This is a genomic window from Robertmurraya massiliosenegalensis JC6 (assembly GCF_000311725.1).
Lineage (GTDB): Bacteria > Bacillota > Bacilli > Bacillales > Cytobacillaceae > Robertmurraya > Robertmurraya massiliosenegalensis.
In genome coordinates this window covers 222,252-423,580 of the sequence record NZ_HE978513.1, presented here as the reverse complement: position 1 = coordinate 423,580, position 201,329 = coordinate 222,252, and the positions used below count along the sequence as shown (strand labels likewise).

The window sequence follows — 201,329 nt, the reverse complement described above, 5'->3', positions numbered from 1 at the left end:
GCGTTTTTCTATTCTTTTTTCATTAAATCGGTTACGACTTCTAATCGATCCATTTTTGGAAGACCTTGTGATTGATTCAAAAACAGCTTTTTATTGTTCTCAATAATGAGTCTCGATTCCGTTGGATCACTTTCCGGCGTAAACTCGATCGTAGAATTATTTTCATCTGCTTTTCCTCGATATGCATTAATTTCCAAGTCGCCTTTTGCAAATATACCACCTTCAATATGAAGAATGGAACCTACAGCATATACTTCTGCTTCTTCAGCTTCGTAATTCGTATAAAGATAAGCTTTAATCGAACTTACCTCTTCTTTAGGTAAGAATTTATTAACCCTGGCGATCTCCAAATGTCCTTCTGTCATTAATATGAGTTCACCATCACCATAGCCTGAAATATTGACATTGTTGATCGTCGTATCGCCTAGGACATATATAGTCGAGTCAAATGCGATATCGCCTCTAATCGTTAAATTCCCAGTAATGAGAATATTGGCTGAAACATTCATTAATTGTGTACCAGTATTTTCGATCACAACATTTCCATCAATGACAATCCATTGAGATTTTTCGTTGACAATTAAATCGTTTGTATCAATATAGACATCTTGTTCGCCTTTACCAGGATGTAAATATCCTGTTTTATTAGGCAGAGAAAAATCTATATTGTCAAAAGAAGAGATCAATTGTACGTTGGGAGAGCTTAATCCATTGAAAATAATCTCGTCTATCCCCAATTCATATGGATCAACATGTTCACTAAGAAATCCAGCAGCCTTTAACTTTTCTTTAAACGTTTTGTTAATATCAACATCAACATATTCACTTTCCTCTTTCATATAGGTTGGAGAAATAGGTTGAAAAGCTTTCTCGAGTTCATCAATGGAGAGAGGAACAAAGTTGCCAATTTTTTCGCCCTCTTTATAGCAATTATTGCTACAGTACTCGATCTCTTCGTTTTCTAAAAATAGTAGATTTTCAGATTTGCTGCGAACAGAAGGAAAAGTAGTATCTTCTTCCAGTTTGTCATCTTGATAAATATATTTTGCCTGGTTGGTAAGGACAAGCTTATCATTGGCGTAAATGTTTCCCTTATCAACATAGGTAGATCCATTTAATGTTAGTGTTCCTCTAGAACCAACTGCATAGTTTAGGAAGCTAGGAATTCCTGTAATATATACAATTTGTGAAAATGGTTCGTTTGAAACTCGAAAAATACGGGTGAAATCTTCAGCTTCTTTGATCGTTTCGTTTTCGCGTGTGATGTTTTCGATTTGATAGCCGTATTTATTATTTATAATCGAATCTTCGATCATTTCATTGTAGGCATGTATAGACATATCGGGATTTTCTTGATTGTATTTTGAATCAATGACTTCTTTTATATAGGCAACTGCCTCAGTTAAAGCGCGAATTTTATCCAAATCGCCTGTAACCTGTTCTTCTCTAATTTCAGTTCTTTTTGCCCCTCCAATACTTGTAGAAAGGATCGATAGACCAAGGACTGTAAAAACTAATATCATGACCATAACGACTAATAATGTCGAGCCTCTTTCGTTTTTTAACATCTTATCACCATCCTTAAAATCCGAAGGAACTATTTAAAACGAGGGGATCTGTTTTTAGAAAACTAGACCGCCTTTCATTTCCATCAGCGATTACAATTTTCAAAAAAATTCTCCCATTTTCGCATCCACCACCTATTCTCTCTTTCGTACAGGAATAAGAAAGAGAAGAACTTTCTGGCTGGCCATTGATTTCAACTGTTGTAAGTGAAGAACGCTCAGAAGAGATTCGCTGTTTCTCCAATGAAATTACGGTATCTTCTTCTCGTTTAATTTTTTCAATGTAAAAATGCCCTTCCTCGAAATAGATCAATAAATCCTGTTCAATCTCTGTCGAGTCTTCGACCAAATACCCATCAACATTTTTCGGTCGAAATCTGACCATTTCGATTCCAGTGGCTTCAGTTGTTTCATAGCTGGTAATATAATTGGGAGGATTCTCATACATTTCATTTAAAATCATCGTCGCTACGTAATCAGCGTCATCCCGCAATTGAGATTCAATCCCAATCTTCTGATACAACTTTAGACCTGTCGTAAACACACTATAAATGACTCCGGATACAATCGACATAATCACCAAAGTGACTAACACTTCGACAAGTGTTAGTCCTTTTTCCGAATTTATTAGCTTCCTCATTTTTTTATCAAGCCCCTAACGTCGGCACTATGATTACCCCACTGTACGGTAATTTCTACACCGATAAGCTGATCCTGTAAATGGGGTTTATCTTGATCTGGATTTTCACTGTCTAGAATATCCCTCGTAAATGTCACATTTGATGTATAATCGACTTCATTCACTTTTGTATCAAAAAAGCTCTCACAAACAGCTGGGTCATCAAAAACAGTCTCCCCATTAATGCTAGTATCATGGCAATTATCAATGTTCATTTCTTTCTCCATGATCGTTTCATGAGAAAAATAGTTCTCCTTTATTTTCTTAAAATCTTGTTGTTCAAAGTAATAGAGAACGTTTCGCGCAACATTTATTCCAACTGTCTTATCTTCATTTGTTTTTGTGTACGAATAGGCTTGATTAAAGAAGGATAAAAATGAAGTCATTATAATACCTAATATGGTGATCGAAATGAGGACCTCGATTAAAGTGAGTCCTTTTTCACATCTCATGTCTCTCAATCATTTTCACCTTCACTTTCATATGTGATAGATATGGAATAGGATGAATGTAGTATATCGAATGGAGAGTAGTAATTTTTGTATCATATTTACTACTTCTTTCAAATTAGCTAACTTTATTATACAATATTTAAGAGTCTATAAATGTAGAACTTGTACGAAATATGCTGTTGAATTTAGTCAATTTTTCACAGTACTAAAATATAGGCACTTTTTTGATATATTTTGGAAACACATATGAATTGGAGTTATAACTTTTATACTAAAAGGGGTGAACAAATGGGAGAGCTGGTGGTCTCTATCATATCCTTGATTATTCTAATCCCAATTATCTATTTCCTTCCGCTAGGATTAACGAATAGAGGGAAAGGATTGCTTATCATCATTGCGTTTGTATTTGCAAATGTGGGAATTTTGGCCAAAAGTAATTTCCACATTTGGCAAACTGCACTTATTATTTTACTATTAACGGCACTTACAGTTTATATTTTGGATAGGCGATTTCATCATCTATTGTTTTCAAAGTCAGTTGATGAAAAACAATCAGATCCCCTTATACAAGAAGTGGAGCTTCCTTCTGAGACTAAACAACTAAATGACGTTCAAATGGAACAAGAGAATAACCTCTCTTTAATAAAAGACGATGAGCTAGAAGTTAGGGAGATGATACATGCGGACAGGGAAGTAGAAATAAGCGAACTATCCGATCCTGAACCAGAAGTACGAGATGATGGTTTAGATATGGAAACGGCTTTTCTTAATGAAAGAAACGAAACGATCGTTGAGGAGGATATCCCGGTCGAAGAACCTATGGAAAAGGGGTATATGGCGGATATCGAGTCGTTGCTTGAAGATGACGAATTAGAAGAAGCAACAACGGCTCAAAGATCGAATGAAATCGGCGAACCAGAAGAGTCACATACTTCAGTGGAACTTGAGCTGCTAAATTTCGAAGACAAGCTAGAAGATTCAGCTAAGGAAGAAGAAGTTGCCTTCAATTCAGAAATGGATGAAATTGAGACAGAAACGGCTGAATTAGAAACAGTAAATCCAGAAGAAATCCTAGAATCAGAACTTCTTGAGGACGGAGTTTTAAATGAATTAGAGCTAGCTCAACGGGAAGTGGCAGCATCGATCGTTGAGGAAGAGGACGAACTCCTTGAAAATGAAGAAACTTCCGCTCCTGAGGAATTTCCTATCCTTAAAGAGGAAGAACGCAATCATGCTCTAATTGAAATGAATGATGAAGAGAGTGATAACCTTCAAACGGAAGAACCGCTCATTTCTGATGAGTTGGCTCATTTTGATGAAGAATCACCATATGAAATAGAAGCTGAAGATACGACTTTGGAAGAAATCGTAGAAACGGCTGAATTTGACACAGATAGAGAAGTAGGTGATCTAGTAGACGTAGTAGAAACTGACTTCATATCTGCTATCTCTGATGAAGACAAAACTGAGAGGGAAGAGCAAACATCGACTTTTCAGCAGCAAATGTTCCATACGATGGTGTCGCAAATTAATCTTGCAAAAAAGCAAATGTCGCCTCAAAGTTATGAGCAGTATGTAAAAGAATACTTACATCCAGAGATGCCCATTCAGGAATATTATACTTTTGCCAGTTTGTTGATTGAACATTATATTAGGCTGAAAGAATTAGGAAAATTAGAGGGGATTTTGACCGATTTAAGCGGGAAATTCACAAATTATCCAGTTTTGGATATGGAAATTCAATATTTGTTAAAACAATATTGCGAAAAAACACGATGATTTTCCTAATAACATGTTAAAATAGTGTATTATATGGATGAATTTTACCTATATATGTCGAAAAGACCTATATAGAGGATTTATTCGCAATTATAGTTTCGTGAACTTATAGATTAGGTGTGGTGAAAATTTAATGAAAAAAAGTACTCAAATCAGCGGTTTACCAATTATTAGCATCTTAGATGGCAATCAAGTAGGAAAAGTAAAATCTTTAGTAATCAATCCGGACAAAGGTTCAGTTGACTTTTTAACAATTGAGCATGAGGATTTCCAAGTAAGTGTCAAAGCGATTCCCTTTAAAAAAGTTGTTGGGATAGGGGAATATGCCGTCACAGTTGGCAGTGAAAGTGCAGTTATTGATTTAAATGAAATTCCGATTGCCAATCAGTTAGTAAATAAGAAAATCAAAATTACTGGTACGAAGGTCATGACGAGAAAAGGTGAACTAATCGGAGAAGTTGTTGAATACTTTGTCGATCAGGAATCAGGGAATATTCTTGGCATGCAGCTAAAGCTTGCCGATAAAGAAGTGGCACTGTCTTCAGAGTCTGTTGTAACATTCGGGAAGGACATCATTATCGTGAAGGAAGATGCAACTTCATACTTTCTCAATTCTGTTGAGGAATTAGAAGGAAAGTCAGACTCAGCCGAACTTGCGGAAGAGCTTGTTGCAACGGAAACTGCCACTTTAGAGGAAGATGAAGAAGTAAAATCGCTTAAAGAAAAGCAAATTGAACTTTTAGCTGGAAAAAAGCTATCAAAAGATATTTATGATAAAGATGGGAATCTTCTCTTTGGCGAAGGGACCTATTTAACAGCAGAGCAAATTCAAAAGGCACAAGATGAAGGACCAAGTATTGTTGTTGAGTTATCCATGAATGTGGAAGCTTAATGGGGGAGGCCGATTCATGTGAGGAACCAGCATGGGATAAAGCTGTTTCTTGTATTAATGATATCTACTGCCTATATTTTTAGTTTCTCACATTTCGGTACATTAGCTTACGGAGCCATTATCAAAAACCCCAACCTTTTTGCGGAAGGGACGAAGATAGGCTCCCTATCTGTAGCTGGGAAAACAGGAAGTGAGGCACTACAACTAACCGATGAACAGTTAACAAAGTGGCTGAATGAAACGACGATCACCTTGAAATTCAAGGAAAAAAGTGAATCGCTTGATCTAAGCTATTTGACTTTTGATCTAGAAGGGACAGTCCAGCAAGCAAAGCAAGGACAAAGTAATCCTGTCTCTGTTAAGCTTAGCTCGTTAAGTGATGTTCTATCAACTTTGTCCTCATCTTTAAGTGTCGATCACCTTCTTATTGATGAATTAGAAGCGAATATTCTTCAAGGGGCAATAATGCTGGAGGCAGGTCAATATCAAATCCGGATTGAAGATTACTTGTTAGATAGAGAGCTGGAAGAATTACAGGTGATTTCTGAATTTCCACTTGATTCGTCATTTGTGGAAGATGAACTAGCTGGATTTGTAGGTAAGACGATAGAAATAGAGGCAACATCGCAATTTTCGTTGCTTGACTATGTGAAAGAAGAAGTTGGACATATGTCTGTTTCAACGCTAAGTAAACTAGCAACGAGCATTTACGCAGTCATTCTACCAACCAATTTTTCTATCATAGAAAGACATATTAGTGCGGAACTTCCTGAATATGCGACGCTTGGGTTTGAAGCAAAGGTTGATCCAGAGCTGAACTATGATCTCGTTTTCTCAAATTCTAATGAATGGAATTATTTCATAGAGTTTGAGAAGGTCAATGATCAGGTTGTAACGTATTTAAAAGGTCCTGCTCTTCTAAATCGATATTTGATTTTACAAGAGGGGAAGGAAAGCTTTAAATTTAAAACCATTCTTCAGTTTGGCCTTGAATCGAAAGTGAAGGTTGAAGGAAAAGATGGACAATTAATCAAAATCTATCGGGAGCATCGTGATGAAAAAGGGGCATTTCTCAAAAAGGAATTGATTTCTGAAGATTTCTATCCCCCCATCCATCAAATAAAGGTAACTGAATATATTGAATCTAGTGGAGATGCAACCGTAACAACTCCTGGGATGGAAACGGACGAGACAGAACTGGACGAAAATAGGGAATCAGCAAATACTGATTCTTCTGATGACGCGAATGATAACAATGGGTCTGAAGAATCGGATGAATTGATTACGGATGCAATTGAAGAGGATCCCCTTTGGGGAAAAGAAAATGAAATACCAAAATAATCACCAAAAAGCGGGGAATTGAACATGAAACAGCAAACCCGGAAACGACTTGGAGATTTACTTGTTGAAGCTGGTCTTATTTCTGAGGATCAGCTTCAATCTACATTAAAGGAAAAAAGTCCTGGTCAAAAGCTTGGAGATGCTCTTCTCCAAAGAGGTTATATTACAGAGCAGCAACTGATCGAAGTGCTCGAATTTCAGCTTGGTATTCCGCATATTAGCTTATATCGCTATCCTTTTGATACAAAGCTTTTTAGTTTGATCTCAAAAGAAACGGCGAAAAGAAATCGTCTTATTCCGCTGAAGAAAGATGGAGACAAGCTTTTTGTTGCCATGGCGGATCCAATGGACTATTTTGCGATTGATGATTTGCGTCTTTCTACAGGATTTCAAATTGAGACAGCGATTGCTACGAAGGATGACATTTTACGAGCCATCAATAAATACTATGACATTGATGACGGCTTTGAAGAATTAATCGGTGACCTCCCTAGTAATGAGGCAGTTCAAGAGGAGAAGATTAATGCCGAAGATTCTCCTGTCGTACGACTCGTTAATCAGCTTCTCTCCAATGCTGTTGCTATGAAGGCAAGTGATATCCATATTGATCCACAAGAGACGAAGGTGGTCATCAGATATCGAATTGATGGCATTTTAAGAACGGAAAGAGTGTTGCCGAAGCATATGCAAAGCTTGTTAACGGCGAGAATCAAGATTATGGCCAATTTGGATATTACCGAACATCGTGTGCCACAAGACGGAAGAATTAAAGTGAATTTAGATTTTCATCCGATCGACTTGCGTGTGTCAACACTTCCAACTGTCTATGGGGAAAAAATTGTTTTAAGGATTCTAGACTTAGGTAGCTCTTTAAATGACGTCAATAAATTAGGCTTTAATAAGCTAAATTTAAAACGCTTTACAAATATGATTGAGAAACCGACAGGAATTGTCCTAATTACAGGACCAACTGGTTCAGGGAAATCTTCTACATTATATGCGGCTTTAAATCAGCTCAATAGTGAAGAAGTAAATATCATTACGGTTGAGGACCCGGTCGAATACCAGTTAGAAGGGGTCAACCAGATCCAAGTCAATACGAATGTAGGGATGACCTTTGCTAAAGGGCTGCGTTCCATTCTCCGGCAAGATCCGAATATCATTATGGTTGGAGAAATTCGCGATAAAGAAACGGTAGAGGTAGCGATTCGGGCATCGTTAACTGGACACTTAGTATTGAGTACAATCCATACAAATGATTCCCTTGGTACAGTCACACGTCTTCTTGATATGGGGGTGGAACCGTTTTTAGTCGCTTCTTCCTTAAGTGGAATTGTTGCTCAGCGTTTAGTTCGAAAGGTATGTCGTGATTGTGCTGAAGAACAAGCACCTTCAAAAAGGGAGATTGAGATTTTTGCTAAGCGTGGCATGAAAATTGAGCGGATTATCCGTGGTAGAGGCTGTTCATCTTGCAATATGACCGGCTACAAAGGACGTTTAGCGATTCATGAAGTTCTTGTTATGAATGACGATATGCGCAGAGTGATTATGAACGGAGAATCTTTTACAAGATTAAGAGAATTAGCGATTAAAAGTAAGACAATTTTTCTTATTGATGATGGCTTACTGAAGGTAAAACAAGGATTGACAACGACGGAAGAAATCTTACGAGTAGCCATTCCTGAATAGGGGGACAGAATGTGAAAGAGATGATTGAACATTTTTTGCGTGCTGGATTTGAATTAAAAGCATCAGATATTCATTTAACAGTCGGTGTCCCTCCGATTATGAGGCTCAACGGGGAATTAAAACGATACGGAAAAGATGCACTTAAACCGTTTGATACAGAAGGAATGGCAAAGGCGATTATTCCTGAACATATGTGGGAGCAGTTTAAGGAAAAGGGAGAGCTTGACTTTTCCTACGGAATTCCAGGTGTATCCCGCTTTCGTGTCAATACGTATTTCCAGCGCTCTTGTGTGGCGATGGCAATTCGAATCGTTCCGACGAAGATTCCGACGATTGAAGAACTGGAATTACCGCCTATATTGAAGAAGATTGCCGATAAACCACAAGGACTTGTACTTGTCACTGGCCCTACTGGAAGTGGAAAATCAACGACATTAGCGGCAATTATTCAATATATGAATCAGCATATGCGTAAACACATTATTACATTAGAAGATCCAATTGAGTATTTGCATAAGCATGGTAACTCGATTATTGATCAACGTGAGGTTGGCTTTGATACGAATAATTTTGCCAATGGCTTACGTGCTGCCTTGAGACAGGATCCAGATGTCATTCTTGTGGGGGAAATGCGTGACTTAGAAACGATTCAAACAGCGATTACGGCTGCAGAGACAGGGCATCTAGTACTTGGTACGCTCCATACATCCAGCGCACCTGCGACGATTAACCGAATTATTGATGTGTTTCCGCCAACGCAGCAACCACAGGTAAGAATTCAGTTGGCATCTGTTCTTGTATCTGTTATTTCACAGCGCCTTTTTAAAACAGCAGATCAGAAAAGAAGAAGAGCAGCAACGGAAATCCTGATTAATAATGCTGCTGTCGCAAACTTGATTCGCAATGAAAAGATTTATCAAATCGTCAATGTGATGCAAACCTCTCGTGCGTACGGGATGCATACGCTTGAAGCAAGCATTAAAGAGCTTGTACATTCAGGAATTGTCACAAAAGATGCTGCTGAACCATTTTTACAGGAGAAACTAAACTAAAATGGCTAGATTTAAGTATACAGGTAGAGATCGTAAAGGGAAGAAGCAAGGCGTGATTAATGCAGCTTCAAGACGAGAAGCGATGCAGAAGCTTAAAGTAGATGGAATAAGAGTGTTAGAAATGACGGAAGTAGCAGAGTCGTTTATGACGAAGGATATCTCGATTGGTTCCCCTGTTAAGCTCGAGCATTTGGTTATTTATTTACGCCAGTTTTCAACACTTCTAAAAGCAGGTGTATCAGTCGTTGAATCAACGAATATATTGGCTGAGCAAACAGAAAGCAAAGCCTTAAAAAAAGCGCTAACGGATATTGAACAGGAGCTACGTGAAGGAAAGCCGCTTTCAGAAGCTGCTACCAAGCATCAAAAGATTTTTACACCGATGTTCATTAATATGATTCATGCTGGTGAAGCAAGTGGGAATATGGATGAAACATTAGAACGACTAGCTGTCCATTTTGAAAAACAGCATAATACGAGAGCGAAGATTAAATCAGCACTCGCCTATCCGATCGTTGTCGGAATTCTAGCCATTGCCGTAGTCATTTTCCTCCTCGTTTCCGTTGTCCCTACTTTTGTCGACATGTTTGCTGACTTTGGTGGTGAGCTTCCAGCCATTACTCAATTTGTCTTGAATGCAAGTGATTTTATGCAGAAGTTTTGGTGGTTGATCGTTCTACTTATAATGCTATTTATCGGATTTATTGTATTTATAAAGCAGAATAAGAACACGAAGTATTATCTCGATTACTTTATTTTACGTATACCGATTTTCGGAAAAATGTTGCAAAAAGCCGTATTAGCGAGAATGACGCGAACATTAAGCTCTCTATTTACAAGTTCTGTGCCGATTTTACAAGCGATGTCGATTGTGGAAAATGTTGTCGAAAATGAAGTCATAGCGAAGGTCATTCGACAATCACGTGATTCCCTTGAAAGAGGACAATCGATTACAGTACCGATGAAAAAGCATTGGGCCTTTCCACCTCTTATTACGCAAATGATCGCAATTGGAGAAGAGACGGGTTCATTAGATGCTATGCTAGGAAAAGTAGCCGATTTCTATGAAAAGGAAGTAGAAAACAGTACGGACCGGATCAAGGCGTTGATAGAGCCCATTATGATCGTTGTTTTGGCAGGATTAGTAGGAACGATTGTAACATCGATCATGGTGCCGATGTTTGAAATTTTCAACCAGGTCGGTTAATAGACATGGAAAAAAATATTTGTAAAATAATTACACAAATAACATTTACAAGATTACTAGAATAAAACTATAATAATAATTAGTACTTTTATACTAGAAAAAAGGAGAGATTTACATGATGAAAAATGTAAAAAAACGTCTGAAAAACGAGCGCGGATTGACGTTGATTGAGTTACTTGCAGTTATTGTAATTTTGGGGATAATTGCGGCGATCGCGATACCTAGTGTTAATGGAATTATCAATAAGTCAAAAGAGGACGCTATAAAAACTGAAGCAAAGGCTATAGTAAATGCTGCAAAATTATATGTAGTTGATAATGACCTGGCATCAACTAGTTCAGTGACATTAACCGAAGATGCAAGTGGGCCTAATTTAATTGAGTATTTGGATACAAATGCTGAATACTCCATTACTATTACAAATACAAGTGGGACATTTAGTTATACTGATATTTCTGTTACGAAAGATGGTATTTCGCGGGATTATGAGAATGAAAGTGCTATAAATAATTAAAATTATTATGTTCTATTCAATAGTAATATTCTACGGTCTCATCCTAGGCTCCTTCTACAACGTAGTCGGACTCAGAGTCCCGGTTAAAAAGTCAATTGTGGCGCCACGCTCAGCTTGCCCGAACTGCCATCATCAGTTGCGGGCGTTTGAGTTGATTCCGGTGCTGTCTTATGTCATGCAAGGTGGGAAATGTCGTCGGTGTAAGACGAAGATTTCCCCTCTCTATCCATTTGTGGAACTTATGACAGGTTTGTTATTTGTCTCAGCTCCCCTTGTTTTAGGGTGGACGATAGAGCTTGTTGTTGCTTGGACGTTAATTTCGTTATTGATGATTATTTTTGTTTCGGATATTTCGTATATGTTAATCCCTGATAAGATTTTACTCGTGTTTGCGGGAATTTTTTTATTAGAGAGGATCTTTATTCCTTTGACTCCGTGGTGGGATTCCCTCCTCGGTGGAGCAATCGCCTTTATCCTTTTACTACTGATTGCCGTTATGAGTAAAGGTGGCATGGGTGGTGGGGATATCAAACTGTTTGCTTTAATCGGATTTGTCGTAGGAACGAAAGTCTTTTTTCTCTCTTTCTTTTTAGCAACGTTATTAGGTGCGGTAATTGGTGGGTTCGGTCTTTTATTCAAATTAATCGAACGGAAAAAGCCGATTCCATTCGGACCATTTATTGCTGTTGGAACGCTCGTTGCATATTATTTTTATGATCAAATTCTCGACTATTATTTTTCATTTTTAGTAGGTGTTTAAGGGGTCGTCTCATATGGAATTTACTTTATTTTCAAGAAAAAAACGTGTTGTCAATATGGTCATTACCGATCATTCTATCCGTTATTTAGAGCTTAAGCAGACGAATCCCTTAATACCACTTCGTTGGGGAGAACGTTTGCTGCCGACAGGAATTATGACGAACGGAAAAATTAATGACTATGAAACACTCATCAATATAATGGAAGAGTGTGTAACAGACTGGAAGTTAAAAAATCGCCAAGTTCGCTTTCTTGTTCCGGAATCCTTTGTCATTATCCGCAAAGTTTCGATTCCAGCTGAAATCAATGATGATGAAATAAAGGGTTATCTTTATTTAGAATTAGGTTCAAGTATACATCTTCCATTTGATGAACCTGTATTTGATGCTGTTGTTTTATCAAAAGGGGAGGATAAACAGGAAATATTAATCTTTGCTGCCCAAGAAGAGAATGTACAAGAGTACAGCGCTCTATTCACAGAAGTAAAGCTTGAGCCAGTAGCAGCAGAGGTTTCTCCACTAGCTATCTATCGCCTCTACCACCATCTTCAAAAAGAACACAAAAATGAGGATTTGCTCGTTGTTCAATTTGGTTTAAATGATGTCAATATTTGTATTTTTGAAAAAACAGTTCCGTTTTTTATGCACCATCTCCCAATTGAATTTAATGGGGAGCAATGGGATAAGAAACTCAATCGTAATGGCGAATATGAATTAGTTTTTACAGGCGAGATCTCACAATTGTCTTTCCAACTCGATGATGCTTATAAAGAGATTAATCGTTTGATGGATTTTTATCGCTATTCCTTGCATCAAGGAAAAAAGCAAGTGTCGAAAATTTTACTTAGCGGGGATCATCCACTGCTCGCTCAAATTAAAGGAGAGCTTGAAAGGCGCCTAGATGCCCCGTTAGAAACGATTGAACTTGAGAAATCAGAGGACGAACTACCTCATACATTTTATTTAGCATTAGGGCTTGCCTTAAAAGGGGTGTAAACAATGCTTGTCGATATTAATCTATTACCTCAAAAAGAAGCGAAGAATAAATCCCTTTTAACGCTTGCAATTGTTTTTAGTTCGATTCTTCTTATAGGCATAGTGATCACAGTGGTTCTTAACAATAGCTATAACAGCAAGTTAGCTGAACTTGAAAATCAAATAACTTTAACTGAACAACTTGTCGAAATAGAGCAACAAAAAATCGTTGCATATCAATCTTCAAACTCCATATCTGATTTGGAAAACACCGTAAAATGGGCTCAGAGTTATCCATTAAAAACGGTCCCTATACTGAAAAACTTGACAACTATTCTTCCAGAGAGGGGATTTATTCAATCTTTTACTTATGAAGAATCAGGTTCTGTCAGATTAACGGTGCAATTTGAAATGAGTAGGGAAGCTGCCTACTTTTTAAATTCTTTATTAGAATCAAATTGGGTCACAAATGCGAAGCTTAATAGCTTAGACACTGTCACTAATGATACATTCTCAGAGACAGGAGATAATGAGGATGAACTTACAGGCAACTACATCCCTCGTTATTTAGGTCAATATGAGATTGAACTGAATCAAGAAGTATTAAAGGAAAATGGGGATCCCTCCCTTGAAGAAGGGAGAGATGACGAGTGAGTATCCTTCGAAATGAAAAATTCATGATCATTATCACAAGTATCATTCTCTTACTTCTTTTTGCTGGTATTTACTTATTTGTTCTATTTCCTAAAATGGAGAAAATTCCGCAAAAGGAATCGGAGCTCTCAACACAAGAACAGTTATTGTCTGTTTTACAAAGCAAAATTACAGGGACAAACTCGAATACTTTTGAAAATACGGTGGCATTACAAAAAATGGTTCCAGTAAAAGAACTGTCTCAACAATTGCTACTTGAAATTGAGAAAGCAGAAGTGGTTTCTAGAAGCTTTGTCGTCAATATGAATTTCGACGATGGTGATGTTTCATTTGAACATGAGCCAGTAGAAGAGAGTGAAACAGCAGAAGAAAATGAGACAGTAGAAAATGAAGAAGAACAATCTCGTGAAGAAGAAACGAACACGATTACGCTTCCGAATGGGCTAAAGAAAACCGTTGTAACGTTAAATGTAGAATCTCCAGGTTATTTTGAATTTGAAAAGTTTATTAGTACCCTTGAGAATTCAGAAAGAATTACTGTCGTGGAAGCACTTGATTTTACAGCTGGGGAAGAAATTATCGAACTTGAACAGTCTGAGCAACCAATTAGATATCAAGTCAAAATCGCTGCTTTTTATATGCCAAGCTTAGTCGATTTGATTGATCAGTTGCCAAAGATGGAAACTCCTGAACCAGCCAATAAGAAAACCCCTTTGGTGAAAAGTGGAGATTTGTAAGTTCTAAAAGTCGATACGAAAGAAAGCTTCTAAGAAATTTGACGAAAATCTCTCTAACAAGACGACAAAAGTCTTGTTATTTTTTTTTGCCTTTATGATATGTTTGAAGCAAACCTGCATTCGACATGGAAGGAGGGCAATCATTGGACAAGTCAGGAAATCCAAAAACGATTACGATTAAAATTAATGGAAAAGACCGCACGATACAGAAGAAGAAGCAAGTTGAACTTTCAGAAGATAGAAATGAAAGAGAGAATAGCACTACCTCTACATATCAAGAACTAGAGAAGATTACTTCAGAAGAATTGTCTGCCGCAGAACAGGCAAAAGAAGAAGCGGAGTTTGATTGGATCCTCCCTGAGATGGAAGGAGAGGAAGAACTACAAGAATACAAAATTGTAAGCAAAGCAAAAGGAAAAAAGGGTTAAAAAAACCAAAACCACAAAAGAACTTTATGAATAGAAGAATGTTTCCCTCTGTTCTATTAATCATCTTTCTTGCTGTTGTTTCTGGTACAACCCTTGGCATATTGATGCTGAAGATGGTCATTTCTGATTCGGCGATTGAAGCTGTCGGAGGACCGTTGCAGGAAGCCCCATCTGAGGAAGGAGCAGCCACTCCTGGCACTGCTTCCATTGAGCTTCCGGCTATTACGGGCTATATGGTTCAAGGTGGTGTTTTTACAACGGAAGAAGCGGCCAATGTGGAGGCTACGGCACTGGCAAGTAAAGGAGTCCCGGCGGAAATGATTGGCATGGATGATAAGTTTTTCATCTTTGTTGGCGTTGCCGACAGCATAGAAAATGCGAAGTCACTAGGTACTGAACTTCAAGGCAATGGAGTTGAGACATTTTCTAAGGAAGTGGCGATCGGTGGTACTTCTCTATCAGCACTCCAAGACTCAGAGCAGAAATTGTTAGAAGCTGCGCCTGCGTTATATCAATTACTTTCAGAAATGAGTACAACCGCACATCTCAGCAATGCGGTATCAGCGGAACAAAAGACAGCACTAGCTTCTCAATTAGAAGCTTGGCAGGCTATAAAAAATATTGAAAATGAGCAGTTGCAACAGCTTAAAAGTGAATTGGATGGAGCTGTGGCGATCTTAAATAGTGATGGACCATCTGTTGTTGAAGCACAACAACATCTTCTCAAATTTCTTTCCATTTACCACTCTCTATAAAATTATTTCCCGCAAAAGAGTCTATTCGTAGGCTCTTTTTTTTGAAAATAAATATGCCGTTTTCAGGCGTAATTTGGTACGATGAACATAGGAATAAAGCACGAGGGAAACTATAGTAAAGGAGTCTAGTAAATGAGGGGAATAGCTAGACAAAATGAGAGAGGGATGACGTTAATAGAGTTACTTGCCGTTATCGTAATCTTAGGAATTATTGCGGCGATAGGTGTGATTGCAATCTCAGGAGTGATCCAAAAACAAAAGGATCAAGCATTTGTCGGAAATGCTCTAGCCTTAAAAGAAGGGGCTTCAATATACATACAACAGCAATTAGCACAAGGTGATGAGCTTCCAGAGATCGTCACATACGAAAATTTAAGTGAAGAGCGTATTATTGATAGAATCAAGGATCCGGATACAGGCCATTATTTAGAACCAACTGAAAATAGCTATGTACAATTAACGGGAAATGCCCCATCAGCTGTTTGTTTAATTGGTGATAGAAGAAATCTTTGTTCGAAGGATGGGGTAGAAGGACCTATTCTGTTCAGTGAACTATCTAGGGAGCTACTTGCGGAAAATTAATTTTCCGGGAAATAGTAATACAGAGTCAGCAACTGTCAAATAATAGTGGAGTCTATGCGGATTGGAGGTGTAGACTCCTTTTTGTAGAAAAATATTTTAAAAACTGAAACTTAGTTTACAGACAAAACGTCTTAATAAGAGTAAATAAGTTGAAGTTTTTTTTAATTGGAAATTGTTTCTAAGGGGATAATTTGGTACGATAAACTTGTATCATCCTTTTCTGAACGATCATAAGGTTAGGTGATTTTATGCAGACCCTCATTTTAGCCTCTTCTTCTCCACGGCGAAAAGAACTTCTAGAAAATCTACAATTAACATTTGAAGTCTCCAGCAGTGATGTGGATGAGTCCTACAATCCAGAAAATACCCCAGAAGAAATTGTCATGGAATTGGCGCAACGAAAAGCACAATTTGTCGCTGAAAAGCATCCCGCAGCATTTGTAATCGGAAGTGACACGGTTGTTGTAGCCAATAACCAAGTGTTAGGTAAACCGAATCACGAGCAAGAAGCAATGGAGATGTTGAAGCAACTGTCGGGGAAAACGCATGCTGTCTATACAGGTGTGTCGATTTTTAGTCCAAAAAAGACCATTGAATTTTTCGAAAAAACCGAGGTGGACTTTTGGGAGTTAACAGACGAGGAAATCAGAAGCTATGTTAACACCGGAGAACCGATGGATAAGGCAGGTGCATATGGAATACAAGGCTTTGGAAGACTTCTCGTAAAAAAAATCAATGGAGATTATTTCTCAGTAGTTGGCCTGCCCTTATCTAGAACGATCAGAGAATTACAAAAGCTCGGATATGATTTACCCTTTTAACTTCCTTTAGCCCTCAGGTGAAAAGGAGGAAGCAAATTGCAAGGTGAAACATTAATGATCCGAGATTTTCCAGAAGACGAGAGACCAAGGGAAAGATTTGAACAAAGTGGTCCTGCAAGTCTTTCAAATCATGAATTGATTGCAATTTTACTGCGCACAGGAACAAAAGAAGAATCTGTTCTCCAACTAGCCAATCGCTTATTAACGAACTTTGAAGGATTACGACTTTTAAAAGATGCCAGTTTAGATGAAATAACAGCTATAAAAGGCATCGGAAAAGCAAAAGCTATACAAGTACTTGCTGCAGTGGAAATTGGAAGGCGAATTTCCAATTTAGCGTATGATGATCGCTACGTCATTCGCTCCCCAGAAGATGGTGCGAACTATGTTATGAACGAGATGCGGTTTCTATCACAGGAGCATTTCGTATGCTTGTACCTGAATACAAAGAATCAAGTTCTCCATAAGAAAACGATCTTCATTGGGAGTTTGAATGCTTCGATTGTTCATCCTAGAGAGGTCGTGCGCCCATAAGGGCATTTAGAAAATCTGCTACTAGCAAAGCAGTAGGGATATATCACAATCTTGACCCTATCATCAGCCAACTTATCCGTAAGGGAAACCAAGCGGGGAGTGTAGCATGTTGGAAAAGCCATAAGTTGTCTAGTTACCAAGGCACGACTGAATGGCGAGATGAAAACTCATAGACAAGGATGAAAGCTGGATTGCTTGAATGATAGCTCAAGGAGGACTACGGGGACCTTCAGCGGGAGGTAACGATGTACGCTGTGTGAAGTATGCATATTTCTTAAAAACCTCAAGAAATATGAAGTGATACTACTTCGTCCAACTTCTATATGGAAGAAACGAGCGAAAGTCACATCCGAAACTATGAAATGCTATATTTCTAAATGTCTAAATGGGGATTGCCTAAGTCAGAATGCTGTAAATGTAGCTATGCATAATGCCTAATAAGGTGATAAATTTCAAGCTGAAAAGCAAGAAAGATGATGCTGAATATCTGATAAGGCAACGGAGCTCTCGTAGTAGTCCGAGATAGGGAAAGCCTATTACATGGCGAAGGAGAGCAGTTTATCTAGTTTAATACCAAATTGGGAAGGAGCGAGAGGCTCTATGAGAAATCCAAAAGTAGTATTAAGCAGTCTAACTTCCAAAGCACAAGATGAATCATATGTATTTGAACGATTATATCGGAATTTGTATAATACCGAGTTCTATTTAGAAGCCTATGCCAAACTCTACCCGAATAAAGGTAGTAATACAAAGGGTATTGATAACGACACAATTGATGGAATGAGTTTAGATAGAATCGAACGTTTAATCGAAAAGCTAAAAGAGCAGACGTATCAGCCTAAACCAGCAAGAAGAATTTACATCCCAAAGAAAAATGGTAAAACACGACCTTTGGGTATTCCAACTTTTGAGGATAAGTTAGTGCAAGAAGTTGTTCGGCAAATCTTAGAGAGTATCTTCGAACCGCAATTTTCAAATCATTCACATGGTTTTCGACCAAATCGTAGTTGTCATACAGCTTTAAAAGAAATACGTAACACATTTACAGGTACGAGATGGTTTATTGAAGGTGATATAAAAGGCTTCTTTGACAATATCGACCATCATGTATTAGTTGGACTTTTACGAAAACGGATAAAGGATGAGAAATTAATTAATATAATTTGGAAATTCCTTAGAGCAGGCTATGTAGAAGAGTGGGCTTTTCATAAAACCTATAGTGGAACTCCTCAAGGTGGCATAATTAGTCCATTACTATCAAATATTTATCTGCACGAATTAGATAAATATGTAGAGCGATTTGCCGAATTCTTTAATAAAGGCGAAAAACGTAGACATAATCTCGTTTATCATAACCTAGCATCAAGAATTAATTATTGTAAAAGTAAAAACAAACGTGATTGGGAACGACTGACCAAAGAAGAAAAAGCTGTAAAGCTTAGCGAATTAAAGGCTTTATATAAGGAATTACAAAGTCATGACAGCAAAGACCTTTTTGACCCAAACTATCGTCGAATGAAATATGTAAGATATGCAGATGATTTTATTATCGGTGTGATTGGTAGTAAAAAAGAAGCCGAACAAGTCAAGAAAGATTTAACAGACTACCTTGCAGATAAACTCAAACTAGAATTGAGTGCTGAAAAGACGTTAATCACTCATAGTGAGAAAAACGCTAGATTCCTAGGATATGATATACGGGTAGCAAGGGATTGGCATAGAATGAAGATGCCAAATGGTACAAAAAAAAGAAAGTTTAACTACCAAACAAAGCTATTCGTACCACATGAGAAATATATCAAAAAACTCATCGAATTAGGTGCCTTAAAAATTGGCAATAATAATGGGTGGAAACCTGTTCATCGTCCGTACTTGGTACATCTGGATGATTTAGAAATCCTTCGAACATATAATGCGGAAATTGAAGGATTATATAACTATTATCGACTGGCAAGTAATGCACATGTTCTTCAATCATTTCGACAAACAATGAAATACAGCATGATTAAAACGTATGCCAGTAAATATAAAAGTACCGTTAGTAAAATCATTACAAAATTTTCGATAAACGGGAAATTCGGTATACGTTATAAAACGAAGAATGGTCCCAAAATTGCCTATTTTACGGAACAACGAATGGAAAAAAACTCGGAAATTAAAAAACAGTCTGTAGATATAATTGAAAATACAATCATTTATGGTGGCAGAACAAGTCTTATCGAACGTCTTTTAGCGAATAAGTGTGAGTGGTGTGGTGCAGAGAATGTTCCGTTAGAAATGCATCATGTCAATAAGCTTAAGAACTTAAAAGGCAAAAAACGATGGGAACAAAAAATGATTGCGAGAAATCGTAAGACTATTGCCATGTGTGTGAAGTGTCACCATGACCTACACAATGGGAAGTTTGATTGATAAATGGAAAGCCGTATACTCTGAGAGGAGTACGTACGGTTTGGAGGGGGGATTTGTGAAACCTGCTTTGGGAACAAAGTAAGGCGTATGGTTCCTACCCTACTTTAAGGAAGCTCTCCGACGCTCGGCTGCTTCTGTCATTTGCCTTCATAATCATCCTAGTGGCGTGCGCCTGCAAGGTGCGTAATTTTAGTGATTTCTAAGGAAATCTAGAACTCCTTACAACGTTCTATGGTCAGCGTCTTACCTTGAGAGGAAACTCCTAGAGGGAACAGAGCATGATGTGAAAAGGAGAAAAGACGACAAAGCTATCTAATGTCGAGTCAGTTCTTCAGACCAAGTGATGTACGGTAAAAGCTATACTGCTTGAATCCTAGACGAATGAGCGATGGGTGCGCCATTGTCTACGATAGCTAACAGGCAATGAGGACAAAATGGGAGACACATCGCCGCTGTATCTGTATGGTATCTCCAGAGCCAAGCCCATAGTAAGGTTTGTCCTTCAATCCTCAACTAGAGGAAACCGTCGAAAGGGATACCTAACCATCACATATCTAAAATTATGTCATAATGCAGGGATTACCTAAGTGCAAGTGCCAAATGGCTATTAGACATAGGTCTATGAAAATTGCATATGGTAACGGAGTCTCCATAGTACCCAACGTTTGCTTGTAATGAGTTTAGCAGGGGGAAGGGAGACAGGTTGATGTTAACGTCAATGAGAAAGGAGTCATGAATATGGCAACAAATCCATTTCATCAGTTAGACGTTATAAGGAAAGCTTCTCAAAATGGTAAAACAATAACGGATTGTTACCGTCTCATGTATAAAAGGGAATTATGGATTAAGGCATATGCAAAGTTATATCCGAATGCTGGGAATCTAACAAAAGGAACGTCTGAAGAAACAATTGACCGTTTTAGTTTACAAAAGATTGATGAAATCATTGAACAACTTAAAAACGGGACGTTTCGTTTTGTACCTGTAAGAAGAGTTTACATTCCAAAAGCAAATGGTAATAAGAGACCTCTAGGGGTTCCTAACTTTAAAGATAAGTTGGTACAGGAAGTAATGAGAATGATTTTGGAAAACGTCTATGAACCAACCTTCTCAGATAATTCACACGGATTCAGAGAGGGAAGAAGCTGTCATACAGCATTATCCCAAATTAAGAACACGTGGAAAGGGTTAACATGGTGTATAGAAGGAGATATAAAAGGCTTTTTTGACCACATTGACCATTCTGTTCTATTAAATCTTATCTCAAAAAGAGTAAATGACCATCGTTTTCTTCTACTTATTCACAATGCACTTACAAGTGGTGTCATGGAGAATTGGACTTATCATAAAACTTTCAGCGGTACACCACAGGGCGGTATTATCTCACCATTACTAGCTAATATCTACCTTCATGAGTTTGACCTATTCATGGAAAAGCAAATGGAGAATTTTGATATGGGTAAGATAAGGGATAGGAACAAGGAGTATATGCGTATACGCTCAGAAATCAGCGCTCTCTCTCGAAAGGTTAAAAGACTTGATGAGAGAAATGGACATCAATTATGGGAAAACAGAGAGGTATTGATACAAAGTATCGAAGAATTTAAGCGCAAACAAGTGCTAATACCTTCGGTAGACCCTATGGATAAAAACTATCAAAGAATGAAATATGTCCGTTATGCAGATGATTTTGTAATTGGTATAGCTGGTTCCAAAGATAGTACGATGAATGTAAAAGAAAAGATAAAGGACTTCCTTAAACGAGAACTACACCTTGAATTAAGTGAAGAAAAAACTCTTATAACCCATTTGGAAAATCCAATTCTCTTTCTTGGATATGAATTTCGAAAGTGGGATGAAATCAAAGTTACCAGGGTTTCATATAAAAACCATAAATATCCCATGAAAAAGAGAACTCTATCGGGTGCGATAAAGTTAGAAATACCAGAGAAGATGATTAGAAATTTTGCTATAGCAAACGGATATGGTAATCTGCATAATTTCAAAATTATACATCGAGCAAATCTTATAAACAATTCGGAATTAGAAATTCTGCATACTTATAACGCTGAACTTAGAAGAATTGCGAACTACTACAAGTTGGCTAATAATTATCATCATATTGATAAATTATTCTATCTAGCTGAGAGTAGTTTTATAAAAACTATCGCTAATAAACGGAGAAGTACCTCTATGAAGGTAGCCTCAAGTATGAGGACTCATAAACAAGGAGTGTTATGTCTTGTAAGGAAAGACAAGCAGGGCAATGAAAAACTTCATCAATTTGTGAAGCTAAAAGACCTACCTAAACCTAAGGGTGCTATCAAAGTGGATTCTCCTGAAATAGATACGTATGTAAATACGATGAAATACTCAGGAAGAACAAAATTCGAAAAACGATTATTAGCTAATAAATGTGAAGCGTGTGGTACAACAGAAGGTCGGATGGAAGTCCATCACATTAGAAAGTTGAAGGACTTGAAAAAGAAATCAAACTTAAAATACTTGGACAAAATTATGATTGAACGCAACAGAAAAACAATTGTCCTGTGTTTTAAATGCCATCATGACCACCACGAGAAGCAAATCCCGATTAGTCAACTGGCGAGCCGTATACGCTGAAAGGTGTACGTGCGGTTCTGAGGGGGGGATTGTGAAACCTGCTTGGGAGACCAAATAAGGCGCATGTTCCCTACCCTACGACCCGACTCCAAGCCGTGAAGATATTGAAGTGACGAAGCGGTTAGTGGAGTCAGGGAAAATCATTGGCATCGAAATATTAGATCATTTAATTATAGGGGAGAATAAATTTGTCAGCTTAAAGGAAAAAGGCTACTTATAAAGTTTTGGATTTCCTTTTGCTATGAAATTGGCCCCTGTTTCATTTATAATGAAATATGCCCTTATGGCACTATGATTTTAATGATGGTTGAGCTATAATAATGCTTGTGACTTTTTGCACGGTGTGGCACAAATTAGTTAATATGAGCCATTTGGAAAGAGTTGGATGAACACTTAATCAGAGCACATATACTCATGTGCTAAACGATTGTTTCAGAAAGGGAGATACAAAGATGTTTGGAATTGGAACTAAAGACCTTGGGATAGATTTGGGTACAGCAAATACCCTTGTATATGTAAAAGGAAAAGGCGTTGTCGTACGCGAGCCTTCTGTTGTGGCACTACAAACGGATACGAAGCAAATTGTCGCAGTCGGAAATGATGCGAAAAATATGATCGGACGTACTCCAGGAAATGTAGTGGCGCTAAGACCGATGAAGGATGGCGTCATTGCTGATTATGAAACAACTGCGACAATGATGAAATATTATATTAGACAGGCTACGAAAGCAAAAGGCGTGTTTGCAGGGAAACCGTACATCATGGTTTGTGTCCCATCAGGGATTACAGCAGTTGAGGAACGCGCTGTTATCGATGCTACAAGACAAGCAGGAGCAAAAGACGCATATACGATTGAAGAACCTTTTGCGGCAGCTATTGGAGCGAACTTACCTGTTTGGGAGCCTACAGGAAGTATGGTCGTCGATATTGGCGGCGGAACGACAGAAGTGGCGATCATTTCCCTTGGTGGAATTGTGACGAGTCAGTCTGTTCGTGTTGCTGGTGATGAAATGGATGAAGCGATCGTAAGCTACATAAGAAAAACATATAATTTGATGATCGGGGATCGGACATCTGAAACAATTAAAGTAGAAATAGGAAGTGCTGGAGATCCAGAAGGTATAGATAACATGGAAATCCGTGGCCGAGATTTATTAACGGGTCTGCCTAAAACAATTGAGATTACAGCATTGGAAATTTCCCGTGCCCTACGTGATACAGTCGATGCGATTGTTGATGCAGTGAAAGTGACGCTTGAGAAGACTCCACCAGAACTTGCAGCAGACATTATGGACCGCGGGATCGTCTTAACAGGCGGTGGTGCTCTACTTCGCAACCTCGATAAGGTGATTAGTGAAGAAACCAATATGCCGGTCTTAATTGCTGAAAATCCTCTTGATTGTGTTGCAATTGGAACAGGTAAAGCATTGGATAACATCAATTTATTTAAAAATCGAGCGAAGGAATCACGGTAGTCTATTCCTAAATGAATACGAGATCAATCGCAAGTGAAGTCATTTGCGGTTGATCATCATTTACATGAATCGATTTCACAATGCATGAAGGTGAATTAAAAACGAACTTTATCGTGAGTTTATACGGGGATTTTAAGCAAATAACGGACTTTAAACATATCATTGTTCGTTTTTTACCTTGAGGTGCGGCATTCTGAAATTGATTTACCTATTAATATTGTAAAAAATGAGGTGTAGCAAATGCCGCAATTCTTTTTGAATAAACGCCTGATTTTTTTGCTTGTCAGTATTATTATTCTCGTGGCATTAATTGGATTTTCCTTAAGAGAACGAGAAGAATTAACCTTGCCAGAGCAATTTTTGAAGGATACAACCGGATGGATACAAAATGTTTTTTCCAAGCCTCAAGGCTATGTGACAGAATTCTTTGAAGATATGAGAGATCTGCAAAATACATATTCGGAAAATAAAGAATTGAAATCTCGATTGGACGAACTTGCGAAGCTTGAGGCCGATGTGCAACAGCTTACTAAAGAAAATGATGAGCTTCGAGAAATCTTAGATAAAAAAGAAAGTTTACGTGCCTATGAGCCGACACAAGCGACCGTTATTGGGAGAAATCCTGATCGGTGGCATGAAATTTTGATTATTAATAAAGGGAAATCCAATGGACTTGAACCCAATATGGCTGTAGTTTCAGCAAATGGATATTTAATTGGAAAAGTGAAAAGTACACAGCAATTTACTTCAACGATCCAATTATTAAGTGCCATGGATCCGACAAATCGAATTTCCGCTGAAATTCAAGGCGAAGATGAATATTTTGGCACGATTGAGGGGTATGACGTCGACCGGGAATTATTAAAGCTTAAGCGAATCCCGTATGATGCCAAAATAGAAAAGGATCAAAATGTAGTCACATCAGGACTTGGAGGAATTTTTCCTGAAGGACTTCCAATTGGGAAAGTTGTAGACATTGAACCAGATGAATTTGGTCTTAATCAAACTGCATTTGTGAAACCAGGAGCAAACTTCTATAATATTCGCAATGTAATGGTTGTGAAAAGAGAAATGGATAAGCCAGATTTAAGTGAAATGATTGATGATGAGGAGGAGGAGCTGTGAGAAAATTTCTTCTTCCTCTTTTATTCATTCTTTTCTTTATTTTGGAGAGTGCTTTTGTCCAGTCTATCCCGGCTGAGATGTTTAATGGTGAACGAATTTTAGTTCCCCGGTTTTTGATGATCGCCATTATTTTTTTAACGCTATATGGAAACCGCAATCATGGTTTGGTTTATGGCTTTGCCTTTGGATTATTATTTGATGTAGTCTACACAGAAATCATTGGCATTTACTTATTTTTGTTCCCTTTAATCGCTTACTTGGCTTCAAAGGTGATGCGATTGCTACAAGCAAATATTGTTGTGATTTCAATCGTTTCTTTATTAGGTGTAGCATTACTAGAACTCAGTGTCTATGAGTTGATCTTTTTAATAAACAAAACGGATATGTCATTTTCAATGTTTGTAGAGCTACGATGGTTACCGACACTTATCTTGAATCTAGCTTTTACGATTATTTTTGCTTATCCACTTAAGCGCCATTTTGAAAAATATGCCCATTCTTTAAAAGAGGAATAAAGGATTATTCACTCTATTTGTCGAATACCTGTTACAGGCTCTTCATTCTTTGAAGGTCTTTTATGGCATGCGATAAAAAGGCTCTTTTCTCATGTACCCAACAGAGAAAAGAATGGACATACTTTTGTCCGTGGTACTATACTTTCGGGTAAATCGGAATGGTGTCGGTATTAGGACCATTCCAAAAATCATATCTGTACGAAAACAGCAAATAAAAAAGTATGTGATTAAAAAAGTTTAAATGGTATGCTTGATATATGCCAAGCTTCAGCACCCGATATTTTGCTAAATAGGCTATAGGGCGCTTTACGCTTTTCTTTTGAGGTGAACATCTTGATATGAAGAAGACACAGAATGTCCTAATAAAAGGAACGAAAGATGGATTAACGTTACATTTAGACGATCAATGCTCCTATGAGGAATTAAAAAGGGAGTTGAATGAAAAGCTTACAGAGAATCAAAGGGCAAATAAGGATCAACCCCTTATTTCCGTGAGAGTAAAAGTTGGAAATCGCTATTTAAGTGAAGAACAGCAAGAAGAAATCAAGACTTTAATTCGGCAAAAAAAGAATCTTGTCGTCGAATCGATTGAGTCCAATGTCATATCAAAGCTTGAAGCACAGCAAATGATTGAAGAACATGAAATCATTTCGGTTGCAAGAATGGTCCGTTCTGGTCAAGTTCTTGAAGTGCCAGGTGATTTACTATTAATTGGTGATGTAAACCCTGGTGGGAAAGTCGTCGCTGGTGGTAATGTTTTTGTCATGGGCGCATTAAAAGGAATTGCTCATGCAGGAGCGAACGGGAATTCAGAAGCCGTTATTTCTGCCTCGATTATGATGCCGACCCAGTTAAGAATCAGCGATGCGATCAGCCGTTCTCCCGATGTCAATGGAGAGGACGACCGACGTGAAATGGAATGTGCCTATATTGATCAAAATGACCAAATTATTATTGATAGATTACAAGTTTTGATGCGTCTTAGACCAAATTTAACAAGATTGGAAGGAGGACTCTAAAGTGGGGGAAGCAATCGTTATAACATCTGGAAAAGGTGGGGTTGGGAAGACGACCACATCTGCAAATATTGGTACAGCTTTAGCCCTTCAAGGAAAAAGAGTTTGCTTGGTTGACACAGATATTGGTTTAAGAAACTTGGATGTTGTTATGGGTCTTGAAAACCGCATTATCTATGATTTAGTCGATGTCATACAAGGTCGATGCAAAATTCACCAAGCTCTTGTGAAGGACAAGCGTTTTGATGATCTACTTTATTTACTCCCTGCTGCACAAACCAGCGATAAAACAGCTGTTTTACCAGAACAAATGAAGGTCCTAGTAGATTCTCTAAAATCAGACTATGACTATATTATCATTGATTGTCCAGCTGGGATTGAGCAAGGGTACAAAAATGCCGTGGCGGGAGCAGATCGAGCGATTGTCGTCACGACTCCTGAAGTCTCAGCGGTCCGTGATGCGGATCGGATTATCGGTCTTCTTGAAAAGGAAGAAGGTGTTGAGTCGCCTAAACTTGTGATCAATCGGATTCGTAACCATTTAATGAAAAATGGGGATATGCTTGATGTCGATGAAATCACAACGCATTTATCGATTGAATTAATTGGGATTGTCGCAGATGATGACGAAGTGATTAAGGCCTCGAATCATGGTGAACCGATTGCCTTGAATCCGAATAGTAAAGCTTCGATCGCTTATCGCAATATTGCCCGTCGTATTTTAGGAGAATCCGTTCCCCTTCAGCCACTTGGTGATGAGGATAAAGGTGTCTTTACCAAGCTGAAAAAGTTTTTTGGAGTTAAATAAAGAAGAGTGTTTGAGAACCGGAGAAAGCTTCGGTTCTTTTTCTTTGTCAGGAATTTATAAATTCCCTCGACTTGTGGATAACGTGTTCGTATAAACAGTTGGCGTATCGGCATGAAAACATAACAGGAAAAATTCCGCTTAATGAGCAAGCAGCATGAAAAAGAGCCAACATAACAGGAAAATTTCCTGCTATTCCCTCAAAAAATACCAAAATAAACGATTTTGCTCTCTATAAGCGGAAAATCTTCCGTTATTTCTCCTAAATGGAACTCCATCGAGGAGATAACAGGAAAAATTCCGCTTAAGGGTGAGAGATGGTTGGATCGAATGAGACAAACCGGGAGCTTCCTACATTTTGTAGGAGCTTTGTTCTTTTTACAGATTTAGCTGATTCTTTCTTGTCATATATGAGGTGGACAACTCATAGACTTGTACAAACTAGATAAAGGGATTGGTGGGTCATGTCTAGAGCGGATGATATTAGAAAAAGGATGGCAAAACGGAAACGAGAAAGGGAGCGAATGACGAAAAATGTAAATGATCGTTTTCTCGTTGTAGAAGAGGAAGAAAAGTATGGTTTTGAAAAGTTCCCCTCCTATGAAACGGATCCAGGAGAAGGTGGTCATCCCCTTTTTAATAAAGAGTTTTTTCTCTTTAAAATATTGGCTTCTGCATGCCTTGTGCTCATTGTGGCCATTATTTTCCGAAATGGGGGAGAATCCTTACAGCCAGTAAAAAACTTTGTTACGAAATCGATGGAACATGACTTTCAATTTGCGGCAGTGGCCGATTGGTATGAGAATAAATTTGGCAAGCCGTTAGCCCTTTTACCATTTAATCAAAACGAGGATGAACAAGAAACAGAGGATAGCCAAGAATATGCCCTTCCAGCTGCTGCACGGATATTAGAGGAATTTGCAGAGGATGGACAGAAGGTCTCCATTGAAACGGAAAAAGGGGCAGCGGTAACAGCGATGAGCGAAGGAAGAGTCAGTTATGTTGGCGATGAGGAGGGCTTCGGCAAGACTGTCATCATTCAACATGCAGATAAGAGTGAAACTTGGTACGGAAATCTAGAATCCGTTGATGTCACGTTATATGAATTTGTTCAAAAAGGAAACAGTGTTGGTACAGCAGCCAATGCTGGTGATGGAACGAAAGGAATGTTTTACTTTGCTATTAAAAAAGGGGATGACTTTATTGACCCCATACAGGTGATCCAATTTGACTAACTTTCTTTCCCTTTTTCAAAAAATATATATTCACCCATTGTTATGGGTTGTTGTAGCAATAGCGGTTGTAACGGCGCATTTTATTGAATTATCTCTCTTACTCTTGATTATTTTTATCCATGAGTTAGGACATGCGGCTGCCGCTTCTTTTTTTTCGTGGAGAGTGAAGAAAATTTCCATTCTACCGTTTGGAGGAGTAGCGGAGATGGACGAACATGGCAATCGTCCATTAAAAGAAGAGGCGATCGTGACCTTGGCTGGTCCGGTTCAGCATCTTTGGTTAATGGCTGCGGCTTTTGTCTTACATGAATTCGGGCTGATCCAAGAGTTTATTTTTACGAATTTCATCCAATTTAATCTCATGATTTTACTTTTCAATTTACTCCCTATTTGGCCATTGGATGGGGGGAAATTTATTTTTTTATGGCTATCTTTAAAAGATTCCTTCCCAAAGGCATTTAAACAAACATTGATTATTTCGATATTAGTGGTGGCCCTGTTTTCCATTTTGATGTTAATGATTGAACCGATTAATTTAAATGTGTGGATTGTCATTTCCTTTATTCTTTTCACTTTACGTTATGAGTGGAAGCAAAGTCGTTACGTCTTTATTCGATTTTTAATGGAAAGGTATTATGGAAAGAAAAATGAATTTCGTAAGCTAAAACCGATTGTGGTGGAGCCCGACGAACTCGTGATTCATGTGCTAGAACGATTTCAACGAGGCTATAAACATCCGATCATTATTGAGAAAAATGGTAAGGAAACGGGTTCCTTGGATGAAAATGAACTTTTGCATGCTTATTTTGCTGAAAAACAAATTACCGCTAAGATAGGGGACTTGCTGTATCCGTATTAAATTTGAGAAAATAGAAGAACTATGAAGTAGGTAAGGAGTTTTATTGGTGAATGTGCTTGTTGTAAATGGAATTGGAAAAGAAAAAAGGTATGCATTAATTAAAAAGCAAAAGGTTGAAAAGCTTGTTATTGAACAGCCTCAGCAACAGTCGATCGTCGGCTCGATTTATTTAGGAATAGTGGAAAAAGTTTTGCCGGGGATGAATGCTGCTTTTATCAATATCGGTCTTGAAAAAAATGGATTTTTACACCGGGATAAGCTCCCGGCTTTTTTCGTGTCGCAAGAAGATAAAGGGATTTCCAGCTATCTTCATCAAGGAGAAAAAATCCTTGTTCAAGTGGAAAAAGATGCAACCGGTGATAAGGGGCCGAGAGTAACAGGAATGATTGAACTTGGTGGAGATATGACGGTCTATACTCCACAAGGGGAATTTGTGGCTGTATCGAAGAAAATCGATGAAACAGTTAGAGAAGAATGGCGCCAACTTGGGAATGAATTCAAACGGAGAGATGAAGGAATCTTATTTCGAACTGTATGTGTTGAACGCACAAAGGAAGAGGTCTTGGCTGAACTCGAGCAATTAAGAGTGAAGTATGCAACGATGATTCAAACAGTTAAATCGATGAAAAAACCGGGCTTGGTCATCTCACGCAATTTCTTTTTAGAAGAAGTAAAGGGGGTCATTTCAAAGCTAGATTCAGGGCGAGTTGTCGTTGATACTCTAGAGATGAAAAAGGAACTGGAGGCTGTTTGTCACCATGTTGAATTAGTATATCAGCAGGAAAAAGAAGATGTTTTTTCGCTCTATCGTTTAGAGTATGAGATAGAGAATGCCTTGAAAAAAGTAGTTTGGTTAGAGAACGGTGCTTATTTGGTCTTTGATGAGACGGAAGCATTAACGGTGATCGATGTGAACACAGGGCAGTTTTCGGGAAAGCATCATCTTCAAGATACGGTAATGAAGACGAATCTGTTAGCAGCAACGGAGATTGCTCGGCAAATTCGTCTCCGTGGCCTAGCAGGGATGATACTCGTTGACTTTATCGATATGAAAGAACAAAAGATTCGTGAGCAAGTGAGAAGGAAATTAGAAGTGGCTTTGCAAGAGGATGAGCGAAGAACGAGGGTCGTCGGTTTTACCCCTCTCGGTATTCTGCAAATGACAAGAATGAAAACACGAGTTTCCCTCAGTGAGACATTAATGAGCACTTGCCAAGTGTGCGCGGGGTATGGAAAGGTCTTAAGTGCAGAAACGCTCTCCTTTCGTTTAGAACGTGAGCTATTGGCGTTAAGAGGCAAGGATTTTGAAGCGGTATTAATAGAAGCCACAGCGGATGTTAAGGACATTTTTACTGGAGAAAACGGGAGTCAGCAAAAGCTTATAGAAGAAATATGTGGGATGGAGCTTTATTTTTCTATTGAAGAAGGAGCGAAGCCGTCTTATCGAATTAAGCAGATGGGAACGAAAGCGGATATTGGAAGAGGAAATTCATATTGACACTACTAGTCGGACTGTGATAATATTTTCATGTTATGTTTGTAGCGCACCCGTGCTACAACCGCACAGATCAGGTCTTGAAATTTTCCTAGGAAAATACCTGTGATGGCGAGTCTGAGTCTAAGAGGAGGTGCAGTTCATGTACGCAATTATCGAAACTGGTGGTAAGCAAATCAAAGTAGAAGAAGGTCAAGCAATCTACATTGAAAAGTTAAACGCTGAAGCAGGCGAAACAGTTACATTTGATAAGGTTTTATTCGTTGGTGGCGAAAACGTTAAAGTTGGTAGCCCAGTAGTTGAAGGTGCTTCTGTTACAGCTAAAGTTGAAAAACAAGGCCGTGCGAAGAAGATTATCGTTTTCAAATACAAAGCGAAGAAAAACTATCACAAAAAGCAAGGTCATCGTCAGCCATACACTAAAGTTGTAATTGAAAAAATCAACGCGTAAGGCGGTTTATGATGATTCAAACAACGATTTATCGTACTGAATCTGGACGAGTACAATCGTTTACTATTAGTGGTCATGCCCTCTTTGCAAACAAAGGTAATGATATTGTTTGTGCAGGAGCTTCTGCAATAACCTTCGGTGCGGTTAATTCCATTATCGCATTAACCGGAGTAGAACCAGAAATCGAGCAAGGAGCAGACGGCTTTCTCCGCTGCGTCATTCCGGATAATCTCCCAGAAGACGTACAAGAGAAAATTCAGCTATTGCTTGAAGGTATGATCGTGAGCTTACAGACGATTGAAAGAGATTATGGAAAATATATAAAAATAACCTTCAAAAAGTAGGAGGTGGAACAAAATGTTAAGATTAGATCTTCAGTTTTTCGCTTCTAAAAAGGGAGTAGGTTCTACAAAGAACGGTCGTGACTCAATCTCAAAGCGCCTTGGTGCTAAGCGTGCAGATGGTCAGTTCGTAACTGGTGGTTCAATCCTTTATCGTCAACGTGGAACAAAGATTTATCCAGGTGTAAACGTTGGTAAAGGTGGAGACGACACTCTATTCGCAAAAGTGGATGGCGTTGTTAAGTTCGAACGCGTAGGACGTGACCGCAAGCAAGTGAGCGTGTACCCAGTAGCTCAAGAAGCTTAATTCTTTTAAAAAAACTCTAACCGTTTTAGGTTAGAGTTTTTTTGAGTTTTAAGGATTTGGGGTTGGAGAAGTGAGATTTCGCTTTGACTGATATAATGGCGATTTAGACCGATAAATCTGATTTTAGACCGATAAATTTCGATTTAGACCGATAAAATCGAAATTAGACTGATATATTTGAAATTAGACTGATAAATCTAATTTTCACTTAGAATTTTAACCCCTAAACTGGTTATTTTGATATACTAGCAAGAAGAAGGTTTCAGTTCGTTCATTTAGGAGTGCTTATATGAAAAAAGAATGGGATACGATTGAGCTTTTAAGCCATGCAAGGCATGATTGGCTGAATAAGATTCAATTAATTAAAGGAAATCTGTCTTTAAACAAAATAGAGCGTGTCAAAGAAATTATTGATGAAATTGTTGTGGAAACAAGACAAGAATCAATTCTATCCAACCTGAACATTCCTCAATTTGCAGCATTGCTTCTAACCTATAATTGGGAAAGTCATTCCATTCACCTTGAATATGAGATTATCAACGAAATAAATCTATCAACACGTCATTTCGTGAAGGATGACGAACTAACAAATTGGACAAACACATTTTTAGAAGAATTAAATAAAGCCATTAAAGCTTTTCATGAAAATCATTTATCGATAACGATTCAAAGGCAAGAATATGGGATCGGTTTCTTTTTTGATTTTCGAGGAATAATAACAGATATTGAGCATATCAGGCGCTTTCTTCAAGAACCATCCAAATTTTTTAAAAAAGTGCATGAGCTTTCAGAACAAGAATTATCCATTGAAGTATTTATGCCTTATCAATGAGATATCAATGATGCGTTAGGATGCAGGAAGAGCATGAACTAAAATGCTTTTAGAAATGACATTACATAATGACACATCTACTGCTGACAGGAGGACAAAAATGTTTGTAGATCAAGTTAAGATATATGTAAAAGGTGGAGACGGTGGTAATGGAATGGTTGCCTTTCGCCGTGAGAAATACGTTCCAAAGGGCGGTCCAGCTGGTGGAGACGGCGGCAGAGGTGCTGACGTTATTTTTGAGGTCGAAGAAGGTCTTAGAACACTGATGGACTTCCGCTATAAGCGCCATTTTAAGGCACCTCGTGGTGAACATGGGATGTCCAAAAATCAACATGGTCGCAATGCGAAAGATATGATTGTCAAAGTCCCACCAGGTACAGTGGTTACAGATGCTGAAAACAAGGAAGTAATCGCTGATTTAACGGAACATGGCCAAAGGGCAGTCATTGCTCGCGGTGGCCGAGGCGGACGAGGAAATACAAGATTTGCTACGCCGGCTAACCCAGCACCAGAGCTTTCTGAGCATGGGGAGCCAGGAGTGGAAAAAGAAGTAGTCCTTGAATTAAAGCTTCTAGCTGATGTTGGCCTAGTAGGTTTTCCAAGTGTAGGAAAATCGACGTTACTATCGGTCGTTTCAGCAGCAAAGCCGAAAATTGCTGATTATCATTTTACAACGATTGCGCCAAACCTCGGCATGGTGGAAACGGAAGATAATAGAAGTTTCGTCATGGCGGATCTCCCAGGTTTAATTGAAGGAGCTCATTCTGGAGTTGGGCTAGGACATCAATTTCTACGTCATATTGAAAGAACAAGAGTCATTGTTCATGTTATTGATATGGCATCAACAGAAGGAAGAGACCCATACGAAGACTACAAAACCATTAATAATGAGTTAAAAGAGTATAATTTAAGGTTAACCGAGAGACCACAAATTATTGTGGCGAATAAAATGGATATGCCAGAAGCGGAAGAAAATCTTCAAAAGTTTAAGAGTCAACTGCAAGAAGATTATCCTATTTTCCCAATCTCAGCTGTGACTCGACAAGGTTTAAGAGATCTTTTATTTGCCATCGCTGATAAAGTGGAAGAAACACCAGAATTTCCACTCGTACATGAGGAAGAAACAGCGGACGTTAACCGCGTTCTTTATAAACATGAAGCAGATCAGAAAGAATTTGTTATTACGAGAGATCCAGACGGCAGCTTTGTTGTTTCCGGTGATGCGGTTGAGAAATTGTTTAAGATGACAAACTTTGCTCACGATGAATCGGTACGTCGCTTTGCGAGACAGTTAAGAGGTATGGGTGTTGATGATGCATTAAGAGAAAGAGGAATTCAAAGCGGCGATACGGTTAAGCTGATGGATTATGAATTTGAATTTCTTGATTAATTTTCTCGAGAAGGAGACGTCAAAAAGAACTTTTTTGGCGTTTACCCTTTTCTAATGGGGTGGGGGAAATGAGTAAGGATAAATTTGATAGAAAATTTTTTTTAGTACGTGAAGATGTTTTGCCTGAGGCCATGAGAAAAACATTAGAGGCTAAAGAAATGATTGAGCGAAAAAAAGTGGAGTCCGTGTGGGATGCTGTTCAGCAAGTTGATTTGAGTCGAAGTGCTTTTTATAAATATAGAGACACCGTGTTTCCCTTTCATACGGTTGTGAAGGAAAAATTAATTACCTTATTTTTTCATTTAGAGGACCGTTCTGGTACACTATCTCAGCTATTGGGAGTGGTTGCATCCTCTGGCTGTAACGTGCTAACGATTCATCAAACGATCCCGCTTCAAGGAAGAGCCCAAGTAACCCTTTCGCTCAATATTACGGGAATGGGCATCGAAATTCATGAATTATTGACTAACTTAAAAAAGCTTGAATTTGTCGAAAATGTTGAAGTACTAGGGTCTGGGGCATAGCATTTGTCCCAAGATTCTGCTATTAATTATTTGAAATTTTAAAATAGTTTTTGCGCAGAAAATACATAGAGGAATGACTTCAGGGGAGGAATATCATAATGAAAATTGCATTTTTAGGACCGAAAGCCACCTTTACAGACATCGCCGTACGTGAAATGTTTCCTACTAAAGAGGGAATCCCGTATATGACTATTCCTGATTGCTTGGATGCTGTCATAAAAAATGAAGTGGATGCATGTGTCGTTCCGTTAGAAAACGCGCTAGAGGGGTCAGTTAATATCACGCTTGATTATTTAATCCATGAAATGCCACTACCAATTTTAGCGGAAGTAACAGCTCCGATTCGTCAGCATTTAATGGTTCATCCACAAAATAAAGAAGAGTGGAAAAATATAGATGTTATCTACAGTCATTCCCATGCGATTGCCCAGTGCCATAAATTTCTTCATCAACATTGCAATGGGGTAAAAAGAGTGAGCGTGACCTCGACGGCAGCGGCAGCCAAACATATTCTTGAGCATCCTACAGAGCAAGCTGCAGCTATTGCTAATGAATTAGCGGCAGCAGAATATGGGTTAGAAGTGGTTGCACCTGATATTCATGACTTTGATTTCAACCATACTCGTTTCATCGTATTGGCGAAAGAAATGATTGAATTATCAACGAGTCCTTTAAAAATGGTCGGAGATAAGACATCTCTAATGATCACATTGCCAGCAGATGACCGTTCCGGGGCTCTCCACCAAGTGTTGTCTGCCTTTGCATGGAGAAAGCTTAATCTTTCCAAAATCGAGTCACGCCCAACGAAAACAGGGCTTGGCAATTATTTTTTCTTAATCGATATTGAAATGAAAATGGATGATGTATTAATTCCCGGTGCTATTGCAGAACTTGAAGCACTAGGGTGTTCTGTAAATATTTTAGGGAGTTATCCGTATTTTCAAGTGCAAAAAAGGAGCCGTTAAAGCTCCTTTTTTTAGTTATGCTCTTTTCGCAAATACTGTTTAGTTACTATCAATTAAAAATCCATTTTCTCGGAGTGCTTTTTCAGCTTGGTTTAAAGCTTCTTCAGTTGAAGCCGCAATTGTATGTAAATGAATGCCATCTGTTAGTTCGGATAAATAAGAAGCCTTTGTCGTATTGATTTTTTCGATAAATTGTTCGACTTCTTTTACTGTTGAGACAATGATAGAGGCTGTTAAATCCCCGTATACAGAGTGTTCGATTTTAACATCTAGAACACTTACCCCGTGATTGACGAGAAGTAAAAGTTCCTCCTCCGTCCTCTCAGGGTGATGTACACAAGCGATCGTTCTTTCCACTCTATTGGTCATCTCCGGTCTTTTCATAAACAAATAACCTTGGCTTGTGGCGATAATGGGCTCTCCTTTTGCTTTAAGCAATGTGATATCTCCGACAATCACTTGTCTGCTGACATTTGTTTTCATCGCTAACTCACTTCCGGTTATCGGTTCATGGCTTGATTGGAGCCATGATAATATTAATTCCCGTCTTTCATTTCCAAGAACTTTCTGTCCTTTCATCATTTTCCACCTTTTTCTATATAAAAGTATAAGTTCTTCTGAAAATAAGTTTATCGTAGTTTATCCGATCAGTCGACGTTCAAACGTTTTAGTGGCCATAACGTTCGTCTTTTTGACAAATTTCAAGCTTGTACGAGAATCTTTTCAACATAATTTATTTCGATGACGCATAAGTTTTTTTGAAGATTATTAGCAAATTACCTACACAATCATACAATATATGGACATTTGCATAGGAGGGAGAAGTCACAGTGAAGATCCATATCGTACAGAAAGGGGATACTCTTTGGAAAATCGCCAAAAAGTACGGCGTGAATTTTGAAGAGCTGAAGCAACTCAATTCACAGCTCAGCAATCCTGATATGATCATGCCCGGAATGAAAATAAAAGTCCCAACTGCTGGAGGAAGCGTAAAAAAAGAAGCTCCTATTAGTGGTCAAAAAGAAGCAAAGCTTAATTTGGGTGTTAAAAAAGAGAAGCAGATACAAGATCACCCTTTTGTAAAGGAAAAGAAAAAAGAAGCACCGATTGAAAAGGTAGAAGAAGCTCCGATTAAGGAAAAACCAAAACCTGAAATGCCAAAAGTGGAAACGCCAAAAAAACCATTTGTACCGAAAATGCCTAAGCCTGTTATTCCAGAAATTGATATTAACAATTACTATATGATGAATATGGCGAACGTGAATGTGGAACAAAAACCACATCAAGCGCCACAATTACCACCGAAACCAACCAATATACTACCAGAGGCGGAACCTGCAAAACCTTTTAAACCAGTAGAAACGGCTTCTACGGAGGAATCATCATCAATGGAAATGCCGATAAAAGGAGGATTTCAGCAACCAATGAACCCGTTCAAACCTTATCCTGCCCCAGGAATGACAGCACCAGGAGGATATCCATATCCGCAGGCACCAGCGATGCAGCAACCACCTTACTACGGAGGAATGCCTGGTGTAGAAAGTGATTTTGATGAAGAATCATCAGCATTTATGCCGAATCAGCCTGCAGGAGTAATGGGTGCATATGCCCCTGCTCAAATGCCGCAAATGCCAAACATGCCGAATATGCCGCAAATGGCACCGGGAATGGGCAATATGCCAAACATGCCGAATATGCCGCAGATGGCACCGGAAATGGGCAATATGCCGAACATGCCAAATATGCCGCAGATGGCACCGGAGATGAGCAATATGCCACCAATGCCAATGCCGCAAGTGTCACCAGAGATGGCGAATATGCCACCGATGCCAAACATGCCACAAATGGCACCAATGATGCAGGCACCATATCCTTGTCCTCCATTTCAGGCGCCGTACCCAATGCCATATGGACCAGGACCAGGATTTCCACAGCCAATGCCTGCATATCCACCAGCATTTGGTCCAGGACCACAAGTTGCTGGAGCTTATGATATGATGCCATATGGACCAAATCAACCAATGCCAGCGGTACAAGGAGCCATGGAGGAGAAAGACTGTGGATGTGGTGGACCTCAATTAGTTGGAAGCTATGGACCTCCTCACCAACAGGCACCAGTAGGTTATGGAATGCCTGGAGGATTTGCTCCGAATTACCCTGGAATGGCACCTGCTGGGTATGAAGGCGAATACCCAACAGGCTATGAAGCTGAAGGGGAGTATCCAGATGCAGGAAGCTTTGGAGCGGGTGGACCAGCACCTGGAGCAATGGCACCGGGAATGCCTGGAGCTTATGGACCAGGGGTAGCAGCAGTCTATTCACCACCATATGGTCAGCCTTTCGCAAGCCCACCGTTTATGAATCCTTATGGACCAATGGGGGCCGGGTATGGAATGCCTAGACCAACAAATGAAAGTGATGAAAGTGACGATTAACGCTCAAGGAGGAGACGGTTTATATACGGATCGTCTCCTTTTTTATTTGAAGAGCCAGCTACCTCTACAAGTGAATTTCATTAAACCGATCCGCAATCATGTGTTTTTGCTTGAAACAGACTCCTCAAAATATGTTGTGAAAAGGTATTCATCCTATCGTCGTCTTAAAACGCAGATGAACATAACAGCCGATTTAAAGAAAAATGGGTTTACCTATACTTATGATTTTCTAGATTTTACAAAAGGTTCTCCATTATTTTTCGAGCAAAACTTTTATGGGATCATTGAATATCTCTCACCTTCTGAGCATGCTTTTACCTTCTCCTTGCCCGAAAATAGAGTTGAGGGTTTAGAGCTTTTGCATGAATTTCATGAACTCAGCAAGATGCTTGTTCCAAAATATGAGAATAAATTAAGAAAACAAGATCTATTGCATAAATGGAGAGGGAGAACAGCTACTTTCTTAAATAATATTTCCTTTATTAAATTTTTTGTACAAAAAGAAATTATCGAATACATCTTAAAATGGACCGATTGGTCTCTAAATGGCTTAGAGCAAGAATATTCAATAAAGGAACCAAACGGTATCCTACATGGAGATTTAGCACACCATAATTTTTTACGCACGAAAGGAGAAGAATTATACCTTATCGATTTTGATTTAATAACCATTGGCGATACAAGTTTAGATTATCTGCAATATGCGAATCGAATTCTCCCGCATATCCATTGGTCACTTGACGACTTAGCAGACTATGAAAGATTAAAGCCTTTTTTAGACTCAAAATTTTTTTTGTATGGATTAGCTTTCCCAACCGATATTTTTAGGGAATGGAATCGAGTCATTAGAGAAAAACAGTATAATAGCCCTGTCATGATGCGCCAACTTCTTGATTTAACGGCTGGACAGTTTTATGAAAGACAACAGTTTGTGAAGGGATTGCAAGAAGCGGTGGATAGACTTGCAAAAAAATAAATTCGATTGGTCGTAACTGACAGGATGAAAATTGAATTCCCCTCACACTCTAATAGTGAGCAAGTATATTGCTCTTATTCAAGAGTGAAGGGGGCGTTCATCATTGAAATATAAATATTTTACATGGCCAGCCATTGTAGGTATCGCACTAGGGCTCGGTGCTTGTGGCAATAATGATGAGGCAGTGGACGGGCAAGACCGTCAGCCACTTGCGGTCGGCTATCATTCCAATGAACATCATGAAGAAGACGGGGGAAATGCCAACTTAGTGAATGAGGATAATGATGGTCCCGTTACAGAAATATTAGACCATACGATTGCTGGTGAAGGAGGCAATAATGGGCTCCGTCGTATTAATAATGAAGCAGCTCCAGATGGGGAATATGATACGACCTTATTTAGCCGCAGTGACCAAAATTATCATGCCCATTTGAATACGAATAATAGTGGTGCGAGAAGTCCGTATTACACAGCGTATAACGGAAGGACTGCACAAAGGGTAGCGAAATTAGCGACAACTGTTGTCAATGTCGCAGATGCAAGAGCGGTCGTTCAAGACGATCAGATTATCGTGGGTGCTGTTTTAGAGGACCCGCAAAGAGGAGATGAAACAAAAGCGGCGATTCGTGAAGCTGTAGCACCCCATGCGGATGGTAAAAAAGTTACTGTCACGACAAATGACAGTATGTATAGTCGGATCCGAACCATCGATAACGAACTTCGAGATGGAGGACCGCGTGATGTCATTAATGATGATATTGACCATATTTTTAGAACGATTAGCAATGAAAGAAATAAAGCTGTCGAGAATAATCAATAACAAAAAGGAGCAAACTGAAATAGTTTGCTCCTTTAAGTATGGAAAAAATTCAATAAAAAAGGTTAATATTTCTTTAAATGGTCAAAATAATAGTGGAGTTAAAAAACCTTACATTTACTTATGTCTTTTAAAAGAGGTGACCGTTGTGAAAATCATAAGGTCTATGATATGTCTATTGATGGCAATTTTCCTTATCGGATCCATTGGCTTTAATAATGTTAAAGCAAAAAATGAAGAAACGAAAGAAACATTACAGTTCGAGCCGCTCGAAGTTCAGGTAATACTCGAACGTATGTATCTGGACGGGGAATTCAGTCAAGAAACGGTCAAGGAAACGATTTGGTCGATGGAGGATTTCTGGGCAAAATATGATAGCTGGCAGCTTATTGATATGACGGAGGATAAGGTGGTATTTAGAGAAGTTGTTGATGACATTTCACCACTCCTTAAGTCCAATGGCTATTTTGGGATAAATCATGATGGTGCGTTGACTATTTTTAATGGACGACCACAAACATCAAAAATCATTCATACTTTTTTTCAATTGGACATTGGGAAACTTGAAAGTAAGAAACACGAACAATTAAAAAAGGGAATTCCGATAAAAAATAAAGAACAGTATGTAGAAGTGTTAGAGACTTTCAAAAATTTTACCCTTGAAGAAAAGATAGCAAATTAATCTGTTAGTTGGGAACCGGATAAAATCGGTTCCTTTTCTTTTCCTATTTTGAGGAATGGTTGTCACCTGCAACTGTAAAATAAGCGGGAATTTTCCTGCAATACATGAAAATGGAGCTTAGACGTATGCTAATTCCTCTTCCCTTTTAAACTACAGCTTTTCTTTATGCATAGCGGATTGTATGATACAATGGGGTACAGCAAAAAAGAGGGGCGAATGCAGTTGTTTGAGTTTATTCAAGGAAAGGTCGATTTTGTCGGCCCTGAATATATTGTGTTGGAAACGAGCGGAGTGGGCTTTCAGATAACAACGCCTAATCCGTTTGTTTATGCTAAAGACCAAGGGAAAGAGATCAAGGTCTATACATATCATTATGTCCGTGAAGATTTGATGGCTTTATATGGTTTTCAATCAAGAGAAGAGAAGACTCTTTTCACAAAGCTTTTAAATGTGTCAGGGATCGGTCCTAAAGGTGCACTAGCTATCTTAGCAGCTGGAGAGCCAGAGCAGGTCGTTGATGCGATTGAAAATGAAGATGAAGCCTTTTTAGTAAAATTTCCAGGGGTAGGAAAGAAAACGGCAAGACAAATGATTCTCGACTTAAAAGGGAAGCTACAAAATGTCGTACCAGACTTTTTTCCAGATCTGTTCGCTCCTGAAAAAGGGACTCGTTCTGAGCGCTTAAATCAAGACCTCGAGGAAGCTATCCTTGCTCTGAAAGCATTAGGCTATTCGGAGAAAGAAATTAAGAAGATCACACCAGAATTACAGAAAGAAATGTTAACGACAGACCAATATATTAAAAAAGGTCTGCAAAAATTATTAAAATAAGTAAGGGGTGAAAATCGTGGAGGAACGAATCGTGTCTGGAGAGGCCGATATTCAAGAGCTTTCAATTGAACAAAGCTTGCGACCACAAACCCTTAAGCAATATATTGGCCAGGATAAGGTGAAAGAGAATTTAGAAGTCTTTATTGAAGCGGCAAAGCTGCGAAAGGAAACATTGGATCATGTTCTCCTTTACGGTCCTCCCGGTCTTGGGAAGACGACGTTAGCAACGATTATCGCAAATGAAATGGGTGTAAATATACGGACAACCGCAGGTCCAGCGATTGAGAGACCAGGGGATTTAGCCGCTATTTTAACTGCTCTTGAGCCTGGAGATGTCTTGTTTATTGATGAAATCCATCGTCTTCCAAGGTCGATTGAAGAAGTTCTTTACCCTGCAATGGAGGATTTTTGCTTAGATATTGTCATTGGGACAGGGCCAAGTGCTCGCTCTGTTCGTCTTGAGCTCCCACCATTTACACTGGTAGGAGCGACGACAAGGGCAGGTTCTCTCTCAGCACCTTTGCGTGATCGCTTTGGGGTGTTAAGCAGGCTTGAGTATTACCGAGAAGAACAACTAAAGGAAATCGTCATTCGAACGGCTGAAGTGTTTGAGGTTGAGATTGATTCTCTTGCGGCCACAGAGATTGCCAGAAGATCGAGGGGAACGCCGCGAATTGCCAACCGATTGTTAAGAAGAGTGCGTGACTTTGCCCAAGTTCGTGGAAATGGGGATATTGACCATTCATTAGCGCAAAAGGCATTAGAGCTATTACAAGTGGATCGATTAGGGTTAGACCATATTGACCACAAGCTACTAAAAGGGATTATTGAAAAATTCCGCGGTGGACCAGTGGGATTAGAGACCATTGCCGCAACGATTGGAGAAGAGTCAATGACGATTGAAGATGTGTATGAGCCATATTTATTACAAATTGGCTTCTTGCAAAGAACGCCTCGTGGTCGCATTGTCACAGACCTAGTTTATCACCATTTCGGCATGGAGGTGCCTTCTGTTGAGCGGAATTCCTAAGTTTCTGATGATTGTTGGAGTAATCATTTTTGTCGTCGGATTTCTCATGCAATTTATTCAAATTGGAAAACTTCCAGGAGATATCGTTATCAAGAAAGGCAACACGACCTTTTACTTTCCCATTGTTACATCCATTATTTTGAGTGTTGTTCTTTCCCTTATATTTTATTTCATAGGGAAATTTCGTTAATTAGAGTAGTAGATTTTAGGCTGGTTTCGCAAACTAGAAACATGCGAGCTATGAATAAGAAACAGGGTGACATTATTGAAGGTAGATTTATTTGATTTTCATTTGCCTGAAGAACTGATTGCACAAACGCCTCTAGAGGAACGGGCAAGCAGCAGGCTGATGGTTTTAAACAAAGAAAACGGTCAGATTGAACATGATATTTTTAAAAATATCAAGAAGTATGTGAAAGCTGGCGATTGTCTCGTTTTAAATGATACGAGAGTTTTACCTGCTCGACTTTTTGGAGAAAAAGAAGATACAGGAGCAAAAATCGAGGTGCTTCTTTTGAAACAGATCGAAGGGGACACTTGGGAAACTCTTGTGAAACCGGCGAAACGAATAAAGGAAGGCTCTGTCATTACTTTTGGAAATGGCTTGCTTTCTGCTGTTTGTGTTGGTGAAAAAGACCACGGTGGTCGCCTTCTCCAATTTCGCTACGAAGGAATTTTTTATGAGGTATTAGAGGCTCTTGGTGAGATGCCTCTTCCGCCATACATAAAAGAACAGCTCGATGACAAAGAGCGATATCAAACGGTTTATGCTCGAGAACGTGGTTCAGCAGCAGCTCCGACAGCAGGTCTTCATTTTACAGAAGAGCTTCTTGAAGAATTAAAGGAGATGGGCGTCCATATCACCTTTATTACATTACATGTTGGTCTTGGCACCTTCCGTCCTGTCAGTGTTGATGATATTTTGGAGCATGAAATGCATGCTGAATTTTTCCAAGTAACAGAGGAAACAGCTCAGCTTTTAAATGAAGCACGTAACGCTGGGGGAAGAATCATCTCTGTCGGAACTACTTCGACGAGAACATTAGAAACGATCGCATCGAAACATAATGGGAAGTTTGTTGCGGACAGTGGCTGGACAGATATTTTTATTTACCCAGGCTACGAATTTAAGGCAATTGATGGTATGATCACGAATTTTCATTTGCCGAAATCTACACTCATCATGCTGGTAAGTGCATTGGCGGGTAGAGAACATGTTTTACATGCGTACAATACTGCTGTAGAAGAAAAATACCGTTTCTTTAGCTTTGGAGACGCAATGTTGATATTATAGTTGTCTCTTGCAACCTTTGCATAGGGGACATCAGGAGGTACATGAAGTTGACTGCAATACGATATGAATTAATTAAAACATGTAAACAAACAGGAGCAAGACTTGGCAGAGTCCATACTCCCCATGGCTCATTTGAAACACCTGTATTTATGCCGGTTGGAACGTTGGCGACGGTGAAAACGATGTCACCAGAAGAGCTCGTGCAAATGGGTGCTGGTATTATTTTGAGCAATACGTATCATCTATGGCTCCGCCCAGGACATGAAATTGTTAAAGAGGCTGGTGGCCTTCATAAATTTATGAATTGGGATCGAGCGATTTTAACAGACTCAGGTGGTTTCCAAGTCTTTAGCTTAAGTGAGTTCCGCAAGATTGAAGAGGAAGGTGTTCATTTCCGCAATCATTTGAACGGGGACAAGCTCTTCTTATCTCCCGAAAAAGCGATGGAAATTCAAAATGCATTAGGCTCAGATATTATGATGGCATTTGATGAATGTCCACCTTTCCCTGCGACATATGAATATATGCAAAAATCCGTTGAACGTACGTCAAGATGGGCGGAACGATGTTTGAATGCTCATCAGCGCCCTAAGGATCAAGGTCTCTTTGGAATTGTTCAAGGTGGAGAATACGAGGAACTTCGCAAGCAAAGTGCGAAAGATCTCGTGTCATTAGATTTTCCTGGCTATGCAGTCGGCGGATTATCTGTCGGTGAGCCGAAGGATATTATGAACCGTGTCTTAGAATTTACGACACCATTACTTCCTTCCAATAAGCCGAGATATTTAATGGGGGTAGGCTCTCCAGATTCATTAATTGATGGAGCGATTCGTGGCATTGATATGTTTGATTGTGTGCTCCCATCAAGAATTGCTCGTAATGGTACATTAATGACAAGTGAAGGACGATTGGTCGTAAAAAATGCGAAATTTGCTAGAGACTTTGGACCTATCGATGAAAATTGTGATTGCTATACATGTAAAAATTATAGTCGTGCCTACATTCGTCATCTCATTAAATGTGATGAAACATTCGGAATACGACTTACAACTTACCATAATCTCTATTTTCTGTTAAAATTAATGGAGCAAGTCCGAGAAGCGATTCGAGAGGATCGATTAGGGGACTTCAGAGAAGAATTTTTTGAAAGATATGGCTTTAATAAGCCCGACGCAAAAAACTTCTAAAATAGTAAATAGATATGGCTTGAAAGGAGGTTGGACAAATGGAAATGTTAGGTACAATTGCCCCACTGATATTAATGTTTGCGATTTTCTACTTTTTATTAATTCGCCCGCAACAAAAGCGTCAAAAAGCAGTTACGCAAATGCAAAATGATCTCAAAAAAGGTGACAAGATTGTAACGATTGGCGGACTACATGGTATCGTTGATGCGATTGATGAAGGTAAGATTGTGATCAAATGTGGTGATGGAAGTCGTCTTACATACGACCGCGCGGCGGTACGTGAAGTAACTGAATCATCAAGTGACTTACTAGCTAAGAGCTAATTCAATTCACGAAAAGAAAGCGTCGTTCTCTAGAAGAACGGCGCTTTTATAGTTTATAGTGATAAGCGATATTAAAAATTGCTTGTTTTCAGGCAGTATTAAGCATTACGAGTATTAGGTGTACTCATATTAACCCCTAAAATTCCACCCATCATCGCAGTGATGATATAGCATACATGGTAAATGATTTGCTCCAATGAAAAGAGACTATCGTAACCTAAGTATTGGAATAAGAAAATAATGAATGTGTAAAGAACCCCAGTTAGAGTCCCGATTAGCCAGCCTTTCTCTTTTCCTTTTCTGCCCGTGATAAATCCCCCTACAAATAAGGTGATGAAGGATATAATGGTCGTGATGACCCCTAATGATGACTCTTGTGTACTTGTAAACCTGAGAATAATCGAGAATATAAAGCTTGAAATAATCAACAGTAAAAAGATGGCAATAACGCCGTATAAGACAGCAATACCATGGTTTTTGGATTCTTCTATTTTGACCCTCTCCCTCCATAACGAGAATACATGTATTTTTGTACAGTTGAAAATGGCTCAATCCCGCAAAAATGCAGGGCTGAACACGCCTTTTGCTTGTCTTAGTACATGCATATTCAGAAGAGTTAAAAAATAGAATCGAAATCTTTCTTCGATTTTGCTCAACTGTCTATTTTTTATATTGAAATTCTGCTTTTTCATATTTACGTAAGGATTGCGAATAATAACGAAGGAGTTGAAACAGATAAGAAACGCATGAAAGGGGAAGAAATGTGGCTGAACTTTTTCAGATTGCACTTAGAACGTTATTTTTTTATGCCCTCATCATCCTGATTTTTCGCATGATGGGAAAGAGAGAGATTGGCGAATTAAGTATTTTAGATTTAGTTGTATATATTATGATTGCCGAATTGGCGGTTGCTGCAATTGATGAGTCGCAAGCTAATCTCCTTCATGTCGTCATTCCAATGTTGCTATTGATGACTGTTCAAATTGTTTTTGCCTACATTTCACTAAAGAGCAAAAGTTTTCGGGATGTGGTGGAAGGAAAACCGACATTGATCATCAATAAGGGGAAAATCGACGAGAAAGAAATGAAAAAGCAACGTTATAATTTTGATGACCTTTTGCTCCAATTAAGGGAACAAAATGTTCGAAATATCGCGGATGTGGAATTTGCCATTCTTGAAACCTCTGGAAAACTAACGGTTTTTGAAAAAGAACAAAATGAAGGGAGCTATACGATTCCTCTGATCATCGATGGGGAGATACAGGAGGATAATTTAGACCGGATTGACAAGACTATGCTATGGCTCAGACAAGAACTGAAAAAACGGGGCTATCGGGATGTAAAGAATATCTCCTTTTGCAGCTATCAAAACGGGGAATTTTTTATCGATTTGAAGTAGAGGCGTGTCCGAATAAGCCTGTTCTTTATTCGGACACACAAAAAGGAAAGACCGAATTGGTATGTTACTTTTACACACAGTAGGGAAACCAGAGTGGTCTAGTCCGAATAAGCGATTTGTTCGAACGCATAACAAGCATACCAGCTCAATTGAGTCCGAATCCACATCCACATTCCATTCGGACTTAAGTCATTATTTAAAAGCAAACCATGCTAGAAATCCGCCGATCTTTGGAACTCTTTGTAAATCGCTTTTTCGAATTAAGCCAAATAAAAGTAGAAGAATACAATAGCTTAAGCTCATTACGGCAGCAGCTAATATAATATGGAAGGCAAGTGACACACCTGAAATTTGTTCAAAGACAAAATACCCGAGCCAGCCTGAGAGGCCCATCACAATAAAAGTCAAGACATAATCGCGAATATAAAAAGTAAAGGAAATTCGTTTCAAAACGGTGGCAAAATGGAGAAACGTAACTAATACGATGCCGATAATGATTCCAAGTGCCGCCCCGTTAATACCAAAGCTCGGTTGGCTGGCAAGAGCCAAGATGACACCAAGCTTAACAGCGGACCCTATAATACTATTAATCATTGCTGCCCGTGCTAAGTCTAATGCTTGCAATGTTGCTTGAAGTGGTCCCTGGTAATAATAGAAAAGAAAGAAAGGGGCCATTATTTTGATAAAAATGGCTCCAGATGTTGAGCCATACATAAATTCCATTAATGGATCTGCTAAAACATATAACAAGACAATAGCCAGTCCACCTGTTAAGAAAACGAAGCGTAACGCTTGCTGTAACCGGTACTCAATGAGCCCTTTATCATTTTTTGAATTGGCTTCACTAATAGCCGGTACTAGTGAAGTAGATAAAGAATATGTGATAAATGATGGTAGAAATAACAGTGGCATAGCAAACCCAGTCAGGGAACCGTATTGCTTCGTTGCTAAGGCCGTTCCGACTCCCGCTAAAGCAAGACTATAAGAGACGACAATTGGCTCAAGAAACCAGGAAAAGTTGCCGATTAGTCTACTTCCCAAAGTAGGTAGTCCCACACCCATTAATTCTTTAAATGTAGATTTTCCAGCTTGTATTTGCTTGAAGAAATTCCTTCGGACAGGAAATTTCTTTTTAATTTTGAAGGTGGTAAATAAATAAAGTAATGACATCAGTTCTCCGATAACGGCGGCCAGCATCGCTCCGGCAGCAGCGAATTCGATTCCATACGGTAAAAACATTTTTGTTAAGACTGCGATGAGAGCGATTCTAATCACTTGTTCAATCACTTGAGAATACGCTGCAGGTTTCATGTTTTGTCTTCCCTGGAAGTATCCTCTTATGACTGCAGAGATGGCAACAATCGGAATGATCGGAGTAATCGCAAGTAATGGCAATTTCGTGCGATTATCGGTAAATAATAGGTCAGATAAATAGGGAGCACTGAAAAATAAGGCAGGTGTGAACAATAATGATAAAGAGATCGTAGTCGTGAGGGATACGACTAATATTTTCTTGATTTTCTTAAAATCTCCTTTTGCTTCAGCTTCGGCTACACTTTTTGAGATGGCAACAGGAAGTCCTAACTGTGTAATGGTAATAACAAGCATGAGTGTAGGAAATGCCATCATGTAGAGGCCGACACCCTCTTCTCCGATAAACCTGGCAATCACAATACGATTGATAAATCCGAGGACTCTTGTCACTAACCCTGCTATTAATAATATAATCGTTCCTTTGAGAAACTTAGACATCTTGTTCCCTGCCTTCTGGATATAAGTTCTATATGACAATGGTTGAAATTAAAAATGTTTTTCATGGAAAGTTGCTTTCAGAATAGTCATAGATCATATACAATTATCTATATGCATGAATGTGGACAAAGCATGACAAGTTGTTTCGTTTTCTATATGAAGATTTATCTAGGAGGAGTCTAAATGAGCACTGTCCATGAATACGACCGTTTCCGCAATGAAGTGAAACCCGCACTCGTAAGTAAAGCGGAAGAATTAAATCTACTAGGGTATGGAACGATTAGAGAGCAACAGCTATGGGATTTTTTAACGAGTAAGAAATGGAAGCGAGTGAAGGAAGACGTAAAGCTGTATGAGATCGTAGGAGATATTCTTTCATTAAAACCTGGTGAATATATGAGTTTTGCCTCTGTTGAAGCACTGAAGCTTCTTGATTTTTCTCTTGAGGACGAAGCAGAGCTAAAAGAACTATTAAAATGATTCTACTCTAACATACAAAATTGACACCTATTCTAAACTGTTTCATAATAATCATATTGACTTTCTTACCAATGAAATAATAGGTTAACAGCACTAAAGAAACGGTTTGTGCGTTCTTTTAAGGAGGATTTCTACATAATGGTCAAACGTAGTAGAATCGTTGCTTTCTTCCTAATTGTCCTCGTATTAGGTGGGATGATTGGAGCAACGACAACAAATATTCTAGGAAATATTAAGCTTGGCTTAGATCTTCAAGGTGGATTTGAAGTCCTTTATGAGGTTAAGACAGAGGATGGGAAAATTGATGATGCCACTTTGGCAAGTACATCTGAGGCACTAAATAAACGGATTAATGCTTTAGGTGTTAGCGAACCAAGTATTCAAGTAGAAGGCGAAAATCGTATCCGTATCCAGTTAGCTGGAGTTCACGATCAAAACCAGGCACGAGAAATGCTGTCAACAGAAGCGAATCTATCGTTCCGAGATGTAGACGATCAGTTAATGATGGACGGGCGAGATTTAGTTGAAGGCGGGGCACAGCAAACATTTGATGAAAACGGTCAACCAAGTGTTTCGCTTAAATTAAAGAGTGCTGATAAGTTTAGGCAAGTTACGGAACAGATTGTTGAAAAGGGCAGTCCGAATAATCTACTAGTTATTTGGTTGGATTTTGAAGAAGGAGAGCATACCTTCCGAGGTGAGGCTGTAAAAGAAGAGCCTGCGTATCTTTCTGCACCGAGAGTGTCGCAAGTTTTTAACCAAGATACGGTTTCGATTACAGGGAACTTTACCATAGAAGAAGCCAGTACATTAGCGAATCTTTTAAACGCAGGAGCTCTGCCAGTTGAACTAGAGGAAGTGTATTCTACTTCAGTAGGAGCACAATTTGGGGCAGACGCATTAGACAAGACAGTAATGGCAGGGATCATTGGCGTTATCGCAATTTTTATTTTCATGATTGCCTTCTATCGATTCCCTGGATTCATTGCAATGATTACATTGTCAGTCTACATTTACTTAATTCTAGTTGTCTTTGATTGGATGAATGCTGTCTTGACTCTTCCTGGTATTGCAGCCGTTATTCTCGGGGTGGGGATGGCAGTTGATGCAAATATCATTACCTTTGAGCGTATTAAAGAGGAATTAAAGGTTGGACGCAATCTAAAAGCAGCCTTTAAAACAGGTACGAGTGGGTCTTTATCGACGATTTTCGATGCGAATATTACCACACTACTTGCAGCAACCGTTCTATTCCTATATGGGACAAGTTCAGTAAAAGGCTTTGCGACGATGTTAATTGTCAGCATACTAGTAAGTTTCGTCACAGCTGTTTATGGTTCAAGATTATTACTTAGCTTATGGGTGAATAGTAACCTATTTAATAAAAAACCTAGTTGGTTAGGTGTCAAGCAATCAGATATTAAAGACATTGCCGAAAATTACGATACAATTGATCTTCCAACGAAATTTGATAAGTGGGATTTCGTTAAACATCGCAAAAAATTCTTTGCCTTCTCGGGAATTTTACTTGCTGCAGGAATCCTTTGCGTATTGATTTTCCGTTTGAATTTAGGGATTGATTTCTCTAGTGGGACTAGAATTGAGGTCCTTTCCGAGCACTCCTTAACGAAGATGGAATTCCAAGAGCAACTCGAATCTGTTGGCATTAAGACTGATGATATCGTCATTTCCGGGGATACCCAAAATATTGGAGTTGCCCGTATTAAAGGTGAGGATGTACTCAATCAAGACGAGATTGCTGATTTAAAAACGAATTTTAATGAAAAATATGGTTCTGAACCGAACGTAAGCACTGTATCGCCAACTGTTGGGAAAGAATTGGCCAAAAATGCTGCTCTTGCAGTGCTAATCGCATCCATCGGAATTATCATTTATGTCACGATTCGATTTGAAATGCGTATGGCGATCCCGGCGGTACTAGCATTGATACATGATGCATTTTTTATCATTGCGATATTTAGTATTACACGTTTTGAAGTAGACTTAACTTTTATTGCCGCCGTATTGACGATTGTTGGATATTCGATCAATGATACGATTGTTACGTTCGACCGAATCCGTGAGAATATGAAGAAGAAGAGACGAATCAAGTCAGCGGATGAGTTGGCTAACATCGTGAATGTAAGCTTACGACAAACATTAGGAAGATCATTAAATACGATTATTTCCACCGTGCTTGCCGTAATTGCTTTACTTATTTTTGGTAGTGAATCGATTACGAACTTCTCCTTTGCATTACTTATCGGTTTAATTGCTGGAACGTATTCTTCGTTGTTCTTAGCAGCGCAACTATGGTATGTGTGGAAGGCGAAGGAATTAAAGTCAAAAGGTACTTTGATTACGTATAAGGAAAAGAAAAAGAAAACAGATGAGCCACAAGTGTAACGAAGCCAAAGCCGCAGGAAATTCCTGCGGCTTTTTATGGCCAAATTTGAATCGTAGATGGAAAAATGGAAACCACCCTTATGAGACTGCCTGGATTAGGATACACTGCTAAAAGGTTTGTCTTCTACAGATGAGTTTGTTTTTTGCGTTTAGGGGGGAGTTAGTTGGAAAAAAGCGAACGCTTTAAGAAAGCGGAGTTTGCAGCCATAATTGGGATAATTGGTAATATTGTGCTGGCAGCATTAAAATGGAGTGTTGGCGTATACGCCAATAGTAAGGCGCTAATCGCAGACGCTGTTCATTCTGCATCAGATGTGGCCGGCTCATTAGCTGTTTTTATTGGATTAAGAGCAGCAAAGCAACCACCTGATGAGGAGCATCCGTACGGACATGGAAAAGCAGAGTCTATTGCCGCTATCATTGTCGCTGTTTTGTTGTTTCTAGTGGGGTTAGAAATCGGAAGGGCTTCATTTGATGCGTTTTTTCACCCAATTGAGGCTCCAAAACCAATTGCGATTGCAGCAGTATTGATTTCGATTATTACAAAAGAGTGCATGTTTCGTTATAAATTTCGATTAGGAAAGCAGCTAAATAGTGATGCCCTTATAGTTAATGCTTATGAGCATCGCTCTGATGTCTATTCATCATTAGCTGCACTTGTGGGAATTGGCGCAGCGGTACTTGGTGACTATTTGCAAATAGGATGGCTCGAATATGCCGATCCAGTCGCAGGTCTTGTAGTGGCTCTAATGATCATTAGGATGGCTTGGGTTCTTGGAAAGGAATCAATCGGAAATACCCTTGATCGCGTAATGTGTGAAGAGGATACGATCGAGCTTAGAAAAGTGGTTGAAACCGTTCCTGAAGTGAAGAAAATTGACGAATTTCATGCTCGTGAACATGGCCATTACGTCATTATCGATATAAAAATATCCGTTGATCCACATATGACAGTTGAGCAAGGTCATAAAGTTGGAAAAACTGTTAAGAGAAAATTGTTACAGGAAAAGAATGTAGAAAATGTATTCGTACATATCAATCCGTACAATCCAAAATAAACAAATCGAACAATACGTAAAGGCAGCGAATCTGTTTTTGCACCTCAAAAGAAGGAAGTAAACTTTTCTTTTGGGGTGCATTTTTATGATTTTTTCAATATTTACGAATACACTCTTAGCTTGAACCACATATAACCCTCTAGTATAATAGAAAAGTTGAGAGGTGAACGTATGTTAAAGCCGAAAACTAGATGGATTTGCCAACAAGTCAATGAAGAACATAAGAAAAGGCTTGTAGAGGAACTAAGCATTACCCCGCTCGTAGCATCGTTACTTGTAAATCGGGGATTTGAGACTCCAGAGCTTGCCTCATCTTTTCTTTTTGATAAAGACCATGCGTTCCATGATCCATTCACATTAATTGGGATGGATATTGCTGTTTCTCGCATAAAAAAAGCGATTGAAAATCAAGAACCAATTCTCATTTTTGGAGATTATGACGCAGATGGTGTGACAAGTACTTCTGTCATGATGCTGACTCTTCAACAATTAGGGGCGAATGTACAATTTTATATTCCGAATCGTTTTACTGAAGGGTATGGACCGAATGAAAAAGCATTTCGCCATGCTGTTGAAAGTGGAATTCGTCTGATCATAACAGTAGATACAGGGATTGCGGCTATTCATGAAGCCCAAATTGCAAAAGAAATCGGTGTGGATTTAATTATTACCGATCATCATGAACCAGGGCCAGAGCTTCCAGAAGCATTGGCTATCATCCATCCAAAGCTGGAAAACAGTCCTTATCCATTTCATGATTTAGCAGGTGTAGGAGTAGCATTTAAATTGTCTCACGCTCTATTGGGAAACGTACCTGAGCATTTGTTACAATTTGCTGCGATTGGTACGATCGCTGATTTAGTTCCACTCGTTGGAGAAAATCGATTAATTGCCAAAAGAGGAATTCAGGCTCTAAAAAGAACAGAAAATCATGGTTTAAAAGCATTATTGAAATTGGCCGGTGCTGATGTGTCTACAATTAATGAGGAGACGATTGGATTCCTTCTCGGTCCGAGAATTAATGCAGCTGGTAGATTAGAAAGCGCGGATATTGCTGTGGATCTCTTATTAACAGATGATCCATATGAAGCAGAGACCATTGCTGAAGAAATTGATGCATTAAATAAAGAAAGACAAGCCCTGGTTAATGAAATGGCAGAAGATGCGATACGAGAGGTGGAAGAAAACTATCCAATTGAGGAACATTCTGTTATTGTAGTCGGCAAACCAGGCTGGAATGCCGGCGTCATTGGAATTGTCGCTTCAAAGCTCGTCGATCGCTTTTATCGTCCAGCAATTGTCTTAAGTATCGATGAAGAAAAAGGACTTGCAAAAGGGTCCGCCAGAAGCATCGTTGGATTTGATTTATTCCAAAATTTATCTACGTGCCGAGATCTTTTACCTCATTTTGGTGGACACCCAATGGCGGCAGGGATGACTTTGAAAATCGAAGATGTTAACGAGCTACGTAGTCGTTTGAATCAATTAGCACATGAAATACTGACTGAAGAAGATTTTATTCCTGTTACAAAGCTTGACAGTGAAATAGAATTAAAGAATGTCGACTTAAAGGCGCTCGAAGAAATGCAAATGCTTGCCCCATTTGGGATGAGCAACCCGAAGCCGAAAGTACTCATAAAGCAATCACGTATTGCTCAAATGAAAAAAATCGGGGCTGACCAAACTCATTTAAAACTCGTGTTAGAGAATGAAGGAAGTTCCTTAGACGGAATTGGATTTGGTTTGGGTAGTTTGGTAGATGAGGTTTCTCCTTCCGCTAGCTTAGCAGTTATCGGTGAATTAGCGATTAATGAATGGAACAATATCCGCAAGCCACAAATTTTTCTCCAAGATATAGCCGTCCATGAGTGGCAGCTATTCGATTATCGGGGCTTAAAAAGAGTGGAGAAATTGGCAGACAGTGTCTCTGATGCTATTTGGGTTGTATTTAATGAAAAATATGTCAACAAGTTTGCCAACGCAAATCATCAATTGGTTCTGCTCGATGACTTGGAGAAAGCAGAACAGTTGGAAATGGATGGTAGGAGTATGGTTTTATCCGATTTGCCACCATCAAAGGACATTCTTAGCGCACTTTTACAGGGGAAGCAACCTGCAAGAATCTATGTTCATTTTTACGGAGAAGAGAATGATTATTTCTCAACCATGCCGACAAGAGAACATTTTAAATGGTACTATGGTTTTCTCATGAAGAAGGCTCCTTTCGATTTGAAAAGGTATGGAGACGACCTAGCCAAACACCGTGGATGGACGAGGGCGACGATTGATTTCATGTCACAAGTTTTTTTAGAGTTAGAGTTTATTAAAGAAGATAATGGATTTATTACCTTAAATCAGGTTAAAAATAAAAAAGATTTATCAGAATCGATCACATACCAGCAAAAGCAGGCACACTATGCTCTTGAAGGAGAGTTACTCTATTCATCCGTTGACCAATTAAAAAAATGGTTTGACGAAATGATAACGGGGTCGGTTACCAATGAGGAGGCAGTTGAAGAATGGATTTAAGAAAGCATATTGCAATTGTAGAGGATTGGCCAAAGCCAGGAATTAAATTTAAAGATATTACTCCTTTGATGAATGATGGAGAAGCATATCATTACGCAACAGATCAAATTGTAGAATATGCTCGTGAGAAAGATATTGATATTATTGTTGGACCGGAAGCACGTGGCTTTATTATCGGTTGTCCAGTTGCTTACTCTTTAGGAATTGGTTTTGCCCCTGTTCGTAAGAAAGGCAAGCTACCAAGAGCAACCATTGATGTGGATTATGGTTTAGAGTATGGAAAAGATGTGTTAACCATTCACAAGGATGCGATTAAGCCAGGACAACGTGTTCTTATTACCGATGACCTTCTCGCAACAGGCGGAACCATTGAAGCGACGATTAAATTAGTGGAAGAGCTTGGTGGAGTGGTTGCAGGAATTGCCTTTTTAATTGAACTTACGTACTTAGAAGGAAGAAGTAAATTAGATGGCTATGATATTTTAACATTAATGGAGTTTTGATATTATGAGCGCTCAATGCGCTCTTTTTTCTTTTTGTATCGGTTCCATTTCGTGCAATTCGACAAATTTCTTACTTTTCTCGAAAAAAGAATGCTCAATCTCTTTACATATCGCTGTTTTTTTTCGATAATAGTAACAATTATATTATTTTTTATTTACTTTTTTGACAAGAATGAATGGAACACAAATACCTCAGGATAGATAAGGTGATTACATGGCCAATGAACAAGTTTTGACAGCTGAACAGGTCATCGAGATAACAAGGGAATATTTAAATGATGAACATGTCAAGACTGTTCAAAAAGCATATGAATTTGCTAGACATGCTCATCGTGACCAATACAGAAAGTCGGGAGAACCGTATGTGATCCATCCGATTCAAGTGGCAGGCATACTTGCAGACCTGCAAATGGATCCAGATACGGTTGCAGCCGGATTTCTTCACGATGTTGTAGAAGATACAGAAATTACCCTTGATGACATCCGCGAAGCCTTTAATGATGAAGTGGCAATGCTCGTTGATGGCGTAACGAAGTTGGGAAAAATTAAATACAAATCTCATGAAGAACAGCAGGCGGAAAATCATCGTAAAATGTTTGTGGCCATGGCACAAGATATTCGTGTCATTTTAATTAAGCTCGCAGATAGACTTCACAATATGCGCACATTAAAGCATTTAACAGCTGAAAAACAGCGACGTATTTCTAATGAAACGCTCGAGATCTTTGCTCCTTTAGCACATCGTCTAGGGATTTCTAAAATTAAATGGGAACTCGAAGATACGGCTCTTCGCTATTTAAATCCACAACAATATTATCGCATCGTGAATTTAATGAAGAAAAAGCGGGCAGAACGTGAGCAATATTTAGATGATGTTGTTGTAGAAATGCGTACAGCATTAGATGAGGTTGCCATCAAGGCTGATATTTCCGGAAGACCGAAGCATATTTATAGCATTTATCGTAAAATGGCCTTGCAAAATAAACAGTTTAACGAAATTTATGACTTGCTTGCCGTTCGCATTGTGGTTAATAGTATTAAGGATTGTTACGCTGTACTTGGCATCATTCATACATGTTGGAAGCCTATGCCAGGTCGATTCAAAGACTATATTGCCATGCCTAAAGCAAATATGTACCAATCCCTGCACACAACCGTTATCGGACCTAAGGGAGACCCATTGGAGGTTCAAATTCGTACCTTTGACATGCATCGTATTGCTGAGTTCGGGATCGCGGCTCATTGGGCATATAAGGAAGGAAAAACGGTTGATGATAGTTCCTCAATAGACGACAAGCTCACATGGTTTAGAGAAATTCTTGAATTTCAAGATGACTCTACCAATGCTGAGGAGTTTATGGAGTCATTAAAAATTGATTTATTTTCTGACATGGTCTTTATTTTTACTCCAAAAGGGGATGTCATTGAATTGCCAGCTGGCTCTGTTCCCATTGATTTTGCCTATCGAATTCATTCTGAAATCGGCAATAAAACAATTGGCGCAAAGGTAAATGGGAAAATGGTGACCCTTGATTATGAACTGAAAACAGGGGATATTGTCGAGATCCTTACATCCAAGCATTCCTATGGCCCGAGTCAGGATTGGATTAAGCTTGCGCAAACGTCACAAGCGAAAAATAAAATCCGGCAATTTTTCAAGAAGCAACGCAAAGAAGAGAATGTGGAAAAAGGGCGAGAACTTGTTGAAAAAGAAATTCGCAATATGGATTTCGAGCTGAAAGAAATTTTAACTCCTGAAAATATTAAAAGAGTTGCTGAGAAATTCAACTTCTTCAGTGAAGATGATATGTATGCTGCCGTTGGATACAATGGGATAACCGCCCTTCAGGTGGCAAACCGTTTAACAGAGAAATGGCGTAAACAGCGCGATTTAGAACAGGGGACAACGATTGCCAATGCAGTTAATGAGTTAAAATCATTCCCAACAAAGAAAAAACGTGAGTCCGGTGTTAGAGTAACGGGAATTGATAATCTTCTCATTCGCTTATCGAGATGTTGCAGCCCTGTACCTGGAGATGATATCGTCGGATTTATCACAAAGGGTCGTGGCGTTTCTGTTCACCGTGCCGATTGTACCAATATCGATACAGCCGATGCGAAAGCACGCCTCATTCCAGTGGAATGGGAGACAGCCTTAAATGACCGAAAAGAGTATAATGTCGATATTGAAATTACCGGCTACGATCGAAGAGGATTACTGAACGAAGTGTTACAAGCAGTCAGTGAAACGAAAACAAATATCTCAGCTGTTACCGGCAAATCGGATCGCAATAAGATGGCAACCATTAGTATGACGATTATGATTGTCAATGTAGCTCATTTACAAAAGGTTGTCGACCGCATTAAACAAATACCAGATATATATGCTGTAAGAAGAATTATGAACTAGGTACAGATAAAATCGTGTGTGAATGGAATAAAGCTATTGCAAATCCTAAGGAAAAATCCATGCTGTCGTGTCGATGACAGCTTTTCTTTTTTTAGAGGAGGTTATATGTTTGAGAATCGTCGTGCAAAGAAGTAAGGATGCTCAAGTAAAGGTTGCAGGGAATGTTGTTGGTAAAATCAATAAGGGATTCGTCCTCTTAGTAGGTGTGACCCATGATGACAGTGAAGAGGATGCGAAATACCTCGCTGAAAAAATCACTCATCTACGCGTCTTTGAAGATGACAATATGAAAATGAACTTGTCTTTACTTGATGTAGGGGGAGAGATTCTCTCTGTCTCCCAATTTACCTTATACGGAGATTGCCGCAAAGGGAGAAGACCAAACTTCATGGAAGCAGCTAGACCTGAACATGCGGAAAAGATATATGAGCATTTTAATCGTTTATTAGTAGAACAGGGGATCCGCATTGAAACTGGTCAATTTGGTGCGATGATGGATGTCCAATTGACAAATGACGGCCCTGTAACACTTATATTGGAAAGTAAATAAACAAAGAAAAGACCTCAAAATTATTTTGAGGTCTTTCGAAATTATTTGAAGTACGTCACAATCCCTTGAACGATCCCGTTGGTGACTTGTTCTTGATATTGGGATGTATTAAGCATCAATTCTTCAGTTGGGTTACTTAAGTATCCTAACTCCAGTAAAACGGCAGGTTGCCTATTTTCTCGAATGACATGATAGTTCCCTTGGCGCACGCCCCGATCCTTTATCTTTGTCTGCTTAATAGCAGCAGTATGGATGTTAGAGGCGAGAGACTTTTGATTGGAATGATAGTAATAGCTTGTCATCCCTCTTACTGTATGGTTATCAATACTATCATAATGAAGGCTAATAAAGGCATCGACATTTTGATAATGAGCCATACTCACTCTTGAGCCTAGTGAAAGATATTGGTCATTATTTCGCGTCAATAACACTTTTGCTCCCCTAGCTTTCAGTTTCGCTGATAAGAGCTGGGCAGTTTTTAAGGTTAAGTTCTTTTCTAGCGTTCCCTTCGCCCCAGTAGCTCCGTTATCACGACCACCATGACCAGGATCAATCATAATCTTTTTGTTTTTTATGTCCGAACTAGAGCCGAGTTTTTCGACTTGAGGGACTCCGCTACTAACGGTGACGATCCATCCGGCCACATATCCACTTTTTCCATTTGATAGTTTAATTTCATACCAATCTTTATGGACCTTCACAATGGAAAATTTGTCTCCAGCATTTGCTCTTGCGATAACCTTTGAATTTAAATCTGGACCAGAACGAATATTTGTACCATTCTGATCAATCGTCACGGTACTATTTTTCGGAGAGCCATTTGCCCCAGTGGATTCAGACGACATTGATTTTTGTAAATACCACCCAGCAATCCAGCCGAATTTGCCAGATTTAAGCTGAATCTTCACCCAGCTGTTTACTTCTTCTAGAATCTGAAAAGAATCTCCTTTCGATACATGATCGATTACTTGTCCATTTAAGGAACCGGAATTTCTTACATTTAAAGAAGTGGCGGTAACAGTACCGATAATGCCAGTTGCATTCGAATCCGATTGGTTCGGTGTTGATGATGGTGTACTTGATGACGACTCCACCTTCACATAGTCACCACTAATCCACCCTTGTTGGTTTTTGTATGTAATTTGAAGCCAACCATTCTGTTGAGCTAGAATGGTGATTTTTTCCCCTTTTTTGAGACTACCAAGGACGTTTCCTTGTGTTGATGGTGTGGAACGAACATTAAGTGAACTTGCATGAATTGTTCCTATATTTCCTCCAGATGTAGCCCCTTTAGTTGTTTGTACATAATCTTTTGAAATCCATCCCTTACCTAGTCGAGTATTCACTTGAACCCAATTGCCCTCGGTTTTAAGAATATCGACTGTATCGCTCTTATTTAACGAACCAAGTACGGAGTGGCTTGTCCCAGGGCCTGTTCTGATTCGGACACTATTGGCTGTTACAGTTCCCTTTGTGCTGCTGGCAACACTAGTTGTACTTTCTTTTTTGGTGATTAGCCAATTCGCAATCCAAGCTTTTTTGCCTGAGCCAATATCAATTTGAACCCAATCGCCTTCTTCTTTAATAAAGGAAAAAGTGTCCCCTTTGTTCACTTTTTTTACGACATTGTAGCTAAGGCCGGGACCTTCACGAACATTGACATTTGCCCCACTGACTTGTATCGTGCCTGCTGCGGCAGATTTTAGTGGTGGATGAATAAGTGATAACAGAAGAATAAGACTAAGTAAAAGTGGTATATATTTTTTTATGTGCATTCTCTGCCTCCCTTCGAAAAAAACCATCTCTTCTATTTTAAGGGATCAAGCTTAACTTGTTAAGCACTGTGCATTCATTTATTTTCCTTTTTTTTTGGTGAAGGATATTTTTTCTCCCTTCCTGGAAACAATAAGAAGAGATCATAAAGGAGAAGGGTGATTCAGATGAGATTTAGCGATAAAGGGATGGCAATTCAACAAGGAGAAAATCAATTGTTTGGGATTGATTTCCATGATTTTCTACAGAAGGAACAGAATTCAAGTATGGTGGAGCTAGCATCTGAATTCGGCTTAACAATGAAAGATGTGCGAAAATTAAAGAAACAATTAGAACGTTCGTGATTAGTCTTGACAATTGTAGGCATGCTCCGTATTATTATATAAATAAAGTATGAGAACATGATAACCGTTGATGGAGAATAGTAATTAAGAACCATTTGGTTAGAGAGGAAATGTCGTAGGCTGAAAGCATTTCTACATAATGACTTAATGAATGAACACTCCGTAGGCTTCGCTCTGAAAAAGAATTTTTCTTTAGTAGGGGAAGAACGTGAACAGGCGTTAACTGTCAAAGTGGAATGGCGTAATATTACGTCTTCAATTAGGGTGGCACCACGGGATTATAACTCTCGTCCCTTGTATATTTTATACAAGAGACGGGAGTTTTTTATATTTTTATCGGATATTAGAGGAGGATTTTTGCATGTCTATTCATATCCCAAGGGGAACGCAGGATATTTTACCTGGACAAATAGAGAAATGGCAATTGATTGAAAAAAAAGCACGTGAGCTTTGTGGAAAATTTCAATATAAGGAAATTCGCACACCTATTTTCGAACATACAGAACTATTTACAAGAAGTGTCGGCGATACAACAGATATTGTTCAAAAGGAAATGTATGAGTTTACAGATAGAGGCGGTAGAAGCATAACCCTTCGCCCAGAAGGTACAGCTGGGGTTGTGCGTTCATTTGTAGAGCATAAAATGTTTGGATATGCGAACCAACCGGTTAAGCTCTATTATATGGGACCAATGTTTCGCTATGAAAGACCTCAAGCAGGACGCTTCCGTCAATTCGTTCAGTTTGGAGTTGAGGCTTTAGGGAGTGCGGATCCTGCAATCGATGCGGAAGTTATTTCATTAGCTTATAGCTTATATCAAGAAATGGGCTTGAAAAAACTGAAGATTAGCATCAATAGTCTTGGGGACAAAGAGAGTCGCAATGCTCACCGTGAGGCGCTTATCAATCACTTCCAACCTAGAATCGGAGAATTTTGCTCTGATTGTCAGAGTCGTCTTGAGAAAAATCCATTAAGAATTCTAGATTGCAAAAAGGATCGAAATCACGAACTGATGGCAACGGCTCCATCGATTCTAGAATTTTTAAATGATGATTCTCGCGCTTACTTTGAGAAGGTTCAACAATATTTAAAAGCGCTTGATATCCCATTTGAAGTAGACTCAAACTTGGTTAGAGGATTGGATTATTATAACCATACTGCTTTTGAAATTATGAGTGATGCAGAAGGCTTTGGTGCGATTACGACTCTATGTGGTGGAGGTCGCTACAACGGGTTAGTAGAAGAAGTAGGTGGACCTGAAACACCAGGTATTGGTTTTGGTCTAAGCATCGAACGATTCATCGCTGCACTGGAAGCAGAAAACGTCGAACTGCCTCTAAGTGAAGGCATTGATATTTATTTAGCAGGACTTGGGGAAGCAGCTCAAGATTATACTGTTGGACTTTTATATCAGCTTCGAAACGCTGGACTTTCAGCAGAGCGTGATTATTTAAATCGAAAAATGAAGGCGCAGTTCAAAGCTGCTGATCGCTTAAAAGCAAAATATGTAGCGATACTAGGAGAAAATGAGCTGAATGAAAATAAAATCAATGTGAAATCTCAGGCTACAGGAGAACAAAGAGAATATCCGTTAGACGAATTTGTACAACAATTCAAGGCTTCAGTTGAATAAGGAGGAATTTTTAGTGTACGGGAGAACATATTTTTGTGGAGAAGTACCAGAGCAAGCGATTGGAGAACAGATAGTCTTAAAAGGGTGGGTGCAAAAGCGCCGTGACCTCGGTGGTCTTATTTTTATTGATCTACGTGATCGTACAGGCATTATCCAGGTCGTTTTTAACCCTGAAGAATCAAAGGAAGCGTTAGCCGTTGCGGAGAAAATTAGAAATGAATATGTTCTCGATATTAAAGGAACAGTGGTAGCCCGTGAAGAGGGCACCGTAAATGAAAATGTAAAGACTGGAAAAATCGAGGTTAAAGCACAGGAAGTCACGATCATTAATGAAGCGAAAACTCCTCCTTTTACGATTGATCATAAGTCAGATGTGTCTGAGGATATCCGTTTAAAATACCGTTATTTAGATTTAAGACGCCCCGTCATGTTTGAGACTTTTAAAATGCGTCATCAAGTAACAAAAGTCGTGCGGGACTTTTTAGATAGTGAAGGGTTTTTAGATATCGAAACTCCTATTTTAACGAAAAGTACACCGGAAGGAGCGCGTGATTACTTAGTACCGAGCCGTGTTCATCCTGGAGAATTCTATGCATTACCTCAATCACCACAGCTTTTTAAACAGTTGCTAATGGTTGGTGGAATTGAACGTTATTATCAAATTGCCCGCTGTTTCCGTGATGAGGACTTACGTGCAGATCGTCAGCCAGAGTTTACACAAATTGATATCGAAACAAGCTTCTTAAGTCAAGATGACATTATAGCTATGATGGAAGTCATGATGAAGAAGATGATGAAAGAAGTAAAAGGATTAGATATTTCGATTCCATTCGCTCGGATGCCTTATGATGAAGCTATGGCTCGCTACGGTTCAGATAAGCCAGATACTCGTTTTGGACTTGAACTCGTTGATTTATCTGAAATCGTCAAGGATTCTAGCTTCAAAGTATTTGCAGGTGCTGTTTCTTCAGGTGGACAAGTGAAGGCCATTAATGTAAAAGGTGCAGCTGCCAATTATTCAAGAAAAGATATTGACGCATTAACGGAATTTGTCGCTGTTTATGGAGCAAAGGGCCTCGCATGGTTAAAAGCAGAGGAAGAGGGCTTAAAGGGTCCCATTTCAAAATTTATTTCAGAGGAAGAGGCTGCTGGCATTTATTCAGCATTAGAAGTGGAGGCGGGCGACCTATTGTTATTTGTCGCTGATAAGAAAAACGTCGTGGCTGATGCATTAGGTGCACTTCGTCTTAAGCTTGGAAAAGAGTTGGATTTAATCGACCAAAGTAAGTTTCAATTCTTATGGGTGACGGACTGGCCACTATTGGAATATGACGAAGAGGCTGGACGCTATTTTGCAGCCCATCATCCATTTACCATGCCTGTTCGTGAAGACTTAGCATTATTGGATACGGATCCAGGTGCAGTTCGTGCTCAAGCATACGACTTAGTGTTGAATGGCTATGAGTTAGGTGGAGGATCTCTCCGTATTTTCGAAAAGGACGTTCAAGAAAAAATGTTCTCGATTCTCGGTTTTTCTGAAGCAGAAGCAAGAGAACAATTTGGTTTCCTACTTGAAGCGTTCGAATACGGTACACCACCACATGGTGGCATTGCTCTAGGATTGGATCGCTTAGTGATGCTACTTGCTGGTCGTACAAATCTTCGTGATACGATTGCCTTTCCGAAGACGGCAAGTGCAAGTTGCTTGTTAACAGAAGCACCAGGCGAGGTTAGTGCAGCGCAGCTAACTGAATTGCATTTAGCTTTAAAAGAGAAGTAATTGGTAATAACTGCATAGCGGGCTTTCTTGAAAGAAAGACGTAACTATGCTATGATAAAGACAAATAAAGAGTCCTGATGTGTTTGTGGTAAACCCTATGTTTTGACCTAACATACTACCTTCGGGAGTTTGCGTTTCCTGGTGAAGTAAATGCCTAGTCAATAGGACTTACAACCACTCGGAACAGAACACCCACCTGCTGAGTGCGGGTTCAAAACGAAGGATAAACGTACGACGGCACGATTGGGACTCTTTACATACTTTTATAAAACGTTCATGCGACTAGCATGGATTTTTTTGTTTATGAGAAATTTATCAATTCCCTCGATTTTATGTTCGAATAAACGGCAGGAATTTCGGTATGAAAAAATAACAGGAAAAATTCCGCTTAATGAGCAAGCATCATGAAAAAGAGCCAAAATAACAGGAGAAATTCCTGCTATTCCCTCAAAAAATGCCAAAATAAACGATTTTGCCCTCCATAAACGGAAAATCTTCCGTTATATCCCCTAAAAGGGCACAACCCAAATATTTAACAGGAAAAATTCCTCTTATTTTGTGAAGAGGAGATTATGAAAGTCGACAGTCTCAACAAAAGGCCACTTCTATTTGAGCTAGGTCATGCAGTTAACCTTTTTCTAATGTGATCAAATAAATAAAAAAGGTCCAACTTTAGTTGAACCTTTTTTCACGTAAACGTCTTTTCCATCCAATCCTTCCCTTCGACCCTTCTGGCAACTAACATGGCTGAAGCATTATCCCCTGTCACGTTTAAGGCAGTTGCTGGTGCATCGATGATCGTACTGATAGCGGCAATGATCGGTAGTGCTTCCATGGGAAAACCATATAAACTAATAATTAACATTTCAGCAATCATTCCACCGCTTGGGATCGCTCCCATGACCGTTCCGCCAAGGACTGCAATTAGCATCGCAAGCCCAATTGTTCCGAATCCAGAGAAATCCATATTAAAGACACTGAATAAGACAGCGATTTTTACAATCACCCCTAAGACAGAACCATCTTTATGCATGGAGGCTCCAAGAGGAATAACGGTTTCTCGTATATCTTTTGGGATTTTCATCTTCTCTGTCGCTTCAAGATTGACAGGAAGAGATGCCATGCTGCTACATGTGGCTAAAGAAGTAACAGTTGGAGAGAGCATATTCCCCCAAAATAATTGGATGCCTTTTTTTCCACCTGAAGCAAAAGCATAACTCGTATAGGCGACGACAAAAAATATCGCTGCGACGACAAAATACAAAATGGCTGTCTTCATATAGGTTTCGAGTAAATCTGTTCCAAACGATCCTACTAAATAAGCAAAATAGGCTCCTAATCCAATGGGTGCGTAGTACATGACCAGATTCACCATTTTTGTTAAGACAAGCGTACCAGCATTCATAAAATTCGCTAGTGGTTTCGCCTTTTCACCCACAGTCGTTATTGCAAAACCAAGTAGTAATGAGAAGAAGATAAGGGCTAGCATATGCTCTCTACTAAATAAATCAATAAAGCTATCGGTTGTAAAAATCCCAACAAGTTGCTCTCCAGCGGAGATCGATTCGATAGATTCAGGTTTGGTTAATTCAATATTCATTTCCGTAGCACCAGGGAATATTTTCACAGCTGCTACCATCACGAAAGCAGCAATGAGGCCTGTCCCTAAAAAAACGATAAAGGTAGAGGACATGACCTTTTTAAATCTTTGTCCACTCCCCATATTTGCAATAGCCGATGTCGTGGCAAAAAAGACTAAAGGTACTACAAGGGTAAACATCAAATTTAGAAAAATATCTCCTAATGGCTTGAGCACTTCTGCCCTTGCGCCCATATTTATTCCTAAAATGCTTCCGATTATTACTGAGGTTAGTAATATAAGAGGGAAGCGGTAATTTTTCAAAGTTGCTTTCATCATTTTCTCCTCCATAACTTTCTTTAAAGGCATTTTTATTGATTTCTCTATCGTACCATATTTTTATAGGAAGTTTTTTAAAACGTTGCGTTTGCATAAATATTGTTGTTTTCAAAACCCAGAAGCCACTTTTTCTGATATATCATGCCAGTACTTTTCGCTTCCTCATGATCATTTTGTAAAAGGAATTGCAAAAAGTAGTCATTATTCCGATCCAAAAGCAGCAATGTTTGCGAAAGAGCCTTTTTTAGCCAGCCTTAATTTAGAGCTTGTTCAATCTCAAGATGATAAATGGAGTAAAGTATGGTATATTTTTTACGGGTAAAAATAGAACCAAACGGTTTTAAACTGAATTTGGAGTGGTTAATACATGTTGCATCAGTTTTCTCGAAATGAACTAGCCATTGGAACTGAAGGGCTAGAAATAATGAAAAATAGTACAGTCGCAGTACTGGGGATCGGTGGAGTAGGTTCCTTTGCGGCAGAGGCGTTAGCTCGTTCAGGAGTTGGACGACTGATTTTGATTGATAAAGATGATGTCGATATTACGAATGTAAATAGACAAATTATTGCCCTGCTTTCCACAGTTGGGAGACCGAAAGCTGACTTAATGAAGGAAAGAATTCAGGATATTAATCCTGAATGTGAAGTGATTGCGTTAAAAATGTTCTATACTGAAGAAACCTATGAGCAAATCTTTGAATATGGGCTTGATTTTGTAGTTGATGCTTCCGATACAATTGTCTACAAAATCCATCTTATGAAGGAATGCCTAAAAAGAAATATCCCGATTATTTCAAGTATGGGTGCAGCAAACAAAATGGACCCAACTCGTTTTCAAATCGCTGATATTTCCAAAACTCATACAGATCCGATTGCGAAAGTGATTCGTACGAGATTAAGAAAAGAAGGAATTAGAAAAGGAATTCCGGTTGTCTTTTCAGACGAAAGTCCTGTCGTCATTCGCGAGGATGTAAGAAAAGTTGTCGGTAAGGAAGATGCACCGATTCGAAAGGCGAAAATGCCTCCAGCTTCAAACGCCTTCGTACCGTCGGTAGCTGGTCTTATCATGGCAAGCTATGTGGTGAGAGAATTATTGAAAGATATTAAAATCCAACGTGTCAAAGATGAAAAGTAGGTCAGATTTTCTGGCCTACTTTTTTGGTGTCCTGTTTTCAATCTCAGCCTGTTAATGGGCAAGATGCTCACCTAGAAGGGATTCTGTTTCAGTGAGAATATTGGCGATCGTTTCGTATTTCTGCACAAGTACTTGATGCTGTTCTTTCTTTTGATGATACGATTTTTCGAGGGAAGAGGACTGTTTTCTAAGCTCTTCATATTCTTCTTTCAGCTTTTTGTTTTGTTCTGCTAAATCTTCGTATTGCTCTCCACTCGTTAATGATTGTAAAAATTGAATAACCGTATTTAACGTTAAGGCCTCTGCTTCCAGAGTTGTATGTTCGTTAGGGGCAGGAAGTTGTAGTTGTATTGTGGGTGTGGCTGCAGCTGTTTTTTCTTCTTTACTTAAAACATGGTTCCAGCGGTGACCACAAGCAGACGGTGTTCTGCCTAAGAGAGCAGCGGCTTTTTTATAAGCAGCTGTTTTTGTGGCCCCTGTTTGCATGTGTTCGAGCACAATTCTTTTTAGTAAATGATTTTCTTTGTCTGTCCACTTATCCCTTCTGTTTTTCATGTCATCACATCCTGACTAAATGTATTATTCTTATCGTCACCGAAAGAGATCGAATTATGTAGAGTGCGCTAATTTCCTAACCATGGAAAATAATTGAATATTTTTATTGCATTTTAAAAAGTACCAGTGTATTATTTAACTAGAACACTAAGACGCAAGGAGGAAATCAAGTGTTATCTTTCAAAGGTCTCTATTTAAAGGATTTAAAAATCTCCAGAAATAATTTTTTTATTGGCATGATCTTATTGCTTTTCGTAACGGTCGCTTCTTATGGGTTAAAAGAATATATGGGAGAACCGAGTATACCGGTAATATTTTTATTTGTTGCATTGGCGCTCCATGTGTTTTATCTTCCTGGAATTCTTTTTACCTCATTGCAAGTAGAGGGGCAAAGTCAACTTTGGCTTCATAACCCGAATGGAGGAGCAAAGCTTTTCTTATCCAAATTGGCAGCTGCAACTACTTATTTTGTTATTTCATTGTTGGTGATGTTCATCCTATTGAAACTTGCTATTTCGGGATTAGGGATAACCACTAATTTAATTGAAATTGCGGAAATGATGGAGGGCAATCTTCACCTATTTATTGGTGCAATTGGTTTAACAGCTTTTTATTTAAGTATTTGGTTACTTTTTTACTGGTCACTTTACCATTCGCTGAAGGGAATCCCTTTCTTAAGTAGAATTCGCTGGCTGGTCATACTTGTCGTTTGGATAGTGATTAATATGATCAGTAATTTTTTTGCCGAACTAAAAGTATTTGAAGTTATGAATGAAAAAGGCAGTATTCAAGTCAATTTTTCAAGCCCATACTTCAATAACTTTACAGAGGAAATAGGTCACGTCAATTTATTTGCAATAGGTTTGCAAATTCTGATAATCATATGCGTATTTATCGTTTCTGTTTGGTTATTAGAAAGGAAAGTTGAGGTGTAGTAGAAATGGAAGATTTCCAGGCATCAAAACCAATCTATATGCAAATCGTTGATAAAATAAGTCACCAAATTGTTCGTGGAGAACTCAAGCCAGGTGAAAAACTTCCATCAGTAAGAGAAATGGCGATTAAATCGGGTGTGAATCCAAATACCATTCAAAGAACGTATAGTGAAATGGAGAGGATGGAAATCGTGGAATCGAGGAGAGGACAGGGAACATTTGTAACTGAGGCCAATGAGATTATTGTTGATTTAAAGGAAAAACTACAAATGGATATGATTGCGGCCTTTGTTCATAACATGAAGGAACTAGGCTTTTCGCAGGATGAGATGTTACAAGGGTTGCAAAATTATATTGAGCGGGAGGGGGAGAAATGATTAAGGTTGAACAGGTCACAAAAAAGTATGGAAGAGAAGGGGCGGTAGAGGATCTTTCTTTTTCGCTGGAAAAAGGTAAGATCTATGGTTTTATTGGACCAAACGGCAGTGGAAAGTCAACGACATTAAAGATGATTGCCGGACTAGTTTTTCCATCAAGCGGTTTGATTACGGTAAATGGCAAAAAGGTAAATCGGAAAATTGCTAAAGATGTCGCTTATTTATCTGAACTGGATTTTTTCTATCCGTCTTTCACAGTAAACGACATGATTAAATTCTCTGCTACTCAATTCCATGATTTTAATATGGAGAGAGCAGGTGAATTATTAACTTTTATGAAGCTTGATCCCCAGAAAAAATTAAAACAGCTTTCGAAAGGAAATCGAGGAAGACTAAAGCTTGTCATTACTCTAGCTCGTCAAGCACCTATTCTACTATTAGACGAACCATTTTCAGGACTTGATCCGATGGTGCGAGATTCAATCGTCAAAGGATTATTGTCGTATATAGATTTTAATGAGCAAACGGTCGTCATTGCAACACATGAAATCGACGAAATCGAAACATTGTTGGATGAAATAATCGCAATCCAAGATGGACGAATCGTTGCGATTGAAAATGTCGAGGAATTACGAGAATCAAAGGGACTTTCCGTATTAGAATGGATGAAGAAAAATTTGATTTAAAAGGAGCAACCAATGAGTGCTGTAATTGAAATTCAACATGTAACAAAACAAATAAAAGGGAAAACCATCATTGATCAGTTAAGCTTTGATGTACATCGTGGCGAGGTTTTTGGTTTTCTTGGACCGAATGGTGCTGGGAAAACGACAACAATCCGTATGATTGTTGGATTAATTGGGATTACAGAGGGAGATATCAAAATTTGTGGGCACAGTATTCGTACTGATTTTGAGAAGGCGGTAAGTCATGTCGGGGCGATCGTAGAGAATCCTGAAATGTATAAGTTCATGAGTGGCTATGATAATCTTCTTCATTTTGCGAGAATGTCTTCCAATGTGTCAAAGGAAAAAATAGCAGAAATCGTAGAATTAGTAGGTTTGACTGATAGAATTAAGGATAAGGTTAAAACGTATTCGCTCGGGATGAGGCAGAGATTGGGCTTAGCGCAATGCTTGCTCCATGACCCAGATGTATTAATTTTAGATGAGCCGACGAATGGACTTGATCCAGCTGGAATTAGAGAAATAAGAGATCATATAAGAATGCTTGCACGGGAAAGAAATATGGCAGTGATCGTTTCTAGTCATTTATTATCGGAAATGGAAATGATGTGTGATCGCATCGGGATTATTCAAAAAGGGAAGCTTATCGATGTGCAAATGGTCCATGATTTTGTTAATGGAGATGTGAAAACCTACCAATTTGAAATTCGTGAACAACAGGAGAAAGCTAGAGAGATTCTCATACATTCTCACCCTCAAATTTCTGTTGATGTGACAAATGATGGAGTCGCAATAACTATAACAAAAGAAGAGATTCCTTCAATTGTTAAGACTCTTGTCAATGCTGACATCTCTTTATACGGAATTGAAGAAGTCACAAAATCACTAGAAGACCGATTCTTAGAGATTACAAAGGAAAAAGTAGGTGCAGCCCATGTTTAAATTGATCCAGAACGAGTTAATGAAAATTTTTAAACGACCAGGAACGTATGTCATGATTGGGCTTCTGATCTTGATGTCCTTAGTTGCAGGGGCATTTATGAAATATCAGGATAGTGGCGGGACGGTCCCTGATAATCAAGAGTGGAAACAAGGATTGCAATTGGAAAATACCAGTTTGCAAAAACAGGTTGAAGAAATGGAAGGACAGATTCCCGATTCGCAAATTGAGTATTATAGGGAGCAGATAGCCCTTAATGAATATCGCATTGAACATGAGCTTTCGCCAAATGTTGACTATTCTGTTTGGGAATTTGTCAATGATGTTTTGCCGATTATTGAATTTGCTGGAATGTTCACCATTATTATTGCGGCAGGAATTGTCGCTAGTGAATTTAATTGGGGGACGATCAAGCTTTTGCTGATCCGACCAGTCAGTAGGGCGAAAATTCTTATTGCTAAGTATTTAACAGTCCTTATCTTTGCTTTTATTGTAGTAGCGGTTTCTTTTAGCTTCTCAACATTACTTGGCTTCATATTATTTGGTGGACCAGATAGTGCGAACCCGTATTTAAATTATCATCAAGGAACGGTCACAGAACAGAGTATGTTTCTCCACCTATTAATGACGTATGGGCTAAATTCTGTCAGCATGGTCATGCTTGCTACGATGGCTTTTATGATCTCAGCGGTCTTTAGAAGTAGCTCACTTGCGATTGGAATTTCCCTTTTCCTTATGTTTACCGGAGCACAGCTTACCCAGTTAGTTGCAATGAAATACGACTGGGCGAAATATTCTCTATTTGCTAATACCGATTTAACACAATATTTTGAAGGATACCCAATGCTCGAGGGAATGACGTTACCCTTTTCACTCATCGTTCTCGCTGTTTATTTTATCTTGTTCCAATTACTTGCTCATTTTGTTTTCAAAAAACGCGATGTGGCAGCATAATCAAAAACCCACCAGTGTGCGCTGGTGGGTTTTTGATTTCCAGAGAACAAAATCAACAGTATGCCTATTGCGAATCTTTCTGAAATGGTTTAATTAGGTTAACTTTTTTTCAAAAGGTTTTCATAGACAGTTGCTAAGGCTTGTTCAAATTTTCCTGTTCGTTTTGGTTCATAGTACATTTTATTTTTAATTCGGTCAGGGAGATATTGTTGTTTAACCCAACCATTTTCGTAATTATGAGGATATAAATATTCTAATCCACGGCCTAATTCCTGTGTGCCTTGATAATGTGCATCCTTTAAATGATCAGGTACCTCTCCGCTAATTCCTTTGCGAAGATCAGAAATGGCTTGATCAATGGCCATAATAGCTGAATTTGATTTGGGAGATAAACAGAGTTCAATGACGGCGTTAGCCAAAGGGATTCTCGCTTCAGGAAATCCAACCCTTTCCGCGGTTTCAATCGCTGCCAATGTTCTTGCCCCAGCTTGTGGACTGGCAAGACCAATATCCTCATAGGCAATGACAAGCATTCTGCGACTAATGCTCTGTAAGTCCCCTGCTTCAATTAATCGAGCTAAGTAATGAAGGGCGGCATTGACATCACTACCTCGAATCGATTTCTGAAAGGCCGAAAGCACATCATAGTGCCCATCCCCGTCTTTATCATGAGTAAAGCTCTTTTTTTGCATACATTCCTCTGCAATCGCAAGGTCGATATGGATCGTTCCATCTTCATCCTTTTCAGTTGAGACGACGGCAAGTTCTAATGCATTTAATGAGCTACGAACATCCCCATTCGACCCAGTTGCAAGATGGAGCAGTGCTTCTTCAGTTATATCAATCGAATCCTTCCCAAGTCCTCTGTCTTGATCAGCGATAGCTCGTTTTAATGCATCGACAATTTCATTGATTGTTAACGGTTTAAGTTCAAAAATTTGACAGCGGCTTCGAATTGCAGGATTGATGGCGTGATACGGATTGCTTGTAGTGGCCCCGATTAAAACAATTGAGCCATTTTCGAGATGTGGAAGGAGAAAATCCTGCTTGCCTTTATCAAGTCGATGGACCTCATCTAAAAGGAGGATCACCTTTCCAGACATTTTCGCCTCTGCTGCGACAATTTCTAAATCCTTCTTATTATTTGTTACCGCATTTAACATGCGAAAAGCAAATTTGGTACTTCCTGCAATCGCACTCGCAATCGAGGTTTTTCCAATTCCTGGTGGTCCGTAGAGGATCATCGAAGAGAGTTGTTTTGCTTTGACCATGCGGTGAATGATTTTTCCTTCTCCTACGAGATGGGTTTGACCAATAATTTCATCTATAGTTCTAGGTCTCATGCGAAAGGCAAGAGGCTTAACATTCATACCAATCTCTCCATTTTCTTAAAGTGTAGACGATTTCTTTCTTTAACCATAACATGTGGAACATACATTTGCATACTGATGATTTGAGGATGTAAAAACGATTTTTGGCTCACTTTCGAAATATAGTTTCGCATGAAATGTGCCAAAAATCAGCTGGTCTTAACCGCATGCCTCATGAAGTTGTGCTATAATGGCTATTGCCTATCAAATTAATCAGGATTTTGGTAATATTTATATCATAGATCCTTTACGTAAAAAAATATCGTCACGGGTCCTTCGGATACGAATCATCTGTGTGAAAAGAATGGGGATATCATCGATGGGGAAACGGCGAAAGGGACAGGTTGGTCCGAGATTTGTTATTTATATTTTAGGTTTATTAACGATGTCTTTAGGTCTTGTTTTATTAATTAAAGCTGATTTAGGAGCGACTCCTTGGGATGTATTACATGTCGGTTTATACTATCAATTAGGATTAACGATTGGGAGCTGGTCAGTGATTGTCGGAATATTTATTTTACTGGCGGCTGCACTTATCTCGAAGGAATTTCCACAAGTTGGAGCGTTCATGAATATGATCCTAGTTGGTCTTTTTATTGATATGTATTTTATCCTTCCTTTCATACAAACGCCGGAGGGACTGGTAGGTAAACTTCTTATGTTTAGTAGTGGCATCATTCTTAATGGCTATGGAATGGGCCTATATATATCAGCTCAATTTGGTGCTGGACCGCGAGATAGCTTGATGATTGCGTTGACATCTAAGACTGGTTGGAAAGTACGCAATGTAAGAGGGGTTATGGAAATACTCGTTCTTCTTGTTGGCTGGTGGTTAGGTGGTCCGATTTTTTGGGGAACGATTATTATCGGTCTAATGATTGGACCGCTGGCAGGGATATGTCTACCTCAGTGTCACAAGTTGACAGAGCATTGGTTATTGCATTTAAAAGAAAAAAAGATGGTAGTAGAGCATTCACAAACTGAATCAAAACGAGGTGCGAGTTTATGAAAATTTCAACTAAAGGTCGCTATGGATTAACGATTATGATCGAATTAGCGAAAAAGCATGGGGATGGCCCGATCTCTTTAAAAGCGATTGCACAAGCAAACGATTTGTCGGAACATTATTTAGAGCAATTGATTGCGCCATTAAGAAATGCTGGGCTCGTTAAGAGTATCCGTGGTGCATATGGTGGATATGTATTGGCAGATGAACCTTCAAACATCACTTCAGGGGATATCATTCGTGTACTTGAAGGACCGATTACTCCTGTTGAAGGAATTGAGGATGAAGAGCCAGCAAAAAGGGAATTATGGATACGAATTCGAGATGCAGTTAAAGATGTATTAGAGAATACAACATTAGAAGACCTAGCCAATCACACCGATAATGGCGAGTCTGACGCTTATATGTTTTATATTTAATTTGGAGTGACGGGAATTTAGTCTTGTAAGAGAATAGTTAGAAGGTGAACGAAAATTGGAACAGATTTATGTAGATCATGCTGCGACTGCACCGATGCACCCGCAGGTGATTGACGTGATAACAAAGGTGATGGCTCAGCAATATGGAAACCCGTCTAGCATCCATACCTTTGGTCGCAAAGCGCGACATATTGTCGATGAAGCAAGAGAGCAATTAGCGAAAAGTATTGGTGCGCACCCAAATGAAATCATTATAACGAGCGGTGGAACAGAGGCAGATAACTATGCATTAATTGGGGTAGCACAAGCCAATCAGCAAACAGGTAAGCATATTATTACAACAGAAATTGAACACCACGCAGTCCTTCATACATGTCAGCAACTTGAAAAAAGGGGCTTTGAAGTAACATATTTACCCGTCGATGCGGAAGGAAGAATTTCGATCGACGATTTAAAAAAAGCTCTGCGTGATGACACGATTCTTGTGTCTATTATGTTTGGAAATAATGAAGTAGGAACGATACAACCGATTAAGGAAATTGGGGATTTGCTAAAAGAACATCAAGCATTGTTTCATACAGATGCGGTTCAAGCCTACGGATTAGTCAGTATTGATGTGAGTGAAACAAATATTGACTTATTAAGTGTGTCTGCCCATAAAATTAACGGACCTAAAGGAATTGGATTTTTATATGTTCGCAATAATGTGTTGCTCTCACCACTTATTTTTGGTGGGGAACAAGAAAGAAAAAGACGTGCAGGAACGGAAAATGTTGCTTCAATTGCAGGTTTTCAAGAAGCGGTAAAAGTGGCTCAAAGTGAACGAGATCAGAAGGTGAAAAAATATCAACAGTTTAAACAAATCATGATCGAAGATTTGAAAACACACGAAATTGATTTCTCCGTAAACGGATCACTTGAAAATTCTCTCCCCCATGTTTTAAACTTAAGCTTTCCAGGAACAAATGTGGAAGCGATGCTGGTCAATTTAGACTTAGTAGGAATTGCTGCCTCAAGTGGCTCAGCATGTACGGCTGGTAGCATCGATCCATCACATGTACTGGTTGCGATGTTCGGAAGCCATTCCGAAAAATTGCGAAATTCGATCCGCTTTAGTTTTGGTCTTTATAACACGACTGAACAAATTCACAAAGTAGCAAGTGCAACGGCTGAAATTGTGAAGCGGCTAACCAATAAATAGGCTAGGGAAGTAAATGAGGTGAAGAAAGTGACCAAGGATCCAAAGGACACGAGGGTTGTTGTCGGGATGTCTGGTGGAGTCGATTCGTCTGTGGCAGCATTATTGTTAAAACAGCAAGGATATGATGTCATCGGGATATTCATGAAAAACTGGGATGATACGGATGAGTTTGGCGTCTGTACGGCAACAGAGGATTATAATGATGTAATCCGCGTATGTAACCAAATTGGCATCCCTTACTATGCTGTTAATTTCGAGAAACAGTATTGGGATAAGGTATTTACGTACTTTTTAGATGAATATAAAGCAGGACGAACGCCGAATCCAGACGTTATGTGTAATAAAGAAATTAAGTTCAAAGCATTTTTAGAACATGCGGTTAATCTAGGTGCAGACTATTTGGCAACTGGTCATTATGCCCGTGTCGATCGGGAAAATGGGGAAGTCAAAATGCTTCGTGGCATAGATGAAAATAAGGATCAAACCTATTTCCTTAATCAACTTTCTCAAGAGCAACTAGAAAAAGTAATGTTCCCAATCGGTGATATTGAAAAATCAAAGGTTCGAGAAATTGCAATGGAAGCGGGCTTAGCTACGGCTACGAAAAAAGATAGCACAGGGATTTGTTTCATTGGAGAACGTAATTTCAAGGAGTTTTTAAGTAATTACTTACCTGCTCAGCCAGGCAATATGGAAACGCTAGAAGGTGAAGTAGTCGGAAAACATGACGGTTTGATGTATTATACGATTGGTCAGCGCCATGGGCTAGGCATTGGTGGCTCTGGTGAACCATGGTTTGCCATCGGCAAAGACTTAAAGCGCAATGTCCTTTATGTTGGGCAAAGCTTCCACAATGAAAAGCTCTACTCAGATTCAATTATAGCGACTGATGTGAGTTGGGTATCAAATACTTCAAAAGCTGATTCATTTGCATGTACGGCTAAATTTCGATACCGTCAACCTGATAATAACGTAACCGTACAAACATTAGAGGATGGCAAAGTAAAGGTGAGCTTCGATGAACCGATACGTGCTGTTACCCCTGGACAAGCGGTTGTTTTCTACAATGGTGATGAATGCCTTGGTGGTGGAACAATTGATGAAGTCTACAAAGATGGCGAACGATTAACGTACGTTGGATAATATTTTAGGGAATGCCTCGATTCTTTAGGATCGGGGTGTTTTTGAATTCGTTTCTGACATAGGGAAGATATGCTATACTTTTGACTATAGGAGTGGAAATAGATGGACAAGAATCAACAAGGAATTCAATATATGCAAGAAGGAAAATGGGAAGAGGCAGCAAAAATCTTTATGGAAGCGATTGAGGAAAACCCAAAAGATGCTGTCTCTTACATTAATTTTGGCAATGTTCTTGCGGCAGTAGGCGAAAATGAGAAAGCTTTATCCTTTTTTGAAAAGGCAATTGAACTGGATAAAAGTGCTGCCGCTGCTTATTATAGTGCTGGAAATCTTTATTTTGAAAATGAAAACTTAGAGGCTGCGAAAAATATGTTTGAAAAAGCAATGCAGCAAGGCTTAAATTCGAGTGATAATTTTTTTATGCTTGGCTTAACTCTGGCACAGCTTGAACAGCCTCGTCTTGCTTTGCCTTATTTTCAACGAGCTGTGGAACTAACTCGTGATGATGCAGAAGCTCATTTCCAATACGGCTTATGTTTGGCAGGATTAGAGTTAATAGATGAAGCGATTGAACAATTTACAGTTTGTCTGCAAATAGATGAAAAACATGCCGATGCCTTTTACAATTTAGGTGTTGCATACGGGTATAAGGAAGATGGCGCTAAAGCTTTAGCAATGTTTGAAAAAGCATTGGAAGTTCAACCTGACCATATGTTAGCAGGATATGGGAAAAAACTGATGGAAAAAGATGAATAAGTAAAACTTTGCTTACGCTTAAAAGGAAGGAGGGGACATCTTTGGCAGAGCAGGAAAAGCTGGATCTATTTAACGAGGAAAGCAAGTATATGAAGGGAAAGCATCTCGTGACGATCTTCCATAACGAACAAAACCTTTACACTGTAATGAGAATTCGGGTAGAAGACACGAATGAAAATTACGAAGATAAGGAAGCGGTCATTACAGGCTATTTTCCAAAGGTTCATGAGGAAGAAACATATATTTTTTATGGGCAGATGAAGGAACATCCGAAGTTTGGACCACAGTTTCAAGTAGAACATTTTCGCAAGGAGCTTCCGCAAACAAAGCAAGGAGTCATTGCTTACCTATCTGGTGACTTGTTTAAAGGAATCGGGAAGAAGACAGCAGAAAATATTGTTAATACATTAGGTGAAGATGCCATTTCTCGTATTCTGTCCCAGCCTTCCATCCTTGATACTGTGCCGAAGCTTCCTTCTGAAAAAGCAAAGGAGCTTTATGATACGTTAATGGAGAATCAAGGTTTAGAGCAAGCGATGATTGCTTTAAATCAATATGGATTTGGCCCGCAAATCTCCATGAAAATTTATCAGGCATATAAGGAGCAGACAATAGAAGTGATTCAATCCAATCCCTATAAACTGGTCGAAGATGTAGAGGGAATTGGTTTTAGCCGTGCTGACGAGCTCGGTTATCAGATTGGAATTTCTGGGAACCATCCGGATCGAATTAAAGCTGGTTGCTTATATGTTTTAGAAAACGAATGTATGCAATCTGGCCACGTCTACATATCTGCCAAAAGTCTTCTCATCTCAGTGAAGAAGCTATTAGAAGATAATAAACGGGACTTGATTGAATTTACGGACATTTCCAATGAACTCGTGAAGCTTGAGGAAGAGGGGAAAATGATTATTGAAGATAAAAAAATCTATCTTCCCTCCCTTTATTTTTCCGAAAAAGGTGTCGTTACAAACATTAAACGAATCCTTCAGCAAAGAGAATATGATGAACAATTTCCTGAGTCTGAATTTTTATTAGCATTAGGTGAACTTGAGGAGAGATTAAAGGTTCAATATGCGCCGACACAGAAGGAAGCCATTCAAACAGCTTTAATGTCTCCTATGTTAATCTTAACGGGAGGACCTGGTACTGGGAAAACAACGGTCATCAAAGGGATTGTTGAGCTATATGGGGAATTACATGGCTGTTCATTGGATCCAAAAGATTACAAGGATGATGAGCCTTTTCCATTTCTATTGGCTGCACCAACAGGTCGTGCGGCAAAACGTATGACGGAGTCAACCGGTTTACCTGCTGTTACGATCCATCGCTTATTAGGTTGGAACGGTGTCGAAGGATTTAGCCGTGGCGAAGATGATCCGCTTGAAGGGAAAATATTGATCGTCGATGAAACTTCGATGCTTGATATATGGTTGGCAAACCAATTATTTAAGGCACTGCCTGATCAAATTCAAGTGATTCTTGTCGGAGATGAGGATCAATTACCATCAGTTGGACCTGGACAAGTGTTAAAGGACTTGCTTGATTCAAAGAGAATTCCTACCGTAAGGCTTACCGATATTTATCGGCAAGAGGAAGGTTCATCGATTATTGAATTAGCCCACAGCATTAAAAATGGCAAGCTTCCCGATGATATTTTAAAACCGCAAAAGGATCGATCTTTTATACGCTGTCATGCTGGACAAATTGGCGAAGTGGTTGAGAAAGTTGCTCAAAATGCGAAGAAGAAAGGCTATACGCAACGGGATATTCAAGTATTAGCGCCGATGTACAAGGGACCTGCTGGAATTGACAAACTGAACGAGATTGTCCAACAAATTTTTAATGATAATGATGACGGTTCACGGAAAGAATTGAAATTTGGCGATGTGAAATATCGTATCGGCGATAAAGTTCTTCAGCTTGTAAACCAACCTGAAAATCATGTATTTAATGGTGATATTGGTGAAATAGTTTCGATTTTTACTGCGAAGGAAAATACCGAAAAAGAAGATATGATCATTGTTTCTTTTGATGGAATTGAGGCCACCTATACACGTCAAGACTTAATGCAAATTACACATGCTTATTGTTGCTCGGTCCACAAGTCACAGGGAAGTGAATTTCCAATTGTCATCCTTCCGGTCGTTAAAAGCTATTATCGCATGCTGCGAAGAAACCTTATTTATACGGCGATTACGAGAAGTAAAAGCTCCCTCATTTTATGTGGAGAAGAAGATGCATTGCGAATGGCGATCGGACGTGTTGATGAGCAGACTCGATTAACATCTTTACAGGAAAAATTACAGGAAGCGATTGTCGGGATGAATTCAGCACAGTCGGAGGATTCTGAAACGAAAGTCGAACCAATTTTATACGAAGATACGATTGTCGATATTGATCCAATGATTGGAATGGAAAGTATGACGCCATATGATTTTATGGAGCAGGAAAAAATATAGAGTGCCAAGTTGGTGGTGCTCTTATTTTTTTGATTTAATGAAGAGCCGCAATTGTCCTTGAAAATCCCGCAATTAAAGGCCATTTACCCGCAATAACTAGGAAAACCCCCGCAATAATCTCTGATTTACCCGCAATCACCAACTAAACCCCCGCAATCCTGAGCAGAGCTATTCACAGTAGCACTACGACAAACAATCACCATTGGGTGACCACCTTTGGTAAACCTTTCTTTTAATGAAACTTTCCATCCTGCGAAAAACTATAACTGTTCGGAAAGGTGGGATATCTCCTGCGAACAGTTTCGATACTAAAAGGTCTCCCAATATATGTGAAGAGCTCTGGAGAGAAATTAGGAGAAGTTTGTGATATTTGTTTATCGGATCAAGGTGAAGTTGAAGGTGTGCTGGTCAAAAGAGGCGCTCTGTTTAAAAAGCCATGTCTCATTCCATTAAAGGACATTTCGTCATTTGGAACGGATGGGATCATGCTGGAAGATAAAATGGAGTTCCAACCAGTAAACAGTTCTTATCATGTCCTTGACGGAAAGGAAAAATTGGTGGGCAAGCCGTTATTGTCAGCAGAAGGCGAGCGACTGGGAATTCTCCAGGACGTATATTTTCACGAGGAACTGGGCACAATCTTAGGGTATGAATGTTCGGATGGCTTCTTTGCTGATATAACGGAAGGGAAGCGAGTTTTTAAAAGCGATGCTCCACCTAAAATTGGGAAAGACGCCATTATCGTAAATATACAAACATAAAATTTAGATAAGAGGGGTCTTTTGCCATGTTCAATTGTCCTAACTGTCAAAGTAAAGATATTGGTAAGATCGGAATCAATCAATATTACTGCTGGAACTGCTTCATTGAACTAACTGTGTCTCAAGGCATGATCAGCACACATCAAGTTGAAGAGGATGGATCCTTAAGTTCACTGGACGATCTTTTTGATGAGGATGTACGACGTTACATTCTTTAATCCGTTTGCTCCTCCCTTATACGGGGGGAGTTTTTTACCTTCTTAAAAGTATATTTTCACACCTGACTTCCACACTAACGATAAGGAGGTAGAAAGAATGGATAATCGATTCAGATGGCTTTATCGGTTCGGCTTTCTATTGTTATTATTTGTTCTTTTATATGTTTTTTTGAAGCTAAAGCCCATTTGGGTACCTTTTTTTCATATGATTGGCCTGATCCTTACACCCTTTCTGATTTCAGCATTTATCACTTATTTATTGCATCCAATCGTGGAAAAACTACATGAGACCTATTTCCCCCGCTGGTTATCAATCCTCGTCATATATTTTCTCTTCTTTGGTGGGATTGCTTTGGCTATTTATAAAGGCCTCCCAGCTTTTATTGTTCAGCTCAGAGATTTAGTGGAGAGTGCTCCAGAATTCGCAAATCAATATCGGAATTGGGTGTTCTTAATTCAAGAGCAAACTTCAGCTTGGCCGGAAGGGTTTCAAGATCGGGTTGACGATGGGATAATAGCAGCGGAAGCGGCGCTGGATCGAATGTTAACGAAGGTATTAGATTATCTCGTCGGGATATTAAATTCGCTGGTGATGATTGCGCTTATTCCTTTTATCACTTTTTACATGCTTAAAGATGTGGAATTGATGAAAAAAGCAGCATGGTACTTAACGCCAAGAAAATGGAGAAAGCGAGGAGTCCAATTTTTAAGAGATATTGATGAATCTTTAGGAGGCTATATTCGTGGGCAAATTTTAGTCGGTGCTTCCATCGGAACGATCGCTGCCCTTTTGTTTTGGTTTGTAAAAATGAAATACCCTTTACTACTTGGGGTGATTGTTGGCATTACCAATATTATCCCTTACTTTGGACCGATCATTGCGCTTGTGCCCATAACGATTATTGCCGCCACAATGTCGATGAAAATGGTCATTACTTCGATTATCATTGTATTCATATTGCAATTTCTAGAAGGAAATATTTTGTCTCCCCTTATTGTCGGAAAAAGTCTTCATATGCACCCATTGATGATCATGCTAGCACTTTTTGCTGGTGGAGAAATAGGCGGTGTTATTGGATTAATCGTAGGGGTTCCGATTCTTGCAATTTTAAAAGTAACCTTGCTCCACTCTAGAAATCACTTTATTCAGGCAAGGGTAAAAGGTTAAATATTGACAAACATAATTTTTACTCGCTATAATGCGTATAGGAATTAATAGGAAAACATGATGAAGGAACAAGTATGTTACAGTCCATCTGTAAAGAGAGGAATTTCCTTGGCTGAAAGAAATTCTAGATGAAGGGTAACAGAAGGCTAATCCAGAATGCAGGCTAATCCCTGCCGTAACCTTGCGTTAAAAGGCTTTGAGAGATGAATGAGGCTTATCATTCGTAATCAGGGTGGTACCGCGGAAGCAAAAGTTCTCGTCCCTGTTTAGGAATGGGGGCTTTTTTTATTTGTTAAAAACAGATAGGAGGAATAATAGATGAAGAATCTTACCGGTGCTGAAATACGTCGCATGTTTTTAGATTTTTTTAAGGAAAAAGGTCATGCTGTTGAACCGAGTGCTCCACTTGTCCCTCATGATGACCCATCCTTACTTTGGATTAACTCAGGAGTAGCGACATTAAAAAAATACTTTGATGGACGTGTTATTCCTGATAATCCGCGCATTACAAATGCCCAAAAATCAATTCGTACAAACGATATTGAAAATGTTGGTAAGACTGCTCGTCACCATACGTTCTTTGAAATGCTTGGAAACTTTTCCATCGGTGAATATTTCAAAGAAGAAGCAATTGCATGGGCTTGGGAATTTCTAACGGATAAAAAGTGGATCGGCTTTCGTCCAGAATTATTATCGGTCACGATTCATCCAGAAGATGAAGAAGCATTTGAATTATGGCGCAACAAAATTGGTGTACCTGAAGAACGTATCATTCGTTTAGAGGGGAACTTCTGGGATATTGGAGAAGGCCCAAGTGGTCCAAATACGGAGATCTTTTACGATCGTGGTGAAAAGTATGGCAATGATCCAGAAGATCCAGAATTATATCCAGGTGGAGAGAACGATCGTTATTTAGAAGTTTGGAATTTAGTGTTCTCCGAATTTAATCATAATCCAGATGGAACGTACACACCACTTCCAAAGAAGAATATTGATACAGGAATGGGTCTAGAACGGATGGCTTCTGTTGTTCAGGACGTTCCAACCAATTTTGATACAGATTTGTTTATCCCGATTATTCGCGCTACTGAAGAAATTTCTGGTGTAAAATATGGTCAAAATAAGGAAACAGATGTTGCTTTCAAAGTTGTTGCCGATCATATTCGTACAGTAGCCTTTGCTGTAGGGGACGGGGCGCTTCCATCTAATGAAGGGCGTGGGTATGTCTTACGACGTCTTCTCCGTCGTGCTGTTCGTTATGCAAAGCAAATTAATATTAACCGTCCATTTATGTTTGAATTGGTTCCTGTCGTTGGAGAAATTATGTCGGACTTCTATCCTGAAGTGAAAGGCAAAACCGATTTTATTCAAAAGGTAATTAAAAACGAAGAAGAACGTTTCCATGAAACACTCCATGAAGGCTTGAATATTTTAGCTTCGATTATGAAAAAAGAAAAAGATAATGGAAGCAACATGATTCAAGGCAAGGATGTTTTCCGTTTATACGACACCTATGGTTTTCCAGTTGAGCTTACAGAAGAGTATGCAGAAGAAGAAAGCATGAAAGTCGACCATGATGGTTTTGAGCTTGAAATGGAAGCACAAAGAGAACGGGCTCGTGCGGCAAGACAAGATGTTGATTCAATGCAAGTTCAAGGTGGCGTCTTAGGAGAGATCAAAGTAGAAAGCAAGTTTATTGGTTATGACAAGCTTCAAACAAATGCTACAGTGTTAGCAATTGTGAAAGATGGCCAACTTGTTCAAGCTGCACAAGCAGGAGAAGAAGTGCAAATTATCCTTGATGAAACACCATTTTACGCTGAGAGTGGTGGACAAATTGCGGATGAAGGTACACTTGAAGCTGATGGACTGAAGGTCTCTATCAAAGACGTGCAAAAAGCACCTAATGGTCAAAACCTTCATCGTGCAGTCGTAGAACAAGGAATATTAACGGAAAATGCGCAAATAATCGCAACTGTTCATGAACTAAATCGCAATAAGGTCATCAAAAATCACACAGCAACTCATTTATTACATCAAGCATTAAAAGATGTTCTCGGTACACATGTCAATCAGGCTGGTTCCCTCGTTCAAGCGGATCGTCTCCGCTTTGACTTCTCGCATTTTGGTCAAGTAAAAGCAGAGGAGCTTGAGCAAATTGAAGCAATCGTGAACGAGAAAATATGGCATGGACTTCATGTCAATATTGATTACAAAGGAATCGAAGAAGCGAAGGCAATGGGAGCAATGGCTCTATTTGGCGAGAAATATGGGGATATCGTCCGCGTTGTTCAAGTAGGAGATTACAGTTTAGAGCTTTGTGGAGGCTGTCATGTTCCGAATACTTCGGTCATTGGATTGTTTAAAATTGTTTCTGAAACTGGAATTGGAGCAGGAACGAGACGTATTGAAGCTGTGACAGGCGAAGCTGCTTATCAACAAATGAATGAACAGATCACCGTGTTAAAATCTGCTGGTGCTAAGCTTAAAGCGAATCCAAAAGATGTCGTGAATCGTATTGATGCGTTGCTTGCAGAAGTTAAACAATTGCAAAGAGAAAATGAATCGCTTGCTGCTAAGCTCGGCAATATTGAAGCAGGAAGCCTCGTCGATCAAGTGAAAGAAGTGAATGGGATAAAGGTTTTATCTGCAAAAGTTCAAGGAATGGACATGAATAATCTTCGTAATATGGCTGATGATTTAAAGCAAAAATTGGGCTCAGCAATCTTAGTTTTAGGTAGCGTTAATGAAGAGAAGGTCAATATCATTGCTGCCGTGACGAAAGATTTAATCGACCAAGGCTATCATGCAGGAAAGATTGTTAAGGAAGTAGCAACACGTTGCGGTGGTGGCGGTGGCGGCCGTCCAGATATGGCACAAGCTGGTGGTAAGGATCCAAACAAACTTGATGACGCTCTTGCAGCTGTAGAAGAATTTGTGAAATCTTTTTAAGACAGCGTTTTGTGTTTATAGCAAAGTAGTGTAAAATGTAGGTAACATATTCGACTTCACAAAATGGAATGCATGTAGATTGTGCACCAGTTATGAAAATGTTTTTTGAAAAAAATGCAAACGAATTTTACCAATGATCGTGAAAGAAAGAAAAGCGAGGTGCATACCATGAGCTCATTTGATAAGACAATGCGATTTAGTTTTCCGGAAGAGCCTTTTGAACATGATGTTAATGAAGTGCTGTTTGAAGTGTATGAGGCTCTTCAAGAAAAAGGGTACAATCCTATAAATCAAATTGTTGGTTACCTACTTTCAGGAGATCCGGCATATATACCGCGTCATCGGGATGCGAGAAATATCATTCGTAAACTTGAAAGAGACGAGATCATTGAAGAACTCGTGAAATCTTATTTGAAACGACAGCGAGAGGGATCATAATCTATGCGAATGATGGGACTAGACGTCGGCTCTAAAACAGTCGGCGTCGCTGTTAGTGATGAACTGGGGTGGACAGCCCAAGGCTTGGAGACCATTCGGATAAATGAAGAACAAAATATGTTTGGTTTTGAGCAAATTGGAAAAATTATTAATGACTATGATGTATCGAAAATCGTTGTTGGCATGCCAAAGAATATGAATGGCACGATCGGTCCTAGAGGTGAAGCGAGTCAATTTTATGGGAGCGAACTTGAAAAGAGATTCGGCTTACCTATCGTTTATTGGGATGAGCGTTTGACGACAATGGCTGCTGAAAGAGTCCTTCTTGAAGCAGATGTGAGTCGAAAAAAACGCAAAAAAGTGATCGATAAAATGGCAGCAGTCATGATTTTACAAGGATATTTAGACAGTCAAAAATAAAATGTTTAGAAAAAATGATGAGGTGAAAAAATGAACCACGGTGATAACAACATTACAGTAATTGATGAAGAAGGAAACGAACAGCTTTGTGAAATCTTATTTACCTTCGATTCTGATGAATTTAACAAGTCGTACGTTCTTTATTATCCAATTGGAGAAGATGATTCAGACGATGAGGAAATTGAAATTCATGCCTCCGCTTTCGTTCCATCTGAGGACAATAAAGACGGAGATCTTCAACCGATTGAAACAGAAGAAGAATGGGATTTAATTGAGGAAATGTTAAATACTTTCCTTGAAGAACAAGATGACGAATAGGAATTAATGAAAAAAGCTGGCGCTTAAGCGCCAGCTTTTTTCATGGTGTCAGTAACGTGTAAATGCTGATTTCCACCCCCTGAAATTTTCCAGCTTTTTTGTTGTCTTGTGACGAAAATAAGGTGTTTTTTGTCTTTTATTGCGATATTCTTAAAAAAAATATAGTATAATAATGCGAGATGTATGGATAGTAGAGGAAATGATATCCATTTTCTTTTATTGGGGGGAAATTGATGGCATCTGATGAAAAAAAATCAAAAAAGGATTATATGCGTGAGAAAATGATAGAACGTCAACAAGAAGCTAGAGTCGTACGAAAGATCGTCTTTATTATATCGATTGTGTTATTTTTACTTGTAGCTGGCACATTAACAGGAGGATACTTTTACATAAAAAGTGCCTTAGAACCAGTTGATCCAAAAAGCAAAACAGAAAAAGAGGTTGAAATCCCTATTGGATCTTCGGTCACAGGAATTTCGCAAATATTAGAGGATAATGGCATTATAAAAGATGCCAAAGTGTTTAAATACTACGTAAAGTTCAAGAATGAATCCGGCTTTATGGCCGGCGAGTATACAATGACACCTGCAATGACATTTCCAGAAATCATTGATAGCTTGAAAACAGGTAAAATTGCGGAGGAAGTGGTTTTTCAAATCGCAATCCCTGAAGGAAAACAGTTAAAAGAAATTGCTACGATCATTGGTGAAAAGACCGATCATGATGTGGATGAAGTATTTGCGCAATTAAATGATGAAGAATTTATTCGCAAAATGATGCAATTATATCCGAACCTTTTAACAGAAGAAATATTTAATGAAGAGATTAAATATCCTTTGGAAGGATACTTATTCCCTGCAACTTATCCTTATTATAAGGAAGACCCTTCGATTGAAGAAATTGTTACAGTCATGCTAGCGAAGACTCAAGATGTGATTGCAGAATATACAGGACCGATGACAGAAAAGGAGTATACTCCTCATCAGCTCTTAACGATGGCTTCACTTATTGAAGAAGAAGCAACCCAGCAGACAGAAAGAGATCAGATTGCGAGTGTTTTTTACAATCGCATGGATGTGGGCATGCCTCTACAAACCGATCCGACTGTTTTATATGCACTTGGAGAACATAAGGATAGAGTGTTATATGAGGATTTAGAAATTAATGATCCTTATAATACGTATGTGAATACAGGGTTAACACCTGGGCCAATTGCCAACGCAGGTGTATCTTCTATCGAAGCAGCGTTAGTCCCAGCAGAAACAGATTTCTTATATTTCTTAGCTACAGGTTCTGGAGAAGTGTTGTTCTCTAAAACATTAGATGAACATAATCAAAAGAAAGCAGAGCATATACAATAATCAAAAAAGCGAGGATGTCAGCGTACATTCTCGCTTTTTATAGAAAAATAAAACATTTTTCTAGACTTGCTTCGATTATTGTGATAACGAAACATTTATGCTAAAATAGAAAAAGTGTTTTATAGGACAGCCGATAGCGTGTATCACAGAAATGCTCGATTCCTTTTGATGGCTTAGCCCGTTTCCTAGCGAATCTACTTTTGTGAACGCTATTTTTTCATGTCTATAGATATGTAATCTTCCGTTTCATTGAAATTGGGAGAACTGAGGTGGGACAATAGATGCATGGAGAAATAGAGAAATATATTGAACAGATGATTCCGAAACGATCCGCTCTTTTTCAACAGATGGAAGAAGAAGCGAAAGAGCATCAAGTACCGATTATGGAATCGACTGGAATGGAGGCTCTTCTACAAATTCTGCGTATTTTGCAGCCTGCTTCCATTTTAGAGGTGGGAACAGCGATTGGATATTCGGCATTAAGAATGGCTGATGCTCTTCCGAATGCGACCATTGTGACGATTGAAAGGGACGAACAGCGTTATTTGAGAGCGGAGAGTTATTTTCAGCAATCAGGCAAACAAGAGCAAATCCATTTAATTAAAGGTGATGCGTTGGAAGTTGAAGCTGAGGTTAAGCGTTTAGCTCCATATCATGCCATTTTTATTGATGCTGCGAAAGGGCAGTACAAACGTTTTTTTGAAATGTATTCATCCTATTTAGCCGAGGATGGAATTATTGTTACAGATAATGTGTTATTTAAAGGGCTTGTTTGTGAGCCGCATATTGATAATCGGCGAATTCGGAGCTTAGCAAAGAAAATCAATGATTTTAATCAATGGCTTATGGGACATTCTCAATATGATACAGTCATCTTACCTGTTGGTGATGGCGTTGCGATAAGTAAAAAGAGGTGAAAGTAATGAAAAAACCTGAATTATTGGTGACACCTACAAGTGTTGACGATATTCTGTCATTGTCTGATGCAGGTGCGGATGCGTTTGTTATTGGTGAAGAACGATACGGGTTGAGACTTGCCGGGGAATTTTCAAAAGATGACATTGTAAAGGCTACAGAATCCGCTCATTCAAAAGGAAAAAAAGTGTATGTAGCTGTTAATGCGATTTTTCATAATGAAAAAATTGACGAGCTCTATGATTACTTGAAATTTGTTGATGAAGCAAATGTGGATGCAGTTATTTTTGGTGATCCGGCTGTTTTAATGGTGGCCAAAGAAGTGGCTCCTCAGTTAAAACTTCATTGGGGTACAGAGACGACGGGAACGAATTGGTATCATTGTAATTATTGGGGTAGAAAAGGGGCCAAACGTGCCATATTAGCTCGAGAATTAAGTATGGATGCGGTAATTGAAACAAAAGAGAATGCCGAAGTGGAAATCGAGATTCAAATTCATGGGATGACAGCGATGTTCCAATCAAAGCGCTCCTTGTTAGGGAATTACTTTGAATACCAAGGAAAAGCATTGGAAATCGAAAATCGTAAAGAAAACAAAAATATGTTTTTACATGATGAAGAGCGAGAAAATAAGTATCCCATTTTTGAGGATTCAAATGGTACGCATATTATGAGTCCAAATGATATTTGTATGATTGATGAGCTTCAAGATTTTATTGAAGCCGGTGTTGATAGTTTTAAAATTGATGGTATTTTGAAGAGCTCAGAATATATTGAGGCGGTAACAAGGCTATATCGTCAAGCAATTGATCTGTGTGTAAATGACCCCGATCAATACGAAGATGAGAAGGACGAATTTTTAGCTGAAATCGAAAAAATTCAACCACCAAACCGCAAACTCGACACAGGATTTTTCTTTAAGGAGACAGTATATTAAGGAGGTTCACGAATGCCTACAACGATGCAAGATCGAATTTCGAAAGTAATCGATGGAAAGCGTGTGATTGTGAAGAAACCGGAATTGCTCGCACCTGCGGGTAATCTTGAAAAATTAAAAATTGCGGTTCATTATGGTGCGGATGCCGTTTTTATAGGTGGTCAAGAGTACGGACTACGCTCAAACGCCGGTAACTTTACATTTGAAGAAATGAAAGAAGGCGTTGAATTTGCCAAAAAATATGGAGCGAAAATTTACGTAACGACCAATATATTTGCCCATAATGAAAATATTGCCGGTTTAGAAGAATATATTTTAGGGCTAAAAGAAACGGGGATTGCAGGTATTATCGTTGGCGATCCGCTGATTATCGAAACTTGTCGCAGATTAGCACCTGAAATAGAAGTACACTTAAGTACACAGCAATCTCTTTCAAACTGGAAGGCCGTACAGTTTTGGAAGGAAGAAGGCTTGGAGCGTGTCGTACTTGCCCGTGAAACAAGTGCCGAAGAAATTGAACTCATGAAGGAAAAGGTTGATATTGAAATTGAAACTTTCATTCATGGAGCAATGTGTATTGCCTATTCTGGTCGTTGTACATTAAGTAATCATATGACCGCTCGTGACTCAAATAGAGGAGGCTGCTGTCAATCTTGCCGTTGGGATTATGATTTATATGAACTGCAAGGGGAGCAAGAGATTTCTTTATATTCAGAAGGCGATGCCCCATTTGCTATGAGTCCTAAAGACTTAAAATTAATTGAGTCCATTCCACGAATGATCGAAATTGGAATTGATAGTTTGAAAATTGAAGGAAGAATGAAATCGATTCATTATGTAGCCACTGTTGTCAGCGTATATCGCAAAGTAATTGATGCATATTGTGCAGACCCTGACCATTTTAAAATTAAGCGTGAATGGTTAGAAGAGCTTGATAAGTGTGCGAATCGCGAGACGGCTCCTGCTTTCTTTGAAGGAGTTCCCGGGTATAAAGAGCAAATGTTTGGAAACCATAGCAAGAAGACGAAATTTGACTTTGTAGGGCTCGTACTCGATTACGATCCTGAAACAGAAATCGTGACGCTTCAACAGCGTAACTATTTCAAGCCAGGTCAAGAAGTAGAATTTTTCGGTCCAGAAATAAATAACTTTACACACGTCATTGAGAAGATTTGGGACGAGGATGGAAATGAGCTAGATGCAGCCCGACATCCACTACAAATTGTAAAATTTAAAGTGAACCAACCCGTTTACCCGAACAACATGATGCGAAAGGAGCTCTAATCAGATGCGCAAGCCTGTTGTCATTGGTGTAACCGGTGGGTCCGGTTCAGGTAAAACAAGTGTAACAAGGTCCATTTATAATCGTTTTAAAGGCCATTCTATTTTAATGATTGAACAAGATTCTTACTATAAGGACCAGTCACATCTCCCTTTTGAAGAACGTTTGAAGACGAACTACGATCATCCTCTTGCGTTTGATAATGATTTGTTATTTGAGCATATACGGTTACTCCAAAATAATCAGTCTATTGAAAAGCCTGTATACGATTATGCGTTACACACGCGCTCAGAAGAAGTCATTGTGGTGGAGCCAAGAGATGTAATCATCCTAGAGGGGATTCTCGTCTTAGAAGATGAACGCTTAAGAAGTATTATGGATATCAAGCTATTTGTCGACACAGATGCTGATATCCGCATTATTCGCCGTTTATCTAGAGACATTAAGGAGCGAGGTCGTACACTAGATTCTGTTATTGATCAGTACGTAAATGTCGTTCGCCCGATGCACAATCAATTTATCGAACCTACAAAGCGTTATGCTGATATTATCATTCCTGAAGGTGGACATAATCATGTAGCCATTGATTTGATGGTTACAAAGATTCAAACAATTCTTGAACAAAAATCATTTTTATGACACAATAGGCATTAAATAAGAAAAACGGTTTCAATGTACACTCCCAAAAAAGATCGGGATTGTTTTCACATATAGGCATTAACGTGCAATTTTTCTTATTTGCTTTTAACAAGGAGAATGTTTTCTCACATCCTTTTGCGCGCCCTAATAAATAAGGGCGCGCTCCTATGCATGATATGAATAGGGTGGACGCTTGTTACATATAGTATTTTTTAAATTGAGAGTGGAAATAAATCCTCCGGTTTAAAAAATACGATTTGAGTATAGAGTTTTCCCATGATGTTAAGTGGGAATGGATATGATTCCATTTGGATGAAATGTCCATCGCTCTAATGAGATAAAAATATAATACACACACAATCTATATGGGGGTTGTGAAACTAGAAGGAGTGAAGGATTTTGGCTACAGAGAAAGTATTCCCGATGACTTTAGCGGGGAAAGAAAAATTACAACAAGAATTAGAACATCTTAAATCAGTAAAGAGAAAAGAAGTGGTTGAGAGAATTAAAATCGCTCGTAGCTTTGGTGATTTATCTGAGAACTCTGAGTATGACTCTGCAAAAGAAGAACAGGCATTTGTGGAAGGTCGAATTACAACACTTGAAAATATGATCCGTAATGCGAAAATCATTGAAGAGGATGAGTTAAGTGGAGATGTTGTCACACTTGGCCGTTCTGTAACGTTTGTAGAACTTCCTGATGGAGAAGAAGAAACATATACGATTGTAGGTAGTGCAGAAGCAGATCCGTTCGAAGGTAAAATCTCGAATGACTCTCCGATTGCCAAAAGCTTATTAGGTAAAAAAGTTGATGATCAAGTTACCGTTCAAACCCCAGGTGGAGAAATGAACGTTCGTATTACAAAAATCCAATAATAAAGCCTTATAGAGATGGATCAAATGATCTCATTTTAGGTTTGAAACGGAAACACCTCGTCAAAACTCATGATGAGGTGTTTTTTATGTGGAGAAAAAGAGTAATTGTCATGATTGTCATTATTTTCTGTTTTGTGGCTCTATTAATGGGAAGACTTGTACAGTTGCAGCTTGTTTCAACTGAACGATTTTCCAAACATCAAGTCAATCTGATTGAGTCAAGTGTGAAGCAACGTTCACAAGAAATGATCATTGATAATGGGAGAGGGAGTTTTCTTGACCGAAACGGGGAGTATTTGGTCCATAAGAAAATGCCTGTACTTATTCTCTTTCCCTTTTTGAAGAATATGACGTGGGATGTAAAGAAAGTAGCAGACATCATCGAGGTATCGCCTTCGTCAATTAATCAAGCAGTAGAACAAGCAAAGGAACCAATTGCATTTGCAAATCCTGAGATTGTAACATTAACCGAGCAACAAATGCGTGAGGTGAATCAGTTAGAGATTCCTGGTGTATTTGCTGTTGAAAAGAAATATTCTTTGACCGATTATCCTGCAGAACAATTAATTGGTATTACCGGGCAAAATCCAAATACGATCCAAAAGCGATATCCAGATAAAGAATTACCTGTAAATACACTCGTTGGCCTTACAGGACTGGAAAAAAGCTTTGATGAATTTTTACTTCCTGATGGCGAGTCAAAGCTAGTCTATCACGTAGACGGCATTGGGGGACCGTTGTTTGGCATCAATGTTAAATATGTAGAGCCAGCGAATCCGTATTATCCGGTGAATGTGAAGACCACATTGGATAAGGAAAAACAAGAGATGGCTGAAGAACTCGTTGATAAACATGAGATCAAAAAAGGTGGGCTTGTTCTCCTTGATATTGAAACGAATTCTATCCTCTCGCTCGTTTCAAGGCCGAAAATTAATAAAAAGTCCCCATTTGATGAAGAGGGGATTCATAATATGATGGTCCGTCAACATATTCCCGGTTCCGTTTTTAAGACGGTTGTCGCTGCAGCAGCGATTGATCATGAACTGGATGATCCATCGAGAGAATTCGATTGTAATAAAACGATTATGGGAAATGAGGATCCGAATTATCAACATGGGATGCTCAATTTTACTGAGAGCTTTGCCTTAAGTTGTAATAACACTTTCGGGACATTGGCAAAGGAGCTAAAAGAGATCGATGAAGGGATTATTGAGGAGTATGCGGGGAAGCTTTCACTTCTTGGTCCAGTAGGATGGGAAGGGGATATTTATCATTTTGATCATTTTAAGCAGATTGCGGATGAAGATAAAGGTAGAATTTTTTTAGAAGAGTCTGCAAAAAAGGATGATAATTTTGTGAAAATGACCGGAATTGGACAGCATGAGGTACGTGTTACTCCACTTGCTATTGCCAATATGATGGCCACGATTGCACGGGGAGGGCATGCTGAAATGGTTCGAGTTGCAACAGGTATCGAATATCGTAATGGAACCTCGCTGCTGCCGTTTGAAGAGAAATCGCTAGCGAACGATGACATCTCACCATATACAGCGATGAAACTACAGAAGCTTCTCCGAGAGGTTGTCGTCAATGAGGAGGGAACTGGACGAGGTCTGCAAGGTCTCCCCTTTGAGGTAGCAGGGAAATCTGGGACAGCGGAAACAGGCATTATGGATGGAGAAAAACAATTATTAAATAAATGGTTTGCTGGCTACTTTCCGTTTGATAAACCAAAGTATGCACTTGTTGCCGTTAATTTAGGTGTAGATGATAGTGGCGGATCTGTGACGCCCCTTTACGCAGATATGGTGAAAGGCTTATACGAATTAGAGCATCATACAACGGAAAGAAACAGCAACTGAGTAGAGCCGTATTTTAAATTTTGTTACCTTTGGTCTATATTCGACAAATGATACGGTCTATTGCTTTATTTTATCTGGGCGATATATCCCTTCAAGTTTTCCCTAAGACATGATAGAATGTTGTCATCCTTAAAAGTGAAAGTAGCATAGATTGTGGTTTGGGGAGGCCGAAGTAATGAAAAATGAGTATGAAGGATCACGCTATAAGCGGCTTACGAAAGAACGAAAAAAGAATATTATTTTAAATAGTTTAATTGGTGTTGTTTTATTACTTATTATCGTTGTTTCCGTAAATGTATTTTCTGGAAACAAAGATGAAGAAACAGCAAAACCTGAAGAAAACGTAACAGAAGAGCCGGCAAAAACAGATGTGGAAGAATCATCAACGGAGGAAAAAGAACAGGAAGATTCACCAGTAGAGGAGACTGAACCGGCTACCGAAACAGAGGAAGAACCAGCAGGGGAAACAGTCGAAGAACCTTCTACTCCTTCTAAAGAGGAAGAAGTTGTGACTGAAGGTGGGACCGATTCAAATGTTATCCGAACTATTGTTAATCCTAGCTGGGAACCTGTTGGTACGGTGCAAACAGGAGAACATGTGAACCAGTATGATGGAGTGGACTGGGATGAAATGGTCAAGGCGATCCATTATGCAACAGGACTAGCGGAAAACAATATGACGATTCAATTTCTTGGAAATAACGGACCGAATAAATCTGTCGGAACCGTCTATTCAAAAGATAAATCGCAAATTTATCGCGTCTATATTGAATGGGTTGATGGCGGCGGCTGGAAACCGACAAAGGTAGAAGAATTATCAGAAATTCAATAACTGAAAAATATAAAAGGATGGATATTGGGAGTGAGTAAAATCGCCCGGTATTCATTCTTTTTTTATATTCTGAAAATGGGTAAATGAATTGCTTAGGACGAAACAGTGTGGTACATTAAGAACAGATTTTTCTTTAATTCATAGTATACTCATAGGAATTATTATAATTAAAATATGAATTTGGAGAGTGCGGTTATGGGAAAAGAATTTCTCGAGTTATTCGAACAATGGGCAGACCACTATGATCATACCGTAACGGGTCATGACCTTGAATATAAAGAAGTGTTTAAGCATTATGAAAAAATTCTTTCAGAGGTGGCAAAAGGTACCTATGGGCATGTAATCGAGTTTGGTCCTGGTACTGGGAATCTTACGGAGGAACTGCTTAAAAGAGGGCGAACAGTAACAGCCTTTGAACCATCACCTGCGATGAGAAAACGTGCGAAAGAAAAACTCGGAAATCGAGCCGCTATTAAAGAGGGCGATTTTCTCGAGTTTGAGCGTGTAACAAGCATACAATCGATCGTTAGCTCATACGCTTTTCATCATTTAACAGACAAAGAAAAAGCGGAGGCTATCGCTACTTATGGAAACATCCTTCATCCAGGTGGTAAAATAGTTTTTGCGGATACAATGTACGAGTCTGTTGAAGCATATAAAAGAGCGATTATGGACGCTAAAGAAAAAGGATTTCATAATCTAGCAGAAGATCTTGAGAGGGAATATTATACAACGATTCCTATTTTAAAAGAGATGATGGAAGCCAATGGCTTTACTGTATCTTTTGAAAAAATAAATGACTTTGTTTGGATTATGGAAGCAACAAAAATATGAGAAAGAGGTATGAACATGACAATTGCCATTATTGGAGCGATGGAAGAAGAGGTAACATTATTAAGAGATAAAATGGAGAATAAATCAGTAGAAACAATTGCTGGCTGTGAATTTACTTTAGGTAACATCGATGGAAAAGAGGTCATTTTGCTTCGTTCAGGAATTGGAAAAGTGAATGCGGCGATGTCTACATCGATTTTATTAGAAAAGTATAAGCCTGATTATGTCATCAATACGGGGTCTGCAGGTGGTTTTCATCCTGATTTAAATGTGGGAGATGTTGTTATTTCTGAAGAGGTCAGACACCATGATGTTGACGTTACTGCCTTTGGCTATGAATACGGTCAAGTTCCTCAGCTTCCACCTGCGTTTGAAGCAAACGGAGAGTTAGTTCAGATCGCTCAAAAAGCAGCAGCTGAAATAGAGGAAGTCCAGGTTGTAACAGGGTTAATTGCTACAGGGGATTCCTTTATGAATGACCCGCAGCGTGTAGAGGCGATTAAAGATAAATTTGTTAATCTTCAGGCAGTAGAAATGGAAGCAGCAGCCATTGCTCAAGTGGCTTATCAGTTTGGTACCCCATTTGTTATTATTCGCTCACTTTCCGATATAGCAGGGAAGGAATCGGATGTTTCATTTGAACAATTTTTAGAAAAAGCAGCGGTAAATTCAGCTACGCTTGTTTTAAAAATTGTTGCATCGATTAACTAAAAGGGTGAGATGGTTGAACGTATATAAGAATATTCATGAGCTCATCGGACATACTCCTATGATGGAAATTACGCAATTTGCTCTTCCGGATGGAGTTCGAATCTTTGCTAAGCTTGAATTTTTTAATCCTGGGGGCAGTGTGAAGGACCGTTTAGGGATAGAGCTTCTTCAGGAAGCAATCACTACTGGGAAAATCAAGAGAGGCAGTACCATTATCGAACCGACAGCAGGGAATACAGGGATTGGGCTTGCACTTAGTGCTATCAATTCTGGCATTAACGTAATTGTTTGTGTCCCTGAGAAGTTTAGTTTAGAGAAGCAAGAGCTAATGAAAGCGTTAGGGGCAGAAATTGTCCATACCCCGACTGAAGCAGGGATGAAGGGAGCGATTCAAAAGGCAAATGAATTGCTGAAAGAAATTCCTGATTCCTTTTCTCCGCAGCAATTTGCTAATCCGGCCAATCCAAACACGTACTACAAGACGTTAGGTCCGGAAATTTGGGACCAACTAGATGGGCAAATTGATATATTCGTTGCTGGAGCTGGTACGGGTGGTACTTTTATGGGAACGTCTCGTTTTTTGAAGGAACGAAACGAGCAAATAAAGACGGTTATCGTCGAGCCTGAAGGGTCGATTTTAAATGGTGGAGAGTCTGGTCCTCATAAAACAGAAGGAATCGGTATGGAATTTCTTCCTGCTTATATGGAAAGCAGCTATTTTAATGCCATTCATACGGTTTCTGATGTAGATGCCTTTGCACTCGTGGCAGAACTTGCGAAAAAAGAAGGATTATTAGTCGGAAGCTCTTCTGGCGCCGCTTTTTATGCGGCATTAGAAGAAGCAAAAATAGCTCCAAAAGGGACCCATATTGTCGTCATTTTTCCAGATGGAAGTGAACGATATTTAAGTAAGAAAATATATGAAGGAGGGATTTAGAATGAAACGTAAAACACAGTTAATCCATGGCGGAATCTCTGGAGATCCAGCGACAGGGGCCGTTTCGGTACCGATTTATCAAGTGAGCACCTATAAGCAAGACGGAGTTGGCGGTCATAAAGGCTTTGAATACTCTCGTACTGGGAATCCAACTCGTCATGCTCTAGAAGAACTTATAAAAGACATTGAGGGTGGGCACGCTGGGTTTGCATTCGGTTCAGGGATGGCTGCTATTACGGCCGTGATGATGCTATTTAATAGTGGCGATCATGTTGTCTTCACCGATGATGTATACGGTGGGACCTATCGCGTCATTTCGAAAGTGTTAAATCGTTTTGGCATTGAAGCGACCTTTGTTGATACAAGTAATCTCGAGGAAATTGAAAAAGCCATTAAAGAAAATACAAAGGCAATTTACATTGAGACGCCAACCAATCCATTGTTGAAGATCACGGATATTCGTGAAGCATCTAAATGGGCGCAAAAACATAACTTGCTTACAATCGTTGATAATACATTCTCAACGCCGTATTGGCAAAATCCAATTGGGCTTGGGGCGGACATCGTCCTCCATAGTGCAACGAAATACATTGGCGGACATTCGGATGTCGTTGCTGGCTTAGTTGTTGTGAATAATGAAAAGCTTGCTGAAGATCTTCATTTTGTTCAAAATTCAACAGGTGGAGTATTAGGGCCACAGGATTCCTGGTTATTAATGCGCGGAATTAAAACACTTGGAATTAGAATGGAAGAGACAGAAGCAAATACAAAAGCAATTGTCGAGTTTCTTGAACACCATCCACAAATTCAAAAAGTTTATTATCCTGGATTGCCATCGCATCCGAATCATGAGATTGCCAAACGACAAGCAAGAGGCTTTGGTGGAATGGTTTCTTTTGATGTAGGAAGTGAGGAAAATGCAGATGAGCTATTGAGAAAGGTGAAATACTTCACCTTAGCGGAAAGCTTGGGGGCTGTAGAAAGCCTTATTTCTGTCCCAGCACGTATGACCCATGCGTCTATTCCAAAGGAACGCCGTGATGAGTTAGGAATTACCGATGGCTTAGTGCGAATTTCGGTAGGTTTAGAAGATGTCGAGGACTTAATTGAGGATTTAAAACAAGGTTTAGAAGGGTAATCAAGCTTGTTTTTTCAAAATTTGATAAAAAAGGGTTTACAATTTTGGAAGTTGTGGATATAATTACCACTAGTAGCGAAATATTCTAAAAAGGAGGTCGAGGAAAATGATGAACATTAAAGGAATTGCGTTAATCCAATCAACAACTTCATATGCATTATTTTCACATTCGACCAACAAGGAATGGATCGCCTAATTATGTCCTTTTATAAATAAGCATTCATGCCGCAGGGGAGAATTGTGCCCTGCGGCTTTTTATGCCCTTTTTTAGCCGCAGAAAAACTCTGCGGTATTTTTGTGCCTGAAATTGGACATGGAAGAGCATGTTGCAGCAACAATGAGGTTATAAAAGGAGAAGGGAGGGTATTGATAACAGTGAAGATACGTAAACAAAAAAAGCCTTTATCGTACAAGATGAAGACATTTAAAGGAGGTGGTAATTATGACACTTAATATATTATTTTTTACTGTGACGATAAAAAAACGCAATATTTCTATCGAAGAAGCTTTGCGTGATCAGCAGGCTAGAGAAGCTTATGAAACGGCAAAAACTAGGGCAGTATCTGTACATCGATTATTCTAAAAAAACGTATTCAAATAATGGGAGAAAGGTGGGTATGATGATGATTTATTTAATGCAAAAGAGAAATGCAGTACTGTGGGTGGAGAAGGATACTGCCTAACGAATCTGTTGCCAAGTTAGGAGTGAGAACATGTATTTACATGTATTGTTGTTAACAGTTGAGTTTCGGAAGAAGAGTAAAAAGAAGTAAACAGATGCTTTAACAGAATGTTCACATTCCACCAACGTTATTACGTTATGAATATGATAAATTCAAATTAGAGAATCATATTCGAATCGTGCGAGGTGTGGCAAATGTTTTCCATTGTTATGGGGCTTGTCGTGTGTGCAACAATTGGTTGTATTGTCGTATCAGAAGTGACAACTGTTGAAGAATAAAAAATAAAGAAGAAGCAACCACGAGCGGTTGCTTCTTCTTTATTTTTAGGAACTAATTTGAATCATTTTTCCGTTTTTCTTTTTCTGCTCGATAGAATTCGTGGAACATTTTCATTAATGCTCTTTTTTCGATTCTTGAAACATAGCTTCTTGATATCCCCAATTCTTTTGCAATTTCTCTCTGTGTTTTCTCCTTTTTTAAATCCAATCCAAATCGACCAACGATAACTTCTCTTTCACGACCATCGAGCACATCGATATATTGCTTCACTTTTTCTAATTCCATATTCAATTGGATGGTGTCAATAACATCCTCTGAATCTGATTTTAATACATCAATTAGGGAGATTTCATTTCCTTCTTTATCCTGTCCAATCGGATCATGCAGAGACACATCTTTTTTCGTTTTTTTCAAAGCTCTCAAATGCATCAAAATTTCATTTTCAATACAACGAGCCGCATAGGTAGCAAGTTTTGTTCCTTTCCCTTCTGAATAGCTTTCAATTGCTTTAATTAATCCAATTGTACCGATGGAAATCAAATCCTCCGAATCCTCACCTGTATTTTCAAATTTTTTGACAATGTGAGCGACAAGTCGTAAATTATGCTCGATTAGCATATTCCGTGCATGACTATCGCCTTCAGCCATTAATCGCAAAAATTTCTTCTCTTCTTCAGGTGACAATGGTTGAGGAAAGGCGTTGTTCTTTACATAAGAGACAAGAAAGAAAATCTCTTTAATCAAGACCCCAAGTGCAGTCAGAATTCCAGACATGTTGGCACCTCCGCTAATGTAACTTTCGCCTATAACTAATACCTATGTAGAAGGATGTTTGTTTTTGTCTGTCCGATAAAGAAATTTTTATAAAAAGCTCTTTTCGTAAATATAGTTGCAATGAACTGTCTGAAAAATCAACGACTGCCTATACGGATGGCAGGCTATTGCATAGATTATAAGGAGAGGAATGGTGTAGTTTTGATTTAAAGGAGGTTGTGAGATGGCTTACGGATATCCTGGTCCTTATGCATATTCACCCCCTTACCCACCTCCTTACTATCCTGGAAGTGGCGCTTGGACAGCGTTATGGATTGTCATATTTGTCCTGTTGTTAATATTCTTTGGATGGTGGTATTTTGGGGGGAACTATCGTTTTTAGTTATATGTAGACTTAATGCAGTAGGCAAAATGCTTACTGCTTTATTTAATTTAGACGAACGAAAGTTATTGTGGTATACTTAAAGAAATTTCTGAAAAAAACAAATTTTGAATTTAAGGTATGTAATGGGGAGGAAAATGCATGACGACAAGTACATATTCAGAAGTATGGGATTTAGATGTTTTTTTTGAAGGTGGGAGTAGCTCTCCTCAATTTGCAGAGCATTTACAACAAACGAAAGGCCTTGTCGAGGACTTCAAGGCTGTCGTATCTAGCTGGGTACCGAAAAATGTAGTGCTTGCGGATGCTGCAGAACTGAAGGCTATCGTTGATAAATTTGAAACTGTCACAAAAAAGGTTCGTCAAGCGGGCGCATTTGTAAGCTGTTTACAAGCGCAAAATACAGAAGATGTTAAAGCTGAGAGTTTAAGAGGTCGTGTGACAGGCCTAGGTGCCGATTTCCAAATTGCTTTGACAGAGTTAGGGCAAAAGTTAACGACGATTGACGATGAAATATGGAATGGAGTCGTCGCTCAGGATAGCTTGAAGGAGCTTTCTTTTGTGCTATCTGAAAGTAGACAAGGAGCGAGTGAGAAGCTTTCCAAAGATGAGGAAACACTCATTAATGCGTTAAGTGTGGATGGCTATCACGGCTGGGGTCAAATGTATGATGTCATTGTCGGCACCATTAAAGTGAATGTCGATGATCAGGCTTTGTCAGTAGGACAAGCTGCCAATAAATTTTCCAATCCTGACAGAGATGTTAGAAAGAATGTTTTTGCGGCGTGGGAAACAGCATGGGGTGATAAATCAGCTTATTTGGCAAAAACGCTTAACCATTTAGCTGGTTTCCGTCTGAAGGTTTATCAGCAAAGAGGTTGGGAAGAAGTACTGAAAGAACCACTCGATATTAACCGCATGAAAAAGGAAACATTGGATACGATGTGGCAGGTTATTGCTGAAAATAAAGCTCCTCTTGTCAAATTTTTAGAGCGCAAAGCGAAATTACTTGGGCTTGAAAAATTGAGTTGGTATGACTTGGATGCACCTCTTGGTCAATCCGAAAGTAAAATTTCATATCAAGAAGGAGCGGAGTTTATTCTCGAGCATTTCTCAAAATTCGGAGATGAAATGACGACCTTTGCCAAGAAGGCGTTCGAAGACGAATGGATTGAAGCAGAGGACCGCCCAGGAAAACGCCCTGGTGGCTTCCATACGTATTTCCCGGAAGATAGCCAATCAAGAATCTTTATGACATATTCAGGCACTCCTTCTAATGTTTCTACATTGGCTCATGAGTTAGGGCACGGTTTCCATACGTATGCGATGAGAGATTTGCATACATTAAATCGTAATTATGCAATGAATGTGGCAGAAACTGCTTCAACCTTTGCAGAGATGATTGTCTCAGATGCATCAGTAAAGAATGCGAGCACGGAAGAAGAAAGATTAGCGCTTTTAGAAGATAAAATTCAGCGCTCAGTTGCGTTGCTGATGAACATTCATTCTCGTTTTCTTTTTGAAACAAGATTTTATGAAGAAAGAAAAGAAGGAATTGTCGCTGCAGACCGCCTCAATGAAATAATGGCAGAGGCTCAGGCAGAAGCTTATGGTGGTGCGCTCGATCAATACCATCCATTATTCTGGGCATCGAAGCTACACTTTTACATCACGGGAGTACCTTTTTACAACTTCCCATATACATTCGGCTACCTATTCTCGCTAGGTATTTATGCGAAAGCTTTAGAAGAAGGAAAAGGCTATGAAGAAAAGTATATTGCGTTATTAAAAGATACAGCATCCATGACTGTAGAAGAATTGGCGCTTAAACATCTTAATGTCGATTTAACAAAACCAGATTTCTGGAAACAAGCTGTACAACTTTGCGTTGACGATGTAGAAGAATTTTTGCAATTAACTGAAGATAAGTAATCAAGAAAAGGCTGGGGCATAACTAGCTTCAACTCATGAGAAAGGTGAATCCTGAGGGTACTCAAATTCACCTTTCTCTATTTTTGTCTTAACGCAAGACCTTCAGTTTTCCTCGTACAAAAAGAATCGAGTGAAACGCCACTTAGCCTTCAAGAATCCAATCATCGATTTCCGCTTTGTCTAAATTTCTACTAGAAGACCCTATTTTGCTCCAACCTCTCTCACCCTTAAGCGGAAATTTTCCTGTTATCTCCTCAACGGAGTCTCTTTTCGGGAAAATAACGGAAGATTTTCCGCCTATGGAGAGCAAAATCGTTTATTTGGGCATTTTTTGAGGGAATAGCAGGAAATTTTCCTGTTATTTCGGCTCTTTTTCATGATGGTTGCTCATTAAGCGGAAATTTTCCTGTTATCTTTGTCATACCGATACTCCATCTGCGAGGGAATTTATCCACTCCAAACTAGAATCAAAAAGTTGTTACCACTGACTTTTTGACCTAGCTAAAATTGACCTGTCCTATAGTGATGGGGGAGAACTTAACGTTTTTTCTTTGGAATGAAAGAAGCATACAGGGTATGATATGATAAAACAGGTATGATCGTATAGATGATTTCGAAAATGTATGGTACAATACAGTTTTGTCTGAACTTCGATTTAGCAGGCTTTTTCGCAAACTTTTAAAAAGGCGATGCGCTCATAAAATGCTCCTTTTAAGAATTAAAAAGAGGAAGCGAAAAGTGTGCCGTCGCATCTTTAATGTATAGCATTGACAAGAGACATGTCGAAAAAAAGCTTCTAGGTTTTTTGCGAAAAACCTCAACCCTATACGAAAACAATGGTTCATCATGATTTCATTATTGGAGGAATGTAGCTTGATTCAATGGTTTTACCGGTCATTAATCGAATTAACAAATGGAAGATGGACATCGTTTTTATTAAGAAAATTGGCGCAATCAAAAGTCAGTCGATTGTTCATTCCTTCTTTTGCAAAGATATACAATGTGAATGTTTCCGAAATGGCAAGTCCGATAAATGAATTTAACACTCTCCATGATTTTTTTATACGAAAATTGAAAGTGGATGCTCGGACGATTGATAATCGAACGGATACGATTGTAAGTCCTGTTGACGCAGTGTTAGAGGATATCGGAACGATTACGAGCGACCTCATGCTAAATGTTAAAGGGAAGGATTATTCCGTTCTTGAAATGCTGGGAAGTGAAGAGAAGGCAAAAAAATATATCAATGGTACCTACTATCTTCTCTATTTAAGCCCGAGTCATTATCATCGTATACATAGCCCATTAACAGGAAAAGTCGTGGGAGAGTGGACCTTAGGAAACAAATCATACCCTGTTAACCGTTATGGTCTTAAATATGGAAGAGATACATTAGCGAAAAATTATCGAAAAATTACCGAAGTTAAGCATGATTCTGGCGTAGCTGCGATTGTAAAGGTTGGAGCGATGTTTGTGAACTCGATCGAATCGATACATGTTGGGGAGGAACTGAAAAAAGGCGAAGAAATGGCCTACTTCACGTTCGGTTCGACGGTTATTCTATTATTTAATCCAAACTCGATGGAACCCCTTCAACAACATTTAACACCAAGAGAAGTTAAAGTTGGCGATGTACTTGGGAATACGGTTTCTGAATAAGAGGGCAAAAAGAAAAGCCCTCTTGGGCATGAATAAGTTATGAAGAGACTCTAATTTTATGAGTTAAAGAACGACGGTGAATTTCTGTTTCGATTAGAAGGATAAAATCTTTTGATAAATTTAATTCTTTTGCTTTGAAATAGGATTCAACTAATAGCTCATCTGACAGCTTTCTCATGTCAGAATTCACCTCCTCAAATACTCGTTCTAAAAAGGTTGAATATACATTTTATGTAAGTGGCCTTTGCTGTATTCTTACTCTAACAAATATTTTAAGGTAGAACAACCGTTCCGATTATCCACAATATACAGTGGATAAGTTGTGATTAAAATGTTTGTAAGTTGAGGGAAACTATATAAATCAATGTGGGATATGTGCATAAAGTTATCCACAGGTGTTGAAAAGACGCTGTTCGTGTCGAAAAGTTTTTATCTTTTCGTGCTTTTTTTCAACGTTTCGACGTAATTTGACTCAAGTTTCAGTTAACTCTGTTGAGTTATGTAGATGGAAGCAATAATCATTCAGTTGTCGATGGTAAGCTAGTGTACATCATCACTGATAACAGTTAAAATTGGAAAATAAAACGGAGATAAGAAATTGAGGTGTCCTTATTGTTAAAGAAATTTTTACCAAATCAGCACGTGAAGAGCATTTTTCAAATTACTCCAGAAAGTTTGAAAGAGCAGGGGATTAAGGGGATTATCACCGACTTAGATAATACATTAGTCGAATGGGATCGCCCGAATGCAACGCCTAAGTTGACAGAGTGGTTTGAGAATATGCGCAAGGCAAATATTCGTATCACAATTGTCTCGAATAATAACAGAGAGAGGGTACAGGCATTTTCAGATCCCCTCAATATTCCGTTTATCTTTCAAGCACGGAAACCACTTGTGAGGGCTTTTCATAAAGCGGTGAAAGATATGGGCTTGAAAAAGGAAGAAACGGTTGTCATTGGTGATCAATTATTGACCGATGTACTCGGAGGAAATCGTGGTGGCTTTCATACGGTATTGGTTGTTCCAGTGGCATCTACTGATGGTTTTTGGACAAAATTTAATCGAATGATTGAAAGACAAATTTTAAACTGGTTTCGTAAAAAAGGTATGATTGTATGGGAGGAAAAATCTTGAGTGAGCAATATATTTGTATAGGCTGTGGTGTGAAAATCCAGACAGAAGACAAGGAACAAATTGGCTATGCGCCTAAATCGTCCCTTGAGAAAGAAGAAATTGTCTGTCAAAGATGTTTTCGACTAAAGCATTATAACGAAGTTCAAGATGTTAATTTAACGGATGACGATTTTTTAAAGATCCTCAATGAGCTGGGGAAAAGAGATGCTTTAATTGTTAAAATAGTTGATATCTTTGATTTTAATGGTAGCTGGCTCCCTGGCTTACATCGTTTTGTTGGTGATAATCCGATTCTTTTAATTGGGAATAAGGTAGATCTTCTGCCTCACTCTATAAAGCCGAATAAATTGATTAACTGGATGAAGCAAGAAGCGAAGGAATTGGGACTAAAGCCGAAAGATGTTTTTCTTGTTAGTGCTGAAAAAGGTCAGTTTATTAATGAAGTGACCTCAGCGATTGACGAGTATCGTGAAGGTAAGGACGTATATGTGGTCGGATGTACCAATGTAGGAAAGTCTACCTTTATCAATCGGATTTTAAAAGAAGTAACAGGAGAAGGCGATGTCATCACAACATCTCATTTTCCAGGAACAACACTTGACATGATCGAAATTCCGCTTTCAGATGGAAAATATTTGGTTGATACACCAGGAATCATTAACCATCATCAGATGGCTCATTATATTGATAAAAGAGATTTAAAAGTGATCACACCAAAAAAGGAAATTAAACCGAAAATTTATCAATTAAATGAGGGACAAACCCTCTTTTTTGGAGGATTAGCCCGCTTTGATTATATAAGTGGTGGTCGACGTTCATTTGTTTGTCATGTATCGAATCATATTGACATCCATCGTACGAAGCTTGAAAAGGCTACGGATCTGTACGAAAGGCATGTAGGAGAAATGCTGACTCCACCACGTAAGGAGCAGCTTGATTCGTTTCCCCCTTTAATCAAACATGAATTTACCATTAAAGAGGGAAAAACAGATATCGTTTTCTCAGGGCTTGGATGGATAACGGTCAATGAACCTGGAGCAAAAGTAGCGGTGTATGTTCCAAAAGGTGTACATGCTATGCTCCGTAAATCGCTCATATAAATAGAGAAAAAGGAGGGGGAGGAGAATGAAAAAATTATATGCTGTAATTGGAAATCCGATTGCCCATTCGATGTCACCACTCATGCATAATGATTTATTTCAGCATTATGGAATTGACGCCTATTATCACGCATTTGCCATTACGAAAGAGCAGCTAGCAGATGCCATTAAAGGGTTTCGGGCAATGAACATTAGTGGCTTTAATGTGACAGTCCCTCATAAGGTTGCGATCATTCCATTGCTTGATGATATTGACCTTTTAGCCCGTTCTATTGGTGCGGTAAATACAGTCGTCAATGAAAATGGACGATTAGTCGGTTATAACACGGATGGAAGTGGATATGTGCAAGGGCTTTTGACAGAGCTATCAAATCTGAAAAACAAGAAAGTGTTAGTGATCGGTGCTGGCGGAGCGGCAAGAGCAATCTATTTTACGTTAGCTTATGAGGGGGTTACCCATATCGATCTAACCAATAGGACGATTGCAAAGGCGGAATCCCTTGTAAAGGAATGTCCTTATGAAGTTCAGTCTAATGTCCTTGAGCTTAAAGAGGCAGAGGAGCAACTAGAACATTACGATATAATCATTCAAACGACCTCCATTGGCATGTCCCCACATACTGAATGCAAAGTGCTTTCTTTACATAATTTAAAGGAAAGTGCTTTTGTGAGCGATATTGTCTATAATCCGTTAGAAACGCTTCTTTTGCGTCAGGCTAGGGAAAAAGGGGCAAGAACGCAAAATGGCATTCAAATGTTTGTTCATCAAGGAGCACTCGCTTTTGAAAAATGGACAAATGTGATGCCAGATAGTAATCGAATGACGACTAAAGTGTTAAAACAACTAGGAGGAACAAAATGTTAACTGGAAAACAAAAAAGATTTCTTCGCTCAAAAGCTCATCATCTCACACCGATTTTTCAAGTGGGAAAAGGCGGAGTGAACGATAATATGATTATGCAAATTAGTGAAGCACTTGAGGCAAGAGAACTTCTGAAAATAAGTGTACTTCAAAATTGTGAGGAAGACCGAGACACGGTTGCTGAAAAGCTTTCTCATGGTTGTCGCGCAGAACTTGTTCAAGTCATTGGGAACACGATTGTTTTATACAAAGAATCTAAAGAAAACAAAGAGATAAAGTTACCTTAAAGGTTTGGAGGTGAGTGAATGAGGAAGATTGGATTATTAGGAGGAACATTCGATCCTCCTCACCATGGTCATCTTCTCATTGCGAACGAGGTATTTCATGAATTAGAGCTGGATGAGATATGGTTTCTTCCTAATCAGGAACCACCTCATAAGGAAAAATCGGATCTAATTACGACCGAGGATCGCCTGAATTTGCTGGAATTAGCAATCAAGGATGTCTCTTATTTTAAAGTAGAGACAATTGAGCTTGAACGTTCAGGTCCTTCTTATACATATGATACAATCAAGCAATTAAAGGATCGTTATCCTGATAACCTTTTTTACTTTATCATTGGTGCAGATATGATTGAGTATCTGCCTAAATGGCACAAAATAGATGAATTGATTGAAATGGTGTCTTTTGTTGGTGTTAATAGACCGACATATCAGGAAAAAACAACGTATCCGATTATTCATATTGATATTCCTGAGTTTCATGTTTCATCTAGCTTAATTAGGGAGAGAATCCAAGAGGGGAAGTCGATCCGTTATTTGCTTCCAGATTCCCTCATTAACTATTTGAAGGAGAATCATTTGTATGAATCGAAATGAAGCACTGGCGATTGTGAAACCACATTTAACTGACCATCGATATGAACATACGATCGGTGTAATGGAAACGGCGATCCTTTTAGCTCGAAAGTATGGGGCTGAAGAGCAGAAGGCTGAAAGCGCTGCTATATTTCATGATTATGCAAAATTTCGGCCGAAAGATGAAATGAAGCAAATTATTATTGAGGAAAAAATGTCACCTGAATTGCTTCAGTATAACAGCGAGTTATGGCATGCTCCAGTGGGCGCTTTTCTTGTGAAAAAAGAAGTAGGGATCACGGATATAGACGTTCTAGATGCAATCAAATACCATACTTCAGGTCGTGTAGGAATGACGTTGCTTGAAAAAGTCATTTATTTGGCAGACTATATTGAGCCAGGCCGACGTTTTCCTGGAGTTGAGGAAGTAAGAGAGTTAGCGAAAGACGATTTGCAACTAGCCCTCATTAAAGCAGTACAAAACACGATTTTCTTTTTGATGAAGAAAAACCAACCTGTATTCCCGGATACATTTCATACGTACAATGATCTAATTGCAAACAGGAGGACTGAGTAGATGAATGATAATCAATTATTAACGATGGCAGTAAAGGCAGCAGACGATAAGCGTGCAGAAGATATTGTTGCGCTTGATATGAAAGGGATTTCTTTAATAGCAGAGTACTTTTTAATTTGTCACGGAAATTCTGACAAACAAGTCCAAGCGATCGCTCGTGAAATTAAAGACAAAGCTGTTGAAAATGGCCATGATGTAAAAAGAATGGAAGGGTTTGACGAGGCAAAATGGATTTTAATTGATCTCGGTGATGTTGTCGCCCATGTCTTCCATCGTGATGAACGAAGATATTATAATTTAGAACGACTATGGGGAGATGCGCCTACTCTTAATATTCAGAGTGAGCTCACATGACCTATGAACGATTTGCCTATTTGTATGATGAATTAATGAAAGACGTCCCGTATGAACAATGGGTCCGTATCATTCATGAGCGTTGTGAAAAATACAATTTGGCTGGAAAGAAGCTGTTAGATCTTGCTTGTGGGACCGGTGAATTATCGATACGACTTGAAAAGGAAGGCTATGATGTGACTGGAGTTGATTTATCTGAGGATATGCTCACAGTTGCACAGGCAAAAGCCGTTGAATGGGGAATGACGATTGAGTTTTTTCAACAAAATATGGCTGAACTTGATTTAATCACGACGTATGATCTCATCGGCATCTTTTGCGACTCCTTAAATTATTTGCAAACAGAGGATGAAGTGAAGCAAACATTCGCTCAAATTAAGCAGTTTTTAAAAGATGATGGCTTATTTATTTTTGATGTCCATTCCCTTTATAAAATGAATGAAGTGTTTATGGAGCAAACATTTACATATGATGATGGAAATATCTGTTACATTTGGAACTGTTTTGAGGGAGAATCCCCTCATAGTGTCGATCATGAGTTAACATTCTTTGTGGAGGATGCAACAGGTAAATATGATCGGATTGATGAAAATCATTCACAAAGAACTTTTTCAATCGAAACCTATGAGCAATGGTTAGATGACGCTGGTTTTGCTGTCCTTGAAAAAATCGGTGATTTCGAAGGTGAACCGACTGCTCATTCTGAACGTGTATTCTTCATAGCAGGACATAAAAAATGAGTAAAGAGGGGGTCGTATTGACTCCCTCTTTTTGACACAAAAATGTGATATTTTTTCAATTATTTTGAAGGATTTTCTTTTCTAAAGTCGAATTTATAGTTTAATACCTTGGGCTTTTATGCTCTTCGGTTCTTGAAAAAGCCGTATTTACCTCTTTTAAATCTTCATCAAACTTCGCATGTGTAGCCTGAAAAAGATGTTCGAATACTTTTCCAAGTTCATTTTCTAAAACGGTAATCCCTTCTCCAGTTACCCCACCTTTTACCGTCACCTTTTCTTGCAATGACTCCAATGTGTAGAATTCTTTACTAAGGAGCGACCCAAGTCCAATCAGCATTTCACTTGTCATTTTTGTGGCAGTCTTGCGGTCGATATTTGTCTCTGAGACCGCAGCATCTATAAATCTTCTCGTTAAATACGTGAAGAATGCCGGTCCGCAACTGACGATATCAGATGAAACGCGGGTGATATTCTCATCAATGATAAGAGGGATTGAAATGCGACTAAAGAGTTCACTTATCGTTTTGTGCCAATGCCGCTCGCATTTTTCACTGAAGGTGAGGAGCGAGACCCCTGCCAGTGCTCGATTGGTGATGCTCGGGATTGCTCTAGCTGTAGAACATGGAAGATGAGAATCAAGCAATGTAACACTGATCGGACTTGTTATGGAAACGACGCATTTCTCCTTAGTTAAAAAAGGCTGAATTTGGTTAATGACAGTATACATATTTCCTGGTTTTACACAAAGTAGAAGAAGATCCGCAGCTTTTGCTACCTCTTCGACTGAATTGAGAACGATTATGTCAGGATAAAGCTCTTGAATGGCAATCGCTTTTGATATTGTACGATTCGTAATAATGAGCGAAGAAGGGGATATGGCTTTTCCGTCGATAAATGCCTCGATCACAATTCTCCCCATGTTACCTGTACCAATGACCCCAATTTTCATGGTTACAACCCTCCTTCTATATTTAGAAAATCTCACAATTAACCCATTGCTATAACGATATGAATTTCTCTATTGAATTATGTCAAAGAAAGGAAGATAGCTGATGTTAGAGTGGATAAAAGAGCATAAAAAATATATTGCCACAGCTGTTGGTGTAATTGGACTTTTTGGCTATTATTTGTTTTCTACCGTTTGGTCTACAGAAAAGGAGAACGTGGATGAAGGGTGGGAGTCTATTGAAGAACCATTCCAAGAGGTGGAGGAAACAAAAGAACAAGGAGAACAGGAGATATTGGTCGATGTAAAAGGTGCGGTCCATCAACCAGGTGTGTATAAGGCAACCGTAGGTGACAGGGTCAAGGATGTGATTGACAAAGCGGGAGGAGTGACTGATGAAGCTAACTCATCCGCAACCAATTTTGCCATGAGAGTGACTGATGAAATGGTTGTTTATGTTCCGCTGATTGGGGAAGAAGGGGATGAAATGGAGTTGGGTTTTTCAGGAGATGGGAGTGACACTGCAAATCAGAAAATCAATATCAATAAGGCTAGTTCTACTGAATTAGAAACCCTTCCTGGAATAGGGCCAGCAAAGGCAGAGGCGATTATTGAATATCGAGAAAGCAATGGTGGTTTTAAAACAATTGAGGATATTATGTCGATTAGCGGATTTGGGCAAAAAACATTTGAAAAATTACAGGAAAGCATAACCGTTAACTAGATCTTGTATGTTAGGAACAGTGATTTTTCACTAACAAGTATAATTTGAAATTGACGAGCCTTCTCATTTCCCATTAAACTAAAAGATAAGTCAGAGTAAAGGGTGAGTCAGTTGAACGAAAACAGATTAACTTGGGATCAGTACTTTATGCTAAATGCCCATCTTATTAGTATGAGGAGTACCTGCAATCGCCTAAATGTCGGTTCAGTGCTTGTCAAAAATAATCGAATTATTAGTACAGGCTATAACGGTGGAATTAGTGGAGAAGACCATTGTATCGATGCAGGTTGTTACGTTGAGGATAACCACTGTTTAAGATGTCTTCATGCAGAAGAAAATGCAATTTTACAATGTGCCTTACAAGGGGTATCTACAAAAGGAAGTCAAATTTATGTGACGCATTTTCCATGTGTTCATTGTATGAAGAAAATTCTTCAGGCAGGAATTACGAAAATTTATTATAACTATGATTATAAAAATCATGATTACTGCTATCATCTTCTTGAAATCAGTCATGTTGAAGCGATAAAAATGGATGTCCAAATCGAAAATTATAACGATGAAATGAGAAATTCTACTGGTGGTTTAAAGTGGGATTTTCAACCTTTATAAGAGTGTTGGAGGCATATGCCTCCTCCTTTTGAATGGGGAGGTTTTTATTGAAAAATACATATATATTCATTGGGTTGGCTTCACTTTTTGGAATTTTAGCTGCTTTAGAGGGTCTCTTTTTTCTGGCTGTTTTTTTTCTTCTTTTCTTCTTTCTTTTATTCCTCAATCGATTTTCACCAAAACAACTCCTGATTTTAATCAGTATCTTCTTTTTCCTTTTTGTACATGCAAAAACCTATGAAGACAAAAATCAATCGCAGATGACAGGAGCAGAAACAGAGTTTACCGTCACCCTTCAACATCCAATGAAAGTAGACGGAAATTTCTTCTCGACGTACGCCGAGGATATTAAATCTAAAGAAAAGCTTGTACTTCACTATCGGCTCACAAGTCCGCTGGAAAAGGATGAGTTCTCAAATCTATCCGTCGGTTCAAGATGTCAGGTACAAGGACAACTAAAAAAACCGGAACGACCGGGTAATCCGAACATGTTCAACTATCAGCATTATTTGCAAAACGAGCAAATATTTTGGATTTTAGATGTAAAACAGTTAAATTTAGAACACTGCCATGAACAAACCGGGCCTCTCTTCTTTTTTCAAAAAATAAGGCAAAAGGGAATTCAATTTATCAACGAGCAATTCCCCGAAAATTCAGCTCCTCTAGCAATTGCTCTCGTGTTTGGTGATCGACAATTTATTGAGCAAGATTTAATAGTTGCTTACCAAAGACTCGGCATTATCCATTTACTAGCGATCTCTGGGCTTCATGTTGGAATGTTAATGGGCATTTTATTTCTAGTTGGCCTACGGGCTCATATTTCTAGAGAAAAGATGATGACGATTTTAATCGTATTTTTACCTATCTATATCATTTTGACAGGTGGAGCTCCATCTGTCATTCGCGCCTGTTTTATGATGTTTTTGGCATTACTTATACTCAAAATGAGAAGGAAAAAACTCAATCCGGCAGACATTATTAGCATTGTATTAACGGTATATTTATTTATTTCACCGTTTGCTATTTATGATGTGGGCTTCCAACTTTCCTTTACGGTCAGTTTTTCTCTCGTTTTGTCTCGTGCGATTTTAAGTCGATATATGGATCGACCGCTTTTGCTACTTTGTGTGACCTCTGTCATTTCTCAAATTGCTTCCATTCCGATCATGCTCTATCATTTTTATGAATTTTCCCTTGTTTCTTTGATAGCAAATCTATTTTTTATCCCTCTTTATTCGGTTATTATCTTGCCGTTATGTCTTCTTTGGTATATTTTATCCCTTCTTTTTGGAGAGTTGCTCAATCCGCTCGCGTCCTTCTTAGACTTTAATTTTCAACTCTTAAATTCGATTACCTTATGGCTCTCTAAATTTCCTTTTAATACATTGGTTCTTGGAAGACCAACCTCGATTTCTCTCATCATTTTGTGTATTGGAATTCCATATGGTTTCTATTTGTGGGAAAAATGGAGAACGAGAACACAGATGTATATTAGGTTCTTCCTCTTATTCATTTTTCTAAGCGCTCCCTTTGTTATTGAAAAGTACTATTCGCCAGGAGAAATTACAATGATTGATGTGGGACAAGGGGATAGTATTTTAATCCAACTGCCTAAGAATAAGGGAATATATTTAATTGATACAGGAGGAACCATTCAATTTCCGCAAGAAGAGTGGATGAAGCGAAGAAATCCATTTGAAGTAGGTCAAGATGTGCTTATTCCATACTTAAAAAGTAAGGGGATCACCACTCTTGATAAGCTCATTTTAACTCATGGAGATATGGATCATGTAGGTGGAGCAACAGCCGTTTTAAAGGAGATGAAGGTGAAGGAAATGGTTCTTCCCGTCGCCGAAAATAGGGCTAATCTTGAAGTGGAATTGCTTGAGCTTGCTAAGGAGAAAGATATATCAGTTCATTTTACTCAAAACGGAGAGAGTTGGAAGGTCAATGGTCATAGCTTCCATATTTTGTCCCCATCCACAAGTGTAGGATTGGAACGAAATGACCAGTCTATCGTCGTTTATACAGAATTAGGGGGATTGAAATGGATGTTTACGGGGGATTTGGAGGAAGTGGGTGAGAGTCAATTACTTGCAGCCTATCCCAACTTACAAATTGATGTCTTAAAAGTTGGCCATCATGGAAGTAAAACCTCGACTTCTGATTCGTGGCTGGATCATTTAAGACCAACGGTTGCGCTCATATCAGCCGGAAAGGATAATCGCTTTGGCCATCCGCATCTAGAGGTGATCAACAAACTGGAGGAGCGTGAAATCACTATTTATAGAACCGATAGGGATGGAGCCATCCGCTTTAGTTTTACAAAAGAGAAAGGAACCTTTTTAACCGGAAAACCATATGATAAAGCAAAAGCGAATTTTAATGGGACTGCCAAATAAAAAAGACTGCACGAAAAGGTGCAGTCAAGTGGCAATGCTATGTACTTATGATCCGATAAATTGAATGATGGTAGCAATAATGAACAATGTTGCAAAGAAACCGAAAGAGACGATAAAACCTACTCCTGAATCAATAGCGTCATTGCGCTTGCTTTGTACTTCTTTTTCAAATGGATTCACAATAACCCCTCCTATTTCCATTATAATAGATGGCCCTCATAAAGCAATAAACAATTGGAGAACGAAAGCATGAAAAAGCTTCGTATTTTTAATTTCTTCCTGTTTGATAATTAAATACGTAGACGTTTTCTAGTATAAGCCACTTTTCCTATACTGACAAGAGTTGTCACAAATAGTTTGCAATCATCCGGCTACACTATTATTAACAAGGTTGTACCGCTAGTGGGTAAGTATCCTAGGCCTTATTTGCTAGCGTTTACTATAAATAGGGGGGTTGGTTGTTACGTAACCAATTCCCTTTTAGTATGGAATCTGCCATTAGAATATTTCTCCCTTGTCAAAAACTCCGTGCTTCTATACGATTAATATAAGAATGTTAAAGAACGGAGAGAAAATATTGGTTTTAGATGTATGGAAACAAATAAAGAAAAAGCAACTTTCCCCTATATATGTAGTATACGGAAGTGAGTCTTTTCTAATCAATGAAACAAAGCAATTGTTAATGAAATATGCCTTAAATGAGGAGGAATTGGAGTTCAATTTTGCTACATATGATTTAGAGGAGACCCCAGTAGAAGTAGCCCTTGAGGATGCCGAGACCTTCCCCTTTTTAGGAGAACGAAGGCTAATTATATTGAATAATCCTTTCTTTCTTACGGCAGAGAAGTCAAAGTCTAAGGTCGAGCATAATATAGCTAAATTAGAAGCGTATTTACAAGAGCCTGCTCCTTATTCGATCGTCGTATTCGCTGGGTCATACGAAAAGCTTGATGAACGCAAAAAAATTACGAAGGAAATGAAAAGAAAAGGTAGTATTGTTGAGGCAAAAAGATTAAATGAACAGGAACTCAAAGTTTGGGTTAAAGATCGTGCGGCTTTAAACGATGTAACAATTAATGAGGATGCCGTCGAGCAAATGTTAGCTCTTGCTGGAACAAATTTATTTATGCTTACGACAGAAGTGGACAAGCTTGCCCTCTATGCTACGACAGAAGGCAATGTCATTACTGTTTCTATGGTAGATGCTTTAGTATCAAGATCGTTGGAGCAAAATATTTTTGAGTTGGTGGAGAAAATTGTTCAAAGAAAGATCGATAAAGCTTTTCGCATTTATTATGATTTATTAAAGCAAAATGAAGAGCCAATCAAAATTTTGTCGATTCTGTCAGGACAGTTCCGATTACTTTATCAAGTAAAGGAATTGGCGAGGAAAGGCTATGGGCAACAGCAAATTGCTGGATTCATTAAGGCACATCCATATCGCGTAAAGCTAGCAGCAGGACAGGCAAAGCTATTCAAGGACGAAGAGCTAGCAGAAATCATGAAACTTTTAGCCGATGCCGATTACCAATCAAAAACAGGTGGGATGAATAAAGAATTGATCATTGAAATGTTTTTATTTAAATTGCAAGGTCGAAAATAAAAAAGCATTACTATCCGAAAATTTTCCGTTGATTAGTAAATCTAAAAATCAGGGGAATTTCCGTCTATCGCTTCCAGAAATGTGCAGATAGGCGGTTTTTTTTAGGGGGAATCTTCGCTTATTTTCTTTGAAACGAGCCCACTTGAGGTTTATAACAGGGAAAATTCCTCTTATTGTCCAAACTTTAAGTGCTTCATATATCTACAAGGCTTAATCATGAACGTTTTCACTAAAAAAAGGAACCGCGACGGTTCCTTTTTTGTGCAAAAATAAGGGCTATCTTTTAGGAGATAGCCTGACACAATTATGCGTTTAAAGAGTTTAACTTCTTTGCTAAACGAGATTTTTTACGAGCAGCAGCATTCTTGTGGATAAGACCTTTTGCAGCAGCCTTATCTAATTTTCTAGCAGCTTCTACGTAGCTTTCTTTTGCAGTAGCTCCGTCGTTATTTACAACTGCAGCTTCTACTTTTTTAACAGCAGTACGCATTGCAGATTTAACTGTAGAGTTATGAGCATTACGCTCTTCACTTGTCTTAGCACGCTTGATAGCAGATTTAATATTTGCCATTCCATTCACCTCCCGAAAAAGCAATCGAGATTATATAAAACTCGATATTTACAATCATAACATAAATTGCAGAACAAGAGATATTTTATCAAACGGATATATCTTTTGCAATACTATCTGTTTATTTTACGGTAAAGTAAATGTTTTTTCAAATGAATGTTTTGGATTTATGACGGTAATGCTAGATAATAGCAATCTTTTTATGGAATTACTAGAAGAAATTACATATGAAGGAAAGGAGAGGTAAAAATGGATTTAAGTCAATTTGCAGTCAGAACAGATTTAGCAGTTGAAGCCAGAGAAATGGTTATTGCAGAAAGAGAAAAAGATAATGTACGTGGACAGGAGAATCTCTCACAAATCGAGGGTGTGATCATAAAGGAGAAAGAGGAAAATGATATAAAAATTTCCCTAGTAGAAATTACGAAAGAGGGAGCAGAGGCGATAGGGAAGAAAGAAGGGAAGTATTTAACTCTTGAAGTAATTGGGATTAGGCAGCAGGACACGGAACTTCAGCAAAAAGTAGAAGATACTTTTGTCTTAGAATTCTCTCATTTTATGAAGGAGCTAGGAATTAAAGAGGATGCATCTTGTTTAGTAGTCGGATTAGGGAATTGGAATGTCACTCCTGATGCTCTTGGACCTCAAGTGTGTGAGAATCTAGTCATTACGAGGCATTTATATGAGTTACAGCCAGAAAGTGTAGAGGAAGGATTTCGACCAGTTAGCGCAATTGCTCCAGGGGTGATGGGACTAACGGGGATCGAAACAAGTGATATTATTCGAGGCATTGTAGAAAAGACGAAGCCGGATTTCGTTATTGCCATTGACGCACTCGCTTCCAGATCAATCGACAGAGTCAACTCTACGATTCAAATTTCCGATACAGGAATTCATCCTGGTTCAGGAGTAGGAAATAAGCGGAAAGAATTAAGCAAGGAAACGCTCGGAATTCCAGTTATTGCGATCGGTGTACCAACCGTTGTCGATGCGGTCTCGATTACGAGTGACACGATTGACTATATTTTAAAGCATTTTGGCAAGGAATTAAAAGAAGGGGACCGTCCTTCGCGTGCTCTCGCCCCAGCTGGAATGACGTTTGGAAAAAGAAAAAAATTAACAGATGAAGATTTACCTGAGGAGCATCATCGTAAAACATTTTTAGGAATGATTGGAACGTTAGAAGAAGAGGAAAAAAGAAAATTAATATCCGAAGTTCTTTCTCCTCTTGGACATAATCTCATGGTGACACCAAAGGAAGTCGATGTCTTTATTGAAGACATGTCGAATCTCCTCGCCAATGGATTAAATGCGGCGCTACACAAATCGATTAACGAAGAGAACGCAGGATTCTACACAAGATAATCTGTACGGCTCTTTTTATCAGCTAAATAATAGCCTTGGAAAATGGTTCTATCTTTTCTAGTAAAGTCATATGAATTAGTAGACTTACTAAAAGAGGTGGAACGATGAAATATAACAGGTCTTCTTCATTTGTCGTAACAGTACAAGGGACCAGTGTTTTTCAATTTTTATTAGTTGTGATGTTATTACTGTTACTAATTTTTTCTGTTAGTGGCTTAATTACATCTTTGAAACCAGAGTATCAAATTAAATCATCGTCTATTAATAGTGCGACAGGTCATTTAACAGGTGAAGTGTTATACCGCCTTCTAGGGACAGAGAATCATGCATTTGGACAAGTGCTCCCAAAGGATGAAACAACACCAAGTTTATCAAGCTTAATGTTCAAGGTATCGACGAATGTTAGTCTAGATGATCCTAGAAGTCTCCTAGGGAGAGAGCTACCAGGATTTTCAATATTTGACGGGCAAATTGTACTAGCTGGAGAAGGAACCAATTATACGAATTTACCGATTGAATCACCCCCACCACCGGATGTGTTGAAAAAAGAGAATGAGGCAGATATAAAAGATATTGAGGGATTGGATGACACAGAAGATGGGCAAGAAGAAGCACCACCACCAGAACAAACGACGGGTGAGCGAAACCTTGTCTATATTTATTTTTCCCATACGAGAGAATCTTTTCTTCCTCATTTAGAAGGGGTTACAGATCCTAATTCAGCGCAGCATTCAAAAATCAATGTGACAAGGATTGGAGATCATCTGAAAGGGCAATTAGAAAGATATGGAATTGGAACGGTTGTGGACAAAACGGATATTATGACCAATCTAAATGAAAAAGGTCTCACCTATAGTAAATCCTATGATGAATCAAGAAATGTCGTTGAAGCAGCAATTACAGGAAATCGAGATCTCACTTATTTAATTGATATTCATCGTGATTCTAAGAGAAAAGATGATACGTCGATCAAAATTAACGGCAAGTCTTATGCGAAACTTGCATTTGTGCTAGGAGCAGAAAATCCGAATTATGAGAAGAATTTAAAACTAGTTTCAGAAATACACAAAAAGTTAGAGGAGAAGTATCCGGGGTTGAGCAGAGGAGTTATAAAAAAAGAAGGGGCATCTACGAACGGAAAATTCAATCAAGATTTATCTGAAAATGCGATGCTCGTTGAGTTTGGTGGCGTTGATAATACGTTTGCAGAATTAAATCTCTCCGCAGAGGCTTTTGCAGAAGTGTTCAGTGAAGTCTTTTGGCAGGCAGAAAGTGTGAATTTCCCAGTTGAAGAGCCGGCTAGTGAGCAATAATGGAAAAGGGGCAATTGCTATATTAGCCAATTGCCTCACCTCAGATTGCTGACAATAGTGGAGTTTGTCCTCATAGAGTGTTCATGAGGACAAATTCAAGTGAATTTTCGGCTAAAGTACTGTTCTCAAATTCCGAACCCTTTTTAAATAAAAACGTGAGTAGGTGAATAAAATGAAGCTGTTTTTTTGAAATTTTTATTGGTTTTAGCTTTAATGTTTGTCTCAGTTCTTTTTGGGATGCAGCAGGCAAATGATGGGATTGATCGGATGAAGGGCTTTGAAGATAATAATTTCAAAGAAGCACTTCATGTTACCGAAAGCGAAGGTGGGCAAGTTGAACTAGCTGTTTTAGGTAATGATATCAGTAGTCATGATATCCAGGAAAAGAAAGCAAAGCTCGAAGAAATGAAGGCATATAATTTTTTCTCTACTCTTGGTAAGAAGTTAGCAGAGGGCGTCTCTTCTCTGTCAAATAAGATGATAGAGTTGATTACCGATCTGATACAGTAGGGCCTTCTATTTTCCGTTGAATCTTGCTGAATCGACTGCTATAATCAAAAAATAGCGTATTTAATCAGTTCCAATGGCTAATCGACGGTTAGTGTTTAATTAAATTGGGATTGATTCAATGTGTCCGAGTATAGTAGGAGTGAACGATATGAACAAAGAAGAAAGACTAGATAGACAATCGAAGATTCGTAATTTCTCCATTATCGCTCATATCGACCATGGAAAGTCGACATTGGCAGATAGAATTTTAGAGAAAACGAATGCTTTAACTGCTCGTGAAATGAAGGACCAGCTCCTCGATTCAATGGATCTAGAGAGAGAACGTGGAATAACGATTAAATTAAACTCAGTTCAGTTAAAATACAAAGCAAAAGACGGAGAAATTTATACGTTTCATTTAATCGACACACCTGGGCATGTCGATTTTACTTATGAAGTATCCCGTAGTTTGGCTGCATGTGAAGGTGCGGTGCTCGTGGTTGATGCAGCACAGGGAATTGAGGCTCAAACATTAGCGAATGTTTATTTAGCGCTAGATAATGATCTGGAGATTGTTCCAGTTATTAATAAAATCGATCTTCCAAGTGCGGATCCAGAACGTGTTCGCAACGAGATTGAAGAGGTAATTGGTCTCGATGCATCAGAAGCCGTATTAGCAAGTGCGAAAGCGGGAATTGGAATCGAAGAGATTTTAGAACAAATAGTCGAAAAGGTTCCAGCTCCTGTTGGAGACCCGGAAGCTCCTTTAAAGGCTCTTATTTTTGACTCTTTATATGATGCATACCGTGGTGTTGTTGCTTATATCCGTGTCGTAGAAGGTACCGTTAAAGCTGGTGATAAAATCAGAATGATGGCTACAGGCAAGGAATTCGAAGTAACAGAAGTAGGGGTGTTCACACCTAAGGCTGTTCTAACAGAAGAATTGTCAGTTGGAGACGTAGGATTCTTAACGGCCGCAATTAAAAATGTTGGAGACACGCGCGTCGGAGATACAATTACAAATGCTAAAAATGGAGCAACGGAAGCATTACCAGGTTATCGTAAGTTAAATCCAATGGTGTATTGTGGTCTCTATCCGATCGATAGTGCGAAATTTAACGATTTACGAGAAGCGCTAGAAAAACTTGAATTGAATGATTCTGCTCTGCAATTTGAACCAGAAACTTCACAAGCGTTAGGCTTTGGTTTCCGTTGTGGATTTCTCGGGTTACTCCATATGGAAATTATCCAAGAACGAATTGAAAGAGAATTTAAGATTGACTTAATTACAACTGCACCAAGTGTTATTTATGACGTTATTTTAACAGACGGCTCGCAATTGAAGATAGACAACCCTTCTGATATGCCAGACCCACAGAAGATTGAACGGATTGAAGAACCATATGTAAAAGCGACAATGATGGCTCCGAATGATTATGTTGGCGCAATCATGGAATTATGCCAAGAAAAACGAGGCAATTTTATCGATATGCAATACATGGATGAAACACGAGTGAGTATCGTTTATGAAGTGCCGTTATCCGAGATCGTCTATGATTTCTTCGATCAGTTGAAATCTAGTACGAAAGGATATGCGTCTTTTGATTACGAGCTTATTGGTTATAAAACATCTAAGCTGATGAAGATGGATATCCTTTTAAATGCAGAGAAAGTGGATGCTCTGAGCTTTATTGTTCACAACGACTTTGCCTATGAGCGTGGTAAAATCATTGTTGAAAAATTAAAGGAATTAATTCCGAGACAGCAATTCGAGGTTCCGATCCAAGCGGCTATTGGACAAAAAATTGTTGCCCGTTCAACAATCAAGGCGATGCGTAAAAACGTCTTAGCTAAATGTTACGGTGGAGACATTTCCCGTAAACGAAAACTGCTTGAAAAGCAAAAAGAAGGTAAAAAGCGGATGAAGCAAGTTGGGTCAGTCGAAGTACCGCAAGAAGCCTTCATGGCCGTATTGAAAATGGACGACAGTCAGAAGAAATAGATGCTCTGTCTAGTATTACGAATGAAAGAGGGGTTAGATTGTCTTGTTACGACAAGAACACTAACCTCTCTTTCATATTTATAAAAACGAGGTTGTGATTTTTTGAGTAAAGCGGCATATATCCATATCCCTTTTTGCGAACATATTTGCCACTACTGTGACTTTAATAAAGTTTTTTTACAAGGACAACCAGTCGATCAGTATATAGGTTTTATGAAAAAAGAGATGGAGTTAACGATACAAGAGGCGCCAACATCCCATCTACGTTCGATTTTTGTTGGCGGGGGAACACCTACTGCTTTGAACGAACAACAGCTTGAAACTTTGTGCCAAGGGATCCGTGATATTCTCTCTTTTAATTCCGAAACGGAATTTACGTTTGAAGCAAATCCAGGAGATTTATCGAAGGAAAAACTGCAAATTCTATATGATGCAGGGGTTAATCGCCTTAGCTTTGGCGTGCAAACATTTAATGATGAGCTTCTAGAAAGAATTGGCCGGGTCCATCGGGCGAAAGATGTATTTAAATCGATCGAGCATGCTAAGCAGGCAGGGTTTAAAAACATCAGTGTTGATCTCATCTATAGCTTACCTGGGCAAACTTTAGCAGATTTTAAGGAAACGTTACATACCTCTTTTTCATTAGACATTCAGCATTATTCGGGATATTCGTTAATTATTGAACCGAAAACCGTATTTTATAATCTAATGAGAAAAGGGCGTCTTCCTTTACCAGGTGAAGATACAGAGGCTGCGATGTATGAGGAATTAATGGAACAGATGGATAAGCATGGGTATCATCAATATGAAATCAGTAATTTCGCCCTCCCCGGGTACGAAAGTCAGCATAATTTAACTTATTGGAACAATGATGAATATTATGGCTTTGGTGCTGGTGCTCACTCCTATGTTAACGGGAGGAGACGCTCGAATTACGGTCCATTGAAAAAGTATATGGACCCTCTAAAACAAGGGCAATTTCCTACATTAGAGGAAACGAAACCGACAAAAGCGGAGAAAATGGAAGAAGAAATGTTCCTCGGGTTAAGAAAGAATGAAGGAGTTTCGATTCCAAGGTTTATTAAGCGATACGAGGTATCTCCTTTAGATTTATTTGCCAATGAAATGGCTGTTTTAACAGAAAAGAAATTAATTATAGTGGAAAATAATTTTATAAGATTGACTAAGAAGGGGAGATTTCTCGGTAACGAGGTTTTTCAATCATTTTTAGGTGTTGCGCAAGGGTAAGTTTCAGGATGAAAGAAGGATGGAATAAAAAATCCTAAATGATTGACACGATCCCCTTATATTTGATAATTTAATATTAGATTTAGCACTCGATATAAAGGAGTGCTAACAGAGGTGATATATCGTGTTAACAGATCGTCAATTGCTAATTTTCCAAGTGATTGTTAATGATTTTATTCGGTCTGCTCAACCAGTAGGTTCGAGAAGCTTGTCGAAGAAGGAAGAAATTCAATTTAGTTCGGCTACAATTCGAAACGAGATGGCAGATTTAGAAGAACTCGGTTTTCTGGAAAAAACACACACCTCATCGGGTAGAATTCCATCCGAGAAAGGGTACAGATTTTACGTAGATCATTTACTATCACCACAAAAACTTGAGACAAAAGAAGTGAACTCTGTACGTTCGATTTTCGCAGAAAGAATATACGAACTGGAGAAAATAGTACAAAGATCTGCACAAATTTTATCAGAGTTAACAAACTATACCGCTATCGTTCTAGGTCCTGCAGTTAGGGAGAACAAACTAAAAAAAATCCAAATTGTTCCTTTGAATGACGAAACAGCGATCGCTATTATCGTCACAGATACGGGGCATGTGGAGAATAAAATGTTTCATCTTCCTGCTGGAATTGACTCAGGTGATATTGAAAAGCTTGTGAATATCTTGAATGATCGTCTTACAGGTGTCCCGCTAGAAGAATTAAATGGAAAGATCTATAAGGAAGTGGCTCTTGTTTTACGGCAGCATATCCGTAGCTATGATTCCATGTTTACTTCATTAGTAGAGACCTTGAAAATACCTGCAAGTGAAAAGCTGTTTTTTGGCGGGAAAACGAATATGCTCAGTCAGCCTGAATTTCATGATATTAGTAAAGTGAAAAATTTGCTGACGATGATTGAGCATGAGGAAGATATGTATGATATCCTCCGCAGAAATCCAACTGGTATCCATGTGAAAATTGGGAAGGAAAATGGCAATTCAGCAATGGATGATTGTAGTTTAATTACAGCTACTTATTCAATGGGAACAGAGCAGTTAGGTACGATCGCCATTTTAGGGCCAACTCGCATGGAGTACTCAAGGGTTATAAGCTTATTGAAATTTTTTAGTAACGATCTATCTTCAGTGCTAACAAAACTGTATCAAAGTAAGTAGCGCTGGAAATATTGATAAAGGGTGGAATGACGTTAATTCCATCCCTTTCCTTGCGTATTGATCATCTTATTTTTGATAGGTGATAAAGGACTGACAACAGCGACTAACTTAGTCGGTGCTTACTTTAAGGGAGGTGAAAACGTTGGCTGAGGAAAAAAACACACTGGAAGAAGAAGCAGTGTCTACCAACGAAGAACAAGCAGTACAAGAAGAAATTGAACCTATTTTTGCTGAAGAAAAAGAAGAAATAGTGGAAGAACCTTCATCTGCTGAAGAAGATAAACTTTCGATGCTGGAAGAACAGGTTGCAGCACTTCAAAAAGAGCTAGAAGAAAAAGAAAATCGCTATCTTCGATTGCAAGCTGATTTTGATAATTCTCGCCGTCGAGCTAAATTGGATTATGAAGCGGCGCAAAAATATAGAGCACAAAGTTTAATTTCAGATATTTTACCGGTATTAGATAACTTTGAACGTGCTTTAAACGTTGAGACAGATAACGAGCAAACCAAATCCTTACTTCAAGGAATGGACATGATTTATCGTAGCCTTGTGGATGCATTAAAGAAAGAAGGCGTTGAAGCGATAGAATCGAAGGGGAAGGAATTTGATCCGAATTTCCACCAAGCTGTTATGCAGGTTGAGGAAGAAGGATTTGCCTCGAACGTAGTCGTGGAAGAGTTCCAAAAAGGATATGTTCTAAAAGATCGCGTCATACGTCCAGCAATGGTTAAGGTGAATCAATAAGTTACTAGACAAAAATGATTACATACTAAATTTGGGAGGCTATTAACATGAGCAAAATTATTGGTATCGACTTAGGAACAACGAACTCCTGTGTAGCAGTTCTTGAAGGTGGAGAACCAAAAGTAATTCCTAATCCAGAAGGAAACCGTACAACTCCATCTGTTGTTGCATTTAAAAATGGTGAGCGTCAAGTTGGGGAAGTAGCGAAGCGTCAAGCAATTACAAATCCTAATACGATTCTATCAATCAAGCGTCATATGGGAACTTCTCATAAAGAAACAATTGATGGAAAAGAGTATACACCACAAGAAATTTCAGCCATCATTTTACAACATTTGAAAGCTTATGCTGAAGATTATTTAGGTGAAACAGTGACAAAAGCAGTTATCACTGTACCAGCTTATTTCAATGATGCAGAGCGTCAAGCGACAAAAGATGCAGGAAAAATCGCTGGGCTTGAAGTAGAGCGTATCATTAACGAGCCTACTGCTGCTGCTCTTGCTTATGGTTTGGATAAAATGGAAGAAGACCAAACCATCCTAGTATATGACCTTGGTGGTGGTACATTCGACGTATCGGTCCTAGAATTAGGAGACGGTGTATTTGAAGTTAAATCTACTGCTGGTGATAACCGTCTAGGTGGAGATGACTTTGACCAAGTTATCATTGATTACTTAGTAGCAGAATTCAAAAAAGAAAATGGAATTGACCTTTCTAAAGATAAAATGGCGATGCAACGTTTGAAAGATGCAGCTGAAAAAGCGAAGAAGGATCTATCAGGCGTTACGTCAACACAAATTTCTTTACCATTCATTACAGCCGGAGAAGCAGGACCACTTCATTTAGAAGTTACACTATCACGTGCTAAATTTGATGAACTTTCTTCAAGCCTTGTGGAAAGAACAATGGGACCTGTTCGTCAAGCATTACAAGATGCTGGTTTATCTTCTTCAGAACTTGATAAAGTGATCTTGGTTGGTGGATCAACTCGTATTCCAGCAGTACAAGAAGCAATTAAGAAAGCAACAGGAAAAGAACCGCATAGAGGAGTTAACCCAGATGAAGTAGTAGCAATGGGTGCGGCTGTTCAAGGTGGAGTTATTACAGGTGATGTGAAGGATGTTGTTTTACTAGACGTAACACCTCTATCACTTGGTATTGAAACAATGGGTAGCGTATTTACGAAGTTAATCGAGCGCAACACGACGATTCCTACTTCAAAGTCACAAGTATTCTCTACAGCTGCTGATAATCAAACTGCGGTTGACATCCATGTTCTTCAAGGTGAGCGTCCGATGGCTGCTGATAACAAAACACTAGGTCGTTTCCAATTGACAGATATTCCACCAGCTCCACGTGGAATTCCACAAATTGAAGTTTCATTTGATATCGATAAAAACGGTATTGTGAACGTACGTGCGAAGGATCTTGGCACAAATAAAGAGCAAGCGATCACAATTAAATCATCTACTGGATTATCAGATGAAGAAATCGATAAAATGATTAAAGAGGCTGAAGCAAATGCTGAAGCGGATGAAAAACGTAAGCAAGAAGTAGAACTACGTAATGAAGCAGATCAGCTTGTCTTCCAAACGGATAAGACATTGAAGGATTTAGAAGGTAAAGTGGATGCAGAAGAAGTTGCAAAAGCAACAGAAGCAAAGGATGCACTTAAGGCTGCCATTGAGAAAAATGACCTTGACGAAATCCGTGCTAAGAAAGATGCTTTACAAGAAATCGTTCAAAACCTATCTGTTAAGCTTTACGAAGAAGCTGCCAAACAAGCACAAGCGGCTGGGGGAGCTGAAGGAGAAGCAGGAGCTGCTCCAAAAGACGACAACGTCGTAGACGCAGAATTCGAAGAAATCAAAGACGATAAGTAGAAAAGCGGATGCGGCTCGATCAGACCCGACAAGCGCTGGAAGGCCAGAAGTGGAAGTCGTCCTTTGACTTCCGCAGCTGGACTGAAGCGACTCGAGGGTCTAGCCGCAGGAGCTGGACAAAGAAAAGCGGAGAGCGCTCGTTCATCGGCGACAAGCACAAGACGAGGCGGCATGGTGGTTGTACTTTAACCACCTTGACGGATTGGCTTGTGACCTCGAGCCGATAGCGCTCGGAGCTGGACAAAGAAAAGCGGATGCGGCTTGATCAGACCCGACAAGCGCTGGAAGGCCAGAAGTGGAAGTCGTCCTTTGACTTCCGCAGCTGGACTGAAGCGACTCGAGGGTCTAGCCGCAGGAGCTGGACAAAGAAAAGCGGAGAGCGCTCGTCCATCGGCGACAAGCACAAGACGAGGCGCTGAAGTGAGACAATAAATAGTTGATTAGAATATAGAGAAGTCAAAGTCACAGTATTTATGGCTTTGGCTTTTTCTATGTAGGTACGAATATATTTGCACTTGCAATCAAATGAGTGTTAAAATAACCTTTATGCGAATGGATTCGGGGAGTGGTAAGGTTGAGTAAAAGAGACTATTATGAGGTTTTAGGAGTAAGCAAGTCAGCTTCTAAAGACGAAATTAAAAAAGCATATCGAAAACTATCGAAAAAATATCATCCAGATATTAATAAAGAAGCGGATGCGGATGAGAAATTTAAAGAAGTTAAAGAAGCATACGAAGTATTAAGTGATGACGCTAAGCGCTCTCAATATGATCAATTTGGTCACACTGATCCAAACCAAGGATTTGGTGGAGGTGGCTTTGGCGGAGGCGGTTTCGGTGGCTTTGAAGATATATTTGAAACGTTCTTTGGTGGAGGCGGTACTAGACGTCGAGACCCGAATGCTCCTAGACAAGGTGCCGATCTCCAATATACGATGACTCTTTCCTTTGAAGATGCCATTTTTGGAAAAGAGACGGATATTGAAATTCCTCGAGAGGAAACTTGTGAAACTTGTAACGGAAGTGGCGCAAAGGCAGGTACAAAGGCTGAGACATGTAGCCATTGTCATGGTAGTGGTCAATTAAATGTAGAGCAAAATACGCCTTTCGGTCGAATCGTTAACCGTAGAGTTTGTAACTATTGTAATGGAACTGGAAAGGAAATTAAGCATAAGTGTTCAACTTGTGGTGGCACAGGTAAGGTGAAAAAACGCCGCAAGATTCATGTCAAAATTCCTGCTGGTATTGATGATGGTCAACAATTAAGAGTCTCAGGTCAAGGTGAACCTGGTGTTAATGGTGGGCCAGCTGGGGATCTATATGTTGTCTTCCATGTGCGTTCACATGAATTTTTTGAACGTGATGAAGATGATATTTACTGTGAGATGCCAATCACATTTGTCCAAGCAACGCTAGGGGATGAGATAGAAGTACCAACAGTTCATGGAAAAGTAAAGCTTAAGATTCCTGCAGGTACACAAACAGGCACTAAATTCCGTTTACGTGGCAAAGGTGTTCCAAATGTGAGAGGTTATGGTGTCGGAGATCAGCATGTCATAATGCGGATTGTAACGCCAACTAAGCTGACTGAAAAGCAAAAGCAACTTCTACAGGAATTTGCCGAAGTAAGTGGAAAAGTACCACAAGGGGATCAGGAAGAAGGTTTCTTTTCGAAGGTAAAAAGAGCATTCAAAGGTGAGTAACGTCAGAACGAAGTAAGTCTAGCATTCAATAAAATGTAGGTTATATAGAAACGGAGTTGGTAGAATGAAGTGGTCTGAAATTGCCATTCATACAACAAATGAGGCGGTAGAACCGATCTCAAATATTTTACATGAAGCAGGTGCCTCTGGGGTTGTCATTGAGGACCCTTTTGAGCTTGAGAAGGAGAGGGAAGACCGCTTCGGTGAAATCTACCAACTGAATCCGGACGATTATCCTGAAGAAGGAGTAATTGTAAAAGCCTATTTACCAGTTAATAGCTTCTTAGGAGAAACCGTTGAAGAAATAAAAGAAGCGATTAATGGATTAATCCTTCATAATATCGACATCGGCAAGAATACTGTTACCATTAGTGAAGTCAATGAAGAAGAATGGGCGACAGCCTGGAAAAAATACTATCATCCTGTAAAGATCTCAGAAAAATTCACGATCGTTCCAACCTGGGAGGAGTACACACCTGTTCATAGTGATGAACTCATTATCGAATTAGATCCAGGCATGGCCTTTGGTACGGGTACTCATCCAACAACGGTAATGTGCATCCAAGCCCTAGAGAGAACCGTAAAAGAGGGGGACCATGTGGTCGATGTAGGAACGGGTTCTGGCGTCTTAAGTATTGCTGCTGGATTATTAGGTGCGGAACGCATTCAAGCATTAGATTTGGATGAAGTTGCTGTTCATTCAGCTCGAATTAATATTAAGCTGAATAAGGTTCATCAACGTGCTACTGTTTCTCAAAATAATTTGCTTGATGGAATCGAAGGTCCCGTAGATGTCGTAGTCGCCAATATTCTTGCAGAAGTCATCGTCCGCTTTACCGATGATGCGGCACGCATTGTGAAACAAGGTGGACACTTTATTACGTCTGGTATCATTCTTCAAAAAAAGCAAGAAGTAAAGGATGCCATTGTGAAGTCAGGATTTGAAATTGTCGAAACGATTCAAATGGAAGACTGGGTTGCTTTTATCGCAAAAAAGAGATAATTCAAGAGGTGTAAAGATGCAACGATATTTTGTGAGGAATTTCAACGATGATCGTTTCTATATTTCTGAAGACGATCGCCATCATATTGTGAAGGTGATGCGGCTACAGGTGGATGATGAAATCTATTGTGCGAACGCTGGCAAAAGTGCTCGCTGTCGAATAGAAGAAATTACCGATCAACAAGTCGTTGCAAAAGTTGTAAAATGGGAAGAAGCTTCTGTTGAAATGCCAGTACAGGTGGCGATAGCGAGCGGTCTGCCCAAAGGGGATAAACTAGAGTGGATTATCCAAAAAGGGACGGAATTAGGAGCTGCTACGTTTATCCCTTTTACGGCATCTCGCTCCATTGTGAAATGGGATGAGAAAAAAGCGTCGAAAAAGGTGGAGCGCTGGAATAAAATTGCAAAGGAAGCTGCTGAGCAATCTCATCGTCATGAATTGCCAGAAGTCCATCCACCAGTAACGATAAAAAAACTGGTCGAATTAAGCAAAAGCTATCATTATAAATTAGTGGCGTTTGAAGAAGATGCCAAGCAAGGTGAAGCATCTGTTCTTTATTCCATTTTAAAAAAGCTTCAAGAGGGCGAATCCATCCTCTTCGTTTTTGGACCGGAGGGTGGACTAACAGATGAGGAAGTTCTTCTTTTAAAAGAAGAGGGATTCCTTTCTTGTGGTTTAGGTCCAAGAATTTTAAGAACAGAAACAGCCCCATTATATGCACTAACGGCTGTTTCCTATCAAACAGAATTAACGAGGTGAAGATAAATGGCATCAGTTGCCTTTCATACATTAGGCTGTAAGGTCAATCATTATGAAACAGAAGCCATTTGGCAATTGTTTAAAGAGCAAGGATACGAGCGGACTGACTTTGAATCTACATCTGACGTTTATGTTATCAATACTTGCACGGTGACAAATACAGGTGATAAAAAAAGCCGCCAGGTAATTAGAAGAGCGATTAGAAAAAATCCTGATGCCGTTATTTGTGTCACAGGGTGTTACGCACAAACATCACCAGCGGAAATTATGGCGATCCCTGGGGTTGATATTGTAGTTGGAACTCAAGATCGTGTGAAAATGCTCGAATACATCGAGCAATTTAAAGAAGAGCGTCAACCAATTAATGGTGTCGGCAATATCATGAAAAACCGTGTCTATGAAGAACTAGATGTACCTGCATTTACAGATAGAACGAGAGCTTCATTAAAAATTCAAGAAGGCTGTAACAACTTCTGTACTTTTTGTATCATTCCTTGGGCAAGAGGTCTTATGAGATCACGGGATCCACAAGAAGTCATTCGCCAAGCACAACAGTTAGTTGATGCAGGCTATCAAGAGATTGTCTTAACAGGTATTCATACAGGTGGATATGGAGAAGACATGAAGGATTACAATCTTGCGAGTCTTTTAAGAGACCTGGAGGCACAAGTAAAAGGGTTGAAGCGCCTACGCATTTCTTCGATTGAGGCGAGCCAAATTACAGATGAAGTCATTGAAGTCATTGACCACTCAAACATTATCGTTAGACATTTGCATATTCCGATTCAATCTGGTTCAAACACAGTATTAAAAAGAATGCGTCGTAAATATACGATGGAATTCTTTGCTGAAAGATTAGAACGCTTAAAGGAAGTTCTTCCTGGTCTTGCGGTTACATCTGATGTCATCGTTGGTTTCCCTGGCGAAACAGAAGAAGAATTTATGGAGACGTACAATTTCATTAAAAAGCATCAATTTTCAGAGCTGCATGTATTCCCGTACTCTAAGAGAACAGGAACGCCAGCAGCGAGAATGGATGACCAAGTCGATGAAGATGTGAAGAATGAAAGAGTTCATCGTCTGATTGCACTTTCTGATCAATTGGCAAAAGAGTATGCTTCTCAATTTGAAGATGAAGTGCTTGAAGTAATCCCAGAAGAAGAATTTAAAGATGAACCAACGAATGGAATGTTTGTAGGTTATACAGATAACTATTTGAAAGTAGTCTTTAAAGGTACTGAAGACATGATTGGAAAAATTGTTAAAGTGAAGATTCAAAAGGCTGGTTATCCATATAACGAAGGACAATTTGTTCGTGTTTTAGACGATATGGATGTTCAAGAAGCAGCTGTATAAAAGAAGGGACTGTACATGATGTGCAGTCCTTTTGCATTTAGTAAAAGTCTGAGATTATTTTTTCGAAAATGACAAAAAATAACCTCGAAAAAGAGAAGTTTGAATGATATGATGGTAGAGGTACGTACAACTTAATGTGAAATTGGAAGGGGCATGACAAAATGGAACAAACAATTGCCAAATATATTGATCATACATTATTGAAAGCGGATGCTAAGGAAGAACAAATTGAACGTCTTTGCTTAGAAGCGAAAGAATACGGATTTGCTTCTGTATGTGTGAACCCAACATGGGTTCGCTACGCAAGTGCGATACTTGAAGAAACAGATGTTAAGGTATGTACAGTAATAGGCTTTCCATTAGGAGCGACAACTTCAGAAACAAAAGCATTTGAAACGAAAAATGCAATTGAAAATGGTGCCACAGAAGTAGACATGGTTATAAATATTGGAGCGTTGAAAAGCGGTGATCCTGATTTAGTGGAATCAGATATTCGTGCTGTTGTAGAGGCAGCTAAAGGAAAAGCTCTTACAAAAGTCATTATTGAAACTTCCCTTCTTACTGAGGAAGAAAAGATGACAGCATGTGAACTATCTGTCAAAGCGGGCGCAGATTTTGTGAAAACATCCACAGGGTTTTCAACAGGTGGAGCGACTGTAGAAGACATTCGCTTAATGAGAAAAGTGGTTGGACCAGAGATCGGAGTGAAAGCATCAGGTGGAGTACGAAATGCAGAAGATGCGAAAAGCATGATTGATGCTGGTGCAACAAGAATTGGTGCAAGCTCTGGGATTGCGATTGTGCAAGGATTAACTTCAGATTCTGATTATTAATAGAACGAAAAATGCCGGCCAAGAACCGGCATTTATTTATTTTCCATGAAGTTTCAGGACGAAATCGGCAAACTTATTGGCAAAAGATAGAACAATTAACGAAGAAACACAATTAAACACTAAACTAATATGAGCTAATTGAACGTCTGGTTCAGTGGCAAGACGTAAAGCAATTTGTGATAAATATGGAATAAATGGATAGAATGCGATAACGCCAATAAAATTCAACCAAATATGTGCGTAGGCACAGAGCTTCGCTTCCTTTCCACCACCGATACTGGCAAGAAAGGCTGTCATGCATGTGCCAATATTTGCTCCCAGCATGATGGCGATTCCAGCATCAATTCCAATTACATTGCTACTTAAAAAACCCATCGCAATTCCGGTAGTAGCTGTACTTGATTGAATGATCATCGTGATCAAAATCCCAACCATAACGCTGACAAATAGGTTGTTATTTAATAAAGTCGTGTACTCATTCATCCATGGCAATCGAGCAATTGGCGTGGCTAGAATCTCAAATCCGTTCATCGCTGTAAATATGAGGGCTAGTCCAAGTAAAACAAAGCCCATACTTTTGAGTACTGCTTTCTTCATAATAGCTAATATAGCTCCACAGATTGCAATTGGCACGATCGCAGAATCGATGTTAAACGTTATAAACTCGGTCGTAAAAGTTGTCCCAATATTCGTTCCTAAAATAATTCCAATCGATCTTTTAAATGTAAGCATTTTTGCAGAGATGAGGCCAATCGTCATAACCATGACAGCAGAGCTCGATTGCAGTATACCGGTGACAACTGTTCCAACGAGTAGTCCACTAATAGGAGTATTTGTTAGTTTGACTAGCCAAAATTTCAATGAAGAGGCAGAAGCATTAAACAATCCTGTTCTCAAAAAAGTCATTCCGACTAGAAATATTATAATAAATAAAATAAAGGCTAAAATATTTAGCAAACTAAATCACCCTTTCCATAAACTTTATGGCGTAAAGGAGACAAGCATGCATATAATTAAGGTAACGAAGTATTTATCTTGATACAAATCACAACAAAAAGCTACAGCAAATTTGTGACTGTAACCGAAAGGGTAGGGATCTTTAAGGAATGGGAGCGAGAATACTGTTGACCTTGCCCCGTCATTATATTATAATTGCAAAGTACATGGTTTCATGTAGTGTAAGTGTGTTGTGTTCGGAGGGAGGGAAAGAGAATGTCTAAAACTGTTGTTCGTAAAAACGAATCACTTGAAGATGCTCTTCGTCGTTTTAAGCGTACTGTATCTAAGTCAGGTACTATACAAGAAGCTAGAAAGCGTGAATTCTACGAAAAACCTAGCGTAAAACGTAAGAAAAAGTCTGAAGCTGCAAGAAAACGTAAGTGGTAAGAGAGGGTGCATTTATGAGTCTTCTCGAGCGTTTGAATCAGGATATGAAACAGGCGATGAAAAACAAAGAAAAAGACAAACTCTCATCTATTCGGATGATCAAGGCTTCTCTTCAAAATGAAGGGATTAAACTTGGTCGTCAATTATCCGAAGATGAAGAGCTAACAGTCCTTTCTCGTGAGGTAAAACAACGCAAGGATTCCCTCCATGAATTTGACAAAGCAGGCCGCGAGGACCTAGTTGAAAAAATTCGTACTGAATTACAGTATGTGGAAGAATATATGCCCCAACAGCTGTCTGAAGAAGAAATTTCTAACATTGTCCAAGAGACAGTAGCAGAAGTAGGTGCTACTTCAAAAGCTGACATGGGAAAAGTGATGGCTGCGATTATGCCGAAAGTAAAAGGCAAAGCAGATGGCTCACTCGTTAATAAACTTGTACAACAACACCTTTCATAAACGTATTAAAGACCGTAGGGCGTAAGCTCTATGGTCTTTTTACGTCTAGTGTTATAGCAAGGACGTCTCTTTTACAGTTAATTGTTTATGTATTTGTTGCAATTGTGGTAGAGTAAAAAAAGATATATAACGAAATTTGAAACCTTTTCATGGTCTCATTCGTATTCTTACTATCGCCATTTAATGAGAGGGGGGAATATTGTGAAAAGCCATTTGAGGATCAGAAGGGTCATTACGCTTCTTTCTTTTCTGGCAGCCCTCATCATCTTATCACTGCCTAACCATGGAAATGCTGATAATGATGTAGTGTACGTAGTACCTATTGAAAACTCTGTTGAAAAAGGCCTATCATCCTTCTTAAAACGGGGCGTAGAAACTGCGGAGAAGGAAAATGCAAAAGCAATAATATTTGAAATAAATACACCTGGTGGAGCGGTCGATGCAGCCGGTGAAATTGGGAAGTTATTTACGTCAACATCTTTAAAAACGGTCTCATTTATTAATAAAGATGCTTTATCTGCCGGTGCTTTCATTTCGTTAAATACAGATGAGATATACATGGTACCAGGAGCAACGATGGGTGCTGCAGCGATCATTGATTCAGAGGGGAATGCAGCTGATCAAAAGGCTCAATCTTATTGGCTGAGTGCCATGAAAGGCGCTGCTGAGCAAAACGGTCGTGATCCAATCTACGCATTAGCGATGGCAGACACAGAAGTAGACCTACCTGAGTTTGGTGCTCCGAAAGGAAAACTTCTTACACTTACATCTGATCAAGCGTTTGAGGTTGGATATTCAGAAGGTACGGTCGCCTCTATTGATGAAGTTTTGGTAAAGCTTGGCTATCCAAATGCAGAAGTCCGGACGGTTGATGAAAGTTTTGCTGAAAAATTGGCTAGATTTATAACGAATCCTATCGTGATCCCTATTTTACTCTCTATAGGGAGTTTGGGACTTGTTCTCGAATTATATTCACCTGGATTTGGGATCCCTGGATTTATGGGAATATCAGCTCTCTTACTGTTCTTTTATGGTCATTTAGTAGCTGGACTGGCCGGTTATGAGACATTGATATTATTCGTCCTCGGGGTAGGCCTCATTATCTTGGAGTTTTTCCTTCCCGGTGGAGTAGCAGGAATTATCGGGTTTATTTCCATCATGGCGAGCTTGTTCCTAGCCACTGACAATGTGGTTTATATGGGAATATCTTTACTAATCGCCATAGGAGTGTCGATTTTAGCTTCTATCTTAATGATAAAGGTGTTTGGTAAAAAGATGAAAATATTCAGGAAGATTGTTTTAAGAGACTCGACTAATACGGAAAGCGGTTATGTTTCGAATAGAACGAGATCGGAGCTTATCGGTGTTGTTGGAAAAACGTTAACAGCACTAAGGCCATCTGGTACTGTTCTTGTTGAAGATGAGCGTCTTGATGTTGTCAGTGAAGGGGCCTTTATTGAAAAAAATAAAATGGTTAAAATTGTGAAGGCAGAAGGAGCAAGAATTGTTGTACGAGAAATACCAAATTTAAATAAAGAATAGCTTTAAGGAGGAAATAATATGCCTATTGATGCACCAACTATATTTTTATTAGTGGCAATTGTATTAGGGATTATCCTAATTGCCGTATTACTTACATTTGTTCCAGTAATGCTGTGGATTTCAGCACTTGCAGCGGGAGTAAGAGTAAGTATCTTTACCCTTATTGGGATGAGATTACGAAGAGTTATTCCAAGTCGAGTCATTAATCCATTGATTAAAGCCCATAAAGCAGGAATAAACGTGACAACCAACCAACTAGAAAGTCACTATCTTGCTGGAGGTAATGTGGATAGAGTAGTAAATGCCCTCATTGCCGCACAAAGAGCGAATATTGAACTTTCTTTTGAACGATGTGCAGCGATTGATTTAGCTGGGCGTGATGTTCTTGAAGCGGTACAAATGAGTGTAAATCCGAAGGTTATTGAAACGCCATTTATTGCCGGTGTGGCGATGGACGGAATTGAAGTGAAAGCAAAAGCGAGAATCACCGTTCGTGCAAATATTGAGCGCCTCGTCGGGGGAGCTGGTGAAGAAACGGTTATTGCCCGTGTTGGTGAAGGGATTGTTTCGACAATTGGTTCCTCATCTAACCATAAGAAAGTGTTAGAAAACCCTGACATGATTTCTCAAACCGTTTTATCAAAAGGGTTAGATTCTGGAACAGCCTTTGAAATCCTCTCGATTGATATTGCGGATGTTGATATCGGTAAGAACATTGGTGCCGAGCTACAAACAGAGCAGGCGGAAGCAGATAAAAAGATTGCCCAAGCAAAAGCGGAAGAGCGTCGTGCAATGGCTGTTGCGCAAGAACAGGAAATGAAGGCACGTGTCGAAGAAATGAGAGCAAAAGTGGTTGAAGCAGAGGCAACTGTACCACTTGCAATGGCAGAGGCCCTTAAATCTGGAAACATTGGTGTTATGGATTATATGAATATCCAAAACATTTCTGCTGATACAGATATGAGGGATTCAATCGGTAAAATTACCGATGATGAAAAAGGGAAAAAGAACGACTAAATGATCTGTTTGAGTAAAATTGTGGCTCCTATATTAGGAAGGGAGGTAGCCTCTCTTGCAATTCTTATTAGATAACCCTTTTATAATTATTATTCTTCTAGGGATCCTTTCTTCCCTATTTAAGAAAAACAAAGAACAACCAACAAATAAGAGACCTACAAGGCAAGCTTCACCTACAAGTACTGAGAGTTCTCCGCCGTCAAATCCGATGGCAGAGATATTCAAAGAATTTATTGAAGTAGAAGAAGAGAAACCTGCCAAGCCTCTTTACAATGAATATATTGATACAAAGAAAGAGGCTGAAGCAAAAATTGCCGCTCTGAGAGAACAGCAGAAACAATATGCTGAAAGAGCAAACAGAATGAATACGCAAAGTCGAATGAATATAGAAACTAAGCCGATTATGGTTACTGAGACAACCAACAGCGGGAGAACGTTTAACGTGGAAGGCGAAAAGCTGGCAGACGCGATTATTTGGTCTGAAATTCTTGGCCCACCACGGGCAAAAAAGCCCCATCGTTCGATGAACTATCGCTCACGATAAAAAGAAGTGCTAGAACCCCCTTTCATCTCATAAATATGAGATGAAAGGGGGTTCTTTTTTTATGGCAAAAAAGTGGGGACATCAGGTGAAAAGCTGGATGACTAAGCATATGGAGCTTCCTCAGGATGTCATGATGGACCTACCCCGAATAACAATGATTGGTCAAATTCATATATACATTGAGAACCACCGGGGATTGATTGCATTTTCTGATAAGGAAATTAGATTGCTCTTAAAGCAAGGGCAATTATTAGTAAAGGGAAAGGCATTTGTCATCAAGACGATTCTTCCTGAAGAAATTCTTCTTGAAGGAAAAATCGATCAAGTCATCTTTGTGAAGGAGTAAGGCGTTAATAAGGAAAGGAAATCGTAAGGGGGTTTTCTTTCCTTTAAAAAGAAGTGCAGGAGGCAAAGAGATGAGGAATCAATGGCTTTATTTTTATTGGGGGATTGTCACCATTAAAGTAACAGGAAACGGTCTAGAGAGGTTTATAAATCGTTTAACGACAAACGGGATATTAATTTGGGATGTGAAAAAGCATGGTTACGAAATGGTGACCTTTAAAATGTCATTAAAGGATATTAAAAAATTGAAGCAAGTGGTAAAGAATTCTGGCTGTAAAGTGACGTTTTTAAAACGGACAGGCCTCCCGTTTTTAATTCGCCGCCTCTTTAAAAACAGTGGCTTCATGGCAGGTGTACTCATATTTTTCATGTGTCTTTTTATTTTGTCTAATATGATTTGGGGGATTGAAATTAAGGGCGCAGATCCAGCTACAGAGCATAAGATCAGAAAAGAGCTTGATGCCATTGGTGTGAAAAAAGGAAAGTTGCAATTTTTTGTGGAAGAGCCGGAAGGGATTCAGCGAGCAGTAATGAATGCGATTGAAGAGGTAACATGGGTTGGTGTGGAGTTACTAGGGACAACTTATCATCTTCAAGTGGTTGAAAAAAATGTACCGGAGGAGCCAGAGAAGCTTGGCCCTCAAAATCTTGTAGCGACAAAAAAAGCAGTAATCGTAGATATGTTTGTTGAGGAAGGGCAACCAAAGGTCGATGTCCACGATTATGTTAAACCGGGACAATTATTAGTTTCTGGTCAAATTGGGAAAGAAGGAAAGACAAAGTCTGTCTCAGCAAAGGGAGAAATTCTTGGTGAAACATGGTACAAGTCTGAAGTGGTATTACCATTAGAAAGCAATTTACAAGTATTTAATGGCAATGAAATAAGAAAATACTCTCTCCGAATTGCCGATTTTCCGATACCAATCTGGGGATTTAAGGATCACAACTTCAAAACTTTTGAAAAAGAAACGAAGGAAGATAAATTTAAGTTTTTAAAGTGGGAGCTGCCTATTGTCTATGTTCAAGATACATATCGTGAGAGTGAACAGGTTAAAAAACTCTATAAAAATGATGAGGCCATCGAGGTTGCAAAAGAAATGGCGAGAGCTGATATAAAAAATGAACTACCTGAGGATGCTATCATTAAGGGAGAAAATGTTTTGCGTCAAACAATTCAGAATGGTAAAGTATATTTAATAATGCATTTCCAAGTGAACGAGAATATTGCAAAATCATACCCCATCATTCAAGGAGAGTCGGAATGACAGAAGAATTTACAACGATTAGAGTACAATTAGAGAACCCGAATGAAGCTGTTTCTTTACTTGGTAACTCAGATGCAAATATCAAAATTTTAGAAGAAGAGTTAGCTGTATCTGTAGTAACTAGAGGGGAAACGGTTCTTGTATCTGGGAGTGAGGACAATGTTGAGCTTGTCTCACGCATCATTGAACAGCTGCTTTACGTATTTCGTAAGGGTATAAATATTTCGGGTCGAGATGTCATGTATGCCATTCAGATGGCAAAGAAAGGGCAACTCAACTATTTCAAGGATATTTATGAAGAAGAAATTACGAAGAATGCTAAAGGGAAATCAATCCGGGTTAAAACGCTTGGACAGCAATATTATATTTCAGCGATGAAGAAGAATGATCTTGTCTTTGGCATTGGTCCAGCAGGGACAGGTAAAACCTATTTAGCAGTAGTTATGGCCATTCATGCATTGAAAAATGGAAGTGTAAAGCGTATCATCCTCACTAGACCAGCAGTAGAAGCAGGGGAGAGTCTCGGCTTTTTACCAGGTGATTTAAAAGAAAAAGTAGACCCTTATTTAAGGCCATTATATGATGCTTTACATGATATTTTAGGGACAGAGCACACGGGTAGAATGATTGACAGAGGAACGATTGAAATTGCTCCATTGGCCTATATGCGGGGGAGAACATTAGAGGATGCTTTTGTCATTTTAGATGAAGCTCAAAATACGACTAAGGCACAAATGAAGATGTTTCTTACTCGTCTTGGTTTTGGATCAAAGATGGTGATTACCGGTGACAAAACGCAAATTGATCTACCAAAAGGCGTTCAATCAGGGCTAATTGAAGCAGAGAAAAGATTAAAGGATGTAAAAGGTATTGGCATTGTTCATCTTGAGCAAAGTGATGTTGTCAGACATCCATTAGTTGCCAAAATTATTCAAGCATATGATCATGAAACCCAAGAGCAGTAAGCCGTTTGGACCATCCAGACGGCTTTTTGCTGTACAAATTTAGAAAAATATAGGTGAAACTTGGAAGGAAACCTGTTATCATTTTCATAAGTGTACGCCATCTTTAGGACAAAAGGTCGTAATAAAAATACGGCTCTTTTCAACAACAGCGTAAAAGAAAGAACGACCGGTCATGTTTATTTTCATCGTCAATAACCATATACATATAATAACGTCATCTATTTAGGCATCAAATATTTAATTGAAGCTGCATTACTTTTGACGATGTAGGAGGATATAAGAATGGAAAAATTACAGCGACAATTGACCAAAATACGAAATTTATTAGATGTTACATTCTTCAGAGTCGTGTTATTCCTTATTTTGGGCTTTGTTTTGTACCTCGTCATGTTTAGTAATGTTAAGCCTGAAAAATTGAATTTAAATCTATTTTCTGTGTCCACAGAAGCAATCAGATCACCAGTTACTGTCTCTGATCGGGAAAGTACGGAAAGAAAAAGAGAGGTAGCAGAAGAGCAAGTAGCCGATGTTTATGTTGTCAAAAAGGAAATAAATGAAAATCGAGTTGACCTCATTACGTCTATTTTTGATTCATCTATTGCTGTCAACAAGGAGATTGAAGCTTCAGAAGCTGAAGCAGCAACAAGTAATGAGGAATCAGATGATGGAGCAGCAGAAGGGGCTACAGCTAACGAAACACCCCCTGAGCCTATATCTACACAAGAAAAAATAGGGATGCTAAAAGAACGCCTATCAGAAGATGTAGCAAACGATGTTTCCGATTCTACATTTACAGCCCTTGTCTCAGCATCGTCAAATGAACTTTCCATTGCCAAAGACTTAACAGTTACGGCCATTAATAATGTCATGAAGAATAAAATTCCTGCTGATGAAGTGGAGAATTCTAAAAAAAGAGTGGAAGATGAGTTACGATACGCCAACTTAGAAAATAGCTTAAAAAACGCCGTCATTGAACTTGGGCGATATGCTGTCATGCAAAATGAGTTTTTTGATTTGGAAGCGACTCAAGAACTTAGGCAACAAGCACGAGAAAGTGTAGAACCGGTAAAAATTCTACAGGGGCAAATTCTTGTTGAAGAAAACCAGTTGATAAACCAGGAAATTTACCGCCAATTAGAGCTTGTCGGTTTATTGGATAATGAGAATTCTTGGTTGCCGTTTATCGGGTTAGGTTTATTCATCATGATATTGTTATCTGCCTTATATTATTATTTCTATGAATTAAAGCTTAAAGGGGAAACGAGACAAAATTATCTCCTTTTGTTTAGCATTATCTTTATTTTATCGATTGTGCTGTTAAAGGGAATCAGTTTTATTCAGATTGAGTATTCAGAAGTTGGCTATGTATTTCCTGTTGCAATGGGTGCGATGCTGATCAAAATATTGATTGATGAGCGCCTTGCTCTGCTTTGGACCGTGTCCATTGCCCTTTGTGCAACGATTATTTTCAATGAGGGAGTCACATCTGCTTTAAATTTTCACATTGGGATTTATCTATTATGTAGCGGGATTGCGGGTATTTTATTTTTAAGTAAGCAAAATCAAAGAGCGAAAATTTTACAAGCTGGGTTGTTCATCTCAGCGATTAATTTGATGGTTATATTTGCGCTCGTATTTATGCAAAATGCCCATTATAATGCACTAGAATATACTTTCTATTTCACGGCAGCGTTTATTTCGGGAATTACATCAGCGGTATTAACAATCGGATTATTGCCATTTTTTGAGGCTGGTTTTGGGATCTTATCGACGATGCGCTTAATCGAATTGTCAAACCCAAATCACCCATTGCTGAGGAAAATTTTGACGGAGGCACCAGGAACTTACCATCATAGTGTCATGGTGGCAAATTTATCTGAGTCGGCATGCGAAGCGATAGGGGCAAATGGACTTTTAGCAAGAGTAGGCTGTTACTATCATGATATTGGAAAAACGAATCGGCCACAGTTTTTTATTGAAAATCAGATGAATATTGAGAATCCGCATGATCGCTTACCGCCGCAAACGAGTAAGAATATCATTATTGCTCATGCTACTGATGGGGCAGAAATTTTGCGTAAATATAAGTTGCCAAAAGAAATTGTCGATATTGCCGAACAACATCATGGTACAACTTGTTTGAAATTCTTCTACCATAAGGCGAAGGAAAATGGCTTGGATATCGAAGAAAAGGATTATCGCTATCCTGGTCCGAAAGCTCAGACGAAGGAAACGGCGATTATCGGGATTGCTGATAGCGTTGAAGCTGCAGTGCGTTCCATGTCTAGTCCAAATCCTGAACAAATTGAGGGCCTGGTTCGAAATATCATTGCTGATCGTTTGCAGGACGGACAGTTAAATGAATGTGATTTGACTTTAAAAGAATTAGAAATAGTGGCCAATACATTATGCGAAACATTGAAAGGGATTTTCCATTCGCGGATTGAATATCCAGAAATGACAAAACAGAAGGTGAAGCAAGCATGAGTTTGAATATTGATTTTTTAGATGAAACGAATGAGGTTGGAGAAGAGCTGATTAGTCAGCTTGAAAAATTGCTCGATTTCACAGCAAAAAAAGAAGAGGTTGAGGCAGGAAGCGAACTTTCGGTCACATTTGTAACCAATGACAGAATTCAAGAAATTAATCGGGAGTATCGCGGCAAAGACTATCCGACCGATGTCATTTCCTTTGCTTTAGAAGAAATGGGAGAAGGGGAAATCGAGGTAAGTGGCAGTGATATTCCACGAGTGTTAGGAGATATTATCATCTCCATTAAGAAAGCTCATGAGCAAGCAGAGGAATACGGTCATAGCTTCGAACGAGAAATTGGATTTTTAGCTGTACATGGCTTACTCCATTTACTTGGATACGATCATGAAAATGAAAAAGACGAGAAAATAATGTTTGATCGTCAAAGGGTCATTTTAGATGAGTACGGACTACAAAGGTAAACGGCCCTTTAAATCGAATAATGTATTTCAATCCTTTCACTATGCGTTCGATGGTATCAAGCACACACTATTGACGGAAAGAAACATCAGGATCCATCTGTCTATTTCGATAGTAGTCATTGCTGCCGGGTTGATCTTAAAGATCACTTCTTTTGAGTGGATGTTTATCTTATTTGCTATTGGGGGAGTCATCGCACTAGAACTCATTAATACGGCGATAGAAAGATTAGTCGACCTTGCCACAAGCGAGCATCACCCACTAGCTAAACAAGCAAAGGACATCGCAGCAGGAGCAGTCTTAGTCTATGCTTTACTATCTGTTATCATCGGATTGATGATATTTTTACCGAAACTAATGGAGTTATCAAGCCTGTAAACAAAGCTATTTGTCTACAGGCTTTTTTACTGTCTAAGAATGTACAAATTCCCTTGCTTTAATGTTCCTATAAACAGGATTGGTATGAGAATATAACAGGAGAAATTCCGCTTAATGAGCAAGCATCATGAAAAAGCGCCAAAATAACAGGAGAAATTCCTGCAATTCAATCAAAAAATACCAAAATAAACGATTTTGCTCTCCATAAGCGGAAAATCTTCCGTTATTTCCCCTAAAAGGAGTCCATTGAGAATATAACAGGAGAAATTCCGCTTAAGGGTGAGAGCTGTTTGGAGCGAATGAGACAAACCGAAGCTTCCTATTACTAAAAAGATCCAGATTCAACAATTAAATGGATTAAACTATGTTAAAATTAAATCAATTGAGAAGCAGTATAAGGGAGGGACCTCATATGGGCTTAGCTTCGGAAATTGGTCGCATTTTACTGCCTTTTGTACTAGTGTGTGGGATTGCAATATTTGTAGTTATGAGAATGAAACATAAATATACAAAAGGCACCTTGGGCAAGAAAAAATCAATTAGCGCTCAACAATTATTAGATAGTTTCATACCACTTGGAATGATCATTGGTGGTGCTTTAGGTGTATTAAGTAGCTTATATTTGCCAATTCCTTTATTACCTACAATCAGCATGGGAGCTGGAATAGGCTTGCTTTTTGGATATTTTGCTTATGAAATTTACAGCAAAAAAGAAGAAAGAATTAGTAAATAGCGAAAAAACGTCGGAGCAAAAGTCAGCAATTAACCCTTCATGGATCTTCAAGTACTATAATAACGACACAAAAAAAGCCATTCATTTTTTGCATCTTGCTGCAGAAACCGATAAAATAGCATCACATATATTTTACCCATAAGGTCAAGTTTTTGGAAAATTCTAATTCTTTTATTACATTTTTGCAACAATTAATGAAATCTGACGCAGAATACGGTAAAATATAGGAAGTAGCAGTCTTCGTTATGAAAGGAAGTAATTATTGGTGAATCAAGAAGAACTAATCGAACAAGCAAAAATAGCAATGGAAAAAGCATATGTTCCATATTCGAAATTCAAAGTGGGAGCGGCCCTCCTTACTGCAGATGGAAAGGTATACCATGGATGCAATATTGAAAATGCCGCATATAGCATGACGAATTGTGCAGAAAGAACCGCATTGTTTAAAGCTGTTTCTGAAGGGGTGAAAAATTTCACTGTCCTTGCTGTAGTGGCGGATACAGACCGACCTGTGCCTCCATGCGGTGCTTGTCGACAAGTAATAGCTGAATTGTGCCCAAAAGACATGAAAGTAGTTTTAACGAACTTAAAAGGGGATATTAAAGAACTAACGATAGAAGAATTATTGCCTGGAGCATTTACACCGGAGGATTTGAATGACTAACTTAGAAAACAAACAGCATAAATCAGGTTTTATTTCCATTATTGGACGTCCCAATGTAGGAAAATCAACTTTTTTAAATCGTGTGATTGGGCAAAAAATAGCCATTATGAGCGATAAACCGCAAACTACAAGAAATAAGGTTCAAGGTGTGCTAACAACGAATGACTCCCAGCTCATTTTTATTGATACACCAGGAATTCATAAACCAAAGCATAAGCTTGGTGACTTCATGATGAAAGTAGCGCAGAATACACTTAAGGAAGTGGATATTGTTTTATTTATGGTCAATGCCGAAGAAGGTTACGGCCGTGGAGAAGAATTTATCCTTGAGAAATTTAAAAGTGTGAAGACTCCTATTTTCCTGGTCATTAATAAAATTGATAAGATTCACCCAGATCAATTATTAAAGTTAATTGAATCTTATAAAGAGAAGCACCCATTTGCTGAAGTAATTCCGATTTCAGCTTTGGAAGGAAATAATGTTGAGACTTTACTTGAGCAAATTAAAAAGTATTTACCTGAAGGTCCACAATTTTACCCAGCTGATCAAGTCACTGATCATCCGGAACGATTTATTGTTTCAGAGCTAATTAGAGAGAAAGCGCTCCATTTGACACGGGAAGAAATTCCTCATTCATTAGCGGTTGTTATAGAAAAAATGGAACGTCGAGATGACAAAGATGTCGTGCATGTGATGGCACAAGTGATTGTCGAAAGAGATTCACAAAAAGGGATCATCATCGGGAAGCAAGGAAGCATGTTAAAAGAAATCGGTAAAAGGGCACGCATTGATATTGAAAATCTGTTAGGTTCAAAGGTTTTTCTAGAATTATGGGTGAAAGTCCAAAAGGATTGGCGTAATAAAATGACACAGTTACGAGACTTCGGTTTTCGTGAAGATGAGTATTAAGGCCACCCCTTTTTAAATTATTATTCAAGCCTTCAGAATATGCCTACTTTGGATGAATTACCTGTCCATCGTATATTAAATTATGGGTCTTTTGCTCCCTATTCGTTGGTCGTATTAACAATATTTACGTAACATGAAATTGAGATGTCAGGGCTATGATAAGGTTAAGGATTTGGGATAGAAAATTGCTAGTCGAAAAATTGAAAGGTGGGGTTTTTGATGTTGGATTTTACCTGGAGGATATTCTCAGAGACAGGTAATATTGACACGTATCTTCTCTACAAGGAATTGGAGAAAGAAAATCAAGAAATACCCGAAAATCAGAGCAACGAGCTAGCAGAGAAGTTTCCATATCTCTAGTTTTGTCCTGCTAAAGGATGGATGGTGATGATCGATGCTACAAAAGTGTGAGGGCATCGTCATTCGAACGAGTCATTATGGTGAAGCAAATAAGGTAGTCACTTTATATACCCGTGAATGGGGAAAGGTTGGCGTGATGGCCGGAGGGGCGAAAAAACCTAGTAGCCGGCTTGCGGCAGTCACACAACCTTTTACATATGGATATTTTTTAGTAAAAAAAGGTTCAGGTCTAGGAAATCTCCAGCAAGGGGATATTATATCCTCGATGAGAGGGATAAAGGAAGATATATTTCTTACAGCCTATGCGAGCTACATTATTGATCTAACTGACAAAGCTACAGATGAGAAAAAACCAAATCCTTTTCTGTTTGAACTTCTTTATCAAACACTAAACTATATGAACGAGGGAATCGACCCTGAGATTTTGATGAACATTTATGAAATGAAAATTCTTAATATGCTTGGTTTGTATCCCGTACTTAATCAATGTTCTGTTTGTGGGAATACAGAAGGTGAATTCTCCTTCTCGATTCGAGAAGGAGGCTTTATTTGTCATCAATGTCTGGAGAAGGATCCGTACCATTATAAGATTTCAAAGGCGACGGTACAACTTCTTCGGTTATTTTATTTTATTGATATATCAAGACTGGGCAATATTTCGGTTAAAGAAGAAACGAAAAAAGAATTAAAAACGATTATTTCAGCGTATTATGATGAATACTCTGGTTTAAATTTAAAGACGAAAAGATTTTTGAAGCAGATGGATCAAATAAAAGGGTTAAAGTAAGGAATAAACCTTGACTTTATTGACAAAGTTTTTATTTTTCGTTATTATAATTTAAATTACATGCGCGAAGAAGGAAAAGAGTACTTAACATTCCTCTATGAAAGCGATCCTAGGATGGTGTGAGCTAGGAAATAGAGCGTTAAGGAAGGGCGTTCTGGAGCGTTCGTTTGAAAGTGGCTGTCAAACTTGGCAGCAAATAGGGTGGAACCGCGGGTAAACTCTCGTCCCTATGCTTAATTAAAGCATAGGGAACGGGAGTTTTTTTGTTTCTATATGCTTGGAAAAAAAGAAGGGAAGATACAGATGAATATTCAAAACATGATTTTAACACTGCAAAAGCACTGGTCAAATCAAGGTTGTATCTTAATGCAAGCTTATGATGTGGAGAAAGGTGCAGGGACGATGAGTCCTTATACATTTTTACGCGCAATCGGTCCAGAGCCTTGGAATGTGGCTTATGTCGAACCATCTCGCCGTCCAGCAGATGGCCGTTACGGAGAAAATCCAAATCGTCTTTATCAGCATCATCAATTTCAGGTGATTATGAAGCCTTCACCAGACAATATTCAAGAGCTTTATTTAGACTCTTTAAAAGCATTAGGAATTAATCCGTTAGAGCATGATATTCGTTTCGTAGAGGACAACTGGGAAAATCCATCTCTAGGCTGTGCAGGCTTAGGTTGGGAAGTATGGCTAAATGGTATGGAAATCACTCAATTCACCTATTTCCAACAGGTGGGCGGCCTAGAATGTAAGCCAGTTTCTGTGGAAATTACGTACGGGATTGAACGCTTAGCTTCTTACATTCAAGAAAAGGAAAACGTTTTTGATCTTGAATGGACTGAAGGTTTTACAGTGAGAGATATTTTCCTGCAGCCAGAGTTTGAACATTCTAAGTACACGTTTGAAACGTCTGATACGGAAATGCTCTTCAATTTATTTAATATTTATGAAAAAGAAGCGCATCGTCAAATGGACGAAGGACTTGTTCATCCAGCCTATGACTATGTCTTGAAATGTTCTCATACTTTCAATCTTTTAGATGCAAAAGGGGCAATCTCTGTCACTGAACGAACTGGATATATTGGCCGTTGCCGTAATTTAGCCAGAAAAATTGCGAAAACATTTTATGAAGAAAGGGAAAAGCTAGGTTTCCCAATTTTAAAGGGCAAGGAGGACATCGGTCATGAGTAAGGATTTGTTAATTGAGATCGGCCTAGAAGAAATGCCAGCACGGTTTGTCACAAGCTCAATCGAGCAATTTACATCAAGAATTCAAAAATGGTTTTTAGATAAAAAGATTGATATAGGCGATATTGAGTCCTATTCAACACCTCGCCGCTTGGCAGTGATCGTTAAAGAAGTCTCTGAGTCCCAGCAAGATATTCAGGAAGAAGCAAAAGGGCCAGCGAAAAAAATCGCCTTAGATGAGAATGGCAATTGGTCGAAGGCGGCAATCGGTTTTAGCCGAGGACAAGGAATGAGTGTTGATGATATTTATTTTAAAGAAATCGGCGGAGTTGAATATGCTCATGTAGAAAAATTTATCAAAGGGGAAGAAACGAGATCACTTCTCCCTGAACTGAAACAAATCATCACGGGCTTAAGTTTTCCGAAAAATATGCGTTGGGCAAATGAGGAAATGAAATATATAAGACCAATTAAATGGCTTGTAGCCATGTTTGGTCAAGAAGTTATTCCATTTTCGATTACGAATGTGGAAACAAGTAATTGGACGAGAGGACATCGCTTTCTTGGAGAACAGGTTGACATTCCTTCACCAGAGGGTTATGTTGTCACACTCCTTGGACAATATGTTGTGGCCAATAGCGAGGAAAGAAAAGCTGCGATCGTCTCACAATTGAAAAAGATCGAAGAAGAAAATAATTGGGTGATTCCGATTGATGAAGAGTTATTAGAAGAGGTTAATAATTTAGTGGAATATCCAACGGCTCTCTTCGGACGCTTTGAAGAAGAGTATCTTGAGTTACCAGAGGAAGTCCTCATCACATCGATGAAGGAGCATCAACGTTACTTCCCAGTTAAATCGAAGGATGGAAAGCTACTTCCTTTCTTTGTAACGGTTCGCAATGGAGATCATCAGCATCTTGAGACTGTGGCAAAGGGGAATGAGAAAGTATTAAGAGCACGTCTAGCAGATGCGGCCTTCTTCTATAAAGAAGATCAGAAACTTGAAATAGGTAAGGCTTTGGAAAAGTTTCAAACAATTGTTTACCACGAAGAAATTGGTACATTGGCTGAAAAAGTAGAGCGAGTGAAGCAATTAGCCCAAAAGCTAACTGTGGAGCTAGACTTTTCAAACGAAGAGAAAGTGACTACAAATCGTGCCGCAGAGATAAGTAAATTTGATCTCGTTACCAACATGGTGTATGAATTTCCTGAACTACAAGGCTTCATGGGTGAAAAATATGCCATTCAAAAGGGCGAGTCGGTGGAAGTGGCAAAAGCAATCAATGAGCATTATATGCCTAGAAATGCAGAGGATGACACAGCAAGTTCAAATCCTGGAGCAGCGCTAGCAATAGTTGAGAAGCTCGATACAATCGTATCTACCTTTGCTATCGGTTTGATTCCAAGTGGTTCACAAGACCCTTATGCATTAAGAAGACAAGCTGCAGGAATCGTGCAAACACTCGTGAATAAAAATTGGGATATTAAACTAGAAAAACTCATCCTTTTCAGTGTTGAGTTGATTGAAGAAGCTCAATTTTCAAAGTTAAGTAGAGCAGAATTAGAGAAAGAGCTTATTACTTTCTTTAAGTTAAGATTAAAGTATCTTCTTCAAGAACGAGGCATTCGCTATGATGTTATAGATGCTGTTCTTTCAGAGCAGATTGGAAGTGTATCCGCTCTAGTTCAAAAAGCGGTAACGCTAAATGGTCATAAAGAGGATGAAGGCTTTAAAGAAACGATGGAAGCGTTAAGCAGGGTCATCAATATTGCCCGCAAAGCTGATGAGATTGTAGAAATTCAACCTTCATTATTTGAAAACAAGGAAGAAAATAATCTCTATAAAGCATTCGTCGATGTGGAGCAAGCGTTAGTAGCGGATGTGACGGAGGAAGAGTATTACCAAATGCTCGTGTCATTAAAAACACCAATCAATGAGTACTTTGATCACACAATGGTGATGGTTGAGGATGTAAACGTAAGAAATAATCGTTTAAGCTTATTAGTGAAATTGGCAAATGTTATTAAAGGCTTTGCTGATGTAACGGAAATTATGGTGAAATAAAGCTTTTCGTAACTGTTCAATTTGAAAATTGTCTACTGTAAGAGCCTGTTCCATTTGAATGGGCTCTTACTTAATGTAAGGTTCCTTTCCTAAGTGATGTCACATTGAACGAAGGGAAATTAAAAAACGAACATTTCTGGCATAATTCATTCAAGCACACCTGAAATTCTATTATTTTATTTTGTTTAGAGTTATATTCGTTCGCCTTTTTCCTTGAGAAGCAATAATATGAAATTGATTCTCCTATATAGGATTAAAACTTTCAGTCCAGCAATCAGTAGTATATAATATTATTTATTAAGTATGGCATTATTCACGCAGTTGTTAGGTGGTGAGTACAATAGAGCTCAACAAGCGGCAAGAACGAATCTTAGAAATCGTCAAGGATAACGGTCCGATCACAGGAGAGCAAATCGCTGAACGGTTAAACTTAACGCGTGCTACTCTGCGTCCTGATTTGGCTATTTTAACGATGGCAGGGTATTTAGATGCTAGACCAAGGGTCGGCTATTTTTATACAGGAAAATCAGGTGTTCAACTACTAACTGAAAACCTTAAAAAGCTGTATGTGAAGGACTATCAATCTATCCCAGTCGTTGTTAATGAAAATATAGCGGTGTATGATGCAATCGTAACGATGTTTCTAGAGGATGTGGGGACACTATTCGTTGTAGACGGGCAAAACCTTTTAGTTGGTGTTCTTTCGCGAAAAGATTTGCTCCGTGCAAGTATTGGTAAACAGGAATTAACGACTCTCCCAGTTAATATCATTATGACAAGGATGCCTAATATTACGATGTGTGAGAAGGAAGATTTGTTAATTGATGTAGCAAGTAAGTTAATCGATAAACAAATTGATGCCTTACCTGTCGTCAAAGAAACGGATAAAGGCTTTGAAGTCATTGGTCGAGTCACAAAAACCAATTTAACAAAAGCGTTAGTTGCACTGGCTAAAAATGAATAGCGCCTATAATGAGGTACAAATACTCTATAGCGGACAAAGTACAATATAGTTGCAGAGGGGATGGTTATTGAAATGGGAAAAATTCCAATCATCTATGTAGTATCTGACTCTGTTGGGGAAACGGCAGAGCTTGTAACGAAGGCGGCAGTGAGCCAATTTAATGGAAGCAATGCCACCATTAAACGCTTCCCATATGTAGAAGACATTGAGGATATAGATGAAGTGATTTCTCTTGTGAAAATGGACAAGGGTATGATTGCTTATACGTTAGTAAAACCAGATATTCGTGAATATATGAAAGAAGCGAGCATTAGAGAACGAATTTATGCGTGTGATATTATTGGGCCATTGATTGATGAAATCCAAGCAGCGAGCGGTATCAAACCACTATTTGAACCAGGACTAGTGAGAAAGCTTGATGAAGATTATTTCAAAAAGGTAGAAGCAATTGAGTTTGCTGTAAAATATGATGATGGACGAGACCCAAGAGGGATCCTAAAGGCGGATATTGTCTTAGTCGGAGTATCTAGGACATCGAAAACCCCGCTTTCACAATATTTAGCTCATAAAAGATTAAAGGTTGCAAATGTTCCATTAGTACCTGAAGTGGATCCACCCGAGGAGCTTTTTCAAACTTCACCAGAAAAATGTTTTGGTTTGAAGATTGGTTCGGAAAAACTAAATAGTATTAGACGAGAAAGATTAATTTCCCTCGGATTAAATGATCAAGCGAGCTATGCAAACTTATCTAGAATTAACGAGGAACTAGAATACTTTGAGAAAATTATTTCTAGAATCGGTTGTCAGACGATTGATGTGACAAACAAAGCTGTAGAAGAAACAGCAAACATTATTTTAAATCAATATTATAAAGGAAAAATATCTCAATAATGTGAATGACTAGTACGACATGTGCTAGTTTTCTTTTTTTGTAAGAAAAAATGATGGAAAAATACTATTGTTTATACTATAATAAAAAATTGTGATAAAAATGTTTATTATAGGTTTAGACTTACTTATGAACGAATAAACTAATTATGAATAGAAGTCAAGTTCAGAAGCAAAAGAAAATTCGACAAATCGAAGTTTCAAAACTTATTCCTTTTTTAAGCAGGAATATGTGGAGTGATGTAGAATTTATAGTACATTAGGAAAACCAAAGGTTATTGTGGATGCTGATTCATGTCCAGTGAAAGCGGAAATTGTCGAAATTGCTCAGAATTTTGATGTGAATGTTTCCTTTGTTGCATCCTATAATCATGTAACAAACGACACTTTAGGTGGAACTTGGCATTATGTTGATTCAGATAAAGAGGCTGCAGACTTGTTTATTATGAATCATGTTGATGCTGGGGATATTGCTGTTACACAGGATATCGGCTTAGCCTCAACCCTATTATCGAAGAGAGTGACAGTCCTTAGTCCTCGGGGAAGCTTATATGAAGAAAAAGACATCGATTCTGCATTACATATGAGATATTTATCTGCTAAAGCCCGCAGGCAAGGGAAATACGGAAAAGGTCCGAAACCATTTACGATCGAGGATCGAATCCACTTTAGAAAAAATTTCACAAATTTATTGTCGAAAATTAAAGGGGATCTTTGATTTTTGCCGAATATCTCTTCAATAAGCTTATTATGAACATTTTCTTTAACATGCAAGGGGTCTTACGAAATAACAATATATGGAGTTGTTTTCAATGCAGGTGCGAATTCCTGAAGAAAAAATAAATGAAATTCGCCAAGCCGTTGATATAGTCGATCTGATTAGCGACTATGTGCAACTAAAAAAACAAGGGCGTAACTATATGGGTCTATGCCCATTCCATGGTGAAAATACGCCATCCTTCTCCGTTTCACCAGATAAGCAAATTTATCATTGCTTTGGATGTGGAGCAGGAGGAAATGTTTTCTCGTTTATTATGGAGCTTGACAGTCTCTCTTTTCCAGAAGCGGCGATCAAGTTGGCTGAAAAAGCGAATGTTGAGCTGGACATTTCGCCAACACAAGCTACTTCAACGGAGACATCTTTTTCAAAAGAATTAAAACAAATGATTGAAGCCCACGAATTAATACGTAAATTCTATCATCATTTATTGGTAAACACAAAAGATGGTCAGCATGCGCTAGAATATCTGCTGAACCGAGGATTTACAAAAGAATCAATTGAAAAATTCCAAATCGGTTATTCTTTAAACTCATGGGAATTTGTTTATAAATTTTTGACGAAGAGGAATTTTGAACCTGCGATATTAGAAAAATCAGGTCTCATTATTAAACGAGAAAATGACGGAACCTATTTTGACCGATTCCGCGATCGAATTATGTTCCCTATTTTTGACCAAAAAGGAAATACGATTGCTTTTTCTGGGAGATCTCTGGGGTCAGATGAACCTAAATATTTGAATAGTCCCGAAACAGCAATCTTTAATAAAAGTAAAATTTTATATAACTTTCATTTAGCAAGACCGACAATTCGCAAATTACAGCAAGTTATTCTTTTTGAAGGGTTTGCTGATTGTATTGCAGCTGATCGGGCAGGCGTTGAGAATGGGGTCGCCACAATGGGGACATCATTGACCAATGACCATGTTGCCTTAATTAGGAGGAATAGCGAATCCGTTACGATTTGTTATGACTCTGACAAAGCAGGAATAGGCGCTGCATACCGAGCAGCTAACATGCTGGTTGAAGCTGGTTCTCAAGTAAGAGTTGCTATGATGCCAGATGGCCTAGATCCGGATGATTATATAAAAAAATACGGGGAAGCTAAATTCAATAAAGAAATCATCGGTTCAAGCATGACATTCATGTCTTTTAAACTTTTATACTTTAGAAGAGGAAAAGATCTTCAAAACGAAGGAGATCGCTTGCAGTATATCGAAGAAGTATTAAGGGAGATTAGTCAGCTTGATAAGGCTGTCGAACGAGACCATTACTTAAGACAGATTTCAAATGAATTTTCACTTTCGTTAGATGCTTTAAAAGAACAGCAGAAGCAACTATATTTTAACAATAAAAGAAATAATCAAGGCCAATCATTTTCAGAGCAGAAACAAATATTTATACCGAATAGGCAGATTGAACCATTAAAACCAGCTTTTCACAATGCGGAAAGAAGATTAATTTACCACATGATGAGAGATCCTAATATTGCTTATAAAGTACAGGATAAGCTTTTAGGCCATTCTTTTAATATTGATGAACATCAAGCGATTATTACTTATTTATATGGATATTATGAAAAAGGGATGGAGCCAAATCCCAGTCAATTTATGAATTATTTGACAGATGATAAGCTAAGGCGAACGATCGCTCATATTGAAATGATGTCTGTCAATGAGGAATTAAGTGAACAAGAATTAAACGATTATATTAATCAGGTGTTGAAACATCAAAAGATGTTAAAGATAAAGGAAAAAGAAAAAGAGCGTCAACAATTAGAGACAGAATCTGATTTTTCTGGAGCGGCTAGAATTGCCATGGAAATCATTCAGTTAAGGAAGTCTCTATGATGAACATTGGTTTCAAATGAAGGTTATGTGGAAAAAACAGATAACCTATTGATGATAAATAAAATGAACGATTTCAATCGTTTTCGTGATTTGAAGAAGGAGGGGTACATATGGCTGAAAAGTCGGCCCGTTCAAAAGAGGTTGATTCAGATTTGACCCTAGAACAAGTAAAAGAACAATTAACAGAAGTAGGAAAGAAAACAGGTGTTCTCGCCTATGATCATATTGCAGAAAAGCTATCCAGTTTCGAATTAGATTCGGATTCAATGGATGAATTCTACGCGTTTTTAGAAGAACATGGTGTTGAACTCGTAGATGAAAATGATGATAGTGATCCAAATGTGCAAGAACTTACAAAAGGTGAAGAAGAATTCGATTTAAATGACCTCAGTGTTCCTCCTGGAGTAAAGATTAATGATCCAGTTCGCATGTATTTAAAAGAAATTGGTCGCGTTGACTTACTTTCAGCAGAAGAAGAAATAAACTTAGCTGAAAGAATCGAAGATGGCGATGAAGAAGCGAAACGCCGTTTAGCTGAAGCAAACCTTCGTCTCGTTGTTAGTATCGCTAAGCGTTATGTTGGACGTGGAATGCTGTTCCTTGATTTAATTCAAGAGGGAAATATGGGATTAATTAAGGCCGTTGAAAAATTCGACTATCGCAAAGGCTTTAAGTTCAGCACGTATGCAACTTGGTGGATTCGCCAAGCGATTACTCGTGCGATTGCAGACCAAGCGAGAACGATTCGTATTCCGGTTCATATGGTGGAAACAATCAATAAATTAATCCGTGTTCAACGTCAGCTTCTACAGGATTTAGGTCGTGAACCGTCACCTGAAGAAATTGCCGAAGATATGGATTTAACACCTGATAAAGTACGTGAAATCTTAAAAATTGCTCAAGAACCTGTTTCCCTTGAAACTCCAATTGGTGAAGAGGATGATTCACATTTAGGAGATTTCATCGAAGATCAAGATGCAACATCTCCTTCAGAGCATGCAGCCTATGAGCTTTTAAAAGAGCAGCTTGAAGATGTTCTCGATACGTTAACCGATAGAGAAGAAAATGTATTGCGACTTCGTTTTGGGCTTGATGATGGTCGTACACGCACACTTGAAGAAGTCGGTAAGGTCTTTGGTGTTACACGTGAGCGAATTAGACAGATTGAAGCAAAGGCACTTCGTAAGCTGAGACATCCAAGCAGAAGCAAAAGACTTAAGGACTTTTTAGAATAGAATAAAAAATGATTGCTTGAAAATAGTTTACTTCTTACAATTGAAGTAAGCTATTTTTTTTATGGATAATAGTGCTTTTAAACAAAGGATGCGAAATTATGGATGAAAAACGAAAAACGATTATTATTAACGAAATTGTAACCTGGAAGGAAAATCGAATGCTTCCAGAACATTATTGTGATTACCTGTTAGCGTTGTATACGGAAGGAAACTCTCCTGAATCGGAACCTAGTAAATTAAAAGGAACGAAGAAAAAATTTCAGAAATCAACCATTCTTCCGCTTCTGTTAATTCCAATATATGTTTTTTTCTTTTATTTTACAGAATTATCTTTCGATTTGCAAATGGGCCTTGGAGTAGTTTTGATTATCATCGCTATGCTAACGACATATTATTTTTTCAGAAAAGGGATTCAATATCAAATTGCCCTTATTATATCAGGACTTATTTTACTGCTGACGAGTACCGAAGTGGCCTCTCACTATATGGGTGAAAATATTTTTATTCTCTATTTCATTTTAGCTGTAAATTGTCTGTTATGGATTGTGACTGGGAAGAAGCTAAAGCTCTTATACTTTATGATTTCTGGTTATCTTGGCCTTGGAGTTCTTACCTTATCCATTTTTATCCAATTTTTATCGTCTAACTAAAATTTTTTTGAAATATAGAGATAATTCTAAAAATAACCTCATACTATCATTGTAAGCGATTCCACTGATAGGTCAAGGGGGGATTTATATGAATTTTGATCTCACAACTGAGCAGGAGATGATCCGCCGTACGATTAAGGAGTTTGCAAATGAGGTTGTAGCGCCAGGAGCAAATGAACGAGATAGAAAAAAAGAATTTCCGAGTGATATTTTTAAAAAGCTCGCTGAAATGGGCATGATGGGTCTTCCTTTTCCCGAAGAATATGGAGGAGGTGGGGCGGATTCAATCAGCTTTGCGATTGTAACTGAAGAATTGAGTCGGGCATGTGCTTCAACAGGGATCACTTATTCTGCCCATATTTCTTTAGGAGGGGCACCTCTTGCCTTATTTGGTACAAAGGAGCAAAAGGAAAAATACTTAGTTCCAATCTGTCAAGGCCATTCGCTCGGAGCGTTTGGGTTAACCGAGCCTAACGCTGGATCGGATGCAGGAGGTACTGAAACAACGGCAAGGGAAGAGAACGGGTATTACGTCATTAATGGGAGCAAATGTTTTATTACGAATGCAAGCTATGCCAAGCATCTTGCGTTAACCGCTGTAACTAGTGTCGACAATGGGAAAAAAGAAATCAGCGCAATTATTGTGCCAACAAATATTAAAGGGTTTTCGATCACTAGTTCTTATGAAAAAATGGGCTTACATGCCTCAAATACGACTGAGCTTGTTTTAGAAAATGTTCAGGTACCGACTGAAAATCTTTTGGGGAAAAAAGGCGATGGATTTAAACAATTTCTCATTACATTAGATGGAGGAAGAATTGGAATTGGGGCAATGGCTGTGGGTATAGCTCAAGCTGCTTATGAAAAGGCGCTTGTGTACGCAAAAACTAGGCAGCAATTTGGAACGGCGATCTCAAAGTTCCAAGTAATTCAGTTTAAATTAGCTGATATGGCTATGAAAATTGAGTTAGCTCGCAATATGGTTTATAAGGCAGCGTGGTTAAAAGATGCTGGTCGCAGCTTTACGAAGGAGGCAGCGATGTGCAAGCTATATGCTTCGGAAATCTGTACAGAGGTAGCCAATCAGGCTGTCCAAATTCACGGTGGCTATGGCTATATGAAAGAATATGAGGTCGAACGTTATGTAAGAGATGGAAAGCTGACAGAAATTGGCGAAGGAACATCCGAAATTCAAAGGATGGTGATTGCTCGTCAAATCGGCTGCTAAGTTTTTGGGAATATAAAATGGAAATCAAACAAATAATAACCATTGAAAACTTCACGATCTTGAGTGGAGTTTTTGACATTTTTATGAACTTACTGTGACAAACTTTACTTTAGGTCTTTTCCTTCTTTCGATTTTCGAGTAAAATAAAGATTGTTTGTAATTATATCTTGTCTTTTTCATAATGGCGTACATACTGTTGTTTTCTCATTGTGAAATAGACTCAATTATTTGACTGGTTGTTCTTACATAAGGGAGGTAAACGCAATGAATCGGAATCCAATTATTCCATTTGTTCTAATTATGGTCATTGGGGTAGGTCTCATGTTCTTAATGTCATTTAAAGGTGTCGGAGACATGAAAGAAATCGCAGCGGAAGAAGAAAATGGTGGTGCAGAAACAGAAGATTTAGCTTCTGCGACTCCAGAAGAGCTTTACCAGCAAAGTGGCTGTGTAAGTTGCCATGGTGGAAACTATGAAGGTGGAATGGGTCCAGCTTTAACTGGTGTTGGTGACCATCTATCTCAAGAAGAAATCCAAGATATCTTAATTAATGGTAAGGGTGCAATGCCGCCTAATTTAGTTCAAGGTAGAGAAGCTGAAATGGCTGAATGGTTAGCAGGATTAAAATAAAATAATGTTAAAAGGTCCTTTGCATATGTAAAGGACTTTTTCTATACTGATAAAATGGAGAATAAACTCTATAGTCTTGATGAAGTGGTGAAGGAATGAATATTGATAAACTATCAGAACGCCTACAAACGGTGGCCAAATACATCCCTGCAGGAAGTCGTATCGCCGACATTGGTTCAGATCATGCATACTTACCCTGTCATGTCGTGAAGAAGGGACAAGTAAGCTATGCGATTGCTGGGGAGGTTGTAGAAGGTCCCTTTCAATCAGCAAAAAAACAAGTGGCAACAGAAGGTCTTAAAGATCGTATTGATGTACGGAAAGGAAATGGGTTAGAGGTCATTTCTAGCGGTGAAGTCGATTGTATTACCATTGCTGGGATGGGGGGAGCTTTGATTGCGAGCATCCTCGATGAGGGTGTCAAAAAGCTGGAAAAGGTAAAGAGACTCATTTTGCAGCCGAATTTAAGTGCAAAGTCGATTAGACAATGGTTAGTAGACCATGGCTGGGAGCTTATTGAAGAAGAAATTTTAGAAGAAGATGGGAAAATTTATGAAGTTCTCGTTGCTGAAAAAGGAGAGCCTCTGAAGCCGTACAATAATTTGGATAGACAAGCTTTATTATTAATGGGCCCCTTTTTAGTCCAACAAAAAACGGAGCCTTTTATGAAAAAATGGGCGGGCGAAGTTGCGAATTGGAAAAGTATTTTAGCTAAACTTGAAGAAGCAGCAAAAAGCGAAGATAACCAAAAGAAAAAAGCGGAGCTAGTAGAAAAAATTTTAATGGTAGAGGAGGTTCTAAAGTCTTGAAAAATGCCAATGGCTATGAAGTGATCCAATTATTTGAGCAATTTTCTCCTAAGGCTTACGCAATGGAGGGAGATAAGATCGGCTTACAAATTGGACGTCTTAATAAACCAGTTCGTAAAGTTTTAGTGGCTTTAGATGTGCTAGAGGAAGTGGTGGATGAAGCAATTGCTGAAAATGTCGAGCTTATTATTGCTCATCACCCGATTATTTTTCGTCCATTACAAAAGATTTCGACAGAACAAACCTCTGGAAGAATCATTGAGAAATTAATCAAGCATGATATTGCCGTCTATGCAGCCCATACGAATTTAGATGTCGCAACAGGTGGCGTAAATGATTTATTAGCAGAAGCGTTAGGACTTACAAACACAGAGGTTCTTGTGCCGACCTTTGAAGTAAAACTGAAGAAATTAGTCGTTTTCGTTCCAGAAGAAAATGCGGAAGAACTAAGAAAAGCATTAGGAAATGCCGGAGCAGGAGCCATTGGAAATTACAGTCATTGTACATTTTCGGCTAGTGGTACAGGACAATTTCTCCCTGGTGAAGATACGAACCCTCATATCGGTTCCCATGGTAAGCTTGAAAGTGTGAATGAGTCTCGAGTAGAAACAATTTATCCTGCCCATATGGAGAAGAAGATTCTCTCAGCTATGTTTAAGAGCCATCCATACGAAGAAGTTGCCTATGATATTTACAGTTTAGACAATTCAGGAGAGTCATTAGGACTGGGGAGAATTGGGTATGTAAATGAAATGTCATTAGAGGAATTCGCCGAACATGTTAAAAAGGCATTAGGAGTAACAGGCGTTCGTGTGGTTGGGAATTTGAAAGAGAGAATTAAGAAGGTTGCTGTCCTTGGCGGTGACGGAAATAAGTATTTTCGCTCTGCAAAGTTTAAAGGGGCAGAAGTTTACGTAACAGGGGATATGTATTACCATGTGGCCCATGATGCGATGATGGAAGGGTTGAATATTATCGATCCCGGCCATCATATTGAACAAATTATGAAAAAGGGTGTCGCTGACATTCTCGCAAAGATGTGTCAAGATAAGGGTTTGAACGTTTCGTTTATCGCTTCAAAACCAAATACAGACCCCTTCCAATTCATATAAAAAAAAACCGGGCAATTGCCCGGTTATACTTTTTTAACTTTAGGTAAAATTTTATTTAAAGGTACTTTTTTCTCGACCTTCCAAGTCGATTCATCTTGTGGATTGAATTGCTCGATAAATGAAATGACTTCTTTCGTAATCGGCGTTGGAGTAGAAGCGCCTGAAGTGACTGCGACTGTCTCTGCGTCTTTAATCCATTCGATCTTCAGCTCGCTTAAATCACCGATTCGATAAGCCTTTGTCCCAGCAATTTCCTCTGAAACTTGTGCTAGACGATTGGAGTTATTACTCTTTGGATCGCCCACTACAATCGTTACATCAGCAGAACCAGCTGTTTGTGCCACAGCTTCTTGTCTCACTTGAGTGGCATTACAAATTTCGTTATGAAACTCAGCACGAGGGAATTTTTCCTTCAAAAGCTCCATAATATGACCAACATCCCACTGGCTCATCGTCGTCTGATTTGTGACGATAAGCTTATCATGATTCAGCTGAAGATGATTTACATCTTCTTCCGTCTCTACTAGGTGAACAATGCCAGGGGCAACGCCAAGCGCTCCTTCAGGCTCTGGATGGCCCTTTTTGCCAATGTAGATGACGTGGAACCCTTCTGCCTCTTTTTCTCTTATCAGGTCATGAGTTCTCGTAACATCTGGGCAAGTAGCATCAATGGTCACAAGTCCTTTTTCCTTTGCCAATGTACGAACCTCAGGAGAGATTCCATGGGCTGTAAAAATGACCGTCCCTTTGTCCACTTTTTCGAGTATTTCTTTTCGATTGCTTCCGTCTAATGTAATAATGCCTTCTTCTTCAAAAGCATCTGTTACATGCTTATTATGAACAATCATCCCAAGGATGTAGATGGGCCGAGGCAATGTTTTATCTAAAGCGGCATTTCTTGCAATCACCATGGCATCAACAACACCATAGCAGTAGCCGCGTGGAGAAATCTTAATAACTTTCATTTAATAACCCCCTAAAAGCGAAGATTGCTCTTAATCTATTAGACAATTTCTCAGTAAGTAAGAAAGTAATAGAATATAGTGCAATAAACACAAAAAAATGATTTCATGATGGATCATAACTCTTCTCCCACGAACTCATTATAAAGGATTTCAACGAAAACCTCAATTTGAGGAAGTTGGAAAAAGAATAGCAAGAGTAGAAAAGTGCTTTTAATGTTTTTGGCATAATCATGCATGATGAGTCCTTATGTGACATCCTTTTCTCTTCCCTCATGATAAAAAGGCATTGAGATTCAAATCTCGATGCCTTTTGTCGACCTGAACGAATGCTCATGAAAGCATTCATTACCAAATCTTCTTTTTTAAATATATAACTTGGGAGCTGATGCCCCTTTTTTAGAAGAATTTTTTCTTTGACTTGCTTTTTCATTTTCACCAGTAGGTGCTGCTTTTTTCTTTTTACTTTGTGTCTTCTTTTTTTGAACTTCTTCTTTGGGGGAGTCTTCCTCAGATTCCGAGGGGAGATCCCTAAAGCCTTTATAGAGCTTCCATAATGAAGGTAGATTCTTGACCATTGGACCATATTGCTGAACCATCGGACCAATCTGTTGTGCCGTGCTTAACATTTTCTCCGTATTCGCCAAAAATCCATTTAATGCATTTGGATCGGTTAGTGTTTTTAACAAACCACCACCACCGCCTCGACTGGTTGCTTGCCCTGCGGCTGAGGATGTAGGAAAAGAAAAAGGATTTGAAGCTCCCCTTTGGTTCCCGCGATTTCCGAGTAGCTTTGCTAAAAGTCCACCACCACCGCCTCCACGTTGTGGGCGTGGTGGTCTAAACCCAGCCCTGTTCATGGAAGGTCCTCCTCTTGGCATCATCGAACCTCTCGGTGGGTTTCCAGGTGGGGGAAAAGGAGACCTCATTCTAGGTTGCATTACTTTTCCTCCTTTCATTCTGTCGTTCTCTAGACATCTACATAGATTCTCTCCTATTAAGGTATGCACATGATCAGGATTCGTTAAGTACTTTTGCGAAAATAGAGTTGAATTTGATCGAGATAAATGAAACAAAATATGCTTAATTGGCGCTAATGAGAAATCTTTATTATAATGATTAGATGATGTCCAAAAAGGACGAACATGATGAAGGAGTAGAAGGATGACTGAATCGAAATTTAACATATATGGTTTTCAACCATTTGTGATGGAAGCTTTACAGAAAATAGGGTTTAATGAACCAACGGAAATTCAACAAAGGCTGATCCCCATTGTCCAAAAGGGAGAAAGTGCGATTGGACAGTCGCAAACAGGGACAGGAAAAACTCACTCATATATTTTGCCGATCATTGATAAGATAGAGCCAGCAAAAAAAGAAGTACAAGCAGTTATTACAGCCCCAACAAGAGAACTCGCCAGTCAAATTTATCAAGAAATTTTAAAAATAACAGAGTACAGTGAAAAAGAGATATCAACACGTCTATTTATTGGTGGTACGGATAAGCAAAGAACGATTGAAAAGCTTAAAACGCAGCCTCATATTGTCGTTGGTACGCCAGGAAGAATGAACGACTTAGCTAAGGATCAAGCCCTTTACATCCATAAATCGACAACACTTGTGGTCGATGAAGCAGATTTAATGCTTGATATGGGCTTTATTGAAGATATTGACCAAATAGCTGCAAGAATGCCGGAACAACTCCAAATGCTTGTGTTCTCGGCAACGATACCAGAAAAGCTAAAACCTTTTTTGAAAAAATATTTAGAAAACCCACAGTATGTTCATATTGAACCAAAGCAACTAACAGCAGAAAAAATTGCCCATTATTTATTGCCGTCCCGTCACCGTAGTAAAAAAGAAATTGTCTATGATGTTCTAACAGCCTATAATCCATACTTGGCGATAGTGTTTACGAATACGAAAAAGATGGCTGATGAAGTGGCGAATGCATTAGCGTATAAGGGCTTAAAAGTTGGACGAGTTCATGGCGATCTTAGTCCTAGAGAACGTAAGAAAATGATGAAGCAAATTAAGGATTTAGAATTTCAATACATTGTTGCAACCGATTTGGCTGCAAGAGGAATTGATATAGAAGGGGTTAGTCATGTGATTAATTATGAACTCCCTTCTGATTTAGATTTTTATGTCCATCGAGTCGGACGAACAGCTCGTGCCGGTTATTCAGGAGTGGCTCTTACGATTTATAGTTCATCAGATGAGGATGCACTTAATCGTTTGGAAAATCTTGGCATTCAATTTAAAAATGTTGACTTGAGGGATGGCGAGATTGTTGAAATAAGCGATCGAAATAAAAGAAAGAAACGACAAAGACAACAAGATGAAATTGATGTGATGGCAAAATCGATTGTCAAAAAGCCTAAAAAGGTTAAGCCAGGCTATAAGAAAAAGATGCAGTCTGAAGTCGATAAAATTAAAAAGCGTCAAAATCGCTTAAAAAGAAAATAAGAAAATGATGTAAGGGAGAGATCAGAATGTTGAAAATTGGATCACATGTATCAATGAGTGGGAAGAACATGCTTTTATCAGCTAGTGAGGAAGCTGTTTCTTACGGTGCTAACACATTTATGATTTATACCGGGGCTCCGCAAAACACGAGACGTAAGAAGATTGAAGACTTGAATATTGAGGCAGGCCATGCACATATGAAGGAGAATGGCATTGATGAAATCGTCGTCCATGCTCCCTATATTATCAATATAGGCAACACGACGAATCCTGATACTTTTGATTTAGGAGTACGGTTTTTAAGAAGTGAAATTGAGCGTACGGAAGCGATTGGGGCAAAGCAAATTGTGCTCCACCCAGGTGCTCATGTAGGCGCTGGGGCCGAAGCCGGAATTCAGAAGATCATCGAGGGTTTAAATGAAGTGTTAACGGGCGAGGAGTCGTTGCAAATTGCATTAGAAACAATGGCAGGTAAAGGATCAGAGTGTGGGAGAACATTCGAAGAACTCGCCATGATTATTGACGGGGTAACCCATAATGATCGTCTTTCTGTCTGCTTTGATACTTGTCATACCCATGATGCAGGCTACAATATTGTCGAGGATTTTGATGGTGTTTTAAATCAATTCGATAAAATTGTTGGAATGGAGCGTTTAAAAGTTCTTCACATTAATGATAGTAAAAACGAATGTGGAGCAAGTAAAGATAGACATGAAAACATTGGTTTTGGACATATAGGCTTTAAGGCGTTAAATCATATTGTTCATCATCCTCAACTTATGGATGTTCCAAAAATCCTTGAAACACCTTATGTTGGTGAAGACAAAAATAATAAAAAGGCACCGTACAAGCATGAGATTGCTATGCTTCGTACGAAAGAATTTAATGAAAGCTTGCTAGAAAACATTATGGCTGAGTAAAAGGAAATCCACTCATACCCTGAGTGGATTTCGATATTTTACCTAGTAAAACTAACAAATATACGATTGATTTCATTGGCTTTGTCAGGGCCTACTATTTTCGCAATTTCACTAATGACTTTTGTTCTTTCATCGTCATTAAAAATATTGACATTTCTTCCTCTTAAATGAGCGGCTATTTTGTTTGCTTGCTCATTGGTAATACTAACTTGAAATTGTTTACCATATTTAAGTAATTCTTTTCCTGTAATGGAATTGATTTTATGATTAATGATTTTCTGGAAAATTTTCACATGTCCCACGCCCCTTCAAATTTATTTTATGAGCATGGTTATCCAGTTGTGACAGACAGCATAAAGCTTTACATAAAGGGTTACATCCTGTATACTACTAAATCGTAATGATTCTAATTTAATTTGAAAAAACTAGGTGATATGATGAATGCCGAGCAACCAATTATCGAAATTGATCATTTGTCTTTTCATTATGAAAAGGAAAATGTTTTAGAAAATATTGAACTAACGATTCCTATGGGAGCTTTCTTAGCCGTTGTGGGTCCGAATGGATCAGGGAAGTCAACCTTATTAAAGTTGATTCTTGGTCTCCTAAAGTTACAACAAGGGCATATTCGCCTTTTTGGGGAAGAGATTCATCGTTTTAAGGATTGGCACCAAATCGGATTTGTTTCTCAAAAAGCAAATTCATTTAATACAGGATTTCCTGCTACTGTATATGAGGTCGTAAGCAGTGGGTTAACAAAGAAAGTCGGCCTTTTTAAATTTTTGCGGGCAGAAGAACATCGGAAGATTAAAGAGGCCATTGAATCAGTTGGATTAATTGAGTATATGAACAGGAATATTGGCCAGCTTTCAGGAGGGCAACAGCAGAGAGTGTTTATAGCAAGAGCATTGGTAAGTGAGCCAAAGTTGTTGATTCTCGATGAACCTACCGTTGGGGTAGACGCACAGAATGTTCAATCTTTTTATGAGATGCTTGCGCATTTAAATAAGGAGCGTGGAATTACACTTCTTTTAGTTACCCATGATATCGGGACGATTTCTGATAAAGTATCACATGTAGCATGTTTAAATAAATATTTGCATTTCCACGGGAAAACAGAGGAATTTGAACAGCTACAACTCAATGATATGTCACAGATTTATGGTCATGATGTTCATTTGCTTTCTCACGAACATCATCATCATGAAGGAGTTTAAACATGATCCGGGATTTACTACAATATGAATTTTTACAAAATGCCTTCCTAACGGGAATGATTATTGGAATCATTGCTCCATTATTAGGAGTTTTTATCGTTGTAAGGCGTTTGTCTCTTATCGCAGATGCGTTAAGTCATGTCACATTAGCCGGGATTGCAGCAAGTCTTCTCCTTGAAAAAAAATTCATGGTGATGAGTGGGCTCAATCCTTTATATATGGGAATGGTCTTTTCTGTTGGGGGCTCATTATTTATCGAAAAGCTACGCACTGTTTATAAGCATTATCAAGAGTTAGCTATTCCGATTATTTTATCAGGGGGAATTGGGTTAGGAGCTATCTTTATTTCCCTTGCAGATGGTTTTAACACCGATTTGTTTGGTTATTTGTTTGGGAGTGTCAGTGCTGTAAGTCGCACTGATTTATATACGATTTTGTTAATCAGTGTATTTGTCATTGCGGCGATTATTCTTTTATACAAAGAGTTATTTTTATTATCTTTTGATGAAGAGCATGCGAAAGCATCTGGGATAGCTGTAAAAAGCATTCATTTTATTTTTATTATAATGGTGGCTCTCGTTATTGCTGCATCGATGAGAATTGTCGGAATTTTGTTAGTTTCTTCTTTAATGACTTTGCCTGTCGCAGCAAGTATACGAATTGCAAGGGGTTTTAAAGAGACGATTTTCTATTCTATCTTGTTCGGCGAGACCTCTGTTCTAGGTGGATTAGTACTTTCTTATTATTTAGACTTGGCACCAGGTGGAACTATTGTTATGATCGCAGTAATCATATTGGTTGTCACGATTGGCTTAAAGAAAATAAGCTCATCCAGACCTGTTAAAAATGGGGTGAAAGCATGAATGTAAATGAAGCATTACAGTTATTAAAGGAAAGAGGGTACAAGCATACAGGGAAAAGAGAAGAGATGCTAGAACTTTTTTCTAATAGTGAGAAATATTTAACCGCTAAGGATGTCCTCGATCAAATGAAGGACGACTATCCAGGTTTAAGTTTCGATACGATCTACCGGAATCTCTCGATCTTTGTTGATTTGGGGATTTTTGAAATGACTGAGTTATCTGGTGAAAAACACTTTCGTTTCACTTGTTCCCATACGTCTCACCACCATCATTTTATATGCTTAGATTGTGGGAAGACAAAGGAAATTGAAACATGTCCGATGCAAAGCTTAAGCGAAAATTTACAGGGGTTTGACATATCTGGACATAAATTTGAAATTTACGGGCGTTGTCCCGAGTGTAATGCATAGAGTGTAGTCATTCACTCTGTGCATTTTTTTGTAGAGGAATTTATAAATTCCTCGTTCGTATAAACACTATTGGTATGAAAAGATAACAGGAAAAATTCCGCTTAATGAGCAAGCATCATGAAAAAGAGCTGACATAACAGGAAAAATTCCTGCTATTCCCTCAAAAAATGCTAAAATAAACGATTTTGCCCTCCATAAGCGGAAAATCTTCCGTTATTTCTCCTAAAAGGAACTCCAAGGAGGAGATAACAGGAAAAATTCCGCTTAATGGTGAGAGATGGTTGGAGCGAATTAGACTAACCTCAAACCGAAGCTTCCTCTTTTTGTAAGAGCTTTTTTCTTGCTAGTTCTTAGACCATTCATCCACCCATGTTTTTGCTTCTAACCAATTATTGATTCGTATCACGCCTTTTGGAACGAAGCTTTGATTATAAGGGGTATTGAAGAGAAGGACGGGAATTTGACAGTTTTCATGTATCATAACAGCATTATCATGCTTATCCTCCATAAATAAGTCAAGCCCATGTTTTTTGATCATTTGAATTTTATCATGCGATCCAGTTAATTCAATATGATGAAAGGGTATGCCTTCCCTCTTAAACCACTCCTCAGTTACATCTAATAAGTGGCTGCTGCGAGCACTAATAAAATAGAGCTCATGCCTCTTTTCCCATTCAAATAATACGTTTTTTACTTCATCGGCTAAAGGAGAGTTTTCATAAACCTTTGGCTCAATGTTAAGCCACCACTTAGCAAATTCTGCTGCTGGAATATCCACTAACAGGGATAAATCATAGTCTGTAACATCCTCTAATGATAATGATAAGCCAAACGCTTCATTTATATAAGGGAGGATTGTTTCGGGACGTGTTACGGTGCCATCGATATCGATGCCGAGTCTTTTCTTCATTTTCTGTCTCCTTTTTTTGCTTTACTCCACCATTTTAACAAGTTCATGTAAAAATATGTAGAGTTATCGTAAGATCCTCTATTGACAGACTTTAACACTTTTAAAATCACACCGTCTGTAAAACAATATTAATGCTCCTATTAAGAAAGCGAGGGATTTTAAATATGGCAGATCAAGAACGTAACGCCCCTATTGTCAATTTACAAAAGGACGATGAGGGCTTAGAAACGAGTTATCAATCGAGAACTGCAGATTATTTAGAGGAAACCTCAGCTGAAATGGCTGCACCAGTCTCTTTTGGAAGAGAGTATAAAGAAGAACGAGATGTAGATGCAGGAGCCGGAGGAACTGGAATGGGCTTTGCTGCTATCATCCTCTCGATTTTATCTTTATTTGTTTCTCCAATTTTGTTTGGGGCAGCAGGTATCGTGCTCGGTTTTGTTGCACGACGTAGAGGAGCAAAAAGTCTCGGTAGCTGGGCGATCGGGATTGGAGCTGTATCCATTATATTAGGGATGTTCATTCTCCCATTTTTTTAAGCTTTTCAAGCTAGGAGCACTTGAAAGGTTATATAAAAATACGAGGCTCGGCACATGGCCAAGCCTCGTATTTTTATTGGATTGTTGCTGTAGCTTTTGCTTCTTCCTCTTTTTTGGCAAAGTATTCTGCAGCGATTTGGTCAATTTCTTTCTTGAGTTCGTCGACCATCGTTTCTTCGGGGACTTTACGGACAATTTTCCCTTTACGGAAGAGTAGTCCCTCTCCACGAGCTCCAGCAATGCCGATATCAGCTTCACGCGCTTCTCCAGGACCATTTACTGCACAGCCAAGAACAGCGACCTTAATGGGAGCTTTAATTGTTGAAATATATTCTTCAACTTCATTTGCGATGCTGATGAGGTCAATTTCAATCCGTCCACATGTAGGGCATGAGATTAATGTAGCTGCATTTGACGAGAGGCCGAATGATTTAAGTAGCTCTCTCGCAACTTTCACTTCTTCCACAGGATCCGCACTTAATGAAATACGTAAAGTGTTACCAATTCCTTTGCTAAGGATAGCGCCTAATCCTGCGGCACTTTTTACTGTGCCAGCGAATAATGTTCCAGACTCTGTGATTCCTAAATGTAATGGATAATCAAATGCTTTTGCAGCTTTTTCATAAGCTTCGATCGCCAAGTTTACATCTGAAGCCTTCATCGATACGATGATATCATGGAAATCTAAATCTTCTAGAATCTTGATATGATGAAGAGCACTTTCAACCATACCATCAGCAGTTGGGTAGCCGTATTTTTCAATAATACGCTTCTCCAAGGATCCTGCATTTACGCCAATTCGAATCGGAATTCCTTTTTCTTTAGCGGCTTTTACAACGGCTTCGACTTTTTCTCTCTTCCCGATATTACCTGGGTTGATACGAATTTTATCAGCACCACCCTCGATAGCTTTAAGGGCAAGCTTATAATCAAAATGGATATCGACAACAAGTGGAATATTAATTTGTTTCTTTATATCTGCAATTGCATTTGCAGCACGTTCATCTGGACAAGCAACGCGAACGATTTGACAACCTGCTTCCTCAAGTCTCTTAATTTGAGCCACAGTAGCTTCAACATCATGTGTTTTAGTTGTTGTCATACTTTGGATTGCAAGTTCATTATTTCCACCAATAGTTAGGTTGCCAACCTTAACGGGACGGGTTTTTGTACGATGTATAATTTCACTCAAAAGTGATTCTCTCCTTTTTCTAAAAGAAATAAGCACCTGAACCAATTTCAAAAATAGGATTAGGAAATTGAATTCAACTATCATTATAATGCTAATATGAGTTAATTGTATCAGTGAAAGGATTAACTTGACAAGAAACTTACTGGTTTAAATGGATTATTCATGTAATTTTCTATAATCTGGGAAATGATAGACCTTGCCGACCTGAATTTTATTTGCTTCTATTCCATCATTCAGCTTGCTAAAATCACTCGTAATATCATCTATTGGAACAGGGATAGGTCCGTCTAATTGTCTCTCAATAATGGAAAGGACCGTGTCACCACTTTGCACTTCTTGTTCGAAATAATCGATGCTTGGCTCGAGCGTTGTTTCTGTTTCCACTTGAGCTTGCGTACTCGTTTCGATTGCAATAGGAAGAGTTCCTTTACTTAAATCATAATAAATGGCAAAAATCGTTGCTACGATTAATAGTAGGACGAATAGACGTTTCATGGAATTTTCTCCTTTAATGGGATTTTTCCATGTATATGCTCGTCCATTCAAAAATAGTACAAAAAAAACGCGAGAATTCCCGCGTTTTTTGTTCTTACAATTCTTCTTCCTTTTCCGGTGGGATTTCTTTTAAAGCTAGGAACAACACTAGTATAGAGACGAGCCAGTTTAACATAAAACCAAAAGGAACGGCTGTGCGGAAGATATCCATAACCATGAAAAATAATGTTGGGATGACAATACTATAAGCAGCGATCCTCCACATATGTCGATATTTAAGTTTATTACCCGTTTTTTGAATGAGTAATCCAAATAGTGCTAGAACAGATATCCCAATAAACTTCATTGCGCTTGAGAAAAGGTAAATAAGGATAACTAAGATGGGGATGATAATGGCTAAAAGCGAGTCAAGGGATTGAATAAACTTTGCAATATCCTCTTTCGCTAATGCTATGTCCATTGCAGAATAAGAAAAATGATCAACCGTTCCACCCGGGATAATGACGGCAAAGTCATTTTTTAAAAGTGCAATTGAATTAACAGATAGATCTAAATCGTTTAAGCCGATTTCTCCAGTCGAATCAAATATAATGGAAAAACCATCGTTTTCAATCATAACGGGAGCTTGCTGTTCAGAAATGAGTTCCCCATCTTTAATGATAAACTCGGGAATTTCTTCTTCAATTGAATCTTTAACGACGTTAAATCCATTGACAATATCTGTACTCAGTTGTACGGATATTGGAATGATCGAAATAAGGACAAGTAAAAAGACAAATAATATCGTCTTACCTATGCCTTGATAGCGCCAAGATGCGATTGCTTTAGGCGAATATATGCTCAAAATGAGCTGCTTAAAAATATTCATTAAAAACCACCCTTTATGTATTCTTTAATCATTTTAGCCTGTGCCTAGCATCAATACAAGAAAATAATCTATGCTAAAAAATAGGTTGCATTAAATTATAATTAATATAATATGTAACATATTTGTAATATAAGACTCTTTTATTAAGGAATTGTAAATTTGCATCATAAATTATTTACATTATGACGACCGATAGAGCATAATGATAAAGGGTTTTTTAAAGACCTATTATATTATTTTACAATATAGGGGCTGAAGAGTTTGGATTTTGATATTCAACAGATGATATTTGAGTTTCTCGGTGGACTAGGGATATTCCTATTTGGGATCAAATACATGGGCGATGGTCTGCAAAAGTCTGCCGGAGATAAGCTTAGAGATATATTAGACCGCTTTACAACAAATCCATTCATGGGAGTATTAGCTGGGGTTATTGTTACTGCACTTATCCAGTCAAGCAGTGGAACAACAGCTATCACCATTGGTTTGGTAAGTGCTGGGTTTATGACTCTTCGCCAAGCTATTGGCGTTATCATGGGTGCCAATATTGGGACAACGATAACAGCCTTTATTATCGGGATTGATGTTGGTGCCTATGCATTGCCAATTATTGCTTTAGGTTCGATCCTATTATTTTTCTTCAAAAGCAAGAAGGTACATAGCTTTGGACAAATTGTCTTTGGTTTTGGTGCTTTATTCTTTGGCTTAGAGCTTATGAGTAGCGGAATGAAACCGTTGCGAAGCTTAGAAGCTTTCCATGAACTTACGGTAAGTATGAGTTCAAATCCAATTCTCGGTGTTATTATTGGAACTCTCTTTACAGTGATTGTTCAAAGTTCAAGTGCAACGATTGGAATCTTACAGGGGCTATTTTCAGAAGGTTTGATTGACTTAAATGCCGCACTCCCTGTACTATTTGGAGATAATATTGGGACAACGATAACAGCTGTATTGGCGGCTATTGGTGCATCTGTAGCAGCAAAAAGAGCAGCGGCAACCCATGTATTATTTAATTTAATTGGTACGACCATCTTTATGATCATATTAGGACCTTTTAAACTTCTTGTTGAATTTTTGCAAGATAAGATGCATTTAAATCCAGAAATGACAATTGCTTTTGCACATGGGATTTTTAATGTATCCAATACCATTGTTCAGTTTCCATTTATAGCAATTTTGGCCCTCATTGTAACGAAGTTGATTCCTGGTGAGGATTCTGTTTTGGAATACAAGGCGAAGCATCTTGACCCTGTCTTTATTGAGCAATCTCCATCGATTGCTTTAGGACAAGCAAAGGAAGAAGTTCTTCGAATGGGACAATTTGCTGTACTAGGATTAACGGAAACAAATAACTATCTGAAAACAAAATCGTCCAAGCATTCAGACACTGCAGCTCAGCTTGAAGATGCGATTAATAATTTAGATAGAAAGATTACCGACTATTTAGTTGAGCTATCATCAAGTTCTTTATCAGAGGCTGAATCTAGTGAACACTCTGTTTTAGTCGATACGATTCGTGATATTGAAAGAATCGGTGATCATTATGAAAATGTCTTAGAATTAGTTGAATATCAACTTGCAAATAAAGTAAAGATAACTGGTTCAGCAATGGACGAGCTTGAAGAAATGTTCCAGTTGACGATCTCAACTGTTAAAGAAGCGATTAATGCGTTGGATCATAATGATAAAGAGCAGGCGCGAAACGTCATTAAAAAAGAAGAGAAGATCGATAAGATGGAAAGAAAATTACGGAAGCAGCATATCCTCCGTTTAAGTGCTGGAGAATGCAGTGCTCAAGCTGGGATTGTTTTCGTTGACATCGTCAGTAATCTTGAGAGAATCGGCGATCATGCAGTAAATATTGCAGAAGCGGTTCTGGGAGAAAGACATTAATATTAAATAAATATGCCTCAGTTTGGAATGTTGGGCTGAAGACAACTTTGATGTAGAATAAGATTGTCTTTAGCCCTTTTTATTTTGAGAAAATAGTATAAAGGAGATTATTTGTATGGCTGAATTTTGGGAAATGAGCTTTATCGAAAATCAAATGATGTGGGGATTTGAACCAGCAGATTCCGCAATCGTAACAAAAGATTTTTTTCTTAAACAGAAAGTTAAGGATATACTAATACCTGGTATTGGATATGGTAGAAATGCAAAGATTTTTATCGATAATGGAATAAACGTAACAGGTATTGAAATATCTCAAACTGCGATTGAACTGGCAAGGGAAAATGAGCTTCATGCATCTATTTTTCATGGTTCGGTAACGGACATGCCTTTTGAAGATAAGCTTTATGATGGTATATTCTGTTACGCACTTCTTCATTTATTGAATAAAAGTGAGAGAGCTAAGTTTATCAAAGATTGCTATGATCAATTAAAACCGAATGGGTATATGATTTTCACTACGATTTCAAAAGAAGCTCCAATGTATGGAAAAGGCAAACAATTAGATAAGGACTATTTCGAAATCATGGACGGGGTAAAAATGTTTTTTTATGATGAAGATTCCATCAAAGATGAATTTGAGGAATATGGACAAATAGAAGTTTCTAAAGTAGTTGAGCCGCATAAAAATAATGAAAGTAAACCGCCATTTACATTCTTAATGATAAAATGTCAGAAACAATAATCGTAAAACGTTGACTCGTATTGAAAGAGGAGTTGAACTATGGAGATATTATTTTGGACCATGATTATTGCGTTGTTCGTGATTTCTTTTATAGGATTAATTTATCCGATCGTTCCAAGCGTTCTCTTTATACTGGGAGGATACATTTTATACGGATTATTTTTCAGCTTTGAACCATTTAATTGGTTCTTCTGGGTTGTGCAAGGGTTACTGATCATCTTATTATTTGTCGCTGACTTTGTCGCAAATTTGCTGGGGATAAAAAAATACGGTGGATCGAAAGCTGGAATTTGGGGAAGTACCATTGGGATATTAGTAGGTCCCTTTGTAATTCCTTTTCTCGGAATTATCATTGGTCCTTTTCTAGGGGCGGTACTTGCTGAATGGATCGTCAATAAAAAAGGATTTAAAGAGGGGATTACCATTGGATTTGGCTCTGTCATAGGCTTTATAAGCAGTGTTGTTACGAAGGGCTTAATTCAAGCGTTAATGATCATTTATTTCTTTGTCATCGTGACATAAAGGAAAAAACCAGATATGGGCAAAATGCCTTTCATATCTGGTCAATTATGCTTAGTTTATTCCACAAATTTCATAAGGACAGTTCTGACAATCGACACTTTCTTTTAAATAGCTAATATTTTTAATGGTTAACTTTTGTTGATTGTACGAAATGACATCTTTTTCACGGAGATCCTTTAACATCCTTTGAATCACTTCTCTTGTGCCATAAGTGAAATTAGCTAGTTCTTGATGTGTGAGAGGTAAATCGATGAGGATTCCTTCATCCGTCATCACCCCGTAACTATTACATAAGCGGATGAGAATGGAGTAGAGGCCACCCTTTTTCCCATTCATCATTAAATCTTGACATTTCATTTGCGCTTTTAAATATCGTGTGCTTAACCATGAGGATAATGCATTTAAGACAAGCTGATTACTATGAACGAATTCTTCGAAATCAGCTCGTTTAATCATTAGCATTTCACAATCGGTAAATGTCTTCGCATAAAAATGGTATTTCGCTTGCGGTTTGAATAACTGGTATTCGATAATCAATTCTTCGCCAGATAAGATTTTCAAAATGAATTCTTTCCCTTTCATATGAACGCGGCCAAGTGCTACACTCCCTCGCAACAATATGAAAATATGATCAACGGAATCTCTTTCGTTGAATAAAATCGTTCCTGCTTTATACTTTTGGATCGTTTCTTTATCAATAAATTCTTGTATGAGGAGGCTATATAGAGAGATAGTGGACTCTTTCATGATCTCACTCCAATTTTCAAATTTTCATTTTGTTTAAATCAATTGTGATATTCTTCACTTTTGACTTTAGAAAAATATCGCATGACTGTCAATATCGTTGAACACTAGAAATCTCTATTGTTACGGTGTTTATCACTGAAAACGTTGATATGTAAGGAATTATCAACTCTTGACAATTTATTGAACTTTGTGATAAAAACTTACAACTAATAGAAGGAAATAGAAAATGAATGTGGAATATAATCAAGTGGATAGGAAATAATAGTTATGTTACCCAAGTCAATTTGTTTGAAAGGAATTTTTGACTTTGGTAATCTTAACTTAGAACATTGGAAATATTTCTTAGTTAGAATAAGAATATTTCTAAACTATTTTATATTACATAGGGAGGAATTAACAATGGCTTTTGAATTACCACAATTACCTTACGCTTACGATGCACTAGAACCACATATCGACAAAGAGACGATGAATATTCACCACACAAAGCATCACAACACATATGTAACGAACTTAAATGCTGCTTTAGAAGGAAATGAAGAATTGCTATCGAAATCAGTTGAAGAAGTTGTAGCGAATCTTGATGCGGTTCCAGAGGCTGCTCGTACTGCTGTACGCAATAATGGTGGTGGACATGCTAACCACTCTCTATTCTGGACAATTCTTTCACCAAATGGCGGTGGCGCTCCAGCAGGAGAATTAGCTGATGCGATTACCGCTAAATTTGGAAGCTTTGATCATTTTAAGGCAGAGTTCGCTAAAGCGGCTACAACCCGTTTCGGTTCAGGCTGGGCTTGGTTAGTAGTGAATAATGGTGAGTTAGAAGTAACAAGCACACCAAACCAAGATTCTCCTTTAATGGAAGGTAAGACTCCTGTTTTAGGTCTTGATGTCTGGGAGCATGCTTACTATTTAAACTATCAAAACCGTCGTCCTGACTACATCGGTGCATTTTGGAATGTAGTTAACTGGGATGAAGTGGCAAAGCGTTACAGCGCTGCAAAATAATTTAACTAGGTAAAAGCAGAGGGATTCTTCCTTCTGCTTTTTTTGATCGACTTAATTGTGCATAATCATAGTCTGTTTGTTAGAAACTACCCCTTAGATATAAAGGGGAGAATTTAATGAGTAAAAAAAATAAACTGCTTGGTGATGTGGAACTAACAAGAGATTTATCTTTGCTACTAATGATTGGGGGATTATACTCCCTTAGCATTGCTCTGTCTAATACGTTTGTAAATATTTATTTATGGAAACAATCTGGTGAATTTCGAGATCTAGGGATGTACAATTTAGCTGTCGTCGTATTACAGCCAATTACGTTTATTCTTGCTGGTAGGTGGGCTAAGAAAATTGACAGAGTGATTGTGCTTCGGATCGGTGTCATTTTTTTAGCCCTCTTTTATTTGACCGTTTTAATGATTGGGACGAATGCATCCAAGTATTTACTTCTACTTGGTGCCTTATTAGGGATAGGCTACGGGTTTTACTGGCTGGCTTATAATGTACTCACTTTTGAAATTACTGAACCGGAGACAAGAGATTTTTTTAATGGCTTTTTAGGCATCTTATCGTCGGTGGGTGGGATGATCGGTCCTATTGCTGCTGGTTTCATCATTTCTAAAATGGAGAAATTCATTGGTTATTCAATCGTGTTTGGAATATCACTTGGATTGTTTTCCTTAGCTGTATTCTTAAGTTTTTCGCTGAAAAGAAGACCAGCAAAAGGGAAATATTACTTTGTTCGAATCCTACAGGAAAGAAAACATAACAAGAATTGGAAGCTCATTAACAATGCCCATTTTTTTCAAGGTCTTCGCGAGGGTACTTTTGCGTTCATTATCTCCGTTTTTGTTTTTATCGCTACAGGTAGTGAATTGTCCTTAGGAACTTTTGGTTTAATTAATTCAGGAGTTGCATTTGTGGCTTACTACCTCGTTTCTAGGTCGATCAAAAAAGAAATGAGGAAAAAAGCGATCTTGACTGGAGGAATCATTTTATACTTATCCATCTTTCTCATTGTCTTTGATCCAACTTATGTACGTCTTCTTATTTACGCTGGCGTGATTGCGATCGCCTATCCACTTTTGCTTGTGCCATATATGTCGATGACGTACGATGTCATCGGTAGCGGATGGAAAGCTGCAGAGATGAGAATTGAGTATATTGTCGTAAAGGAAATCTTTTTAAATGCTGGTCGGGTTTTGTCGATAATCTTGTTTATCATTGGAATATCATTGTATGATCCAGACAAAGTGATCCCTATTCTGTTGCTTTTGCTCGGAGCGGGACACACATTGATCTATTTATTCATTCGAAAAGTCAAGCTAACATAGAAAAAGGAGAGGGGGAGCCCTTTCCTTTTTAAAATGGTTTTTTATCGAAGAAGATGAATCTTTTTGTTGCATACTAATAGAAATTTGAGGTCGTTTCCTTTACAATGAAAAAGGTTATGTTGCAACTAGGAAGAAGGTTTGCTGAATGGTACAAAATGAAAAAAAGAAAAAGAAAATCATACCCGTCCGTTTGAATTTATTGTTTTTTGTCGTGTTTTTTCTATTTTCTGTTTTAATTCTACGCCTTGGAGTTGTTCAAATCGTTTATGGAGATGACTATAAGCGTGAAATTGAAAGAACAGAGGATATTACAGTCAATAACCCTGTTCCAAGAGGAAAAATGTATGATACAAACGGAAAGGTAATTGTTGATAATACTCCAAAAAACGCTATTACTTACACTAATTTTGGAGCGAGCCAAAGTGAAATGCTTGAGGTTGCCGAACGATTAGCAAAATTAATCGAGCTTAAGCCTGAAAAGGTCCAAGAGAGAGATAAAAAAGATTATTGGATAACCAAAAACCCGGCACGGGCTGCAGATAAAGTGTCTGAAGAAGAACATGAAAAATTAAAAGAAGAGCTTGATACGAAAGAATATAATAAAGCAGCATATAATCTTCAACTTGAGCGAATTACAGATGAGGAACTTAACGAATTATCAGCTCAAGATTTAGAAATCTTAGCGATATATCGCGCTTTCAGCAGCGGTTATGCTTTGACACCACAAATTGTTAAAAATGAAGATGTGACACAAACTGAATTTGCTCTAGTAAGTGAGAATTTACAATATCTCCCTGGTGTTGATACGACAACAGATTGGGAACGTTCCTATGTTTTTGGCAATACACTAAGGACTGTATTAGGAAACGTTACGGATTCAGACAAAGGAATTCCAAAGGAAGAGCTTGATTATTATTTAGCAAGAGATTATAACCGTAATGATCGAGTTGGGATAAGTTACATTGAAAAGCAATATGAAGATGTTTTGCACGGTCAAAAAGCAAAGGTGAAAAATATTACCGATAAATCAGGGAAGGTTATTGAAACTGAGGTTATATCGGAAGGCCAAAGAGGAAAAGACCTCGTATTAACGATTGATATGGATTTACAGCTTGCTGTGGAATCCATTATTGAAGAAGAATTAAGGGATGCAAAGAAAACAGCAAGAACGGAATTGCTGGATCGTGCATTTGTCGTAATGATGGATCCGAATACGGGCGATGTTTTGACAATGGCTGGCAAGCAGATTGGGAAAAACTCGGAGACCGGAAAAACCGAAATGAAGGATTTTGCGTTAGGAAATATTTCAACCTCCTACAATGTCGGTTCAACCGTTAAGGGAGCGACGATCTTAACTGGTTATCAAACTGGTGCCATTAAACCTGGGACAGTCTTTTATGATGAACCGTTGAAAATTGCTCAAACACCAGAAATGAGTTCATGGAAAAATTTTGGTAACGTCAATGATATTCGTGCACTTAGAGTATCATCCAACGTTTATATGTTTAAGACGGCAATTGAGATCGGTGAAGGTAGATATCAATACGAAAAACCATTACCAATTAATACGAAAGCATTTGATACGATTCGAGATTCGTTTGCCCAATTTGGTCTTGGCACAAGGACAGGAATTGATTTGCCGAATGAATCAACGGGCTATGAAGGTCCTTTAAAAGATCCTGGACTATTACTCTTTTTATCCATAGGTCAGTATGACACTTACACACCATTGCAATTAGCACAATACGTGTCAACGATTGCAAACGGAGGAAATCGAATTCAACCACGTATGGTAAAAGAGATTCGGGCTCCGTTAATGGAAACAAATGAACTTGGTCCAGTAATAGAAGAAATAAAACCTACTGTTCTTAATCGCATTAACCTTGAGGATGGTTGGATGGATATTATCCATGAAGGCTTCCGTCAAGTTACCCAGCATCCAGAAGGTACGGCCTATGGGAAGTTCCGCACCGCTTCTTATTCCCCAGCAGGTAAGACCGGAACTGCTCAAGGCTTTTACGATGGACCTGAAAGAAGTAGATTTGAGGTTCCGCCTGAAGTTATGAATTTAAGCTTTGTTGGCTATGCGCCACATAAGAACCCAGAGGTTGCGATCGCTGTTGTTGTCCCATGGGCCTATCAGGGCAGAAGCGGCGGCCACTCTGCTAATACACAGATTGGGCGTAAAGCATTAGATGCTTACTTCGAATTAAAGAAAACAAGAGAAGAAGCAAAGCTAAACAATCATTCTGTTGTTGAAAATGATGAGATGAACGATGAGCAAGAAGAAACTGAAGAGGAATAAACTTTTTACTGCCTTTCCATGTTGGAAGGGCAGTTTTTTACTTTTAAACTTATTATTCATATGCAGGGTAAACAAATAGTGTGTCCCAAAAATTCGACTTTTACCTACATTTACCGCATATTTACACAACCTTTACATTTCATTAAAATCCCTTTTACAGTTAAGCGTTATTCTAATACACGTAGGACAAAACCACCAACACTCTTAGGGGGAATTAAAGAAATGAAAAGTCTTAAAAAACTAGGTTTATTTTTAATCCTAGCAGCGCTAATCGCCGTTGCTGCAGCATGTGGTGGCACAGATAGTGCTGAAGAAACAGAAGGTAATGACAGTAATACTGGAAACGAGCCTCAAACTGAAGAGCCAGCAGAAGCAGAAACTGAATTAGAAGGTAGCGTTGTGATAGATGGTTCTGGTACAGTTTACCCATTCATGGCAAAAATGGCTGAGAACTATATGACCAACGAACAAGAAGGTGTTTCAGTAGAAGTAGGTCGTGCTGGTACTTCTGCAGGATTTAAAAAATTCTTAGTTGAAGAAGGCGGAACAGATTTCAATGATGCCTCTCGTCAAATCAAAGATGAAGAAAAAGCAACAGCTGATGAATTAGGAATTGAAGTTCAAGAAATTAAAGTCGCTTTAGACGGATTAACTTTTGTTATTAACCCAGAAAATGATTGGGCGAAAGAGTTAACAAGAGATGAGCTTATTAAAATCTTCTTAGATAGTGAAGGAATCAAAAATTGGTCTGATGTTCGTCCTGATTTTCCAGATGAGCCAATTTCAAAAATGGGTCCAAACGAAAATCATGGAACTTACGAATTCTTCTGGGAAACAATTCTTGAAGAGCAAGATATCGACGCTGATACAAATCTTCAACAGGAATATTCCATTCTAGTTGACCTAGTATCAAAAGATAAAAATGCGATTGCGTTCTTCGGATATGGATACTATGACAGTAACAAAGATAAGCTTCAAGCAGTGAGTGTAGACTTTGGCGATGGTCCTGTTGAACCAAGCTTAGAGACAATTGGTGAAAGCGAAGACTTTGCTTATAGCCCGTTCACACGTCCAGTATTCACATACTTGAATGTTAATATGGCAAAAGAAAAGCCACAAGTTCTAGACTATGCAATCTATGCAGTTGAAAATGCTCAAACAGTAGCATCAGAAACAGGATTTGCCCCATTAACAGATGATGAAGTTCAGGCATCTCTTGATGTATTAAATGGATTGAAATAATGAACTTGAAAGATGAGTGGGGAAATCCCCTCTCGTCTTTCGAGTTTTATATATGCCTTCTTGTATATAAATAGGGTCAATTTTTTCGGAAGGGGCAAGTTACGTTGGAAAAGTCGATTGGTCAAGTAAGAAAGATGATCGAAGAAAATAAAAAATCAGCATCTTTAACAAATATTGTAGAAAAAATGATTCCCAAAGCATTGCTCGTTATTGCAATCATATCGATTCTAACTACTTTGGGCATTTTAGTTACGCTTTTATCTGAAACAATTGCATTTTTCAGAGAGATTTCGTTTGTCGAATTTTTTACAGGTACGATATTAAAGCCTCTAGGGCAGAACGCACAATTTGGTGTCCTCCCACTACTTACAGGTACATTAATTTCCTCTGCGATCGCAATGGTTGTTGCAATACCGATTGGCTTAATGACTGCCGTTTATTTAAGTGAATATGCATCAGAGAAAGTACGGAAGGTTGTAAAGCCGATTTTGGAAATCCTTGCAGGAATTCCGACAATTGTATACGGCTTTTTTGCGCTTACATTTGTTACTCCTATCTTAAGATCTTTAATACCAGGTTTAGAACCAACAAATATTTTGAGTCCAGGTATTGTTATGGGAATTATGATCATCCCAATGGTGGCATCACTATCGGAAGATGCCCTTGGTGCAGTTCCGAATTCCATGAGGGAAGGTGCTCTTGCATTAGGCTCTACGAAACTAGAAGTGACGTGGAAAGTCATCGTTCCTGCAGCCATTTCTGGGATCGTGGCATCATTCGTTCTTGCTATTTCTCGTGCAATTGGAGAAACCATGATTGTCACAATTGCAAGTGGAAGCTCAAAGAACTTTACCTTTGACCTTACGCAGTCTATGCAAACGATGACCGCTTATATTGTAGAGGTAACCGGCGGTGATGCGCCAGCTGGATCTACACTTTATTATAGTCTTTATGCGGTTGCGATGACGCTATTCGTCTTCACCCTTGTGATGAACCTAATTGCCCAATATATCTCTCGTAAATTTAGGGAGGAATACTAAAAATGAAATATTTTGACTCAGGACAAATCCAGAAAAAATTAGGTTCACGCTTACTTTTGAATCAGTTTGCGAAACGCTTATTTTTCCTTGCCACTTTAGTCGGGTTAGTCGTACTCGTTATCCTTATTTATCGTGTTTTTAAGGATAGTATTGGCTGGATTGATTTTGACTTTTTAACCAATAAACTTTCAACGGATCCCGAGAAAGCAGGAATTCTTGGAGCGATTACAGGTACTCTTTGGCTCATGATTGTTGTTGCGCCAGTCACTTTCTTTCTTGGGGTTGGCACAGCGATTTATCTTGAAGAATTTGCGAAGAAGGGTCGTTTTCAATCCTTTATCCAAACAAATATATCCAATCTTGCTGGTGTACCATCAATTGTTTTCGGATTACTAGGGTTGACTGTGTTTGTAAGGGGTCTCGGCTTAGGTTCAGTTGTTTTAGCCGGTGGATTGACAATGGCATTGTTAGTACTTCCGATTGTCGTCGTCAGTGCCCAAGAAGCCATACGCGCCGTTCCTCAATATTTACGGGACGCCTCATACGGAATGGGGGCAACCAAGTGGCAAACGATCAAAAATGTCGTTTTACCAGCAGCGATCCCAGGGATTTTAACAGGAATCATCCTTGCATTATCTAGGGCAATTGGAGAAACGGCACCATTAGTTGTATTAGGGATTCCAGCGCTGATCATTCCATTACCAGATGGAATATTTGATCGATTCACAGTCATGCCTATGCAGATTTATTATTGGACGATCGATGCTGCATTAGTTGCTGAATATATTAACTTAGCAGCGGGCTCGATTATCGTTTTATTATTCATATTATTTTTAATGAATTCAGTCGCAATCTTTATTCGGAATAAATATCAGAAGAGATACTGATGAAGGGAATGAAAAGTATGGCAGTGATGACAAAATCGAAGAAAAGCTTTGTGAGTGCAGCGAACATTGGAAACTCCGAGCCTGTTCAAGTGGATAAAAAAATTGCTTTTCAAACAAAGGATCTTAACCTTTGGTACGGTGAGGATCATGCGTTAAAAAGTATTAATCTGGATATTGTGGAAAATGAAGTGACGGCTATTATTGGACCGTCTGGTTGTGGAAAATCCACTTTTATTAAAACATTGAATCGTATGGTTGAATTAATCCCTGTCGTGAAAATTTCAGGAGATATTTTGTACCGTGAAAAAAGCATTTTAGATAAATCTTATAAGGTTGAAGATTTACGGACTCGTGTTGGAATGGTATTTCAAAAGCCAAATCCATTTCCAAAATCAATTTATGAAAATATTGCTTATGGACCAAAAATTCACGGGATTCGTAATAAAAAGGTGCTAGATGAGATTGTAGAAAAAAGCTTGCGCGGTGCGGCCATTTGGGATGAGGTCAAAGACAGACTACATGAGAACGCGTACGGATTATCTGGTGGGCAACAGCAACGTATTTGTATTGCTCGTTGTTTAGCGATTGAGCCAGACGTTATTTTAATGGATGAGCCGACTTCAGCACTTGATCCAATCTCTACATTAAAAATTGAAGAACTTGTGCAAGAGTTGAAAAAGGATTTCAGTATTATCATTGTCACGCATAATATGCAACAGGCAGCTCGTATTTCTGATAAAACAGCTTTCTTTTTAAATGGTGAAGTTATTGAATTTGATGGCACAAATAAAATTTTCTCTAATCCTTCTGATAAGCGAACAGAAGATTATATTACAGGTCGTTTTGGATAATTATTGGAGAGGATGTAGAATGACATGGTTGTAAGAGAACAATTTCAACTCGATTTGAATGATTTGCAAGCAAAGCTTTTAGAGCTTGGAGAATTAGCAAGTGTGGCCTTAAAAAAGTCAATTGAGGCATTAGAAACATGTAATATTGAAATGGCGTTAAAAGTCATTGATGATGATTCAGAAGCGGATGCTTTATACGAGGAAATCAATGATTTCGCCATTCTCTTAATTGCCAAGCAGGCGCCTGTTGCGATTGATTTACGTCGTATCATTGTTGCGATTAAAATTGCAACGGATATTGAAAGGATTGCTGATTTTGCCGTTAATATAGCAAAATCAACAATTCGTATTGGGAATGAAGAACATGTGCAGTCTCTCCAACAAGTAAAGAAAATGTACAATATTACGACGGAAATGCTCGAGCTTTCACTGCAAGCTTTTGGAGAAGAAGACGTGGTTAAAGCTAAAAAAGTAGCAGATATGGATGATGAGGTGGATGAATTATATGGTTCAACCATTCGTGAACTTCTGGAACTTAATCATTCTTATCCGGAGAACATTCCGCAAATGACACAATTATCCTTTATTTGTCGATATTTAGAGCGTTCCGCTGATCACGTGACAAATATTGCAGAAAGTATCTTTTACCTTGTAAAAGGTAGACATTATGATTTGAATGCATGAAATAACAAAGAGGGTGTTCTAATCGTTTTTTAGAACACCCTCTTTCTTCTTGGTCAGTTTCGTGTTTTTGTATGGCCGAAACTTTTTACTTGTTTTTTGTGATTATTTTGCTGATTTCTTCGTAATCCATGTCACTATTAAGTTCAAAGTTTCCAATTTGTACTTTAGTATGATAATCATGGTCGATCAAAAATTGTTCGAATTCTGTCGCATCATCAATGATTTTTTCTCCTGCTAAAATGTTTGCGATTTTTTTTGTGCTCATATTTTCTTCAATAACTAATGTAAACGCCGCTGTTTCTTCTGTGGGAGACTCCTCTAGCTTTTCTTCCTCATTAACATTCGGTTTTGTTTTTTCTTCCTCAACAAGTTCTTTTTCTTCAGCAACTGCTTCTAAGTTGGTAAATTCCTCGTTTGTAAGAATAACGAAACCTTCTTCTGTCAATTTTTCTTTGGCGTCATGAAGAGAAATATCTGATTCCTGTTTTAGTACTGTGAATTGGAGTAGTGCAACTGCCAAAATGATTCCTAGTGCAAATGCCCGTATTGTATTCTTAGTCATATGTCATCCCTACCTGAAAATTCACGAATGATCGTTTGAACATCATCGATGGATAATGATGACTGTACCGCAATTTGGTCGATCGATACCCCTTGTTGAGCTAGTGTCCAAACTTGGTTTTTAATAATGGCGTGAATCTCTTTTTTTTGAGCCTGCTGTGGAGTGGAAGATGCTTGAAACTCACGATCATCGATTAATAGTTCTTCCTCTAAAATTTTGATTTTTCTTTTCAACTGGTATATTTCTTGTATTTGCTGCATGGAAAATTGATCAAGTTCATTTTTTAAATCTTTATATGGATCTTTTATAAAAAACGAAATGATAAAAAGCAAAATAGAAACTCCAAGCAAGATGGGGACGATATATTCCATAATTTCTCACCTCTATAGATCGTAATTTGATGTTGATGACTAGTCGTCTGAAGAACATTTTACCATTATAGTCGACGTTTTTCGATTGAAATCACGAACGTTGTAGAATATTGGTTATTTGCAAGAAGTTTGTAGAATGGAATCGAGTCGCTGTCATCTTCTAAATGAAAACAAAATACGACAAAATGCGTTTATTGTGGCCTTCTGATATCAGTGCTAACATAAATAGTAAGACAAATCAGTTAATAAAGAAGAGCCACATATAGGTGAAAGGCAATACAAAAATTTTTTGATGAGAAGGGGAAGAAATGGAAGCAAATATCACTCTTAGTAATATAACCCGTACAGAACGTGAAAATGTTGTGAAAAATGGTTTAATCGCAACACCAGGTATTTGGATCAATGGAAAAATCTATTGGATGCGTGATAGTCGAGAGAAATTTATTTCAGAAGAAAATATATTTGTTTATGTAAAAGAACGATCCATTCATTCAAAAACGAAAATCCATGAGGTGTTCATAAAAAATCATGGGGATTATAAAAGGAATATTAAAGTATTTTTTATGCATCACTATGCGGAGGTAACGAGAGAAATACTTACCTTTGTTTCACCAGTGGAAAAATCGATTTTTCATATTATGAATCCATCGGTCTATTTAGTGAATGGGTATTGCCAAGGGAAGATGATGGACCAAATGACCGTTCAACCTCTATGGAAGGGGAATACAGAAAATATTTGGCAGTCGTTAGAAAATGGAATCCTACAATATCAGCCAATGGCAAAGGGGATGATGGTGAGTATTTTTTCACTTGAAGGAAATGTAGAGGCACATGATACTTGTAAGGCGACATCATGGTTAGTGAACGGTGAAAATAAAAGAGAAGCATTACATTTAAATCAAGCGATGAAAAGAGCTTTGCAGTTAATGTGAAAGAGAAGTAAAAACGCACTAGCATTTCCTCGGAAAAAGTGATATTATAGAAAAGTCGTATGTGAAACAATAGTTAGCAGTAGTTTGGAGGGAAATTCATGCGTGTAAACATTACTTTAGCTTGCACTGAATGTGGAGAGCGTAACTATATTTCTAAAAAGAACAAACGCAACAATCCAGATCGTCTTGAGCTAAAAAAATATTGCCCAAGAGACAAAAAAAGCACAACACATCGCGAAACAAAGTAAAACAGTGGGAATCTATTTCCTACTGTTTTTTTATTATACGTTGGGAGTGCAATTATGAGGGAGAAAAAAGAGTTACGAAAGTCGTTGCAAGAGAAATTGAAAAAAATGACAAAGTATGAGTATGAACAGCTTTCATACAAAATTGCGCAAAATTTGTTTTCTGATTCGGCCTGGATAGAGGCGAAAACAGTGGGCATTACGGTTTCTAGAGTTCCTGAAGTGGATACATATGAAATGATCAGAAAAGCTTGGGAGAGCGATAAACAAGTTGTTGTAGCGAAATGCGACCCAAAAGAAAGAACGATGCATTTTCGTACATTGACAGATTTCGCTCAGTTAGAAACGGTGTATTTTGGTCTATCTGAACCAATTATCGAGAAAACAATAGAAGTTGAAAAAGAACAGATCGATTTATTAATTGTCCCTGGATTAGCATTTACGAAAGAAGGGTATCGTCTTGGCTTTGGTGGTGGATATTATGACCGTTATTTAGAAGATTACAAAGGGGAAAAGTTGGCATTAGCATTTCCTTCGCAATTGCTTAAGGTTCTCCCGATCGAAAGTCATGATATTCCAGTCGACAAAATTGTGATGGCAGAGGAGATTATCGAGATCAATGGATAGCTTCTTTTATCTGATTATATTAATTATTTGTGTTTACTTAGGCTTTCGATTTCGTTTTTTGACCCTTTCGGGGAGTATTGCGGCAGCGATTGTTGGTATACTAACGGTGTTAGGATTACATTTAGAAGGTCTCATTCTTTTAGGGCTATTTTTTACGAGCTCCAGTTATTGGTCTAAGTATAAAAAGAGTCAAAAAGAACAGGTGGAGGAAAGATTAGAAAAGGGCTCCAGAAGAGATTGGCTTCAAGTCGTCGCAAATGGTGGAGTAGCGGCAGTAGCTAGTTTTCTTTATTATTTAACAGACGAACCGGTTTTTATGGTGGCTTTTTGTATCTTAATTGCTAGCTCCAATTCGGATACGTGGGCATCTGAAATCGGGACACTTAGCAAGAAACCACCAATTAGTATCCGAACCTTTAAAAGGGTTCCGAAGGGTACTTCCGGTGCAATCAGTATGCTCGGTACAGCAGCAGGGGTGGGAGGAGCGGCGCTAATTGCAGTAGCCTTGTTCATTTTGTTTGATGCTGCGATGGAGTTGGTGATCTTTGTCTTTCTCTTTGGTTTTCTTGGAAATCTAATCGACACAGGGCTAGGGGCTTTTTATCAAGCCACCTATCGATGTAATCGTTGCTTACTGGAAACAGAGAAGATGCATCATTGTGGTCAAAATACTGAAAAGATTAGAGGCTTCTCTTTCCTTAACAATGATATCGTAAATTTATTATCAAGTTTGATAGCAGCGCTTATAGGGAGTGTTGTTTATCTTTCGATTACATAATTTATGAGGAGGTTTTGTGTTTTGAGTGATCGTGTTAATCGTGTAGTGTTAGTAGGTACAGGTGCTGTTGGTTCAAGTTATGCTTTTGCCTTAATCAATCAAGGTGTCACAGAAGAGCTTGTTCTAGTTGACTTAAATAAAGCAAAGTCAGAAGGGGATGCAATGGATCTCAACCATGGAATTCCTTTTGCTCCGTCGCCAACAAAAATTTGGTTTGGAGATTATTCTGATTGTCAGGATGCAGATCTTGTTGTGATTTGTGCTGGAGCGAATCAAAAACCTGGCGAAACACGTCTTGATCTCGTTGAAAAGAACACACGCATTTTTAAAGGCATTGTTGATGAAATTCTCGCTAGTGGTTTTAAAGGGATTTTCCTTGTCGCAACCAATCCAGTCGATATTTTAACATACGCTGTCTGGAAGTTTTCCGGCTTTCCAAAAGAGCGGGTAATTGGATCAGGGACTATTTTAGATACGGCGAGATTCCGCTATTTACTTGGAGAATATTTTAAAGTCGATACGCGAAACGTACATGCTTATATTATTGGAGAACATGGGGATACTGAATTACCGGTATGGAGTCACGCTGATATCGCTGGCAGAAAAATATCGGACTGGATTGAAACAAAGGATGAATATAAACAGGAGCATTTAGAAGAATTATTTTTGAATGTTCGTGATGCGGCCTACCATATCATTGAACGCAAAGGTGCTACTTTCTATGGCATTGCCATGGGGCTAGTCAGGCTAACAAAAGCAATTCTGCAAAATGAGAATTCCGTTATTACCGTTTCCGCCTATTTAACTGGAGAATATGGACATGAAGATGTATTTATTGGTGTACCAGCGGTAGTGAATCGTAAAGGAATCCGCGAAATTGTCCAACTAGATTTAAATGATACAGAAAAAGAAAAGTTCGCTCATTCAGTTGCAGTTTTAAAGAAGACGATGGAACCTGTTTTAAAATAGAAAATAATTCTATTTATTTCGGATAAAAGCACTGAAAACATCTCAAACTATTTCTATAGGAGGGATGAAAATGGGTCGTTTAATATCGTTACTTCTCATTGGAATTGGAGGCTACTGGGTTCTTCAGAATCGCTTTCGTGTTATTAATGTTTTAATAGGAAACAGATTTATCCGCAGATTTTTAGTCTCGTCCTTTATGCGTTTACCGATGGTACGTAATCAAATGTTTAGCAGCATCTTTTCAGGTGGGACAAGAAACCAATATCAAAGCTAGAGTGAAAAAAGTGACTCGGATTTAAGCTGAGTCACTTTTTCGTATGTCTAATTTTTTTACAAAAGCATTTTCTCCTCATAAAAAGGGGCTTTCCTTATAAAATTACGTAAAAATTGTTTATAATGTAGTTATTAAAATGATTGAATAAAATTTACCAAAAACAAGTAGATTGACGTTGTGAAAGTAGGGGGAATTTTGAATAACCTGGAGAGCTACCTATTTTGGAAAATGGCTTATTTTTTAATTGCAGAGCAAGATTACAGAATCGTAAAATTATCACAAGAACAAAATGAACTATGGTTGGAGAAAAGAGAAAACAAAAAGGCTCAACTAGTTCGTATCCTTAAATATGATATTGATTGGAGTAATTGGTTACAACAAGATATCGAACGCACGGCTTTAAATGGAGAGCGCATTCGCAAGCAAATAACAAGGGGCGAACTACAAGTTGTCAATATATATTTATCCACCTATTTACCTGTTGATGATTACCAATTTCGGATTAACAAACCCTTTGCTCATCCGAAAGAAAGCAAAACAAACGTCCATTCTTTTCTTATTTCACGATTGAACTATAGGGAGGAATCCGGGCGATTGGCAGGACTAGTTGATACGAATTGGGATTTTTCTGAGCTTGACGGTGATAACGAGGAAATGATTGAAGAACTGAAAAGAGATACATTGAACCTCGCCGTTCAACGAGAAAAACAGGATAAGGCAGTCTTTGAACAGGGGAAACCTTTATTTACGTATATGTTCATTGCCATCCAAGTGCTGATGTTTTTAATACTTGAATTATTCGGTGGCAGTACGGATACAAGTACATTAATTCAATTTGGCGCTAAATTTAATCCCCTTATTTTAGAAGGGGAGTGGTGGCGTTTCCTCACCCCAATGGTTTTACATATAGGCTTTCTTCATTTAGCGATGAATACGCTCGCCTTATTTTATTTAGGGACAACGGTTGAAAGAATTTTTGGTCGGCTGCGGTTTTTGTTCATATACATCGTTGCTGGATTTGCAGGTACTGTTGCGAGCTTTATCTTCAGTCCCAATCTCTCAGCTGGTGCAAGCGGGGCTATTTTTGGTTGCTTTGGGGCATTGCTTTATTTCGGTGCTCTTAATCCGAAATTATTCCTTCGAACAATGGGGTTAAATATTTTTGTCGTCTTAGCGATTAATTTATCTTTCGGTTTTACAGTGCCAGGGATTGATAACGCAGGTCATATTGGCGGACTTATTGGTGGCTTTTTGGCGTCAGGGATCGTCCACTTCCCCAAAAAGCGAAAACTAGTCATACAAATGGTCTTTTTAGCTCTAACGCTAGCCATAGCTGGTGGTATGGTGAGATATGGTTTTACACACCCAGAGCAGGTTGTAGATGAAAACTCTACCTTAGTGCTTGCTCAAGAATATTTGGAAAAAGAAAAATATGAACAAGCGTACCAGCTATTACATGATTTATCATACAGTGAGAGTCCTTCTTCGCAGTTCTATTTTCTTCTATCCTTCACAGAGATAAAATTGGAAAAAATAGATGAAGCAGAGCGTTCGTTATTAAAGGCAATTGAACTAGAACCAAATTTTCATGAAGCACATTACAATCTTGCTCTCGTCTATCTTCAGGAACAAGAATTTGAAAAGGCAAAGTTACATGCTGAAAAAGCGGTAGAAATCAGCCCAAATCAAGACTATCTCCGATTACTGAACCAATTTAATTAGGAGAGCTTTACATTAGACCCACTTCTACAAACATAATCGTTAGAAAATCGTACTGAGCTTCCTTCGTCTATCATTGACGAGAGAAGCTTTTTTTATAGAAACATCGCATTTTCACCTAAAATGAGAGGGTATTTTTTCCTGTTTGAATGTCTAAGATGATGAAGACATCGTTGGAAAAGGATTTGAGGTGAACTATGGAGGAAAATACGAAGAGGCCAGTTCAGGCTAGCCTTGAAGAGAACACCAAATTTTTAAAAGAACAACTTGGTGTTGAGAAGAGTTTTGATGTTCTACAGCTGGATGTTGAATATGCGGAAAGAAAGATGGCCTTTTATTTTATCGATGGATTTGTAAAAGATGATATTTTACATTTACTCATGAAGGTACTTGTCAAGGTATCAAAGGAAGATCTCGAACCAAATGCTTTACATAAGCTTCTGAAAACGTATATTCCTTATGTTGAAGTAGAAACAACGGATGATCTAGACAAAGTTGTCGATATGGTGCTAGCAGGACCAACGGCATTAGTTGTAGATGGAATTGCTCAAGTTATTCTGATTGATGCTCGTACTTATCCTGCAAGAGGCCCAGACGAACCGGATATTGAAAGAGTTGTACGAGGCTCAAGGGATGGTTATGTGGAGACGCTCGTCTTTAACACAGCCCTAACAAGGAGAAGAGTAAGAGATCGTACTTTAAGAATGGAATATATGCAAATCGGAAGGCGTTCAAAGACAGACATTGTGGTTAGCTATATTGAAGATATTGCCGAGCCCAATATGGTGAAAGAAATTAAGGATTCCCTTGCCAAAATTGATACGGACGGAGTGCCAATGGCTGAGAAGACAATCGAAGAATACATCTCAGGACGCCATTGGAATCCATTTCCTGTCCTTCGTTATACAGAAAGACCAGATACAGCAGCAAGTCATCTTTATGAAGGTCATGTATGCATTATGGTGGACGGTTCTCCGAGTGTGATGATTACACCTGTTACATATTGGCACCATATGCAGCATGCTGAGGAGTACAGAAATAAACCAATCATCGGTTCGTATTTGAGATTTGTGCGCTTTCTTGCCGTTTGGGCATCTATTTTTCTACTGCCGCTATGGTATTTATTTGCGATCGATCCGAGTCTTCTACCAGATGCCCTTTCCTATATTGGGCCTAACGATAATGGTAGAATCCCGCTCATTCTACAATTTATCTTTGTTGAGCTTGGGATTGACATGCTTAGGATGGCGGCGATTCATACGCCCTCAGCACTAGCAACAGCATTGGGGCTTGTCGCAGCATTAATGATTGGACAAGTAGCCGTGGAAGTAGGTTTGCTAACGAATGAGGTCATTTTGTATCTTTCCATTGCTGCCTTAGGAACTTTTGCAACCCCAAGCTATGAAATGAGTTTAGCGAATCGCCTCGTGCGGATCTTTCTATTATTAGCTACTGCAGCTTTTCATGCATATGGCCTATTAATCGCTTCTGTACTCATTGTTATTATGCTAGCACGAATGAAGTCATTCGGAATCCCTTATTTATGGCCGTTTATCCCATTTCATTTTCGAGCATTTGTGGATGTCCTGTTTCGCGCACCGATTCCACTTAAAAGTCGAAGACCAAGTGTTCTACATCCAAAAGATCCGGATCGATAATCCGAATGTCACTAGCAAGCGGTATAACAATTGCTTGAGGACCTCATAAATTTCAATTATACTTGACTCGATAGCTAATATTTTGAAGTTAAAGAGGTCTAATATGAAAAGCATTTATGATATACAGCAATTTCTAAAAAAATTTGGGACAATTATTTATGTCGGTGATCGGATCGCCACTCTAGAGCTAATGGAAGAGGAACTTAAGGATCTATATCAGTCTCAGCTCATTGAAACGAAAGATTTTCAAACAGCGATTCTTATCTTAAGACATGAAATTCGAATGTTAAAAGAAAAGGAGACGAAACATTCTTAAGAACTTTGAAGCAATCAATTTTTTTCGTTCGCTGTTTTCGTATAGATTGTGGTTAGTTGTAAAAACCTAGAAACCGGTTTTTACCCTCATATCACGATTATGGCTATACATGAAGTGTGCGACGGCACTTTTCGCCTAAATCAGGCATTTTGTTTCTTATTGCTTTCCAAAAGCAGCCATGTTTTGTGAAAAGAGCCTTTTCGTTTAATAAAGCGTTTACGTACATTTAGCGGTTGACCTCTTAACATTAGGCAAAGGAGTTTAGAACATGAAAAAATGGGTGGTAGGAGTAGACTTAGGTGGCACCTCGATTAAAATAGCTTTCATCGATACTTTGGGGACGATTATAACGAAGTGGGAAATCCCAACAGACAATCGGGAAGCAGGAAAAAATATCACAACTGATATTGCCAAAACAATAGAAGCAAAACTAGTAGAACTCGGGCAAACAAAAGAAATTCTTTACGGAGTAGGAATGGGCGCACCTGGACCTGTAGATTATGCGAAAGGAATCATTTATAATACAGTCAATTTAGCATGGGAGGATAACTACCCATTAAGCGATAAGCTAGGAAAGGAGCTCTCCCTGCCAGTATATATTGAGAATGATGCGAACTGTGCCGCTTTAGGTGAAATGTGGAAAGGTGCTGGAAACGGTGCCAAGGACATTGTATGTGTCACACTCGGCACTGGTGTTGGTGGTGGAATCATTACCAATGGGGAAATCGTTCAAGGAATAAGTGGTTCGGCAGGAGAAATTGGCCATATTACCTCTGTTCCTGTAAATGGTGCTCCGTGTAATTGTGGTAAAACGGGTTGTCTTGAAACCGTTGCTTCTGCGACAGGGATTGTTAGGCTTGCAACAGAAAAACTACATGCACAAATAAATCATGAAGGGCTATTAATGGCTATGTTCCAGTCACAAGGGAAAATTGCAGCGAAGGATGTATTTGACTGTGGACGCAAAGGCGATGAGCTCAGCCTTGAGGTAATTGAAGAGGTTGCTTATTATTTAGGGCTAGCTCTTGCTAATTTAGGAAATACTTTGAATCCTGAAAAAATAGTTTTAGGTGGAGGTGTTTCGAAAGCCGGGGAAATCCTTTTAGGAAAAGTTCAAGCTTACTTTGATAAGTATGCATTTTCAAGAGTCAAGGATTCAACTAAAATCTCGATTGCCATCTTGGGAAATGACGCAGGAATTCTCGGTGCGGGATGGCTCGTTGTAAATCGAATGGCCATGCAGGAATAAAAGACTAAAATAATGACAAAATTCGCACAGGTAAATCTTCTTAATAAGAAATAGAAATTTGCATGAGACAGGCCCCAAAAGGAATGAGTGACACCTTTTGAGCCTGTCTTTTGTAATGAAATCAATAAGAAATGGGCATGATCTATGATGGATAAATTTGGACAAAAATGAAACTTTTTAGCCAGTGGGCCGTCTTAATAGGTGTGAGATATTGCGCATGGACATTACAACATTTTACAAAAGTAATTTTAAATTTAGTTTGATCTTTTGTAAAAAAAGTATTAAGATAATCTTTGATTATTCGATAAATACCTAATATTGTAAATAAAACGAATAGTTTCATGCGGCCGGGGGAGGAAATTATGCGTGATTTAAAAGGGTCCAAAGTGTCGATTACGGTGTTTGCGATCTTCTTACTGTGGATTAAAACGTATATCGTCTATAAAACTAGCTTTGAAATAAATATTGACAACTGGAGACAGGAATTGATTTTATTTATCAATCCGCTCAGTTTCCTTATGTTTGTATTAGGAATGAGTCTCCTTATGAAGGAGAAAAATCGAAATCGTTACATTTTAATCTCGAGTTTCTTGATTTCCACAGTTTTGTTTGCAAATGTCGTTTTTTATCGTTTCTTTAATGACTTTCTAACGCTCCCTGTTCTCATGCAAACGAGCAATATGTCTGATCTAGGCAGTAGTGCAGGTGAATTAATACATTTTCTAGATTTAGCTTATTTTGCTGACTTTTTCATCTTGCTTTTGGTGCTGAAGTTCAAGCCTACATTTGTAGTGAATCGCAATTATGGAAAAGTTGGTAAACGAGTCTTTTTCTTAGTGGCGATCGCCATTTCTTTTGCTAATTTAGGTTTGGCCGAAACAGAAAGGCCTCAGCTTTTAACGCGTACATTTGACCGAGAAATGCTCGTCAAAAATATTGGTACATATAATTACCATTTATACGATCTCTTTTTACAATCAAAATCATCCGCGCAGAGAGCTTTAGCAGATGGCAGTGAATTAGTTGATATAGAAAACTATATTCGCGCCAATTATAAGAAGCCAAATGATGAGATGTTTGGAATTGCCAAAGGGAAAAATGTGATTCTCATTTCGATGGAATCAACACAAAGCTTTGTCATTAATAACACGGTAAATGGGCAAGAAATTACCCCATTTTTAAATGATTTCATTAAGGAAAGCTATTATTTTGAAAATTTCTATCATCAAACAGGACAAGGAAAGACTTCTGATTCAGAATTTCTTGTGGATAATTCTTTATATCCTTTAGGGAGAGGCGCCGTCTTTTTTACCCATTCAAGAAATGAATTTGAGGCAAGTCCAAGTATTTTAAAAGAAAATGGATATTATACTGCTTCACTTCATGCAAATAATAAGAGCTTTTGGAACCGAGATATTATGTATCAATCATTAGGTTATGAACGCTTTTACGAAATTAATGATTATGATGTCAATGAAGAGAATTCGGTTGGTTGGGGTTTAAAGGATGACGATTTCTTTCAACAGTCGATCCAGCATTTAAAGGAAATGCCGCAACCCTATTACGCAAAATTTATTACGTTGACGAACCATTTTCCATTTGAATTAGATGAAGAAGATAAGATGGTTGATCCATATACATCAAACTCAAAAACATTAAATAATTATTTCCCTACCGTTCGTTATCAAGATGAAGCCCTTAAAAATTTCATCCAAACTCTAAAGGATGAGGGCATATATGATCATTCGATTATCATTCTCTATGGTGATCATTACGGTATCTCAGAAAATCACAATAGAGCAATGAGTGAATATTTAGGAGAAGAGGTTACTCCGTTTGTAAGTGCACAATTGCAGCGAGTACCGCTCATTATTCATATTCCAGGACAAACAGGAAAAACGATTTCAACTGTATCGGGTCAAGTTGATTTAAAACCAACAATCCTCCATTTATTGGGAATTGATACGAAGAGAGACTTTAATTTTGGAAGTGATTTATTCTCAGATGATAAAATGGAGTTTACGGTTTTTAGAGATGGAAGCTTCGTTACAGAGGATTATGTTTTCACTCGTGAAACTTGTTATGATAAATCGACAGGAGAAGTAACAGACGGAGGTGGCTGTGAGCCATATTATGAGAAAGCAAAATATGAGCTCGAGTATTCGGATAAGATTATATATGGAGATTTGCTTCGCTTTTACGAAAATATGGAGACAGAAGGCATTCAACCTTAGTTCAAGAACCTGCTACGCTTGTAGCGGGTTTTTTGTTTTCGTAGGTTTTAGTCATATAATTTATGAGGATTCATAGGATGTATCGTATTCGTGCAAATTCTGTAGTGAGGAGGAGAAGTGAGTGCAGGTTCAAATTCGTTCAGGTGATAGCTTATGGTACTACAGTCAACTATTTCTCATTCCTTTAAATCTGATCATCGATTCGAATCCCTCAATAAACCCATTAGCCCTTCAAATTGGTCAACATGTTCAGATTCCAGGATTTACTGGCGAATCCTATGTCATAAAACAAGGCGATACTTTCTGGAAATTGGCAAGACGTCGTAATGTGAATGTTGATGCTCTTCTTTTATTAAATCCGAACAGAGATCCGAATTTTTTAGCAGTTGGTGATTCGATCATACTACCTCGCAGAGTTATTTCGCCGATAAAAATGCGGCAAGTACCTTATCATTTTTCTTTACTAAGTGAAGATCTTTCTAGGTTAAAGGCTGTTTATCCTTTTATTCAAATAAATACAATTGGTGAGAGTGTGTTAGGCAAGCCGATTCAAGAGATTCGATTAGGAAGAGGTCGAAAAAAAGTTCATTTAAATGCCTCTTTTCATGCGAATGAATGGATCACGACGCCGATTTTAATGGATGCTCTTAACACCTTTTTATTGTCATTAACCAATGGTTCTTCCATCCGTGGATTATCCGCTTACCCATTATATGAACAAGTGGATTTATCGATCGTCCCGATGGTTAATCCAGATGGAGTTGACTTGGTCTTAAATGGACCTCTTCCCGAGAGAAGGGATGAATTAATTCAAATGAATAAAGGAAGCTCTGATTTTACTGATTGGAAAGCGAATATAAGAGGAGTCGATTTAAATAATCAATTCCCTGCTAATTGGGAAATTGAGAAGGAACGAAAAGAAGAAAAAGCTCCGGCAGCACGTGACTATCCAGGAGATGCCCCTCTTACAGAACCTGAAGCGGTGGTCATGGCTAATTTAGCCTCTAATAAAAGGTTTGACCGTATGCTCGCCTTACACACCCAAGGGGAGGAGTTTTACTGGGGATATGAAGACTTGGAACCACCTGAATCTCGTGTGTTAGCACAAGAGTTCGAACGTGTCAGTGGCTATCAAGCAGTCCGGTATATTGATAGTCATGCAGGCTATAAGGATTGGTTTATTCAAGAGTTTCGCAGACCTGGTTTTACGTTGGAATTAGGGCTTGGAACGAATCCACTTCCACTATCTCAATTCAATGAAATCTATGAGGAATTTTTAGGGATATTTTTAGCGTCCATATACATGTAGAATCCATTTTATAATCATGCTGCTCAAGTTAAAAAGCGAACTCTAAATTCAGTGTGAATTCGAATGAATGATGCTAGAAATATTTGTTTTTTAATTTACCTTCGTACATGGAGAAATCGACTCATGCAATCAAAAAGTCCATTTTTGGACTTTTTTCTTTTGAAGGAGTATTATTTATGAGTCGAAAGTAACAATTTGTAACAATTTGAAATATAATTGAAACATTTTGTCTTTGATATCGTATCATTAAGATAGAGCGTTTATTTGAATGGGGGGGTAGATATGTGGATCAATTTACAAAGCGGGTATTCTGTTCTAAAGTTACCTCTATTATCCTGCTCTTCACAGTAGTAATCCTATTAGGAGGCTGTCAGAAGGATGATCAAACGAGTCCATTACCCTCATTAAAGCACGGATTCGATTTATTTAAGGGAATACCTGATAGTGGAAACTTATCTATTGAACCGATTGATGTGGGCACAGATTCCTTTCATTCCTTCGGAGGCTGGTTCAATAATGAAACGATTTTTTACATAACTGATTCAAGCCTTGGTTCAAACGTGTATACTCACCATTTACACAGTGGAGAAAAGAAGCTGTTGTTCGAAAGCAATGCCCCCATTGTTTCAACGATCGTAAGCCCTTCAAGGGAATTTTTGCTTATACACTCTGCACCATCTTCCAATGAAGCAGTACTCACCATCATTAATAAAGAAGGCAATAAGTTAATCGAGAGAAGTCTTCCTTCATTTGAGTTAAATATTCAATGGAATCCTTATGACGACTCGTCTATCCTTATCACAGCATTTACAGCAGATTGGGATTTTACTGTATGGAATTTAAATATCGAGAAGCAATCTATGAATGAAATAGGTTTACCGCAGCCATTTGCTTATTGGGCAGAAAAGCAAGAACTCTTCTATTTAGATTGGGATTTAGATAGTCCGTCAATAGAAGCTGACTTACAGAGCTATGATTTGGAAACGGGAGAGGCTATTAAAAAGGAATCCGATGTGTTACAAGTGTTTACATATCAGGATTTGATAGTTGTCATCAAGGTAGATGAAGACAATGAGGAAATGGCGAATTACTACTTTATGAACCATCAATTTGAAGAAATATTTCGATTTACAACGCCGCATCTTTCAAGCTATTCGGAATGGTTAATCCCATTCCATGATTATAATCGCCATACAGATTCTTTCTTGACCTATCAGCCATTGTATTCATCTGAGGCCGATGTTTATAACGAGGGATTTCAGTTAGTCCGTTATGATCTGGCAACGGGGAATAAGGAGATGATAGTGGAGGGAATGGATAATGCTCCTATTAGTTGTTCTCCCAATGGTGAAAGTTGCTTAACGGGATTTTACTATGAAAATGTAATTAATTTGGAGACGAAAGAAATAGTCCCTCTGTCGGACAACTCGTAATTTTGGCAAGTAAAAAAGGACTGAAATATTCAGTCCTTTTTTTGATAAATTGTATTAATGGCCAGTAGGGAATCCATTTTTTAGTAAAGTCATGATCGTAAACCATCCAAAAACAAGAAATGAACCTGCACCAAATACTAAACCTAGTACATTTTTGTTTTTAAGAGCAGAAATTGTACCATATCCAGCAAAAATGGCTACCAAGCCAAAAATGATCATTAATCCCATTGTATAGCCCCCTTAGTCTTTTAGTTTCCATTTCATTTCGTTAGGACGTTAGTCTAACATCTTTTTCACACTTAAGTGAAATAAGCAACCCACTATGTAATATCTAAATATTATTGCATCCGATTCCTATTTTATAGCTTTTGTTCATGTTTGTCGAGGTCTAAAAATGACACTTCCATGAACTTTAAAGTTTCTTCTTTGAAAAAAGCTAGATAACAATATTGTACCATTCAGTTGCTTTTGTGTAAGATAGTAATAGTATTGCAAAACATGGAGGTGTATATACTTGAACTGGGAACAGTTGCCGCTCGGGCCATTACAAACCAATTGCTATCTATTAGCAAATCAAGAGAAAAAATGTATTATTGTAGATCCAGGGGAAGAAGGAGCACGGGTAGTGAATCATCTTCAACAAAGAAAATTAACGCCCCAAGCGATTCTTTTAACACATGCCCATTTCGATCATATCGGGGCAGTTGATGATATACGAAGCGTTTACAATATTCCAGTATATTTACATAATAAGGAAAAGAACTGGCTGATGGACCCTAGTTTAAATGGTTCACAATTATTCATGATGGGGCCGATTAAAGTGAAAGAAGCAGATCATCTATTTACGTCTGAAGGTGCAATGAAAGTTGGCGATTTTTTATTTGAGGTGTTTGAAACACCGGGACACTCACCAGGCAGCGTTTCTTTCTATTTTAAAGAAGATGGGGTTGTCGTAGCAGGAGATGCTCTATTTCAAGGTAGTATCGGGAGAACGGACTTGCCAGGGGGCAATCATGAACAATTAATTCGAAGCATTCATGATAAATTGCTGATCATGCCAGAGGAAACACAGGTGCTTCCAGGACATGGAGCGACTACGACTATAGGCGAAGAAATGGATCGTAATCCGTTTCTCAATGGGTTCTAGAAAGTATAGAAAAGCCCTTCTCTAAAAGAGAAGGGCTTTTCTGGGGGATGTTCTATTCATTCAATGGGAAGGGATAAGTTTTAGCTACTAATTAAAGAATATTATAAAGTTTTCACTGTGTCAATAGTGCAAAACAGAAGGGAGACATTATGCTCTCATACCTAAAAGAAAAGATCAGTGGATCCTCTTCAAAGATGATAACTTATGCAGAATTTATAGAGGAAGCTCTCTATCATCCCGAGTGGGGATATTATATGAAAGAGGGTGTAAAGGTCGGCAGAAAAGGCGATTTTATTACGACGAGTAATATTTCTGATATTTATGGTCGTCTAATCGCAAAATGGTTTTTACAGCAGAAAAAAGAGCTAGGACTCCCTTCTGCTGTATGTGAGTTAGGCGCTGGAAATGGTCGTTTTGCTGCAGCTTTTATCGATGAATGGGATAAAAATAGCGAGGAATCTTTAGCTTATTTTATAGTGGAAACAAGCCCGTATCATCGACAACTGCAAAAGGAACTTCTTGGTTCTCGTATTCAACAAGTGGAAAGCATCGAAAATTTGAAACCATTTGACGGATTTATTTTTTCAAATGAATTATTTGATGCATTTCCTGTTCATGTAGTTGAGTGTCATCATGAGCAACTTTTTGAAGTGATGATTACGATGGTGGATGATCAGCTCGTAGAAAAAAAGGTTTCTTTAAATAATGTGGAAATTGAACAGTTTATCGAAAAGAGTGGCTTAACTTTACGAAACAATCAAAGAATTGAAATTCCTTTGGCGATGGAAAGAATGATTCGAAGTCTTACGGATGCAGTGGGACGTGGCTGGTTCGTTACCGTTGATTATGGCTACCGTGATACTGAATGGAATGAGGCGATTCATTGCAAGGGGAGTTTAAGAGGGTATTATAAACATGAACAATTCAATGATGTCCTAAAGCATGTAGGAGAGATGGATATTACCAGTCATGTGCATTTTGACTCGCTTATTCGAATGGGAGAGGAAAATAGATTAGAATTTGTTCGTATCCAAAGACAAGATGAATTTTTCTTATCGATCGGAATTCTTGAGGAGCTGGAAAATCATGCTGATCCGAATCCTTTTTCTGAAGTAAGTCGTCGTAACCGCTCCATTAAAAGTCTAATTATGCCATCAGGCATGAGTACGTATTTTCACGTTGTCATTCAAAAAAAAGGAATATAAAAAAAGCGATGGGATCCCATCGCTT

Annotated in this window: 203 protein-coding genes, 1 other RNA gene, 3 pseudogenes and 4 other annotated features; of the genes and pseudogenes, 180 read left to right on the top strand and 27 right to left on the bottom strand. The window is 38.6% G+C overall.

Going from position 1 to position 201,329, the window contains the following annotated elements; translation table 11 throughout:
- Positions 1-8: 8 nt before the first annotated feature.
- Genes BMSHG_RS12000 through BMSHG_RS27125 form a run of 3 tightly spaced genes read right to left on the bottom strand, consistent with a single transcriptional unit; the run spans position 9 to position 2,696 of the window.
- Complete coding sequence (locus BMSHG_RS12000) at positions 9-1,568, bottom strand: hypothetical protein (protein ID WP_019154701.1); 1,560 nt, start codon at positions 1,566-1,568, stop codon at positions 9-11.
- Positions 1,569-1,581: 13 nt separating this feature from the next.
- Positions 1,582-2,205, bottom strand: coding sequence for a PilW family protein (locus BMSHG_RS27130; RefSeq protein ID WP_019154700.1), 624 nt, complete (start codon positions 2,203-2,205; stop codon positions 1,582-1,584).
- Positions 2,202-2,696, bottom strand: coding sequence for a type IV pilus modification PilV family protein (locus BMSHG_RS27125; RefSeq protein WP_161601776.1), 495 nt, complete (start codon positions 2,694-2,696; stop codon positions 2,202-2,204). The genes BMSHG_RS27130 and BMSHG_RS27125 overlap by 4 nt, the downstream gene beginning before the upstream one ends.
- Positions 2,697-2,984: 288 nt before the next feature.
- On the opposite strand from BMSHG_RS27125, the gene BMSHG_RS11985 reads away from it, so the two are divergent.
- The 35 genes and pseudogenes from BMSHG_RS11985 (at position 2,985) to pheA (ending at position 35,783) form a co-directional block, all read left to right on the top strand.
- The gene (locus BMSHG_RS11985; protein ID WP_019154698.1) at positions 2,985-4,475 is read left to right on the top strand and encodes a hypothetical protein; all 1,491 of its coding nucleotides are present in this window, start codon (positions 2,985-2,987) and stop codon (positions 4,473-4,475) included.
- Positions 4,476-4,608: 133 nt separating this feature from the next.
- On the top strand, positions 4,609-5,367 hold the full coding sequence (locus tag BMSHG_RS11980; RefSeq protein ID WP_019154697.1) for a PRC-barrel domain-containing protein: 759 nt from the start codon (positions 4,609-4,611) through the stop codon (positions 5,365-5,367).
- Positions 5,368-5,385: 18 nt separating this feature from the next.
- A complete protein-coding gene (locus BMSHG_RS11975) occupies positions 5,386-6,708 on the top strand; it encodes a VanW family protein (protein ID WP_019154696.1) in 1,323 nt (440 codons plus the stop codon).
- A gap of 24 nt (positions 6,709-6,732) precedes the next feature.
- On the top strand, positions 6,733-8,397 hold the full coding sequence (locus BMSHG_RS11970; RefSeq protein ID WP_019154695.1) for a GspE/PulE family protein: 1,665 nt from the start codon (positions 6,733-6,735) through the stop codon (positions 8,395-8,397).
- Positions 8,398-8,408: 11 nt separating this feature from the next.
- Positions 8,409-9,449 (top strand): type IV pilus twitching motility protein PilT, encoded by a 1,041-nt coding sequence (locus tag BMSHG_RS11965; RefSeq protein WP_019154694.1) that lies wholly within the window; start codon positions 8,409-8,411, stop codon positions 9,447-9,449.
- Between the two features lies 1 nt (position 9,450).
- Entirely contained in the window at positions 9,451-10,656 is a 1,206-nt protein-coding gene (locus BMSHG_RS11960; RefSeq protein WP_019154693.1) for a type II secretion system F family protein, read from the top strand.
- A 115-nt stretch (positions 10,657-10,771) separates the two neighbouring features.
- A complete protein-coding gene (locus BMSHG_RS27585; protein ID WP_019154692.1) occupies positions 10,772-11,170 on the top strand; it encodes a type II secretion system protein in 399 nt (132 codons plus the stop codon).
- A 7-nt stretch (positions 11,171-11,177) separates the two neighbouring features.
- Positions 11,178-11,930: a prepilin peptidase gene (locus BMSHG_RS11950; RefSeq protein ID WP_026073436.1), complete on the top strand. Its 753-nt coding sequence runs from the start codon at positions 11,178-11,180 to the stop codon at positions 11,928-11,930.
- Positions 11,931-11,943: 13 nt separating this feature from the next.
- Entirely contained in the window at positions 11,944-12,924 is a 981-nt protein-coding gene (pilM, locus tag BMSHG_RS11945; protein ID WP_019154690.1) for a type IV pilus biogenesis protein PilM, read from the top strand.
- 3 nt (positions 12,925-12,927) lie between these two features.
- A complete protein-coding gene (locus BMSHG_RS26135) occupies positions 12,928-13,557 on the top strand; it encodes a PilN domain-containing protein (RefSeq protein ID WP_019154689.1) in 630 nt (209 codons plus the stop codon).
- Positions 13,554-14,294, top strand: a complete 741-nt coding sequence (locus BMSHG_RS11935; protein WP_019154688.1) for a hypothetical protein — start codon at positions 13,554-13,556, stop codon at positions 14,292-14,294. The genes BMSHG_RS26135 and BMSHG_RS11935 overlap by 4 nt, the downstream gene beginning before the upstream one ends.
- 143 nt (positions 14,295-14,437) lie before the next feature.
- On the top strand, positions 14,438-14,722 hold the full coding sequence (locus tag BMSHG_RS11930; RefSeq protein ID WP_019154687.1) for a hypothetical protein: 285 nt from the start codon (positions 14,438-14,440) through the stop codon (positions 14,720-14,722).
- 26 nt (positions 14,723-14,748) lie between these two features.
- The gene (locus BMSHG_RS11925; RefSeq protein ID WP_148346933.1) at positions 14,749-15,477 is read left to right on the top strand and encodes a hypothetical protein; all 729 of its coding nucleotides are present in this window, start codon (positions 14,749-14,751) and stop codon (positions 15,475-15,477) included.
- Between the two features lie 132 nt (positions 15,478-15,609).
- A complete protein-coding gene (locus tag BMSHG_RS11920; RefSeq protein ID WP_019154685.1) occupies positions 15,610-16,059 on the top strand; it encodes a type II secretion system protein in 450 nt (149 codons plus the stop codon).
- Between the two features lie 248 nt (positions 16,060-16,307).
- On the top strand, positions 16,308-16,880 hold the full coding sequence (locus BMSHG_RS11915) for a Maf family protein (RefSeq protein WP_019154684.1): 573 nt from the start codon (positions 16,308-16,310) through the stop codon (positions 16,878-16,880).
- A gap of 54 nt (positions 16,881-16,934) precedes the next feature.
- Positions 16,935-17,408, top strand: a pseudogene (gene radC / locus BMSHG_RS26130) (RadC family protein); the annotation flags it as partial.
- Between the two features lie 606 nt (positions 17,409-18,014).
- Positions 18,015-19,826, top strand: a complete 1,812-nt coding sequence (gene ltrA / locus BMSHG_RS11905) for a group II intron reverse transcriptase/maturase (protein WP_019154682.1) — start codon at positions 18,015-18,017, stop codon at positions 19,824-19,826.
- Between the two features lie 109 nt (positions 19,827-19,935).
- Positions 19,936-20,013 (top strand): annotated as a pseudogene (locus BMSHG_RS29120) (JAB domain-containing protein); the annotation flags it as partial.
- 551 nt (positions 20,014-20,564) lie between these two features.
- Complete coding sequence (locus tag BMSHG_RS11900) at positions 20,565-22,448, top strand: reverse transcriptase domain-containing protein (RefSeq protein WP_019154681.1); 1,884 nt, start codon at positions 20,565-20,567, stop codon at positions 22,446-22,448.
- 79 nt (positions 22,449-22,527) lie between these two features.
- Positions 22,528-22,668 (top strand): annotated as a pseudogene (locus BMSHG_RS27575) (JAB domain-containing protein); the annotation flags it as partial.
- Between the two features lie 232 nt (positions 22,669-22,900).
- Positions 22,901-23,923: a rod shape-determining protein gene (locus BMSHG_RS11890; RefSeq protein ID WP_019154679.1), complete on the top strand. Its 1,023-nt coding sequence runs from the start codon at positions 22,901-22,903 to the stop codon at positions 23,921-23,923.
- A 240-nt stretch (positions 23,924-24,163) separates the two neighbouring features.
- Positions 24,164-25,048 (top strand): rod shape-determining protein MreC, encoded by an 885-nt coding sequence (gene mreC / locus BMSHG_RS11885; protein ID WP_019154678.1) that lies wholly within the window; start codon positions 24,164-24,166, stop codon positions 25,046-25,048.
- A complete protein-coding gene (gene mreD / locus BMSHG_RS11880; RefSeq protein WP_019154677.1) occupies positions 25,045-25,563 on the top strand; it encodes a rod shape-determining protein MreD in 519 nt (172 codons plus the stop codon). The genes mreC and mreD overlap by 4 nt, the downstream gene beginning before the upstream one ends.
- A gap of 338 nt (positions 25,564-25,901) precedes the next feature.
- Complete coding sequence (minC, locus tag BMSHG_RS11875) at positions 25,902-26,582, top strand: septum site-determining protein MinC (protein WP_019154676.1); 681 nt, start codon at positions 25,902-25,904, stop codon at positions 26,580-26,582.
- 1 nt (position 26,583) lies between these two features.
- The gene (gene minD, locus BMSHG_RS11870) at positions 26,584-27,387 is read left to right on the top strand and encodes a septum site-determining protein MinD (protein WP_019154675.1); all 804 of its coding nucleotides are present in this window, start codon (positions 26,584-26,586) and stop codon (positions 27,385-27,387) included.
- Between the two features lie 461 nt (positions 27,388-27,848).
- Positions 27,849-28,619 carry a peptidoglycan DD-metalloendopeptidase family protein gene (locus BMSHG_RS11865; protein ID WP_019154674.1) on the top strand — a complete coding sequence of 257 codons (771 nt, stop codon included), beginning with the start codon at positions 27,849-27,851 and terminating at the stop codon, positions 28,617-28,619.
- Positions 28,612-29,478, top strand: coding sequence for a M50 family metallopeptidase (locus BMSHG_RS11860; RefSeq protein WP_019154673.1), 867 nt, complete (start codon positions 28,612-28,614; stop codon positions 29,476-29,478). Before BMSHG_RS11865 ends, BMSHG_RS11860 begins: the two co-directional genes overlap by 8 nt.
- A 46-nt stretch (positions 29,479-29,524) precedes the next feature.
- Positions 29,525-30,976: an Rne/Rng family ribonuclease gene (locus BMSHG_RS11855; RefSeq protein WP_019154672.1), complete on the top strand. Its 1,452-nt coding sequence runs from the start codon at positions 29,525-29,527 to the stop codon at positions 30,974-30,976.
- A 49-nt stretch (positions 30,977-31,025) separates the two neighbouring features.
- Positions 31,026-31,102, top strand: a sequence feature (ribosomal protein L21 leader region).
- Between the two features lie 13 nt (positions 31,103-31,115).
- On the top strand, positions 31,116-31,424 hold the full coding sequence (gene rplU / locus BMSHG_RS11850) for a 50S ribosomal protein L21 (RefSeq protein WP_019154671.1): 309 nt from the start codon (positions 31,116-31,118) through the stop codon (positions 31,422-31,424).
- An 11-nt stretch (positions 31,425-31,435) separates the two neighbouring features.
- Complete coding sequence (locus BMSHG_RS11845; RefSeq protein ID WP_019154670.1) at positions 31,436-31,768, top strand: ribosomal-processing cysteine protease Prp; 333 nt, start codon at positions 31,436-31,438, stop codon at positions 31,766-31,768.
- A 13-nt stretch (positions 31,769-31,781) separates the two neighbouring features.
- Complete coding sequence (rpmA, locus tag BMSHG_RS11840) at positions 31,782-32,072, top strand: 50S ribosomal protein L27 (RefSeq protein WP_019154669.1); 291 nt, start codon at positions 31,782-31,784, stop codon at positions 32,070-32,072.
- 289 nt (positions 32,073-32,361) lie between these two features.
- Positions 32,362-32,904, top strand: a complete 543-nt coding sequence (locus tag BMSHG_RS11835; protein WP_019154668.1) for a sporulation initiation phosphotransferase B — start codon at positions 32,362-32,364, stop codon at positions 32,902-32,904.
- A gap of 100 nt (positions 32,905-33,004) precedes the next feature.
- Positions 33,005-34,294, top strand: coding sequence for a GTPase ObgE (gene obgE, locus BMSHG_RS11830; RefSeq protein WP_019154667.1), 1,290 nt, complete (start codon positions 33,005-33,007; stop codon positions 34,292-34,294).
- Between the two features lie 68 nt (positions 34,295-34,362).
- Positions 34,363-34,818 carry an ACT domain-containing protein gene (locus BMSHG_RS11825; RefSeq protein ID WP_019154666.1) on the top strand — a complete coding sequence of 152 codons (456 nt, stop codon included), beginning with the start codon at positions 34,363-34,365 and terminating at the stop codon, positions 34,816-34,818.
- A 98-nt stretch (positions 34,819-34,916) separates the two neighbouring features.
- On the top strand, positions 34,917-35,783 hold the full coding sequence (gene pheA / locus BMSHG_RS11820; RefSeq protein ID WP_019154665.1) for a prephenate dehydratase: 867 nt from the start codon (positions 34,917-34,919) through the stop codon (positions 35,781-35,783).
- Between the two features lie 39 nt (positions 35,784-35,822).
- Here pheA and BMSHG_RS11815 read toward each other — a convergent pair whose 3' ends face one another.
- Positions 35,823-36,365 (bottom strand): transcription repressor NadR, encoded by a 543-nt coding sequence (locus BMSHG_RS11815; RefSeq protein ID WP_026073434.1) that lies wholly within the window; start codon positions 36,363-36,365, stop codon positions 35,823-35,825.
- A gap of 248 nt (positions 36,366-36,613) precedes the next feature.
- Here BMSHG_RS11815 and safA point away from each other — a divergent pair, with 248 nt between their 5' ends.
- The 10 genes from safA to yajC all read left to right on the top strand — a co-directional run bounded on the left by safA (position 36,614) and on the right by yajC (position 45,358).
- Positions 36,614-38,218, top strand: coding sequence for a SafA/ExsA family spore coat assembly protein (gene safA / locus BMSHG_RS27115; RefSeq protein ID WP_019154663.1), 1,605 nt, complete (start codon positions 36,614-36,616; stop codon positions 38,216-38,218).
- Entirely contained in the window at positions 38,172-39,194 is a 1,023-nt protein-coding gene (locus tag BMSHG_RS11805; protein WP_019154662.1) for an aminoglycoside phosphotransferase family protein, read from the top strand. Before safA ends, BMSHG_RS11805 begins: the two co-directional genes overlap by 47 nt.
- A gap of 103 nt (positions 39,195-39,297) precedes the next feature.
- Positions 39,298-40,014, top strand: coding sequence for a YhcN/YlaJ family sporulation lipoprotein (locus BMSHG_RS11800; protein ID WP_019154661.1), 717 nt, complete (start codon positions 39,298-39,300; stop codon positions 40,012-40,014).
- Positions 39,935-40,693, top strand: coding sequence for an intercompartmental signaling factor BofC (locus BMSHG_RS26120; protein WP_019154660.1), 759 nt, complete (start codon positions 39,935-39,937; stop codon positions 40,691-40,693). The genes BMSHG_RS11800 and BMSHG_RS26120 overlap by 80 nt, the downstream gene beginning before the upstream one ends.
- A 222-nt stretch (positions 40,694-40,915) precedes the next feature.
- Positions 40,916-41,524: a Holliday junction branch migration protein RuvA gene (gene ruvA / locus BMSHG_RS11790; RefSeq protein WP_026073432.1), complete on the top strand. Its 609-nt coding sequence runs from the start codon at positions 40,916-40,918 to the stop codon at positions 41,522-41,524.
- Positions 41,525-41,540: 16 nt separating this feature from the next.
- Positions 41,541-42,554: a Holliday junction branch migration DNA helicase RuvB gene (gene ruvB / locus BMSHG_RS11785; protein WP_019154658.1), complete on the top strand. Its 1,014-nt coding sequence runs from the start codon at positions 41,541-41,543 to the stop codon at positions 42,552-42,554.
- Positions 42,538-42,744, top strand: coding sequence for a DUF2905 domain-containing protein (locus BMSHG_RS11780; protein WP_019154657.1), 207 nt, complete (start codon positions 42,538-42,540; stop codon positions 42,742-42,744). Before ruvB ends, BMSHG_RS11780 begins: the two co-directional genes overlap by 17 nt.
- Positions 42,745-42,819: 75 nt before the next feature.
- A complete protein-coding gene (gene queA, locus BMSHG_RS11775; RefSeq protein WP_019154656.1) occupies positions 42,820-43,848 on the top strand; it encodes a tRNA preQ1(34) S-adenosylmethionine ribosyltransferase-isomerase QueA in 1,029 nt (342 codons plus the stop codon).
- A gap of 47 nt (positions 43,849-43,895) precedes the next feature.
- Positions 43,896-45,035 (top strand): tRNA guanosine(34) transglycosylase Tgt, encoded by a 1,140-nt coding sequence (tgt, locus tag BMSHG_RS11770; RefSeq protein ID WP_019154655.1) that lies wholly within the window; start codon positions 43,896-43,898, stop codon positions 45,033-45,035.
- Positions 45,036-45,073: 38 nt separating this feature from the next.
- Positions 45,074-45,358, top strand: coding sequence for a preprotein translocase subunit YajC (gene yajC / locus BMSHG_RS11765; RefSeq protein ID WP_019154654.1), 285 nt, complete (start codon positions 45,074-45,076; stop codon positions 45,356-45,358).
- Between the two features lie 98 nt (positions 45,359-45,456).
- Here the strand turns inward: yajC and BMSHG_RS27565 are convergent, their stop codons facing one another.
- Positions 45,457-45,825, bottom strand: a complete 369-nt coding sequence (locus BMSHG_RS27565) for a TIGR04086 family membrane protein (protein WP_316245668.1) — start codon at positions 45,823-45,825, stop codon at positions 45,457-45,459.
- A 296-nt stretch (positions 45,826-46,121) separates the two neighbouring features.
- Between BMSHG_RS27565 and BMSHG_RS11755 the strand changes: the two genes are divergently transcribed.
- Entirely contained in the window at positions 46,122-46,757 is a 636-nt protein-coding gene (locus BMSHG_RS11755; RefSeq protein WP_019154652.1) for a DUF421 domain-containing protein, read from the top strand.
- A gap of 192 nt (positions 46,758-46,949) precedes the next feature.
- On the opposite strand, the gene spoVB is transcribed toward BMSHG_RS11755, so the two are convergent.
- Positions 46,950-48,509: a stage V sporulation protein B gene (gene spoVB / locus BMSHG_RS11750; protein ID WP_019154651.1), complete on the bottom strand. Its 1,560-nt coding sequence runs from the start codon at positions 48,507-48,509 to the stop codon at positions 46,950-46,952.
- Positions 48,510-48,692: 183 nt separating this feature from the next.
- Here spoVB and BMSHG_RS11745 point away from each other — a divergent pair, with 183 nt between their 5' ends.
- From BMSHG_RS11745 to dtd, 7 genes are all read left to right on the top strand, one after another.
- Positions 48,693-48,989, top strand: coding sequence for a post-transcriptional regulator (locus tag BMSHG_RS11745; RefSeq protein WP_019154650.1), 297 nt, complete (start codon positions 48,693-48,695; stop codon positions 48,987-48,989).
- A gap of 138 nt (positions 48,990-49,127) precedes the next feature.
- The gene (gene secDF, locus BMSHG_RS11740) at positions 49,128-51,395 is read left to right on the top strand and encodes a protein translocase subunit SecDF (protein ID WP_019154649.1); all 2,268 of its coding nucleotides are present in this window, start codon (positions 49,128-49,130) and stop codon (positions 51,393-51,395) included.
- A 164-nt stretch (positions 51,396-51,559) separates the two neighbouring features.
- On the top strand, positions 51,560-52,453 hold the full coding sequence (locus BMSHG_RS11735; protein WP_019154648.1) for a cation diffusion facilitator family transporter: 894 nt from the start codon (positions 51,560-51,562) through the stop codon (positions 52,451-52,453).
- A gap of 171 nt (positions 52,454-52,624) precedes the next feature.
- Entirely contained in the window at positions 52,625-54,982 is a 2,358-nt protein-coding gene (gene recJ / locus BMSHG_RS11730) for a single-stranded-DNA-specific exonuclease RecJ (RefSeq protein ID WP_019154647.1), read from the top strand.
- Entirely contained in the window at positions 54,973-55,485 is a 513-nt protein-coding gene (locus BMSHG_RS11725) for an adenine phosphoribosyltransferase (protein WP_019154646.1), read from the top strand. The genes recJ and BMSHG_RS11725 overlap by 10 nt, the downstream gene beginning before the upstream one ends.
- Positions 55,486-55,699: 214 nt before the next feature.
- Positions 55,700-57,895, top strand: a complete 2,196-nt coding sequence (locus BMSHG_RS11720; protein ID WP_019154645.1) for a RelA/SpoT family protein — start codon at positions 55,700-55,702, stop codon at positions 57,893-57,895.
- 109 nt (positions 57,896-58,004) lie between these two features.
- The gene (gene dtd, locus BMSHG_RS11715) at positions 58,005-58,445 is read left to right on the top strand and encodes a D-aminoacyl-tRNA deacylase (RefSeq protein WP_019154644.1); all 441 of its coding nucleotides are present in this window, start codon (positions 58,005-58,007) and stop codon (positions 58,443-58,445) included.
- A 41-nt stretch (positions 58,446-58,486) separates the two neighbouring features.
- On the opposite strand, the gene BMSHG_RS11710 is transcribed toward dtd, so the two are convergent.
- Positions 58,487-60,220, bottom strand: a complete 1,734-nt coding sequence (locus tag BMSHG_RS11710; protein ID WP_019154643.1) for an SH3 domain-containing protein — start codon at positions 60,218-60,220, stop codon at positions 58,487-58,489.
- A gap of 165 nt (positions 60,221-60,385) precedes the next feature.
- On the opposite strand from BMSHG_RS11710, the gene BMSHG_RS28605 reads away from it, so the two are divergent.
- The 4 genes from BMSHG_RS28605 (at position 60,386) to ssrS (ending at position 64,229) form a co-directional block, all read left to right on the top strand.
- Entirely contained in the window at positions 60,386-60,562 is a 177-nt protein-coding gene (locus BMSHG_RS28605) for a hypothetical protein (protein ID WP_019154642.1), read from the top strand.
- Between the two features lie 58 nt (positions 60,563-60,620).
- Positions 60,621-60,860: a binding site (T-box leader), on the top strand.
- Between the two features lie 63 nt (positions 60,861-60,923).
- Positions 60,924-62,195 carry a histidine--tRNA ligase gene (gene hisS / locus BMSHG_RS11700; RefSeq protein WP_019154641.1) on the top strand — a complete coding sequence of 424 codons (1,272 nt, stop codon included), beginning with the start codon at positions 60,924-60,926 and terminating at the stop codon, positions 62,193-62,195.
- 13 nt (positions 62,196-62,208) lie between these two features.
- Positions 62,209-63,975 (top strand): aspartate--tRNA ligase, encoded by a 1,767-nt coding sequence (gene aspS / locus BMSHG_RS11695; RefSeq protein WP_019154640.1) that lies wholly within the window; start codon positions 62,209-62,211, stop codon positions 63,973-63,975.
- A 68-nt stretch (positions 63,976-64,043) separates the two neighbouring features.
- Positions 64,044-64,229: non-coding RNA, 6S RNA (ssrS, locus tag BMSHG_RS27560), on the top strand.
- A gap of 434 nt (positions 64,230-64,663) precedes the next feature.
- Here ssrS and BMSHG_RS11685 read toward each other — a convergent pair.
- On the bottom strand, positions 64,664-65,878 hold the full coding sequence (locus BMSHG_RS11685) for a dicarboxylate/amino acid:cation symporter (RefSeq protein ID WP_026073431.1): 1,215 nt from the start codon (positions 65,876-65,878) through the stop codon (positions 64,664-64,666).
- A gap of 97 nt (positions 65,879-65,975) precedes the next feature.
- Between BMSHG_RS11685 and BMSHG_RS11680 the strand changes: the two genes are divergently transcribed.
- Positions 65,976-66,215: a hypothetical protein gene (locus BMSHG_RS11680; RefSeq protein ID WP_019154637.1), complete on the top strand. Its 240-nt coding sequence runs from the start codon at positions 65,976-65,978 to the stop codon at positions 66,213-66,215.
- A 45-nt stretch (positions 66,216-66,260) separates the two neighbouring features.
- Complete coding sequence (locus tag BMSHG_RS11675; RefSeq protein WP_019154636.1) at positions 66,261-67,028, top strand: tRNA threonylcarbamoyladenosine dehydratase; 768 nt, start codon at positions 66,261-66,263, stop codon at positions 67,026-67,028.
- Between the two features lie 51 nt (positions 67,029-67,079).
- Here BMSHG_RS11675 and BMSHG_RS11670 read toward each other — a convergent pair whose 3' ends face one another.
- Complete coding sequence (locus BMSHG_RS11670) at positions 67,080-67,583, bottom strand: hypothetical protein (protein WP_026073430.1); 504 nt, start codon at positions 67,581-67,583, stop codon at positions 67,080-67,082.
- Between the two features lie 170 nt (positions 67,584-67,753).
- Here BMSHG_RS11670 and BMSHG_RS11665 point away from each other — a divergent pair, with 170 nt between their 5' ends.
- The 5 genes from BMSHG_RS11665 to BMSHG_RS11645 are packed head-to-tail and all read left to right on the top strand — an operon-like array spanning position 67,754 to position 71,475.
- Complete coding sequence (locus BMSHG_RS11665) at positions 67,754-68,518, top strand: hypothetical protein (protein WP_019154635.1); 765 nt, start codon at positions 67,754-67,756, stop codon at positions 68,516-68,518.
- 5 nt (positions 68,519-68,523) lie between these two features.
- The gene (locus tag BMSHG_RS11660; protein WP_019154634.1) at positions 68,524-68,895 is read left to right on the top strand and encodes a GntR family transcriptional regulator; all 372 of its coding nucleotides are present in this window, start codon (positions 68,524-68,526) and stop codon (positions 68,893-68,895) included.
- Complete coding sequence (locus tag BMSHG_RS11655) at positions 68,892-69,581, top strand: ABC transporter ATP-binding protein (protein WP_019154633.1); 690 nt, start codon at positions 68,892-68,894, stop codon at positions 69,579-69,581. The genes BMSHG_RS11660 and BMSHG_RS11655 overlap by 4 nt, the downstream gene beginning before the upstream one ends.
- 12 nt (positions 69,582-69,593) lie before the next feature.
- Complete coding sequence (locus tag BMSHG_RS11650) at positions 69,594-70,523, top strand: ABC transporter ATP-binding protein (protein ID WP_019154632.1); 930 nt, start codon at positions 69,594-69,596, stop codon at positions 70,521-70,523.
- Complete coding sequence (locus BMSHG_RS11645) at positions 70,516-71,475, top strand: ABC transporter permease (RefSeq protein WP_019154631.1); 960 nt, start codon at positions 70,516-70,518, stop codon at positions 71,473-71,475. The genes BMSHG_RS11650 and BMSHG_RS11645 overlap by 8 nt, the downstream gene beginning before the upstream one ends.
- A gap of 98 nt (positions 71,476-71,573) precedes the next feature.
- On the opposite strand, the gene BMSHG_RS11640 is transcribed toward BMSHG_RS11645, so the two are convergent.
- Positions 71,574-72,845 carry a replication-associated recombination protein A gene (locus BMSHG_RS11640; protein WP_019154630.1) on the bottom strand — a complete coding sequence of 424 codons (1,272 nt, stop codon included), beginning with the start codon at positions 72,843-72,845 and terminating at the stop codon, positions 71,574-71,576.
- A gap of 319 nt (positions 72,846-73,164) precedes the next feature.
- Between BMSHG_RS11640 and BMSHG_RS11635 the strand changes: the two genes are divergently transcribed.
- The 26 genes from BMSHG_RS11635 to BMSHG_RS27555 all read left to right on the top strand — a co-directional run bounded on the left by BMSHG_RS11635 (position 73,165) and on the right by BMSHG_RS27555 (position 99,014).
- Positions 73,165-73,854, top strand: a complete 690-nt coding sequence (locus BMSHG_RS11635; RefSeq protein ID WP_019154629.1) for a YczE/YyaS/YitT family protein — start codon at positions 73,165-73,167, stop codon at positions 73,852-73,854.
- The gene (cymR, locus tag BMSHG_RS11630; RefSeq protein WP_019154628.1) at positions 73,851-74,270 is read left to right on the top strand and encodes a cysteine metabolism transcriptional regulator CymR; all 420 of its coding nucleotides are present in this window, start codon (positions 73,851-73,853) and stop codon (positions 74,268-74,270) included. Before BMSHG_RS11635 ends, cymR begins: the two co-directional genes overlap by 4 nt.
- Positions 74,271-74,325: 55 nt before the next feature.
- Positions 74,326-75,471, top strand: coding sequence for a cysteine desulfurase family protein (locus BMSHG_RS11625; RefSeq protein WP_019154627.1), 1,146 nt, complete (start codon positions 74,326-74,328; stop codon positions 75,469-75,471).
- Between the two features lie 27 nt (positions 75,472-75,498).
- The gene (mnmA, locus tag BMSHG_RS11620) at positions 75,499-76,614 is read left to right on the top strand and encodes a tRNA 2-thiouridine(34) synthase MnmA (RefSeq protein WP_019154626.1); all 1,116 of its coding nucleotides are present in this window, start codon (positions 75,499-75,501) and stop codon (positions 76,612-76,614) included.
- A 102-nt stretch (positions 76,615-76,716) separates the two neighbouring features.
- Positions 76,717-77,370 carry a tetratricopeptide repeat protein gene (locus BMSHG_RS11615; protein ID WP_019154625.1) on the top strand — a complete coding sequence of 218 codons (654 nt, stop codon included), beginning with the start codon at positions 76,717-76,719 and terminating at the stop codon, positions 77,368-77,370.
- A 41-nt stretch (positions 77,371-77,411) separates the two neighbouring features.
- Entirely contained in the window at positions 77,412-79,832 is a 2,421-nt protein-coding gene (gene recD2 / locus BMSHG_RS11610; RefSeq protein ID WP_019154624.1) for an SF1B family DNA helicase RecD2, read from the top strand.
- A 278-nt stretch (positions 79,833-80,110) separates the two neighbouring features.
- Positions 80,111-80,593 (top strand): PRC-barrel domain-containing protein, encoded by a 483-nt coding sequence (locus tag BMSHG_RS11600; protein ID WP_316245665.1) that lies wholly within the window; start codon positions 80,111-80,113, stop codon positions 80,591-80,593.
- Between the two features lie 26 nt (positions 80,594-80,619).
- A complete protein-coding gene (locus BMSHG_RS11595) occupies positions 80,620-80,811 on the top strand; it encodes a hypothetical protein (RefSeq protein ID WP_019154621.1) in 192 nt (63 codons plus the stop codon).
- Between the two features lie 97 nt (positions 80,812-80,908).
- Positions 80,909-81,979, top strand: a complete 1,071-nt coding sequence (locus BMSHG_RS11590; protein WP_019154620.1) for an AI-2E family transporter — start codon at positions 80,909-80,911, stop codon at positions 81,977-81,979.
- Positions 81,980-82,030: 51 nt separating this feature from the next.
- Positions 82,031-82,246: a binding site (T-box leader), on the top strand.
- Between the two features lie 51 nt (positions 82,247-82,297).
- Positions 82,298-84,931: an alanine--tRNA ligase gene (gene alaS, locus BMSHG_RS11585; protein ID WP_019154619.1), complete on the top strand. Its 2,634-nt coding sequence runs from the start codon at positions 82,298-82,300 to the stop codon at positions 84,929-84,931.
- 168 nt (positions 84,932-85,099) lie between these two features.
- The gene (locus BMSHG_RS11580) at positions 85,100-85,369 is read left to right on the top strand and encodes an IreB family regulatory phosphoprotein (RefSeq protein WP_026073428.1); all 270 of its coding nucleotides are present in this window, start codon (positions 85,100-85,102) and stop codon (positions 85,367-85,369) included.
- Between the two features lie 3 nt (positions 85,370-85,372).
- Positions 85,373-85,789, top strand: a complete 417-nt coding sequence (gene ruvX, locus BMSHG_RS11575; RefSeq protein WP_019154617.1) for a Holliday junction resolvase RuvX — start codon at positions 85,373-85,375, stop codon at positions 85,787-85,789.
- A gap of 30 nt (positions 85,790-85,819) precedes the next feature.
- On the top strand, positions 85,820-86,107 hold the full coding sequence (locus tag BMSHG_RS11570) for a DUF1292 domain-containing protein (RefSeq protein ID WP_019154616.1): 288 nt from the start codon (positions 85,820-85,822) through the stop codon (positions 86,105-86,107).
- A 233-nt stretch (positions 86,108-86,340) separates the two neighbouring features.
- On the top strand, positions 86,341-87,468 hold the full coding sequence (gene mltG, locus BMSHG_RS11565) for an endolytic transglycosylase MltG (RefSeq protein WP_019154615.1): 1,128 nt from the start codon (positions 86,341-86,343) through the stop codon (positions 87,466-87,468).
- A 281-nt stretch (positions 87,469-87,749) separates the two neighbouring features.
- Positions 87,750-88,385: an O-methyltransferase gene (locus BMSHG_RS11560; protein ID WP_019154614.1), complete on the top strand. Its 636-nt coding sequence runs from the start codon at positions 87,750-87,752 to the stop codon at positions 88,383-88,385.
- A 5-nt stretch (positions 88,386-88,390) separates the two neighbouring features.
- The gene (locus BMSHG_RS11555; RefSeq protein ID WP_019154613.1) at positions 88,391-89,320 is read left to right on the top strand and encodes a peptidase U32 family protein; all 930 of its coding nucleotides are present in this window, start codon (positions 88,391-88,393) and stop codon (positions 89,318-89,320) included.
- A gap of 12 nt (positions 89,321-89,332) precedes the next feature.
- Positions 89,333-90,604 (top strand): peptidase U32 family protein, encoded by a 1,272-nt coding sequence (locus tag BMSHG_RS11550; RefSeq protein WP_019154612.1) that lies wholly within the window; start codon positions 89,333-89,335, stop codon positions 90,602-90,604.
- Between the two features lie 4 nt (positions 90,605-90,608).
- Positions 90,609-91,241, top strand: coding sequence for a uridine kinase (gene udk / locus BMSHG_RS11545; protein ID WP_019154611.1), 633 nt, complete (start codon positions 90,609-90,611; stop codon positions 91,239-91,241).
- Between the two features lie 399 nt (positions 91,242-91,640).
- Entirely contained in the window at positions 91,641-92,117 is a 477-nt protein-coding gene (gene greA / locus BMSHG_RS11540) for a transcription elongation factor GreA (protein ID WP_019154610.1), read from the top strand.
- An 86-nt stretch (positions 92,118-92,203) separates the two neighbouring features.
- Positions 92,204-93,979 (top strand): peptidoglycan D,D-transpeptidase FtsI family protein, encoded by a 1,776-nt coding sequence (locus tag BMSHG_RS11535; RefSeq protein ID WP_019154609.1) that lies wholly within the window; start codon positions 92,204-92,206, stop codon positions 93,977-93,979.
- A gap of 175 nt (positions 93,980-94,154) precedes the next feature.
- A complete protein-coding gene (locus BMSHG_RS11530; protein ID WP_019154608.1) occupies positions 94,155-94,811 on the top strand; it encodes a YrrS family protein in 657 nt (218 codons plus the stop codon).
- Between the two features lie 195 nt (positions 94,812-95,006).
- A complete protein-coding gene (locus tag BMSHG_RS11525) occupies positions 95,007-95,645 on the top strand; it encodes a class I SAM-dependent DNA methyltransferase (protein ID WP_019154607.1) in 639 nt (212 codons plus the stop codon).
- Between the two features lie 15 nt (positions 95,646-95,660).
- Positions 95,661-96,356, top strand: a complete 696-nt coding sequence (gene mtnN, locus BMSHG_RS11520) for a 5'-methylthioadenosine/S-adenosylhomocysteine nucleosidase (RefSeq protein WP_019154606.1) — start codon at positions 95,661-95,663, stop codon at positions 96,354-96,356.
- Between the two features lie 13 nt (positions 96,357-96,369).
- Positions 96,370-97,293, top strand: coding sequence for a PLP-dependent cysteine synthase family protein (locus tag BMSHG_RS11515; protein ID WP_019154605.1), 924 nt, complete (start codon positions 96,370-96,372; stop codon positions 97,291-97,293).
- Between the two features lies 1 nt (position 97,294).
- Complete coding sequence (locus BMSHG_RS11510) at positions 97,295-98,431, top strand: bifunctional cystathionine gamma-lyase/homocysteine desulfhydrase (protein ID WP_019154604.1); 1,137 nt, start codon at positions 97,295-97,297, stop codon at positions 98,429-98,431.
- A 442-nt stretch (positions 98,432-98,873) separates the two neighbouring features.
- Positions 98,874-99,014, top strand: coding sequence for a YrzI family small protein (locus tag BMSHG_RS27555; RefSeq protein WP_019154601.1), 141 nt, complete (start codon positions 98,874-98,876; stop codon positions 99,012-99,014).
- A 430-nt stretch (positions 99,015-99,444) separates the two neighbouring features.
- Here BMSHG_RS27555 and sigK read toward each other — a convergent pair whose 3' ends face one another.
- Entirely contained in the window at positions 99,445-100,167 is a 723-nt protein-coding gene (sigK, locus tag BMSHG_RS11485) for an RNA polymerase sporulation sigma factor SigK (RefSeq protein ID WP_019154600.1), read from the bottom strand.
- Between the two features lie 223 nt (positions 100,168-100,390).
- Between sigK and BMSHG_RS28685 the strand changes: the two genes are divergently transcribed.
- The 3 genes from BMSHG_RS28685 to BMSHG_RS11470 all read left to right on the top strand — a co-directional run bounded on the left by BMSHG_RS28685 (position 100,391) and on the right by BMSHG_RS11470 (position 104,140).
- Positions 100,391-100,549: a hypothetical protein gene (locus BMSHG_RS28685; protein ID WP_019154599.1), complete on the top strand. Its 159-nt coding sequence runs from the start codon at positions 100,391-100,393 to the stop codon at positions 100,547-100,549.
- Between the two features lie 141 nt (positions 100,550-100,690).
- A complete protein-coding gene (locus tag BMSHG_RS11475; protein ID WP_019154598.1) occupies positions 100,691-102,481 on the top strand; it encodes a M3 family oligoendopeptidase in 1,791 nt (596 codons plus the stop codon).
- 873 nt (positions 102,482-103,354) lie between these two features.
- Positions 103,355-104,140 carry a phosphatidylserine decarboxylase gene (locus tag BMSHG_RS11470; RefSeq protein ID WP_019154597.1) on the top strand — a complete coding sequence of 262 codons (786 nt, stop codon included), beginning with the start codon at positions 103,355-103,357 and terminating at the stop codon, positions 104,138-104,140.
- A 37-nt stretch (positions 104,141-104,177) separates the two neighbouring features.
- On the opposite strand, the gene sda is transcribed toward BMSHG_RS11470, so the two are convergent.
- Positions 104,178-104,318 (bottom strand): sporulation histidine kinase inhibitor Sda, encoded by a 141-nt coding sequence (gene sda, locus BMSHG_RS11465; RefSeq protein WP_019154596.1) that lies wholly within the window; start codon positions 104,316-104,318, stop codon positions 104,178-104,180.
- A gap of 434 nt (positions 104,319-104,752) precedes the next feature.
- On the opposite strand from sda, the gene BMSHG_RS11460 reads away from it, so the two are divergent.
- Genes BMSHG_RS11460 through BMSHG_RS11425 form a run of 8 tightly spaced genes read left to right on the top strand, consistent with a single transcriptional unit; the run spans position 104,753 to position 109,764 of the window.
- On the top strand, positions 104,753-105,274 hold the full coding sequence (locus BMSHG_RS11460) for a YqeG family HAD IIIA-type phosphatase (RefSeq protein WP_019154595.1): 522 nt from the start codon (positions 104,753-104,755) through the stop codon (positions 105,272-105,274).
- Entirely contained in the window at positions 105,271-106,374 is a 1,104-nt protein-coding gene (gene yqeH, locus BMSHG_RS11455; RefSeq protein WP_019154594.1) for a ribosome biogenesis GTPase YqeH, read from the top strand. The genes BMSHG_RS11460 and yqeH overlap by 4 nt, the downstream gene beginning before the upstream one ends.
- A 25-nt stretch (positions 106,375-106,399) precedes the next feature.
- Positions 106,400-107,239 carry a shikimate dehydrogenase gene (gene aroE, locus BMSHG_RS11450; protein ID WP_019154593.1) on the top strand — a complete coding sequence of 280 codons (840 nt, stop codon included), beginning with the start codon at positions 106,400-106,402 and terminating at the stop codon, positions 107,237-107,239.
- Positions 107,233-107,523 carry a ribosome assembly RNA-binding protein YhbY gene (yhbY, locus tag BMSHG_RS11445; RefSeq protein ID WP_019154592.1) on the top strand — a complete coding sequence of 97 codons (291 nt, stop codon included), beginning with the start codon at positions 107,233-107,235 and terminating at the stop codon, positions 107,521-107,523. The genes aroE and yhbY overlap by 7 nt, the downstream gene beginning before the upstream one ends.
- A gap of 18 nt (positions 107,524-107,541) precedes the next feature.
- The gene (locus BMSHG_RS11440; protein ID WP_019154591.1) at positions 107,542-108,114 is read left to right on the top strand and encodes a nicotinate-nucleotide adenylyltransferase; all 573 of its coding nucleotides are present in this window, start codon (positions 107,542-107,544) and stop codon (positions 108,112-108,114) included.
- Positions 108,101-108,670, top strand: a complete 570-nt coding sequence (gene yqeK, locus BMSHG_RS11435; RefSeq protein WP_019154590.1) for a bis(5'-nucleosyl)-tetraphosphatase (symmetrical) YqeK — start codon at positions 108,101-108,103, stop codon at positions 108,668-108,670. The genes BMSHG_RS11440 and yqeK overlap by 14 nt, the downstream gene beginning before the upstream one ends.
- Entirely contained in the window at positions 108,671-109,024 is a 354-nt protein-coding gene (rsfS, locus tag BMSHG_RS11430) for a ribosome silencing factor (RefSeq protein WP_019154589.1), read from the top strand.
- A complete protein-coding gene (locus BMSHG_RS11425; RefSeq protein WP_019154588.1) occupies positions 109,021-109,764 on the top strand; it encodes a class I SAM-dependent DNA methyltransferase in 744 nt (247 codons plus the stop codon). Before rsfS ends, BMSHG_RS11425 begins: the two co-directional genes overlap by 4 nt.
- Before the next feature lie 100 nt (positions 109,765-109,864).
- Here the strand turns inward: BMSHG_RS11425 and comER are convergent, their stop codons facing one another.
- Positions 109,865-110,713, bottom strand: a complete 849-nt coding sequence (gene comER, locus BMSHG_RS11420) for a late competence protein ComER (protein ID WP_019154587.1) — start codon at positions 110,711-110,713, stop codon at positions 109,865-109,867.
- 103 nt (positions 110,714-110,816) lie between these two features.
- Between comER and BMSHG_RS11415 the strand changes: the two genes are divergently transcribed.
- The 3 genes from BMSHG_RS11415 (at position 110,817) to BMSHG_RS26110 (ending at position 114,448) form a co-directional block, all read left to right on the top strand.
- Complete coding sequence (locus tag BMSHG_RS11415; RefSeq protein ID WP_019154586.1) at positions 110,817-111,434, top strand: helix-hairpin-helix domain-containing protein; 618 nt, start codon at positions 110,817-110,819, stop codon at positions 111,432-111,434.
- Between the two features lie 147 nt (positions 111,435-111,581).
- Entirely contained in the window at positions 111,582-112,046 is a 465-nt protein-coding gene (locus BMSHG_RS26115; protein ID WP_051030932.1) for a deaminase, read from the top strand.
- Between the two features lie 47 nt (positions 112,047-112,093).
- Positions 112,094-114,448 (top strand): DNA internalization-related competence protein ComEC/Rec2, encoded by a 2,355-nt coding sequence (locus BMSHG_RS26110; protein ID WP_019154584.1) that lies wholly within the window; start codon positions 112,094-112,096, stop codon positions 114,446-114,448.
- A gap of 45 nt (positions 114,449-114,493) precedes the next feature.
- Here BMSHG_RS26110 and BMSHG_RS27550 read toward each other — a convergent pair whose 3' ends face one another.
- Complete coding sequence (locus BMSHG_RS27550; RefSeq protein WP_019154583.1) at positions 114,494-114,628, bottom strand: YqzM family protein; 135 nt, start codon at positions 114,626-114,628, stop codon at positions 114,494-114,496.
- A gap of 397 nt (positions 114,629-115,025) precedes the next feature.
- Between BMSHG_RS27550 and holA the strand changes: the two genes are divergently transcribed.
- A complete protein-coding gene (gene holA, locus BMSHG_RS11395; RefSeq protein WP_019154582.1) occupies positions 115,026-116,051 on the top strand; it encodes a DNA polymerase III subunit delta in 1,026 nt (341 codons plus the stop codon).
- A 304-nt stretch (positions 116,052-116,355) separates the two neighbouring features.
- Here the strand turns inward: holA and rpsT are convergent, their stop codons facing one another.
- Entirely contained in the window at positions 116,356-116,622 is a 267-nt protein-coding gene (gene rpsT, locus BMSHG_RS11390) for a 30S ribosomal protein S20 (RefSeq protein ID WP_019154581.1), read from the bottom strand.
- Positions 116,623-116,871: 249 nt separating this feature from the next.
- On the opposite strand from rpsT, the gene gpr reads away from it, so the two are divergent.
- The 15 genes from gpr to deoC all read left to right on the top strand — a co-directional run bounded on the left by gpr (position 116,872) and on the right by deoC (position 132,477).
- Entirely contained in the window at positions 116,872-117,987 is a 1,116-nt protein-coding gene (gene gpr / locus BMSHG_RS11385; protein ID WP_019154580.1) for a GPR endopeptidase, read from the top strand.
- 104 nt (positions 117,988-118,091) lie between these two features.
- Positions 118,092-119,300, top strand: coding sequence for a stage II sporulation protein P (gene spoIIP, locus BMSHG_RS11380; protein ID WP_019154579.1), 1,209 nt, complete (start codon positions 118,092-118,094; stop codon positions 119,298-119,300).
- Positions 119,301-119,486: 186 nt separating this feature from the next.
- The gene (locus BMSHG_RS11375; RefSeq protein ID WP_019154578.1) at positions 119,487-119,810 is read left to right on the top strand and encodes a YqxA family protein; all 324 of its coding nucleotides are present in this window, start codon (positions 119,487-119,489) and stop codon (positions 119,808-119,810) included.
- A 148-nt stretch (positions 119,811-119,958) separates the two neighbouring features.
- The gene (lepA, locus tag BMSHG_RS11370) at positions 119,959-121,791 is read left to right on the top strand and encodes a translation elongation factor 4 (RefSeq protein ID WP_019154577.1); all 1,833 of its coding nucleotides are present in this window, start codon (positions 119,959-119,961) and stop codon (positions 121,789-121,791) included.
- Positions 121,792-121,893: 102 nt separating this feature from the next.
- Positions 121,894-123,039, top strand: coding sequence for a radical SAM family heme chaperone HemW (gene hemW, locus BMSHG_RS11365; RefSeq protein ID WP_019154576.1), 1,146 nt, complete (start codon positions 121,894-121,896; stop codon positions 123,037-123,039).
- Positions 123,040-123,163: 124 nt separating this feature from the next.
- Complete coding sequence (gene hrcA, locus BMSHG_RS11360) at positions 123,164-124,195, top strand: heat-inducible transcriptional repressor HrcA (protein WP_019154575.1); 1,032 nt, start codon at positions 123,164-123,166, stop codon at positions 124,193-124,195.
- 142 nt (positions 124,196-124,337) lie between these two features.
- On the top strand, positions 124,338-124,940 hold the full coding sequence (gene grpE / locus BMSHG_RS11355; RefSeq protein ID WP_019154574.1) for a nucleotide exchange factor GrpE: 603 nt from the start codon (positions 124,338-124,340) through the stop codon (positions 124,938-124,940).
- A gap of 47 nt (positions 124,941-124,987) precedes the next feature.
- Positions 124,988-126,823, top strand: coding sequence for a molecular chaperone DnaK (gene dnaK / locus BMSHG_RS11350; RefSeq protein ID WP_019154573.1), 1,836 nt, complete (start codon positions 124,988-124,990; stop codon positions 126,821-126,823).
- 63 nt (positions 126,824-126,886) lie between these two features.
- Entirely contained in the window at positions 126,887-127,012 is a 126-nt protein-coding gene (locus BMSHG_RS29280) for a hypothetical protein (protein WP_019154572.1), read from the top strand.
- Between the two features lie 72 nt (positions 127,013-127,084).
- Positions 127,085-127,255 carry a hypothetical protein gene (locus tag BMSHG_RS28600; protein WP_154651051.1) on the top strand — a complete coding sequence of 57 codons (171 nt, stop codon included), beginning with the start codon at positions 127,085-127,087 and terminating at the stop codon, positions 127,253-127,255.
- Positions 127,256-127,397: 142 nt separating this feature from the next.
- Complete coding sequence (dnaJ, locus tag BMSHG_RS11335; protein WP_019154570.1) at positions 127,398-128,525, top strand: molecular chaperone DnaJ; 1,128 nt, start codon at positions 127,398-127,400, stop codon at positions 128,523-128,525.
- A gap of 64 nt (positions 128,526-128,589) precedes the next feature.
- Complete coding sequence (gene prmA, locus BMSHG_RS11330) at positions 128,590-129,528, top strand: 50S ribosomal protein L11 methyltransferase (protein WP_019154569.1); 939 nt, start codon at positions 128,590-128,592, stop codon at positions 129,526-129,528.
- A gap of 16 nt (positions 129,529-129,544) precedes the next feature.
- Positions 129,545-130,288, top strand: a complete 744-nt coding sequence (locus tag BMSHG_RS11325; protein ID WP_026073426.1) for a 16S rRNA (uracil(1498)-N(3))-methyltransferase — start codon at positions 129,545-129,547, stop codon at positions 130,286-130,288.
- A 6-nt stretch (positions 130,289-130,294) separates the two neighbouring features.
- Positions 130,295-131,644 (top strand): tRNA (N(6)-L-threonylcarbamoyladenosine(37)-C(2))-methylthiotransferase MtaB, encoded by a 1,350-nt coding sequence (gene mtaB / locus BMSHG_RS11320; RefSeq protein ID WP_019154567.1) that lies wholly within the window; start codon positions 130,295-130,297, stop codon positions 131,642-131,644.
- 161 nt (positions 131,645-131,805) lie between these two features.
- Positions 131,806-132,477: a deoxyribose-phosphate aldolase gene (gene deoC, locus BMSHG_RS11315; RefSeq protein WP_019154566.1), complete on the top strand. Its 672-nt coding sequence runs from the start codon at positions 131,806-131,808 to the stop codon at positions 132,475-132,477.
- A gap of 36 nt (positions 132,478-132,513) precedes the next feature.
- Here deoC and BMSHG_RS11310 read toward each other — a convergent pair whose 3' ends face one another.
- On the bottom strand, positions 132,514-133,434 hold the full coding sequence (locus tag BMSHG_RS11310) for a Na/Pi symporter (protein ID WP_019154565.1): 921 nt from the start codon (positions 133,432-133,434) through the stop codon (positions 132,514-132,516).
- A gap of 255 nt (positions 133,435-133,689) precedes the next feature.
- Between BMSHG_RS11310 and rpsU the strand changes: the two genes are divergently transcribed.
- From rpsU to BMSHG_RS11170, 28 genes are all read left to right on the top strand, one after another.
- Positions 133,690-133,863: a 30S ribosomal protein S21 gene (gene rpsU / locus BMSHG_RS11305; protein WP_019154564.1), complete on the top strand. Its 174-nt coding sequence runs from the start codon at positions 133,690-133,692 to the stop codon at positions 133,861-133,863.
- A gap of 14 nt (positions 133,864-133,877) precedes the next feature.
- Positions 133,878-134,321 carry a GatB/YqeY domain-containing protein gene (locus BMSHG_RS11300; RefSeq protein ID WP_019154563.1) on the top strand — a complete coding sequence of 148 codons (444 nt, stop codon included), beginning with the start codon at positions 133,878-133,880 and terminating at the stop codon, positions 134,319-134,321.
- Between the two features lie 183 nt (positions 134,322-134,504).
- On the top strand, positions 134,505-135,863 hold the full coding sequence (locus BMSHG_RS11295; RefSeq protein WP_083879345.1) for an NfeD family protein: 1,359 nt from the start codon (positions 134,505-134,507) through the stop codon (positions 135,861-135,863).
- A gap of 18 nt (positions 135,864-135,881) precedes the next feature.
- Positions 135,882-136,880: a flotillin-like protein FloA gene (gene floA / locus BMSHG_RS11290; RefSeq protein ID WP_019154561.1), complete on the top strand. Its 999-nt coding sequence runs from the start codon at positions 135,882-135,884 to the stop codon at positions 136,878-136,880.
- A 55-nt stretch (positions 136,881-136,935) separates the two neighbouring features.
- Positions 136,936-137,424, top strand: a complete 489-nt coding sequence (locus BMSHG_RS11285; RefSeq protein ID WP_019154560.1) for a hypothetical protein — start codon at positions 136,936-136,938, stop codon at positions 137,422-137,424.
- A gap of 61 nt (positions 137,425-137,485) precedes the next feature.
- Entirely contained in the window at positions 137,486-137,770 is a 285-nt protein-coding gene (gene yqfC, locus BMSHG_RS11280; protein ID WP_019154559.1) for a sporulation protein YqfC, read from the top strand.
- Between the two features lie 70 nt (positions 137,771-137,840).
- Complete coding sequence (gene yqfD / locus BMSHG_RS11275) at positions 137,841-139,034, top strand: sporulation protein YqfD (RefSeq protein WP_019154558.1); 1,194 nt, start codon at positions 137,841-137,843, stop codon at positions 139,032-139,034.
- Positions 139,031-139,999, top strand: a complete 969-nt coding sequence (locus BMSHG_RS11270; protein WP_019154557.1) for a PhoH family protein — start codon at positions 139,031-139,033, stop codon at positions 139,997-139,999. Before yqfD ends, BMSHG_RS11270 begins: the two co-directional genes overlap by 4 nt.
- A gap of 282 nt (positions 140,000-140,281) precedes the next feature.
- Positions 140,282-142,486, top strand: coding sequence for an HD family phosphohydrolase (locus BMSHG_RS11265; protein ID WP_019154556.1), 2,205 nt, complete (start codon positions 140,282-140,284; stop codon positions 142,484-142,486).
- A complete protein-coding gene (ybeY, locus tag BMSHG_RS11260) occupies positions 142,483-142,953 on the top strand; it encodes an rRNA maturation RNase YbeY (RefSeq protein ID WP_019154555.1) in 471 nt (156 codons plus the stop codon). Before BMSHG_RS11265 ends, ybeY begins: the two co-directional genes overlap by 4 nt.
- Entirely contained in the window at positions 142,931-143,329 is a 399-nt protein-coding gene (locus BMSHG_RS11255) for a diacylglycerol kinase family protein (protein WP_019154554.1), read from the top strand. The genes ybeY and BMSHG_RS11255 overlap by 23 nt, the downstream gene beginning before the upstream one ends.
- 412 nt (positions 143,330-143,741) lie before the next feature.
- Positions 143,742-144,062, top strand: a complete 321-nt coding sequence (locus BMSHG_RS11250) for a hypothetical protein (RefSeq protein WP_019154553.1) — start codon at positions 143,742-143,744, stop codon at positions 144,060-144,062.
- A 265-nt stretch (positions 144,063-144,327) separates the two neighbouring features.
- On the top strand, positions 144,328-144,726 hold the full coding sequence (locus BMSHG_RS11245) for a cytidine deaminase (RefSeq protein ID WP_026073422.1): 399 nt from the start codon (positions 144,328-144,330) through the stop codon (positions 144,724-144,726).
- Positions 144,719-145,636 (top strand): GTPase Era, encoded by a 918-nt coding sequence (gene era, locus BMSHG_RS11240; RefSeq protein ID WP_019154551.1) that lies wholly within the window; start codon positions 144,719-144,721, stop codon positions 145,634-145,636. Before BMSHG_RS11245 ends, era begins: the two co-directional genes overlap by 8 nt.
- A gap of 219 nt (positions 145,637-145,855) precedes the next feature.
- Positions 145,856-145,996, top strand: coding sequence for a YqzL family protein (locus BMSHG_RS27545; RefSeq protein ID WP_019154550.1), 141 nt, complete (start codon positions 145,856-145,858; stop codon positions 145,994-145,996).
- A 34-nt stretch (positions 145,997-146,030) separates the two neighbouring features.
- Positions 146,031-146,783 carry a DNA repair protein RecO gene (recO, locus tag BMSHG_RS11230; RefSeq protein ID WP_019154549.1) on the top strand — a complete coding sequence of 251 codons (753 nt, stop codon included), beginning with the start codon at positions 146,031-146,033 and terminating at the stop codon, positions 146,781-146,783.
- 58 nt (positions 146,784-146,841) lie between these two features.
- Positions 146,842-147,015: a binding site (T-box leader), on the top strand.
- Positions 147,016-147,086: 71 nt separating this feature from the next.
- On the top strand, positions 147,087-147,977 hold the full coding sequence (gene glyQ / locus BMSHG_RS11225) for a glycine--tRNA ligase subunit alpha (protein ID WP_026073421.1): 891 nt from the start codon (positions 147,087-147,089) through the stop codon (positions 147,975-147,977).
- Positions 147,970-150,039, top strand: coding sequence for a glycine--tRNA ligase subunit beta (glyS, locus tag BMSHG_RS11220; RefSeq protein WP_019154547.1), 2,070 nt, complete (start codon positions 147,970-147,972; stop codon positions 150,037-150,039). The genes glyQ and glyS overlap by 8 nt, the downstream gene beginning before the upstream one ends.
- 328 nt (positions 150,040-150,367) lie before the next feature.
- Positions 150,368-151,003, top strand: a complete 636-nt coding sequence (locus BMSHG_RS11215) for a helix-turn-helix transcriptional regulator (protein ID WP_019154546.1) — start codon at positions 150,368-150,370, stop codon at positions 151,001-151,003.
- A gap of 72 nt (positions 151,004-151,075) precedes the next feature.
- Entirely contained in the window at positions 151,076-151,894 is an 819-nt protein-coding gene (locus BMSHG_RS11210) for a pyruvate, water dikinase regulatory protein (protein WP_019154545.1), read from the top strand.
- Between the two features lie 277 nt (positions 151,895-152,171).
- On the top strand, positions 152,172-152,609 hold the full coding sequence (locus BMSHG_RS11205; RefSeq protein ID WP_019154544.1) for a YaiI/YqxD family protein: 438 nt from the start codon (positions 152,172-152,174) through the stop codon (positions 152,607-152,609).
- Between the two features lie 94 nt (positions 152,610-152,703).
- Positions 152,704-154,518 carry a DNA primase gene (gene dnaG, locus BMSHG_RS11200; protein ID WP_019154543.1) on the top strand — a complete coding sequence of 605 codons (1,815 nt, stop codon included), beginning with the start codon at positions 152,704-152,706 and terminating at the stop codon, positions 154,516-154,518.
- A 110-nt stretch (positions 154,519-154,628) separates the two neighbouring features.
- Entirely contained in the window at positions 154,629-155,753 is a 1,125-nt protein-coding gene (gene rpoD, locus BMSHG_RS11195) for an RNA polymerase sigma factor RpoD (protein ID WP_019154542.1), read from the top strand.
- 98 nt (positions 155,754-155,851) lie between these two features.
- Positions 155,852-156,403, top strand: coding sequence for a hypothetical protein (locus tag BMSHG_RS11190; RefSeq protein ID WP_019154541.1), 552 nt, complete (start codon positions 155,852-155,854; stop codon positions 156,401-156,403).
- An 88-nt stretch (positions 156,404-156,491) separates the two neighbouring features.
- Entirely contained in the window at positions 156,492-157,631 is a 1,140-nt protein-coding gene (locus tag BMSHG_RS11185) for an acyl-CoA dehydrogenase family protein (RefSeq protein WP_019154540.1), read from the top strand.
- A gap of 264 nt (positions 157,632-157,895) precedes the next feature.
- Complete coding sequence (gene cccA, locus BMSHG_RS11180; protein WP_019154539.1) at positions 157,896-158,261, top strand: cytochrome c550; 366 nt, start codon at positions 157,896-157,898, stop codon at positions 158,259-158,261.
- Positions 158,262-158,356: 95 nt separating this feature from the next.
- The gene (locus BMSHG_RS11175; RefSeq protein WP_019154538.1) at positions 158,357-159,070 is read left to right on the top strand and encodes a tRNA (adenine(22)-N(1))-methyltransferase; all 714 of its coding nucleotides are present in this window, start codon (positions 158,357-158,359) and stop codon (positions 159,068-159,070) included.
- Positions 159,067-160,182, top strand: a complete 1,116-nt coding sequence (locus tag BMSHG_RS11170) for a Nif3-like dinuclear metal center hexameric protein (protein WP_019154537.1) — start codon at positions 159,067-159,069, stop codon at positions 160,180-160,182. Before BMSHG_RS11175 ends, BMSHG_RS11170 begins: the two co-directional genes overlap by 4 nt.
- 23 nt (positions 160,183-160,205) lie before the next feature.
- On the opposite strand, the gene BMSHG_RS11165 is transcribed toward BMSHG_RS11170, so the two are convergent.
- The gene (locus BMSHG_RS11165) at positions 160,206-161,147 is read right to left on the bottom strand and encodes a 4-hydroxy-3-methylbut-2-enyl diphosphate reductase (protein ID WP_019154536.1); all 942 of its coding nucleotides are present in this window, start codon (positions 161,145-161,147) and stop codon (positions 160,206-160,208) included.
- A gap of 362 nt (positions 161,148-161,509) precedes the next feature.
- Entirely contained in the window at positions 161,510-162,004 is a 495-nt protein-coding gene (vrrA, locus tag BMSHG_RS28455; protein ID WP_161601774.1) for a VrrA/YqfQ family protein, read from the bottom strand.
- 304 nt (positions 162,005-162,308) lie between these two features.
- Here vrrA and BMSHG_RS11155 point away from each other — a divergent pair, with 304 nt between their 5' ends.
- Positions 162,309-163,613: a DEAD/DEAH box helicase gene (locus BMSHG_RS11155; RefSeq protein ID WP_019154534.1), complete on the top strand. Its 1,305-nt coding sequence runs from the start codon at positions 162,309-162,311 to the stop codon at positions 163,611-163,613.
- A gap of 26 nt (positions 163,614-163,639) precedes the next feature.
- Positions 163,640-164,533, top strand: coding sequence for a deoxyribonuclease IV (locus tag BMSHG_RS11150; RefSeq protein ID WP_019154533.1), 894 nt, complete (start codon positions 163,640-163,642; stop codon positions 164,531-164,533).
- Between the two features lie 38 nt (positions 164,534-164,571).
- Here the strand turns inward: BMSHG_RS11150 and BMSHG_RS11145 are convergent, their stop codons facing one another.
- Positions 164,572-164,826 (bottom strand): DUF2624 domain-containing protein, encoded by a 255-nt coding sequence (locus BMSHG_RS11145; RefSeq protein WP_019154532.1) that lies wholly within the window; start codon positions 164,824-164,826, stop codon positions 164,572-164,574.
- 144 nt (positions 164,827-164,970) lie between these two features.
- On the opposite strand from BMSHG_RS11145, the gene BMSHG_RS11140 reads away from it, so the two are divergent.
- The 3 genes from BMSHG_RS11140 to BMSHG_RS11130 are packed head-to-tail and all read left to right on the top strand — an operon-like array spanning position 164,971 to position 167,023.
- Positions 164,971-165,750, top strand: coding sequence for a metal ABC transporter ATP-binding protein (locus BMSHG_RS11140; RefSeq protein WP_019154531.1), 780 nt, complete (start codon positions 164,971-164,973; stop codon positions 165,748-165,750).
- Positions 165,751-165,752: 2 nt separating this feature from the next.
- Entirely contained in the window at positions 165,753-166,613 is an 861-nt protein-coding gene (locus BMSHG_RS11135) for a metal ABC transporter permease (RefSeq protein ID WP_019154530.1), read from the top strand.
- Positions 166,610-167,023, top strand: a complete 414-nt coding sequence (locus BMSHG_RS11130; RefSeq protein ID WP_019154529.1) for a Fur family transcriptional regulator — start codon at positions 166,610-166,612, stop codon at positions 167,021-167,023. The genes BMSHG_RS11135 and BMSHG_RS11130 overlap by 4 nt, the downstream gene beginning before the upstream one ends.
- Positions 167,024-167,366: 343 nt before the next feature.
- Here the strand turns inward: BMSHG_RS11130 and BMSHG_RS11125 are convergent, their stop codons facing one another.
- Positions 167,367-167,933, bottom strand: a complete 567-nt coding sequence (locus tag BMSHG_RS11125) for a hypothetical protein (protein WP_019154528.1) — start codon at positions 167,931-167,933, stop codon at positions 167,367-167,369.
- Positions 167,934-168,097: 164 nt separating this feature from the next.
- On the opposite strand from BMSHG_RS11125, the gene BMSHG_RS11120 reads away from it, so the two are divergent.
- Positions 168,098-168,472, top strand: a complete 375-nt coding sequence (locus BMSHG_RS11120) for a DUF4190 domain-containing protein (protein WP_019154527.1) — start codon at positions 168,098-168,100, stop codon at positions 168,470-168,472.
- A gap of 73 nt (positions 168,473-168,545) precedes the next feature.
- On the opposite strand, the gene ispG is transcribed toward BMSHG_RS11120, so the two are convergent.
- From ispG to BMSHG_RS11105, 3 genes are all read right to left on the bottom strand, one after another.
- On the bottom strand, positions 168,546-169,655 hold the full coding sequence (gene ispG, locus BMSHG_RS11115; protein WP_173391067.1) for a flavodoxin-dependent (E)-4-hydroxy-3-methylbut-2-enyl-diphosphate synthase: 1,110 nt from the start codon (positions 169,653-169,655) through the stop codon (positions 168,546-168,548).
- Between the two features lie 165 nt (positions 169,656-169,820).
- Positions 169,821-170,159, bottom strand: a complete 339-nt coding sequence (locus BMSHG_RS11110) for a hypothetical protein (protein ID WP_019154525.1) — start codon at positions 170,157-170,159, stop codon at positions 169,821-169,823.
- Positions 170,160-170,253: 94 nt separating this feature from the next.
- Positions 170,254-171,027, bottom strand: a complete 774-nt coding sequence (locus BMSHG_RS11105) for a DUF1189 domain-containing protein (RefSeq protein ID WP_019154524.1) — start codon at positions 171,025-171,027, stop codon at positions 170,254-170,256.
- A gap of 282 nt (positions 171,028-171,309) precedes the next feature.
- Here BMSHG_RS11105 and BMSHG_RS11100 point away from each other — a divergent pair, with 282 nt between their 5' ends.
- The 3 genes from BMSHG_RS11100 to BMSHG_RS11090 all read left to right on the top strand — a co-directional run bounded on the left by BMSHG_RS11100 (position 171,310) and on the right by BMSHG_RS11090 (position 174,184).
- Entirely contained in the window at positions 171,310-172,920 is a 1,611-nt protein-coding gene (locus BMSHG_RS11100; RefSeq protein WP_034658808.1) for a Na/Pi cotransporter family protein, read from the top strand.
- 115 nt (positions 172,921-173,035) lie between these two features.
- Positions 173,036-173,662 (top strand): methyltransferase domain-containing protein, encoded by a 627-nt coding sequence (locus BMSHG_RS11095; protein ID WP_019154522.1) that lies wholly within the window; start codon positions 173,036-173,038, stop codon positions 173,660-173,662.
- A gap of 39 nt (positions 173,663-173,701) precedes the next feature.
- The gene (locus BMSHG_RS11090; RefSeq protein WP_019154521.1) at positions 173,702-174,184 is read left to right on the top strand and encodes a DUF456 domain-containing protein; all 483 of its coding nucleotides are present in this window, start codon (positions 173,702-173,704) and stop codon (positions 174,182-174,184) included.
- Positions 174,185-174,235: 51 nt separating this feature from the next.
- On the opposite strand, the gene BMSHG_RS11085 is transcribed toward BMSHG_RS11090, so the two are convergent.
- Positions 174,236-174,931: a Crp/Fnr family transcriptional regulator gene (locus BMSHG_RS11085; RefSeq protein ID WP_019154520.1), complete on the bottom strand. Its 696-nt coding sequence runs from the start codon at positions 174,929-174,931 to the stop codon at positions 174,236-174,238.
- Between the two features lie 399 nt (positions 174,932-175,330).
- On the opposite strand from BMSHG_RS11085, the gene sodA reads away from it, so the two are divergent.
- The 8 genes from sodA to phoU all read left to right on the top strand — a co-directional run bounded on the left by sodA (position 175,331) and on the right by phoU (position 184,276).
- The gene (gene sodA, locus BMSHG_RS11080; RefSeq protein WP_019154519.1) at positions 175,331-175,939 is read left to right on the top strand and encodes a superoxide dismutase SodA; all 609 of its coding nucleotides are present in this window, start codon (positions 175,331-175,333) and stop codon (positions 175,937-175,939) included.
- Between the two features lie 116 nt (positions 175,940-176,055).
- Positions 176,056-177,267 (top strand): MFS transporter, encoded by a 1,212-nt coding sequence (locus tag BMSHG_RS11075; protein ID WP_019154518.1) that lies wholly within the window; start codon positions 176,056-176,058, stop codon positions 177,265-177,267.
- 145 nt (positions 177,268-177,412) lie between these two features.
- Positions 177,413-179,572, top strand: a complete 2,160-nt coding sequence (locus BMSHG_RS11070) for a peptidoglycan D,D-transpeptidase FtsI family protein (protein WP_019154517.1) — start codon at positions 177,413-177,415, stop codon at positions 179,570-179,572.
- Positions 179,573-179,794: 222 nt separating this feature from the next.
- Positions 179,795-180,814: a PstS family phosphate ABC transporter substrate-binding protein gene (locus BMSHG_RS11065; RefSeq protein ID WP_019154516.1), complete on the top strand. Its 1,020-nt coding sequence runs from the start codon at positions 179,795-179,797 to the stop codon at positions 180,812-180,814.
- A 134-nt stretch (positions 180,815-180,948) separates the two neighbouring features.
- Positions 180,949-181,854: a phosphate ABC transporter permease subunit PstC gene (gene pstC, locus BMSHG_RS11060; RefSeq protein ID WP_051030929.1), complete on the top strand. Its 906-nt coding sequence runs from the start codon at positions 180,949-180,951 to the stop codon at positions 181,852-181,854.
- Between the two features lie 2 nt (positions 181,855-181,856).
- The gene (gene pstA / locus BMSHG_RS11055) at positions 181,857-182,741 is read left to right on the top strand and encodes a phosphate ABC transporter permease PstA (protein WP_019154514.1); all 885 of its coding nucleotides are present in this window, start codon (positions 181,857-181,859) and stop codon (positions 182,739-182,741) included.
- A gap of 17 nt (positions 182,742-182,758) precedes the next feature.
- Entirely contained in the window at positions 182,759-183,592 is an 834-nt protein-coding gene (gene pstB / locus BMSHG_RS11050) for a phosphate ABC transporter ATP-binding protein PstB (RefSeq protein ID WP_026073420.1), read from the top strand.
- Positions 183,593-183,616: 24 nt separating this feature from the next.
- Complete coding sequence (gene phoU, locus BMSHG_RS11045; protein ID WP_019154512.1) at positions 183,617-184,276, top strand: phosphate signaling complex protein PhoU; 660 nt, start codon at positions 183,617-183,619, stop codon at positions 184,274-184,276.
- 85 nt (positions 184,277-184,361) lie between these two features.
- On the opposite strand, the gene BMSHG_RS27110 is transcribed toward phoU, so the two are convergent.
- On the bottom strand, positions 184,362-184,838 hold the full coding sequence (locus tag BMSHG_RS27110; RefSeq protein WP_019154511.1) for a hypothetical protein: 477 nt from the start codon (positions 184,836-184,838) through the stop codon (positions 184,362-184,364).
- A complete protein-coding gene (locus tag BMSHG_RS11035) occupies positions 184,835-185,209 on the bottom strand; it encodes a hypothetical protein (RefSeq protein WP_019154510.1) in 375 nt (124 codons plus the stop codon). Before BMSHG_RS11035 ends, BMSHG_RS27110 begins: the two co-directional genes overlap by 4 nt.
- 308 nt (positions 185,210-185,517) lie before the next feature.
- On the opposite strand from BMSHG_RS11035, the gene BMSHG_RS11030 reads away from it, so the two are divergent.
- The 13 genes from BMSHG_RS11030 to BMSHG_RS10970 all read left to right on the top strand — a co-directional run bounded on the left by BMSHG_RS11030 (position 185,518) and on the right by BMSHG_RS10970 (position 198,952).
- Positions 185,518-186,141, top strand: coding sequence for a hypothetical protein (locus tag BMSHG_RS11030; protein ID WP_019154509.1), 624 nt, complete (start codon positions 185,518-185,520; stop codon positions 186,139-186,141).
- A gap of 98 nt (positions 186,142-186,239) precedes the next feature.
- Positions 186,240-186,389: a 50S ribosomal protein L33 gene (gene rpmG / locus BMSHG_RS11025; protein WP_019154508.1), complete on the top strand. Its 150-nt coding sequence runs from the start codon at positions 186,240-186,242 to the stop codon at positions 186,387-186,389.
- 51 nt (positions 186,390-186,440) lie between these two features.
- A complete protein-coding gene (locus BMSHG_RS11020) occupies positions 186,441-187,013 on the top strand; it encodes a 5-formyltetrahydrofolate cyclo-ligase (RefSeq protein WP_087946632.1) in 573 nt (190 codons plus the stop codon).
- Complete coding sequence (locus BMSHG_RS11015; protein WP_019154506.1) at positions 187,006-187,791, top strand: DUF92 domain-containing protein; 786 nt, start codon at positions 187,006-187,008, stop codon at positions 187,789-187,791. The genes BMSHG_RS11020 and BMSHG_RS11015 overlap by 8 nt, the downstream gene beginning before the upstream one ends.
- 21 nt (positions 187,792-187,812) lie before the next feature.
- Positions 187,813-188,760 (top strand): L-lactate dehydrogenase, encoded by a 948-nt coding sequence (locus BMSHG_RS11010; protein WP_019154505.1) that lies wholly within the window; start codon positions 187,813-187,815, stop codon positions 188,758-188,760.
- Positions 188,761-188,830: 70 nt separating this feature from the next.
- Positions 188,831-189,034 carry a hypothetical protein gene (locus BMSHG_RS11005; protein ID WP_019154504.1) on the top strand — a complete coding sequence of 68 codons (204 nt, stop codon included), beginning with the start codon at positions 188,831-188,833 and terminating at the stop codon, positions 189,032-189,034.
- Positions 189,035-189,229: 195 nt separating this feature from the next.
- Positions 189,230-190,756, top strand: coding sequence for a rhomboid family protein (locus BMSHG_RS11000; RefSeq protein WP_019154503.1), 1,527 nt, complete (start codon positions 189,230-189,232; stop codon positions 190,754-190,756).
- 194 nt (positions 190,757-190,950) lie between these two features.
- On the top strand, positions 190,951-192,411 hold the full coding sequence (locus BMSHG_RS10995; RefSeq protein ID WP_019154502.1) for a spore germination protein: 1,461 nt from the start codon (positions 190,951-190,953) through the stop codon (positions 192,409-192,411).
- 103 nt (positions 192,412-192,514) lie between these two features.
- Positions 192,515-192,727, top strand: coding sequence for a YqgQ family protein (locus tag BMSHG_RS10990; RefSeq protein WP_019154501.1), 213 nt, complete (start codon positions 192,515-192,517; stop codon positions 192,725-192,727).
- A gap of 268 nt (positions 192,728-192,995) precedes the next feature.
- Positions 192,996-193,976 (top strand): ROK family glucokinase, encoded by a 981-nt coding sequence (locus tag BMSHG_RS10985; RefSeq protein WP_019154500.1) that lies wholly within the window; start codon positions 192,996-192,998, stop codon positions 193,974-193,976.
- A 362-nt stretch (positions 193,977-194,338) separates the two neighbouring features.
- The gene (locus BMSHG_RS10980; RefSeq protein WP_019154499.1) at positions 194,339-196,210 is read left to right on the top strand and encodes an LTA synthase family protein; all 1,872 of its coding nucleotides are present in this window, start codon (positions 194,339-194,341) and stop codon (positions 196,208-196,210) included.
- Positions 196,211-196,331: 121 nt separating this feature from the next.
- Complete coding sequence (locus BMSHG_RS10975; RefSeq protein ID WP_019154498.1) at positions 196,332-197,519, top strand: M14 family metallopeptidase; 1,188 nt, start codon at positions 196,332-196,334, stop codon at positions 197,517-197,519.
- A gap of 284 nt (positions 197,520-197,803) precedes the next feature.
- Positions 197,804-198,952 (top strand): YqgU-like beta propeller domain-containing protein, encoded by a 1,149-nt coding sequence (locus BMSHG_RS10970; protein WP_019154497.1) that lies wholly within the window; start codon positions 197,804-197,806, stop codon positions 198,950-198,952.
- A gap of 54 nt (positions 198,953-199,006) precedes the next feature.
- Here the strand turns inward: BMSHG_RS10970 and BMSHG_RS27540 are convergent, their stop codons facing one another.
- Positions 199,007-199,180, bottom strand: coding sequence for a DUF2759 domain-containing protein (locus BMSHG_RS27540; protein WP_019154496.1), 174 nt, complete (start codon positions 199,178-199,180; stop codon positions 199,007-199,009).
- A 286-nt stretch (positions 199,181-199,466) separates the two neighbouring features.
- On the opposite strand from BMSHG_RS27540, the gene BMSHG_RS10960 reads away from it, so the two are divergent.
- Together BMSHG_RS10960 and BMSHG_RS10955 are read left to right on the top strand one after the other, a co-directional pair.
- The gene (locus BMSHG_RS10960; RefSeq protein WP_019154495.1) at positions 199,467-200,099 is read left to right on the top strand and encodes an MBL fold metallo-hydrolase; all 633 of its coding nucleotides are present in this window, start codon (positions 199,467-199,469) and stop codon (positions 200,097-200,099) included.
- 149 nt (positions 200,100-200,248) lie between these two features.
- Positions 200,249-201,304: a class I SAM-dependent methyltransferase gene (locus tag BMSHG_RS10955; RefSeq protein ID WP_019154494.1), complete on the top strand. Its 1,056-nt coding sequence runs from the start codon at positions 200,249-200,251 to the stop codon at positions 201,302-201,304.
- Positions 201,305-201,329 lie beyond the last annotated feature (25 nt).

What these genes read in the sequence shown, in the direction of transcription:
- BMSHG_RS12000 (WP_019154701.1), bottom strand. Translation starts at nt 1,568, where the DNA reads ATGTTAAAAAACGAAAGAGGCTCGACATTATTAGTCGTTATGGTCATG.
- BMSHG_RS27130 (WP_019154700.1), bottom strand. Translation starts at nt 2,205, where the DNA reads ATGAGGAAGCTAATAAATTCGGAAAAAGGACTAACACTTGTCGAAGTG.
- BMSHG_RS27125 (WP_161601776.1), bottom strand. Translation starts at nt 2,696, where the DNA reads ATGAGATGTGAAAAAGGACTCACTTTAATCGAGGTCCTCATTTCGATC.
- BMSHG_RS11985 (WP_019154698.1), top strand. Translation starts at nt 2,985, where the DNA reads ATGGGAGAGCTGGTGGTCTCTATCATATCCTTGATTATTCTAATCCCA.
- BMSHG_RS11980 (WP_019154697.1), top strand. Translation starts at nt 4,609, where the DNA reads ATGAAAAAAAGTACTCAAATCAGCGGTTTACCAATTATTAGCATCTTA.
- BMSHG_RS11970 (WP_019154695.1), top strand. Translation starts at nt 6,733, where the DNA reads ATGAAACAGCAAACCCGGAAACGACTTGGAGATTTACTTGTTGAAGCT.
- BMSHG_RS11960 (WP_019154693.1), top strand. Translation starts at nt 9,451, where the DNA reads ATGGCTAGATTTAAGTATACAGGTAGAGATCGTAAAGGGAAGAAGCAA.
- BMSHG_RS27585 (WP_019154692.1), top strand. Translation starts at nt 10,772, where the DNA reads ATGATGAAAAATGTAAAAAAACGTCTGAAAAACGAGCGCGGATTGACG.
- BMSHG_RS11950 (WP_026073436.1), top strand. Translation starts at nt 11,178, where the DNA reads ATGTTCTATTCAATAGTAATATTCTACGGTCTCATCCTAGGCTCCTTC.
- pilM (WP_019154690.1), top strand. Translation starts at nt 11,944, where the DNA reads ATGGAATTTACTTTATTTTCAAGAAAAAAACGTGTTGTCAATATGGTC.
- BMSHG_RS26135 (WP_019154689.1), top strand. Translation starts at nt 12,928, where the DNA reads ATGCTTGTCGATATTAATCTATTACCTCAAAAAGAAGCGAAGAATAAA.
- BMSHG_RS11925 (WP_148346933.1), top strand. Translation starts at nt 14,749, where the DNA reads ATGAATAGAAGAATGTTTCCCTCTGTTCTATTAATCATCTTTCTTGCT.
- BMSHG_RS11920 (WP_019154685.1), top strand. Translation starts at nt 15,610, where the DNA reads ATGAGGGGAATAGCTAGACAAAATGAGAGAGGGATGACGTTAATAGAG.
- BMSHG_RS11915 (WP_019154684.1), top strand. Translation starts at nt 16,308, where the DNA reads ATGCAGACCCTCATTTTAGCCTCTTCTTCTCCACGGCGAAAAGAACTT.
- ltrA (WP_019154682.1), top strand. Translation starts at nt 18,015, where the DNA reads ATGAGAAATCCAAAAGTAGTATTAAGCAGTCTAACTTCCAAAGCACAA.
- BMSHG_RS11900 (WP_019154681.1), top strand. Translation starts at nt 20,565, where the DNA reads ATGGCAACAAATCCATTTCATCAGTTAGACGTTATAAGGAAAGCTTCT.
- BMSHG_RS11890 (WP_019154679.1), top strand. Translation starts at nt 22,901, where the DNA reads ATGTTTGGAATTGGAACTAAAGACCTTGGGATAGATTTGGGTACAGCA.
- mreC (WP_019154678.1), top strand. Translation starts at nt 24,164, where the DNA reads ATGCCGCAATTCTTTTTGAATAAACGCCTGATTTTTTTGCTTGTCAGT.
- minC (WP_019154676.1), top strand. Translation starts at nt 25,902, where the DNA reads ATGAAGAAGACACAGAATGTCCTAATAAAAGGAACGAAAGATGGATTA.
- BMSHG_RS11865 (WP_019154674.1), top strand. Translation starts at nt 27,849, where the DNA reads ATGTCTAGAGCGGATGATATTAGAAAAAGGATGGCAAAACGGAAACGA.
- rplU (WP_019154671.1), top strand. Translation starts at nt 31,116, where the DNA reads ATGTACGCAATTATCGAAACTGGTGGTAAGCAAATCAAAGTAGAAGAA.
- BMSHG_RS11845 (WP_019154670.1), top strand. Translation starts at nt 31,436, where the DNA reads ATGATTCAAACAACGATTTATCGTACTGAATCTGGACGAGTACAATCG.
- rpmA (WP_019154669.1), top strand. Translation starts at nt 31,782, where the DNA reads ATGTTAAGATTAGATCTTCAGTTTTTCGCTTCTAAAAAGGGAGTAGGT.
- BMSHG_RS11835 (WP_019154668.1), top strand. Translation starts at nt 32,362, where the DNA reads ATGAAAAAAGAATGGGATACGATTGAGCTTTTAAGCCATGCAAGGCAT.
- obgE (WP_019154667.1), top strand. Translation starts at nt 33,005, where the DNA reads ATGTTTGTAGATCAAGTTAAGATATATGTAAAAGGTGGAGACGGTGGT.
- BMSHG_RS11825 (WP_019154666.1), top strand. Translation starts at nt 34,363, where the DNA reads ATGAGTAAGGATAAATTTGATAGAAAATTTTTTTTAGTACGTGAAGAT.
- pheA (WP_019154665.1), top strand. Translation starts at nt 34,917, where the DNA reads ATGAAAATTGCATTTTTAGGACCGAAAGCCACCTTTACAGACATCGCC.
- BMSHG_RS11815 (WP_026073434.1), bottom strand. Translation starts at nt 36,365, where the DNA reads ATGATGAAAGGACAGAAAGTTCTTGGAAATGAAAGACGGGAATTAATA.
- BMSHG_RS11805 (WP_019154662.1), top strand. Translation starts at nt 38,172, where the DNA reads ATGGAATGCCTAGACCAACAAATGAAAGTGATGAAAGTGACGATTAAC.
- BMSHG_RS26120 (WP_019154660.1), top strand. Translation starts at nt 39,935, where the DNA reads ATGTCATTAATGATGATATTGACCATATTTTTAGAACGATTAGCAATG.
- yajC (WP_019154654.1), top strand. Translation starts at nt 45,074, where the DNA reads ATGGAAATGTTAGGTACAATTGCCCCACTGATATTAATGTTTGCGATT.
- spoVB (WP_019154651.1), bottom strand. Translation starts at nt 48,509, where the DNA reads ATGTCTAAGTTTCTCAAAGGAACGATTATATTATTAATAGCAGGGTTA.
- BMSHG_RS11745 (WP_019154650.1), top strand. Translation starts at nt 48,693, where the DNA reads ATGAGCACTGTCCATGAATACGACCGTTTCCGCAATGAAGTGAAACCC.
- secDF (WP_019154649.1), top strand. Translation starts at nt 49,128, where the DNA reads ATGGTCAAACGTAGTAGAATCGTTGCTTTCTTCCTAATTGTCCTCGTA.
- recJ (WP_019154647.1), top strand. Translation starts at nt 52,625, where the DNA reads ATGTTAAAGCCGAAAACTAGATGGATTTGCCAACAAGTCAATGAAGAA.
- BMSHG_RS11725 (WP_019154646.1), top strand. Translation starts at nt 54,973, where the DNA reads ATGGATTTAAGAAAGCATATTGCAATTGTAGAGGATTGGCCAAAGCCA.
- BMSHG_RS11720 (WP_019154645.1), top strand. Translation starts at nt 55,700, where the DNA reads ATGGCCAATGAACAAGTTTTGACAGCTGAACAGGTCATCGAGATAACA.
- BMSHG_RS11710 (WP_019154643.1), bottom strand. Translation starts at nt 60,220, where the DNA reads ATGCACATAAAAAAATATATACCACTTTTACTTAGTCTTATTCTTCTG.
- BMSHG_RS28605 (WP_019154642.1), top strand. Translation starts at nt 60,386, where the DNA reads ATGAGATTTAGCGATAAAGGGATGGCAATTCAACAAGGAGAAAATCAA.
- hisS (WP_019154641.1), top strand. Translation starts at nt 60,924, where the DNA reads ATGTCTATTCATATCCCAAGGGGAACGCAGGATATTTTACCTGGACAA.
- BMSHG_RS11675 (WP_019154636.1), top strand. Translation starts at nt 66,261, where the DNA reads ATGTTGCATCAGTTTTCTCGAAATGAACTAGCCATTGGAACTGAAGGG.
- BMSHG_RS11670 (WP_026073430.1), bottom strand. Translation starts at nt 67,583, where the DNA reads ATGAAAAACAGAAGGGATAAGTGGACAGACAAAGAAAATCATTTACTA.
- BMSHG_RS11660 (WP_019154634.1), top strand. Translation starts at nt 68,524, where the DNA reads ATGGAAGATTTCCAGGCATCAAAACCAATCTATATGCAAATCGTTGAT.
- BMSHG_RS11655 (WP_019154633.1), top strand. Translation starts at nt 68,892, where the DNA reads ATGATTAAGGTTGAACAGGTCACAAAAAAGTATGGAAGAGAAGGGGCG.
- BMSHG_RS11650 (WP_019154632.1), top strand. Translation starts at nt 69,594, where the DNA reads ATGAGTGCTGTAATTGAAATTCAACATGTAACAAAACAAATAAAAGGG.
- BMSHG_RS11645 (WP_019154631.1), top strand. Translation starts at nt 70,516, where the DNA reads ATGTTTAAATTGATCCAGAACGAGTTAATGAAAATTTTTAAACGACCA.
- BMSHG_RS11640 (WP_019154630.1), bottom strand. Translation starts at nt 72,845, where the DNA reads ATGAATGTTAAGCCTCTTGCCTTTCGCATGAGACCTAGAACTATAGAT.
- BMSHG_RS11635 (WP_019154629.1), top strand. Translation starts at nt 73,165, where the DNA reads ATGGGGAAACGGCGAAAGGGACAGGTTGGTCCGAGATTTGTTATTTAT.
- cymR (WP_019154628.1), top strand. Translation starts at nt 73,851, where the DNA reads ATGAAAATTTCAACTAAAGGTCGCTATGGATTAACGATTATGATCGAA.
- BMSHG_RS11615 (WP_019154625.1), top strand. Translation starts at nt 76,717, where the DNA reads ATGGACAAGAATCAACAAGGAATTCAATATATGCAAGAAGGAAAATGG.
- BMSHG_RS11595 (WP_019154621.1), top strand. Translation starts at nt 80,620, where the DNA reads ATGTTCAATTGTCCTAACTGTCAAAGTAAAGATATTGGTAAGATCGGA.
- BMSHG_RS11590 (WP_019154620.1), top strand. Translation starts at nt 80,909, where the DNA reads ATGGATAATCGATTCAGATGGCTTTATCGGTTCGGCTTTCTATTGTTA.
- alaS (WP_019154619.1), top strand. Translation starts at nt 82,298, where the DNA reads ATGAAGAATCTTACCGGTGCTGAAATACGTCGCATGTTTTTAGATTTT.
- BMSHG_RS11580 (WP_026073428.1), top strand. Translation starts at nt 85,100, where the DNA reads ATGAGCTCATTTGATAAGACAATGCGATTTAGTTTTCCGGAAGAGCCT.
- ruvX (WP_019154617.1), top strand. Translation starts at nt 85,373, where the DNA reads ATGCGAATGATGGGACTAGACGTCGGCTCTAAAACAGTCGGCGTCGCT.
- BMSHG_RS11570 (WP_019154616.1), top strand. Translation starts at nt 85,820, where the DNA reads ATGAACCACGGTGATAACAACATTACAGTAATTGATGAAGAAGGAAAC.
- mltG (WP_019154615.1), top strand. Translation starts at nt 86,341, where the DNA reads ATGGCATCTGATGAAAAAAAATCAAAAAAGGATTATATGCGTGAGAAA.
- BMSHG_RS11560 (WP_019154614.1), top strand. Translation starts at nt 87,750, where the DNA reads ATGCATGGAGAAATAGAGAAATATATTGAACAGATGATTCCGAAACGA.
- BMSHG_RS11555 (WP_019154613.1), top strand. Translation starts at nt 88,391, where the DNA reads ATGAAAAAACCTGAATTATTGGTGACACCTACAAGTGTTGACGATATT.
- BMSHG_RS11550 (WP_019154612.1), top strand. Translation starts at nt 89,333, where the DNA reads ATGCCTACAACGATGCAAGATCGAATTTCGAAAGTAATCGATGGAAAG.
- udk (WP_019154611.1), top strand. Translation starts at nt 90,609, where the DNA reads ATGCGCAAGCCTGTTGTCATTGGTGTAACCGGTGGGTCCGGTTCAGGT.
- BMSHG_RS11535 (WP_019154609.1), top strand. Translation starts at nt 92,204, where the DNA reads ATGTGGAGAAAAAGAGTAATTGTCATGATTGTCATTATTTTCTGTTTT.
- BMSHG_RS11530 (WP_019154608.1), top strand. Translation starts at nt 94,155, where the DNA reads ATGAAAAATGAGTATGAAGGATCACGCTATAAGCGGCTTACGAAAGAA.
- BMSHG_RS11525 (WP_019154607.1), top strand. Translation starts at nt 95,007, where the DNA reads ATGGGAAAAGAATTTCTCGAGTTATTCGAACAATGGGCAGACCACTAT.
- mtnN (WP_019154606.1), top strand. Translation starts at nt 95,661, where the DNA reads ATGACAATTGCCATTATTGGAGCGATGGAAGAAGAGGTAACATTATTA.
- BMSHG_RS11510 (WP_019154604.1), top strand. Translation starts at nt 97,295, where the DNA reads ATGAAACGTAAAACACAGTTAATCCATGGCGGAATCTCTGGAGATCCA.
- BMSHG_RS27555 (WP_019154601.1), top strand. Translation starts at nt 98,874, where the DNA reads ATGACACTTAATATATTATTTTTTACTGTGACGATAAAAAAACGCAAT.
- sigK (WP_019154600.1), bottom strand. Translation starts at nt 100,167, where the DNA reads ATGTCTGGAATTCTGACTGCACTTGGGGTCTTGATTAAAGAGATTTTC.
- BMSHG_RS28685 (WP_019154599.1), top strand. Translation starts at nt 100,391, where the DNA reads ATGGCTTACGGATATCCTGGTCCTTATGCATATTCACCCCCTTACCCA.
- BMSHG_RS11475 (WP_019154598.1), top strand. Translation starts at nt 100,691, where the DNA reads ATGACGACAAGTACATATTCAGAAGTATGGGATTTAGATGTTTTTTTT.
- sda (WP_019154596.1), bottom strand. Translation starts at nt 104,318, where the DNA reads ATGAGAAAGCTGTCAGATGAGCTATTAGTTGAATCCTATTTCAAAGCA.
- aroE (WP_019154593.1), top strand. Translation starts at nt 106,400, where the DNA reads ATGAAAAAATTATATGCTGTAATTGGAAATCCGATTGCCCATTCGATG.
- yhbY (WP_019154592.1), top strand. Translation starts at nt 107,233, where the DNA reads ATGTTAACTGGAAAACAAAAAAGATTTCTTCGCTCAAAAGCTCATCAT.
- BMSHG_RS11440 (WP_019154591.1), top strand. Translation starts at nt 107,542, where the DNA reads ATGAGGAAGATTGGATTATTAGGAGGAACATTCGATCCTCCTCACCAT.
- yqeK (WP_019154590.1), top strand. Translation starts at nt 108,101, where the DNA reads ATGAATCGAAATGAAGCACTGGCGATTGTGAAACCACATTTAACTGAC.
- rsfS (WP_019154589.1), top strand. Translation starts at nt 108,671, where the DNA reads ATGAATGATAATCAATTATTAACGATGGCAGTAAAGGCAGCAGACGAT.
- BMSHG_RS11425 (WP_019154588.1), top strand. Translation starts at nt 109,021, where the DNA reads ATGACCTATGAACGATTTGCCTATTTGTATGATGAATTAATGAAAGAC.
- comER (WP_019154587.1), bottom strand. Translation starts at nt 110,713, where the DNA reads ATGAAAATTGGGGTCATTGGTACAGGTAACATGGGGAGAATTGTGATC.
- BMSHG_RS11415 (WP_019154586.1), top strand. Translation starts at nt 110,817, where the DNA reads ATGTTAGAGTGGATAAAAGAGCATAAAAAATATATTGCCACAGCTGTT.
- BMSHG_RS26115 (WP_051030932.1), top strand. Translation starts at nt 111,582, where the DNA reads ATGCTAAATGCCCATCTTATTAGTATGAGGAGTACCTGCAATCGCCTA.
- rpsT (WP_019154581.1), bottom strand. Translation starts at nt 116,622, where the DNA reads ATGGCAAATATTAAATCTGCTATCAAGCGTGCTAAGACAAGTGAAGAG.
- gpr (WP_019154580.1), top strand. Translation starts at nt 116,872, where the DNA reads ATGGATTTAAGTCAATTTGCAGTCAGAACAGATTTAGCAGTTGAAGCC.
- spoIIP (WP_019154579.1), top strand. Translation starts at nt 118,092, where the DNA reads ATGAAATATAACAGGTCTTCTTCATTTGTCGTAACAGTACAAGGGACC.
- lepA (WP_019154577.1), top strand. Translation starts at nt 119,959, where the DNA reads ATGAACAAAGAAGAAAGACTAGATAGACAATCGAAGATTCGTAATTTC.
- dnaK (WP_019154573.1), top strand. Translation starts at nt 124,988, where the DNA reads ATGAGCAAAATTATTGGTATCGACTTAGGAACAACGAACTCCTGTGTA.
- prmA (WP_019154569.1), top strand. Translation starts at nt 128,590, where the DNA reads ATGAAGTGGTCTGAAATTGCCATTCATACAACAAATGAGGCGGTAGAA.
- BMSHG_RS11325 (WP_026073426.1), top strand. Translation starts at nt 129,545, where the DNA reads ATGCAACGATATTTTGTGAGGAATTTCAACGATGATCGTTTCTATATT.
- mtaB (WP_019154567.1), top strand. Translation starts at nt 130,295, where the DNA reads ATGGCATCAGTTGCCTTTCATACATTAGGCTGTAAGGTCAATCATTAT.
- deoC (WP_019154566.1), top strand. Translation starts at nt 131,806, where the DNA reads ATGGAACAAACAATTGCCAAATATATTGATCATACATTATTGAAAGCG.
- rpsU (WP_019154564.1), top strand. Translation starts at nt 133,690, where the DNA reads ATGTCTAAAACTGTTGTTCGTAAAAACGAATCACTTGAAGATGCTCTT.
- BMSHG_RS11300 (WP_019154563.1), top strand. Translation starts at nt 133,878, where the DNA reads ATGAGTCTTCTCGAGCGTTTGAATCAGGATATGAAACAGGCGATGAAA.
- BMSHG_RS11295 (WP_083879345.1), top strand. Translation starts at nt 134,505, where the DNA reads ATGAGAGGGGGGAATATTGTGAAAAGCCATTTGAGGATCAGAAGGGTC.
- floA (WP_019154561.1), top strand. Translation starts at nt 135,882, where the DNA reads ATGCCTATTGATGCACCAACTATATTTTTATTAGTGGCAATTGTATTA.
- yqfC (WP_019154559.1), top strand. Translation starts at nt 137,486, where the DNA reads ATGGCAAAAAAGTGGGGACATCAGGTGAAAAGCTGGATGACTAAGCAT.
- yqfD (WP_019154558.1), top strand. Translation starts at nt 137,841, where the DNA reads ATGAGGAATCAATGGCTTTATTTTTATTGGGGGATTGTCACCATTAAA.
- BMSHG_RS11270 (WP_019154557.1), top strand. Translation starts at nt 139,031, where the DNA reads ATGACAGAAGAATTTACAACGATTAGAGTACAATTAGAGAACCCGAAT.
- BMSHG_RS11265 (WP_019154556.1), top strand. Translation starts at nt 140,282, where the DNA reads ATGGAAAAATTACAGCGACAATTGACCAAAATACGAAATTTATTAGAT.
- ybeY (WP_019154555.1), top strand. Translation starts at nt 142,483, where the DNA reads ATGAGTTTGAATATTGATTTTTTAGATGAAACGAATGAGGTTGGAGAA.
- BMSHG_RS11255 (WP_019154554.1), top strand. Translation starts at nt 142,931, where the DNA reads ATGAGTACGGACTACAAAGGTAAACGGCCCTTTAAATCGAATAATGTA.
- BMSHG_RS11250 (WP_019154553.1), top strand. Translation starts at nt 143,742, where the DNA reads ATGGGCTTAGCTTCGGAAATTGGTCGCATTTTACTGCCTTTTGTACTA.
- era (WP_019154551.1), top strand. Translation starts at nt 144,719, where the DNA reads ATGACTAACTTAGAAAACAAACAGCATAAATCAGGTTTTATTTCCATT.
- BMSHG_RS27545 (WP_019154550.1), top strand. Translation starts at nt 145,856, where the DNA reads ATGTTGGATTTTACCTGGAGGATATTCTCAGAGACAGGTAATATTGAC.
- recO (WP_019154549.1), top strand. Translation starts at nt 146,031, where the DNA reads ATGCTACAAAAGTGTGAGGGCATCGTCATTCGAACGAGTCATTATGGT.
- glyQ (WP_026073421.1), top strand. Translation starts at nt 147,087, where the DNA reads ATGAATATTCAAAACATGATTTTAACACTGCAAAAGCACTGGTCAAAT.
- glyS (WP_019154547.1), top strand. Translation starts at nt 147,970, where the DNA reads ATGAGTAAGGATTTGTTAATTGAGATCGGCCTAGAAGAAATGCCAGCA.
- BMSHG_RS11210 (WP_019154545.1), top strand. Translation starts at nt 151,076, where the DNA reads ATGGGAAAAATTCCAATCATCTATGTAGTATCTGACTCTGTTGGGGAA.
- dnaG (WP_019154543.1), top strand. Translation starts at nt 152,704, where the DNA reads ATGCAGGTGCGAATTCCTGAAGAAAAAATAAATGAAATTCGCCAAGCC.
- rpoD (WP_019154542.1), top strand. Translation starts at nt 154,629, where the DNA reads ATGGCTGAAAAGTCGGCCCGTTCAAAAGAGGTTGATTCAGATTTGACC.
- BMSHG_RS11190 (WP_019154541.1), top strand. Translation starts at nt 155,852, where the DNA reads ATGGATGAAAAACGAAAAACGATTATTATTAACGAAATTGTAACCTGG.
- BMSHG_RS11185 (WP_019154540.1), top strand. Translation starts at nt 156,492, where the DNA reads ATGAATTTTGATCTCACAACTGAGCAGGAGATGATCCGCCGTACGATT.
- cccA (WP_019154539.1), top strand. Translation starts at nt 157,896, where the DNA reads ATGAATCGGAATCCAATTATTCCATTTGTTCTAATTATGGTCATTGGG.
- BMSHG_RS11175 (WP_019154538.1), top strand. Translation starts at nt 158,357, where the DNA reads ATGAATATTGATAAACTATCAGAACGCCTACAAACGGTGGCCAAATAC.
- BMSHG_RS11165 (WP_019154536.1), bottom strand. Translation starts at nt 161,147, where the DNA reads ATGAAAGTTATTAAGATTTCTCCACGCGGCTACTGCTATGGTGTTGTT.
- vrrA (WP_161601774.1), bottom strand. Translation starts at nt 162,004, where the DNA reads ATGAACAGGGCTGGGTTTAGACCACCACGCCCACAACGTGGAGGCGGT.
- BMSHG_RS11155 (WP_019154534.1), top strand. Translation starts at nt 162,309, where the DNA reads ATGACTGAATCGAAATTTAACATATATGGTTTTCAACCATTTGTGATG.
- BMSHG_RS11150 (WP_019154533.1), top strand. Translation starts at nt 163,640, where the DNA reads ATGTTGAAAATTGGATCACATGTATCAATGAGTGGGAAGAACATGCTT.
- BMSHG_RS11140 (WP_019154531.1), top strand. Translation starts at nt 164,971, where the DNA reads ATGAATGCCGAGCAACCAATTATCGAAATTGATCATTTGTCTTTTCAT.
- BMSHG_RS11135 (WP_019154530.1), top strand. Translation starts at nt 165,753, where the DNA reads ATGATCCGGGATTTACTACAATATGAATTTTTACAAAATGCCTTCCTA.
- BMSHG_RS11130 (WP_019154529.1), top strand. Translation starts at nt 166,610, where the DNA reads ATGAATGTAAATGAAGCATTACAGTTATTAAAGGAAAGAGGGTACAAG.
- BMSHG_RS11125 (WP_019154528.1), bottom strand. Translation starts at nt 167,933, where the DNA reads ATGAAGAAAAGACTCGGCATCGATATCGATGGCACCGTAACACGTCCC.
- BMSHG_RS11120 (WP_019154527.1), top strand. Translation starts at nt 168,098, where the DNA reads ATGGCAGATCAAGAACGTAACGCCCCTATTGTCAATTTACAAAAGGAC.
- BMSHG_RS11110 (WP_019154525.1), bottom strand. Translation starts at nt 170,159, where the DNA reads ATGAAACGTCTATTCGTCCTACTATTAATCGTAGCAACGATTTTTGCC.
- BMSHG_RS11105 (WP_019154524.1), bottom strand. Translation starts at nt 171,027, where the DNA reads ATGAATATTTTTAAGCAGCTCATTTTGAGCATATATTCGCCTAAAGCA.
- BMSHG_RS11100 (WP_034658808.1), top strand. Translation starts at nt 171,310, where the DNA reads ATGATATTTGAGTTTCTCGGTGGACTAGGGATATTCCTATTTGGGATC.
- BMSHG_RS11095 (WP_019154522.1), top strand. Translation starts at nt 173,036, where the DNA reads ATGGCTGAATTTTGGGAAATGAGCTTTATCGAAAATCAAATGATGTGG.
- BMSHG_RS11090 (WP_019154521.1), top strand. Translation starts at nt 173,702, where the DNA reads ATGGAGATATTATTTTGGACCATGATTATTGCGTTGTTCGTGATTTCT.
- BMSHG_RS11085 (WP_019154520.1), bottom strand. Translation starts at nt 174,931, where the DNA reads ATGAAAGAGTCCACTATCTCTCTATATAGCCTCCTCATACAAGAATTT.
- sodA (WP_019154519.1), top strand. Translation starts at nt 175,331, where the DNA reads ATGGCTTTTGAATTACCACAATTACCTTACGCTTACGATGCACTAGAA.
- BMSHG_RS11075 (WP_019154518.1), top strand. Translation starts at nt 176,056, where the DNA reads ATGAGTAAAAAAAATAAACTGCTTGGTGATGTGGAACTAACAAGAGAT.
- BMSHG_RS11070 (WP_019154517.1), top strand. Translation starts at nt 177,413, where the DNA reads ATGGTACAAAATGAAAAAAAGAAAAAGAAAATCATACCCGTCCGTTTG.
- BMSHG_RS11065 (WP_019154516.1), top strand. Translation starts at nt 179,795, where the DNA reads ATGAAAAGTCTTAAAAAACTAGGTTTATTTTTAATCCTAGCAGCGCTA.
- pstC (WP_051030929.1), top strand. Translation starts at nt 180,949, where the DNA reads ATGATCGAAGAAAATAAAAAATCAGCATCTTTAACAAATATTGTAGAA.
- pstA (WP_019154514.1), top strand. Translation starts at nt 181,857, where the DNA reads ATGAAATATTTTGACTCAGGACAAATCCAGAAAAAATTAGGTTCACGC.
- pstB (WP_026073420.1), top strand. Translation starts at nt 182,759, where the DNA reads ATGGCAGTGATGACAAAATCGAAGAAAAGCTTTGTGAGTGCAGCGAAC.
- phoU (WP_019154512.1), top strand. Translation starts at nt 183,617, where the DNA reads ATGGTTGTAAGAGAACAATTTCAACTCGATTTGAATGATTTGCAAGCA.
- BMSHG_RS27110 (WP_019154511.1), bottom strand. Translation starts at nt 184,838, where the DNA reads ATGACTAAGAATACAATACGGGCATTTGCACTAGGAATCATTTTGGCA.
- BMSHG_RS11035 (WP_019154510.1), bottom strand. Translation starts at nt 185,209, where the DNA reads ATGGAATATATCGTCCCCATCTTGCTTGGAGTTTCTATTTTGCTTTTT.
- BMSHG_RS11030 (WP_019154509.1), top strand. Translation starts at nt 185,518, where the DNA reads ATGGAAGCAAATATCACTCTTAGTAATATAACCCGTACAGAACGTGAA.
- rpmG (WP_019154508.1), top strand. Translation starts at nt 186,240, where the DNA reads ATGCGTGTAAACATTACTTTAGCTTGCACTGAATGTGGAGAGCGTAAC.
- BMSHG_RS11015 (WP_019154506.1), top strand. Translation starts at nt 187,006, where the DNA reads ATGGATAGCTTCTTTTATCTGATTATATTAATTATTTGTGTTTACTTA.
- BMSHG_RS11005 (WP_019154504.1), top strand. Translation starts at nt 188,831, where the DNA reads ATGGGTCGTTTAATATCGTTACTTCTCATTGGAATTGGAGGCTACTGG.
- BMSHG_RS10995 (WP_019154502.1), top strand. Translation starts at nt 190,951, where the DNA reads ATGGAGGAAAATACGAAGAGGCCAGTTCAGGCTAGCCTTGAAGAGAAC.
- BMSHG_RS10990 (WP_019154501.1), top strand. Translation starts at nt 192,515, where the DNA reads ATGAAAAGCATTTATGATATACAGCAATTTCTAAAAAAATTTGGGACA.
- BMSHG_RS10985 (WP_019154500.1), top strand. Translation starts at nt 192,996, where the DNA reads ATGAAAAAATGGGTGGTAGGAGTAGACTTAGGTGGCACCTCGATTAAA.
- BMSHG_RS10980 (WP_019154499.1), top strand. Translation starts at nt 194,339, where the DNA reads ATGCGTGATTTAAAAGGGTCCAAAGTGTCGATTACGGTGTTTGCGATC.
- BMSHG_RS27540 (WP_019154496.1), bottom strand. Translation starts at nt 199,180, where the DNA reads ATGGGATTAATGATCATTTTTGGCTTGGTAGCCATTTTTGCTGGATAT.
- BMSHG_RS10955 (WP_019154494.1), top strand. Translation starts at nt 200,249, where the DNA reads ATGCTCTCATACCTAAAAGAAAAGATCAGTGGATCCTCTTCAAAGATG.